This is a genomic window from Arenibacter aquaticus (genome assembly GCF_003957295.1).
Classification (GTDB): domain Bacteria; phylum Bacteroidota; class Bacteroidia; order Flavobacteriales; family Flavobacteriaceae; genus Arenibacter; species Arenibacter aquaticus.
This window is the reverse complement of sequence record NZ_RQPJ01000021.1, coordinates 622,923-853,608: the sequence shown is the minus strand read 5'-3', so window position 1 is coordinate 853,608 and position 230,686 is coordinate 622,923. Positions and strand designations below refer to the sequence as shown.

At 38.4% G+C, this 230,686-nt stretch carries 184 protein-coding genes and 2 tRNA genes (1 of these 186 running past the window's edge); 63 read left to right on the top strand and 123 right to left on the bottom strand.

Annotated features, from left to right (window positions below):
- Positions 1 to 191: 191 nt before the first annotated feature.
- The 5 genes from EHW67_RS19395 to EHW67_RS19375 all read left to right on the top strand — a co-directional run bounded on the left by EHW67_RS19395 (position 192) and on the right by EHW67_RS19375 (position 3,718).
- Entirely contained in the window at positions 192 to 647 is a 456-nt protein-coding gene (locus tag EHW67_RS19395; RefSeq protein WP_126164031.1) for a DUF4442 domain-containing protein, read from the top strand.
- A 280-nt stretch (positions 648 to 927) separates the two neighbouring features.
- Entirely contained in the window at positions 928 to 1,725 is a 798-nt protein-coding gene (locus EHW67_RS19390) for a TIGR00266 family protein (RefSeq protein ID WP_126164030.1), read from the top strand.
- Positions 1,726 to 1,772: 47 nt separating this feature from the next.
- Entirely contained in the window at positions 1,773 to 2,426 is a 654-nt protein-coding gene (locus EHW67_RS19385; RefSeq protein ID WP_126164029.1) for a DUF2461 domain-containing protein, read from the top strand.
- Between the two features lie 185 nt (positions 2,427 to 2,611).
- Positions 2,612 to 3,199, top strand: a complete 588-nt coding sequence (gene nudK / locus EHW67_RS19380) for a GDP-mannose pyrophosphatase NudK (RefSeq protein WP_202912018.1) — start codon at positions 2,612 to 2,614, stop codon at positions 3,197 to 3,199.
- A gap of 15 nt (positions 3,200 to 3,214) precedes the next feature.
- Positions 3,215 to 3,718: a peptide-methionine (S)-S-oxide reductase gene (locus EHW67_RS19375; protein ID WP_317126896.1), complete on the top strand. Its 504-nt coding sequence runs from the start codon at positions 3,215 to 3,217 to the stop codon at positions 3,716 to 3,718.
- A gap of 1 nt (position 3,719) precedes the next feature.
- Here EHW67_RS19375 and EHW67_RS19370 read toward each other — a convergent pair whose 3' ends face one another.
- Positions 3,720 to 5,042 (bottom strand): D-alanyl-D-alanine carboxypeptidase, encoded by a 1,323-nt coding sequence (locus EHW67_RS19370; RefSeq protein WP_126164027.1) that lies wholly within the window; start codon positions 5,040 to 5,042, stop codon positions 3,720 to 3,722.
- A 102-nt stretch (positions 5,043 to 5,144) separates the two neighbouring features.
- Between EHW67_RS19370 and EHW67_RS19365 the strand changes: the two genes are divergently transcribed.
- Together EHW67_RS19365 and EHW67_RS19360 are read left to right on the top strand one after the other, a co-directional pair.
- Entirely contained in the window at positions 5,145 to 5,342 is a 198-nt protein-coding gene (locus EHW67_RS19365; RefSeq protein WP_126164026.1) for a hypothetical protein, read from the top strand.
- 153 nt (positions 5,343 to 5,495) lie between these two features.
- Complete coding sequence (locus EHW67_RS19360) at positions 5,496 to 5,891, top strand: hypothetical protein (RefSeq protein WP_126164025.1); 396 nt, start codon at positions 5,496 to 5,498, stop codon at positions 5,889 to 5,891.
- A 3-nt stretch (positions 5,892 to 5,894) separates the two neighbouring features.
- Here EHW67_RS19360 and EHW67_RS19355 read toward each other — a convergent pair whose 3' ends face one another.
- The 4 genes from EHW67_RS19355 to EHW67_RS19340 all read right to left on the bottom strand — a co-directional run bounded on the left by EHW67_RS19355 (position 5,895) and on the right by EHW67_RS19340 (position 11,107).
- Positions 5,895 to 6,833: a LysR substrate-binding domain-containing protein gene (locus EHW67_RS19355; RefSeq protein WP_126164024.1), complete on the bottom strand. Its 939-nt coding sequence runs from the start codon at positions 6,831 to 6,833 to the stop codon at positions 5,895 to 5,897.
- Between the two features lie 136 nt (positions 6,834 to 6,969).
- Entirely contained in the window at positions 6,970 to 8,430 is a 1,461-nt protein-coding gene (locus tag EHW67_RS19350) for a TolC family protein (protein WP_126164023.1), read from the bottom strand.
- A gap of 57 nt (positions 8,431 to 8,487) precedes the next feature.
- On the bottom strand, positions 8,488 to 9,858 hold the full coding sequence (locus EHW67_RS19345; protein WP_126164022.1) for an ABC transporter permease: 1,371 nt from the start codon (positions 9,856 to 9,858) through the stop codon (positions 8,488 to 8,490).
- A 4-nt stretch (positions 9,859 to 9,862) separates the two neighbouring features.
- Complete coding sequence (locus tag EHW67_RS19340) at positions 9,863 to 11,107, bottom strand: efflux RND transporter periplasmic adaptor subunit (RefSeq protein ID WP_126164021.1); 1,245 nt, start codon at positions 11,105 to 11,107, stop codon at positions 9,863 to 9,865.
- Positions 11,108 to 11,422: 315 nt separating this feature from the next.
- Here EHW67_RS19340 and EHW67_RS19335 point away from each other — a divergent pair, with 315 nt between their 5' ends.
- Positions 11,423 to 11,902 carry a Dps family protein gene (locus EHW67_RS19335; RefSeq protein WP_126164020.1) on the top strand — a complete coding sequence of 160 codons (480 nt, stop codon included), beginning with the start codon at positions 11,423 to 11,425 and terminating at the stop codon, positions 11,900 to 11,902.
- Between the two features lie 144 nt (positions 11,903 to 12,046).
- Here the strand turns inward: EHW67_RS19335 and EHW67_RS19330 are convergent, their stop codons facing one another.
- The 10 genes from EHW67_RS19330 to rlmF all read right to left on the bottom strand — a co-directional run bounded on the left by EHW67_RS19330 (position 12,047) and on the right by rlmF (position 21,534).
- Positions 12,047 to 12,952, bottom strand: a complete 906-nt coding sequence (locus tag EHW67_RS19330) for a metallophosphoesterase (RefSeq protein WP_158285154.1) — start codon at positions 12,950 to 12,952, stop codon at positions 12,047 to 12,049.
- A 59-nt stretch (positions 12,953 to 13,011) separates the two neighbouring features.
- Complete coding sequence (locus EHW67_RS19325; RefSeq protein WP_126164018.1) at positions 13,012 to 13,434, bottom strand: DoxX family protein; 423 nt, start codon at positions 13,432 to 13,434, stop codon at positions 13,012 to 13,014.
- A gap of 115 nt (positions 13,435 to 13,549) precedes the next feature.
- Positions 13,550 to 14,242, bottom strand: coding sequence for a VOC family protein (locus EHW67_RS19320; RefSeq protein WP_126164017.1), 693 nt, complete (start codon positions 14,240 to 14,242; stop codon positions 13,550 to 13,552).
- A gap of 124 nt (positions 14,243 to 14,366) precedes the next feature.
- Positions 14,367 to 14,894, bottom strand: coding sequence for a sigma-70 family RNA polymerase sigma factor (locus EHW67_RS19315; RefSeq protein ID WP_317126895.1), 528 nt, complete (start codon positions 14,892 to 14,894; stop codon positions 14,367 to 14,369).
- A 319-nt stretch (positions 14,895 to 15,213) separates the two neighbouring features.
- Positions 15,214 to 16,326, bottom strand: coding sequence for a glycoside hydrolase family 88/105 protein (locus tag EHW67_RS19310; RefSeq protein ID WP_126164016.1), 1,113 nt, complete (start codon positions 16,324 to 16,326; stop codon positions 15,214 to 15,216).
- A 287-nt stretch (positions 16,327 to 16,613) separates the two neighbouring features.
- A complete protein-coding gene (locus EHW67_RS19305; RefSeq protein ID WP_126164015.1) occupies positions 16,614 to 17,015 on the bottom strand; it encodes an ACT domain-containing protein in 402 nt (133 codons plus the stop codon).
- Positions 17,016 to 17,051: 36 nt separating this feature from the next.
- Positions 17,052 to 18,221 carry a Gfo/Idh/MocA family protein gene (locus EHW67_RS19300; RefSeq protein ID WP_126164014.1) on the bottom strand — a complete coding sequence of 390 codons (1,170 nt, stop codon included), beginning with the start codon at positions 18,219 to 18,221 and terminating at the stop codon, positions 17,052 to 17,054.
- A 323-nt stretch (positions 18,222 to 18,544) separates the two neighbouring features.
- Positions 18,545 to 19,351 carry a helix-turn-helix transcriptional regulator gene (locus EHW67_RS19295; protein ID WP_158285153.1) on the bottom strand — a complete coding sequence of 269 codons (807 nt, stop codon included), beginning with the start codon at positions 19,349 to 19,351 and terminating at the stop codon, positions 18,545 to 18,547.
- A gap of 152 nt (positions 19,352 to 19,503) precedes the next feature.
- Positions 19,504 to 20,241, bottom strand: a complete 738-nt coding sequence (locus EHW67_RS19290; protein ID WP_126164012.1) for an oxygen-binding di-iron domain-containing protein — start codon at positions 20,239 to 20,241, stop codon at positions 19,504 to 19,506.
- A 444-nt stretch (positions 20,242 to 20,685) separates the two neighbouring features.
- Positions 20,686 to 21,534: a 23S rRNA (adenine(1618)-N(6))-methyltransferase RlmF gene (gene rlmF, locus EHW67_RS19285; RefSeq protein ID WP_126164011.1), complete on the bottom strand. Its 849-nt coding sequence runs from the start codon at positions 21,532 to 21,534 to the stop codon at positions 20,686 to 20,688.
- A gap of 245 nt (positions 21,535 to 21,779) precedes the next feature.
- Here rlmF and EHW67_RS19280 point away from each other — a divergent pair, with 245 nt between their 5' ends.
- A complete protein-coding gene (locus EHW67_RS19280; RefSeq protein ID WP_126164010.1) occupies positions 21,780 to 22,163 on the top strand; it encodes an SRPBCC domain-containing protein in 384 nt (127 codons plus the stop codon).
- A 44-nt stretch (positions 22,164 to 22,207) separates the two neighbouring features.
- Here EHW67_RS19280 and EHW67_RS19275 read toward each other — a convergent pair whose 3' ends face one another.
- Complete coding sequence (locus EHW67_RS19275; protein WP_126164009.1) at positions 22,208 to 23,083, bottom strand: AraC family transcriptional regulator; 876 nt, start codon at positions 23,081 to 23,083, stop codon at positions 22,208 to 22,210.
- Positions 23,084 to 23,186: 103 nt separating this feature from the next.
- Here EHW67_RS19275 and EHW67_RS19270 point away from each other — a divergent pair, with 103 nt between their 5' ends.
- A complete protein-coding gene (locus EHW67_RS19270; RefSeq protein WP_126164008.1) occupies positions 23,187 to 23,537 on the top strand; it encodes a DUF983 domain-containing protein in 351 nt (116 codons plus the stop codon).
- 283 nt (positions 23,538 to 23,820) lie between these two features.
- Here the strand turns inward: EHW67_RS19270 and EHW67_RS19265 are convergent, their stop codons facing one another.
- From EHW67_RS19265 to EHW67_RS19230, 8 genes are all read right to left on the bottom strand, one after another.
- Positions 23,821 to 25,224, bottom strand: coding sequence for a sialate O-acetylesterase (locus tag EHW67_RS19265; protein WP_126164007.1), 1,404 nt, complete (start codon positions 25,222 to 25,224; stop codon positions 23,821 to 23,823).
- 207 nt (positions 25,225 to 25,431) lie between these two features.
- A complete protein-coding gene (locus EHW67_RS19260) occupies positions 25,432 to 25,968 on the bottom strand; it encodes a CIA30 family protein (RefSeq protein WP_126164006.1) in 537 nt (178 codons plus the stop codon).
- A 358-nt stretch (positions 25,969 to 26,326) separates the two neighbouring features.
- The gene (locus EHW67_RS19255; protein WP_126164005.1) at positions 26,327 to 27,283 is read right to left on the bottom strand and encodes a c-type cytochrome; all 957 of its coding nucleotides are present in this window, start codon (positions 27,281 to 27,283) and stop codon (positions 26,327 to 26,329) included.
- Positions 27,284 to 27,651: 368 nt separating this feature from the next.
- Complete coding sequence (locus EHW67_RS19250) at positions 27,652 to 28,092, bottom strand: DUF4174 domain-containing protein (protein ID WP_126164004.1); 441 nt, start codon at positions 28,090 to 28,092, stop codon at positions 27,652 to 27,654.
- A gap of 20 nt (positions 28,093 to 28,112) precedes the next feature.
- On the bottom strand, positions 28,113 to 28,838 hold the full coding sequence (locus tag EHW67_RS19245; RefSeq protein WP_126164003.1) for a hypothetical protein: 726 nt from the start codon (positions 28,836 to 28,838) through the stop codon (positions 28,113 to 28,115).
- 507 nt (positions 28,839 to 29,345) lie between these two features.
- Complete coding sequence (locus EHW67_RS19240; RefSeq protein WP_126164002.1) at positions 29,346 to 30,170, bottom strand: mechanosensitive ion channel family protein; 825 nt, start codon at positions 30,168 to 30,170, stop codon at positions 29,346 to 29,348.
- Positions 30,171 to 30,730: 560 nt separating this feature from the next.
- Positions 30,731 to 31,519, bottom strand: a complete 789-nt coding sequence (locus EHW67_RS19235) for a polysaccharide deacetylase family protein (protein WP_126164001.1) — start codon at positions 31,517 to 31,519, stop codon at positions 30,731 to 30,733.
- 53 nt (positions 31,520 to 31,572) lie between these two features.
- Positions 31,573 to 31,923, bottom strand: a complete 351-nt coding sequence (locus EHW67_RS19230; protein ID WP_126164000.1) for a ribose-5-phosphate isomerase — start codon at positions 31,921 to 31,923, stop codon at positions 31,573 to 31,575.
- 158 nt (positions 31,924 to 32,081) lie between these two features.
- Between EHW67_RS19230 and EHW67_RS19225 the strand changes: the two genes are divergently transcribed.
- The 3 genes from EHW67_RS19225 (at position 32,082) to EHW67_RS19215 (ending at position 35,820) form a co-directional block, all read left to right on the top strand.
- Positions 32,082 to 33,596, top strand: coding sequence for a Gfo/Idh/MocA family protein (locus EHW67_RS19225; protein ID WP_126163999.1), 1,515 nt, complete (start codon positions 32,082 to 32,084; stop codon positions 33,594 to 33,596).
- 105 nt (positions 33,597 to 33,701) lie between these two features.
- Positions 33,702 to 34,691, top strand: coding sequence for a lipid A-modifier LpxR family protein (locus EHW67_RS19220; protein WP_158285152.1), 990 nt, complete (start codon positions 33,702 to 33,704; stop codon positions 34,689 to 34,691).
- A gap of 316 nt (positions 34,692 to 35,007) precedes the next feature.
- Positions 35,008 to 35,820, top strand: a complete 813-nt coding sequence (locus EHW67_RS19215) for a nickel-binding protein (protein WP_126163997.1) — start codon at positions 35,008 to 35,010, stop codon at positions 35,818 to 35,820.
- A gap of 83 nt (positions 35,821 to 35,903) precedes the next feature.
- On the opposite strand, the gene EHW67_RS19210 is transcribed toward EHW67_RS19215, so the two are convergent.
- The 9 genes from EHW67_RS19210 to EHW67_RS19170 form a co-directional block, all read right to left on the bottom strand.
- Positions 35,904 to 37,337 (bottom strand): amidohydrolase family protein, encoded by a 1,434-nt coding sequence (locus EHW67_RS19210; RefSeq protein ID WP_126163996.1) that lies wholly within the window; start codon positions 37,335 to 37,337, stop codon positions 35,904 to 35,906.
- A 261-nt stretch (positions 37,338 to 37,598) separates the two neighbouring features.
- Positions 37,599 to 38,711, bottom strand: a complete 1,113-nt coding sequence (locus EHW67_RS19205) for a hypothetical protein (protein ID WP_126163995.1) — start codon at positions 38,709 to 38,711, stop codon at positions 37,599 to 37,601.
- A 212-nt stretch (positions 38,712 to 38,923) separates the two neighbouring features.
- Positions 38,924 to 39,301 carry a nuclear transport factor 2 family protein gene (locus tag EHW67_RS19200; protein WP_126163994.1) on the bottom strand — a complete coding sequence of 126 codons (378 nt, stop codon included), beginning with the start codon at positions 39,299 to 39,301 and terminating at the stop codon, positions 38,924 to 38,926.
- A 61-nt stretch (positions 39,302 to 39,362) separates the two neighbouring features.
- Positions 39,363 to 41,261 carry a monovalent cation:proton antiporter-2 (CPA2) family protein gene (locus EHW67_RS19195; RefSeq protein ID WP_126163993.1) on the bottom strand — a complete coding sequence of 633 codons (1,899 nt, stop codon included), beginning with the start codon at positions 41,259 to 41,261 and terminating at the stop codon, positions 39,363 to 39,365.
- Positions 41,258 to 41,863 (bottom strand): glutathione-regulated potassium-efflux system oxidoreductase KefF, encoded by a 606-nt coding sequence (kefF, locus tag EHW67_RS19190; protein WP_126163992.1) that lies wholly within the window; start codon positions 41,861 to 41,863, stop codon positions 41,258 to 41,260. Before kefF ends, EHW67_RS19195 begins: the two co-directional genes overlap by 4 nt.
- 110 nt (positions 41,864 to 41,973) lie before the next feature.
- On the bottom strand, positions 41,974 to 42,990 hold the full coding sequence (yiaK, locus tag EHW67_RS19185; RefSeq protein ID WP_202912017.1) for a 3-dehydro-L-gulonate 2-dehydrogenase: 1,017 nt from the start codon (positions 42,988 to 42,990) through the stop codon (positions 41,974 to 41,976).
- A gap of 115 nt (positions 42,991 to 43,105) precedes the next feature.
- Positions 43,106 to 43,534 (bottom strand): hypothetical protein, encoded by a 429-nt coding sequence (locus EHW67_RS19180; RefSeq protein WP_126163991.1) that lies wholly within the window; start codon positions 43,532 to 43,534, stop codon positions 43,106 to 43,108.
- 375 nt (positions 43,535 to 43,909) lie between these two features.
- On the bottom strand, positions 43,910 to 46,012 hold the full coding sequence (locus tag EHW67_RS19175) for an alginate lyase family protein (RefSeq protein WP_126163990.1): 2,103 nt from the start codon (positions 46,010 to 46,012) through the stop codon (positions 43,910 to 43,912).
- A gap of 54 nt (positions 46,013 to 46,066) precedes the next feature.
- A complete protein-coding gene (locus EHW67_RS19170; protein ID WP_158285151.1) occupies positions 46,067 to 46,957 on the bottom strand; it encodes a hypothetical protein in 891 nt (296 codons plus the stop codon).
- 212 nt (positions 46,958 to 47,169) lie between these two features.
- On the opposite strand from EHW67_RS19170, the gene EHW67_RS19165 reads away from it, so the two are divergent.
- Positions 47,170 to 49,350 carry an alpha/beta hydrolase gene (locus EHW67_RS19165; protein WP_126163988.1) on the top strand — a complete coding sequence of 727 codons (2,181 nt, stop codon included), beginning with the start codon at positions 47,170 to 47,172 and terminating at the stop codon, positions 49,348 to 49,350.
- A 114-nt stretch (positions 49,351 to 49,464) separates the two neighbouring features.
- Positions 49,465 to 50,613 (top strand): NHL repeat-containing protein, encoded by a 1,149-nt coding sequence (locus tag EHW67_RS19160; protein ID WP_126163987.1) that lies wholly within the window; start codon positions 49,465 to 49,467, stop codon positions 50,611 to 50,613.
- Positions 50,614 to 50,734: 121 nt separating this feature from the next.
- Here EHW67_RS19160 and EHW67_RS19155 read toward each other — a convergent pair whose 3' ends face one another.
- The 11 genes from EHW67_RS19155 to EHW67_RS19105 form a co-directional block, all read right to left on the bottom strand.
- Entirely contained in the window at positions 50,735 to 52,405 is a 1,671-nt protein-coding gene (locus tag EHW67_RS19155) for a response regulator (protein WP_126163986.1), read from the bottom strand.
- A 182-nt stretch (positions 52,406 to 52,587) separates the two neighbouring features.
- A complete protein-coding gene (locus EHW67_RS19150) occupies positions 52,588 to 53,205 on the bottom strand; it encodes an HPP family protein (protein ID WP_126163985.1) in 618 nt (205 codons plus the stop codon).
- A 470-nt stretch (positions 53,206 to 53,675) separates the two neighbouring features.
- A complete protein-coding gene (locus tag EHW67_RS19145; protein WP_126163984.1) occupies positions 53,676 to 54,437 on the bottom strand; it encodes an SDR family oxidoreductase in 762 nt (253 codons plus the stop codon).
- Between the two features lie 142 nt (positions 54,438 to 54,579).
- Complete coding sequence (locus EHW67_RS19140) at positions 54,580 to 56,064, bottom strand: sulfatase family protein (RefSeq protein WP_126163983.1); 1,485 nt, start codon at positions 56,062 to 56,064, stop codon at positions 54,580 to 54,582.
- A 478-nt stretch (positions 56,065 to 56,542) separates the two neighbouring features.
- On the bottom strand, positions 56,543 to 58,030 hold the full coding sequence (locus tag EHW67_RS19135) for a mannitol dehydrogenase family protein (RefSeq protein ID WP_126163982.1): 1,488 nt from the start codon (positions 58,028 to 58,030) through the stop codon (positions 56,543 to 56,545).
- 5 nt (positions 58,031 to 58,035) lie between these two features.
- A complete protein-coding gene (locus EHW67_RS19130) occupies positions 58,036 to 59,754 on the bottom strand; it encodes a purine-cytosine permease family protein (RefSeq protein ID WP_126163981.1) in 1,719 nt (572 codons plus the stop codon).
- A 416-nt stretch (positions 59,755 to 60,170) separates the two neighbouring features.
- A complete protein-coding gene (locus EHW67_RS19125; RefSeq protein ID WP_126163980.1) occupies positions 60,171 to 61,742 on the bottom strand; it encodes a sulfatase in 1,572 nt (523 codons plus the stop codon).
- Positions 61,743 to 61,906: 164 nt separating this feature from the next.
- A complete protein-coding gene (locus EHW67_RS19120; RefSeq protein WP_126163979.1) occupies positions 61,907 to 63,868 on the bottom strand; it encodes a glycoside hydrolase family 97 protein in 1,962 nt (653 codons plus the stop codon).
- A 242-nt stretch (positions 63,869 to 64,110) separates the two neighbouring features.
- Positions 64,111 to 66,678: a M1 family metallopeptidase gene (locus EHW67_RS19115; RefSeq protein ID WP_126163978.1), complete on the bottom strand. Its 2,568-nt coding sequence runs from the start codon at positions 66,676 to 66,678 to the stop codon at positions 64,111 to 64,113.
- A gap of 258 nt (positions 66,679 to 66,936) precedes the next feature.
- Positions 66,937 to 68,235: a nucleoside hydrolase-like domain-containing protein gene (locus EHW67_RS19110; protein WP_126163977.1), complete on the bottom strand. Its 1,299-nt coding sequence runs from the start codon at positions 68,233 to 68,235 to the stop codon at positions 66,937 to 66,939.
- An 85-nt stretch (positions 68,236 to 68,320) separates the two neighbouring features.
- Positions 68,321 to 69,739, bottom strand: coding sequence for a DUF1593 domain-containing protein (locus EHW67_RS19105; RefSeq protein ID WP_202912016.1), 1,419 nt, complete (start codon positions 69,737 to 69,739; stop codon positions 68,321 to 68,323).
- Between the two features lie 56 nt (positions 69,740 to 69,795).
- Here EHW67_RS19105 and EHW67_RS19100 point away from each other — a divergent pair, with 56 nt between their 5' ends.
- The gene (locus EHW67_RS19100) at positions 69,796 to 70,656 is read left to right on the top strand and encodes a helix-turn-helix domain-containing protein (protein ID WP_126163976.1); all 861 of its coding nucleotides are present in this window, start codon (positions 69,796 to 69,798) and stop codon (positions 70,654 to 70,656) included.
- An 83-nt stretch (positions 70,657 to 70,739) separates the two neighbouring features.
- Here the strand turns inward: EHW67_RS19100 and EHW67_RS19095 are convergent, their stop codons facing one another.
- The 3 genes from EHW67_RS19095 to EHW67_RS20600 form a co-directional block, all read right to left on the bottom strand.
- Positions 70,740 to 72,392, bottom strand: a complete 1,653-nt coding sequence (locus EHW67_RS19095) for a hypothetical protein (protein WP_126163975.1) — start codon at positions 72,390 to 72,392, stop codon at positions 70,740 to 70,742.
- Between the two features lie 181 nt (positions 72,393 to 72,573).
- Complete coding sequence (locus tag EHW67_RS19090; RefSeq protein ID WP_126163974.1) at positions 72,574 to 72,939, bottom strand: DUF2200 domain-containing protein; 366 nt, start codon at positions 72,937 to 72,939, stop codon at positions 72,574 to 72,576.
- 243 nt (positions 72,940 to 73,182) lie between these two features.
- The gene (locus EHW67_RS20600) at positions 73,183 to 73,428 is read right to left on the bottom strand and encodes a hypothetical protein (RefSeq protein ID WP_202912015.1); all 246 of its coding nucleotides are present in this window, start codon (positions 73,426 to 73,428) and stop codon (positions 73,183 to 73,185) included.
- Between the two features lie 271 nt (positions 73,429 to 73,699).
- Here EHW67_RS20600 and EHW67_RS19080 point away from each other — a divergent pair, with 271 nt between their 5' ends.
- From EHW67_RS19080 to EHW67_RS19070, 3 genes are all read left to right on the top strand, one after another.
- Positions 73,700 to 74,377 (top strand): class I SAM-dependent methyltransferase, encoded by a 678-nt coding sequence (locus tag EHW67_RS19080; RefSeq protein WP_126163973.1) that lies wholly within the window; start codon positions 73,700 to 73,702, stop codon positions 74,375 to 74,377.
- A gap of 152 nt (positions 74,378 to 74,529) precedes the next feature.
- Positions 74,530 to 75,366, top strand: coding sequence for a universal stress protein (locus EHW67_RS19075; RefSeq protein ID WP_158285150.1), 837 nt, complete (start codon positions 74,530 to 74,532; stop codon positions 75,364 to 75,366).
- Between the two features lie 494 nt (positions 75,367 to 75,860).
- Positions 75,861 to 77,180, top strand: coding sequence for an alpha/beta hydrolase family protein (locus EHW67_RS19070; RefSeq protein ID WP_202912014.1), 1,320 nt, complete (start codon positions 75,861 to 75,863; stop codon positions 77,178 to 77,180).
- A gap of 247 nt (positions 77,181 to 77,427) precedes the next feature.
- Here EHW67_RS19070 and EHW67_RS19065 read toward each other — a convergent pair whose 3' ends face one another.
- The 4 genes from EHW67_RS19065 to EHW67_RS19050 form a co-directional block, all read right to left on the bottom strand.
- Positions 77,428 to 78,453: a metallophosphoesterase family protein gene (locus tag EHW67_RS19065; protein WP_126163971.1), complete on the bottom strand. Its 1,026-nt coding sequence runs from the start codon at positions 78,451 to 78,453 to the stop codon at positions 77,428 to 77,430.
- Between the two features lie 551 nt (positions 78,454 to 79,004).
- Complete coding sequence (locus EHW67_RS19060; RefSeq protein WP_126163970.1) at positions 79,005 to 79,295, bottom strand: hypothetical protein; 291 nt, start codon at positions 79,293 to 79,295, stop codon at positions 79,005 to 79,007.
- 317 nt (positions 79,296 to 79,612) lie between these two features.
- Positions 79,613 to 80,947 carry a sulfatase family protein gene (locus EHW67_RS19055; protein ID WP_126163969.1) on the bottom strand — a complete coding sequence of 445 codons (1,335 nt, stop codon included), beginning with the start codon at positions 80,945 to 80,947 and terminating at the stop codon, positions 79,613 to 79,615.
- Between the two features lie 78 nt (positions 80,948 to 81,025).
- Positions 81,026 to 81,727 (bottom strand): hypothetical protein, encoded by a 702-nt coding sequence (locus EHW67_RS19050; protein WP_126163968.1) that lies wholly within the window; start codon positions 81,725 to 81,727, stop codon positions 81,026 to 81,028.
- Between the two features lie 837 nt (positions 81,728 to 82,564).
- Here EHW67_RS19050 and EHW67_RS19045 point away from each other — a divergent pair.
- Together EHW67_RS19045 and EHW67_RS19040 are read left to right on the top strand one after the other, a co-directional pair.
- A complete protein-coding gene (locus tag EHW67_RS19045; protein WP_126163967.1) occupies positions 82,565 to 83,389 on the top strand; it encodes a universal stress protein in 825 nt (274 codons plus the stop codon).
- Positions 83,390 to 83,660: 271 nt separating this feature from the next.
- Complete coding sequence (locus EHW67_RS19040; protein WP_126163966.1) at positions 83,661 to 84,944, top strand: cation:proton antiporter; 1,284 nt, start codon at positions 83,661 to 83,663, stop codon at positions 84,942 to 84,944.
- A 280-nt stretch (positions 84,945 to 85,224) separates the two neighbouring features.
- Here EHW67_RS19040 and EHW67_RS19035 read toward each other — a convergent pair whose 3' ends face one another.
- Positions 85,225 to 87,279: a YHYH protein gene (locus EHW67_RS19035; protein ID WP_126163965.1), complete on the bottom strand. Its 2,055-nt coding sequence runs from the start codon at positions 87,277 to 87,279 to the stop codon at positions 85,225 to 85,227.
- A 224-nt stretch (positions 87,280 to 87,503) separates the two neighbouring features.
- On the opposite strand from EHW67_RS19035, the gene EHW67_RS19030 reads away from it, so the two are divergent.
- Positions 87,504 to 89,093: a sulfatase family protein gene (locus EHW67_RS19030; protein WP_126163964.1), complete on the top strand. Its 1,590-nt coding sequence runs from the start codon at positions 87,504 to 87,506 to the stop codon at positions 89,091 to 89,093.
- Positions 89,094 to 89,105: 12 nt separating this feature from the next.
- Here EHW67_RS19030 and EHW67_RS19025 read toward each other — a convergent pair whose 3' ends face one another.
- Positions 89,106 to 90,080, bottom strand: a complete 975-nt coding sequence (locus EHW67_RS19025; RefSeq protein ID WP_126163963.1) for an MBL fold metallo-hydrolase — start codon at positions 90,078 to 90,080, stop codon at positions 89,106 to 89,108.
- A 317-nt stretch (positions 90,081 to 90,397) separates the two neighbouring features.
- Positions 90,398 to 90,973 (bottom strand): RNA polymerase sigma factor, encoded by a 576-nt coding sequence (locus tag EHW67_RS19020; RefSeq protein WP_158285149.1) that lies wholly within the window; start codon positions 90,971 to 90,973, stop codon positions 90,398 to 90,400.
- Positions 90,974 to 91,107: 134 nt separating this feature from the next.
- Here EHW67_RS19020 and EHW67_RS19015 point away from each other — a divergent pair, with 134 nt between their 5' ends.
- The 5 genes from EHW67_RS19015 to EHW67_RS18995 all read left to right on the top strand — a co-directional run bounded on the left by EHW67_RS19015 (position 91,108) and on the right by EHW67_RS18995 (position 100,426).
- On the top strand, positions 91,108 to 92,274 hold the full coding sequence (locus EHW67_RS19015) for a FecR family protein (RefSeq protein WP_126163961.1): 1,167 nt from the start codon (positions 91,108 to 91,110) through the stop codon (positions 92,272 to 92,274).
- Between the two features lie 139 nt (positions 92,275 to 92,413).
- Positions 92,414 to 95,965: a TonB-dependent receptor gene (locus tag EHW67_RS19010; protein ID WP_202912013.1), complete on the top strand. Its 3,552-nt coding sequence runs from the start codon at positions 92,414 to 92,416 to the stop codon at positions 95,963 to 95,965.
- 33 nt (positions 95,966 to 95,998) lie between these two features.
- The gene (locus tag EHW67_RS19005) at positions 95,999 to 97,897 is read left to right on the top strand and encodes a RagB/SusD family nutrient uptake outer membrane protein (protein WP_126163960.1); all 1,899 of its coding nucleotides are present in this window, start codon (positions 95,999 to 96,001) and stop codon (positions 97,895 to 97,897) included.
- 29 nt (positions 97,898 to 97,926) lie between these two features.
- A complete protein-coding gene (locus EHW67_RS19000) occupies positions 97,927 to 99,138 on the top strand; it encodes a DUF5000 domain-containing lipoprotein (RefSeq protein ID WP_126163959.1) in 1,212 nt (403 codons plus the stop codon).
- A gap of 82 nt (positions 99,139 to 99,220) precedes the next feature.
- Positions 99,221 to 100,426, top strand: a complete 1,206-nt coding sequence (locus EHW67_RS18995) for a DUF4998 domain-containing protein (protein ID WP_126163958.1) — start codon at positions 99,221 to 99,223, stop codon at positions 100,424 to 100,426.
- Between the two features lie 619 nt (positions 100,427 to 101,045).
- On the opposite strand, the gene EHW67_RS18990 is transcribed toward EHW67_RS18995, so the two are convergent.
- The gene (locus EHW67_RS18990; RefSeq protein WP_126163957.1) at positions 101,046 to 102,011 is read right to left on the bottom strand and encodes a tRNA dihydrouridine synthase; all 966 of its coding nucleotides are present in this window, start codon (positions 102,009 to 102,011) and stop codon (positions 101,046 to 101,048) included.
- Positions 102,012 to 102,478: 467 nt separating this feature from the next.
- On the opposite strand from EHW67_RS18990, the gene EHW67_RS18985 reads away from it, so the two are divergent.
- Both EHW67_RS18985 and EHW67_RS18980 read left to right on the top strand, forming a co-directional pair.
- Positions 102,479 to 102,730, top strand: a complete 252-nt coding sequence (locus EHW67_RS18985) for a hypothetical protein (RefSeq protein ID WP_126163956.1) — start codon at positions 102,479 to 102,481, stop codon at positions 102,728 to 102,730.
- A gap of 13 nt (positions 102,731 to 102,743) precedes the next feature.
- Positions 102,744 to 103,997, top strand: coding sequence for an FG-GAP repeat domain-containing protein (locus EHW67_RS18980; RefSeq protein ID WP_126163955.1), 1,254 nt, complete (start codon positions 102,744 to 102,746; stop codon positions 103,995 to 103,997).
- A gap of 183 nt (positions 103,998 to 104,180) precedes the next feature.
- On the opposite strand, the gene EHW67_RS18975 is transcribed toward EHW67_RS18980, so the two are convergent.
- The 6 genes from EHW67_RS18975 to EHW67_RS18950 all read right to left on the bottom strand — a co-directional run bounded on the left by EHW67_RS18975 (position 104,181) and on the right by EHW67_RS18950 (position 109,891).
- A complete protein-coding gene (locus tag EHW67_RS18975) occupies positions 104,181 to 104,831 on the bottom strand; it encodes a peroxiredoxin-like family protein (RefSeq protein WP_126163954.1) in 651 nt (216 codons plus the stop codon).
- 300 nt (positions 104,832 to 105,131) lie between these two features.
- Positions 105,132 to 106,382, bottom strand: coding sequence for a sialate O-acetylesterase (locus EHW67_RS18970; protein WP_126163953.1), 1,251 nt, complete (start codon positions 106,380 to 106,382; stop codon positions 105,132 to 105,134).
- A 433-nt stretch (positions 106,383 to 106,815) separates the two neighbouring features.
- On the bottom strand, positions 106,816 to 107,373 hold the full coding sequence (locus tag EHW67_RS18965) for a DUF1572 family protein (protein ID WP_126163952.1): 558 nt from the start codon (positions 107,371 to 107,373) through the stop codon (positions 106,816 to 106,818).
- Positions 107,374 to 107,858: 485 nt separating this feature from the next.
- The gene (locus tag EHW67_RS18960) at positions 107,859 to 108,656 is read right to left on the bottom strand and encodes an aspartate dehydrogenase domain-containing protein (protein ID WP_126163951.1); all 798 of its coding nucleotides are present in this window, start codon (positions 108,654 to 108,656) and stop codon (positions 107,859 to 107,861) included.
- Positions 108,657 to 108,851: 195 nt separating this feature from the next.
- The gene (locus EHW67_RS18955) at positions 108,852 to 109,343 is read right to left on the bottom strand and encodes a DUF3592 domain-containing protein (protein ID WP_126163950.1); all 492 of its coding nucleotides are present in this window, start codon (positions 109,341 to 109,343) and stop codon (positions 108,852 to 108,854) included.
- Entirely contained in the window at positions 109,340 to 109,891 is a 552-nt protein-coding gene (locus EHW67_RS18950; protein ID WP_126163949.1) for a DUF3592 domain-containing protein, read from the bottom strand. The genes EHW67_RS18955 and EHW67_RS18950 overlap by 4 nt, the downstream gene beginning before the upstream one ends.
- A gap of 1,513 nt (positions 109,892 to 111,404) precedes the next feature.
- Here EHW67_RS18950 and EHW67_RS18945 point away from each other — a divergent pair.
- From EHW67_RS18945 to EHW67_RS18925, 5 genes are all read left to right on the top strand, one after another.
- Positions 111,405 to 112,850: a calcineurin-like phosphoesterase C-terminal domain-containing protein gene (locus tag EHW67_RS18945; RefSeq protein WP_126163948.1), complete on the top strand. Its 1,446-nt coding sequence runs from the start codon at positions 111,405 to 111,407 to the stop codon at positions 112,848 to 112,850.
- 153 nt (positions 112,851 to 113,003) lie between these two features.
- Positions 113,004 to 113,942: a FecR family protein gene (locus tag EHW67_RS18940; RefSeq protein ID WP_158285148.1), complete on the top strand. Its 939-nt coding sequence runs from the start codon at positions 113,004 to 113,006 to the stop codon at positions 113,940 to 113,942.
- Positions 113,943 to 114,091: 149 nt separating this feature from the next.
- Positions 114,092 to 117,571, top strand: coding sequence for a TonB-dependent receptor (locus EHW67_RS18935; RefSeq protein WP_158285147.1), 3,480 nt, complete (start codon positions 114,092 to 114,094; stop codon positions 117,569 to 117,571).
- 43 nt (positions 117,572 to 117,614) lie between these two features.
- Entirely contained in the window at positions 117,615 to 119,330 is a 1,716-nt protein-coding gene (locus tag EHW67_RS18930; RefSeq protein ID WP_238389991.1) for a RagB/SusD family nutrient uptake outer membrane protein, read from the top strand.
- Between the two features lie 153 nt (positions 119,331 to 119,483).
- A complete protein-coding gene (locus tag EHW67_RS18925) occupies positions 119,484 to 120,038 on the top strand; it encodes an RNA polymerase sigma factor (RefSeq protein ID WP_158285146.1) in 555 nt (184 codons plus the stop codon).
- Positions 120,039 to 120,105: 67 nt separating this feature from the next.
- Here EHW67_RS18925 and EHW67_RS18920 read toward each other — a convergent pair whose 3' ends face one another.
- The 5 genes from EHW67_RS18920 to EHW67_RS18900 form a co-directional block, all read right to left on the bottom strand.
- Positions 120,106 to 121,353, bottom strand: a complete 1,248-nt coding sequence (locus EHW67_RS18920; RefSeq protein WP_126163943.1) for a cadherin repeat domain-containing protein — start codon at positions 121,351 to 121,353, stop codon at positions 120,106 to 120,108.
- 55 nt (positions 121,354 to 121,408) lie between these two features.
- On the bottom strand, positions 121,409 to 122,173 hold the full coding sequence (locus EHW67_RS18915) for a hypothetical protein (protein ID WP_126163942.1): 765 nt from the start codon (positions 122,171 to 122,173) through the stop codon (positions 121,409 to 121,411).
- Entirely contained in the window at positions 122,170 to 124,104 is a 1,935-nt protein-coding gene (locus EHW67_RS18910) for a T9SS type A sorting domain-containing protein (protein WP_126163941.1), read from the bottom strand. Before EHW67_RS18910 ends, EHW67_RS18915 begins: the two co-directional genes overlap by 4 nt.
- Positions 124,105 to 124,277: 173 nt before the next feature.
- The gene (locus EHW67_RS18905) at positions 124,278 to 125,264 is read right to left on the bottom strand and encodes a hypothetical protein (protein ID WP_126163940.1); all 987 of its coding nucleotides are present in this window, start codon (positions 125,262 to 125,264) and stop codon (positions 124,278 to 124,280) included.
- A 315-nt stretch (positions 125,265 to 125,579) separates the two neighbouring features.
- Positions 125,580 to 126,194 (bottom strand): hypothetical protein, encoded by a 615-nt coding sequence (locus EHW67_RS18900; protein ID WP_126163939.1) that lies wholly within the window; start codon positions 126,192 to 126,194, stop codon positions 125,580 to 125,582.
- 197 nt (positions 126,195 to 126,391) lie between these two features.
- On the opposite strand from EHW67_RS18900, the gene EHW67_RS18895 reads away from it, so the two are divergent.
- Positions 126,392 to 126,949 (top strand): IS110 family transposase, encoded by a 558-nt coding sequence (locus EHW67_RS18895; RefSeq protein ID WP_126163938.1) that lies wholly within the window; start codon positions 126,392 to 126,394, stop codon positions 126,947 to 126,949.
- Positions 126,950 to 126,982: 33 nt separating this feature from the next.
- Positions 126,983 to 127,447: a transposase gene (locus EHW67_RS18890; RefSeq protein ID WP_126163937.1), complete on the top strand. Its 465-nt coding sequence runs from the start codon at positions 126,983 to 126,985 to the stop codon at positions 127,445 to 127,447.
- Between the two features lie 317 nt (positions 127,448 to 127,764).
- Here the strand turns inward: EHW67_RS18890 and EHW67_RS18885 are convergent, their stop codons facing one another.
- The 13 genes from EHW67_RS18885 to xerA all read right to left on the bottom strand — a co-directional run bounded on the left by EHW67_RS18885 (position 127,765) and on the right by xerA (position 142,708).
- A complete protein-coding gene (locus tag EHW67_RS18885; RefSeq protein ID WP_126163936.1) occupies positions 127,765 to 128,283 on the bottom strand; it encodes a hypothetical protein in 519 nt (172 codons plus the stop codon).
- A 177-nt stretch (positions 128,284 to 128,460) separates the two neighbouring features.
- On the bottom strand, positions 128,461 to 129,723 hold the full coding sequence (gene ltrA, locus EHW67_RS18880) for a group II intron reverse transcriptase/maturase (protein WP_126164152.1): 1,263 nt from the start codon (positions 129,721 to 129,723) through the stop codon (positions 128,461 to 128,463).
- Positions 129,724 to 130,462: 739 nt separating this feature from the next.
- Entirely contained in the window at positions 130,463 to 130,879 is a 417-nt protein-coding gene (locus tag EHW67_RS18875; RefSeq protein ID WP_126163935.1) for a hypothetical protein, read from the bottom strand.
- Between the two features lie 160 nt (positions 130,880 to 131,039).
- The gene (locus EHW67_RS18870) at positions 131,040 to 131,660 is read right to left on the bottom strand and encodes a hypothetical protein (RefSeq protein ID WP_126163934.1); all 621 of its coding nucleotides are present in this window, start codon (positions 131,658 to 131,660) and stop codon (positions 131,040 to 131,042) included.
- A gap of 188 nt (positions 131,661 to 131,848) precedes the next feature.
- Entirely contained in the window at positions 131,849 to 132,397 is a 549-nt protein-coding gene (locus EHW67_RS18865) for a hypothetical protein (RefSeq protein ID WP_126163933.1), read from the bottom strand.
- 215 nt (positions 132,398 to 132,612) lie between these two features.
- Complete coding sequence (locus EHW67_RS18860; protein WP_126163932.1) at positions 132,613 to 132,885, bottom strand: hypothetical protein; 273 nt, start codon at positions 132,883 to 132,885, stop codon at positions 132,613 to 132,615.
- Between the two features lie 1,179 nt (positions 132,886 to 134,064).
- A complete protein-coding gene (locus EHW67_RS18855; protein WP_126163931.1) occupies positions 134,065 to 134,721 on the bottom strand; it encodes a M48 family metallopeptidase in 657 nt (218 codons plus the stop codon).
- Entirely contained in the window at positions 134,721 to 137,783 is a 3,063-nt protein-coding gene (locus EHW67_RS18850) for a type I restriction endonuclease subunit R (RefSeq protein ID WP_126163930.1), read from the bottom strand. The genes EHW67_RS18855 and EHW67_RS18850 overlap by 1 nt, the downstream gene beginning before the upstream one ends.
- A 4-nt stretch (positions 137,784 to 137,787) precedes the next feature.
- Complete coding sequence (locus tag EHW67_RS18845) at positions 137,788 to 139,062, bottom strand: restriction endonuclease subunit S (RefSeq protein ID WP_126163929.1); 1,275 nt, start codon at positions 139,060 to 139,062, stop codon at positions 137,788 to 137,790.
- Between the two features lies 1 nt (position 139,063).
- Positions 139,064 to 139,975, bottom strand: coding sequence for an N-6 DNA methylase (locus tag EHW67_RS20595; RefSeq protein ID WP_202912011.1), 912 nt, complete (start codon positions 139,973 to 139,975; stop codon positions 139,064 to 139,066).
- Positions 139,976 to 140,014: 39 nt separating this feature from the next.
- Entirely contained in the window at positions 140,015 to 141,118 is a 1,104-nt protein-coding gene (locus EHW67_RS20590; RefSeq protein ID WP_202912010.1) for a class I SAM-dependent DNA methyltransferase, read from the bottom strand.
- Positions 141,115 to 141,318 carry a helix-turn-helix domain-containing protein gene (locus EHW67_RS18835; protein WP_126163928.1) on the bottom strand — a complete coding sequence of 68 codons (204 nt, stop codon included), beginning with the start codon at positions 141,316 to 141,318 and terminating at the stop codon, positions 141,115 to 141,117. Before EHW67_RS18835 ends, EHW67_RS20590 begins: the two co-directional genes overlap by 4 nt.
- Positions 141,319 to 141,580: 262 nt before the next feature.
- The gene (gene xerA / locus EHW67_RS18830) at positions 141,581 to 142,708 is read right to left on the bottom strand and encodes a site-specific tyrosine recombinase/integron integrase (RefSeq protein WP_238389990.1); all 1,128 of its coding nucleotides are present in this window, start codon (positions 142,706 to 142,708) and stop codon (positions 141,581 to 141,583) included.
- Positions 142,709 to 142,770: 62 nt separating this feature from the next.
- Here xerA and EHW67_RS18825 point away from each other — a divergent pair, with 62 nt between their 5' ends.
- Entirely contained in the window at positions 142,771 to 143,151 is a 381-nt protein-coding gene (locus EHW67_RS18825; RefSeq protein ID WP_126163927.1) for a DUF2116 family Zn-ribbon domain-containing protein, read from the top strand.
- Between the two features lie 419 nt (positions 143,152 to 143,570).
- Here the strand turns inward: EHW67_RS18825 and EHW67_RS18820 are convergent.
- Positions 143,571 to 143,644: transfer RNA gene (locus tag EHW67_RS18820), tRNA-Met, on the bottom strand.
- A gap of 135 nt (positions 143,645 to 143,779) precedes the next feature.
- Between EHW67_RS18820 and EHW67_RS18815 the strand changes: the two genes are divergently transcribed.
- A complete protein-coding gene (locus EHW67_RS18815; protein WP_126163926.1) occupies positions 143,780 to 144,163 on the top strand; it encodes an START-like domain-containing protein in 384 nt (127 codons plus the stop codon).
- Positions 144,164 to 144,216: 53 nt separating this feature from the next.
- A complete protein-coding gene (locus EHW67_RS18810) occupies positions 144,217 to 145,062 on the top strand; it encodes an aminotransferase class IV (protein ID WP_126163925.1) in 846 nt (281 codons plus the stop codon).
- A 5-nt stretch (positions 145,063 to 145,067) separates the two neighbouring features.
- Here EHW67_RS18810 and EHW67_RS18805 read toward each other — a convergent pair whose 3' ends face one another.
- The 5 genes from EHW67_RS18805 to EHW67_RS18785 form a co-directional block, all read right to left on the bottom strand.
- Positions 145,068 to 145,628, bottom strand: coding sequence for a YqgE/AlgH family protein (locus tag EHW67_RS18805; RefSeq protein ID WP_126163924.1), 561 nt, complete (start codon positions 145,626 to 145,628; stop codon positions 145,068 to 145,070).
- A gap of 114 nt (positions 145,629 to 145,742) precedes the next feature.
- On the bottom strand, positions 145,743 to 146,015 hold the full coding sequence (locus EHW67_RS18800) for an HU family DNA-binding protein (RefSeq protein WP_126163923.1): 273 nt from the start codon (positions 146,013 to 146,015) through the stop codon (positions 145,743 to 145,745).
- Between the two features lie 179 nt (positions 146,016 to 146,194).
- The gene (gene fmt, locus EHW67_RS18795) at positions 146,195 to 147,142 is read right to left on the bottom strand and encodes a methionyl-tRNA formyltransferase (RefSeq protein WP_126163922.1); all 948 of its coding nucleotides are present in this window, start codon (positions 147,140 to 147,142) and stop codon (positions 146,195 to 146,197) included.
- On the bottom strand, positions 147,139 to 149,043 hold the full coding sequence (locus tag EHW67_RS18790; RefSeq protein ID WP_126163921.1) for a RecQ family ATP-dependent DNA helicase: 1,905 nt from the start codon (positions 149,041 to 149,043) through the stop codon (positions 147,139 to 147,141). The genes fmt and EHW67_RS18790 overlap by 4 nt, the downstream gene beginning before the upstream one ends.
- Positions 149,043 to 149,585, bottom strand: coding sequence for an AAA family ATPase (locus EHW67_RS18785; RefSeq protein ID WP_126163920.1), 543 nt, complete (start codon positions 149,583 to 149,585; stop codon positions 149,043 to 149,045). Before EHW67_RS18785 ends, EHW67_RS18790 begins: the two co-directional genes overlap by 1 nt.
- A gap of 115 nt (positions 149,586 to 149,700) precedes the next feature.
- On the opposite strand from EHW67_RS18785, the gene EHW67_RS18780 reads away from it, so the two are divergent.
- From EHW67_RS18780 to murA, 3 genes are all read left to right on the top strand, one after another.
- Positions 149,701 to 149,988 carry a DUF493 family protein gene (locus EHW67_RS18780; protein ID WP_126163919.1) on the top strand — a complete coding sequence of 96 codons (288 nt, stop codon included), beginning with the start codon at positions 149,701 to 149,703 and terminating at the stop codon, positions 149,986 to 149,988.
- Between the two features lie 88 nt (positions 149,989 to 150,076).
- On the top strand, positions 150,077 to 150,730 hold the full coding sequence (locus EHW67_RS18775) for a DUF4290 domain-containing protein (RefSeq protein WP_126163918.1): 654 nt from the start codon (positions 150,077 to 150,079) through the stop codon (positions 150,728 to 150,730).
- 15 nt (positions 150,731 to 150,745) lie between these two features.
- Positions 150,746 to 152,053, top strand: a complete 1,308-nt coding sequence (gene murA / locus EHW67_RS18770; RefSeq protein WP_126163917.1) for a UDP-N-acetylglucosamine 1-carboxyvinyltransferase — start codon at positions 150,746 to 150,748, stop codon at positions 152,051 to 152,053.
- 853 nt (positions 152,054 to 152,906) lie between these two features.
- On the opposite strand, the gene EHW67_RS18765 is transcribed toward murA, so the two are convergent.
- The 9 genes from EHW67_RS18765 to EHW67_RS18725 all read right to left on the bottom strand — a co-directional run bounded on the left by EHW67_RS18765 (position 152,907) and on the right by EHW67_RS18725 (position 157,989).
- Entirely contained in the window at positions 152,907 to 153,383 is a 477-nt protein-coding gene (locus EHW67_RS18765) for a GAF domain-containing protein (RefSeq protein ID WP_126163916.1), read from the bottom strand.
- A 69-nt stretch (positions 153,384 to 153,452) separates the two neighbouring features.
- Complete coding sequence (locus EHW67_RS18760; RefSeq protein WP_126163915.1) at positions 153,453 to 153,899, bottom strand: VOC family protein; 447 nt, start codon at positions 153,897 to 153,899, stop codon at positions 153,453 to 153,455.
- Positions 153,900 to 154,014: 115 nt separating this feature from the next.
- Positions 154,015 to 154,431 (bottom strand): GNAT family N-acetyltransferase, encoded by a 417-nt coding sequence (locus EHW67_RS18755; RefSeq protein ID WP_238389988.1) that lies wholly within the window; start codon positions 154,429 to 154,431, stop codon positions 154,015 to 154,017.
- 316 nt (positions 154,432 to 154,747) lie between these two features.
- Positions 154,748 to 155,050 carry a PQ-loop repeat-containing protein gene (locus EHW67_RS18750; RefSeq protein ID WP_126163914.1) on the bottom strand — a complete coding sequence of 101 codons (303 nt, stop codon included), beginning with the start codon at positions 155,048 to 155,050 and terminating at the stop codon, positions 154,748 to 154,750.
- Between the two features lie 155 nt (positions 155,051 to 155,205).
- Positions 155,206 to 155,739, bottom strand: coding sequence for a DUF3124 domain-containing protein (locus EHW67_RS18745; RefSeq protein ID WP_238389987.1), 534 nt, complete (start codon positions 155,737 to 155,739; stop codon positions 155,206 to 155,208).
- Positions 155,726 to 155,956: a (4Fe-4S)-binding protein gene (locus EHW67_RS18740; RefSeq protein WP_126163913.1), complete on the bottom strand. Its 231-nt coding sequence runs from the start codon at positions 155,954 to 155,956 to the stop codon at positions 155,726 to 155,728. Before EHW67_RS18740 ends, EHW67_RS18745 begins: the two co-directional genes overlap by 14 nt.
- Before the next feature lie 2 nt (positions 155,957 to 155,958).
- Positions 155,959 to 156,252 carry a GNAT family N-acetyltransferase gene (locus EHW67_RS18735; protein WP_126163912.1) on the bottom strand — a complete coding sequence of 98 codons (294 nt, stop codon included), beginning with the start codon at positions 156,250 to 156,252 and terminating at the stop codon, positions 155,959 to 155,961.
- A 192-nt stretch (positions 156,253 to 156,444) separates the two neighbouring features.
- Complete coding sequence (locus tag EHW67_RS18730; protein ID WP_126163911.1) at positions 156,445 to 157,323, bottom strand: pirin family protein; 879 nt, start codon at positions 157,321 to 157,323, stop codon at positions 156,445 to 156,447.
- A 75-nt stretch (positions 157,324 to 157,398) separates the two neighbouring features.
- On the bottom strand, positions 157,399 to 157,989 hold the full coding sequence (locus EHW67_RS18725) for a Crp/Fnr family transcriptional regulator (RefSeq protein WP_126163910.1): 591 nt from the start codon (positions 157,987 to 157,989) through the stop codon (positions 157,399 to 157,401).
- Positions 157,990 to 158,302: 313 nt separating this feature from the next.
- On the opposite strand from EHW67_RS18725, the gene EHW67_RS18720 reads away from it, so the two are divergent.
- A complete protein-coding gene (locus tag EHW67_RS18720) occupies positions 158,303 to 159,148 on the top strand; it encodes a DUF2911 domain-containing protein (protein WP_126163909.1) in 846 nt (281 codons plus the stop codon).
- Between the two features lie 103 nt (positions 159,149 to 159,251).
- Here EHW67_RS18720 and EHW67_RS18715 read toward each other — a convergent pair whose 3' ends face one another.
- The 12 genes from EHW67_RS18715 to EHW67_RS18660 all read right to left on the bottom strand — a co-directional run bounded on the left by EHW67_RS18715 (position 159,252) and on the right by EHW67_RS18660 (position 179,839).
- Positions 159,252 to 162,371: a DUF5107 domain-containing protein gene (locus tag EHW67_RS18715; protein WP_126163908.1), complete on the bottom strand. Its 3,120-nt coding sequence runs from the start codon at positions 162,369 to 162,371 to the stop codon at positions 159,252 to 159,254.
- Positions 162,372 to 162,387: 16 nt separating this feature from the next.
- Positions 162,388 to 165,699, bottom strand: a complete 3,312-nt coding sequence (locus EHW67_RS18710; protein ID WP_126163907.1) for a VCBS repeat-containing protein — start codon at positions 165,697 to 165,699, stop codon at positions 162,388 to 162,390.
- A 256-nt stretch (positions 165,700 to 165,955) separates the two neighbouring features.
- Positions 165,956 to 167,533 carry a SusD/RagB family nutrient-binding outer membrane lipoprotein gene (locus EHW67_RS18705; RefSeq protein ID WP_126163906.1) on the bottom strand — a complete coding sequence of 526 codons (1,578 nt, stop codon included), beginning with the start codon at positions 167,531 to 167,533 and terminating at the stop codon, positions 165,956 to 165,958.
- Between the two features lie 10 nt (positions 167,534 to 167,543).
- Positions 167,544 to 170,561, bottom strand: a complete 3,018-nt coding sequence (locus tag EHW67_RS18700; RefSeq protein WP_126163905.1) for a SusC/RagA family TonB-linked outer membrane protein — start codon at positions 170,559 to 170,561, stop codon at positions 167,544 to 167,546.
- A gap of 176 nt (positions 170,562 to 170,737) precedes the next feature.
- Positions 170,738 to 171,781 (bottom strand): LacI family DNA-binding transcriptional regulator, encoded by a 1,044-nt coding sequence (locus EHW67_RS18695; protein WP_126163904.1) that lies wholly within the window; start codon positions 171,779 to 171,781, stop codon positions 170,738 to 170,740.
- 241 nt (positions 171,782 to 172,022) lie between these two features.
- Complete coding sequence (locus tag EHW67_RS18690) at positions 172,023 to 173,729, bottom strand: sodium:solute symporter (protein ID WP_126163903.1); 1,707 nt, start codon at positions 173,727 to 173,729, stop codon at positions 172,023 to 172,025.
- 115 nt (positions 173,730 to 173,844) lie between these two features.
- Complete coding sequence (locus EHW67_RS18685; RefSeq protein ID WP_126163902.1) at positions 173,845 to 176,355, bottom strand: PIG-L family deacetylase; 2,511 nt, start codon at positions 176,353 to 176,355, stop codon at positions 173,845 to 173,847.
- Positions 176,356 to 176,432: 77 nt separating this feature from the next.
- Positions 176,433 to 176,981 (bottom strand): mechanosensitive ion channel domain-containing protein, encoded by a 549-nt coding sequence (locus EHW67_RS18680; RefSeq protein WP_126163901.1) that lies wholly within the window; start codon positions 176,979 to 176,981, stop codon positions 176,433 to 176,435.
- Positions 176,982 to 176,985: 4 nt separating this feature from the next.
- A complete protein-coding gene (locus tag EHW67_RS18675) occupies positions 176,986 to 177,936 on the bottom strand; it encodes a septum formation inhibitor Maf (RefSeq protein ID WP_126163900.1) in 951 nt (316 codons plus the stop codon).
- 35 nt (positions 177,937 to 177,971) lie between these two features.
- Positions 177,972 to 178,559, bottom strand: coding sequence for a Maf family nucleotide pyrophosphatase (locus tag EHW67_RS18670; protein ID WP_126163899.1), 588 nt, complete (start codon positions 178,557 to 178,559; stop codon positions 177,972 to 177,974).
- Between the two features lie 4 nt (positions 178,560 to 178,563).
- Positions 178,564 to 179,091 carry a KdsC family phosphatase gene (locus tag EHW67_RS18665; RefSeq protein WP_126163898.1) on the bottom strand — a complete coding sequence of 176 codons (528 nt, stop codon included), beginning with the start codon at positions 179,089 to 179,091 and terminating at the stop codon, positions 178,564 to 178,566.
- Positions 179,084 to 179,839 (bottom strand): Rossmann-like and DUF2520 domain-containing protein, encoded by a 756-nt coding sequence (locus EHW67_RS18660; RefSeq protein ID WP_126163897.1) that lies wholly within the window; start codon positions 179,837 to 179,839, stop codon positions 179,084 to 179,086. The genes EHW67_RS18665 and EHW67_RS18660 overlap by 8 nt, the downstream gene beginning before the upstream one ends.
- Positions 179,840 to 180,182: 343 nt before the next feature.
- Here EHW67_RS18660 and ccsA point away from each other — a divergent pair, with 343 nt between their 5' ends.
- The 3 genes from ccsA to bshB1 all read left to right on the top strand — a co-directional run bounded on the left by ccsA (position 180,183) and on the right by bshB1 (position 185,553).
- Complete coding sequence (ccsA, locus tag EHW67_RS18655; protein WP_126163896.1) at positions 180,183 to 183,359, top strand: cytochrome c biogenesis protein CcsA; 3,177 nt, start codon at positions 180,183 to 180,185, stop codon at positions 183,357 to 183,359.
- A 167-nt stretch (positions 183,360 to 183,526) separates the two neighbouring features.
- Complete coding sequence (locus tag EHW67_RS18650) at positions 183,527 to 184,699, top strand: trans-sulfuration enzyme family protein (protein WP_126163895.1); 1,173 nt, start codon at positions 183,527 to 183,529, stop codon at positions 184,697 to 184,699.
- 131 nt (positions 184,700 to 184,830) lie between these two features.
- Complete coding sequence (gene bshB1 / locus EHW67_RS18645; RefSeq protein ID WP_126163894.1) at positions 184,831 to 185,553, top strand: bacillithiol biosynthesis deacetylase BshB1; 723 nt, start codon at positions 184,831 to 184,833, stop codon at positions 185,551 to 185,553.
- Here the strand turns inward: bshB1 and EHW67_RS18640 are convergent.
- Positions 185,550 to 187,499 (bottom strand): tetratricopeptide repeat-containing sensor histidine kinase, encoded by a 1,950-nt coding sequence (locus tag EHW67_RS18640; protein ID WP_126163893.1) that lies wholly within the window; start codon positions 187,497 to 187,499, stop codon positions 185,550 to 185,552. The genes bshB1 and EHW67_RS18640 overlap by 4 nt on opposite strands.
- A 242-nt stretch (positions 187,500 to 187,741) precedes the next feature.
- Between EHW67_RS18640 and EHW67_RS18635 the strand changes: the two genes are divergently transcribed.
- A tRNA-His gene (locus EHW67_RS18635) sits at positions 187,742 to 187,817 on the top strand.
- Positions 187,818 to 188,680: 863 nt separating this feature from the next.
- Here EHW67_RS18635 and recG read toward each other — a convergent pair.
- The gene (gene recG, locus EHW67_RS18630) at positions 188,681 to 190,780 is read right to left on the bottom strand and encodes an ATP-dependent DNA helicase RecG (RefSeq protein WP_126163892.1); all 2,100 of its coding nucleotides are present in this window, start codon (positions 190,778 to 190,780) and stop codon (positions 188,681 to 188,683) included.
- Between the two features lie 275 nt (positions 190,781 to 191,055).
- Between recG and EHW67_RS18625 the strand changes: the two genes are divergently transcribed.
- The 3 genes from EHW67_RS18625 to EHW67_RS18615 are packed head-to-tail and all read left to right on the top strand — an operon-like array spanning position 191,056 to position 194,980.
- Positions 191,056 to 193,188 (top strand): M1 family metallopeptidase, encoded by a 2,133-nt coding sequence (locus EHW67_RS18625; protein WP_126163891.1) that lies wholly within the window; start codon positions 191,056 to 191,058, stop codon positions 193,186 to 193,188.
- Positions 193,185 to 194,096 carry a patatin-like phospholipase family protein gene (locus EHW67_RS18620; RefSeq protein ID WP_126163890.1) on the top strand — a complete coding sequence of 304 codons (912 nt, stop codon included), beginning with the start codon at positions 193,185 to 193,187 and terminating at the stop codon, positions 194,094 to 194,096. The genes EHW67_RS18625 and EHW67_RS18620 overlap by 4 nt, the downstream gene beginning before the upstream one ends.
- Entirely contained in the window at positions 194,093 to 194,980 is an 888-nt protein-coding gene (locus EHW67_RS18615) for a patatin-like phospholipase family protein (protein ID WP_126163889.1), read from the top strand. The genes EHW67_RS18620 and EHW67_RS18615 overlap by 4 nt, the downstream gene beginning before the upstream one ends.
- A gap of 13 nt (positions 194,981 to 194,993) precedes the next feature.
- On the opposite strand, the gene EHW67_RS18610 is transcribed toward EHW67_RS18615, so the two are convergent.
- The 4 genes from EHW67_RS18610 to EHW67_RS18595 all read right to left on the bottom strand — a co-directional run bounded on the left by EHW67_RS18610 (position 194,994) and on the right by EHW67_RS18595 (position 199,552).
- Positions 194,994 to 195,512: a DUF7935 family protein gene (locus tag EHW67_RS18610; RefSeq protein WP_126163888.1), complete on the bottom strand. Its 519-nt coding sequence runs from the start codon at positions 195,510 to 195,512 to the stop codon at positions 194,994 to 194,996.
- A 155-nt stretch (positions 195,513 to 195,667) separates the two neighbouring features.
- Positions 195,668 to 196,474, bottom strand: coding sequence for an OmpA family protein (locus tag EHW67_RS18605; protein ID WP_158285145.1), 807 nt, complete (start codon positions 196,472 to 196,474; stop codon positions 195,668 to 195,670).
- An 88-nt stretch (positions 196,475 to 196,562) separates the two neighbouring features.
- Positions 196,563 to 198,161, bottom strand: a complete 1,599-nt coding sequence (locus EHW67_RS18600; RefSeq protein ID WP_126163886.1) for an FMN-binding glutamate synthase family protein — start codon at positions 198,159 to 198,161, stop codon at positions 196,563 to 196,565.
- Positions 198,162 to 198,277: 116 nt separating this feature from the next.
- Positions 198,278 to 199,552 (bottom strand): amidohydrolase, encoded by a 1,275-nt coding sequence (locus EHW67_RS18595; protein WP_126163885.1) that lies wholly within the window; start codon positions 199,550 to 199,552, stop codon positions 198,278 to 198,280.
- A gap of 263 nt (positions 199,553 to 199,815) precedes the next feature.
- On the opposite strand from EHW67_RS18595, the gene EHW67_RS18590 reads away from it, so the two are divergent.
- Positions 199,816 to 202,143 (top strand): ATP-dependent helicase, encoded by a 2,328-nt coding sequence (locus EHW67_RS18590; RefSeq protein WP_126163884.1) that lies wholly within the window; start codon positions 199,816 to 199,818, stop codon positions 202,141 to 202,143.
- 130 nt (positions 202,144 to 202,273) lie between these two features.
- Entirely contained in the window at positions 202,274 to 202,894 is a 621-nt protein-coding gene (locus EHW67_RS18585; protein ID WP_126163883.1) for an L-threonylcarbamoyladenylate synthase, read from the top strand.
- Positions 202,895 to 202,993: 99 nt separating this feature from the next.
- Here EHW67_RS18585 and EHW67_RS18580 read toward each other — a convergent pair whose 3' ends face one another.
- The 3 genes from EHW67_RS18580 to EHW67_RS18570 all read right to left on the bottom strand — a co-directional run bounded on the left by EHW67_RS18580 (position 202,994) and on the right by EHW67_RS18570 (position 205,536).
- Positions 202,994 to 203,842, bottom strand: a complete 849-nt coding sequence (locus EHW67_RS18580; protein ID WP_126163882.1) for an OmpA family protein — start codon at positions 203,840 to 203,842, stop codon at positions 202,994 to 202,996.
- Positions 203,843 to 203,940: 98 nt separating this feature from the next.
- A complete protein-coding gene (locus EHW67_RS18575; protein WP_126163881.1) occupies positions 203,941 to 204,945 on the bottom strand; it encodes a glycosyltransferase family 2 protein in 1,005 nt (334 codons plus the stop codon).
- A gap of 132 nt (positions 204,946 to 205,077) precedes the next feature.
- Complete coding sequence (locus tag EHW67_RS18570; RefSeq protein WP_126163880.1) at positions 205,078 to 205,536, bottom strand: type I restriction enzyme HsdR N-terminal domain-containing protein; 459 nt, start codon at positions 205,534 to 205,536, stop codon at positions 205,078 to 205,080.
- Positions 205,537 to 205,562: 26 nt separating this feature from the next.
- Between EHW67_RS18570 and holA the strand changes: the two genes are divergently transcribed.
- On the top strand, positions 205,563 to 206,561 hold the full coding sequence (gene holA / locus EHW67_RS18565; protein WP_126163879.1) for a DNA polymerase III subunit delta: 999 nt from the start codon (positions 205,563 to 205,565) through the stop codon (positions 206,559 to 206,561).
- A gap of 167 nt (positions 206,562 to 206,728) precedes the next feature.
- Here the strand turns inward: holA and EHW67_RS18560 are convergent, their stop codons facing one another.
- The 5 genes from EHW67_RS18560 to uvrA all read right to left on the bottom strand — a co-directional run bounded on the left by EHW67_RS18560 (position 206,729) and on the right by uvrA (position 216,263).
- Entirely contained in the window at positions 206,729 to 207,091 is a 363-nt protein-coding gene (locus EHW67_RS18560) for a DoxX family protein (protein ID WP_126163878.1), read from the bottom strand.
- Between the two features lie 123 nt (positions 207,092 to 207,214).
- Positions 207,215 to 209,626 (bottom strand): alpha-ketoacid dehydrogenase subunit alpha/beta, encoded by a 2,412-nt coding sequence (locus EHW67_RS18555; protein WP_126164148.1) that lies wholly within the window; start codon positions 209,624 to 209,626, stop codon positions 207,215 to 207,217.
- Between the two features lie 162 nt (positions 209,627 to 209,788).
- On the bottom strand, positions 209,789 to 212,626 hold the full coding sequence (locus tag EHW67_RS18550) for a metalloprotease (protein WP_317126894.1): 2,838 nt from the start codon (positions 212,624 to 212,626) through the stop codon (positions 209,789 to 209,791).
- A 19-nt stretch (positions 212,627 to 212,645) separates the two neighbouring features.
- Positions 212,646 to 213,332 (bottom strand): LOG family protein, encoded by a 687-nt coding sequence (locus EHW67_RS18545; RefSeq protein ID WP_126163877.1) that lies wholly within the window; start codon positions 213,330 to 213,332, stop codon positions 212,646 to 212,648.
- A 96-nt stretch (positions 213,333 to 213,428) separates the two neighbouring features.
- Positions 213,429 to 216,263, bottom strand: a complete 2,835-nt coding sequence (gene uvrA / locus EHW67_RS18540; protein WP_126163876.1) for an excinuclease ABC subunit UvrA — start codon at positions 216,261 to 216,263, stop codon at positions 213,429 to 213,431.
- Positions 216,264 to 216,386: 123 nt separating this feature from the next.
- On the opposite strand from uvrA, the gene EHW67_RS18535 reads away from it, so the two are divergent.
- Positions 216,387 to 216,914 (top strand): hypothetical protein, encoded by a 528-nt coding sequence (locus tag EHW67_RS18535; RefSeq protein ID WP_126163875.1) that lies wholly within the window; start codon positions 216,387 to 216,389, stop codon positions 216,912 to 216,914.
- 107 nt (positions 216,915 to 217,021) lie between these two features.
- Here EHW67_RS18535 and EHW67_RS18530 read toward each other — a convergent pair whose 3' ends face one another.
- Positions 217,022 to 217,735, bottom strand: a complete 714-nt coding sequence (locus EHW67_RS18530; RefSeq protein WP_126163874.1) for a TIGR03915 family putative DNA repair protein — start codon at positions 217,733 to 217,735, stop codon at positions 217,022 to 217,024.
- Between the two features lie 354 nt (positions 217,736 to 218,089).
- Between EHW67_RS18530 and EHW67_RS18525 the strand changes: the two genes are divergently transcribed.
- From EHW67_RS18525 to EHW67_RS18500, 6 genes are all read left to right on the top strand, one after another.
- A complete protein-coding gene (locus EHW67_RS18525; RefSeq protein ID WP_126163873.1) occupies positions 218,090 to 218,857 on the top strand; it encodes an XRE family transcriptional regulator in 768 nt (255 codons plus the stop codon).
- Positions 218,858 to 219,452: 595 nt separating this feature from the next.
- Positions 219,453 to 221,366, top strand: a complete 1,914-nt coding sequence (locus EHW67_RS18520; protein ID WP_317126893.1) for a sensor histidine kinase — start codon at positions 219,453 to 219,455, stop codon at positions 221,364 to 221,366.
- A 22-nt stretch (positions 221,367 to 221,388) separates the two neighbouring features.
- The gene (locus tag EHW67_RS18515; protein WP_126163871.1) at positions 221,389 to 222,069 is read left to right on the top strand and encodes a metal-dependent hydrolase; all 681 of its coding nucleotides are present in this window, start codon (positions 221,389 to 221,391) and stop codon (positions 222,067 to 222,069) included.
- A gap of 44 nt (positions 222,070 to 222,113) precedes the next feature.
- The gene (locus tag EHW67_RS18510; protein ID WP_126163870.1) at positions 222,114 to 223,166 is read left to right on the top strand and encodes an o-succinylbenzoate synthase; all 1,053 of its coding nucleotides are present in this window, start codon (positions 222,114 to 222,116) and stop codon (positions 223,164 to 223,166) included.
- Entirely contained in the window at positions 223,157 to 224,110 is a 954-nt protein-coding gene (locus EHW67_RS18505; RefSeq protein ID WP_126163869.1) for a CPBP family intramembrane glutamic endopeptidase, read from the top strand. The genes EHW67_RS18510 and EHW67_RS18505 overlap by 10 nt, the downstream gene beginning before the upstream one ends.
- On the top strand, positions 224,100 to 225,176 hold the full coding sequence (locus EHW67_RS18500; protein WP_126163868.1) for an AMP-binding protein: 1,077 nt from the start codon (positions 224,100 to 224,102) through the stop codon (positions 225,174 to 225,176). Before EHW67_RS18505 ends, EHW67_RS18500 begins: the two co-directional genes overlap by 11 nt.
- A 138-nt stretch (positions 225,177 to 225,314) precedes the next feature.
- On the opposite strand, the gene EHW67_RS18495 is transcribed toward EHW67_RS18500, so the two are convergent.
- Positions 225,315 to 226,943 carry an acyl-CoA carboxylase subunit beta gene (locus EHW67_RS18495; RefSeq protein ID WP_126163867.1) on the bottom strand — a complete coding sequence of 543 codons (1,629 nt, stop codon included), beginning with the start codon at positions 226,941 to 226,943 and terminating at the stop codon, positions 225,315 to 225,317.
- Between the two features lie 73 nt (positions 226,944 to 227,016).
- On the opposite strand from EHW67_RS18495, the gene EHW67_RS18490 reads away from it, so the two are divergent.
- The 3 genes from EHW67_RS18490 (at position 227,017) to ettA (ending at position 230,083) form a co-directional block, all read left to right on the top strand.
- Entirely contained in the window at positions 227,017 to 228,000 is a 984-nt protein-coding gene (locus tag EHW67_RS18490) for a Gfo/Idh/MocA family protein (RefSeq protein ID WP_126163866.1), read from the top strand.
- 72 nt (positions 228,001 to 228,072) lie between these two features.
- Entirely contained in the window at positions 228,073 to 228,255 is a 183-nt protein-coding gene (locus tag EHW67_RS18485) for a CAL67264 family membrane protein (protein WP_126163865.1), read from the top strand.
- 136 nt (positions 228,256 to 228,391) lie between these two features.
- The gene (gene ettA / locus EHW67_RS18480) at positions 228,392 to 230,083 is read left to right on the top strand and encodes an energy-dependent translational throttle protein EttA (protein ID WP_126163864.1); all 1,692 of its coding nucleotides are present in this window, start codon (positions 228,392 to 228,394) and stop codon (positions 230,081 to 230,083) included.
- Positions 230,084 to 230,347: 264 nt separating this feature from the next.
- Here ettA and EHW67_RS18475 read toward each other — a convergent pair whose 3' ends face one another.
- Positions 230,348 to 230,686 carry the end of an MBL fold metallo-hydrolase gene (locus tag EHW67_RS18475; protein WP_126163863.1) on the bottom strand. The gene runs 462 nt beyond the window's last position, so 339 of the gene's 801 nt are visible here — the last part of the coding sequence; its start codon lies off the right edge, out of view — the gene reads right to left on this strand; its stop codon occupies positions 230,348 to 230,350.

Genomic DNA, 230,686 nt, shown 5'->3' with positions numbered 1-230,686 from the left:
TACTATATAGTCCATTTGTACAATTGGGACTCCTCCTTTTTACTTTAAATAGGGTATACATAATAACTTACAATGCAAATATATATCTAAAAGATGGTACTATGCAAAACATAGTACTATAATTTAACATTATATTAACATTCAGATTGTTCGTGTATTTTGCATATTTTTGAATTATAAACCAGAACGTTATGGTCTTAAACCCTAGAAAAATTAATACTTTCTGCTTCTTTAAACTTCCTGCTGCATGGTGGACAGGCGTACGTGTGCAATATATGGATGAAAGTAAGGCAGTAGTTACGGTGAAGCACAGATGGGTAAATCAAAATCCCTTTAAATCCCTTTTCTGGGCGGTTCAGGGAATGGCTGCAGAACTCGCTACCGCTGCCATGGTCATGAACGGAATTAAGGAAAGTGGTAAGAATATTTCTATGTTGGTGGCCAACAATAATGCCAATTTTTCTAAAAAGGCCACTGGTTTAATCACTTTTAGTTGTTTGGATGGTCATCTTGTAGAAGAAGCCATAACCAATACCATTGCAACAGGGGAGGGGCAAACCTTATGGATGAAATCGGTAGGGGTAAACCAAGAAGGGGTGGTTGTATCTACCTTTAATTTTGAATGGACCCTAAAACTTCGGGATTAATGTATCAACGTACAAATGTAGCACTGTATTCATGTATCAATGTGCCGCTTTTCTATTGTAGTCATGATTTCATGCGCTGGTGGTACAATGAGATAAGTTTGAGACTTGACAAGCTCTGCCCTATTGAAAATTAATGCATGCTTCTTTAGGAGAAGGAGTTAGTTAAAATATGCTATACGTGGCAGGATTTGCATTAAGAATTTTGCCTTGTACCGTGTAACATAAAAGTATTTTAAACGACCTATATGGCGTTAATAAATTTTTAAACAATAAAGTTACAATGAACGCACAAGAAATAGACTATCAAATTTTTGGGGAGGAAATGCAATATGTAGAAATAGAACTGGACCCACAAGAGGCTGTTGTAGCGGAAGCTGGCAGTTTTATGATGATGGATTCGGATATTAAAATGGATACTATTTTTGGTGATGGTTCCAATCAGGATACCGGGGTATTGGGCAAGTTATTTTCTGCGGGGAAACGATTGTTGACGGGAGAAAGTCTTTTTATGACTGCTTTTCTAAACATTGGTCATGGTAAAAAACAGGTTAGTTTTGCATCACCTTACCCAGGAAAGATCATACCCATTGATCTCAGTGAATTTCAGGGAAAATTTATTTGCCAAAAAGATGCTTTTTTGTGTGCGGCCAAGGGGGTTTCGGTTGGAATTGAATTTTCCAAAAGATTGGGACGTGGATTATTTGGTGGCGAGGGATTTATTATGCAAAAATTGGAAGGCGACGGTATGGCTTTTGTTCATGCAGGTGGCACAACAGCCAAGAAAGTATTGGCCCCTGGGGAGACCTTAAGGGTAGACACTGGCTGTATTATAGGTTTTACCCAGAATGTTGATTACGATATTGAATTTGTAGGAGGTATTAAAAATACCATCTTTGGAGGAGAAGGCCTGTTCTATGCCACCTTACGGGGACCTGGAACGGTCTATATACAATCTTTGCCCTTTAGTAGACTGGCGGGTAGGGTATTGGCATCCATTCCACGGGGCGGAAAAGATAAGGGAGAAGGTAGTCTCTTAGGTGGTCTGGGAAATATTCTTGACGGAGATAACCGATTTTAATAATACTTTGTTTTTCCCTTTTAATTTTTTTAGATATTACTTAGCGGATGAATTTTAAAGATCTTTTTGATTTTCTTACCCAACTCAACCAGAATAACTCCAAGGAATGGATGGATCAAAACCGAAAATGGTACAAGACGCTGCGGCTGGACTTTATTGATTGGTTAAATGAGTTGGATCTGACATTGGCAGAGGTAGACGAGAACTATTATAGTACCCCCGGGAATAAGGGAATTAACCGTATAAATAATAATCTTATGTTCCATCCAAACAAACCGGTATATAAGGATCATTTTGGTGCGGGCCTGGATAAAGCTCCCAATACTGGGGATTTTTATATTGAAATTGGGTTGGGGCAGTCCATGTTGGCAGGCGGATTTTGGAGGCCAGATTCCAAGACCCTCCGCAGTATTCGCGAGGCAATTGATTATGACGGAGAGGAACTTAAAAGAATTTTGAACAAAAAATCGTTCAAAGATACTTTTGGTAATTTGGTGGTTGATGATTCCCTAATAAGGGCCCCTAAAGGTTTTTCGCAAGGTCATCCCCATCTAGATCTGCTACGGAACAAAACCTTTGCAGTGATGCATCCTCTTGCTAAAGCGGATATTTTACAGAATAATTTTAAGGATAATGTAATAGCTGTATATCAGGAAATGTTACCCTTTAGAAGATATCTGAATAGGGCAGTTACAGTCTAAAAACTGATGTTTATGTTTCCTTAAAATTAAAAGGTTGAAAATTATTTTTCACCAAGGGAGGGAGATACATAATTCAACAACCATTTTCTCCTATGCAAAATAGTTTGGGTTTGTTTTATCCTTGTTCCGCTATAGTAAAGAGTGGAACTAGAATCCTTAAATTTGTACTATTAAATTATAAATACGTGAAGAACGGCCAAGTAAGAAATATAAAAAAGGAACTGCTGTCGGATAATTGGTATACCCTTCAAAAGATTACTTTTGAATATCAACGTGAGGATGGTAAATGGGAATCGCAGTCTCGCGAGGCCTATGACAGGGGTAATGGTGCTGCTATATTATTGTACAATGCCAAGAAGGGAACGGTAATCCTAACCAGACAATTTAGAATGCCCACTTACATCAACGGCAACCCAAGTGGTATGATGATAGAAGTATGTGCCGGCCTTTTGGATGGAGACCATCCGGAGGATTGTATTAGAAAGGAGGCAGAAGAAGAAACAGGCTATAAATTGGATAAGGTAGAAAAGGTATTTGAGTCCTATATGTCGCCCGGTTCGGTGACCGAAATCCTTCACTTTTTCATTGGGTGTTACGAGGAAAGGATGAAGGTGGGCGAAGGGGGAGGGGCCGATGAAGAGACCGAAAATATTGAAGTATTGGAGCTAAATTTTCAAACAGCTTTGGATATGATAGCCAAAGGGGATATTAAGGATGCCAAAACCATTATGTTGCTGCAATATGCCAAAATAAATGCCTTGTTTTCTAAGTAGTGAAACAACCAATAAATGATGGAATCAACCAATAAAATAGCCTTCGGGGGTGGATGCCACTGGTGTACCGAGGCGGTATTCCAATCTATAAAAGGGGTTGTAAGGGTGGAGCAGGGATTTGTAGCTTCTACAGACAAGGCATCCTACTTTTCCGAAGCGGTTGTTGTGCATTACCAGAACCATAAGGTAACACTGGAAGATTTGATTTTGATCCACCTCCATAGCCATAGGGCTACTTCGGCTCATTCAATGAGACGTAAATACCGTTCCGCCATATATGTATACAATCAGAGAGATAAAGAAATAAGTACAAAAGCCTTGGAAAACTACCAAGGAGAATTTAATAATAAATTGGTAACACAAGTCTTACCGTTTGTTGCATTCAAACCTTCGGAAGCACAATTTCAGAACTATTATTATTCCAACCCCAAGAAGCCTTTTTGTGAGGCTTATATATCACCTAAGCTGCAGTTGCTAGTTCATAAATTTGAAGCTTTGGTAGATAAGGAAAAGCTTTAGTTTAATAATTATCCCTGACCATTTCCAGAAAAGTTTGCATATGTTGTTTTACCTCCTCATTACTTATTCTAAAATGATTGTTCATAAAGCTAAAAATCAATGTCTTGCCCGACTTGGTCAACAGGTACCCGCTGAGGCAGTAGTTATTGCCCAAGGATCCCGTTTTGGCATAGATATAAGGTTTTTCGGTTCCTTTAAATCCGTTTTTTAGGGTACCCGTTTGACCACCAATTGGGAAAAGATTAAACAATCTTTCCCTAGGTACTTCTTCGTACATCCTATTTAGTACATACACAAAAGTTTCCGGGGTGAATAAATTATAGCGTGAAAGTCCGGAACCATCTACCCAACGTGGTGGTTGCTTTAAATCATATAAATAATTTTCCAAAATATATTCCCGGGCCCTGCCACTATTTAAAGTATCTGAGAGGGTGGAAGAAGCCAATATCAATAATTGCTCTGCCAAAAAATTATCGCTTTCGTACATCATCCTTTTGTATAGGGAATCAGATGGTACACTGTACAATAATTTTTTTTCCATTTTCGGCATGTGCTGGGTAAGACTCACTTTTTTTTGCAATGCTTTTTCCAAAAGATTCCTGATAAGGGTGCTATCCAGGATAAACGGACTCTCTAGGGTGTCTTTTCGTTCTGTATTAAAATAAAAGGTGTTGTTGTATTGTTCCCTATTTACAGTATAGGGTATGGGAACCACCTTTTCTTTAAATAATGGGGGACTTATTACGAGCTGTTCCCGCTCTTCCGATTTAAAAATTGATACTACATTACCATAAATGGGAAAACCGCTTCTTTCCGGACTAAAATAAAGGTGGTAATCTTCCCAAGCCCAACCTGGTCCAAACCTTTTTTCCTTAAAATTGTTCAAATGAAGGGAAATATTGGGGTAATCTTTGGCAAATTTTAAAACGGTACTATCCCTAAAATAGGGATGTAAAAGGCTAGGATCCCCTGTTCCTTCCATAAATAAAGTGTCATTTCTAACGAGATATTTAAGGGCTGGGATATTTTTCGGTAAGGTTTTTAGGGATGAGTATAAGGTAATTATCTTGGTATTACTGGCAGGGGTAAAATATTTATTGGAGTTAACATGGTAAACGGTGTCCTTGTTTTGTGGATCATATATCATAATACCCTGAAAATAATCATTGGTTGTCCCGGAATGCAGCTGTTTGTGTAACGTTTTTTGTAAATGTTTGTTCTTTATGCTGCTACAGTTTATAAAACTCAGTATAATCCCAAGAATTATTAGACTGTGTATTAGCGTTTTAAGGGTACTGGAAACTATAGGAAAGACTGCGTTCATCGACTTTAACATCCTTTTATCTATTATTTAACGGATAATCGACAATAATATATACCTTTTATTGGTTATCTTAGTCCAAGCAACCTAAAAATATTTTGAAATATGGCAAGAGCTATGTTAGAGTACACCAAAACCGTACTGCAAAAGGTTAGTTTTGATACAAAGTTATTTTGCAAGGAACTAGAAAAAGCAGTAACAAGACTATTACCATTCGAAATAGAAGAATTAAAACTCTGGTTACAACAGTTTATTTTTGACAAGCCAGAATTAAAACAAAGTTTACTTTACCTTAAAGCATAATTATAGATAAGCCGCCTTTTAAAAGGTGGCTTTTTATATATTTATGTTTTTTTTATTGGGGTAGGAACTATGTTTTTGATAATTGTTATACTTAAAAAGCAACCATTTTGCTAATTTGAATCGTATATAGAGGTATAATAATTACTACAAATAATGAAATATTTAACCTACGCGTTTGTCTTTTTCTTCTTTGGCTGTGGAAAGGATGATGAAACCTTACCGGCTGTTGACAATAACCTTCATGGAAAATGGCAGTTGGAAGCAACCAAGATTAGCCCAGGTGGTATTGTTGAGGACTGGACCTTGGTAAGCAATGGTGCCATTATTGAATTTAGGAGCAACGGATCTTACTCGGATACAGCGAAGGCATGCGGAGGCAGTGTTAATGGTATATACAGTACCGATGAAGGCATCCTATCTTTGAGGTATGTTTGTAACGGAAATTCTATGGAAGCCAATTTCCGTATGAATTTTTCCGATGACCGACTCATCCTTGCCAATGTAGGGTGCATTGAAGAGTGCTCCTATAGATACCGAAAATTAGAATAACCTTTACTTATTTAGAGGACTAATAATCTTTACATCCTGAAAGGCTATAGCCCCTCTAACTACCCCTGCTATTACATCGTGAAGGGCTTCCGTAATTTGGATTTTAAGCTCGCTCTTATGGTGTATAAGGCTTACTTCTCTGGCGGGGGACGGTTTCTTAAAAAACTTTAAGTTTTGTTTCTTCTTTTCATCCAATTCCAATGTATTCAAGAAAGGAAGAAGGGTCATGCCCAAGCCCTCATTGGATAGGTTGATCAGCGTTTCAAAACTACCACTCTGCAATTGAAAATGTTCTTCTGAATACTCTTTTGAAGCGTTGCATAAATTTATGACCCCCTCCCTAAAACAATGACCGTCCTTTAGAAGTAACACATCTGTGATGTCCATATCTGCGGGTGTTAATTCTGATAACTGCCCCAATCTGTGGTTCTGCGGTACATATCCAACAAAGGGTTCGTAGTACAGTGGACGTTCTTTTATAAATTCTATTTCTAAGGGGGTAGCAGCAATTGCAGCGTCTATATGGCCGTCCTGCAGGTTGCGGATAAGACTTTCGGTATTCTGTTCCTTTATGATCAGATTTACCTTTGGGTATCTTTTTATAAAGGTCCTTAGGAACATAGGTAATAGGGTAGGCATTATAGTGGGTATAATGCCCAAGGTATATTCCCCTCCTATAAAACCCTTCTCCTGGTCAACAATATCTTTTATTCGGTTGGCCTCATTTACAATATTTTTGGCTTGTGATACTATCTTGGAACCTACTTCGGTTATACTAATGGGCTTTTTACTTCTATCAAAGATCAATATGTCCAATTCATCCTCCAATTTTTGTACCTGCATACTTAAGGTAGGTTGTGTAACAAAACTTTTTTCGGCCGCCAAGGTGAAATTTTGGTATTCTGCTACGGCAAGCACATATTGCAATTGTGTAATGGTCATGAGGTATCCTTTAAGGCGATAAAATTATAAAAACTAAGAACAAAAATAGCTTTCTATTGGCCATACTTATTAAAACCGTCCAAAATTTTATAAGCGTGGAAATAAAGTTTTATGGAAAACCTTAGCTAATAGAAACTTAATCAAATATAAGGTTTTCGGCTTCAATTTTTTCGTCATTTATAAAATCATATAGGGTTAATTTTCGGAGCGTATAATAATCTATCCAAAAATCTTCCAGGCTGTTTAAATATTCAATTTCTGCCTTGTCTTTTTCTTGTTGGGCCAGATTTAAATCGGTTATCGTTATTTTGCCCAGAATATAACGTTCTTTGGTAATCTCATATCGCTTTACGGCTATCTCTTTTGCCTTTTCTGAAGTTGCAAGGAAATCGCGCTTACTGGACCAATTAAGGATGTGCAGGAAGATCTCCTGTTCAAATGCCTGTTGTTCCTGTTCTATATTGGTTTCTACCAGACCTAGATCGGCCTCGCCCATTTTTACTTTGGATTTGGAGACCCCCCAGTCAAAAATTGGAATGCCCAATCTCACAGAAACATTTTGCTGTCTATCATAATCTTGAAAAAGGGAATCATAATCTTCTGCTCGTTTGTTTAGGCCAAAATTGGCACTTACGCTTATTTCCAGTCTATTGCTACCCTTTATCTGTGCCAGATTCTTTTCTGCTTCCAGACGCCTTCGTCTGAATTCGATAACAGATTTTCTATTGGTGGCGGCCTCGTCCAATGCCGTTTCCAGGCTTACTTCAAATTCCACTAGTTTTTCTGGAATTTCCAGTTCAATATCTTCCGTTGGCAATTCTAGATAACGGGCTAGATCTTGTGAAGTTTTTTTAAGCAAGATTGTATTGGTAGTTACTTGGTTTTGGGAATTTAAATGTCCAAGTTCCATCTGTAGCAACTCGTTTTCCGCTATTTTTCCAATTTCAAACCTTCCCTTTGCAATTTGTAATAGTGTATCTTGGGTAGATAGGTTGTTTACCGCATTTTTCAACCGCATTTGTGCAGTTAAAAGCCCAAAATAGAGTCGGCAACTACTAAGAGCTATTTCTTCCATTCTTTCTATATATTCCCGCTTGGACTCCTCGTATTTTAAGGGCTCTATCTTTTTGTCCCATTTATAAGGATTATAAAACAAGGAGTTTTGATAATAGTTTAGGGATAGTGGGGTCAAGGAATAATTGCTGGTTTCCACACTGCCGTAACGATCAATCCTTTGAATCTCCGAATTAAGGGAAAGTATGCCCCCTGTGAAACCTACTCGCTGGTCAACGGATAGTTGGCCATCTATTCTGGATTGGTTTTGGTTTACAAAAATGTCCTGGCCTTCATCATTGGTTATTCTCGTGATGGAATTTGAATAATTGGGCAAGGTGGCCGTTAACCTAAACTGAGGTAGAAACTCGGCCATATAGGTCCTGTATCTCCAATAGCTTCCCTGCGAAAGGTTAAGTACAGCTTTGTATTCCGGAGAATTTTTTTTTGCCATTTTTATGGCTTCTGAAAGTTTTAGTTTTTTGGATTGACCCAAAATAAGGAGTGGGGCACTAAGAAATATGAGCAAAATGCATTTTTTCATTCTCTACTATTTTAATTGGTATAGTGGGGGAATACAAATACGTTGTTTATTTATTTTTTATTCGCGTCTAATGGCCTCAATTGGGTTTTTGTTAGCAGCGGATTTAGCTGGCAGTACTCCAAATAGTAGCCCTATTAGGGTGGCCACAAAAAAGGACAGTATAATTGAATTTAAGGAAAGGATAGTCTCTATCCCTGTGGTGAACTCCAGGGCATAGGACGCTATGATTCCCAGTATAATTCCAATTATTCCTCCTGCTAGACTAATTAGGACCGACTCAGATAAAAACTGAAGAATAACATCTTGTTTGGTAGCTCCTATGGCCCTCATGATCCCTATCTCTTTGGTACGCTCCAAAACCGATGCCAGCATTATGTTCATAATACCAATACCTCCTATTAAAAGTGATATCCCGGCTATGACACTAAGCACTATATTAAAAATCTGTTTGGTCTTTTGTTGTTGTTTCAACAAATGAATGGGTATGGTAATTTCAAAATCCAAGACGTCATTGTGTTTTCGTTTAAGAAGTTTGCTCAGTACTTCTGCCGTAGCCTTTAGTTCATTGGAATTGTTAACCTGAACGGTTAAGCGGTCCAATTGATGGTAGTTGCCCCTGGGAATTCTTTTTTTTGGTCCGTTGTTGGCACCACTTACGATGATTACGCCGCCTCCACTGTAATCTATCGGCACATCTGAAATAATTTTTCTATCCTTATATCGTGTCAGGAAGGTTTTTACCGGGATATAGATATCCTGATTTAAATCCCTAATACCTAAATTTTCCTGGGCCTTATCAGAAATAAGTTTTTCTTCTATTATACCTATTACTTTTAGCCAAACATCCTTTACCTTGATCTGTTTCCCTACGGCACTCTCGCCAGGGAATAATTTCTTTTCTACTTTTTCACCAATAATACAGACTGCAGCAGCGTTTTTTGTGTGTTCTTTGGAAAAGAGATTGCCTTTGCCAATGTGAATGTTCGAGGTCTTGAAAAAGGAATTGGTGACCCCAATAAGTTTTACCGAATTTTGCCTGCCTTTTTTTATGACATAGGTTTCCAAAATTATTTCTGGACTAATAGCCCTTACCGTTGGAATGTTTTGAGCTATGCTATTTACATCCAATAGATCCAGTCCTTTGGAAAACCTTGTGGTCTCTTGGACCCCTTCGTCCTCCTCGCTACCGTTTTCATCCTCTTCATCCGGTATGGGGGTTACCACAATGTTGTTTACCCCTACCAATTCCAGTTGGGAGAGAATCTCTTTCTCGGCACCATTGCCAATAGATAGCATGGTGATAACAGCAGCTACTCCAAATATTATTCCCAATGCCGTTAAAAAGGTCCTGACCTTATTGATTATCACTACCCGTATGGCCTCTTGGATATTGGATATGATCTTTTCTAATAGTATTTTGTCTATCATGGGCTTAGTTTAAGGAAAGAATGCTTTTTTCCTCCAGCCCTTCTGGCTTGCTTAGATACACCACTTCATTTTCATCTACCCCCTTTTTAATGATAACCACGTCTACATTGGAATCGCCCATTTCCACTTCTTTTTTGGAAATGGAAAGTCCCGATTTTGCGTAAACATAGCTAATGGAATCTTGTGAAAAAATAGCCTCTAGGGGAACCATTAGGACATTTTCTTCCTGGTGTATAATAATCCGATTAGAGGTGGTCATTCCGGGCCTAACATTGGGATTGTTTTCGTCCATGTTTACCAGTACCTGAAAAAGTTTAATATCCGAACCTCGTTTCACTTCTCCTACATTGGCCACATTGGTTACCGTACCTTTTAGGGTTATATCCGGAAAGGCATCAAACCCAATAATTACAGGAAGGTCTTTTTTTATTTTTCTAATATCCACTTCATTGGCATAGGTCTTGGATTCCATTTTATTAAGATCGGGTAGGGTAGCAATGGCCGGATCCCACATACTTATTGAAGAACCGACTTTTCTTTTGGAACCGTCCCAGTTTTTGGCGTAGGTTACCATACCATTGGCATCGGAATGAATAGTGAAGGATTTCTGTAGATTTTGAAGTTCTTCAAGTGTTTTCTTTATTTTGGAGACTTCCGTGCCTACCTCAACCATTTTGGCCATGGCTTTCTGTTCCTTTATCTTGTAATCCTCCTTTTTCTCCTTTAAGTCGCGCTCCAAACGCTCAATATTTATTTCCAATTTCTTTATGGTGGCCGGTGGCTCATAAATAGATTGTTTTAGTTCCAATTTGTTCTCCTCAATGTCGAATAACAAATCTTTAATAGCAGTCCGCTCCTGTTTCAAGGTTAGGGTGGTATCCAGTTGTTCTTGGGTGTATTTGGATTGTGCTGTTTCCAAATTTAATTGGGCATCAATGATTTGTTCATTTACTTCTGAAGGGTCCAATCTACCTACATAGTCCCCTTTCTTTACAACCGATCCCTCTGGTATTAAATCCTGGATCTTTACGTCCCTTAGCTTAAACTTGCGAATGTCATTGGGACCGTTTATTTTTTTTAAGCTTGTGGATTGGGCCTCCCCAGAGATAATTACCTCACTGGTAAATTGGCCTTTGACTACCTTAGTGGTAATGGCCACATCTTCATCGGAATTGTTTCCGAACAAGGTATATCCAAGAAGAATAAGTACAATAGGAATACCAGAGAGCAATAGCTTCTTTTTACTCATGATAGGTGGTTTAGTTAATGGTCTAGAATTAGGTTAAATTTAGTTTAGTCCTATAATTATCTGTAAGAAAATATGTTATTCTTTTCATAATTTTTTAAGAAATACTATGTTATAAGCATAAAATAATGTTCACTTATTTGTATTTTTTCTCAAAACTTTAAATATCATATCAAGAATTGTTCCAATTGTAAACTACCAACATTTCATAATTATATAATATTATTCGGTTATAAATACTATCAATAGCCCTGACTTCATTAAATGTGGCAATTGCATTACTTTTGAGGTAATAAATAATTTAAAAAGAATATAATTATGCAACTTAACAGTATAGGCCTAGATGTGGCCAAGTCAAAATCCTTGAGCAATGATTTAAATAAATTGTTGGCCAATTTCCAGACCTATTACCAAAATCTTCGTGGGATTCATTGGAATATAAAAGGGAAAAGGTTTTTTGATCTTCATGTGAAATTTGAGGAGTTATATACGGATGCCAATTTAAAAGTAGATGAAATAGCAGAACGTATTCTTACTTTAGGTGGAGTACCTTTACATACCTTTGAGGACTATAGTAAGAATGCCAAAGTACCGGTAGGTAAGAATATTACCAAAGATGAAGACGCAATTAGGTTGATAGTTGATTCCTTAACGGAGTTATTGGTGATAGAAAGGGCTATTTTGGATGCATCCGATGAAGCTTCCGATGAAGGAACAAATGCCATGATGAGCGAATTTATTACCGAGCAGGAAAAAACTGTTTGGATGATGAAGGCTTGGTTGGCCGAAGAAATTTAATCATACTTATCACGGTCTTTCATGGGCACTATGTATAATAGAGGTTCATGGATGAAAAATATAATCATCTCTAATTTTGATGGGTAGATAAGGTACTAGTTAACCTTTACCATCATGGTTAGGGATGATTCTGTTATAGACACTTCAATTTAAAAATTCCCTATCGAATAAGAAGGGATATTCAAGATTAGTATCTACCGTAATTTTAACGGCAGTATCACGCCCATCTATTTGTAATCGGGTAATATTTTGTGCGGACCATGGCTTATCCTTAATCCAAAAATGACCATCGCCTTGGACCATAAGTACGGGTTTTCCAAAGGAACGGGCAGCGGATACAAATAAATCTGTAAAGGGCTTAAACTTCTCTGGTCCGGCTTCAACCATATTGGCATGGCCAAAAAGGACCATGGCATTAACCTTATTCTTTTGTTCTTCCAAGAGTTTTTTTACCCACTGTCCATTTTGGGTCAACCTGTTTTGCCATTCTATGGAGTCATGAACCTGGCTTCCTACAAGGTTGGTGCCTATAAACAAGACTCTGTTCTTTATCCAACTAAAATTTTCTGTACGTTCCGCTTGGTAAGATACAACGGGTTCAAAAGCCCAATTTTCATTAAAATGAAGAAAATATTCATTCCAATACGCCAAACCTTGTTCCGGGTCTTCACAGTCGTTGTATTCATTGTCTCCCAATACGATAAAAGTGGGGACATTAAATTCTCTTAAAATTCCATGAACATCCTGGTAAACAGCTTCGTCACAAGTGCCGGCTCCCGGTTTAATATCGCCAAGATGAACTACAAATTGGGACGCCTTGGTGGCATTATGTTTGGAAATCATTTTTATTAAACTATCTCGCTGTTCTTCATTATAAGGAACGTCACCAATGGCAGTAAATGAGACAGGAGTTATTTCTTGTACCGATTTGCCTTTTGGCCTGGAGTTTTTGTTATCACCACATGAGTATAAAATGAAAACAATTAAGATAAGAAAAACATGTATTGTTTTGGAAATACTAGGGGAGGAGGTGCAAGTGGAATTGGACATAGTACGATAAACCATTAATAATAATGGTTTTAAATATAAACTAAATATGGGCAAATGTCCTATTTCTGCATTTTTAAATAGTAATCAGCAGAGTGCTTACCAGAACCATAAAACATAAAGAAAATACATACTAATAGGGTAGCAAAAGCCAATATTAAGTTAGAGGTATTCATTTCCCCAATGAAATTCACCAATACGGCACCAATTAGAATAGGTAACTGTGCTATCACGGCCCATCGCGTTAGCAAGCCTATTACAATTAAAAATCCACCTACAAAATGTGCCGGTGCTACGTAATGAATGATCAACATGCCTCCGGGCATATTTTGAAAAGGTTTGATGATTTCTGCCATTTGTTGATGGTTGGACATGAAGTCCACTCCCTTCATAAATAGAAAAACTCCCAATGCAACTCTTAAAAGGTCCAAGGGATAATAAGTATGGGCATTGGCCCATTTGTTTAATGATTTTATTGTGGCCATAATAGAGTATTTAAAAGTTGTTGTACTCTAATATACTCATTTTTAGTGATATGTAAAAGGAAAAACAGTGGGTGTTTCGTCTAGGAATACCATTTATAAACGAAGTTGTGAGGAGCTAATTGCTTCCCATACCTTGGTGGAAGTGTTGCACTTTTATTGCCCCGTCCCTATAGTTTGCACAATAAGATTTTCCTTCCTGCAGTACTATGACTTCAAAATCTGAAAAATAGGCCTTATCCTGTGTAGGGTACCAGTTTTTCCTGTTTTTGTTGATGCAGATAAACAAGCCATTTTCATCACCAATGGCACAAAAGTTCCCCAATCCACCATCGTAAATCCCAATATCCATTACATCTCTCAACGTTCCGTACTCTCTCTCAATATCGTTCGTTGGCACACCAATTTCAGAAATTTCCAAAAATTGGTCAGCACTAAATTCTAGTTCCGAATGGTTTTTAAGATTTTTACGGGCAATGAGCTCCACAATGTTTTTGTCGTGATCATAGAAGTATATGGCCTTGGCGTTCCAAGCTTTGAAATCTATGATCTCATCTTGACCGTCCTTAAGTATCCTCAGTCTGGATTTTAACCAGTGAAATGCTTCTTGTTCTTTGTTGGCAGGGATATTAATAGCGAAATGGTAAGGAGTTGCGTCCTCTTTGTATTCCAAATGTAAAATGGAATTCCCCACTTGAAAGGACACCTTATTTATAGACCCATAAAGCTTCTTCAGCCCCAAAACTTCCGAATAAAATTCGGTTTGGGCCTTAATTTGGGAAGAGAATAATTTTAACTCCTTTATTATCATGATAGCATACTGATCTATTTGGAAATAGGTAGAGTTATACCTAAGAACCAATAGCACTAAGATAGTAAATATTGGTTGTTAAAGGAATGCTTAACGGTTATCTTGGCATAGTACTGTATGGTCTTTAGTGGCATTTAGGGCAATTGGATTCGCCTACAAGTTTACCTTCCTTGTTTATGGAAAACCTACAACAATCATTAAAATTATGTATCAGGATCAATTTGGCCCTTCTAATTCTGGCTTTTACATTGGCCAAGCTTATACCCGCTATTTCGGCAACTTCAGTTTGTGTTTTTCCTTTTAAATAGACCAATTTAATTACCTCTTGGTAGGTATCTGGCAAATTGTCTATAAATTGATCAAAGCAACAGAAATCCTCATAGTTCTCTTGCGACACAGGGAGCAGCTTATCATTGGGGTATGGGGTTTTTGACTTTGAATTAAAATAATTGGCAATTTCATTTCTTACAATTTGAAAAACCCAAGCTTTGACCTTCCCTGGGTCTTTTATGGTTTTTAGATTTTGATGGATCTTTAGGAAGGAATTTTGTAATATATCCATTGAAGCATCTGCATCCTTCACTTTTTTAAGAATAAAAAAATATATCTCTCCATTAAATTGTTTCCAAATGTCCGCCGTTTCCATTTTCATAGTATACTAATATAAAAGGTTGGTCCTTATAGACCAACCTTTTTAGCAACAATCGCACTTGGTACATTCACATTTTGTACAAGAGCAGTCCTTTTTTGAACAGTCAACACAATTGCATTTTGTGCATTCACAGTTTGTGCATTTACAATTATTCATGTCTATTAAATTTTAGATTCAATAAGGAGACTGAATAATGCCTAAAAGGATACAAAAATTTAGAACTTTTTTAAATCTACAATATATTTTAATTAATTTCTTTAAAGGTGAAATATTGCTACTGTGTAATAGAACTGTATATCGTAGTCAGAAAAGTAAGTTCTTATTTTCCTCCGTACAATTTGTATACTTCTGAACCGGCACTTAAAAACGCCCCAGTACCATAAACTTCCGTCTTGTTTGGCCAAGCTTTTCCTGGAGCCGCTCCAATGGGTTGTACATAACCCAACATTCCGTCATCGGTTACATGTCCAACCAAGGCGTTCCAACCCTTTTTTACTGCAGGGGCATAGGTGGCTTTGTCCAATATTCCTTGGTTTATTCCCCATGCCAACCCATAAATATAAAACGAGGTACCACTGGTCTCTGGAGTAGGGTAGTAGTCCTGACCTAATAAACTCATTGCCCAATGTCCTGCGGGAGTTTGGATCTTTAGAAGTTTGGCTGCCATTTTTTTATATATTTTCAAGAAGTATTTATACTCTTTGCTATTGGGATCAAGTTCGTTCATTACGTTAACCAGCCCGGCAAATACCCATCCGTTGCCCCGAGACCAGAATATTTTTGTTCCGTTATCTAGTTTACCCATATAACTTTCGTCCCTATAATAGAGATTTTCCATTTTATCGAACAAGAAATCGGTGGTTGCTTTAAATTCGTCCATCATAAAGTCCAGATATTTCTTTTCCCCTGTAATGTTGTATAGTTTTGCCCAAACTGGAGGTGACATAAATAGGGCATCACACCAATTCCATCTGCTCTGGTGATAGGGGGTCTTCCATTGTAGGGAGGTTTGGGCAGGGTGGTACATGATATAATTAAATTGCTCTTTGGTAGGTTCAATCATATCAGGGTCATTATACTTGCGATATAGTTCTACATATAACTGTCCCACCGTGTGATCATCTGCATGGTATTTTCTACGATGTAATTGCCAATCGTGTTTTTCTCCAATTCCCTTAAGCCATTCATAATATTTATCATCTTCTGCCATTGCGGCCCATTTTACCATTCCTACGTAAAGGGCTCCATTGGTCCAATCCAATGGATGGTGGGGTTTTGAATGTCCGCTATATAGGCCTTCATAATTTTCTATTTGCCAATCGGCAACTTCTTCCATAACTTCTAGAACTTCTTTTGGTTCAATGTCTTGGGCCTGGGAAAAGGCTGCGAAGGCAAAACATGTTAACGTTTTAAAAATAGTTGATCTGTTCATTGATTGATTATTTTATAGTTATTATGAATGTGTTTAAATAATGGTCCAAAGGTGTAAATGATTTATTTACGGGTTTTGGTACTCATTTTTTGTAAAATTATAATATTTGTTCAATCGATTACAATAATAATAAATATTTGGTTAAATTCTTTTTAATTTGATGAATATTGAGCTAATATTTAGAATGCAATAAAATATAGGATGTGTATTAACAAGGTCAATTTAGGATCCGATAATTGGGCACAAGAATGAGAAAAATCCCCTAATTACTGCCTAAGGCAGATCTGTTAATTTTCAGTTTTAGCTAGTGCATTTAAAACCAACATAGCCTTTTCGGAATCTTTCGAATCTACAAAAATATGGTCGTGATAGTAACCGGCTATCACATTACAACTGATTTTGTTTTTTGTCAATTCAGTCGAAAATATTGCAGTAAGACCTACTGCTTCCAGTGAGGAATGTACCATTAAGGTAATCCAAGAGGCTACATACCCATAGGACAATCCTAATTCATCAGCCATATCTTTTTTAATCACAATGGTTATCCCTTCCTTTTCCTTAAACTCACAAATGGTGTCCTTTCTATCTATTGTTTCTATATCTTGAATAGTACAAAATACGTGTTCTCCTTCGTTAAGTTTGGGAGACATACCTCTAATTAATTTGGATATATTGGTTTCACCACTCATATAGTCTGTTTTAGCTCTGTCATCGTTACAAGAGGATCATACATTGATTTTATGGGCCCTTTCCTGAGCGATCAGTGCCAATTTCGTTGCCAAGAAGCAATGGTCCTGAGACATGGCGGTTTGGGTACGGTGCACCACATCGTAAACAAGTTGTTGTCCATAGGGCATATTAATGTGGGAGCAATCGTAATATTTAGTTTCTTTCTGGTTTACCAAAAACAGATGGTTGCCTCCCTCTCTACCCGCAATATCAATATATTTGCGCATTTCTATATAGCCTTCCGTTCCTAGAATAAAGGTACGGCCATCTCCCCAAGTACCTAAACCTTCAGGAGTAAACCAGTCAACTCTAATGTAACCTGTGGCGTGTTGACTTCTCAGGCTCATGTCTCCAAAATCTTGATATATTGGATTGTGGGAATTTTTAAAATTCCCTATTTGTGAGTAATTAACTTCCGCTTGTTGGGAGTTGGTATAGTAAAGAAATTGATCACATTGATGGGAGCCTATGTCACACAATATTCCTCCTGCCTTGTTGGGGTCAAAGAACCATTCCGGTCGTGATTCCGGACGCATTCTATGTGGACCTAGGCCAATAGTTTGTACTACTTTCCCTATTGCCCCAGCTCTTACCAATTCACCCGCCTTTACAGAAGCCGGATTTCCCAGGCGCTCACTATAGACTATAGAATAAATGCGCTTGGTTTCTTTCTGTACCCTTTTTACTTCCTTAAACTGATCCATGGTAAGAATGCCTGGCTTGTCTGTCATAAAATCCTTACCAGTTTTCATTACGCGAATTCCAAGCGGTGCCCTTTCTATTGGGATGGAAGCACTGGCCACTAGCTGAATGGAATTGTCTTCCAGTATTTCTTTCTGATTTTTGGCAACCGTGGTGTTAGGATAACGTTTTAGGAACTCCTGTAATAACTCTGGCTCTTCGGCATATACTGCCACCATTTTTCCTCCACCTTTGATCAAGGAGTTTACCATTCCGTAAATATGACCATGATTAAGTCCTATTACAGAAAACTTAATACTTTCTTTATTCTCTGAAGGTGCATTGGGCTTCAATATTATCTCTTCCGGCCTTGCAGTGCTGTGTAGGTTATTGCCAAATACTTGTGTTGGTATCATAGCAGCAGAGGCCATTCCAGCAGCCGAAGCAAAAGATCTACTAATAAATTTGCGTCTATTATAGTCCATTAGGTTGGTTTTTAGGTTTTAGGAAAACTAAAGTTAAACATATGATAAGCAAGATAAAAGAAAAATGTAGAGGCATTTTAAGGCATTTGGGCAACGGGATGGCTATTTCTGTTCAATTGGTAGAGGCAAGATAGGGAACAATGGTGCTGGAAGGTGTAGCCTGTTGTGATGCATTGGAGACTTATAGCCCATTATCATCTATGTCCAGGGATTTAAGGGAATTCTTTTCAGTTTTCCATCCTCGCTTATCTGTGGTAATTATTGGGATTGCCCATTGGAAGGCGGGGCAACTATACCTCTATCGATATTCAATTTTTGTTTCTTCAATCCCCATAGTGTGTAAGTCCTGGCCTAGATATAAAATGCTCACTATCTTTCATAAAAATTGAAGGCTTTTGGCCTGTGATATTTTTAAAGTCCTTAATAAAATGTGCCTGATCAAAATATCCGCAATGATAGGCTATATGCGTAAGGTTTATAAAATGATTGTCATTTATTAAACGAAGTACTTCGTTTATGCGGACAAGACGGAGATAATGTTTTGGACTAATCCCCAGTATGTCCTTAAATTCCCTTTGTAATTTACGCTGACTGATAAGTAATTTGTTGGAAAGGTCTTTTATCTTGACCCCTTTGGTGTTGCGAATAAGTTGGGCGGCACGATTCACATAATTCAATTCAATCTTTCGATCTTGTAGATTTTTTAATAAATAATTTTCTGTTTGTTGGATCATTGAAACAACATTTATATGCTCCTTTAACCTATGGCAGAATTCTTGGAAGCCACTGCCCAGTACCATGGACATGTCATGGTAGTGCTCCAAAAGCAAGGCGGAAGGAATGCCAAATATGTTGTAGATACCTTCGGGCTTAAACCGGATAGCAAATACCCTAACGAAATTTTGGAAGCGTACTTCCCGAGGTTGGGTAATTAAACCAATAATCATATAGTCAGGAGTTTGTGACCAACTGTTGCTGTTTTCTAGATCGCAATGTAAATCGTTCAGATGAATAATCAATTCTACGCAGCCGTTGGGAATCATTTGCATGGACATTGGAGTGGTAGCATTAATATTAAAACTACCTTCCCAAAATAGCTCTACGAAGGGTTTTAAACTTTCGCGAGGCATATATTCTTTTATTTGTATACCCATTTGAAGATTACAAGAGACTTAGACTTAAAGGTAGGTTTTTTATAATTATCAGGAAAATTTGGTTGGTATAAAGGATGTGTCAATAGGTTGATATTGTATGGTTTACAATTGAGTGGTGGCACATCCGTTTATACCATTTTAATTTTATTACTCCATAAATCGTTCATTACAACATCTAGATCCCTTAGGGCTTTACTACAATCTCCTGAAAAGGAAGAACCATGCATGGTTGCCAAGGTCTTAGGGTTAAGATCGGCCAGGGAATACAGTAGTTTGGAAGTTTGTTGTGTATAGGGAGTATACTCCATTAAGGGTCCTTGATTATATTCCAGCATAGAGCTTTTATGGGAACCCAAAATATCCTTGTCCGTTAAAGCGGTTACATTGCCATTTTGATGGAATAGGTCGGAACACAATAGCGTCCCGTTGGTTTCTTCGTACAGTACTCCAGCATCCCAACCATGGGGCAAATGAGGTGTCCTTATAAAGCGATAGTTGTGTTTACCGGTTTTTAGCGTTTCGTTTGTAGCCATGGCATGTACAGGTCTTATAGCATAGTCGCCCATATTGACGATTGCCCCTACTTCACTGCATACAGCTTTGGCGTTAGGCGCCACCTGAAGCCACTCGTTAAGAGCCCCGCACTCATCCACCTCAAAATGACTAAAGCCAATCCACTTCAACTGGGAAGGAGGTATAATCTTGCTTACTTCCAGTTTTAACAAAGGAAACATATTTTTCATTCCCGCATGATATAGCATGGGTTCATCATCTATGATTAAAAAATGGTTGAATTGCAAATTAAAATCCTTTACAAATATTGATATTCGGTATACGTCCGGTGCTATTTCTGAAACATTGATCATGGCTTTTTATTTTGGCGATTAAACTTATGCTGCTCTCCTATGATACTGGGGTCTCCCAAAGATAGAACTTGTAACGTAGGTATAATTGTAAAAAAGCGACACAGTTAATTGGCCTACTTTGAGTTGCCTGGAAGATAATTTCCAATTTTAGCCTTGGAATGGGTTTTTTCAAAAACCGCTAGACATTAAGGCGTGTGACTTGAAATGGTTGTGCGTATTTACTTAAGATTGCAAATGGAGTTTAGCTGGAAGGGGTTTTGTCTAGTAAACATCCCTTAAAAGACATCTAAGCTTAATACTCATCTCTTACCCAAAGCTGATATGTCTATCAGAGGTTTTCGCCGGACTGGCCAGCAGTCCTTTCTGGGACTAAAAAAATAATGGTACACAAGCCATGCCCTAAATAGAGACCTATCAAAACTCCTACTATTGTGTAGTAGGGCTTTATTGGCGATACGTCCAGGCAACAAACCTACTTTTTTTATTGCCCTGCTCCATATCAATAACTTGAACTTCTATGGGGTCGGTTTTGTTAATGGTCCTTTTTATATTCTTTAGGTGTTCTTTTTGGGATACCAAGGAGGTAAACCATTGTACTTGCGTTTTGAAAAGAACACTTTCGGACACCATTTTTTTTATAAATGCCTCTTCTCCTCCTTTGTACCACAGTTCATTGGACAGTCCGCCAAAATTATTCGCACTACCTTCCTTCAATTGTAGGTTGCGAACCTTGCGTTGGTTCCTTAATTGGGCATCAGATCTATTTTTAAAAAATGGAGGATTACAAACTACCACATCAAATCGGTCTTCGGGACTAACTACATGTTCCAAGATGCTGTTCTTAAAGCGTTGTTGCCTAAGCTCAATTGACTTCAACAAAATGTTTCTATCAATTATTTGTTGTGCGTTGTCAAGGGAGTCCAAAGCCACCTCACTGCCCGTACATTGCCAACCAAAATGACAAGTGGCCAAAATAGGATAGATAAGATTGGCACCAGTGCCAATATCCAGCAGTCTTAATTTCTTTTTGGGAATGAGGTCTTGTATGTGCAACAAATAATCTAACCGTCCCGGGATTGGCGGACAGAGGTTGTTTGGGGGTATATCCCAGTAATCAAGTCCGTAGTGCAACTTCAGCAAGGCTATATTCAAGGCTTTTACCGCTTGCTGGTCTCCAAATTTGATGGTCTTATTGCCATAATCGTTTTTAAAAACGTATTCTTTCAAAGCAGGGTAATGGTCTATTAGCCTATCAAAATCGTAGTCTTTTACAAAGGGATTGTTTGGGTGCACGGACTTATAAATTATAACACAAAGTTAATGAATGCAGTTTTAAGAATAAGGGCTTTATTACGGCATATAGGGCTGTGGGACATTTACTATGCCAGTAATTAAACTAGTACACATTATTTGGAACTGTTTCAACTGCTACTTCAATAAAACAAAATAAAGGCTTTAAAAGATTGAAAATCAGGAATAATTATTAGTAAATTTATGAAGTAGGCACCCATTTTTATTCCACCAAAAAAACCAAACTTATGGAATTCACTTTAAAAGCGACTTTTAATACCACAGCAAAACAAATATATAAGGCTTGGCTCAGTACCCAGGGTCATACTAAAATGACCGGGGGAGAAGCTTTTGTGTCGGATAAGGTGGGAGACTCTTTTAGCGCTTGGGACGGCTATATCAAGGGAGAGAATTTAATTTTAGAACCATACCATAGAATTGTTCAGTCTTGGAGAAGCAGTAATTTTAAAGAAAATGAGGAAGACTCACAAATTGAAGTTACCTTATTGGAAAAAGAAGGTACTACCGAACTCACTTTAATTCATAGTAATGTCCCGGAGGATGGGGAACACTATATTCAAGGATGGCAGGTACATTATTTTGATCCCATGAAGTCTTATTTTGAATATTGAAAAGATGGTATAAAGGATCATTGAAATGGTTGCACTTAGTCCATTTAGGTGTAATTTTTTTTAAACCCTTTGGGAGAGATACGTGTCGTTGTTTTAAATACTTTTGAAAAGTGGGCGTAATCCTCATATCCCATAATTCGGGCAATTTCGGATAGGGTATTATTGGAATGGACCAATAGTCTTTTTGCTTCAAGGATTATATGTTCGGTGATTAATTGGGTGGTGGTTTTATTTAAGGTGGTTCTTACAATCCTGTTTAAGTGTTTGCTGCTAATATGTAGAGAATCCGCATAAAATTTTGCCGATTTTTGAGTTTTATAATGGAGGCTTATTAATTTTTCCAAAGCCCTTATGGTGTCGAGATATCTTATGGAGACCACCTCTTTTTTCTGGTCTATATCTATATAAGGTCTGGATAAATCTATATAAACAGTATTTAGCAGACTGGCGATTTTCTGCCTTTTAAAGGGGAGACTAACATAATATTCCTGGTTTATTTCCCTAAACTTTAATTCTATCTCCTTAAGCTTATCCATTGCTATTTGTACCCTTGGAGGGTTTTTTAGGGAATAGTAAAAAGGAAATTGATTTAGTGTAGCATGTGTAAAATGCAACTCAAAAAATTCTTGGGTGTGAAAGAAGATATAGCCATCCGGAGCACTGGTAAATTTCCAAAAATGGGTTTGCCCAGGTCTAAGAAAGAAAATACTCCCTGGCTTAACATTATAGGTTTCAAAATCTATCTCATGTATACCTGATCCCTTGGTAAACAATGCACAAAGGAAAAAGTTATGACGGTGGGGTTTGTGAAAGTATTCCCTGTTCTTATTTAAATGGGTTTCCAGGTTATTGCTATAAAAATCGTCTAATTGCTCCTGTTTTTCAAATTGTGTTATACTTAGCGTTGGGATTTTCTTCATGCTGAGGGCTATAAATGTCCGAAAAGTACAAAAAATGGCGATAATTGAATAATAGGATTACTAGATAAAGATCTTAATTTTGAGCTGTGAAATAAAGTAAAAAATGACAGCTATTAATATTTTTAAGGGTAAATGTCCCAATTGCAAAACGGGAAATATTTTCAGTTCAAATGGTAATTCTATCCTTTTTAGGATGCCCGAAATGCGAAAAATATGCAAAAATTGTAATTACAAATTTGAAGTTGAACCCGGATTTTTTTACGGGGCTATGTTTGTTAGCTATGCTTTGGCCTGTGCGCAAATGATAGCCTGTTTTGTGATTACCTGGGCTATTCTTAAAATTCCGATTGTTTATATATTTTTAAGTGTTGTGAGTATAGCCCTGCTTAGTAGTGCATTTAATTTTAGATTGTCCAGGACCATATGGATGTACTTGTTTTATAAAAAACGCTGATTCCCACTTTATGTTTCATCTACCCTCTAAGGTTTGTTTAAAACTAATTCTTTTCCGAATGTTTATAGGCTTAAAGCATATAGCCTAAGAAATACTATTGGTAGGGGAATAGTTGTTTAAAAAGGTAAGGCGTTGGAACATGATGCATTATTGGCTTCATCATTTAGAGTGTTGTTTGGCCCGGACGGCCAAGGGGTAGGGTACTAGGTAGGGAATGAACAAATAGATAATTAGGGTACAAATACTCAATTATTTGGTACCCTAATTATATTTCTTCTGGGAATTATTCTTCCCAAGTATCCGTTCTAAAGGATGAGGCAGGTAGGCCTTCTGTATTATACAAACTACCTGCTTCACAATTCTTAAATGCATATCTAACCGCTACGGGTTGGGACACTTGGCTAGACCAAACGCTTAGGCTCTTGTCACCATTGATTTTAGCTTTGGCGGGATGAAAAACTTTGTCGGCTCCCGCTACCTCAAAACCTGTCAATGGCTTACCGTAGCTAGAGAGCCCATTGTCCGTATAGTTGAAAGAAAGTTTTACTTTCCCATCCTTTATTTCTTCAATTTTCTGGTATACCGGACCGCTATAGGCAATTCCTTCTATGCCATAATCCTTGGATAGGGCCCACAGTGCCAATCTATCGCCCACCAATTCCTTCTCCCTGGGGTGTATAAAATCGCAGTCCCCGATGTCCATGGTAACCGCCATTCCTGTATTTTCCACAGTTTGCATGGTATATAACTGCGCCTCCCTGACAAATCCGGCATTGCCATCGCTATAACCATAAGGGGCAATTTGTACAAAGTAAAACGGAAATGCGTCTTGTTCCCATTTTTTTCGCCAGGTATTGATCATGGTGGGGAACAATTGGCGGTATTCCTTGGCCCTATTTCTGTTAGATTCGCCCTGGTACCAAATAGCGCCTTTAATACCATAACCTACCAAGGGATTTATCATGGCATTGTACAATAGGGTAGGGGTACGCTGTGGGGCTCCGTTGGGTAGCTTTTGGGGCAGCTCTATACTTCTGTATTCGGAAAGAGTCTCCTTATCCATCCAAGCCTCCACGCTGGAGCCTCCCCATGAGGTGTGGATCAAACCAATTGGAATGTTTAAAAGGGTGTGTAATTTTTTTCCAAAAAAGTAAGCAGTGGCACTAAAGTCCCTAACAGTTGCAGGTGTGGCCTCTGCCCATTGCCCTTCTACATTTTCCATTGGTTCCAAGCTGGCCGCTCTTTTTACGGTAAATAATCGGATCTGGCTATTCTTTGAGTGTAAAATGGCTTTGCCGCTATTGTTTATAGGCTGGTTTTTAAAACCTTTTACCGGCATTTCCATGTTGGATTGGCCGGAACATAACCAAACTTCTCCAATCATTACATTTTTGAAGGTAAGTTCATTGCTGCCCTTTATGTTAAGGGTATAGGGACCACCGTAGGAGGGGGTGTTGATCTTTAATTTCCAACGACCATTCTTATCGGCAACTGTGGTAGATTCCTCGCCCCAACTACCATTTATGGTAATCTTACTGTTTGGGTCATCGGTTCCCCAGATAGAGACATTGTCAGTCTGTTGTAATACCATGTGATCGCCAAAAAATGCGGGTAATTGTAATTGGGCAAAAGTGACCGTTGCAGAGCACAAGAGCAAGGCCAATAAAATGGTTTTTAATGGTTTCATAAGTGTATTATAGGTATTGATTAATATGTTTCGGTTTAAAGTTTTAGCTGAAAAATCCACATAAATTTTCCTAAAGAATATGTATTCCGGTTAAAAATAGCAAATTAATATGGTTTGATTACAGCTTATTGGTGCTAATAAAAGCGTAGGGCCAAAGTGGGAATCATTAGGTCATATTTCAGGATACTTCCTATTCGCAACCATGGACTATTTTTGGTACAGGACAATTTTGTCTAGAATTAATTTAAACTTTTCAGTTTTTTTATTCCCTATTAAAAATACTATTTCCTCAATGTAATCTCTTGAAAAATTGGGTAGGTCCAATTTCCTACCGCGAAAAGAGGGATACATATCCATGAGTAAAATTTTTATTTCTTCCCATTCCCCAGTAGTTTTAAAGTTAGTGATATAGGAATAATAATTGCTGGAATTGTCTTTTACCCTAAATTGGTAGTTCTTGCCGTCGCCCTTGAGACGAATAATAATATAACTTTCTTTGGTTACGCGGATCTTATCAAATCGGTGCCGTACGGAAGAAAAACCACCATTGTTTTCCAAGGAGATTTCTCCTGTAAATAATCCATGTCCTTCAGGACTCAAGCTGAAGTTTCCGACCGACAAGCCGCCCATGACACCATCATTTACAATTTGCCAATCCCGGATGTTGGACTCTTTATTAAAATCGAAAATTGTAAGTGGGTTTATGAGCATAAAAAAAATGATGGTACCAAAAAGGAACTTCATGATATGACTTTAGTGTAAGTTACAACAACTTGGACCAATATGGATACAGTTTCCATACGGATGTGTTTATTTAGAAGTAGAAAAACATTATTCCCTAGAATGATATAAACCTTATTATAGTTAGAATGGACAAAGAAAAGCGGCAGGACGCTAGGATCACGGTTTTAATATACATTATATAGGCATGCATCTACTTATTTTATTGTTGGTAAATACCTGATACAATAAATGAGCTCAATAAGAGCTTCATGACCAACGGCCATGTACGCTCTATTAAATTAGTAGGGAACCTCATGTACCACTTTGCGCCTAGTTGCCTACTTGTTCATTGGTTGTAAGCGCAGTTTTACATAGAACTTTAATAAACGGATCGCTCCACTTTATTCTTTATTGGCGGAATGGTTTGCAGGTATTCAAATATGGCTCCAGCTTCCAAATCCGTTAATTGCGGGTAAGGCATCATAGGGTAGGTAAGGGCCTTTTCCCCCTTTTTCTGCCCATACTTTACTGCGTTGATAAATTCTTCCTTGGTCCAGTTCCCTATTCCTGTTTCCTTATCAGGTGTTAAGTTAGAGGTAAGCATTACCCTTCCCTGTAAATCCAAAGGCTTATTGCCGCCCCCAAAATATCCGGGGCTCAATTCAGGGTTTAGGTAGTCATTGGTCTTAAAATCGGCGGAATGACAGGCAAAGCAATCCAGGTTATGTGCCAAGTATTTCCCCAATTCAAGTGTATTGTCCGTAGTTGGCAAGGGAATCTCCTCTGCGGGCATGGGAAAGGGCTTAAAAGCTACCCTGCAAAGTAATTTGGTCAGCAATGAGGGCTTAGTTGGCGTATCTGGTGTGGGGTCGGCAGTCACCAAAGGGTTGTCCGATCTTAAAAAGGAGATGATGGCATTGATGTCTTTGTCGGCTAAATTGGGCATTTTTGCCATATAAGGCGGACTGTATTGTCCGTCCCTTTTAATTCCCGTTCTAAGTAGAAACACCAATTCTCCATCGGTCCAGTTTCCAATACCATAGGTTTTGTCCTGAGTGATATTCTGGGAATAAATCTCTCCAAATTCAGGCGGGGCATCCATCATTCTTTTACCGCTAAGCTTATTTGTTTTAGGGTTCATATGACAATTGGCACACAACATAAGGGCCAATTTCTCACCCCTTGCAACCGACTCCGGGCTACTGCTGAGCTTGAAATCAATTTTCGTAACCTCATAGGAAGGAATATCACTGGCACTAATAGAGATTAAAGCAATGGCAATTATAAGTGCTAAAACTCCTATTCCAACGCCAATAAGTTTTAATGCTCTTTTCATCTTGGTTATTTTTAATTAAACAAAAATGTAGGATTATATGGGGCGCTTTATTGGTTAAAACAAATGATAGGCATAGCCTATGCAATAGTAATTACAGCCTTATTCTTTTAGTAGAACAGGGAGTAATTATGTTAAAGTAAATGGGGTTTGGTCTTGTGAAAGAATTTTATCATTGGTTGTTTTTTTAGGTTGTTAGGTTGGTTCCTTGCAAAGGGATAATTTTATTTTCCCTCGCTCACCAATAAATTTAATAAATTTTTCGTTACCAATGACGGTCTACTTTTTATTCAAAACACTTTTAATCAGCTAGTTCGAAGTTTTTTTCCTGATTTCCCCTTTTTTTGCGGGTAATTGTATAAGTGTAGTGGTTAATCTCTTTTATTTTCCAATTCCGCACGTCTCATTGGCATGGAATCTATGGTTGCAAACAACTCGGATGCCCTAAGCAAATTGGAAGTATTTAACTTTACACCGCCATCCAACCCAATTAAGACTACTTGGAACCCGCCCTCCTTATTTCCATATTGATCATAAAGGAGGGAAGAAGAAATCCACTTGCTCTTTTTATCTTTATTCAGGTAATTAAATATTCTATACCGCCCAGGCAAAATTTCATATATAAGTATTTTTCTTTCCTTGAGTTCCTTAGGAAGGCTAATAAGATGGGCAATTTGTTGTTGATATGCCTTGGAATCCTCTTGTTGAGACAGTATAAGTACAAGACGGTTTTCCCACTGATGTTTTTTGAGGTCCTGTGAAATCGCATTATTCGCGATTAATGCTATAATCAATATATAAAGAATTTGCATAGCCGTACTATTAATAAAACTTAGCCACTACAGCCAAGAGCTTCCATTTCCTCGGCAATTTTTAGGGTTTGGGGTATGATATAACGTGGTCTAAAAAACTCGATCATATATTTTATAACATGCACGGGTGTATCAGGTGAGCCACTAAAAACGGACAGGTCTCCAGCATCTTGTTCTTGAACCCCATTAAAAAAATTATTTATAATGTATTGTAACTTTGTCATAATTGGATGGTATTCGTTATCAAGCCATGGACCGTGTTCTACGGTAAACTGGTCGAGGGCAGCCCAAAAATCATCTCCGATTGATTTTAATTCCTCGTCGCTAAGTTGTGCCATCTCTTCCGGACAATACATGATAGTGGTGGAGCTGGCCATGGCCAATGCTTGCATGCCGTACGCGTCACATGCGGACATTCTAATATCAGCAAGCTGGTGCTCATTTACAAGTTGTAAGTAGGTATGTACATATAAAACCATCATTGCTGTACATTTTAGGTATTTGGTGTCCAAGGCATCCATAACCTCTCCATTTTCATTCATTTCTTTCTCCCATGCTTCCTTCCATTCGGCGGCGGCCTCCGATTCGGCTTCGTCATTAGCTTCCGATTGGGCCTGGTGCCTAGCATTATCATGTGCCGCGGCCGCTTCCATAATTGCCCCAAAAATACCGTCATCTTGGCCCTGGGCCAAGGAACATGTCAGCAGGAGGAGCATTGAAGTAATTGCTGTTGTTATTATTTTCATATCAATTGTCTTATATCGTTTCATATTCAAAGTAATCCGTTGTTCATATTGAATCAATTTCTCCATTCTTTTACCCTTTCTTTAGGGCGTATTGAAGATATCTTTAAATCATATTTTTAGAGCAGCAAAGCCATTCCAGTTGTTCTTATTTCATTTTCTTTAAGTTTTATCAATGGAGTGATGTTATAGCCAATTGGGCATTTTTTTTTAGGATTCATTGGCTCCTTACGGCCATGTTTTCATCCTATACTATTTTCTTTAGGGGGTAAGGGGGGCATCCATAAAGTCTGAACAGCAATTTTTGGTTTTCAGATTTTATTCTAGACTTATCTAAATTAAAGAAGGGTAAATAATTTTGATGCTCCATATGTAACCATACGTGCAACATATGTAACATTGGTGGGGTATAATGATAAAAATGACTTTATGTACCAACTGTTTTTTAGCACAAATACTTGCTTTTATGGCAGTATGGTAGATTAGGGGTATACATTGGCGGGCATAACACTATTTAAAATGTACGTCCATCTGTGGAAAGGGTATTACAATTTTATTTTCCCTGAACTTGCGATTGATGATTTTTCTGATATCACTTTTTACTTTTTCTATCCTAAATACATTTTCACTAAAAAATAACACCTCAAAATCTAACGAAGAATTGCCAAAGTTTACAAAACGACCCTCTATCATTTTGGTATCCTCAAAATCTGGGTGTTCCAAAACACTTTCCTCCAGTATTTTTATAACCAATTCAACATCACTACCATAGGCAACCCCAACATTAATTCTAAATCGGGTCTTTTTCTTCTGATGGCTCCAATTAATTACCTTGTTGGTAGTAATCAAGGAATTGGGGATTATTATAGCAATATCACTTCTATTAAGCCCCTTGGATGTCCGTAGACCAATTTCCTGAATTTCCACAATATCCCCGTCTATTTCCAAGATGTCGTTTATTTTAATCGACTTTTCAGAAAGAAGGATTATACCCGAAATAATATCATTAAATGTTTGCTGTAACCCCAACCCAATCCCGACCAGTAGTGCGGCAGAACCAGCAATTAATAGGGTAACCTGAATACCAATTGTCTCCAAAATAAATGCAATGGCAATTATCCAGATTATGTATTTAATGATTTGATAGAGGGCATAGGTACTTCCCTTGTCCAGGTGCAACCCTTTATAACGCCGATATAGGGCAGTTTTTATTAGTTTTAATATGATCCTTGTGACTAGGAAAATTAATAGAATTATCGCCAGGGTATACACTTTTATATTATAGTCCCCAATACTAATAAGGTTAAAGTCCAATATTTTACCCAATGTCTCCATATTAAATTATTTGTGCTTGCCAATACCTCACCAAATAAATTTCCTATAGTGGTGGTGGCCTACAGTTGTAATAGTGCTACGCCATATTGAAGATAATAAAATCCCTTTTACCATTTCTATTTAATATAATTTTACACCGTCTATAAGTGAAAATAGACATCCTTTGGGTATACGTACAGCCAAACCACAATGGCTGGGATTAAAACCTAATGATTTAGCTAGATACGCATGGTACCTTTTTTGCTTTATAGGCAAGTATCAAATTGGAATTGGCTATTCTCCATAGCCGGATTTACATATGGGCAAAAGACGTTTTATGAACGCCCCAAATCTGTAAGTTCCCTTTTAGGAATACACCACCTTTTAAAGGATTTTAAACTCTTATGTGGGCGTTCCCTCCTCTGTCGGTCGTGCCCTTGGCTATATCCCTGTCCTTGCTGCGGGGATGCCGCCGCGGTCACTAACGCGCTTAAGGCTAAACAAGAGCTACTGGGTAGAAGTTGTTATAATACAGTAATTCTTTTATTGGTACCAATTGGAAATAATGCGAAGATTTTCCATTAATTCTTAAGTGATTTACTTAAGTCTGCACCAATAGTTCTCTTGGCCTCGTCTACATTGATGAAGGTTTGTAAGTCCTTAAGAGCAACTACTTTAAATTTGTTGTCGGACAAGAACTGTAGATATTCCCTAAATAGCTCTGGAGGGGTAGTAACCCATGGATGCTCAATATCAGGAACACCGTGAAGGGTTAGAACCACAATATTTCCTTCTTGTGCTTGATTTAGTGCAGCCAATATTTCACTTTTATTATCGGCATGGGTAGCCCAACTGGGAATAAGGTAGGGATGGTCTACCAAAGGGTCATATGCCCGGCTACCACCAGCTCTCGCAAAAACATATTCTTTGTCCTGCAGAAACTCCAGACTTTTGGCACTTAGCCCGTAGCCGGGATAAGCAAAGTTTATAGGCTTGGCTATTCCCAAGGAGTCACATTTATGTTCTATATATTCCAATTCTGCATTAAATGCTGTTTGGGAGATTTTGCTAACATTGGCATGGGTGCGGGTATGATTGGCCACTTCAAAACCCATACTATCCAGGGCTTTGATCTGTCGCCAATTCATATATAGGGAACTGTCCTTATAGTTGGGCGGAAATTCACAGACAAAAAAAGTAGCGCCAAAACCAAATTCCTTTAACAATGGGGCCACAACGGAATAATGACTGGCGGGAGCATCATCAAAAGTAAGTACAATAAGCTTATCGGGTATGTTTTTCTTTAGTATTTGTGCATGCCCGTGCAAATAAAGATTAAGGGCTATTATGGTAAGGAGGATTTTAATCATAAATAATTATGTCTTGGTTAAAATTAGGAAATTTTGTTCGGAACTATTCAAGCTTAATTATACCAAACCGCATAGCCCTCCCGTCTTAATTCCATGGCTAATCCTTCCTCTATTTCCAAGGCCTCGGCCCTTGTCAATACAGGATCAATATGGGCGTAAAGGCTGGGCCTTAGGTAGAGTCCGTATTTCTCAACTATATTGGACGACAATTTATAGCCTTTCTTATTTCTATAACCAGTCTTGTGCTGTTCAAAACGTTCTTTGGGGGGCTTGGAGGTCATACCTACATATAGGCATTGCAGAACTCCATTAAACTGGGGATTGGCAGCCCTAAATTTGGCATTTTCGGTAAATACCCTTTTGGATAATTCTACCACATATATTCGGTACAGGACTTTAGGCATCGTAATTCTGAATAAAGGGCTGTAAACTAAGCAAAATTCATATTACTTTAACAATAAATTATTCGTTTTAAACCTGTAAAACCATTTTTTTTCCGAATTTAGAGAACACAAAAAGTAACTGACGTAGTTAGAAAAAACTATAAAAATCAATTTTTACAATGAAAAAACAACCAAACCATCCCCAAGCCATTACACGACGGTCCTTTATTGGTAAAACAGGAGTGGCAGCTGCCGGGATTAGTATTCTTCCAAGTAATGTTATAGCAGGTCTAGGACATAAGGCACCCAGCGATAAATTAAATATTGTGGGAGTAGGAGTAGGGAGTATGGGGTTTGCCAACCTAAAAAACTTACAGAGCGAAAATATTGTTGGACTCTGTGATGTAGATTGGAAATACGCCAAGAAGTGTTTTGATCATTTTCCCAAGGCAAAAAAATACAAGGATTTTAGGGTAATGTATGATGAGATGGGAGACGATTTTGATGCTGTTATGGTGGCTACTGCCGATCATACCCATGCCATAGTAGCTGCGGACGCTATGGTACGCGGAAAACACGTTTACGTACAAAAACCGCTTACACATTCTGTTTATGAATCAAGATTACTGACTAAATTGGCCAAGAAACATAAGGTGGCCACCCAGATGGGGAACCAAGGGGCTTCCGGAGAGGGAGTGGCCAAGACCTGTGAGTTAATATGGAGTGGGGCTATAGGAGATATAACCAAGGTTGAATCCTTTACGGATAGGCCTATTTGGCCACAGGGAGTAAATCCTCCTACACAAGGGCATTGGGTCCCCGACACCTTGGATTGGGATCTGTTTACCGGACCAGCAAAACTAATACCTTACAATCAAGTATATCACCCATGGAACTGGCGGGGATGGTGGAATTACGGAACCGGAGCTTTAGGGGATATGGCCTGTCATATCCTACATCCCGTTTTTGAGGCCCTAAAATTAGGCTATCCTACCAAGGTTCAGGGAAGTTCCTCACTGCTCTTGAAGGATAGTGCCCCAACAGCACAATCCGTACAAATGACCTTCCCTGAACGGGGCAGGAAGGGCAGGATTAAATTGCCGGAAGTAGAGGTGAACTGGTATGACGGAGGTATAAAACCAGATCTACCTGCCAACTGGCCTAGCGGAAAAAACCCCAATAAGTCTGGCGGTGGTACCTTCTTTTACGGTACCAAAGGTGTTATACATGCCGGGTGTTACGGACTGGAACCGGAAATATTGGGTAGGGAAATGCCCAAAGTTAAAGAGACCGAGCGCCGTGTAGAAAAGGAGATGGGACTCAGTTGGGGCAAAGGGGCCCATGAAATGGACTGGGTAAGGGCCTGTAAGGAAAACCCGGAAAGCCGCAAACCATGTACGTCCGATTTTGCCGAAGCGGGACCCTTTAACGAAATGGTGGTCATGGGAGTATTGGCGGTTAGACTCCAAGGGCTTAATAAAATTCTGAATTGGGATGGAGAGAATATGCGCTTTACCAATATAGGACAGGACGAAACCATAAAAACAGTGATTCGGGATAATTTTGTGATGAAAGACGGCCGTCCAAAATTTCAAAAGGAATGGACAGAACCCTATTCTGCTGCCGAGTTTGCCGAAGAATTGGTGAAACACACCTATAGGGATGGATGGAAATTACCCGACATGCCAGCATAAATAAGAAAAAGTATAGTTAAATTTATTGTAATGAAAGGGAAGGGGTGAAATAGCTTGTTCCCTTTTTTTATGATACCCTTTGTCAGCCACCAAACCACAATCAATTTGAAGTTATTTAGTAAACCAACTTTTGTACTATTGCCCTTGTCTATTGGGGTGGTACCCCAAGTTTTGCTTGTCTGTTTTCTTTTTCTTGGAGGGAACCTAAAAACCAAGGCACAGCAAGGAGACAATAAAAAAGCGACAAAACCCATTAGGCATCAAATTGGCTTGCGACACGACAATGACCTAATACTGCTCACGGATAGGTATTATACTTCTGGTTTATTTTTAACTTATAGACATCGGTTGCAAAATGGCTTTTTAAATTCGGACAATGAACAGTTGTCCTTTTCCCTCAGACAGGAAATAATTACCCCAAGGTATCTTAAAACCCATATCATTGAACAATTGGACAGGGCCTATGTGGGATTTATGGCACTAAAGGCGGGATGGTCGCGCGTTAGGGACAATAGCTTAGTGGAAACAGATTTTCTTTTGGGCATTGCCGGAGAGGCTTCAGGTGCGGGTGCTTTTCAGAGATGGTACCATGATACGGTCCTGTTTTCGCAGTCCCCAACTTGGGTAGGGGAAATGGAGAACAGTGTACATTATAATCTGTATGCCAATTACCTATATGAATGGCAATTGGCACCCAACCCATTTAGTATTTATATGGCGCTAAAGCCCCAAATAGCCTTTGGTACCAGGGATATTTACATACATCCCGAAATGGTGCTGTACTTAGGCAGTCGTAGCCCTTTGTCCTCTAGTATAGCCCACCACCAATTAGGTTCAAGACAGGAGGAGATTTTCTTTGCCCTGCGAACCGGATATCGTTTGGTGGGGTATAACGGACTGTTGCAAGGAAATGCATTGGGCGATGATTCCGTTCTCTTGATGCCCCCCAAAAAAACCGTGCTTTTTGCAGGTTGCGATTTTCAACATCGCCATAAACAAAATGAGTATTGGGTAGGAGTGCGTTATAATACGGCAGAAAGTGATAAGGCCAAAGCCCATAAATATGTTATACTGTCCTATACTAGGAACTTTTAAAACCGCCTAAGAAATGTCTGCCATGAAGTTGTGTTTATCAGCTAATTAGTTTTATATGTAGATATGAGACCAAGAATAGGCTAGCTTGGTATAGCAGCATCCAATGACATAGGATGAGGTTCCTTTCCTTAGGGTATTAATGAAACGGCTGCCTAATACCTTGTCCAAGGTTTAATTGGTTATTCCAGTTTTAATGAAAAATAAATGGTATATTTAGTAGGCTGTTAATCATGTTTATAGGACCTGTATTAAGAGTTGTATTAAAGCGCCAATAGCCAGCATTTCCAATTACCCCCCGTCATTTAATAAAGACAGTATGCCACTTTTCATGGATAGACATTATATTAAGGGGGCCACTTCGGAAGAGGTGGCAAAGGCTCATCATGAGGATATGAAAATCCAGTCCAAATATCATTGCAAGGCATTGACTTATTGGCATGATGAAGTTAAGGGTGTCGCTTTTTGTCTTATAGAGGCTCCTTCTGCTTCTGCGGTACGTTGTATGCATAAAGAAGCGCACGGTCTTATTCCCAACCAGATAATAGAAGTAGACGGTCAGGCTGTGGCCCAATTCCTTGACCGTGTTATAGATCCGGAAAATGAGGATGGCAAACCAATGACCGATAATCCTTTTAGAGCGATTATGTTTATTGATATGGTTAGTTCTACAGATATTACGAAGGCCTTGGGAGATTCCAAGGCACTGGTATTGGTGCACAGATATCGGGATGTGGTACGTAAGGCACTCGTAGATCATGGTGGACGGGAAGTGGATAGGGCGGGAGACGGATTCCTGACTAGTTTCCGATCCGCTTATATGGCTGCATTATGTGCGGTAGAAATACAACGGCAATTAGCACTATACAATGAATCCCGTGAGGACGGAATTTTGCTGCAGGCCAGAATAGGTATCGGTGCGGGAGAACCGGTGCAGGACGGTGATGCACTTTTTGGCTCCACAATTAATCTCGTTGCGCGTATCTGTAGCTATGGGAATTCAGGGCAAATTGTTACGGCCAAGGTTGTAAAAGATCTCTGTATAGGTAAAGATATTTCTTTTAAGTCCCTTGGTCCACAAACCTTAAAAGGCTTTGATGAGCCAATTGATCTGGAACTTATTCAATGGTAATTTTTCTACACCGCTTATCGCCTTCCTTTTTTACCCCAATATCGTAGTATTTTACTTTTTTGTAGAGAGGTACTATGGTTAGTTTACTTCTCACGTACCATATTCTCAACATAGCGCAGAATGGTTGGAATTAGATTCTTTCTATTATAAGCTTTGTTTTTAAACTCCTCCAAAGTTGTTTTATTTAACCTCCTACCTTTTATGAATACCATTTCAGGCTCCTTCATTGTACTTAAATCCTTCAATGGGTTTTTTTCCAATATAATGAGGTTTGCCATCTTTCCATTTTCTATAGTACCCAAATTGTTCATTATTTGATGGGTTTTTGAAGCATTAACAGTAGCTGTTTGGAGGATTTCAAAATTGGACAGTCCTGCTTTTTTATACAATTCCAATTCTTGGTAAACCGAAAACCCGGGAGCAGTAATCCCTATTCCCGCATCTGTGCCACAAACCAGGTTTATTCCAGCATCGTTCATTTTCTTGATTATGTATAGATGAAATTCATGCTGCTCCCCAATACGTTCTACTATTGATGCATCCTCTTTTTTGATGGTATTCCAACGCTCAAATTGGGATTTGCTATCTAACATCTTAATAGCAGGATTTATATAATCAACCAAGCTGTTCGATAAAATGTCATCATTTTGAAGCATATTAAAAATATTGTAATAAACAATTAGAGTAGGGCAGAAGGAAGTATGTTGTGAAGTGGAAAACTCCTCTATTACTTGATTTAATTTAACAGAATCCAATTTGTATTGTAAGGGTTGTTGCACAATGTCTTCTGCGTGTTCTATGGTTACGATCTGCGGATTATAATGAAAGGAATACGGAACCTTTTGGGAGGGATGGGCCACTATATCCATTTCCGATATTCGGGCTTGCTCTATGATGGCATTAAATATATCTTCTGGTAAACCGTAGTACGTCTTAATAAAATCATATCCACTTTTTTTATAGGAAATAACCTTGTTCCTGGCTTCTTCGGGACTTTTTAGTTGCAGATTGTCGTCCCCTATAAATTCGGGTCCTGTAAGCTTGGGACCAGTGGTAAGGAATATTGGGGCCAGCAAGGTCCCGTTGTTAATCTCTTTTTTTAAACGAAGATGCATCGGCATGCCCCAAACATTACGAATGGTGGTAACTCCGTGCGACAAATAGAGCCCAAGCTCATACTTGTCCCATACATGCACGTGCATATCTATAAGTCCTGGGGTCATGAACTTGTTTTGTGCATCAATGGTTTCTATTCCCTCAATATCAATTTTATCGTTTATATCTTTAATTACACCCTCTTTGATGTACACTGTTTTATTATAAAGAACGGTGTCATGGTACATTGGGACAATATTTACATTCTTAATAAGGAATGAATCGTTGGCACCAAGCTGGTTATGACCAATTTTAAGGTAGTTGGTCTTTAATACATCTATACCCAAAATTACAAGGATGGCAACCATGGCTATGCCCACAATTATAACAGCCAATTTCACAAACCGTCTAAAGAATTTCATTTAGTTTCATGTCTTTATTCCACAAACATTGAAGTGTAAGGGATTAATTCAACATTTACTCACGTTTCGCTCCCGTAATATTTTTATAATAAGGTCTATCTTCTAAAAATACAAAACATCGCATTGATTCTAGTTACCAGAATCCTACTACTTGCAAATCGGTATAAGGCTGTTAAGCCAATTTTTTGAAGGCTATAAAGCCTTTTTTTGCGTAATACTTATTCACTCTACTAATTATCTACACTCCATTCTATCCAATATTTACTGGCCTGATTGCTCCTTAAGCTGGTTGTAGAGCTTTATCATCACCTCCCTTTTATCTACATCCTCGGCTATGGAGCGGGTGGTGAACATCATTACTCCGGTTGACTTTCCTGAAAGACCACCCTTGAGGGCTGTTTCAAATTCCTGGGCGCTAATAATACCAGGCTCGTTATGGGCCTGGACAATAGGCCATATTTTAGGAGGATTGCTACTTCCTTCACTTAGTTTTTCACTGAACCATTCTATGTTTTCCTGTACCCAAAGGGGATCTCTTCCCATTCTTTGATGGTATACCATAGGTGAAAATACGTCTATGGTTTTCTTTAGCAGCTCGTAATCCAATCCTAAAATTCGTATCCTTGCCCCATTAAATTCAAGATCATCCCATGGACAGTGATAGAGTCCAAGAAGGGCATTGGGCTTTACTTGGGTCATGATACCCTTAAAATCCAAGGTCCAATCGTAAATCACCTTACAGCGCCATGTACGCCAAGCAGTATTTTGGCTGTTCAGTATCCACTCAGCCTTTTGGGCGGTAATACCCTTTGGGATTTCTAGATTGGAATATTTTGAGCAATCATCAAGACAATGATCACAGAAGCAGGTTTCGGGTAATATAGGCTCAGGGTCTTCAAACTGGGCATGCCAATGCACATAATCCATCCAAACGCCATCAATATCGTATTCCAAAAGTAGGTTCCTAAGTTGGTCTGTACGATATTTTTTAAAACCGGGTTCTGTAGGGCATACGCCCATAAACCAACTTGCGGCCTCCACTCTTTCTCCATGCTCATTTATGGCCCAAGCTTCCGGATGGGTATCCACATAATTTTTACCATTTAAGGTAGCGAATTCGGCAAATACTTGAGCCCCTTCGGCCCTTGCCCGGACAATCATGTCTTTGTTAATTGCCCCGCTGTGGACAAATATGGCATTCACCCCAAGCTGCTTTAGTTTAAACCCTTTATCCCATAGTGGTTTAGGGTCTCCATATATCCCCCTAATCTCAATGCCCTTTTCAGGACTCCGTTCACAAGAGGTAAGGGATAGATTGGCCAGACCAATAACAAATAAAATAGAAAATAATGGGTACTTCCTTGGCAGTTTCATCCTAGTTGGTATTTCCTACTTAAATATACAACTAAATGGCCTTTATACGGTAGATGTTTAAATTTCTTGGGACCGTGGCGTTTAAAGATTAGTAAAACAATTGGACCTATTCCCATTTTAAAAGTTTTCGACACTAAGCCATAGTTGCCATTAGCCTTTATATTTTACGGCTTTACTCCTTGCAATCTAGAAGGTCATAAATTATCAAAACCTCAATACATTGTATTGGGATTGGCAGACTCTTTGGGAATCTGCTGTATAGCATCCCAATGTTCGCATATCTTTCCGTCCTCGTCAAACCGAAAGAAATCCATGGTTACATATTGGTCATTTCCAGGCCAAATCTGATGGGTATGCAAGGCTACTAAATCCCCTTCTGCAATGCAACGTACAAATTCAATGGACTTTTCCGGGTATTCTTCTTGCATTCGCTCAAAATAGTCCACAAACCCCTTGAGGCCATCAGCTACGGCCGGGTTATGTTGAATATATTCTTTACCAACATATTTTTCAATCGCCTTTTTGGGGTTGCCATTATAAGCTGTTCTATAGAAGGCTATGGCATTCTTTTTGTTCGTTTCCAAATCCATTTTTTATGGGTCTAAGTAAGTTTGAAAATAATCTATTTGCTTAATCATATTGGTTAATGGATTAATTGGGTGGCGATTTCTTTCTGGCCGACATTTGCATCTCATGGGTATCCCACTGTCTGTCGTCACTAATTATTCCGCGTTTCAAATCTTCCTCCAATTGTTTTTCTTGCTGTTGAATTTCTTCCCTTACCTTAAAAATGTACTCCTTACGGCTCTTGGGTCTATCGGACAAGCGTCTAAGACTTTCCTCGTCGTACTGTATAAACTTTTGGGACTGTCTATGAACGGTATATTTTCTGTGTCCCATATGGTGTAGCACATCTGCGGCCAGTTTTACCGATGTTTCCAAGGACTCCCGGTATACATTTTCTATTCCCAATTGTAATAACTCATAAGCGTCATAGCGATTCTTGGCACGGAACATCAGTTTTAGATCAGGAAATTTCTCTTTTAGAGATTTCGCCAAGGGGATAGAAATATCAGGGTCATCAATGGCACAAACCAAAATATGGGCATCGGAAATGCCAGCAGACTCCAATAGCTCTAATCTTGTTGCATCGCCATAGTACACATCAAACCCCATTTTCCTTAATAGTTCAACCCTGTTGGAATCCTGGTCCAAGATAGTGGCCTCCACTCCGGATGCCCGTAAAAACCTCCCGACCGTACTTCCAAAATGTCCAAAACCTACAAGAATAACTTTGTGGCTTTTTGCAATATGGTCTATAGGTCCGTGTTCGGTTTTTTTGGTCCCAATACGTGCTAGCACAAACCGCTCATTCAATAATCCAAGAATGGGGGCCAAGGTCATGGTCAAGGCTGTAACTACCAACATCATATCTAGTTGCCCAGTGTCCAGGATATTCAATTGATAGGCAAAAGAAAGCAGAACAAAGGCAAATTCCCCAATTTGGGCTAAACCAACGGTTAGGAGTAATTTTTGATCTATTTTCATTTTAAATAGGCTGCCAACAGCGAAAAGAACGATGCCCTTTATAAGTATTACTCCAATAACCAACCCACTGATCAGTAAGGGGTATTCGCCAATTACGATGAAGTTGATAGAGGCACCAACGGCCATAAAGAAAAGTCCTAGGAGCAGCCCCTTGAAAGGCTCTAGAGTGCTTTCCAGTTCGTGTTTAAATTCACTGGTAGCCAATACGACGCCTCCTAAAAATGCTCCTAATGCGGGACTTAAGCCAACCAATTGCATAAGGAAGGTGATGCCCAATACGATTAGTAGGGCAGAGGCCGTTAACAATTCCCGGACACGGGCCATGGCCACCACCCTGAGCAAGGGCACAATTAAATAACGGCCTGTCACTACTACGGTAACCACTGAAAGTATAACTGCCAGTGTTTGAAGTCCTATCGGTAAATTATCTATCAACGCACTGTGGTCCGCATTGGAATGGGCCGCAGCGGAAGCTGTAGGGTCACTAGTGGCCAATAATGGGATAACCGCCAACATGAGTATAACAATAATATCCTGAAAAAGAAGGATTGAAAAGGAGGATGCACCATAGGTAGTGTTCAACAGCCTCTTTTCTTTTATGGTCTGCAAGGTAATGGCAGTGGATGATAGGGCAACGGCCATAGAAATGGTCAAGGCAACTTTCCATCCATAACCAAAGAAAGAAAAGCCCAAATAGGACAATAGCATGGTCCCAATCACCTGGGTTCCGCCCATTCCCAAGATGGTCTTTCTCATGCCCCAAAAATTCTTGGGCTCAATTTCAAGACCTATTAAAAATAGCATCATTACTACTCCAAACTCCGCAAAATGTAGAATATCTTCACCTTCCTCACCAACAAAACCTAGTACATAGGGCCCTATGAGTATTCCGGCCAACAAATAACCCAATACAGAACTAAGTCCCAGTCTTTTGGCCAAAGGGACACAAATTACGGCGCCACTGAGAAAGACGATGGCTTCAAATAAAATACTGCCTTTCATAATTTATTCTTTTTATTGAGCAGAGGGGTATCGTTTAGAAAACTACAGTCCGACAAGGCTCCAAAACCCGCATCGGTCTTTAAGGACCAAATCAATAGGTCGTATTGTTCCGCATGTCTTTGTAGTTGGGGCTGACTGATCCCATGGGTGCCCATCACGGCAAAGGGAGGTAGGTATTCCATTCCGCAAAGCCTAGCGGTCTGTTCAAAAGGCCTTAGGAATTCATTGACAGAATAATGATTGTTTCCCTCGGAACAATATAGCTCCCTAGACCCTCCTGTAGTAATGACGTTTAGACACTTTTTGTTTTTCAGGGCATTTCCATCGGGGCCGTATGCCCAACCAAATTCCAAGACCACATCAATCCACTGTTTCATGAGTGGTGGGCAATTGTACCAATAAAAAGGATGGTGCCATATAACAATATCGTGCTGCTGCAGCAGTTTTTTCTCACGGAGAACATCTATGTTAAAATCGGGATAATGTTCATATAGATCATGAAAGGTTACGCCCTCCCTATTTATTACCTTACACACCAAGGCTTTATTAGTCTTTGATTGCTCAAATTTTGGATGAGCGAACAAAATAAGTATTCTTTTCATGTCTAGAATTTAAGTTATTTTCCAACTAAGAACCAACTTGTAGGATATATTTCACCTACGTGCATCATATAACTTTTTAGGTAGTCACGGCTAATTTAATATACAAGAGACTAAGATGACAATGCCAGTATTTTTTTCCAAACACTATCACTAACAGGCATTCCGTGCTTCATATTTTCCTCCTTGGTATGGGCACTTCTTTCTCCGGGGTAATAGATTTTATCGCCTGGTTTCATTGGCTCCACATCATGGGTATAAGCAATAATTTCATTGATCAGTCTATGCTGTAATTCCTTATCCCCAAATACAGTCGGGTCAATGCATAGAAAAACCTGGGAAATCCCGGTTTCATAGTCCTTAAGACCTATTTTGTAAGTAGAATCGCCAGCGGCCAATAAGGTTGCCAGCATGTCCAAAACTATAGACAGGGCAGAACCTTTCCAGTAGCCAATTGGGAGTCCACGTTCTTTTACGGTTATTTTTTCAGGGTCATTGGAAAGTTCGTCATCGGCATCCCACCCCCCAGGGAAGGGTAGTTTTTTGCCCCTTAGTTTATAATCATTGATTTTTCCAAAGGCAAATTGTGAAATTGCCATATCCAAAACTATATGGCCCTCTTCCCTTGGAATGGATACAATAAAAGGGTTATTTCCAATACGGCTGTCCTTTCCGCCCCATGGCGGCATATTGGGCTGGGTATTGGTAAAAAGTATGGATATACAGCCTGCATCGGCAGCCATTTGGCCATAGGTACCACCCCGCATCCAATGGTTGGTGTTGCGAAGCGCTACCAGTCCCAGACCGTGCTGTTTTGCCAATTCAATGGCCCTATTGGTACACTTGGTGGCGTTGATAATGCCAGGTCCAAAATGGCCGTCCCAGCGCTCTATACTCCCAAAAGTTTCTGCTTTTTGTGCTTCGGAATCAACTTTAACAGAACCATTTTCTATGTATTCCAAGAAGAGGGGCACCCGATTAATTCCATGGGAATTAACCCCGGAAAGAGTACTCTCCGTGTAGGTTGTGGCCAGTAGTCTGGCCTTTTCTTCACTAAACTTATATTTTAAGAATAGTTTGTATAATACGTCTTGCATTTCTTGGGAGGAAATTCGCATAGTTTTGGTCATTTGTAATTGGTTATAGGTTTTATATGTAGTGCATTGTTGACTGTGTGCCTTTATCATAGCCATGATGATGCCCTTTCCGACTAAATGTACAAAATATCCGGTACTATTATGGGGACTATTGTTTGTACATTTTTCCGCTGTCTATAACTTCCCTTCCATTAACTATCATTAGAGACTTATAGTAGAAGCAGTTGCCCTCAATTTTTGTCACTTCAATGAGAATACCATTTATCTCATTTATGAATTTTTGGACAGGGGTGAGCTCGGATTTTGATTCGTCGTAGGTTATACGAAAAGTGCAGTTGTTTATCCATTCAAGTTTTGAATATTCAATTTTAGGCGCTGTGGATCCTTGTTCCGTCCCAGGTATTTCTTCCTTATACCCTGTTTGTGAATTTCCTTCCCTAACCAATCGCCAGGTCACGGGAGAAGGGCCTTTGGTATGTACCAAAAAGGTTCCGTTGGCAAAGGCTGTGCAATCCAGCTCCTGTCCGTTTGCCAATATGCCGAATAAAGCTAAGATAATGGAAATCGATTTTTTCATAGCAGGCAAAGATGCTACTAAATGTCTCTTTTGGCAAATACCTCAGGTTTAAAAATTAAAAATATTTCTAAAACCTTGAATCATGCACCAATGGTTCTCATAACAAAACTACTGTTCCTTATTTGGGCAATTACCTTAACTGATATGCAACTACGGCTTTATTGAATTTTATTTTGAATACTCAATATTACCTATCTCATAATCCTATGGGTTTATGAGCACATGATAAATATTTGATATGCCTAACTAGCTGGATTTTAGAATGCTCCCAATAATAAATTTATAAAAACGATGTGCTTGGCGATTGTATAATAATCTTAAAATACAGCGGTTATCTACCGTTGTAAGCTGACTATTTATTCATGTATTCAAAGTTCAATAGCTTTTTAATTTGGCCCCGGTACTGTTATTGAACGGAATGTTCAATTGCCATTTTTTGTCCTTTGATTTTACCATCAGCTTAATTTCTTTATCATTTTCGGATAAAATTTTGGCCTTAACTTTAGGCATTTCCTTATCTGAAGGTAGAAGCAACCAGACAAAAGTGCTATTTCCCGTTATCCGGCAGCTGTATTTACTGGTTACATTGGGTTCATATATATTGTATTCCGGACTGTACCAACCTTGTATTTTAGGGGATTCCTGGCCTTTTATGAATTTTAGATCAAACTTTTGCTTGCCAACAGGTATGAGTGCTAGATTCCCTTGACTATTGTTGGTTTTAACAATGTTCTTATCTTTTTCTACTATATTATCAGGGTGCCAGTGCCAAAGCGCATCAATTTTGCGGGGTCTATCGGTAGTGATTCTATCCACAATAACCCAAAACTTGTTGCGTACATAAAATACTGTTCTATTGTGATTAGCTGTACCTTCAATATCTATAAATTTATCAAAGGAACTGGAGGCGTAATCAAAATCCCTATCCAGTTTATATTGGGTGCCTTCAATAGGTTTTTCTGCCATTTTTGGTCCCTTTTCCTGTCCTTTTCCATCGATTGAGATTAAATTATGTCCGGCGCTCGACTGGGCATAGGGTCTAAATTTTTCTGCTACTTCTCCAGTATAGGCAAATCGGCCTGCATCCACTAAAAAGTCCTTTCCGAAAGCGGAAACGGATAGGTGTAATTTATCGTTATTTTGATGGCTACTTCCCCATGGTCCCATATCAAAAAAGGACCAGTGTGCATTATCGTCAAATCCACTTCTGGAAACAAAATGTCCTGCCCAAGGATAAAAGTATGAAGGACCATCTGTAGGTTCCTGACCAGATTGTCCATTGGTAGCTATATATTCCCAATCCGGATGATCAAATTTTTTGGCTCCCTCCAGTATGTAGTTTCGATCACTTCCCCGGTCCCCATCATTGTTAAGCAACCGATGTCCACTGGGGCGGACCATATGGGAAATATAACGATACATATCTTCTATGGTTTGGTTATAAAAATCAGGAAGTTTGCGATTTGCCTTATCACATATGTCCTTGAAGAGTTCAAAATTTCTCAGGGCTACATTGTGGTAATGAGAGCTGAGTTCTGTTTGTACACCATCTGGGTACACCTGCTTCTTCATACTTTTTATCATGGTCTTTATGGCATAGTCCATCCATTCTGAGGAAGCTTTGTATTCCGGGAAATAGGCGGCTACGGTGGCCAAGGCAGAGATTTCCATGGTAAGCCAGTTATTTTCACTGTGAAAGTTTCTATTGTAGTGGGCATGGTCCGGTAAACTGGCCAAGATCAACAGTTGGGTGGCAGGAGAGAGGTATTCACTTCCAATTAGTCCGTAAAAAATCTTGGGCCATACCTTTGCCCTAAACGACACCTCTAGGCCGCGCCATACAGAGGTACTGCTTTTTACCTTGGGATAAGGCATGCTCTTAATGATAAAATCGCGTAGAAATTGATCAACGTATTTTGCATATTTGGGGTTTCCAGTTTCCAAATAGCTATTAAAAACTTGGTATAACTGACTATGTCTATTGGATAACCAAGCCCATTCCTTATCGTTATTGGGGCCTTTGTAATACCAATTGCGATGCCCGTCTGCCCCAAAAGGAACTTTGCCCCTCACATTCTGCACTATAAAAACGTTGTTTAAAATAGTATCGGTAGTGGCAAGACTGCGTTGGGAAATATCTGGTAGTTCTTTTCTTAAATCGGCAGCCATGCCCTCATTTTTATAATAGGCCAACAATTCGTAACTGGCCTTTACCATATCCTCGTTATCGTGTGCCATTTTTACTTTTTCCAAACCTGGATAATCCAAATTATATTGGCTTAACATGTCTATAACGGTCTGTGGATAACTGTTATAAAGGTCTTCAACAGTAATTATCTCCTTCCATTTTTTTTGTGCAATTGTAGATTGGGGTAGTACAAAGATTAATGCTGTTAGGCACAGAAGTTTAAAGATTTTGATAGGCTGAGTCTGATTAGAAAAAAGAATTGGTGTTTTTGTATAAGTTAGTTTTAACATGGCATTACAAAATTTATATGGTCTATGGTCGTTTTTAGGTGTTTATTTCGGTTTTTAGTGTGAGGTGTATTTATTGATCTGGATCTTTTTCCCTGGATTGGTTTGGGTGGCCCATATATACAGTCGCCCCTGAGGATTTACATGTAGGCCAACAGCGGCATTAAAATCCACTTTGTTCTTGGATTTAAAGGTTTTTGTGCCCATTTTCTCCATTATAAGTTCCTGTGAAGACAGGTTTCGGACCAGGATTAAATCTGTATGTCCCAACTTTTTTTTGGAGTAAAAACCTAAAGCATAAATAGCATTTTTATCTTTTATGAGATTAACGGATTGATAGCTGCCCCAATCTTCTGGTACGGCAAAACTAGTGAGTAACTGCTGTGTCCTTTTTTCAGGATCTATTTGGTAAAAGTCCCAATTCCGTGAATCCCAATTTGCCACTATAGCTAAATAGTGGTCGTCCATTTTTAATAATCCAGTGGCTCCGGCCGTTTTTTGCTTGGGCTTCCCTTTACGCTCAATCGTGATGCTTGGATGGGCTTTGTAGAAGCTTTTGTCCCGGTAAGGATATAAACAGACTTTGGAGGTGGTTTTTAATATATTATCCTCAATACCCACTATCAAATAGGGGTCACTTATTTGTATCCCACCAGCATGCCGGTAGGGATCGCCCATTAAACGTATTAGGGTATCTGTTTTTTTTTTGGTCAGGTCTATTTGCAATAAATAGGCCTCCGTTTTAGAACTTCCAGATACAATAAGTTTTTCTTTCCCATCCCTCTCTATTAACTGTACTCCTTGAAAATGTCCGTTTTCTGCAGGGATATCAATTTTATTTTTTATGCTGATAAGCTCAGGGTTGGAACTCAATCCCTCAAAAGCAGTCATTATATTTCTTACGCTCTGACCAACACTCACCACGGGATATAGCCCAAGGTTTAGCATTATAAAAAAAATGAGCCATGATTGTTTTAGTCCCATAGAGAATAACGTGCTACTTTTTTAGGCATGGGCGGTTAGGAATTAAGTTTTATGTGATTCCCATGCGTATGCTTAAAACTACTATTTTCAAATGTAAATAGCACTATTTTATGGTTTAAACGATTAAATAATTATATTCAGGCTAATTTTTTAGGTTTTTCACCAATATCTATGCTATGCCCAAAACGGTTAAATTGCCCTTCCTTTTATTTGGATTATCTCTAGTCTGCTTCTTTAATTCCATTGTAATCTATTCCCAAACAAATTATTCTGTGCTCGATTTCTGGAAGTATTATTCGGATGCCGAGAATACACTGTATAAGCAACAAAGCGAACTATCTTTTCACAGCCTGGCCAATAGAAAGGAATCTATTGGTAAACTAAAGACGAAACAAGATTGGATGGCAAGACAGGAATTGGTAAAAGAGAAGTTCTTAACTTCATTGGGAAATTTTCCAGATAAAACTCCCTTAAACCCTGTTGTGACCCAAAAGATAAAAAAAGAGGGGTATAGTGTAGAGAAACTATATTTTGAGTCCCTTCCCGGGGTAAAGGTAACGGCTGCTTTTTTTATCCCCAATAGCAAAAGAAAGAAACTGCCCACTATAATTTATTGTAGCGGACACAGTGATTTGGCCTTTAGGAGTGAAGGCTATCAGCATGTAATATTAAACCTGGTTAAAAAGGGTTTTGCCGTTTTGGCTTTTGATCCTTATGGACAGGGTGAAAGAGCCCAGTATTTTGACCCAAAGGCAGGAAAGTCTCCATTTGGACCTACTAGGGAACACTCCTATCCAGGGGCACAGTTGTTTATTAATGGGGAATCTGCAGCTAAATATATGATTTGGGATGGTATACGGGCAGTAGATTATTTATTAAGTAGGAAAGAGGTAGACAAGGAGCGCATCGGGATAACGGGTAGGTCTGGTGGGGGGACACAGTCGGCCTATATTGCAGCCTTCGACCCTCGTATTAAGGCAGCTGCTCCGGAATGTTATCTTACTACTTTGGAGTATCAATTAAAATCAGGTGGACCACAGGATGCCGAGCAGAATTTTCCCTATGGCATACAACTTGGTCTGGATCACGCAGATCTTTTGGAAGTGAGGGCACCAAAACCGACCTTGATGATCACCACTACCAGGGATATTTTTAGCATACAAGGGGCTAGGAACACCTATAAAGAAGCAAGAATGGCGTATAGGGCATTTGGAAAGGAAGAGAACTTACAAAAGGTAGAGGACAATGCTGGGCATATGTCTACCCAGAAAAATAGGGAATCCATGTATGCATTTTTTCAAAAGCATTTGGATAATCCCGGAAACGCCCAGGATGAGGAAGTAGTTATTTTTCCCGTAGAAGAATTGTATGTAACCAAAACAGGCCAGCTTTCAACATCGCTAGGGAGTAAATTTCTGTATGATTTAAACGCTTCACTGACCCAAAAAAATATAGAGATCTTAAAAGAAAAACGAGTACAATTGGAACAGCATCTGTTGGGTCTAAAGGAAAAGGTGGCAACAATCACGGGCTATTCTGAAAATGAAATTAATGGAAAGTTGATTTTTTCCGGTCAGACCGAATTTGAAACCTATTTCCTTAATAAATACCTCATAGCCCAAGAAGGGGATAAAATAATTCCACTTGTAATCTTCCTGCCCAAACAACCCAAGGGAAAGTTGGTACTTTACCTAGATAATATGGAGGATAAGAAATCGGATGAGGCGTATGCCATGCCCATTAAATTGGCCCAAAACGGACTAACTGTTTTGGTGCCCGATCTTCCGGGATATGGAGAATTGGGGCCGGGCTATCTAAAAGGGGACGCCTATTTTAACAATACCTCCTACAATCAGTGGTTTGCCGGTATATTGAACGGCAGGAGTACAGTGGCGGTACATACGAAAGCAATACAAGCCGCTGTTCAGCTCTGCAGTGAAGAACTGAATATGGGCGATAAAAAAATTATAGGGGTTAGTAAAGGCGGTTTTAACTCCAGTTTATTGCATGCTTCAGTTTTGGGATTGGAGGTGACTGGTATCTTATGTATAGATCCGTTGCTGTCCTTTGAGTCTATTGTAGCCAACAAGGACTATGACCCGGCTCATATTCCTTTTAGCGTTGCAGGGGCTTTGCCTCATTATGACCTGCCGGATTTGGCAACCCTCATGGCCGATAAAAAAATAATCCTTGTCCTTGGTAATGATGATGGGGCAGTAGCTACTAGATCCTTAAGAGCCTGGGATTTTGTAAGGGAGAACCTTAAAGCCATGGATAAAGTAGAGAACTTTTCTGTGGATTATAGGGATCCAGATTTTGATGGTATGACCCTTATAAACCAATTTATTGCGGATTGATAATCTTGGGGTAGTACAACAGGCTTTTTCTGGAAGTGATATTAAAATGCCTTTTAGACTTTAATGTTAGAGCAGGAATAATTAACTTTCACAAAAAATAATCACAGACCAACCATGGTAAAAAGAACAACAGTAGCAGGCGTACTAATGGTATCGCTTTTAGGATTTTTAGAAAATGTAAGGGCACAAGAGCCCCAACACAATCACCCACATGACCACACACATCACGCTCATGATTATGCGGTTTTGGATCACCATCATAAACATACCCATTTACAAGATCACCACAACCCCGAAAAGGCACAGTTGGTAACCGGGCAAGGGGCATTTGTTTTTTCCTATGACCAGGAACTTACAGCAGCATTTCCTAAGGAAGCCCAAGAATTTGAACCAGGAATGCACGGAGGCTTTAATGAAGACCCGGAAACGGGAATTGTATACACGGGTATACCGGGATATGGACTATGTTCCATTAGCCCAGATCTTAGCAAGTGGACGGTTATTGGTACAGATGAGCGCTTAAAGGATAACATACATGGAATAGTCTTTTTTGTTCATAAAGGCAAGAAATACCTCGCCCTTGCACAGGAAGGCAAAAGAGTTTTGGTATTGACACTGGACGGGACCGTGGTAAGTGAAATTCTAAAACCGGTGGGAACCGAATTCAACTTTAAAGAGGCCAATGATTTCTTTTCTAGGGAAGACAGTAATTTTGGGGTAACCGATGTTACCTATTTAAAAGGAACCTTGTATGTTGCGCATGGTTACTCCAAAGGAGATTTTGTAATGACCATAAAGGAAAAAGGCGGTAATTGGCAGTGGGGCAAGCTGGCTTGGGGTGGAAAGGGTGATAAACCAGGACAATTCCAGACCGCTCATGGTATCTATGCCCACAATAAGCATATCTTGGTAGCTAACCGCGCAGCTGGGCAGGTAGTTAAATTCACTAAAAAAGGTAAGTTTGTAGAAACCTTTAAGGATATTCCAGAGGGTAGTTTGGTATGTAATGTATCCTATAAAACAGAGCATTTTTTCCTGAATGCACTAAGTGCTATTGGGGACCAAAAATCTGCCCCGGTCTATGTGCACAGCGGTGAGGAATTGGTGTCCACAGTAATTCCAGGAGATCTGGATATCCCTGTTCTAACGAATATTCATCAAGTGTGGCCCCATTTCGTTGAAAAAGCGAACGGTACAAAGCAATTATATTTATTGGTGCACGGTTGGAACAAAGGCAAGTTTGCCGTGCTTAAAATGGAATAATACTTCTATTTTATTAGGAGTAAATATAGACAGTTAATGTATACAACGGGCCGTTAATTAAACGGTCCGTTGCTTTTATAATAAATCAATGTCGTAAGGATTTAACATGTTAATTCCAGTACTAAGTGCTAACGGCTTCTTCTATCTTATCCAGTAGGCCATTTGGATCAAAGGGTTTAAAAATAAATCCGTTCATACCACTTTCAAGAATTTTGCTTTTCACCTCCATAAACACGGAGGCAGATAGGGCCAAGATAGGTATAGTGGTATTAAATTTTCTGATTTCCTTTGAGGCTGAATAACCGTCCATGTGCGGCATTTGAATGTCCATTAATACAGCATCATATTCTTTCTCCCTGACCTTTTCTACAGCCTCAAGTCCGTCATAGGCCACATCAACTTCCAATTTAGCCTTTTCCAATATTTGCTTGCCCACCATTACGTTTATTTGATTGTCTTCTACCAATAAAATACGCTTACCATTAAGTTGGTGCTCTTTTTTGTATGAGGCTCGTTCCAACTCCTGATTAGTGGCCAATTTTAGATTCAAATCAAAATAAAAACGACTGCCCAGTCCTTTCTCACTATCAATTTCCATTTTAGATCCCATAGCTTCAACAATACTTTTTACTATGGGTAGCCCTAGTCCAGTTCCCCCATAAAGCCTGTTGGTACTACTTGAAGCTTGGGTAAAGGCCTGCCATATTTTTTCTTGTTGATCTTTTGGAATACCAATTCCTGTATCTATTATTTCTGTACTTAATATTATTGTTTCATCTGCCAAGGACCTTTTTGCTATTTTTAGGGTTACAGTTCCTTCATCTGTAAACTTTATGGCATTGGAGACCAGATTATTAATTACCTGATTAAAGCGTACTACGTCTAACCACACCAGTGGAATTTCTTCATCAATAGCCAGTTTAAGCGTAATTCCTTTTCTAATACAACTGGGCTCGTGTATTTTTTTAATTTGCTTCACTGCAGCCATGATATTGGTGGGAATAGGATCGAGCTCTATTTTTGTTGATTCCATTTTGCTAAAATCCAATACATTGTTCAGAAGATTGAGCAGTATTTTACCAGAGTAGTTCAATGCTTCTATATTTTGTTCCTGGTCCTTTCTAGGATTGGTATCTCCCAGAATGTGGGAAAGGCCAATAACGGCATTTAATGGTGTACGTATTTCATGACTCATCATACTTAAAAAACGCGACTTGGAATTAGAGGCTTCAATAGCTTCTTCGCGCTGATTATAGATTTTGGAATAGTATTGTGCATTTATATAGGAGAAAAATATAAGCTGATAGGTAACTAGCACAATTGTGGTGACTACAGAGATGGGGTACACGTAGGTACTTGCCATTTCTTGATCCATATGGATAGATGTAAAGAGGTCGAAATTGGTGAAATACAATAGAAACCATAACAACATGGAGAGTGCGGAAAAAAAGACAATTAAAGATTTTTCCCGTCTAAAAGAAAACATGACAAAAGGCAGCGCCAAGGCAAACATTAGAATAAATTCTACACTACCTGCTTTTCCTATAAAGGATGCTGTTAGGGTTACGCTCAGGTTAAAAGCGATCATATAGATAAAACGGGCCAGGGTAAGGTTTCCCTTTTTGGAAATAAAGGCCGATAATATAAAAAAAGGCACAGTGGCGCCTATGTAATTGCTTAATAGGGACATATCCAAGCCTCTTGCAATAAAAAACCAAATTATAGAGATAAGGGTTGTTAATAAGGACAGGGAAAAGACCAGTTTGATACGCCTGGTAGAGAATTCTGACATAGTACTGTAGGTAGATATACCTGTAAATTTACGCCAAAGACACCAGATATAATAACATTATAGCTAACTTTTTAGTGTTTAATAATTTTTGAGCACCCTTATTGCCGTATTGATTATAAATAAGGTTAAAGTTATAAACGTATGGGCATAAGCCATGGTGTAGCTGTTATGTTAGCCACCTCTTACTTATTTCTTATTTTTTGGATTTTAGATTTCGCAGGGGTCACCATCCATTTAAAGGTTCTGGAGAATTTGTCGTCCGTAGGATATTTTCTGTTGGGTGTAATATTGTTAAAAACCAAGGCCAGCAATAACATTATGGTTAAACCGCTTAATACGGGAAAAAATATATATCCATAGCTTAGGTCGGTTATTTTTTCCGAGCCCATTACGGCTATTAAGGCCGTGGCCCCTCCCGGAGGGTGTAGGGTTTTACTAATTTGCATGGCGATAATGGATAGAGACACGGCCAAAGCGGCGGCCAACCAAAGAATATCACCAAGGATATGAAAGATACTTACTCCTATAAAAGCACTTATGAGGTGACCAGCTATTAGGTTCCGAGGTTGGGCCAACGGACTCTGTATAGCTCCGTAGATAAGGACACTAGTAGCACCAAAGGAACCTATTAGCAGTATATTGTCCGATGGGGTCAGATAATAACTTTGAATAAGCCCAATGGTAGCTATACCACAAAATGAACCTAGGAAGGACCAAAATAATTCCGATGGATCAATAAGGGTTTCCTTGTACACCACATATTTACTAATTCTATACCCCCTTTTTAATTGCTTTTTCATATCGGCCGGCAAAGTTATGAACCCTAAATAATTAGGACAAAAAAAATGGCAATTATCCTAGCATAGGGAGCAAAACTTATGAGAAGATCACTATGGACTGTAGGTACGCCTCAAGTATAGCAAATCTGAACACTTTTAGGGAACCACCCCCTAAAGAACAGACCTTTGTAAATGATTTTGTTTTTGAAGCATCGGGTTTCATTATCTTCAGGAAATATTATAGGGCCGTGATCAGTGATCCATTTCGTAGGTCCTATTAGGGTAGGGAGCTGGCCAAACCAACTTTTAAGGTGCCAGATTCTTAACCGGCAATATTACCGTTCAAATAGGTCATCCAAAAACTTTCCTGATATTTTCAACCTGGTAGTCGCCTCCCCAATCAATATCTACCAAGGATACATAACGGGCTTTTTGATTGGCGTCCCAACTATTATTATAAAAGGTATAATTTTTCCGGTTTTAAGTCATTTTCAAAGTAGTATCCCTCCTGAGGCTTCTATACGCTGCCCGTTAATCCATTGTGCATCTTCGGTACATAAAAAGGCCACTACACCTCCTATATCTTCGGGCTTGCCAACGCGACCTAATGCTGTAGCTGCGGTGACCGCTTTTCTTTTTTGCTCGTTGGTTTTGTTTTCACCCCCGCCAAAATCTGTAGCAACAGCACCTGGGGCCACAACATTGGCCCTAATTTTACGATGTGCCAGTTCCTTGGCCAAATATTTTGTAAAGACCTCTACCGCAGCCTTAGTTGGAGCATATGCGGATGAATTGGGAAAGGTAAACCTGGTTAGCCCAGATGATATATTTATGATCCTGCTTCCATCGTTTAAAAAGGGCAATGCTTTTTGGGTAAGGAAATAGACTCCTTTGAAATGTACATTCACCATTTCATCAAATTGCTCCTCCGTTGTTTCAATAAAAGGTTGATATATCCCGGTACCGGCATTATTAATTAAAAAATCAAATTTGTCTTCTTCCAATTCCGATTTTAAATAATTGGAAAGATCCATAAAAAACTGATCAAAGGAAGCAATTTTAACGGTATCCAATTGTAAGGCATATGCAGAAGGCCCTAGTTGGGAAATCTGGGCAACTGCCTCATCTGCGGCCGACTTATTGGTGTGGTAGGTGATGATTACATTTATACCTTTTTTAGCTAGGTTTATGGCCATATCCCTACCTAAACCACGACTCCCTCCGGTTACGAGGGCAATTTTATTTTTGGACATTTTTTAGATTTTAGTACTTGTGCAATTCCACAAAAATTAGTTAATACCAGTGCTAATTTAATTAAGTTGTTGCTTTATTTATCTACCAGGGCATATTTTATATTCTTAAGCCTTTGATGCATGGTTTGTTGCCTGTTTATACCTATTTGCCAGTGTTAAGCTTATATCCTGCCCTGTACGGGTAGGTGTCAAATTTTTCCCCTCCACCAATTATTCGAGGATCATTGGTAGCTTTTAAAAGACCATTAAGCTTGTTGGACAAATCTTTTTTGACGGTAGCATAGATTGGGCTCTCTGCCAGATTATTTAGTTGATCGGGGTCTGTTGTAATGTCGTACAATTCTTCGGCTGGGCGTTTGCCAAAACTCCATTGGTAGAAGCGCTTATATTTCGGTTCATTGGCGTTTTCTATAAGAAATGTTTTGGTAGGGCCATTATCAGAATCTGCAAAGCTGTTCATAGGATGGGTAGCACCTTCTGGAACCCCGGCCGGCCACAATTCAGGATAAATATTTCGGATATAAATGTATTTTTTGGTTCTAATTCCACGTGAAGGATACCCTTTTGTGGAAGGTGCTAGCTGGGCAGGGGTGTGGCGTTCTTTTCCAAAAATCACATGATCGCGTACAGCTTCTACCCAACCTTCCTTGTCCGATAGAAGAATAGGTTCCAGTGATTTCCCCGACATTTGAACGGGAATATCTACTCCTGCCGCTCCCAGAAAGGTGACGGCCAGATCGGTCAGGGAAACAAAATCTTCAATTTGCCTGTTGCCCTTAACTTTTTCGCCCCAACGGATGGCCAAGGGCACACGGACCCCCATATCATATAAATTGCTTTTACACCTTGGGAACGGCATTCCATGGTCGCCGGTCATGACAATAATCGTATTTTCCAATTCCCCTATTTCTTCCAGCATTTTAATTGCATTGCCCACATCCCTATCAAATCGCTGTACTTCAAAATAATAATCGGCTATATCGGAGCGTATTTCTTCCACATCAGGATAAAAACCAGGAAGCTGTACTTTATCGATATCTATTCCCGACTCCTTACCAACGCCTTTTTTGTATGGCCTGTGCGGATCCGAAGCACCCAACCAAAAACAAAATGGTTCCCCTTCTGGTCTCGATTTTAGGAATTCCCCAAAACCTTTTTGGTAATTCTGCCCCCCTGGATGTTTGTCTACATAACCCCCGGCCTTCAAATTGCCGGGACCCCAACATTTGCGCCAATGCCCCACATGATAACCGGATTCTTCCAATAATAATGGGTAAACAGGTATATCTACATCCATTGTGGACCAAAGGTTGGCACTCTCTCCCAATTGCCAGTGATACTGGCCCGTTAAAATTGCACTTCTGCTAGGGGTACAGGAAGGACTGGATACATAGGCATGGTTAAAAAGCACCCCCTCCTTGGCCAGTTTATCAAATACTGGGGTCTGTACCACGGCATCACCATACACACCGGCATGCGGCCAACCCCAATCATCAGCAATACAGAATAGTATATTGGGCCTTTTGTCCGTTGTCTTCCCATTTGGGATGGGATAATCCGATCCCGATAATAAGTAAAAGGCCAGAACAAGTCCTAGGGTAATTAGTATCCGCTGTGGTAGTTTCATGGTATAGGTATAAAGGTTGGTTTTTTATTTTAAATTCATACAGAGGGTAACTCCCCCTGCTCAAAAGAATGCCGATTAAAAATACTAAAATTTAAATTGGGATAGAAACCACTTCCTTTAGTAATACGGTAACCCTAGGCAGTAAACTGCGATATTTATAAAACACCATGGTTCCACATCACATACATCTGAAATAAATAAAGGTGTGGTAATCAATTTTCTTAGTGTTTTCAAACAACCATTTGCCATTGAAATCGGTCATGGATAGTCCATTACGCCCCCTTTATATGCGGCATTAATTTGTTAACGCAAATAAATACGGATTATAATTGTTGTGTAGTCTTAGCCACTGGTTTTTGGCATAATAATTAATTAAGGTATAACTGCCAGTCGCCAAGGTAGTAGTAAATATTTCAAACTAAAACCCAGCATATTTTAGGCGTATTTAATAATTGACAATTTCCCTTGGATTAATCAATTAGAGCATGTCTTTCATGTGCTTTTTGATATTGGGATCATTGTATATTTTCTGAACCATGACCGAGTATAAGTCGGCAAAGCGTTCATTCTTCGCAAGATCACCAAAAAGCGATTCCTGTTTAATAAACGCTAAAGGGTCTGTTCCAGTTTTTGCGGCTGCTGTGTGGAGCTCCTTGGCCATGGCATCAATAATTTCCATGGGCTGTCCATTTTTATCAACTTGTTTATCGCTGTAATAGCACCAAGCTGCGATAACCAAGGTGGCGAATTCAATACTTCTCCCCTCAGCTAAATTCTCTTCCAGAGTGGCTATCAAAAACTTAGGCAGTTTGGCAGAACTTTCCGAACAAATTCGACTTACACTGTCTTTTATGTTTGGGTTGGCAAAGCGTGCTTCCAAACTGTCTTTGTATTGGTCTAGATCTATCCCCTTTACTTCATCCAAGATTGGTGTGGCTTCCTTGTCCATAAACGACCTTAAATAATCAACAAAGGTCTTATCTTCCATGCAGGCATTAATGGTGTTATGTCCGTGGATTGCTCCCAGTAAGCCAAGCACGGAATGGCCTGCATTTAATAAACGGAGTTTCATTTTTTCATAAGGCTTCACATCGGGAACAAATTGAACCCCAACTTTTTCATATTCGGGTCGGCCATTGGAAAAATTGTCCTCTACAACCCATTGTATAAATGGCTCACAGGTTACTGGCCATTCATCCTTTATTCCGTAGTTTTTTTCTAGGTAATCTATATCAGATTGGGTAGTTACCGGGGTAATACGATCAACCATGCTATTGGGAAAGCACACCTCTTTTTCTATCCAAACGGCCAATGCCGCATCTTGTTTTTTGGCGAATGATAAGAGCATTTTACGGGCTACATCCCCATTGTGCAGAATATTATCACAAGACATTATACTGAAGGCCTTAAGTTTGGCATCACGACGCTTTTTAAGCGCAGCCGTTAAATAGCCATATACTGTTTTTGGACTATCAGGGTTTTTTAGATCGTGTTGGATAGCTGGGTTATCAAAATCAAATTCACCTGTTGCAGGGTTAAAATTATAACCGCCTTCGGTAATGGTAAGGGAAACTATTTTAGTAGCAGCATCTGCCATACGATCAATAACAAGCAATGGGTTGTCCACTCCCAGTATGAAATTGCCTATAGAGCCTATTATACTGGGCTCTATCTTGCCATTTGGATGTTTTACTATTAAAGTGTAAAGGCCGTCCTGTTTTGTAAGCACATCGTGTATTTTTCTATCGCCCTCACGCAATCCTACACCACAGATACCCCATTCTTGGGCATTGTATTTTTCCTGGAGTAGATGGGTATAAAAAGCCTGATGTGAACGGTGAAAACCACCTACACCAATATGGACTATTCCCGATTTAATATTTTTTCGGTCATAACCTACCGTGGAAATTCCACCTGTTATTTGATCTAAATTTTCTTGATTAAGTATAATTGTTGTCGTATCCATTACAATTAGATTTTTTGCTTTTGTTTAGCACGCTGAAAAGCCCAATAGGCAGTAATAAAATAGAGTATGGTACAAATGAAGGCGTATTGATAAAATTGTGCGCGATTGGCTATATAAATATTTTCGTCAGCACTATCAAAGAGTACAATACCTCCCAATATCAAGGTAATGACAAGGGCAGTAACAGAAATCAATTTTAATATTCGCGAAAAAATGGAAGTATCCTTTATATGCTTCTTTTCCATTTTTCCTTTTTGTTCCTGGTATTTGGCAATGTTTTGGTTGCGTATTTTTTCTTCTTCCTCTTCCTGTGGATAGGCGTCCTTTGCGCCATAACGGGCAGCTAGGAAAGTATACACCAGAATGGTAAAAGCCCAGGTGGGAATAAAGAGGTAAAAGAAAGACATAACGTTTAGGGCGTTTAGCCCAAAACCGAACAATAATCCCAAGGCCCATGAAGCAACTGCCGGGGTGCTAAAGGTTAAATTTCGATAAGAAGACCAATAACGGGTAAAGCCTATTCTTGGAAAAATTTGATGTTCAGCGAATACTATTGCCCCTACGGGTACCACTAAGAGACCGGCATAGGTTAATAGAGGCAGTATCTGCGAAAAGACAAAAGGGAAACATGCGATGGCTATAGTTATAAAGCCAACCACTATGGTAGTTTTTTTCCTGGAGTGGTTGTAGAAAATGGCCTGTGCTGCCAATCCGGCCCTATACAGGTTTGTAATGGCAGTGGTCCAACCGGCCACAATAACAATGACAAAACCGGACCATCCCAAGGCGTAGTAGGCCACATCCCCGGGGTCGAGCTCTACTATAGACTTTCCTAGGATCACAGCAGCTCCGGCTCCCATAATACCAGCGGCAATCCAAGCAACATAATGGCCGAACATCATTCCCGTACTTGTGGCCAGTCCGTATACTTTCTTTTTGGCAAAACGTAAAAGGGCCATATCAATTAGCCCAAAGTGGGTGATGGTATTGGCAGCCCAGGCAAACCCTATTACCTCTATCAACCCAATACCCGGTTCCCCGTTACTATCAATTCCCGTCCATATGGATTGGTTGCCCATGGCCATAAAATCTGTCAATCCAGATGGTAAGGTTTTACCCAATACATCCAGGGACAAAGCCGGCATGAGTATCATAGCCCCACTAGTGAACATTACAAATAACCATGGAGCACAAATCCCGGAAAATTCAGAAACTGCATTAAATCCATACAGTGCTATGGAAACCACAACAATACCAACCCCAAAGACAATTAAAACAAACCACAGATTGGTAGGGTACCAATTGAGTTGGGCCGGTATATCAAAGGCAAAGCGAACCGCGGTTGCCGATACGGTAACCATGGCAGCAGATATAACCGAAAAAATAATCACATTGGCCCAGTTGTATAACTTGGTCATGGAATCCCCGGCAATCTTATTTAAATAGGTGTAGAGACTTAATCGCGTATCCACGGCAATTGGGGAGGTAATAAATGTCCAACTTAGAACAGCTAATATATTACCAATTAAAAGTCCCAATAGTATGTCCTGTGTTTTGGCGCCCAGGGCTACAAATGTTGCTCCAATAACAAATTCGGTGGCTGCAACATGCTCTGCAGCATACAATCCGGCAAAATGGGTCCAATCATGTAGTTTGTGTTTGGCAACAGGTAGTTGTTCTTCCTCTAGGTTTTCAAATTGTTCAAAATCTTTGGTCGTTTCCATATTTTTAGTGGGTGTTGGGATTTGTATCCCAGTAAATTTTTACAATTTAGTTGAAGTAATTGTTGAAATTACGCCAATGTTACGGTTCTACAATATTAGCGTTCTGATTTTGGTCTGGCAAATTGAAATTGTTGTACAAGTAAACATAAAGAGGAAATGTATAGATAGAAATTGGAGCAAGCCAAACGCCCCTACTATAGTGTTACCACTTGTTAGCGAGTATTATTCTTTAGTAATCTGCAACATCTATAATGGTTTTTTACGCTTTGGATAACAGGTTTACCACAAAAGATTGCATTCTTGTTATTTCCCAATCCGCATTCCGCTTGGGGCCCTATTTTTTATTGCCAATTGTGGCTTTTAGCCTGTTTTTATTGGATAATGGATTGCAGTGTAAAGGAAATAAAATGGTTCTATTATGGGTTATTGGGTCTTGCTTTTTGCCAACCTTCGGCAAGTTGTTGGGACAATTCTTTTACGACAGTTGCATGTATTTTTTCGTTAGCGATATTGACGGTTTCGTGGGGGTCATTCTCGCTGTCATACAACTCAGTACTTTTTAATTCGCCTTTGGTCCCTGTTTTTGGATCCCAAGTGTACCATTCTATATAGTGGTATTTTTTTGTGTTAATGGAATACCCCATATAGCGCTTCCCATCGGCAGATACTTTAGGTCTACGGTGAAATTGACTGAAGGCGGCTTTTTTCCATTGGCGTTTGGGGTCTTTAATCAATGGCACAAAGCTGGTTCCTTGTATATAATCCGGAATTTCAATACCAGCTAGTTCGCAGAGTGAAGGAAACATATCTATCAGTTCGGTAATTTCAAAGGTCTGTGCCCCTCTATTTTCCTGGTTTGGATAGCGAATGATCATTGGAACCTTTAGATCAATATTGTAGTTGGTCATTTTGCCCCAACTATTATGGTCGCCCAATTTCCAACCATGATCTCCCCACAGGATAATAATGGTATTTTCATATATTCCAATCTTTTTCATATGGGAAAAGAGGTCGCCCAGCAAGGCGTCCACATAGCTTACACTTGCATAATAACCATGCTTTAAAATTCTGGTGGTATCAACACTCATTCTATAGTCAGATTCAGGATGGCCAATTTTATTAAAGCCGTCGTAGTGCCGAAGTTCATACATAGAATTCATGGTATGGCCAGGTGCATTTTTGGGTACGTTTGGATTTGGCGCCAAAGGTATTTTCTCTGCATCGTATAAATCCCAGTACTTCTTGGGTACTGCAAACGGAAGGTGGGGTCTAAAATAGCCGAGGCCCATGTAGAAGGGAGCATCCATCTTGGCCAATCGGCTAAGGGTTCTTTTTGCGAGTTCGGTTTGGGCCCCATCATAGTACATGGTATCATGAACGGCAGCAGCCTCCCAAGCGGGTCCGGTATTCCAGCCATCGGCGTAGCGTACAGGTCTTAATTTTAATAGGGAATCCCTTTTTTTAACCTGTGATTCATTTATTTCCTTACTGATGTAAAAAGTTTCCCCATCCCTGTTTAACCATTCCGGACGCAAATATTGGGCGGGTCGTAGATCTGGTTCGTCCCACGAAATGGAGTCTGGCATATAGTTGTGAAAGATTTTACCGAGATTTACGGTATGATAACCAAATTCGGAGAAATATTGCGGCATGGTAACCGTATTGGGGTGTATGTCGCGGAACTTGTCACCAAGGTGCCAAACACGGGTTGAATCTGGTCTTAATCCTGTCATTAAACTAGCCCTTGAAGGGGCACATACGGCTACCTGGGTAAAAGTCTGTCTAAAGGTCATTCCTTCTGCCGCAAACTGGTCCATATTTGGTGTAATGGCTATGGTATCACCATACGCTCCCAATGTAGGCCTTAGGTCATCTATGGATACAAAAAGTATATTTGGTTTTTTTGTTTCTTTCTTGGGACTTTTACAAGCAACCACGCTTATAAAAGCAAGAAAGAGAAGATAATAGGTAGAATATCTTTTATTCATTTGAGGTGTACGTTTTATTAAATAGTGTTTTTTTGGCCAAAGGTTTTTGCTTTACTGCGCCATTGGATTAAAAACATAAATCTTTCAAAATCAGATGCCGTTTGTTTGGTTTATTATTCAAAGAATCTTTAGAGGAAGCCATATCGTTTTTATTCATCTGGCTCTTATTTGGAAATAATTGCTACCCAGCCTCCACCAGCTGCCATCTGTGCCGTTATTTTCGAATTTTTGTCAACCTGCAAATTCTCTACCTTATAATCCTCGGCATATCGGTTTGCATTGATGCCATCCCTGAAAACATTCATTTTAAAATCCCCCTCTGCCAAAAAGGAGAGGTCCAGTTCCAAACTTCTTTTAGTCCAATCGGTCATGGCTCCAATATACCAGCTATCTCCCTTTCTTCTGGCAACCGCAATATAATCGCCTACAGCCCCATGTAGCACAATGGTTTCATCCCATATTGTTGGAATTTGTGTAATGAAATCCACGGTCTCCTGTTCCTGGTAATACCTTGACGGCGATTCGCATAGCATTTGTAAGGGGGCTTCGTACACCACGTACATGGCCACCTGATGTGCGCGGGTGCCCATACTCATAGGTCGCTTGCCGCTAATGCCGAAATTTGCTCTTTGTTTATTGCTCATGGCACCTGGGGTATAATCCATGGGACCTGCGGCCATTCGGATAAAGGGAATGGTCACATTGTGCTCTGGAGTAATATCCTTGCTCCATTTATTGTTTTCGCTACCCTTTACACCTTCATAGTTTATCACATTGGGATACATACGTCTTAAGCCAGAAGGTTTAAAAGAACCATGAAAATCTACCAACAATTCCAACCTAGCGCATTCTTTTGCTATTTCCTCATAGGAGTTCACCACATATTGGTCGCTACGCTGTATAAAATCGATCTTAATTCCTTTTGCTCCCCAGCTTTTATAGGTTTCAAGGATTTCAACAAGGTTTTCTTGTAGGGGTTTCCATAGGGTCCAAAGAATAATATCCACCCCTTTTTCTTTTCCATACCTGATCAATTCCGGTACATCTATATCCGGATTGAAATCGAGGATTTCTGTGGTGGATTTGGTCCACCCTTCATCCAGTATTACATATTCTATGTTGTTGGAAGATGCAAAATCTATATAGTATTTGTAGGTAGCGGTGTTTAGTCCCGATTTAAAATCGACCCCATAGATATTATTGGCATTATACCAATCCCAGGCTACCTTACCAGGCTTTATCCAGTCCGTATTTTCAATAACCGATGGTTTTGCCAATTGATAGGTTAAATTGCTCTCTACAAAAGTTCTATCGTCATCACTGATCATGAAGACCCGCCAAGGATAGGACCTTTTTCCTGTTGTTTCCGCTATATAATCGGCTTCCTTGGTAATAGTCTGATTGCGGTCAGGGGAATTTTTTTCGTTATCAACTGCTTCCAGAACAAGTTTTGGAAATATAGCATCCATGGTAGTGTTCCCATTACCCCGCACAAACATAGCCGGGTAATCATGAAGAGCTGTTTCGGTAAACAATACATTGGCATTTTCGGTAACAAATAATACCGGGAGACTGCAAAATTCCTCTGATGAAATTTCAGGAAGCAATTTGTCAATATAACTACGTTCATTATGGGAATACATACTTTTTTCTTCAGGGAAAAGACTGCGTGATCCCTCAGGAAAAGTAAAGGACAGCCGTTCCGATTTTACATTACGTGACGCCCTGCCCATATCTATAAATTGGTAGGCCACTCCGTCATTATAAGCTCTGAAATTAAGTATATAGTTTCCTTTGAATGTTATGGAAAGTTCGGTAAATTCATCCTTGATCTCGGCATCTTTATGGGAAACCGCAGGATAAATAGTAGACGTATAATCTTTAATCCTATGTGCTTTTACCTTAGGGTTGTCTCCAAAATCCTGACCGTTAGAGAAATCCATTCCTACACCTACATTGTTTAGTACCACTTCTTCATTAAGGAATGCAGACCAGCCGATGCCTTCATCAATATTTACCTGAAGTTTTATGTTCTCATCAGGGGATTTAATTAGGAAGTCTTGGGAATAGATTTGTTGGCCAAGCACCAATATAAACAGGGCAGAGAATATTCTTTTTTGGATCATCAAAAGATATTAAATTATATAATTGTTGCTGATTTTGTGAAAGAGTGGATAATTATTGTTTTTGTTATTTAGGCCCCTAATTTACCAAATACCTACGTATTGGAGCGGTATACATGCCTATCTTTTAGCTAAGCAGGGCATTTTTATGGCATTCTGAACCGTTGGTTAAATTTATTCGGTTATGGCAGTTCAGCTTATATTTTAGTGACTATTATTAAAAATAAGTAAGGAAATTTTTAATTCTAAATATTCTTGTTTTGCCTTCTATATAGATTGTCCGTAGCCTGCAACAATTTTTTCATAAGATTTTCATCCAGCTCCGGATGGGAGGCTATATAGTTTTGGACCATATCATAGGCCTCCTTGGAGGTATACTTGCCTATGGTGCTACTTAACCATCCCAAGGGGAAAAATATGTCTCCTGTTCTTTGTATTTCTTCTAAAAGTTCAAGACTTATGCCTACAGATTTGATTCCTTCTTTTTGATGTAAAGGATGATGTATAAAGGAGCATGCCGTTTGTACCCAATTTTCTTTTTCCCTGTTCTTGGGATCTTTAAACGATTTAAAGAAAGCCGTTCGCACAGCTGGGTCCGAATTCAGCGTAGGTTCCAAAAACTTAAAGCGTTCCAATTTGTCAGGGTTGCTAATCCCTGATTTTGCTTTTGCCAAAATATCTTTTGCTTTTGGATGCCCAAATAATGCTAATTGTTGTGCCAAACTGCTATAATTGTCCTTGTTTAAAACAAGATTTTCTATAGTTTCTTCTTTGTTCCAAATGCGATATAGACGGTCTATTCCGGACTGCGAATAGGCAATGGATCTATACATCTTATAAAGAGTCTTTTTAATGTTCTTGCTCTCGGGTTGCCGTAGTCTGTGATATAATAATTCCTCTAAAGCTTCTTGGTATTGGGTTCTTTGTTTGTCCGTTAGGTAATTCCAAAAAAGGTTGGACATTTGTCCTGAAAGCATTCTTAATATTAGTTCATTGGACTCCGTTGAAACCCCCATTTTAATGTTGTCTATTGCAGAAGTAATTGCAATTGTTCCGTTTAGGGTATTCTCATAGATATTTAAGTAGGAATGTGCTCTGGAAACTTCTTCTTCTATAGCGGCGCTATGTGTCGCAACCATCTCATTTGTTGGAAAGAGGCCATATCCGTACCCATTGGTGTTATACAAAACATAAAGGGGTTTAGGTGCACCTAATACTTCATTTATTTTAATACTAGGGGTATCGGATAATACAGCAATGCTAGTAATACTATCGGGATAGACGAGTTGAATATCAAAAGACTGTGGCCAAAACTTCGCTGATCCATCCTCTGCTTTTTGTGTTAGGGTAAATTCTTTTATTCTCTGGGCATTATCGTATTTAATTTCCTCAGAAAACACCGGCCTTCCTGTAGAGTTGACCCATACCTCGCTCCAACGTTTTAAATCCAAGTCTATTTTTTTATCGAGAATGGCAACCAAATCGTTCCAATCCGCATTCTTATAGGCAAAAGTTGCGATGTATTCCCTTATACCTTCTCTAAAGCTGGTTTCCCCTAATGTAAGTTCCAATTGCCGCATGACTATTGGTGCTTTATCATAGATGATACTTCCGTAAAGGGATCCTGCATTATTAAGGTTTTCCAATTTTTGACGAATGGGATTGGTTCCCCTTGTTCGGTCTACGCTATAGGCCCTTGGGTAGTGAGAGCTTAAAAATTGCAGGTCGTGATTAATATCGGTAAAAGCAGGATTCACGATCTTATCGGCCATAAAGTTGGCAAATACTTCCTTCATCCAAACATCATTGAACCATTGCATGGTAACTAGGTTTCCAAACCACATATGGGCCGTTTCATGGGCAATAAGTTTTGCCCTGGACAGTTCCTGGGAACGGGTAGCACTGCTGTCTAAAAATAAACTGGACTCCCTATACTGTATGGCTCCAATATGTTCCATTCCACCATATTGAAATCCTGGAATGGTTACAAAATCAAATTTTTGAAAAGGAAAGTTGAATTGGGTATAAGCTTCCAGAAAGTTGGAAGAAGATTGATGTAATTTAAAAATGGCTTCCGTACTGGCATTCAGTTTTTCTTCATTGCTTTCCCTGTACAGTAAATTCATAGAATTATTAGAGGAAGAAGAGAGGGTGGCATTAAACTCCCCTGCTACAAAAGAGAACAAATAAGTGCTCATTTTATCGGTTTCCCTAAATTGATAAGTAGTGGTTTCGCCATTAGTTTCTTCTTTTTCTACTGAAGCCCCAGCTAGTACTTTCCAATTTTTGGGAGCTATTATGGTTAGGTTGTATTTAGCTTTAATATTGGGCTGGTCAAAACAAGGGAAAAGGGTCCTAGCCCTATCTGGAACCAATAAGGTGTAGAGGTAATCACTGTTTCTATTTAAAGATAGTTCACCAGCTATAAATTCAATTTCTATGGTGTTTGTCCCCAGTTCCAATGATGCACTAGGTATGATAATATGTTCCTTTTCAAATGTAATAGGGATTGTTTTTTGGTCCACTATGATTTTTTGAATGGATGACAAATCCTCTTTAAAATCCAGATATAGGGGATGGGAAAGATCATTTATGTTGGCCTTTAAAACTAGTTTGGATGTTATGGGCAGTTCTTTTTCCTTGGGAATGTTAAACCATAAGTGATAAACAACATCTTGTATTTGTTGGCTCCTGTATTCTGCCATTTTTAAAGGAACTCCAGTATCGTTGAGAGTGGTCGATTTTTTTGAGGCCTGGGAACAGGAAATACAAGTCAGGACAAGGACGAATAGGTACAATAAATGTTTTGTCATTACTATCTTTACAAATAGGAAATTTATTTTTTCCCGATCGTTATTTGTTATATCGGAGCGCTAAAAAAATGTTTGTGGCTCCAAAGATGTGTCTTTTTAATGAACAAATAAAATTCTTTTGAACAGTAGAGGTCCTATTGTTGTATAAATTGATGGGAAGATGTTCTATATTACCTTAGAGGCTTAGTTGTGGGTAAAGTGGAGTAGGGTTGTATTGTTGGTTAAAATTATATTTACGCGGATCTGAATAGTGGTGGTTTATTCTTTTTTCTTAAGCCAATCCCAACGTTTTGCCCAGTCTGTTAATACCTCATCCCTCCATTTTAGAATTGTTTTGCCACCCTGTATTCTTCCATCGTAAAGGTTTTTTTCTGATCGGTCCGTAAACCAGTTGTTGCCTAACTTATAATCCGTACTATGTTTTTTTCCCGGCCAGAGATTGTCCACTACAATAGTTCCGTGTAGCCCATCAATCTCGGGTATTTGCGATGAGAAATTATACTTTAGGGTTTCCGCTTTTTTAGGTATATAGCGTATGGCATAGTTTCCATTGCCAAGATAGTATCCGGGCCATTTTTGAGCAGATTTCCCATACGGGACTTCCATCCAAAAACAAATAGAATCGACCGGAATATTGTATTTGGGTCCTTTAAAATGAAATTCCAGGATAGAACAAAATGCAACCGTATCTTTCATGGTTGTTGTCCCAGTGTATACTATTCTTGGACTACGTTTCAATGTAGTAAAACTACCTCCCCAACTTTCGCCGGTTGGGTCATCAGGATTCCCTTTCATTAAATAGAGTAGGGAAGGAGTGTCCCCCATTTTTATTTCTCCATTGTAGTAATTTTTAAAATCCCTACCTAAATGTCCGGCCCCATCAATGTGATGTTCATAATAATTTGAACTATTAATGGTATCTAGGGCACTGTTATTTGAAAAGAAACCATAGTAACTAGAATTAACCTCTATAAACCAAAGATCAGGGAAGTTTTTCACAATATAGGCATAGCTGTTAGCGCTCCACTTTTTGTTTGGCCCTCCAATCCAATACACTTTTATCCTGCTATGTATTTCGGGTGCATCGTGCAAGGCTTGCGCGAGGTCTTCCAAGCCGCCCCATACAAGAACCCATAGAGGTTGTGAGGTTTTTCTTTTGGCACATGTAACAATCCAATCCGAACCTTGGGTTGTTGTGTTATAGCCCTTATAGGGCGCATTTCCCCATTGTCCTTGTTTGGTTATGGAACGCAAATAATCCGGCTTGGCCAAATCACTCTTGTACTGCTGGAATGTAGGGAAATCTTTTTCGTATAAACTAATCATTTTTAAAATATCCTCCTTGCTCCCATTGCCATAGGAAGGGGAGGAGACCAGACCTTCAATCTTAAACAAATCACTGTACATAAGCAAGTGTGCCATGGATTGATTGTCATCAGGATCTGTACCACCTATGTCTGTACTAATTAAGATTCTAGGTTTATCGGCTTCAGGGTTCTGAGCCCAGAATGTGATGACGGTAAAGCAAAACCAAACCATAAAAAATTTTCTTTTCATATTGATACTGTTTTTGCATGTCACATACGGGGAACAAGGTGTAACTTATTGGTGGTGTTTTGGTTCTAGGATTTTAATTACTGCTTTACTCTAGGCTATTAACAATGATTCTCCTATAGCTGGTTAGGTTGGGTTCTCCTTGATCTGTTACTTCACATATGATATGAAAATTTTTGCCTTGGGAATCATGAGGTATGTCAAAGGTAATTTTATTGGCATTTTCATCGGCAATAATAATGGGGCCTTTGTAGGTGCCTGCTTCTTCCTGTATCCACCACTTAAAGTGTAACGCATCGTTTTCGGGATCCCATGATGCGGAGGCATTAAGTTTAATCTTTTTGCCTTTTTTCTTCTTAATGTGAATTGGGCCTATTCCCTTTTTACCGTTTATTACAACAACGGGATTCCGATTCCCTTTTCCAGTATGGGCCCAATCCATACGAGCAACAAAATCACTAAAGATATGCGGATAGAGGTAGGATGCGTATGTTTTACAAATACCATTGGCCGCTCCCTGGTAATTGGTATAGGCAGAAGTAACCTTGTCCGGTCCCTTGCCCCATTCAAAATAACCGCCCCAACCCGCTTCACCGGGAATGGTTGGATTATTAAGACCATTGGGCATTAGATGTAAAAAGGAAGGGGTATCACCTTCTACCCCATATTTGTATTTGGGATACACTTTACCCAGGTTTCCATGACTTTGGATATGTGCTGCATATTCTTCCCAATTTTCCTTTCCGGTACCGTTTTGAAATTTCCAAGCGCATTCATCCCAGAGGTACATCAAATCATTTTGGAATTCCTTGCGCATCCACTGTTGGGAGCTAGTGTTAAAAGGTGTATTTTTTTTATAGGACCTGTCTTGGTCTGTAATGGCATAAGTATGTATTTTGTGTAAAAAAGCCTTTAGATCTTCTGCGCTCTGTTCTTGTTTCACTTGCCATATTGCCTGGGCCAGTGTATTGCCACCACCCCATAGTAGTACCCATAAGGGGCGTTCATCATCTTCATTCGCCAATTCAATGATCAAATTACTGCCATCAGAAATGTTGTTTTTCCCCAATTCCTTGATCCCTCTTTTGGTACTACCAATAGCGCTGCGTTCCCGTAAGTATGTTGCAGTGGGCCAATACCCAATTTTCTGTTTGGATTCGTCTTTGTTGAAACCAATTTGTCCCGAACGTTTTTTGAGATTTGGTAAATCCTTTTCATAAGCATCAATGGCGTTGTAGATCAACTGAAAGAAATTGGGACGGGTTTCATCAAGACTGTAGCCCGTAGTGTAGATTAAACCTTCTATCTCAAACATGTCGGCATACACAAGTAGCCTTACCAAGGATTCACTATCATCCGTTTCCCAGGTTGAAACATCGGTAAGTACCACAATTCTAGGTTTTAGGGGGTGAGAATTGGTTTGGGTGTTGATTTTTGGCTGGCCAAATACATTTAGTACTATTGTTAGGATGAAACCTATTGCTAGATAATTGTTTAACTTCATCATATGTGTTTGTAAAAAAAGTAAATTTAACCTCGTTTATGTATATAAAATAATCACTTTTGAAGAAAAACTTATCGAATACCGAGAAATTACACCGCTTTGATCAACATCGTGATGCCTTTAGGCCCTATGGTCTCACTTGTGAACTATGGACACCCCATGTGATGCGTAAACCTGATCGACATAATGAAATTGAGATCAACTACTTTGCAGAAGGAAGTATAACGTATTTATTTCGCGGTTCAAAAATAACCATCCCCCCAAAAAGCATGGGCTTGTTCTGGGGCTTGGTTCCACATCAGATTGTTGATTATAAGGAATATGTACCCTATTTTGTATGTACCATTCCCTTGGCCCAATTTCTGGAATGGAACCTTCCCACATTTCTTGTGGATCGAATATTAAAAGGTGAAGTTATTATTGAGGGCTCCGGGGAACATTCATTATATGATCCTTTTATGCTGATGAACTGGATTGACGATCTATCAAAGAATGATGGAAGTGAAGTTACCCTGTTGGAAATGCAGGCGCGATTTATAAGATTGGCGAACCGGGTGCAGCAAAGTGATATGGGACAACGCTTGCAAATTCATTCCGCTAACAGCAACCATGTAGAACGGATAGCCATGTATATTGCCAAAAATTATAGTAGACCTATAAAAGCCTCAGATATAGGTGAGGAGGTGGGACTGCATCCGGACTACGCAAACGTGGTCTTTAAAAAAGCCTTCGGGTCCACGCTTAACGAATATATCATTCAAGAAAGAATTTCCCAAGCACAGCGGAAGTTGGTAGCATCAGATAAGAGTATTACCGATATTTCCTATGAATGTGGGTTTAACTCCATAAGTAGTTTCAATGCCGCCTTTAAGCGCATTAATAAGTGTACACCACGGGAATATAGAAATGTATATGTATAGTTTATAGTTGTAACCCCAACTAACTGAGGACATTTAGTTACTTAGAACAATTCTAGTAACTAAGAATGTCCGCTTGGTCTACGCTATTTGGTATACACCTCTACATCCTTGAACATAAAGGGATTATTGCTAAGCCTTAGTTCATTGCCACTGGAAGTACTTACATTCTTTAGTACAATCTTGGTATTTCGGACATAGGGAAAGGTTTCTTGGTACGAATCATTGGTCCATTCTTTATTAAAATCTTTAATGATTGCCGGACCTTGGTAGTCTTCAGGATGATTGGAATCATCTATATGTAGGTCTTCTATGATAATCTTTTTAGGCATGTAACAGGTGTAACCAAAATTATGCTTACCGGAATAAGAGCCGCTTATAAGACTGGGATTGCTAGATCTACCGTCCGAAGGAACAAAAACACAGTTACGAATAATAATATCTCCTTGCCAGGTACTGCCGTAATCGGGACGTAGGTTTACAAGGCTATTGCCACGGATGGTACTATTTACAATGGTTAAGACCCCACTGCCTATGGCATTGATTCCCATATGCCCTAGCGTGGAATTACGAATAGTGGCATTGGCAACCCCTTTATGGGCATCAAAGCGCGAAAAAGTACAATTGTCATAAACAAGATTTTTGGAGTAATTGGAGCTGAGGATGCCCCAATAGGTCCTGTCGTTGATATCGTTGGTCTGACTGCAGTTTACGAATGAGACATTTAGGGCACTGTTAACAACGGCATCATAAGAACCCATGGACACAGGTTTCCCTGCAGATCCAATGGTCTTATAGGTCTTATGTCCCGTTAGGAGAGTGTTCTTTACTGTTACATAGGCACAGTCGCGGATATTGATAAAACCGCCATAGGGAGCGCCCTGATCTCCTTCGCCAATGACCCGGTGTTCCAGATTTTCCACCACCACATTGGAACGCCTAACAGCTATATTTCTACTGTAATAGTTGTATTTGGATTGCTCTTTATTGGCAATGGTGGTGAAACGGCCACCGCTAATAGTTAGGGTAGTCTGGTCCAAGGGCAATGCCATAGCCTCCGTAATTTTATCAAAATCCCATATTATTGGGGCGTCCATATCCACATTGCCGTTTTTATCCACTACAAAAATATCGGTTTGTGGAGATCCATTGTTTTGATTAAGTCCATAACGTATATAGTGCTTTACATTAGAATTGGTCACCGTAACCAGACAGGGCTGGGGCAAGGAAATATCAATTTTTTCTTGATTTCTTTTGAGCGAAGCTATCCCTGTAAGTTTAAAGGGTTGCTGACTGGAACTGACCAGGAATATAGAAGCAGTTCTATTTTGTACCTCCGTATCGTCTATAATAAAAGCGGCTGTGCCAAAATCGGTATCGGTTTCAACAATGGCCGTACGCTCGTTGCCTCCTATATAGTAGGTGTACCCCTCATCGGCTTTTACCTTAAGACCATGTAGGTTGGCAAAGGCATGGGTAGCAGCAATGGCATCCATATCATTGGTTTCTCCGTCACCAAGGGCCCCAAACTCACTGTAACGAACAAATCCCTTGTTCTTATGGTCAACCACATCCTTTGGGGTGACATTAACCAATAGCTTCCCATTTTTATGGGTAAATATCTTTGTTTTATCCTTTTTGGAAGTAACTACAATTGTTGAAGATTGACCATTTTTCTGACCATGGGAAAATGATATACAGGACAGACAGACAATGAGTGAAAAAAGATATTTTATCATAGATGCATGCTTTATGGCATGAATTTAAGTAATTCCAAATAAAATTATTAAATATGAAGCATATTATTGGTTTTTTAGGTAAATCGATAAATTTTAATTTATCAACTAGCAGTATCCAATGATACGCTATGGCTTTACTCTAGGAGTAACAGACTGGTATGAATAATATGGTAATTTGTTTTTACCCCTGTCTTAGAATCTTCTCCATTTTCCTGCCTTTGGCCAATTCGTCTACCAATTTGTCTAAATACCGTACTTGTTGGGTGAGTGGATTTTCTATTTCTTCTATTCGATAACCACAAATTACCCCTTTGATTTGGTTGGCATTTGGGTTGAGTTTGGCCCCTTTGAAAAATGTTTCAAAAGTGGCTTTGCTGTTGATTTGTTCTTGCAGATCACTTTCATCATAGCCCGTTAGCCAATGTATTACTTTATGTAGTTCTTCTTCCGTTCGGCCTTTGTCCTTAACCTTTTTAAGATAATGTGGGTATACTGATGCAAAGGTTAGTTTGGCCACTCTGGCGTTATGTTCCGGTGTTGTTTTCATATCATTTCAATCTTAATAACTCTCCTTTTTTTCTTTACTATGTTTTTATAGTCCCCTTGTATTATTACCTATTTTCGGAGCCATCTTTTTGGTTCGGTCTGGTTAATTTGGTTGGTAATGGTATAGAAAATGGAAGCATCTTTAAATTTGCCGCTGTCCTTTATAAGCTTTTCTTCTTCAAAATGGATGCCGCTCCAAAACATAAGCCCAATACCATCCTTTTGCCTACTCGATAATCGATATTTAATTGCTCCGGCGCATGCCCGCCCGTATCCGGTTTGTAGGGGCCTGCCTTTTTAGGAAGACAGGCTTGCCCCATAGTAATTTACAATAACCTACAATGGGATTGCCGTCCAAAAACCAAATTGGGTGGCCGTGCCAAATTTTATTTTCGCCTGCCAGTTCCCTGTCGATCGTAACCACTAGAAGATCGCCTATATCATTGTCCATTACTTCCATATTATTATATAACAGAATTTCTTTCCTCATAGTTGTCTTACTGTATGGTATAGCTTCTTAGCTTCAACAGTAAGAGTGTAGCGCATAGCATTTATAATGCTTATGAAGTTACATAATTGTTTTGATGTATTTATCTTAGCAGCTCTTAAATTTATGGGAAGGACATACCAAATACGATATTGTTATTGGCCATTAAATTTTATCATGTAGCCGTGCGGTGTACTTTTGGTATTTGTAATGGTGTTATATAATAAAACAGATAACTAAACTATTGCTGTTTGTACCATCCAATAAGCTGATTATGGAGCATAAAGAAAATAAAACCCAGAAGATAAAGAAGCCATGGCCAACCAAGGCTGCCATGGAGCAGGTATACGAAATGAGGTTATGGGGTGATGATAATGCTGCGTTCTATTCAGGGGAAGGATCCCATATACCAGAAATAGTAGATCCTTATGTAGCGGTGGTGACATCATTCTTAAAATCGTTTAAAAATCCGCTTAGGGTATGCGATTTAGGTTGTGGGGATTTTAATGTGGGAAAAGAATTGGTGAGGCATACCAAAAAATATATTGGGGTAGATATTGTATCGGAACTTATAGCCTATAATAAACAAAAGTTTAAACAGGAAAATTTGGCATTCCAGTGTTTGGATATGGCTGTAGATGAGCTGCCTTCCGCAGATTGTGCTATAGTAAGACAGGTGCTTCAACATTTATCCAACAATGAAGTGCAGCAAATACTAAAAAAGTTAAGCAATTTTAGATATCTCATTATAACAGAGCACCTGCCCAAAGGCCATTTTATTCCCAATAAGGATATTATTTCTGGTCAGGGAATAAGACTAAAAAAACAAAGTGGCCTGGACCTATTGGCGCCACCATTTAATTTTAAGGTGCAAGAAAAAAAGCAATTATTGCGAAGCATTCCAACGGACGGGAAAGGGGTTATAGAAACTACCCTTTATAAATTATATTAGGAGCCTTTTAAGGCCTTTTTTCATAAAAGGATCCACCTCATTTTTTTTGATTTATCAGCGCATGGACTGTAGTGTTTTGCAACTGCTGTACTGACAATTGTCATAGTTGTTTTTTTAATTAAAAAATATATTTGGATACATACGTTCCAATTATGACACAACGAATACTTTGTCCTACCGATTTTTCAAAAAATGCCCAGAATGCCATTAATTATGCGATGGCATTGCTTAGGGACAAAGCCTGTGTGTTTTATATTCTAAACACCTATGATGTATCGTCTTACTCCATGGAAATTACCTCCGCGGGGGATTTGGAGGCTTCAAGGAAAAAATCCGTTGGCGGATTGAAAATTACTTATGAATTACTGCCGGATGATGCCAAAAACCATAAATTCCGTACCGTATCCGAGTGTGGGAATCTTATAGATACCATGAGAAACATAATTGATGAAAAGGATATAGATATGGTGGTAATGGGCACCAAGGGGGCAACCAATTCCGGACAAAAAACCTATGGCAGTCAGACCGTACTTGCCATGGAAGAGATTCGCAATTGTCCTGTACTTGCCATTCCGGAAAAAACCATCTATAAAGAAATAAGGGAAATTGTTTTCCCAACCAACTACAGAACTATCTACAAAAGGAGGGAGTTCCAGTATTTGGTAGACATAGCCAAAATATCAAACGCATCAATAAAAGTGGTCAAGGTTTTTAAGAAAGAAGAAGACTTGGATTCGGACCAAATAAATAATCAAAACCTATTGAAAGATTATTTTGAAGGATTGGACTATTCCTTTCACAGCCTTTATAATAATGAGGTGCAGACAGCTATTAATGAGTTTATACGGAGTAGGGGAAGTGATATGGTTGCTTTTATCAATAAAAAGCACAGCTTTTTTAGCATGATGTTATCCCGTCCAATGGTAAAGAACCTAGGCTATTATGCCGATATACCCGTATTGGCCTTGCACGACTATAGAAGCAGGTGATGCCTGGCTTGCTGTTCCCGAGCAGTATGTGCGACTTCTCGTCGTCCCGAAAAGGGACTCCGTTGAACTGACTACCGTTGTCCATTCAGGCGGGCGCAGTGGAGCGCTTCTTTTTGTGTTATAAACGTCCAATACCTCTCGACTCCAATCGATGAGACAGTAATATTAGCTTTAATTGATTGTTTATTAGTGAAACTCAATTTTGAGAAGTCAGTAAGACGCACTGAAAATTGAACTAATCCCGCCTTTTTCGGCGGGATCTAGGCTCAATACCTCGACCCTTGGGTGGATTCCTAATATTGGGTTCAGGGCTTGCCCTGAGGTTTAGTACCTTTTATTTGGTATTTGAGTTTTACCCAATACAGGGAGCAGTCTTAGCCATCTAATGTTTAAAAGTGATGAAAGTCAGCTGAGCATTCATCCCCCTAAACCACTCGTAGCCAATAGTTGGAAATAATTGGTAACTTTAAATGTCCCACCAATTATTCTAGAACATGAAAAAATCCAAAAACACGGATGCCGAATCCCAGGATTCCAGAAGGGCCTTTATATCCAAGACCGCGATGGCAACGGTGGGCTTGCCACTCTTGCCCGGCACTATGAGCGCCGCTTTTGATAATATGCTACCATCATCAAAACCAATCCCTATGAATGCAGTACTCCAGAAAAGCCTTATAGGCCCATACGGCCCTTGGTTGGCTTCCCAAATGCCAGATCCGCCTAAATTGTCGTTTCGGAACGACATCTGGTCCAAAATTGAAGATTGGAAACCAAGCGCCCATGCCAAGGCCCAAGAGCAGATAGCAGAGCCTTTGATAAAAGATACCATTGCCGTTACTACTAAAAAGAAATATAGCTACGACGGACTCCATATAGAGAAACTTACATGGCAACTGCCCTACGGAAGACCTGTAGAAGCTATTTTTTTAAAACCCGAAAACAGTACAGGGAAGCTGCCCGCTATTTTGGCCTTGCATGACCATGCCGGTAAAAAATACTTTGGCAAAAGAAAGATCACCAAGACTTCCGATGTTCAGCACCTGCTGATGGAGGCCCACCAAAAAAGCGATTATGGGGGTAGGGCATGGGCCAATGAGATGGCCAAAAGGGGGTATGCCGTTTTGGTACATGATGCCTTTTCCTTTGGTAGCCGGCGGGTGTTCTATGAAGATATGGCCGGTATTGAATGGGGACCGCTGAAAGCGGAGGGGCGTACCGATGAAAATGCTGAAGATGTCAGGAACATAGAAGCCTATAACGAATGGGCCGCCCAGCATGAGCACCTGATGGCCAAGTCCCTTTTGTCTGCTGGCACCTCCTATACGGGTATGGTGTTGGCCGAAGATCGTATTGCCTTGGATATTCTGAGTGCCAGAAAGGACGTGGATGCGGAGCGTATTGGTTGCGGCGGACTCTCGGGCGGGGGACTGCGTACCGTATATTTGGGGGGCATGGATGCTAGGATAAAATGTGCCGTATGCGTAGGGTTTATGACCACATGGAAAGACTTCTTATTGAACAAGGCCTACACCCACACCTGGATGACCTATGCGCCAGGGCTAGCCAATTATCTGGAATTTCCAGAAATTTTGGGGCTGCGGGTACCCCTTCCCACCATGGTACAGAGCAATAACCATGACTCACTGTACACCTTGCCCGAAATGAAAAAAGCCGATGAGATACTCGCTACGGTCTATTCCAAAGCCGGACATCCTGAAAGGTACAGCGGTAAATTCTATGATGGCGGACATAAGTTTGATATACAGATGCAGACCGATGCATTTGATTGGTTTGATACTTGGTTGGGAAAATAGGAAGCTACTATAATTAGTTCCCTGGATCAAAAAGGAAGATTTGATGGACTTCTCTTTTAAATGCAGGAACTTTTGTTGCTCCTCATCTTTTTTAAAATTGTCAAAGTTCTCTTGGGAACTGAATTCCAGAAAAAGGATTTCATGGGGGGCTTCATATTTTTTTAATAATGGATTCCCACCGCTGGTACGAGCAAGATGTTCGCGTCAGCAAGGGGACCGGAAAAGGTGCTCCCAAAGCCAGCATCAATTATAGTATTAAATTTTTATCCTTTTCTTCCAAGGGCAGGAAATTGATATCAAGATAACCTCCACTTGCATTGTCATCAGCAACAATTTGCGGTTTACCTTTGATCATTTCAATAGAGGAACGATGAACATGACCCGTAAAAATCCCTAAAAGATTTTGGGCATTAAAAACCTCTTTATGAAAATCCATTGTGGTTTGGGTATGTCCGCTTTCTGGCCATTTGGGACGTCTCTCCAATTCAAAATTACGATCCGTAGCGGCTCCCCAATTGGGATTGCCGCAACCAAAATAAATTTGCTTTCCTGGAGCGTACATTGGGATGTGTACTAATAAAACCAAAGGTAACCCATCAGCTACTTGTTCCTTAAAAAAGGCCAATTGCTCCTTGTTGACTTCATAAGTTGAATTATCAATGGCCACAAATCTGATCCCCTTGATATCGAAGGCTGCCATCAAGGGATCTTTTCCTTGATACAATGGCAGTAAGCGCTTGTTTATCCATGTTTCACGTAACGACACTAGGCTGCCTGGCATTCCTTCATAGTGCCAATCGTGATTTCCGGCAGTATAAATGAAAGGAATACCGGTAGTTTTTAATTTTGATAACACCCATTCTATGGCCGCCTCGGAAGGAAAGCTAAATATATCGCCAATTAAGGTGATTAAATCGGCATTTATTTCTTTTGCATAGGCAAGCGTTTGCTCAAAGGCCTCCTCGGGATTCGTTTTTTTTCCTGTTTTGAAATGTACGGTTTGGTTGTACGCTTTTGCCATACGATTACTATACTGCTGGTAAGGGGCACCTCTTTCGTCATCTCTGAATAAATGCGTATCCGCTATATGAACTACTTTAATAGACTCTTTAATTACAGTGGCGTAGAAAGACACTTTTTCCTGGTCAACTGTAGTACATACCTTGAGGGGAGTCTTTTTCTTTTTAATCGAGGTATTGGCAAAAGAACTGGTTGTAATTCCAAGCCCCACGAGGGCAGTAGTTGTTCCTTTAAAAAATGAGCGACGTTTCATAAAGTCTGATAATCGTTTTTGGGTTCCTTTGTTTATTCAAAAATAATACCTGCCATAACCTTAAAGGCTATTAGATGGGGACAGGTTTCCTAAAAATAAACTTTTCTTTAAATGGGACATGTTCAATACAAAATTCAAGATAAAACAAAAAAATATTTTACACTTTAGAATTGACAATTTATTTCCAAGCTGGTCTATGGTAGACTTTTGAACTATTTTTGATTTAAGACAAACAATGTATAAAACTTGAATATGGATAGGGTAATAAAAGCGCTCGAATAATTTAGAAAAAATAGTCATAGGCTATATTCCATAGCTTTGACATATAAAATTGGATTCAGCGATTTTATAATCGCTTGAAAGGTTTTTAAAGGCGCTGATGTGCACATGATCCTATTATTCCACCGCTGGCGGGAGCCTGCCTAGTCGTCAGCCAAGCGGCCTGCCTACCTGCCGATAGGTAGGCTAGCACTAGAGGAGGCACGAGCAAGATGCTCGCGCCAGCAAGGGGAGGCAGTACTTTTAATTGGTTTCGTTGATGTTCTGCGATTTTATTTTTTCAGATTTAACTCTTCAATCAGTCTGTTTATCTTTTCATTGGGATCATAAGCTCCCTCGCCATAAGGATAAGTTCCGAACTCCAATTTGTATGTCCTGCCCAAATATAATTCGAACTGGTCTGTATTGATAAAGCCATTATTATAGGCTTGATATAGAACCGAAAAAAAGCCTTTTCTTTTATCTACATCTGTAGAATGGTGGATAACAATCCATAGTGCCATGGCAGCCTCCCCAACGCTGGCGCGAGCGTCGCGCTCGTGCCTTTTTAGTATTCCAGACAACTTCAAAAGAATGGGCGAAAGCAATTGGCACTAAAACTAGTACTTGATTCTAGGAGCATCCCTAAATCAGAAGACTATACAAAGCTACGATTTTGCACAGTGGGCCTAACCATCAAAAAGCAGGGAGACACAGGTAAACACACTGATGATAGTAAGAGCCTGCCTCGCCGTCAGCCAAGCGGCCTGCCTACCTGCCGATAGGTAGGCTCGCACTAGAGGGGGCACGAGCAAGATGCTCGCCCCAGCAAGGGGAGCCTAGGGTTGGGGTTGGTACCGCCAACTAAAATCCAATTTTTGGGGTACATAGTTTATCTGTCTTATTGGAATTCAGTTTCAAATTCTTTCATCAGGTTGGTTAATTCCTCAACAACCTCAGGAAACACATCTATCACATTATTTTTTTCACCTATGTCCGCATCAAGATTATATAGCGATACTGGGAAAACACCATCTTTATCCGTATTCCACCCTATAGATTTTTTAATATGAAGTTTCCATTTCCCCATTCTAACAGCTTCCATTTCCCCGTTTCGGGCATAAAAATAAAAGGGACGTTCCGGTAATTTGGTGGTTTTTGGATCTAAAAGATAATCGCTAATATCCAAGCCATCCAGTTCTAAATCGGCTGGAATTTTGGAACCGGATATTTTTGCCAGTGTTGGAAATAAATCCAAAGTGCTAGTAAATTCACTACTAACTACTCCTTTGGGAATTTTGCCCGGCCATGCTACTATTCCAGGCACCCGCTGACCTCCGTCCCATGTTTCTGCTTTTTTGCCTCTTAGGGGTCTTGCAGAACCAATTCTAGGTCCATTGTCAGATGTGAAAATAAAAATAGTATTATCATAGATTTTCTGTTCTTTCAGTGTTTTTACAATCTGTCCCACACTCCAATCCAATTCCATAATAACATCGCCATATAATCCTTTTTCACTCTTACCTCTAAAAGCAGGCGAAGCGTGTAGGGGAGTATGCGGCATATTTTGGGCAACATACATGAAAAATGGTTTCCCGCCTCTATTTTTTATTTGATCTATGGCCTCTTCTGTATATCTTTTGGTTAGATAGTCCTGGTCAGGACCGCTTTCTATCACTGTTTTGTTTCTATAAAATGGTAGAGGAGGGGATTGAAAATCTATATTCTTATAATAGTAATTGTCCATGTCATTGGAATAGGGCACACCATAAAACATATCAAAACCCTGATTATTTGGCATATATTCCTCTTTATGTCCCAAATGCCATTTCCCAATAATGGAAGTGGTATACCCATTGTTCCTTAGCATTTCTGCCATCGTATATTCGTTCAAGGAAAGTCCACCTTCCGAAAAGGGGAAAAGAACCGCTTCGTGCAGATTGTATCTTTTTGGATAGCGACCTGTTAATAGACCGGCCCTAGAAGGCGTACAAACTGTTGCCGGCACATAAAAATTTGTAAAACGAATCCCGTCTGAGGCTAAACTGTCTAGGTGAGGTGTCTCAAACCCTTCTGCACCATAGCTTCCCACATCCCCATATCCCTGATCATCGGTAAAGAAAATGATAATATTGGGTCTTTTTTTAGAACCGTCAGTAGTAGGCATACATGCTGTAATACTAATAATTATAAGTACTACCAATTTGGATATAAATGGTTTAATCTTACTATGCATTGCAATCTTCTTTTTAGTAATTATTGGTAACAATAGTATTGTTTATAGGTTGTGTTGTGTTTTTTCTTGCCACGCTTTTTAGTGCGGTTTTTTTTTGGGGGAACCGTTTTTAAACACCTTTAGCTTTAATGCTTTTTCAGAATCTTCCAAAATTAAAATTTTATAATCCCTCCATTCTATCGAGGGTTCCTTTCCAACTTGTTTATTTAGCGACATAAACGACACGGTCTTCTGCTCATTTTTTTCTGATAACGAAATATGGTATGTATTGAAGGCATCTGTCTGATTTCCATTTATATCCACAGACGATTCACCAAAATAATCTTCAAACAGAATTGTAAGGTTTCCAATAACCGCTGTCTGCCCTAAATCGATAAACATTGCTTTTCCAAAGTCTAATTCTTTGACAACTAACTCAACCTCTTCTTTATTGATTTTTAAATTAAAGGAATAGTTTTGATATGCCTTGGGGTAGTTTATTTTTTGATCACTACTAGACCTTTCATAATACCAGAGAAAAGTAGAATATCTCCTATTGTCATCAACAATATTTAACTCTAATTGAATATGGGGAGAATGTTCATTTACTGGTTTTGATTGAATAAATAGATTAACAGGTTCTAAGACCAATGTCTCAAATTGGGTACTAGAATTTTTTCCAATTTTTAGTGGTATTACAATGGAATTATCTATCATATTTTTTTCTGATTGAGCATATCCTGGGATTTGAATGAAGACAAGTAGTAGAATTAGTAGCTTATAAATTTCAAAAATTTTCATTATCAGGGGCGTTGTATGGTAGTGTTTATAATCACATTCGCTACTTATATATAAGAGTAATTAACCGTTAAAAGAGCCTATTAAAATTAAAGGTCGATATAAAATAAAGCATTCCTACAGTAGACAATAGATGAATTCCAAAGCCTATATAATTTATAACTTTCACATAGATTTTATTATGAAAACCTATGATGGAGTACAGCGCGAATATTAAAATACAAGCTTCCAAACATATTACAACCAATTCTCTAAATTCTAAGTTAAGTTGTTTTATATTCAGACTATCGATAGCCCAAAAAATAAAGAAACCTATCACAATAACCGCATTTAAGTAGGAAATTAATAAGGTTGTTTTTTGCATTTTATAACCGATGGCAATAGTGGCTAATTGACCAATTAGGATAACAATCATTGCTATGCTTACGTATATATCATTCATAATTATTCATCGGTATTTTTTTATGTTCGTTAAGAAACATAGATTACAACAATTCGCTATAGGTATTAAATATATCTATTTTAAAACTACCATCTCAGCAGACGGTAGCTAATTACTTTTTAGTGGACTATAAATCTGATTATTCCTATAAAATCTGCAGGGGAGTAAAGAAGGTGAGTACTATAACCAAGTGCTCAATTCTAATTTAATCCTCTTTTATTTTACTCTAGCGTGTTCTATTGTTTTTTACGGTTTATTTGAATCTTCTCTTTAGTTCCTTGATATCTATTGGTTATTCAATGGTATTCCGTGCGAATTTTTTTCCAGGGATGACCAATGTCATAGGATAAAATCTTGCCCTAGGATAATTTTAAGGTTCAATCTTAAAACAATATTCGATGAGAATTTTAATACCAACGGATTTTTCTGAGTTATCAAATGTAGCAATCAGGTATGCTGTAGATTTCAGTAAGGATGTGGAAGTAAAGCTTATTTTATTACACGTAATAGATACCAGTGCCCCAGCAAAGGCGAGACTGAGCTCCAATAAACTAAAGGAGGCTATAAAATCCAGTTCCGAGTCGGAAATGAAAAAACTCATAGGATCCATTAAAAAGGATAGTAGTCACAATATTGATATTAGCTACCAAATTACTTCTGGCACCTCCATTGGAAAATATGTAGAGAGCGTAGCCTTAAAAAATGATATAGATATTGTTTGTATTGGCACCAAAGGAGCCAGTGGCTTAAAAAAGATTCTCTTTGGGAGCAATGCTGCCGCAATCATTGAAAACAGTAGTATCCCTGTTCTTACCATTCCCGAATTTGCACGTTATAAAGGAGTAGGTAATATGGTGTATTCCAGTGACCTGTACAATCTAGGCAAAGAGTTGGAACTGGTTGTTCCCTTTGCAAAATTAATGAACTCCAAGCTTCATATTCTACATATAGATAAGAACAATGAGCGTTTTGAAGGCGACATAAAGGACAAAGAAGCAAGTTTGAGAAAAGAGTTTTCTTACCAAAACATAAACTTTAATGAACTTAAAAGTAACTCGGTTATAGAAGGGATCAACAAGTTTGTGGCTGATGTAGATGGGGATATGGTGGTTATGTTTACCCACCACACAAACTTTATAGAAAAGGTATTTCAACAGAGTGTTACCCAAAACACAGCATTTCAAACTAGAATACCCTTATTTACCTTCCAGAAAGAGCAATAATTTATAAAAGACTCCAGCAGATTTGCTATCAATTGATATTATTACAATAGTCTGTCTTTGCTCTAATAAGGATATACGGAGAGGAGAATAGGGGGTAGGGTACAAATCTAGGCATTCACAAGAGGAGGGTTCCATTTTATATGTTGGCAAGTAACATAACTATTTGCTTGGCAATATGGTTTAAAAATCCGCTGTTTTGAATGCCAGTTCTTTTTAAGGAACTACGCAGGTCTTATGTTGTAATTGCAGTGCTAAAGAATAAAAAACGAATATGCATTACCTTAGCGAAAGCCACATCCTACTTTTTATTTTGCAGATTCTTGTACTTCTAGGATTAGCACGAACCCTTGGGGTACTTTGTGAGTCTGTAAAGATTCCTGCCCTGGCGGGTGAAATTCTGGCCGGTGTTCTTTTGGGGCCAACATTGTTTGGACGTATATCGCCAGAATTGCAACATATGCTATTCCCTGATGACGAAACGCAATCCATTATGTTGGAAACTGTTTCTTGGTTGGGGGTATTCTTCCTTTTACTAGCTTCGGGTTTTCATGTAAATGTGGGGCATGCCCTAAAAAGTGGGCGGGCATCCATTCTCATAGGTATTGTTGGGGTATTGTTTCCCATAGCCATTGGTTATCCCATTTTTAGTGCTTTTGATCCTGTATATTGGGGAGCTTCTGCCACTGCCCTCTCATTCCCGCTGTTCTTGTCCGTAGCATGCTCTATTACGGCAATATCCGTGGTGGCACGTGCCTTGGGAGATCTGGGGATCAGCAAAACGCCACAGGCTTCCCTGGCCCTTTCGGCCTGCGCCATTAATGATATTTTTGGGTGGCTGTTGTTTACCTTGGTCATGTCGTTGGTAACGGCCCAGAGCCTTGGATTTGTAGAGCTTGGTGGAAAGGCTTTGCTTGTTATAAGCTTTATCATTATTAGTATTGCCATAGGCTCCAAAGTATTGAGTTTCGCCATAAAGCGTGTTGAAGCTACTTCATTGCCACAGCCCGCAGCAGCACAAACCTTGATTGTAAGTGTTGGATTGCTTTGTGGAGCTATAACACAGTGGATGGGCATTCATGCTATTCTGGGCTTTTTCCTTGCCGGTACTATGGCAGGGAGTGCCAAAAGAGTATCGGATGATCTGCGTAACAGTGTTTCGGACACCTTACACGCCATTTTTGTTCCCTTGTTTTTTGCTACCCTGGGAATTAAAATCGACTTTTTGTTAGGTTTGGAACTATGGCCAACGATAATTTTTTGTTTGGTCGCCATTCTGGGGAAATTTGGAGGTGCTTGGTTAGGAGCAAAAATGGGGAAACAATCCCCACAGGAATCTGTTTTAATGGGATTGATCTTTATCCCAGGAGGGGCCATGGAGATTGTAGTGGCTACACTGGCTATAGAACTGGAACTCATAGGACAAGCCATATTCGTGGCCATTGTGTTTTCGGCCTTGTTGTCCTCCATAATCGCTGGTCCTCTGATAGGAATCCAAGCACGGCGTATGGGGATTGAAAGCAATAAGGACAAAGCTGAATTGGAAAAGGCATCCTAACTGTTTTGTAAGTAGTTGTCCCTCCATAGTTTATGCCGCGTTATATTTTATTTCCTCTATAGTTTTATGGAAGGTGTCTATCGGTTATAGCCAAACTACAAACCTTAAGTTTAAGTATGGATGCCTATAATGCAGCAGCCATTTAGGCAAGTGATATTTGTATGCCATGCCTGTTCCCATTTGGTTGCTGGGATATGGTTAAACCTTTCTACCGTCCATACAGGGGGGGCATTCCAATACTATTTAGGGTAGGGGGCGGCTGCTGAACTGGTAACTATTTTTATCGGCCTCTTCTTGTCATTTCATCCTCTGTGATATAGCCATCATTGTTCTTATCCCTATTCGAAAAGTTTTCTTTTAATCTACCTTTGGCTTCAGATTGTGAAATTTTACCATCCTCATTTGAGTCCATTTTTTCTAGCATATTCAAAAAATTTGGAGGTGTATTTGGAGTCTGATTTGCGATAGGTTTTTGTTGTCTACGTTGGGGGTTATTTTGCCCTTCCTGTGTTTGGATTCTCCTGCCGCCAACTTTAAAATCATTACTTGGTGTTCCCATAAAACATCTACTTGCTGAAGGGAATTCGTCAGAAACCACATAGTAATAGGTTCCGTTTGGAAACTCTGGCGTAACTCCGGTTCTTCCGTTGCACTCGTCTAAATCCCCAAAATTATTTTTATACTCGTAGTCACGTACATATTTACCGGAATAGGTTCCGTTTGGCGCGGAAATACTGTCTCCAGGTCTTTCTCCTTCGCGTAAGGTGTAACTAGACCTTAATTGAACCACCTCACTATTGGCATCCATAGGGTCTTTATATCCCATTTTGTAATACATGGGAAATCCATCTGCTGCCCAACCTACCAAAGTCATTTTATTTTCATCAAAATTGGCAACCAATCCTGTTGGGGTTCCGTGGTAATGGTACTCACCATTGGGCTGAACGTGAGCATTGTTGTAGTCTTCACCTAAGTTTACTTCCTCACTCAAAGGTTCTAGAGTCCATTCGTAGTTGGGTTCATTGGTTTCTGTATTTCTAAAATACTCGTTCGCAGAAGGTTCAAATTTTACACCATTAATGGCTACTCCAAATACATAGCTGGGCCTACCGCTATCAATTCCCAAATCATAAACATAGGTAATCTTGCCTGCCAGTTCCGGAGTTAGATCAACGGTATATACTTTGTCCTGTTCCGCTATTTTATTGGGATTTCCGCGCGTAGGAAATTGACCTACCGTATGGTTGGGAATAGCGTTGGATTTTATAATTCTAACATCATGCTGTTTATTTTCTGTTATGGAAACCTTATTTTGAAGGGGCAGTTTTTCCTTGGCAAAATTTTTTATTTTTGGTAGATGTTCATTGTTATGGGAGTGGGTTATACCATCATGACTATGAACCTCGTCCACAAGAGGTACTACCATCAAATCTTTGGCGTATAAAACGTTGCCGATATAATTTTTACGTATTTCAGAAGTTGTAGCCTCTTCATCAACATTGGTGAAGTTGAAATGTGTAAGGACCAAATTTCTAGCATTAGCTTCTTTGGCCATTTGCGAGCTTTCGACTAAATTAACGTGTGCTTTTTGTTTTGTTTGTTTCCCATTTCTATTACGGCCGCTGTTATTATTTCTGTTGTTCCTGCCTTTGAGGGCATTTCTTTTCTTGCCCAATTCAATGGCACCACCGGAATCCATTATTAAATAATCGGCATTATTGGCCAAAATAGGTAAGGATTTAGAGTAAGTTAAATCGCCAGAAATTACGATGGATTCATCACCTACATCAAAACGATAAGCGAGGGTAGCGATAGCATGATTAACAGCTGTATAAGTGATTTTAATATCTCCTATATAGAATGCAGTGTTACCTGTTAAGTTTTTTGCGGTGTAGTTTGAGGTAACATCATTTAAACTCCTTCCTGATTTTGATAGTCTATACGCAATGTCTTCTTCATACATGTCAAGGATGTTATCAATTATAGAAGTGGTCTGTTTTGGCCCCGCAAAAAAGGTTTTATTTCCTCCAAGAAGGGATTGAATAAAAATAGGGGCAAATTCCTCATTATGGTCTAAATGATGGTGAGTAAAAAGGAAGCCATCTATGTCTTTAATCCTTGTGTTGTTTTTATTTAGATTGGCCTGGGTGCCATTCCCCATATCTACTAAAATGCGGGTGTTTTTATAAGCTATTAGTACAGACGGACCCGAACGTTGAGTATTAAATTTTGGGGAGCCAGATCCAATTATAGTAGCGGTTAAATGATCATTGTTTTCTTGAGCGAATAGTTGCGTTCCTAAAAACAGTACTAAAAAAACCCAGAGTTTTTGCATTTTAAATCTTTATTTTTTTGACACTAGGACAATTCTTTGTTTAAAAGGTTTAATTTGTGGAGGGAGAAAGAAACAAGATTGAAGTTTACAAGGTTTTGTGAATTGGGTATGGCTTTAATAAATGAGGTTTGAAATTGCATTTCACAATTTAATCTGCTTATAGGGATTAAGGAATAGTATTATTATTTTAACCAAAATAACGACCAAAAATTAATTTTAATAAGATGAAGAATAACTTGAAGTTCCTATCACTATTTCTTATCGGAATCTTTTTGTCCTGCGAATCAAAAAAAGAAAATAAAGAAGCAGACCGCCCTAATATTCTATTTGCCATAGCCGATGATGCATCTTGGAAACACCTTGGTGCTTACGGATGCAATTGGGTAAAGACTCCAGGCTTTGACCGTGTAGCCAAAGAAGGATTACTCTTTAATAATGCCTATACCTCCAATGCTAAATGTGCTCCTTCCAGAGCTTCCATTTTAACAGGTCGAAATAGTTGGCAGTTGGAAGAGGCGGCTAATCACTCTCCAGTATTCCCTAAGAAATTTAAGACCTATGCCGAAGCCTTAGGTGAAAATGGATATTACGTAGGGAGCGTAGCTAAAGGTTGGGCACCCGGAGATCCGGGAGAAATTGATGGAAAAAAGCGTGAGCTAACGGGACCTAAGTTCGATGAGTTTTTAACTATTCCGCCTACTAGCGGTATTTCAAACAATGACTATTCAAAGAATTTTGAAGCATTCCTTGAATCAAAGCCGCAAAATACCCCTTTTTGCTTTTGGTATGGTAGCCAGGAGCCCCATCGTGGTTTCGAATATGGATCAGGTATACATAAAGGAGGAGGTAGATTAAATGAGATTAACGAAGTGCCAACGTTTTGGCCTGATGTGGATTCTATAAGGACCGATATGTTGGATTATGCTTATGAATTGGAATATTTTGATAATCATTTGGAAAGGATGTTGAAGAAGTTGGAGGAAACAGGAGAGTTGGAAAATACCATTGTGATTGTTACCGCGGATAATGGTATGGCATTCCCTCGTATCAAAGGTGACTCCTACGAATATTCCAACCACCTACCTCTGGCCATTATGTGGCCAAAAGGCATAAAGAATCCTGGGCGAGTCATAGATGATTTTATTAATTTTTCCGATTTTGCCCCTACTTATTTGGAACTGGCCGGACTTACCGTAGAACAAGCAGGCATGCAAGAAATGATTGGTAGAAGTTTAACAGATATTTTTTATTCTGAAAAGGAAGGAATGGTCAACCCTGAAAGGAATTATCAGTTAGTGGGAAAGGAAAGGCATGATGTAGGTAGACCCAATGACCAAGGTTACCCTATTCGTGGAATTGTTAAGAATGGGTTCTTATTTTTGAAAAACTTTAAAAAAGAGTGTTGGCCTAAAGGGAATCCGGAGACCGGTTACCTAAATACGGATGGAAGCCCTACCAAAACCTATATTTTGGATACACGCCGTAAAAAAGGGGAAATGAAATACTGGCAATTAAATTTCGGTAAGCGGGAATCAGAGGAACTCTATAATATTGATCTAGACCCATATTGTATTAATAATTTAGCTGATAATAAAGAGTATACAAGTGTAAAAGAAGCGCTAAGGTCAGAAATGTTACTTAAGCTTACAGAACAAGAAGACCCACGTATAGTTGGGGAGGGTGATGTTTTTGATAATTATAAATATTCGGGAGCCGTACAAAATTTCTACAATCGTTATATGTCAGGGGAATCAGTCCCTGCTGGATGGGTAAATGAAAGTGACTTTGAAGAAGAATTCGAAATGAGTGAATAATTTCTCCTATGCTTATAAATCAAACACATCATTAATTCTTGCAATGTTAAACCCTTGATCTAAAACATATTTAAATTCATCGCTATTTGGGTTTATAACAGGGTTGGTATGGTTGAAATGGATAAAAATCACTTTTTTTCTTTCATTGGAATCCAGTGTTTTAAACATTTCCATGCTTTCAATAATAAAAGGATGTGGAATTTGGGATATATCGCGATTATCAATTTCTTTCCCACTATAAAAAGTAGCATCTAAAAAGGCATAATCTACTTTTTTAATTTCCTCAATAATGTTTTTATCCCACTTATTCCATTTGTCAATGTCCGGTATAAACAATGCGGACTTATTGGGTCCTTTAATTTTATATCCCACCGTTTCAGAGTATTCATCCCTATGGGGTACTAAAAAAGGTGTAACGATTGCATTTTTAGTAAGATTAATTGATTCTTCGTTTTTAAGTTGCGTTAGGGAAATATTATTATTTGAAACCAGTTGGCTCCAAGGACCATTTGTCTCTAGGTAGGTCTTCATTTTAGGCATAGCAAAAACCTTCACATTGTTCGCATTTGTTGCTTCTTTTCCTAGATACATTAATCCAGCATAATGGCCAATGTGCGCATGGGTCAAGAAAATGCCATTGACCATTTCGTTTTTGTTTTGAATACTATCCATTTGCAGCGATTTCATTTGTCGTGATATATTGGGAGTTGCTTCAAATAGATATTTTTTGCTGTAGTGATTATCTACCAATCCCAATGAAACAACTTGTTTATCCTTATCGGGATTGATAAATAAATCACTACAACATTCTTTTTTACAGCCTATATGGGGAGCTCCGGCGTCTTGTATGGTTCCAAGCACAATTAGGGATGTACTATTTTTATGTAGTAGCTGATTCGTCTTTAATTTAGAAGTTTTTTTGGATGATTGATTGTCAGCACAAGAATAGAGGGAGAAAATTACTAGAAAAATATAATACAGTTTCATTTTATTTCTGAATTAATGATAAGATGTAGGCTGGGACTTAGGTTGGAAAATTAAGACGGTATAAAAGTAATGATTTTTACCTTTTTTAAAAGGCCAGGACCTAGGTATAAAGACCTATGGTGGTTGCTTGGCGCCCTTGATAAACTCTATCTGAAGAGCCAATATTATAACTACCAACTGTTTACACAATCTAAGCTGTTTTTGGGGTAAAAGGGGAGGATCCGATAAATACTTTATTTTTAATGCGACAGCCTTATTGGGGGTAATGAAAAAGTAATTTAGAAATCCTTGTACTGTGCTTTACCAAAAATAAGGCCCTAAATTTTAAAGTTTAAGAATGCCAGCACCAAACTATTTTTTTTCTCCTTGAGCCATTTTTTGATGCTTTGGGTAGCGCGACTAATATGCTTTTCCACGGCTTTTTCCGAAATTTCTAATTGGGCTGCTATTTCCTTGTGCTTATATCCAGCTTTTTTACTGAGTAAAAAGACTTCTTTGTTTTTCTTTGGAAGTTGATCTATGGCCAATTCCAGTAGTTTCATTTTTTCTTCCAAAAGGCTTTCATCCATATCCTCAAATTCCATTATGGTGTTATTTTTTAAATCTGCCAATGCTACCTCTTCCTTTTTTATTTTACGGTATTCTTTGAGAAAAGTATTGTAGACTGATCTATATAGATAGCTCTTTAATGAAGTTCTAATATTGAGGGTATCCCTTTTAATCCAAATTTTTACCAAGGTCTGTTGTACTATGTCCTCTGCTCGATCCTGATTCTTTGTTAAATTATAGCAATACAGGACCAGGCCTGAATAATACAAATCATACAGATTTTTATAGGCCTTGTCGTCTCCGTCCTTCAGGCTTTCCAGAAAAAAAGTGTCTTTATTATGCAAAATTAGAATTGGGTTAGTTGGTAGTTAATCTAAGTAAAGTTGATAATTATTTAGTGAAATATAAAAAAAAGTTAAGAATTATGTAGGGATTATTAAAAAATAGGGGTCTTACTTATGTAATTGATAATGAAAATATGGAAAAGAGTACATTGAAACGGCTTGTTCAGGATTACTTGGATGGAAAAATAGGGGAAGAACAAATGTATGATGATATTCAGGCTTATTCCCTAGAAGAGGTGAAGCAATGTTTTTCAGATGCCATGGAAATGGATTATCTATTATCCAAGAAATATTTAAAAGTAGAACAAGAAGTTGCTTATAGGGACTTTCTGGAGCAAATTAAATTACACAATGCTAATGTCCATGAACCTAAAATTGGTGGTATCCGAACATTATGGAAATATGCTGCAATCTTTATTGGTGTGGTCGGATTGGGATTGGCGCTTACTTTCCTGTCAAAGTCCAACAGCGGACAGGAAAATATAATTATAGCCAATGAAGAAGTAAATCTGCATTTAGGGAATGGTAAGTTGGAGGTCATCAAGGAGAAAGGGAGTGCCAACATTATGGATAATGATGGTAATGTGATTGCGGTGCAATCAGGTGATAAGATTAAGTATAAGTCAACCGTTAAACCTGAATCAATACGAATTAATGAGTTAAATGTACCCTATGGAAAGAAATTCCAACTGGAACTGGCTGATGGTACCATTGTGTATGTTAATTCAGGATCGGTTTTAAGATACCCTACCAGTTTCGCTACAAGTGACAATAGACAGGTATCCCTAAAGGGAGAGGCTTTTTTTAAGGTGGCAGAGGATAAAGAACATCCATTTATAGTTAACTCGGGATCTGTTAACGTACGGGTGCTGGGTACGGAATTTAATGTTTCCGCTTATGATGAGGATTTGGAAGCCAGTACGGTACTGGTTTCGGGCAGTGTACAATTATACGATTCCTTGTCTGTAAACAAGGAAAAATCAAACGTTCAGCTCTTACCTGGTGAAAGGGGGACGTGGAGAAAAGATCATCAGAGTTTTAGAACAGATATGGTAGATACCTCCATTTATACTTCATGGGTGGAAGGGAAACTAATTTTTAGGGATATGCCATTTAAACAAATCCGAAAGCAATTGGAAAGACGTTACAATGTGACCATTGTGAATAAGGATACGGTTTTAGACAATAATACCTTTAGTGCCAATTTTGAGGAAGAAAGTATAGAAGAGATACTGGAAATCCTAGATAGAACCTACGGAATAGAATATACCGTAATAAATAATAAAATAATTATAAAATAAACCAACGTTGCCTATGACATAAAAACCATAAAAGTTTTAGTAGGCCAACCCATAAAAAAATCGGAAAATGCTCGTAACATTTCCCGACTTAAAGGTTTGGTCAAAAAAAGAGTAACCATTTAATAACCATAACAAAAGTATGAAAAACCTGATTAATATCGGGAGTGTACCTATATGCACTCTAAAGTGGGATCTTAAAATGAAACTGACCACCTTTTTTCTCTTAGTTTGTATGCTGCAGATCAATGCCACTACTTATTCCCAAAAAACTAGGATATCCCTTGATATGAACGATGTACAGTTAAGTGAGGTACTTAACAAAATCGAGACTATCTCTGAGTTTAAATTTTTTGTGGACACCCAGAAAATAGATGTAAAAAGAGAAGTAAATATTAAGGCGAATAAGGAAAAGATTTTTGATATTCTCGATAAGCTTTTTAGTGGAACCAACATTACCTATGAAGTTTATAAAAAGCAAATTTTACTAAAAAAGGTAGAGATTGAACGCAACAAACCAATTTTTGTAGGTCCAGGTCAAAGTTATTTTGAAATTATAAAATTGCAGGAGACCATTACGGGTACCATCACCGATGAGAACGGAATGCCGTTGGCTGGTGCCAACATACTGGAAAAAGGGACGACCAATGGTACTCAGGCCGATTTTGACGGGAATTTTTCCATAAACGTGGAGGACGGAAACGCTATTTTGGTGATTACTTATATAGGGTTTGCCACTAAGGAGGTGCCTATTAACGGTCAAAGTTCCATTAATATTGTATTGGAAGAAAATGCGGCTGGCTTGGATGAAGTGGTAGTTATGGGTTTTGGTACCCAAAAGAAAGAAGCCGTTGTAGGGGCCATGACTTCTATTACGCCATCAGAACTTAAGATTCCATCAAGTAATTTAACAACCGCTCTTGCAGGAAGAATTTCGGGAATGGTCTCTTATCAGACCAGTGGCGAACCGGGCGCGGACAATGCCCAGTTTTTTGTCCGGGGAGTGGCTTCCTTTAATGGCCAGAACGGCCCGTTGATTTTAATAGATGGGGTAGAACTAACTGTAGACGATCTAGCTAGGTTACAGCCAGATGACATACAAAGTTTTTCCGTACTTAAGGACCCTACAACTACGGCGATTTATGGAGCTCGTGGAGCCAATGGAATAATTTTGGTCACTACAAAAACGGGAGTAAAAGGAAAAGTAGCCGTCAATCTAAGATATGAGAATGCCTACAGTTCACCTGTTTCGGTAGTAGACCTTGCCGATCCTGTTACCCATATGAGATTGCAGAATGAAGCGGATAGGACTAGAGGGCTTTTTCCAACTTTTACGGAGGAAAAAATTGCAGGTACCGCTAGAGGAGGCAATCCAAATATTTATCCCGCTGTTGACTGGTTCGATAAATTATTTCAGGATTGGGCCGGTTCACGACGTATAAATCTCAATGTAAGAGGTGGTGGTGATAAGGTACGATATTATGTTGCGGGGGCACTGAATTCAGATGATGGACTGCTTAAGGTAGATGACACCAATAGCTTCACCAATAATATCAAATTGAATCAATATGTACTACGTTCAAATATAAATATCGACCTGCACGAGAACACTGAAATGATTGTCAGGCTTCATTCAACAATTGATGATTATAGAGGTCCTCTACAAGGAGGAAATGCCATTTACAACGCTGCAGTACGGACCAGTCCTGTTCGATTTCCTGCTGTTCTAGAGCCTGACGATGCATTACAGGGAGTTCCTCATATAACATTCGGAAACGACTTGGGGCCAAGACAAAGCAGTAACCGTGACAACGGGGCCGTTTGGTATAATCCGTACGCCGAATTACAACGGGGATATCGCGATTATAGACGTCAACTATCATTGGTTCAATTGGAGTTCAAACAAGACCTAAATTCTATATTGGAGGGACTTTCTGCTCGGTTTTTAGGTAATGCCAACACCACTTCTTCATTCGAGAACAGAAGGTCCTATAAACCCTATTTTTATCGGGTTTCAACTTTTGATTCAAATACAGAGGAATACACCTTAACGAGAACTTCGGAAGGCGATGAATCATTGGAATTGGATCCGGATCACAAAGCCGTTAACAATTCAGTGCTATATATGGAGCTCGCTGCAGATTATCACAAAATCTTTGCTGAGAAACATACTGTTTCAGGACTTCTGGCTTTTACCGCACGAGAGTTTTTGGATGGGAATGCCAATACGGTTCAACTTTCCTTACCGAGTAGAAATCTTACGTTGGCGGGCAGGTTTAATTATGATTATGATAACCGATACTTTATAGAGACCAATTTTGGATATAATGGATCGGAAAGGTTTGCGAAAGAGAATCGATTTGGTTTTTTCCCTTCCTTCGGGGTTGGCTGGCTAGTGTCCAATGAAAAATTCTTTAAATCCGAATCCATTTCCAGGCTTAAATTTAGAGCTTCCTACGGTTGGGTAGGTAATGATCAAATAGGAAATACCCGGAACGATCGCTTTTTCTATCTCTCTGAGGTCGATATCAATAATAGCAGTCGTGGTTATACCTTCGGACGCGATTTAAACCAAGGTATCAACGGCGTCTCCATTAGCAGGTATGCAAATCCTTTGGTTACATGGGAAACTGCACGGAAACTCAACATAGGGGTAGATCTAAACCTGTTCAATGATGCCGTGCAGTTCAGGGCAGATGTATTTCAGGACAACAGATCAAATATCTTGCAGACCAGATCGGACATCCCTACAACTTTAGGTTTACAATCCGTAATTCAGACAAATGTTGGAGAAGTGAAGTTGCAAGGGGTAGATGCTTCCTTGGACATAAATCATTCCTTTAACGAAAACTTTTGGTTACAGGGGCGTGCTACCTTTGTTTATACGGATAATGAGTTCACGGTTTTTGAAGAACCAAACTATGCTGAAATTGGAGCTCCTTGGCGTTCCAATATTGGCAACAATGTAAGCACCAGACAGGGTTATATTGCCGAGCGTTTATTTGTAGATGATGAAGAAGCTAGAAATTCACCGGTCCAATTTGGCACCCCAGGAATCGACTATGGTGGTGGGGATATTAAGTATAAAGATCTTAATGGGGATAATATAATCACTTCTCTGGATCAAGCAGCTATAGGCAAGCCAGATGTGCCTAAAATAACCTATGGTTTCGGACTTTCCGCTGGGTACAAACGCTTTGATATTAGTATGTTCTTCCAGGGTCTTGCTGAAACATCTTTTTTTATTGATCCTTATAGAACAGGACCATTTATTAATAGTGTAGTTGGTTCACAGACTAACCAATCCGGTTTATTAATAGAACCTGGCAATGGCATTCTTTCTGAAAATGGCCTACTACAGGCCTATGCTGACGACCATTGGTCAGAAGACAACAAGAATGTATACGCCTTATGGCCTAGGCTTTCTACAACCCCGATACAAAATAATTTACAAACTAGTACTTGGTGGTTACGGGATGGTTCTTTTATGAGACTGAAACAGGTTGAAATAGGATTTGACCTAGGGAAAGGCTTGGAAGATAAATTAAATATCCAAAAGCTTAGAATGTATGTCACCGGTACAAACCTGATGACTTGGAGTAAATTTAAATTATGGGATCCTGAACTTAAAGGAACAGGTTTAAATTATCCACTTCAAAGAACTATTAATGTTGGTTTTCAACTTGGGTTTTAAGTTTCCATATTATATAATCATAAAGAAAAAACGATGAATATAAAATTGATAATAAGATCTCTGATCATAACTTTAATTATATCGGGAGTTTCATGCTCCAAATATGTAGACGTTGTCCCAGACAATATCGCTGTGATTGAGGATGCATTTGAGACACGTGATTCAGCCGAACGCTTTCTTGCTACCTTGTATAGTTATCTTCCTCCATTCAACGGCATAAATAACCCTGCACTTGTGGCTGGAGATGAAATAGCAGTGAACGATAATGTGTCGCGTAACTGGGCTGGTAGAATCATCGGGCGCGGTGGACAAACTAAAGTAAACCCACATTTGGGGTATTGGGGTTCAAACAGCGTAACCAACTTATTTATTGCATTAAGGGATTGCAATATTTTTCTAGAAAATGTAGACAAACCCTTTGATATACGAGAAGATGAAAAAATAAAATGGATAGCGGAAGCCAAGGTTTTAAAAGCTTATTACCATTTTTATTTAATGCGAATGTACGGGCCTATCCCGATTATTAGAGAAAATATAGAAGTTAGTGCCGGGGTGGAGGCAGTAAGGGTTAGTCGGGATCCTGTAGACGAGGTAGCAGATTACATAGTGGAATTGTTGGATGAGGCCATGGATGATTTGCCAAAGGTAGTTGAAGATCAGGGAACAGAACTAGGTAGAATCACTACCCCTATTGCGGCAGCCATCAAGGCTCGCACCTTGATGACAGTTGCCAGTCCTTTGTTTAATGGAAACGCAGACTACGCTGGATTTACGGATGCAGACGGAAATGAATTAATAAGTACTACCTATGATGTCGAAAAATGGAACTTAGCAGCTATAGCTTGTAAAGAGGCTATAGATGTGGCTCATGAAGCTGGACACTCTTTATACAAATTTACTGGAGCCCCGGCAGACTGGTCGGACACTACAGTGACAAAGTTAAGTATAAGAGGTAGTATTGCCGAACGATGGAATGAAGAAATCGTATGGGGAGCTTCAGGTCGTACAGTATCAACCTTGCAAAACTGGTCACAGGCTAAAATTGCCCTAGATCTTACCGCAGAGACTCGGGAAAGTGTTCAGTCATACTATAATACCCCAATGAGAATTGCGGAAATGTTTTATTCTGAAAATGGAGTACCTATTGATGAAGATAATTCCTATAATTATAGTAACCGCTTTGAAGTATCTACGGCAGATGAAGCTCATCAACATTATGTAAGGCCAGGCTTTGAAACAGCAAACCTCAATATGCATCGGGAACCTCGATTTTACGCTTCATTGGGCTTTGATGGAGGTACATGGTTTGGACATGGGCAACAAAGTGATGATAACGAACTTATCGTAGAGGCGAAAAAAGGCCAAAGAACAGGTAAGACCGATGCCAACCGTTGGGGGATTTCTGGCTATTGGCCAAAAAAATTAGTGTATTATGAAAATGTACAAAGAGGTACTTCCTCAGGGTACAGTAATAGAGCTTACCCTTTCCCGGTTGTTCGTTTGGCAGACCTATATTTATTGTATGCCGAAGCATTGAACGAAGCGGGAAAAACTACGGAAGCGTATCCTTGGATCGATTTGGTTCGTGAGCGTGCGGGACTTGACGGTGTAATGGAATCATGGGCTACAGCCTCAATGAACCCTGACAAACCATCAACTAAAGATGGTCTTAGAGAAATAATCCACGACGAACGGATGATTGAATTAGTCTTTGAGGGACATCGCTTTTGGGACTTAAGAAGATGGAAAAGAGCTGCAGAATTTTTAAATAGTGATATACGTGGATGGAATGCAGAAGGTGAGAACACAGAGGATTATTACAAAGTAATAACAGTAGGTAGCTATCGCTTTTTGAACAGGGATTATCTCTGGCCCATAGCCGAGAACGACATTATAACTAATAGCAATTTAGTACAAAACCCAGGTTGGTAATATGTATGTTTTAAAGATATAATTATATTATGAAAAATTTCAAATTGTTTTGTTTAACGCTTCTCTCACTAGGTTTGGTAATTATTTCTTGTGAAGAGGAAGAGCGTGGACCTTTGGTCATTGATGGAGATTCTCCGAATGTGATAACAGACGTAACCGTTGAGAATTTGCCAGGTGGAGCCTTAATTCAATATAAGTTGCCGCAGGATGAAGATGCGCTTCTTGTGGAGGCCAGTTATTTACGAAATGGGGAGCTAATTTCAGCAAGATCTTCTGTTTTTAAGAATTTCGTTAGTATTGAAGGACTTAAAGACACTGTTCCTCAGGAGGTAGACCTTGTAGTTGTTGATAGAAGCAACAACAGGTCCGCTCCTGTTAGAGTTACAATTAATCCTCAAACCGCGCCAATAGACAAACTCTTTTCTTCCTTTGAACTGGTTCCGGATTTTGGTGGGGTTCGATTGAAATACAACAATGAGGATAATATTAAGGCCGAAATATTATTATATGCAGCCGATCCAAATGGCAACATTAGTTATAACCAATCTGCATTTATAGATAACGACAATCGGTCGCACTTTACCTATAGAACGTTTTCGCCGACCTTACAAAATTTTGGTGTAGCAGCTATAGACCGTTGGAACAACATCACGAATATAAAACAGTCAGAAGTTTTGCCCCTGGAGGAAATACAACTTGATATCCAGAATTTTGACAATCTTTTTCTTAATGGGGATCGACAAGATGCATTTGGATGGATAATGACCAATATGTGGAACGGAAGTATAGAGGGCGGAGGGTTTCACACCTCTCAAACGGAACCAGGTGTAACCATTGCTCCATATGACGAACCCTATCATATGTTTACCATGGATCTAGGGGTTAAGGCTAAACTAAGTAGGTTTAAGTTCTGGCAAAGACAAGGCTCATGGATTTTCACCCATGGAAACCCAAGGTATTTTGAAGTTTGGGGTATTGATGAATTACCAGCCGATAATGGGGATTCTTTTGACGGTTGGACCAGATTGATCCAAAATGGAGAAGTGATAAAACCATCAGGTGGGGCTATTGGCCTGAACAGTGCAGAAGATGCCGCCTCGGCGGCCTCTGGAGAGGAATTTGAATTTCCAATTGATGCCCCGCCTGTACGCTACATCCGTTTTGTAAACCTCAAGAACTGGTCTGAAGGTAAATTTATGCATATCATGGAAATTAATTTCTGGGGGCAGTTAGCAGACTAAAAGTAACACTGGATGCTTAATAAATGAATAAAATTTAACCAAAGCAGTCTGGATATAGCTAATCTTTAATATCTAAAAAATAATGAAAAAGTCAACAAGAATTATATATTTCGCTCTCTTGGCTATAGGCATATTTTTTGCCGTTGCCTCGTGTGAAGAAACGACCGAAACCTACAGCGAATTCACCAAAGATGGGGAAATTATATATGTAGGTACTCCTGATACCGTCATTGTCGCTCCTGGTTATGAAAAACTCCAATTTTCAATAGTAATCAATGCCGACCCAAAAATAAGCAGCGGTGTCCTACAAACGAAAGACAAATCATTTGTTCAAGAATTTGATGTGCAACGCCAAAATATTGGTCAAGACACAATACTATTTATTGCCAACTTAGACGAAGGAGAATATAATTTTGATGTCTATCTAAAGGACGATTCAGGAAATACATCTATTCCCCGAGAAGTAACCACCGTTGTTTATGGCTCAAAATATCAAAATACGCTTCTTAGTAGAAGCATTTCCGCAATTAAGGTATTTGAGAGCGAGGCGATATTATCATGGGGAGATGTCCCAAATGGAAGTATTTCAACATCTCTAAGTTATGAAGATGCTGATGGAGCTATGCAGACCATTGAAATACCCAATGATATTAATGAAACAATTTTGACCAGTTACAACTTAGGTGGTCAGATTATTGTGGAAAGTATTTATGCTCCCAGCCCCAATGCAATTGAGGTTTTTACTGCGTCATCAGAAACAGTGTTTCCAGAACAATTTCAACTAAACCATACCAACATCACAGCTCTAAGATTGCCTTTTGATGCATCTGATGGTTGTTATGTGTCCAGCTATGAAAGGTTAACCGATGGTGCAACCGGAGAATATTGGCATAGTTGCGACTCGGCTGAAGACCAATACCCTTTCGTGATGAGTTTTGATATTGGTGTGAGCGCGAATCTAAGTGGATTCAGATTAGACAAACGATCGGCATGTTGTGGTGGCAGAAGTCCTGGAGCCTACCAAATCTGGGCAACCAATGACCTAACAGGAGCAGAAACTGCTGATATTGATGCAGGGGAATTGTCAGATTGGGAAGCGGATGCAACGGCCAAAGGCTGGGTTAAATTAATAGATGTCACTGGAAACACACAAGAGACCTTTGAAGTGGAAATTCTAGAAAATGCGGAGAATTATAGATATATTAGAATAGTGGGTATTTCATCCATTAATGGAGAGCTAAACGCTAATTTTGATGAGTTTACATTTTTTGCATCCGGGGTGGAATAATTCATGACTCATGTATGGTTAAAGACTTCATAGAAAATAATTTTGCCTAGACAGTTAATTAGGTTCAATTAAAGATGTATATCGTTTTATTTGGCATCGGGAGCACTCTTTGTTTTGGTTTTACATGGATAGCATAGGTAGTAGCAAAGTGGGGCAGTTGTGAACCCAAATTCCAAAAGGAGCAAAATTTGATGAGGGTGAGATTTGCCCATACTCATATCATCCATTAAAAGTTTTGTACCCATATGACGAATGGAAACTAAATTGAAAATGCGAATAGTAATCCTAGAATAAAATAGAAGATCATTAGAATTAAAATAGAGTTTAATTGTTGAGTTATTATTAATTAGTTAAGTTGCTTAGAAGCTGTCTCAAAATCTGAGGCAGCTTTTTCTATTACATAACTTGTTCAAAAAACTGTATCCCAAACAAATGTGTTAAGCCTCAGTTAATGGCAATCCTTTGAGTATTAACCACTGCTATAGCTTGGTTCTTCGCCTCAGTTTAAATTTAATGCGGTTTTCTACACTTATATCCTAACACCCAGGATCAATATTCAAAAAAGTCAATAAGTTAAACACCACTTCCACGATCAAGCCCAACCCCAAACGCAAAGCCTTTAAAAAGCGCTCTTAACTTTCATTTCTGCATTTATGATTTGATCCACGGCCAATCTGTACTTTACAGGATTAGAAGCCTTTTTTATGGCTTTGTATGTTTTCCGTGGGTTGGAGGTAGATTGGGAAAAGAATTCCCAAAAACCTAGCATTTTCATTTTTATTGGGGTTGGTCCGGACAGGTACTCGTCATATTGCTGGTAAATAGTGTCATGAAATTCTGAAAAAATGGACCATCGGTTGGGTGGATATTCCAAAGTGTTATTTTTTATCATACTGGGTAAAAATGGGTCGGCTATCAAGCCACGCCCAATCATAAAATGATCAATACTGGGAAACCTTTTTTCTATGGCTTTAAAAGCGCTAACGCTGGTAATGTCCCCGTTATAATACAACTTGTGTTTGGTACTGCCAATGCATTTTTCAAATGCCTCTAGATCTACAGGACCTTTATAGAGCTGCTTTCCAATTCGGGCGTGAATGGCAATGTTTTTAAGCGGGTAATGATCTAAAATACGGAAGGCGGCTAGAATTTCCTCCGGGTTTTCATATCCCATTCTCATCTTCATAGACACCAAAATATCCGTTTCGTTGTGTGCTCTGTACAAGACTTCATTTATTCTTTCAGGATTGCAAATGAGACCAGAGCCCATTCCTGATTTGGTCACCATAGGGTAGGGGCAGCCTAAATTCCAATTCAATTCTTTATAGCCTAGACTTTGCACGTATTTGGCAACATAAACAAACTCCTCGGGGTCATTGGTGATTATTTGCGGAATCACCTCTAAAGTGGTGTTGTTTTCCGGTAATAAATCGTCCTGATAGGATTGCTTAATTTTCAACTTTCCATTCAGTCTAATGTAGGGCGAATAAAAAGTATCTATACCCCCAAAATAATGGTTGAAGGCATTCCGAAATCTGAAATCGGTAAAACCTTGTAAGGGTGATGAAAGTAGGGTAGAAGCCATTTTTTTATTTAGCTGGGCAAAGATAAGTTAATTGATTGAAGGTGTATGCCTAGTGATTGAATCTATAAGCCCTTTTTCTGGAATAAAACCAATGCTATATCAGCTATAATTAGGAACTATTCTGACAAAAATAATAATGTGGCATTGCTTTTTTTGGGGATGTTACCAATTAGAGCAAATAATACCAAAACTTGGTTTATGGAAACCCATTTGAGGTAAATCAAAATGATACATGGGACTTTAAATTCCTCAACATAAATTTCATTAGGCTACTCAATTTATTATTATAATAATTTAAACTCCCTATTACAGTCTAATCAGCAATACTTTTCTGGATATTGATATCGGTGGAAAAAAAGATGGTATATTGGCAGGAAATTTTTATGATTTAAATCCAGGCACTGGACGCTTCGGCCATTAAGGAAAATGAAGCCCTCTTAACCGCAATTTTAAATCCGGATGCAGCTGTGGACAGTAGGTATGCAGTGTTTAGGGTGAACAAGAAAGATGGCAGTAGTATGGAGGGATACTTGGTAAAAAGAGATGATCGTGGAACCACCCTTGGATTTATGGGAGGCAGTAACCAGTTTATCCAGACTTCGGAAATTGCTCCACAAGGATTTATGAGAGGAAGATCTTTTATGCCCAAAGACTTGATCGATAATTATTCTGGGGAACAGGTTTCGGATCTTTTATTTTATATTAAGAAATTAAACTAAACTTAAAAGTTGAATGGTACTATTAAAGAATAGACTCTATATTTTGTCATGTTTGCTGTTACTTCCTTGCAGTTTGTTCTGGGGCCAGCAAAAAAATGCTCCATCCACAACGGTGTCCTTTAATAAGTTGGAGTTGTTGAACAAATACGTTTCAGAGGGAGCCTCCATAGGGGATATTGATAAAGACGGATATAACGATATTGTTGCCGGGAATTTATGGTGGAAAGGGCCTGATTTTAAGGTGGCATATGCCTATGGCCCTGTGAAATATTTTCCCATTACAGGTCCGGGCCTAAAAGGTTATTCCACCAACTTTTTTACTTTTCCTTCCCATATTGATAGCAACCGATGGATGGATATCCTTCAGGTGGGCTTACCTGGAGTGGATAGTAAATGGATCAAGGATCCGGGAAAGAATTCCGTTTTACTCACCAAAACGGTACCCGAACCAAAATATCATAACGGCCTAGAGAATGTTTGCCATGAATCCCCAAATTTAGTGGATGTGATAGGTGATGAACAAGAAGAATTGCTTGCCTTTAGTAAAGGCTATTTGGTATTGGGAATGGCACCCTCAAAAAAGGGAGGGGATTGGACAATGCTCCCAATAAGTTTAAAGGACGAAAAGAAATTTATACAATATTCCCATGGCTTAGGGGCAGGGGATATCAATGGGGACGGACTCACCGACGTGATTGAAAGAAGTGGATGGTGGGAGCAGCCCAAAAACTGGGATAGAGCCACAGCATGGACCTATCATCCCTATCCTTTTTCTTCCGGTAAGGGCGGAGCCCAAATGTTTGCCTATGATATTGATGGAGATGGTGATAACGATGTTGTTACCGCTATGGACGGACATGGATATGGCCTTTCTTGGTTTGAACAAATTGAAGATGGCGATGAAATTACCTTCAAGGAGCATACCGTTATGACCAACAGTCCTGAGGATAACCCTTATGGGGTCTCTTTTAGCCAACTTCACGCCTTGTCCATGGGCGATATAGATAAGGACGGTATTCCTGATATCGTGACCGGAAAATGCTATTATGCCCACAATGGACGTGATCCTGGGGCGGAAGAGCCAGCGGTACTCTATTGGTTCAGGACACAAAGGCATGCCGATGGGTCGGCAGAACTTGTTCCCTATAAGATCGACGATAACTCTGGTGTAGGAAGACAGATTAGCACAGGTGATCTTAATGGGGACGGCAAGATAGATATAGTGACTTCCAATAAGAAAGGAGTCTATGCCTTTATCCAAAAATGATATAGGGAAGCACTAAGGATTATTTAGAAACAGCCAATACCATTACATTATGAAAACCTTATTAAAAAGGGGACAGCTCACCGAAGCGTCCCCTTTTGAATGTAGTTTATGGCCCTAATGAAAACCATTGCGATAATGTTGTATTGGAATGGTTATATAGGGAACAAATTTTAAATTAAGGCCTTAGGACATATTTTTTAAGGCCTTGATAATCTCATCAGGCTCCGAACGTGTTCTATAATCAACATTCACATAGCGCCATGTGACCATACCGTTACTATCTAAAATAAACGTGGCAGGAATGGGTAATATATTGGCATTACCGTTATTTATTTTTTCTAAGTCCAGTTCGCGATCTACCCGCATATGTTCCAACAGAAACTCCGGCACTTCCCAAGCAACCCCATATTGCAATGCAACTTTGGCATCTTGGTCCGACAAAACAGTGAATTCCATTTCAGCAATTTCATTTTTTGTCAGTGACCCATCAGGTACTTGTGGGCTAATGGCTATTAATGTGGCCCCTAGCGCATGTATTTCACCTAATTTGGCTTGCAAAGCCCTGAGTTGTAAGTTGCAATAAGGACACCAGTCGCCTCGATAAAATGTGACAACAAGAGGGCCTTTGTCAAGTAAGGAGTCTAGGGATATTGATTTCCCTTCTGGATTAGGAAGCTCAAAACTAGGAGCTTTTTGCCCTATTTTAATGGCATGAGCACCTTGTTGAAATTCTTTTGCCTTACTTATTATAGCGTCAACGCCTTTCATGAAGTCGGGTTTAGCTTTCCGTCCAGCTTCAATTTTAGCATCGGTTTGTTCTTTTAAGGTTTTCATTATTTTCATTTAATTGTAAATATCCAAGCCCAAAGTTACAAACATAAACCTTTTATACATTCGTTCTATATGTTGTTATAAGTATAAAATTTTAAAGTATACTGTAATTATTTACTTGGGGTCACGTATTTTACCTATACAAAAGGTGTTTAACTCCAAGTCTTACTCAAGACTGTATTGTAGACTATTTGGGAAACACAATTGATCAGAATTGTAAGCAAACGTTAAAGTCTTCATCGATAGTTTTTGCTTCAATTTTGAATCTTCCAAAAGGGCTTTGAGTAAATAGAATTTATACTCCTACATTTCCAATAATGCCTCTGCGAATGCCTTGCCAGCCTGAGCATGAAATTTAGCAGAGCCATAATAGTGAATAAAGCCACCAATAGATGCTGCACGTTTCCAAAGCGCCATTTCTTGAGGGGTAACTATTTTGGCTTTGTAGGTTTCAATATAGGCTTTTTGCTGTTCCGGTGTCATGGAACCATCTGCATTTGGGCCATCGGGGAGCTTCTTTGACAATTTTCTACCCATAATTTTCACCTCTGTTAGTTTTTGATCGATGAATCCAAGGGCATCTTCTCTAAAGGATGCGGTTTGTACAGCTACTACAGTTCCTTGAAACTCTTCCAATTCCGTGGGTGCAGCTTGGGCCTTACGGAAAAGCTGCATACGATGGTCCGAATTGTTTACAATCCTGAAAGTGCCTGGAGTATAATTTCCGTATACCCCCATAACTCCTATAACGAACGGTAGTTTGGGTGTCTCCAAATCCTTACGGATATCTCGTATGAATTGTGCCAATAATTTACTGTATTGATCATACTGCTTATCTCCAAAACTTGATGGGTAAGTAGTAAGATCACTAAAGTCGTTCCATCCTTGAAACCAAACAAAGCCCATCAATTCGTACCCCGCATCAGCATCGTAGTCTGGGTAGACACGCTTAATATCGCCCAAGACTTTCTTAACATGATCTATCATATAGCGATAATTCCTTCCTGTTGCCTCTTTTTTCTGAGCCTGAACCTGCTTTAGTTTCCCCTTTTTAGTAAATACTTCCTTCTGATAGTCGTTCATTACGTATGGCCCGGAACCCGGCGATCGGTAGTCCACACTAAGGTTCTGACCGCCCCAAGCGGTCTTGATAATTAATATAGGCCCATCGTACGATTCCTCCATTGTAATACCGAACATATACTCCGGTCCAATAAAATCGTCGGGCTTCGTGGGATCGGTTCTGCGAACCCCGTAACCGGCTGTCAATTTCCCAAAACCTTCGCCTCCGTATTGGTTCATCTTTCCATTTAGCGAAGAGATCCAAACCCTTTCACATACTTTCGGATTGCCATCGGGACCAAGCATCTTTTTGAGCAAGGGTGCAGTTTTTGGATCGTCCCCAATATAGTCAAAAGTAGAAATTCCACCGGTACCTACCATGTTGGACTGTCCGGCCATTATGTAGACTCTTAGCGGTTTCTGTGCAATGGCCTCACTGAAACAACAAAAAGTAGCAAAGACTGCGATTAGGAGTTTAGTAGTTTGTAGCATAGTTTCTTAAGTTATAAGTGTTCAAATATTTGCATTCTGTTTCCTTTTTAAACTCATGGGCATTTCCCAGAACTGAATATCGGGTGACATTTTAAGCACAAAATTAGACCGCTCTATATATAAATTATCATCATAATTATCCAGATTGGATCTATTATTGATTTTTTATCAGGTATATGAAGTATTGGTTATTAATAAAATTAGCAGGCATTTTTAAAATTGTGGGATATATTACAAAAAACGGTTTGAGAGCAATCTCAAACTGTCCATAGTTCTGTAATCTCCAGTAGTCTTGGGTACGATTGGTTGTTTTCGTAATAACCCAGTTGGCAAAAGAAAACGAAGCTGAGAGAAATCTGTAGCATTTTTTCTGTGTACAGAAAAAAAGTGATAATAACCTATATAACAAGTAGTTGGTAAACGATTTCTCCTTTTAATTTATGTCATCTGAAAAATGCCCGCCGTGTATTCCTTTTAAAAATTTTGCCTTATTGAAGTCCGATGATTTCCCCTTAGGAATAGTCAAACTTTTCCAATCCTTTCCTTTAATCATTCGTCCAATGTAAACAATTTGTCCTATGTGATACGAATAATGGGCAAATTGTCTATTTACGGCTTCAACAAGTGAATGGGATTGGTTTCTAATGTAAATTTCCGAATCAAAATTTTCTTCCTTTATAGAATTCAGCGCATCAAATAAACAATTCCATCCATCATTCCATTTTGTCAAAAGTTCATCCTTTGTTTGGATTACCGCTTCAAACTCCAAGTCTCTATTCCGCCATTCCTTTTCTCCGTCCGAGATAAGGAAGTCGGTCCAACGCGATTTCATATTTCCACATAAATGGTTGACGATTACCGCAATTGAATTTGATTGTTGGTTATATTGCCAAAAAAAATCATCTTCATTAAGTTGGTCAAAAGTTTTTTCGCCAACGGATTTATAATATTCGAACTGTTTTTTAATGCTATTCAGATATACCAATTCCATTCCCATTTTATTTTCAATTAAAGGTAGTACAAAATGTTAGTAATTGGTTAGCTTCAAGTTGTGTACACCTAATCCCGCCCGAACGCGTGGCTGAATAACAAAGACGGGCAGGTAACCGGAGGTATGGAAATATTGGCTATTAATACCGAACTTGCCAGCCGCTAGCTACTAGAAAGCTGTCGTATCATTCTTTTGGGTGTGGCAAAGTGTTGGTGATTGGACTACTATAACCAAGTAAAACCGCCCATCCCTACATAACGGCACCATCGGGCGGGTTTATTGTAACAGAGACAACAGTAGCTCTTTTTTAGTAGTAGACTTAATTCTCCTATGAGAAAACAAATTCATTGCTCCATTCCAATTTAGGAAGTCTAAAAATTCTTAGCATATACCGTATTCGTGATTACTTAAGAATGACGAGTCCTGTATTAAATAATCAGAGTTAAGTAAACATGGAGGAACATCTTTGGCAGGCAGTTGTATTATTAGTTTATTTTAACGGTGGAATTCATATTTCTAAGTATACTTACAACACTTTTAACAGCTAAAAAACTTGTTTTAGGGTTACTTGGACTTGGTTTATTCTCGGTACGCGTATAAATTTTTCCAAAATCACCTTCACAAGTTATCTCATGCATATTGCTAGTAGCGTTGGGATCAGCAACTATTTCAATATTTAAACTTTCACATTTAGACGCAAAATAAATACTTGCAGCAACATTTATATTTTTTGGAAATAAGCTTAAGGCCTCACTTACTTCACCTTCCCAAATAGTCTGAGTAGTATCAATTGACAATAGGTCGATCTTTGCGTTGTCAAAAAACGGTGCACCTTCTAAACTTTTAGGGTGCTTGGTAGTCTTTAGTTTTATAGAAGTAATTTCGTCATTCACAGCTTTTATCGCATCCAGTCCCGCAATTGCACCTACTGGTAAAATTATCTCACATTTCTTCAACTCTTTTAAAATCGCTTTATCTTGGTAAAGACCGCCTGTACTAATCACAATTAATTTCAACCCAGAACGATCAATTTCATCAAATTTCAATAGCTGGGATACAACTTCCTTATTTGCACATTCAATGATAATATCAACATCATTAATAAGATCAGAAGTAATTTCTTTTCTAAATTCTACTGGTTCATCTTTGAAATTAATATCCTCTTTATCCTTATCTATTTCTTTTCTAGCTACCACATATCCTAATTCGAAATTAGGGTCGTTAATAACCCATTTCGCAAGGTATCTACCAATATTTCCAAAACCTATTATCGCTATTCTCACAGGGTGAATTTTATTATTTGAGTAAATTATTTGATCCAAAATTATAACAAATAATTCGAATTAAAGCTGTGAATAATTAAAGCTGTGATAATCAGATAATAGAATCGGAACCTATTTATCAGATGTACCGTACCCAGCAGAATAAATTGGTGAATTGATTTCAACATGAACATTTACAATGATCATAAAAAATAGTCATTTTGCTATTACTTGATCCAATACGATAGTCATGTCCTGACTCAGTTCATAAATCCAGATCACTAGTGCGAGGGCCATAAATACCAAGCCCGCTGAAATAATGTACTTGGCATAATAGTTGGCCCCAGTAATTAAACATGATCTTGATGGGTTAATAGGATTGTAGTAGACCTTAACTTTATCTCCTTTTTTTATTTTATTGATAATCGCTACTTTCTCTTTTCTATAGGAAGACAACATATCTACATAGGGAAAAAGTTGTTTGCCAACAATTTCAGTTTCTTGACCATTTGAGTGATATATATATTCTAAATGTGCCTTATAATATATTTGCGCACGCCCATCTGAATCAGTAGAAATGTTTTCCTTTAACTCGGACTTTGTTATCGTTCCTATAGTCTGACTCCATTTTTTGGATTTTTTATCAAAAATATAGATAGTTACTCCCGAAAAGAATACAACTAACCCAATGATTAAAGTAAGGATCATGATATGGTTTTTATTTTTTCTGTTATATAATTTGGGGGGTGTTTTCTACCAATATAGACCCAATAGACAATCAATAAAGGAAAAATTAGTAATGCAATACCTGCTCCAATATCTTTTAAGTTAATGTCATATTTTATAATGGATGACTGCTTTGGGTTTTTGGGGTTAATATAAACAATCACTTTATCCATTTCTTTTAGTTTCATGTAAAGTGCTCTATGAAATTTACTTTGATATTCTTTTTCCACATTAAGTCCAATATTGGAATTCGTATAATAATTTCCCTCATAATAGAAGGTGTATTGAATATAACATACTTCAATTGGAAATACCATTGATGCCTCTTTTGGCATATTGGGATTTGGACGGCTCAAAAGTTTTACCGACTTAATTTCCGCAACACTTTTCTCCCAGTGAAGTTTATTGTTATCCAATAGTATAGCAATTGGTTTGTATAAATAATAGCAACTGAATATTAGTTGAAGAATTAATAAAATAATTATTGCAGTAAGCCCTAAGATAGATATGACTTTTACTAATGGACGCATAATTATTGTTAACGGTATTTAATATGGCACACAGCCATATGTATAGTTTTGTATTATTCAGTCGAAACTGAGTTTCTATGCAGGGGAGCGTTTAAAGTTAGCCAAATTTTGGTAATGGGCTAAATATGAAATGGTGGGCTTCCAATTTTAGTAGCTTTTTTAAAAATAGGACTATATAAAATTGGATTGTACAATGCATTGGAAAAAGCCCGTTGTGTTTCAAATCCAGTTCCCTTTTTGTTTTTGGGCAAAACAGCCACAGTCCTTTTTAAAAATAATAATACGGATGATTTATTATCAATTAATTGATTTAGGTAAACTTAAGTATTGTAGCGAGGACGAGAGTTGAACTTATGACCTCCGGGTAATGAATTCCAGACAGACATTTTAAAACCCCTAAATACAGGGCCTCCCAGACACTGTTATTTGAAAATGTGTTCGAAAAACGTGTTCAGTTTGTGATCACAATTAATAATAATTTTGAGTAGCAATTTAATCAATTATTTATAATCCCTCACTTTTAAACCGTTTTGTTTAAGAAAGGAAACCGTAAGAATTATGGCAACCAAAAAGCTATCAATCAACACATCTGTAACCTTACCTATTTTAGGACATCTCTAAAATAGGTTCGTCCATCTAAAGAACCACTTAAGAGGAGAGCGTTAACTTTGTTGTTTTCCAATTTTCTGCATTCATTTGGCAATGTGTAAAATCGACTGTTAAATTGTTATTTGTTCTTGGCACCAATGGTAACGGCTATGGTGTAGCCACAATTTACTAGTTTTTCTTCCTCGAAATCAATTTCAGAATCCCCAATTTTGACAACTTTTATTCAATTTGAGACTTTAAGTACCTCCATTGCTTTTAAAATCATATCCGTAACAAGTCTTCCATTTTTTTGCATCAACCAAAGTTCCCAATGTGTCATATTGCACACTTTTTTTCCTGTTCATTTTATCCAAAAGAAAACCACCTTATTTATCATTACTACAGACCAAGGACGTGGGTCGGTTCTTTTGGATAGATTGAAAAGTCATGGATCGGCGTACAAGAACTCGGATCAGGTTTGAATAATTTTTATGGGGCCTGGTGTAATCGCCAAAGGTGAAATGATAAAAAACGCTCAATAACACAGTAATCAGTTGGTTGCTCTATTTTAAAGTTTTTAAGAATAGGGGAGACTGAAAAAGCAATGAGGCAAGCCATAGATTTAGAACCATTACTTTGCACTAAGCAATTTTAGAGTTTGTGCTAGAAGGGAGTTATATAGCTCCTTTTTTTAATACTACGCTGTGACTTTTATTAACTGCTTGTCGGGGAGTTACTTGAATCTTCCTAATATTTAAAATTCTATACTCTTCTTAATAAAGCTTCCTTAAACAAAACCCTCACTTTGCAAAGGAGTAGATATGGTCTACTCTTATTTGAAGGTTAACCTTAATTTAATATAGATTTTATTACGTGTACCCCCCTTTTTCATTGACTATAAAGTAAAGAAACTTAAAAACACATTATGGAAAACCGAAGAGCATTTATAAAAAAAATGGGGTGGGCTACCGGCTCATTATCCCTTTTGGGGACAACCAGCCTTCTGGGATGGCAAAATCCAGTATTATGGCGTAAGCCCACGAGGGTCAAAGGAAAAGTAGCAAGTAATAAAAAGGGATTGCCCAAAGTCGCAGTCTCTGATGGAGAAACAGTTATTTTAACTGACAAAAATGGAAATTTTGATTTTTGGAGTTCAAGCCAACAACCCTTTGTTTTTGTTAGTCTACCGGCAGGATACCAAATTGATCAACTTGCCAATGGGTCGGCATCATTCTTTAAACCTTTGGATTTGAAAAGTCCAAGCAACGAAATCTTATTCCAACTCAAACCTGTTCAACAAAGGGATGACAAACATAGCCTTTTAATATTGGCAGACCCTCAAATTCAAAATGAATATGAAGTCGAACAATTACTTAGCATCTCTACCCCCGATTTTATCCAAACCATTAAGGAATTGAACGACCCCAACACTTTTGGTGTTGGTTGTGGGGATTTGGTTTATGATCAACTGCAGTTATTTGATGACTACAATCAATCCATTAAGGCCACTAACATTCCTTTCTTTCAGGTCGTTGGAAACCACGACATGGATTATTTGGATTCACGTACCGATCAGGTATCCACTAGAACCTTTAACAACCATTTTGGACCATCATACTATTCCTTCAACCGTGGGGAGATCCACTATATAGTGTTAGATGATGTTTTCTTTACTGGAGTAAAAAGGGAATACATCGGTTATATCACCGAGAATCAATTGGCTTGGCTCGAGGAAGACTTAAGTTATATAGAAGCTGGACGAACCGTCATACTTTGCGCCCATATTCCAATATTTCATGTGAAAAACAAAGCACATTTATATGAATTACTATCGCCATTCAAGACTCATATTCTCTCTGGACATACTCACAGGATAAACCATTATTTTGAAGAAAATTGTCACGAACACGTACTTGGTGCCGTTTGTGGGGCATGGTGGAGCGGTCCTATTTGTGTAGATGGCACTCCAAATGGTTACGGGGTCTACCAAGTTAACGGCAGCGACCTTTCGTGGTATTATAAATCCGTAGGGAAAGACAAATCACATCAATTTAGATTCTACGAAAGAGGAATACATCCAGAATTCCCTAATTCGTGTTCCTTGAACATCTGGAACTGGGACTCTAAATGGAGTGTCTGCTGGTATGAAAATGGTGAGCGTAAATCCCACGTAAGAAGAGTAAACGCTACCGACCCTTTGAGTACAAAACTACATATGGGGAATAAGTTGCCCGAAAGAAGACCTTGGGCAGAACCTGCCGTCACCGACCATATGTTCTTTTTTGAACCAAGTGATGTTAGCAATATCACTATAGAGGTTACCGATAGTTTTGGCAATACATTTGTTGAAACCGTTTCTCCCAACAAATAAGATCAGAAGAGCAGCCTCCTACAATTGTTAGCTAATGGTTAAGCAAATTTAAGCTTTATCAAGAAAACGTTAACAGTACACAGAATTGGCCTTCCATAGTACGTGGAAAGGCCTTTTTTATTGACTTGATAACAAGGACCGAAAATGATAACTATGATCGACCGGAAACGATTTCTGGAACTAGTTGAAAAACACCTAAACCGTAACTGCTCCAAAGCCGAAGAGGCGGAATTGGAAAAGTATTACCATGTTTACGGGCAACGACTGTTTGATGAAATAGACCAGCGTAAAATCAGATTGCAAATATCCCAGCGCATTATGGCTCATGCCAAAAAATCAAAGTACAGCTTGGATGAAAAACATAAGAGAAGAACTTTACTGCGTGTGGCAGCTTCTTTATCAATTCTATTGGTCCTTGGCATGTCATCAGTGCTATTGTTGCCAATAAAACAAGTTAAATTTATAACCGTAGCTTCAAATCTGGGTGAAAAAACACAAGTTACACTTCCGGACAGCTCATCGGTCACATTAAATGCAGGAAGTAGAATTACCTATCCTGAAACCTTCAATGGGGATACACGAGATGTTCAATTAAGTGGTGAAGCATTTTTTAAAGTAACCCATAATCCCGAGCAGCCTTTTATAGTATCAACAACTGGGCTCAATACCCGAGTACTGGGCACATCTTTCAACATCAAGGCATACGAGGACAATACAGAGGTTAAAATCAGTTTGGCAACCGGCTCAATTCAGATTAGTCGTTCCGAAACAATTTTAGCAACCCTAGAGCCAGACCAACAAATGATTTTTGACAAAACTTCAGAAAATTATTTGGTTGAAACACATAGTACCAGTAACGATACATTTTGGCTCTACAATATTATAAAGCTTAACGATCATTCTTTCAGTGAGACATTAAAAATTATGGAACGATGGTTCAATATAAAACTTTATGTAGAGGAAATAGATGAAAACACGGCAAAGCGAACTATCTCAGGCAAATTCATCGACCCCACGCTAGAAGAAGTCATACAGAGTTTGGAACTGTTATGCGGTTCTAAAATATCTTATAAAAAAAATGTGAAACTCTAAAACCAATCTATCTATGAAATAAATGTCGATCTAAATAAAAAAAAGCCTCTTCTGCGACAACAGAAAAGGCCCGCACAACTACATATTCACCAAATACATAGTATGATATAATGAAACCAAAATTACTATTTTTTTTCAATAGGAACGTTATGAAAACCATCATGATGTTATGGACAATGCATTTTTTAGCATTGCCGGCACAAGCCAATGAAGGTGTAACACCAACCATTAGCTTGCACCAAAGCCAAGTTGACCTTGTTACAATATTCAACAATATCGAGGAACAAGCTGCTGTAAGCTTTATTTATAGTAGTGAATTAAAACAAATCAAAAGAAAGGTAAGCGTTAACTATACCAATAAACCCCTTACCACTGTAATGGATCATTTGGCCAAGGTTTACCATTTGGGCTATAAGATTCAAAACAAAAATGTTACCGTCTATTTAGAGCAAAAATCCATAAAGCTGCTACAGCGAACTATCCAAGGTTCTGTGAAGGACGATATGGGAGAACCTCTTATAGGAGCCAATGTTATGGTTGTTGGATCAAGCCGAGGAGTAGTAACGAATTTTGACGGGGATTTTGAAATAATCGCTAAAACTGGCGAGGTTTTAGAGTTTTCCTATATTGGAATGAAACCACAAACGGTAACCGTAGCCTCAGATACTTACTCGTTAAATATACAACTTGATGCCAACAGCGAAGAACTGCAAGAAGTAGTAGTGGTTGGTTATGGAGAAAAATCCATTGAATCGTTAAGTGCGGCAGTAAGTAAAGTTGATGTTAGCGCCTTGGCAGAACGTCCAGTGAGTAATGCAGCTTCGGCGCTACAAGGACTAACACCAGGACTTACCATCACAAGATCTAATGGCCGTCCTACCGATAACCCCAACATTAACATTAGGGGATTTACCTCCATTAATGGTGGCGAACCTTTAATTATTATTGATGGAGTAGAAGGGGACATTAATGATCTAAATCCAAGTGACATAGAAAATATCAGTGTTTTAAAGGACGCGGGTGCGGCAGCTATTTACGGTGCCCGTGCTTCCTTTGGTGTTGTCTTGATAACCACCAAACAAGCCAGGGAAGGTGATCTTAAAGTGAGTTTTGAGACCACCACAGCAATAAACCAAGTGACCACAAATACGGATTTTATCACAGACCCCTTTGAAGCCATTCAGATTGCAGATAGCTTTTTCCAAGCCAGTAGTGGGGCTTCCTATTCACAGTATAGCGAAGCAGATTATGCCGCTTTACAGGAAGTATCGGCCAATCCATCCTTGGCACGTGTCATTACAGATACCAGAAATGGAAGAGATCAATATGTACACTATGCCAAAACGGATTGGTGGAACACCTTTTTCCGTAAAAGCAGACCATCTCAAATCTATAATGCGTCCATAAGTGGGGGTACGGATAAATTAAAAGGTTATTTCTCATACCGTAATTATCGCGAAGTTGGTCTGTTAAAAGTTCAAGAAGACCTCTTTAAAAAAGAAAACTACAGGGCTAAAGTTGAGTTCAAGTTAAACGATTGGATCACGATTTCCGACAATATGCAATTCAATAAATATGATGACTTACAATATGGTGGATTTAGAACCGGATGGCACGGAAACTACTGGAACTATTTGGTATATAACCATGCGATGCCTTGGTATTCACCCACCAACCCCGATGGCTCCTATTTCTATCGTAGTGAACTGAACAATTATGCTGCGGGAGATGGATTATATGCTTCATTGTTACATGGAAAATCCAAGCAAGAAACGGAAGACTCCGAATTTTCCAATATTGTAACGGCCACTTTGACCCCAGTTGATGGACTTACGGTAAAAGCGAGCTATGCTTACAGGAAAATGAATCAGAACATACTTCAGAGATCAACATTGATTCCATGGACAATATATGTTGGCGAACCGGATACCATGGGCGTTGATGAACTGACAGAGTACAACACCTCTGCCGACTATGACGCATTTAATATTTATGCCGACTACAACAACCGTTTTGGTAAGCATCATATTGATGTCATGGCTGGTTTTGGTCAAGAGTCAATGTACAGCAAGACCATTGAGGCAAGTACACAAGGATTGATTTCGGTTGACCTAAACTCATTAGGATTGGGAACCACAGCAGATAATGCCAATGGAAGTGCCTATGAATGGGCCCTTCAAGGTGTATTCTCTAGAATCTCTTACGATTATGACAACAAGTATTTCCTGGAGATGAACGGCAGGTATGATGGAACCTCTAGGTTCCCTTCAGATTTCCGTTGGGGCTTTTTCCCTTCAATATCAGCAGCGTGGGCCATACATAACGAAGCTTTTATGGAAAATCTTCACCCAACTTTAAGTCAGTTTAAACTTAGGGCATCCTATGGATCTCTGGGTAACCAAGAGGTTGACCCATATGCCTATCAACCTGTATTATCCCGCTTTGTGAACGATGAATTTTCGTTGAACGGTAGTCCTTTGGAATCCATATCTTCCCCTGCGCTAAATCCAGTTGAAATTACATGGGAAGAAGTTCGCACCCTTGATTTTGGTGTTGATATAGGCTTATTTAGAAATAAATTCACTGCCAATTTTGATTGGTTCAAGAGAGAAACCTTGGGAATGCTTACCGCTGGCCAAGTACTTCCGTCAACTTTGGGAGCTTCCGCTCCGCAAGAAAATGCAGCGGATTTGGAAACCAAAGGTTTTGAACTTTCCATGGGATACAGTGATAGATTCAACGTTGGTGGATCTCCTATGCAATTAAGTTTGAGAGCGGGTCTTTCCAATTCAGAAACGGTAGTAACTAGATTCGACAACCCAGAGAATTTACTGAATTCCTTTTATGAGGGAATGGTTATTGGTGACCTATGGGGCTATGAAATAGAGGGCCTATTCCAATCTCAGGAGGAAATAGCCGCCCATGTGGATCAATCCTATGTAACTGCCAGAATCTCCGGACGAGGAGGTCTCCAGCCTGGTGATGTGAAATATGTTGATATAAATGGTGATGATGTTGTAAATGCAGGTACCAATACATTAGATAACCCAGGGGATCAAAAAATTGTGGGCAATGTAGCCCCAAAATACTTGTACAACTTTAGAGCTGCAGCAAGCTGGATGGGATTTGACATATCTGCCTTTTTCCAAGGTGTAGGTAAACAAGATTGGTATCCTGGATACAACTCCCAATTGTTCTGGGGACCTTATAGCCGTCCCTATGCATCTTTTGTGCGTAAGGATCTGGCCAACAATATTTGGTCACCGGACAATACGGATGCCTACTACCCAAGAGGCTTTGGGTATATTGCCCTTAGTGGTCGTAACTCCTTAAGAAATACGAACGATCGATACATACAGGATATCTCTTATTTACGTCTAAAGAACTTGACGTTGGGGTACAACCTGCCAAAATCGGTCTTGGACAGAACACCATTTGATAAGATCAGATTGTACCTAAGCGGGGAAAACATTTTTACTTTCACTAAGCTAACGGATTACATCGATCCTGAGATTGCCAGTAATCAGGTGAACCTTAACTCCCCTTCAGGATCTTATACCTATGATTCAAGAGGACAGGAAGCACCAATGTCCAAAACCTATTCAATTGGTATTTCAGTTCAATTTTAAACCTTTAATGATGATGAAAAATATATATATAGCATTGTTTATTATGAGCAGCTTACTTCTTGTAAACTGTAGTGATGACTATTTGGATAAAAATCCCATTTCCGACGTTAGTGAGGATAGTTTTTTTACAACTTCTTCGGATTTGCAACTGTACACCAATGGGTTCTATCTTTTATTGCCGAACAGTTCTGTTAGAAATGAGATTTTTATCACGGATAGCCAATGTGGTGATGTTGTCCACAATACACTTAGCGACCTAATGACTAGCTCTCGACTAGTTCCTACCACTGGTGGGGGGTGGAGCTGGGACAACCTACGTGATATCAACTACTTCTTGGAAAACTACGAGAAGTGCGAGGATGAAACCGCAAAAAACAGATATGGAGGTGTAGCCCGATTCTTTAGAGCCTATTTTTATTTTAATATGGTAATGGACTTTGGAGACGTACCATGGTATGATAAAACCATGGAAGCCGATGACGAAGACCTGTACAAGGCTCGTGACGACAGACAACTTGTTGTGGACAGAATCTTGAAAGATTTGGATTGGGCCATCGGCAATATGGATGATCAACAATACCCTTATGAAGTAAGCAAATACTCTGCTTTGGCCCTTAAGTCCCGAGTAGCTCTTTTTGAGGGCACTTTTGAAAAGTACCACGGTATTTCTGGTTACGAAAAATACCTACAAGCGGCTGTAGAGTCATCACAGGAATTAATGGAGAACAGTCCTTACGGATTGTACACCACCGGTAATCCTGATACTGACTATGCTGATTTGTTCAGGGCTGAATCTGCAGAACTCACAGAGGTCATATTGGCCAGGGAATATACAGCACCGTTAGTAAACGGTCACAGAGCAAATTATTATACATTGTCCGGGTCCCAAGGAACACCTGGCATGCCAAAAACAGTTGCAAATTCGTATTTAAATGCAGATGGAAGTCGCTTTACAGATCAATCGGATTACAACGCAATTTCTTTTGCAGAGGAAACCACTGATCGTGATCCAAGATTGTCACAAACCATTCGTACATCTGGTTACACAAGAGTTGGACAAAGTACGGAGTTGGCTCCAGACCTCTCTTACTCAATTACTGGTTATTTCATAACAAAGTATGTAACAGGTCCAGGATCTGATGGGATTAACCAAAATACCAATGATTTACCCGTATTTAGATTCGCAGAGGTATTGTTGAACTATGCCGAGGCCAAAGCCGAACTGGGAACAGCTACCCAAGAAGACATGGAAAAATCGATTGGATTGCTTCGCGCAAGGGTTGGAATGCCAGGTCTTTCTATTGCTGATGCCAATGCAAATCCAGATGTCTATCAAGAGAGGTTCTACTCAAATGTAACTGGCGCCAACAAGGGGCTTATTCTGGAAATTAGGAGAGAACGTAGAGTGGAACTTTATATGGAAGGACATCGTTGGAATGATATCAGACGTTGGAAAGCTGGTCAATCCCTCACTTTACCACTGAGAGGTATTTATTTGCCCGGTCCAGGGGAATACGACTTGGATGGCAATGGAGCGGTTGATACGGTTTTGTATGAAGGTGAACTTCCAGTAGGCCAAATTGAAGGAGCTAAGTACTTTAAATTAGGGACAGATGTACACCTTACTACGGAAAACTTAATAGATCCACTTCCTGAATTTAACAATAGGACTTTTAATGAGAATAAGGATTATTTGCTACCTATTCCAATACAGGAATTACAATTAAATACAAATTTGACGCAAAACCCTAATTGGTAGTCCTTTATTATAATTGCAAGTTCAGAAAACATGATGCTTTCTGGGCTTGCTTTTTATAGTAACGAAACCATAATATTCACCAAGCAATTTATTGACGTTAGCCCAATAAATTTATACATATTGGCACCACTCAAATTTAAGGCGCCCCAAATTATGGAAAACCAAAAATTAATATCCAAGGCACTACAAAACCGTCAAGAAAAAGCACTTGAAAAGCTTTTCACCATCTATTGGAAACGTCTTTACATCTATGCCCTTAGTTTTACGGATAATCACCAGATTGCCCAGGATTTGGTACAAGAAATTTTTATAAGTCTGTGGGAAAAATCGGAATCGACTCAAATAAATCAGATAGAAGCATATTTATTTAGAGGGGTGAAATATCAAGCCATCAATTATCTCAAAAAACAACAACGAAGAGTTTCTGCCGAAGACACATTAAAAACGCTGCCCCATACAGAAGGTGTCAACGAGCATATGGATTATTTAGAATCCCAAGGTCTTTTTATAAAAACCATGGGCAAACTACCCAATAGATGCCGTAGAGTTTTTTATTTGAGCCGTGTTCAAGGTTACAACAATAAAGAAATTGCCAAAGAAATGGACATTTCCATTCGTACTGTTGAGACCCATATCAGCAATGCCCTTAGCCATTTTAGACTACATTTCAAAGACTATCTGTTTACAGTCATATTTATATTTTTTTAAATAAATAAGAGAGAAATTCAAACCTTCTTTCCCTGAAAATTCATGAGGGTAATGTAAACCGCAATTTTTAATCTGTGGTATCTAAAATTATTAAATTTCTGTCGACGCTTGTTGAGTTAATTTCCACAATAGAACTTGTATTAGTTTCAAAGTTAGTTTTCATAATGCCTAAGTATAAATCGTTGTTACTTACCAAATTTAGATAAATTTGGTTTTCATAAATAGAATTTCCAAAAACAGTTACAAGTCCATAGACTTCTTCGCTTGAATTATCGGTAACAGTTAGATTTGGTAGGTTCATCATTGCCGGTCTAGCTCCATTCATATAGCCAGAAATGGCTTCCATCATTCCCAATTCAGAATCATTTATCTTAGCTAGTCTACTACCATTAATATAGCTCACATTATTTACTGATTTATTGGCTAAGTCTATATCTAAGAAACCTTCCCCCCATGTAGAAATATATAATTTAGAGTCAATTTTTATCATGGATGTAATCTTGTCTTCTTTGAAGGTTATTCCCAATTCAGTAATTGAATTATCATCAAGGTCTATATGTATGAGATGTTTTGGCAAGTTACTTATCAAAACATTCTCAGCTAAAACACCTATCAAATTATTGTTGTACCAAGTAAGAGCTATAATTCCTCTTTCATCTCCATTGATTGATGAAGGGATTGTTAAAGGTATTATTTGACTAGTACCATTATGTCTATCAAATACTAGAAGATTATTCGTAGGGGAGGGATTATAAACATATTCGATACAATAAATTTTATCTTCAGAGGATATTAAATTATTGGTTGATAGGATAGAATTGTCGTTCTCTCTCTTAATCTGTCCTATTTTCTCAATAATCCCAGTATTATTTCCTATTTCAAATACTTCTCCCAGGTTAGAAGCTGCCAATAAGTTGTAATCATCTACTACCTCATTAATATCATTTAGGTTGATTGTTATATTTGCTGATTCTGAAACTCCAGAATTACTTGCCTTTACGATTCCGGTTATCGTAGGGTTGGTTTCATAATCAAACAAACTTTCGGTTAAGACATTAATTTCGCCAGAGATAGGATTGATCTCGATTGCTTGACTGGGTGTTTGTTGAGTAATTGAAAAGTGAATACTACCTTGACTTGTTGTAGCTTCAACTATGCCTAAATATAGACCGGCATTAGGATTTTCGTCAATATTTATCGTGAAGTCAGATATTGAAATAGTTATGTCTTCATTGATATCATTGTCAGAATCATTACAAGATTGAATTAAGCACGTCAATGCTAATACTAAATAGATCAATCTAAATTTTATCATTTTTATAGGGTGTTTGGATGTGCTAATTTAGTCTGCGCTACGAATTCTCAAAATGTCAATATCTAGTAAAAGACCAAGTTTCTGATAATGAGGAATTTCCCTTAGAATCAGATGTTTTAATTTTCCAATAATGCTTTACACCGAAGCTTATATGATATACCATCAATTCACTTGTTTTTTGAAGATTTTTCACAATGTTAAGAGAGTCAGGGTGTGTTCCCAAATATAAATCAAAAGTTAATGGATCGTTATCTAGATCTGAAGCATCCCACTGAAAATAATAATTCGAGTTGTTCTTAGAATTCATGACGTCGCCATCCTTGGGATTGATTAAAGTTGCAGGAAAAGGGGCGTAATTTTCTTCACCGGAACCAGCATTATAAAAATTCCAATTTTCACTTGTGGCATTTTTTGAGGATTGTTTGTTTTTTGAAATTACTTTCCATTGGTACTGTTTTCCTCTGTGAATTTGTACATCAATTTCTGTATCTGATGTGGTTTCTTTTGTCCATGATCCGATACCCTCATGTTTATACCATAATTCATAATAGTCGGTATTATTGGAAGGGTTCCAACGAAAGGTTACTATACTCCAAGAATTATCTATAAATACTCCTTCATTGCATTCAGTTTTATTTTTGGGAAAAATTAAAGTAACAGAATCAGGGTCTAGGACTACCGGTATTTCATCATTATTTTCATCATTTTGTTCTATACCATCATCCTGTTTAACGCTATTTTGATCAGACTCTCCTTTACTGCAACTGGTTATAATAGTCATCCCAACAACTAGCAGCACAATAATTCTTATTCGTATCATTTTTTTATTAAGGTATATGGAACTTTGTTATTTTCAATTTCAATGATGTAATAATATTGACCCTGAGACAATTCGGAAATATCAACAACCAAATTGCCATATCTGGGCATTATTTCACCGTTTTTTATTAGTACTCCATTTGAAGTAAATATTTCATACGGAATTTTCTGAGTGATATTTAGACCAAGGTAAATGTTGAAAATTCCAAGAGAAGGATTTGGATAGACATTACTTTTTAAACTTGAAATAATCTGCTCTTCATATAAACCTTGACAATTTTTTTCGGTAGATACCTTAATGGAATTGAAAGGTTCTTCCAATGGCAGGGTTATACTACTTTTTGAGGTATTGTATAATTTATCATTGATTTGAACAGTATACTTATTTGATCCTTTTAGCTCCAGAGTTAGTGAATTGGAATCCATAGAAACTTTTGATTCTACAAAAAGTTGTTCAACAGCCTGCACGTTCAGTTCAAAGCATTTTTCGAATTCAGAAACCTCTGTTACGGTAAGACATAGTTGATAGTCCCCGCCCGCCAATTTTTGAAATGAAATTTGATCGGTAAATTCTATATTCTCGAGTTCAACTCCCTCTTTATATAAAATGGCATTATAATTAAGGCTTTGATCCGTGGTAATATTTATTTTGCCGTCTGCTTTTTCAAAACAGCTCTCCCCAACTGTTTGTATAGTAAAATTTTGGTCTCCAATGTTGAAAAGGTTACATCCATTATCGTTTACAGGGTTACCTAACGGCGTATTTTCACACCTATCGCGTACATTGATTACTCCATCTCCGTCCAAATCTCCTAAATCATTATTTGGAAGGTTTCCACCAACAAAGTTTTCAAACTTATTAAGGACAGCAACACTCCATGAAAACCCATGCTCAACATGCGCTCCGTCATCCGTAAGTATGATTAAGTCATTATTTTCCAAAAAAGCATATCGCGGTCGTAGGTTACCTTCGATATACAAAGTTTTCTCCAAATTACCGTACTGGTCATAAACTCTAGTTGCGGTCTTTTCAGAATTCTCATATAAACGCGCTGAGACCAAAACCCTATTTCCGATTTGCAATGAGGGGTAAAGGTTGGGATTAATATAGCTCTCAAATTCATAACTATACTTTTTGCTTATGATTTCAAGTTCTGGGGAGAATACTACAATTGATCGATCAGTATGAGTAAAAATCCAGTCATTTTCCAGGACTTTAAAGAAATGAATTGTGCCTTCATAATTTATTGTAGTTATGGCGCCCTCTAAGGATATAGTGCCAATAAAATGACTGTGGCCATAGTTAAAGCTTCCTCTAAACACTAAATTTCCCTCCGAATTGACATTAAAATCATAAAAATGTGTTTTATTGTCCTCCCAAGTTTTGTTCCAAACAACATTACCATTTTTTGTAAGACTAAAAGTTTTACTGTCGTAGTCGAATAAATAGTGATAATTAAAACCATCTAAATCGAAAGGATCTGTTTCGACAGAGGAAGGATTGACCCATTGTACTCTGGTAACGTCTTCAACTACATCTGTTTGGTTCAATTCAGAATCAAAATAATAGTTAGAACTATATTCACTGCTCCGAGAACCACCTATAAAAAGATTGTCAGGGCCAAGTTTATCAGTGATATGCACAACATATTGATTATGTTCATTTTTCTTTACCCAGTTTATCCAAGTTTTTGAAGTTCCTTCTCCAGAAAAAATATAATCTTTGACTTCTGTTGATTGGGAAACCTTCTTAACATTGAAGTTTAATTCTCCATAAAAATCAGAACCTTCATACATAGAAGCGATTACCGTTCCAGTCATAAAACTATGCCCATTGATGAAATGCATATTGGTTGGATTATAACCAAGACCATTCACTGTATTAAAAGATATTTCTTCTTGTAAATTCAGGTCATAATCAAATACCAACATAGTATCCTGCCCACTATACACACTTATTTTATTTTCAGAAAAAAAACTGGTGTTTCCCCAAACATTGGTATTATGTGTTTTGGTATATATGAGATCTCCAGAAGAGGAGTATTTTTGCATCGAAATAATTAACTCTTCTTCTGTTCCTTTGTTTTTATCATTACTTATTACAATTAAATTTCCATAACGTCTTTTGATAGGCCAATTACATATTTCTCTTTAGTGTCATCAATCGGGATAGATTTTATTAAATCACCTTTTTCAGTAAAATAATAAATTGAATAGCCTTGATGAATTTCATTATTATAATATAAATCATGATTTATAAACCAAATTAGGGTATCATCACCGCCATGAATTAGTTCTTGTTTCTCAGATCGCCCAATCAAATTCAATTCTTCTTCTGAAAAATAATCAAGTTGAATTTTGGTAAGTTCGTTCTGATGCGCTGTGATTAAATTATTTTGTAAAAAAGAAGCTTGATCAATACGTTCTCTTAATACACTGTAGTAATGACTATCTGCATATTCAAATCCTGTTGTTGAATGTAAATCATAACCAAAGAGATCATTATGTTGATATTCTTCTAAGATTTCACCTGTCTTGGATATTTCATATACCCATAAGTTTTCAGCCTTTCCCAGGCCTAAATTAGTGTAGGCCAATTCCAAATTACCAGAGCTGTTTACATTGGCAAGAATGTTCTTTGGATGCACTCCATAGTCAATATTCTCAAGCTCCGAAAAAGGTAGTTGCCAAATTTGATTTCCATTTTCATCAAGCACTACAATGAACAAGGTCTCATAATCAGAAGCAAAAAGACTTTTACAAACTAGAATGATATTGTTATTCTCATCAACGTGGGACCAGTGGACTCTATCAAAGGAATATCTAGTATTAAAACTAATTTCTTTTTTCCATAATTCGTCCAGATTTTCATTAAGTTTAATGACCATTACATCATTAAAAGAAAAATCATTCTCCGTACTTCCTACCAGAACTATATTCCCTTCTCTATCAACCAGGGAATGATTTAAAAAATCTCTATTGCTGTGAGTTTTATTTCCAATTATCACCTGTTTTGAGGGATAAATGGTATCCTGGCAAACTACCGATGCATACAGGAAAAGAAAGATGATGGTTAGGATATTTTTAATCAATGTCAAAAATTTTATTAAAGATAGTTTCAAAATGAGCTCTCATCAAAATATACTCGCTAAAAGGTCCCCTTCACCTGTATCAATAATCTGTAGCTGTAGAAGTGGTGTTCCCCATACTAAAGAAAAACAGGCCCTGGATCGGAGTATCTTTAAGATGAAATAAATATGGATTAGAACATTCAAATTAGTTCCCAATAAACTGGAGTAGTACTTTTCATAGGATACTTTGTTGTGTACAGTGCTTTGGGTGATTTTTTTAATAAATTAATCTTGTTTATAATAAAAGTTAGAAAGCTAAAATCAACTTAAGTTCTATCATTGGTTATATGGATAAAATTTATCATCAAATAGATTGTTCATGGCGAACCAAACAGTATTCATACTTAATTTCTGACCCAAATATTCATCACTCATTTCTGCATCAATGGCTTGTTTTAAAAATGAATTCAAATCTTCAATTGTGTAAAATACAGTAAATGTCCCTTTTGAAATATTATATATAATACCAGCCCGATAATTAGTGCCAACTCTCCAATCAGTCAATCCCATACTATGGAAAAAACTTTCAATATAAATATACTTTTCATTACTACAAATGGCTCTGAAATATCCATTTTTACTTACCCTTAATTTTTCATTTACTTTATTGGTAAAATATTTTTTTATTGAATTCGCTCTAAAATATATATGTTTTCCATCAGAGACTGCATAAGGTTCTTTGATTCTTTTCCCTTGACTATTCCAAAGTCTAAATGTATTATCTGTGCGATTATAGTTCTTTTTTACCGTTATAGTGTCTTCTAATGTAATATCGTTCATTAGAAAATTTACATAAGTTTTGAAAATACCAGGTTGAGATTTTTGATATGAAATTTGACCAAATGACAAACTCATATTTGTAGCAAAAAGAATAATAAAGATTGTTTTCATTTAATAATGTTTAACTAATGGGACGGTGATCTCATTGTACACAACGGTCTCCTATAACCATCAGTTACGGGTTAATATACGCAGACTTTAGCAATTCTGAGTGGATTCGGACGTAGTCGAATCCGCCGTAATTGCGGTTAGCATCTATGTAAAAGCAGTAAGTCGAGTATCTTTAAGATGAACTAAAAATTAAAGATATGAACACTCAAATTACTGCCACACCTAAGTTATTCATTGGAATCGATATACACAAACGCAGTTGGAAAGTACACTGTGCCACCGATCTGTCATCTGGCAAGACTTTTAGTATGCAACCGCATGCCGAATTACTTTGCGAATATGTAGCCAAACATTATCCAGGTTATGAAGTGTCTACCGCCTATGAAGCGGGCTGTTGCGGATACCACGCACATCGTTGCTTTGTAAGTTATGGCTGGCGGTCATTGGTGGTCAATCCAGCCGATATTTTTAGAAAAGGCAAAGAGCGCCACACCAAAAGAGACCGAATAGACGCACAACTTATAGCGCGAGAACTTAAAGATGATAAGCTGAAAAGTATTTGTGTAGCGGATAAATGTAGGGAGCAACTACGTAGTCTGTTTCGCCGTAGGAACGATTTGGTAAAGGATATGCGGCAAATCAAGAGCTATATCAAAATGCAATTGTTGTATTATGGGATCAGAATACCACAGGATCTAGATAACGACCATTGGAGTCATAAATTTAGGGGTTGGATTGATAATTTGGACTTTTAGTATGATACGGGCAATGAAGTTTTGCGCAGCCGGATGCGCAGCTTTCGGTTTATTGATCAGGAGTTTCGTGATGTTTCCACCTTATTGCGGAGGTATACCAAAATCCATTTTAAGAAAGATTATATGCTTCTACGAAGTATTCCCAGTATAGGTCCAATAGTTGCCAGTGGTATTTTGAGTGAATTGGGAGACCTGCGCCGTTTTAAGAATATTAAACATTTGGCCGGATATGTAGGTCTGGCACCGGGCATTTACCAAAGTGGTGATACCGTCCGTCATACGGGGGTGAGCATGCGTGCCCACCGCTTAATACGGAGTTATTTCATTGAGGCTTCTTGGCAGGCTATTCGCACGGATCCTGTGATGCAGGCTTTTTACCGCAAACACCATGGGAAAAATGTAAAGAGTATCATTGTAAAGGTGGCCAGGAAACTGCTAAGCAGGACACTGGCGGTAATAAAGACGGAGACCCCTTATGTGATAGGGGTATTGGAATAAAATACTGAGAATGAAAAGTAATAAAATAACTAAGCTCACAAAGAATAGTAGATTTGCTTGGATCACAAAACAATGTAGGTGGTCCCGCCGCTGGCGGGAACCACATCGGTTAGCAAGTGACCAGGCTTATTATAACTTATAATCATACAGATGCTGGTGACCACTCCTGCTAGGATGTGGATCACATATAGGATGCAGAGCAAGTTATATGGTATTGAATTTTAAATGATGCATAGCCTCATCTATAATTCAATACGTTTTAAAAAAAAACATTATGAGATAGTTAAACGAGAAAATATTAACTTTAAGGAACTGGACTAGTGCTTTTCATAGGATACATTGTTGTGCATAGTGTTTTCTCCATTATTTTTGTAATTCAGTCCGGTTTTAAACCCAGTATATCCGAGCGAAATCAGCAAGAATATTTGAAACATCAAAAATATCAACCACAAAATAATATATTCGGTTGAACCACTATCTAACATAGAATTTTTTGTCATATTATTTTCAATCACTCCTGTCGAACGAGCAAAAGATTTAATCAGTGAAAATAATCCAACAACCGAAAAATTCATAAGTACATTGGCAATCATAAAAATCAGATTTGCCGCTAAATTTTTGAATTTTCTTTTTAGCATTCTGATTAGGTATACAAGGAAAAAAGTAACCTTGATAATTAGCAGGGACAATTCATTTTTTTCCACAACGAAATAAGTATCGTGAATATTAATGTCAGTAGTTGATGAGCTGAAGCAATTAAGTCCAAGCAAAATCAGACTAATAATTATTGAAATACCAAATGTAGCTATCAGCCAAAAAATTTCTTTCCGTTTCAATCCGTAATATTTGAGTTAAGTTTTCCGCTTTTCATTTGACACTTTTGATGCATTCTCGTTGTTTTTTTACATTATGCACAACGTTTAGGCATCGAGTAGGCAAGGGGAATTTCACCCCGAGCCTCTCACAGAACCGTACGTGATAGTCTCCCATCATACGGCTCTTGTTATACAAATCTAAGCTACTACATTTATTTCAGAAAGTCGCCAATGGTAGAACAAAGTCGGAAATTGCTTCCTGACTGTTGTCAACCATTTATAGGCTTTTCCCATGCTGGTTTTGTAGCGCTTATACTTTCTCCTTGCCCACCAAACCAATCGCGCGCTTAGCAGTCGGAAGACTTTTGTGAGTTCGTACATCTTAAATTTACCGTAGTAACGCACCCATCCCCTGATCATTGGATTTAGGTATTGGGCAACTCCTACGATGCTTCTAAAATTTAACCTGTTCACGTTGAGTTCTCCTAACTTGTCGGCGATTCGTTTTCTCGAACTGATACTGATTGCACAATCATAACCTAAGAACATTTTCTTTGTTTTCTTGGAAAATGCACTTCTCGGCTGAAAGGAATAGCCCAGAAAATCAAACTTGACAATCGGGTGTTTTCCTTTACGTCGATAATCTCTGCAATAGACGATTTTCGTCTTTTGTGCATGTAGTTCCAATCCTACCGATTCCATCCTTAGATGTACCGCATTTAGTATCTGTTTTGCGTGAGCTTTGCTTTTACAATGTACGATCGCATCGTCGGCATAACGTGCAAACTGTACATCAGCATTCGCATTTTCCAACCATTTGTCAAAAGCGTAATGAAGAAATAGGTTCGCCAAGAGTGGGCTTATTACGCCTCCTTGCGGTGTTCCTTTCCCTTCTTTTTGTACGAGTTGTCCGGATGTTGTAAAAACGGGTGCTTCCAACCATCGACCGATGTAAAGAACGACCCAATTTTCGGGTACGTGCTTCTTTACGGCTAGCATCAGTTTCTGGTGGTCAATGTTGTCGAAGAATCCTTTGATGTCAAGGTCGATTACCCAGTCTTGTTTCCAGCAGTTTTCCCGAACTTTTTGCAACGCTTGATGTGCATTTCTATTCGGTCGATAACCGTAAGAATTTGGACTGAATACCGCCTCTAATCTTGGCTCTATGAACATCTTGATTACCATTTGTCCAACCCTGTCGCTTATGGTGGGCACGCCCAGTTTTCGGATGCTTCCATCCTTCTTGGGTATTTCCACCTCTTTGACGGGCGGAGGAAAATAGCTCCCCGATGCCATTCGATTCCATAGTTTGTACAAGTGTTTGCTGCGATTGGTATCATATTCTTGTATACTTACCGCATCTACTCCCGCACTCCCTTGGTTGGAGCGCACTTTTTGATAAGCCTCCCAAACCATTTGGCGGCTTATCGGTATTGATTTTGTTTCATTCCATGAATTCATCCTCATTCTTATGAGTTGGTCAATAAAATAAAACGGTACAACCCAAGTCCTTCGCTCCATTTCCATTACAGAAATCTCAACACTACTACGGCTTGGTCTGCCGCTGCATGCACTATCGGTATTTTGCCTCTAAGTTGTTCTTATTGTGCATTTCCCTTGGCATTTGCATACAGTTTCCCAAGTTCCGTAAATAAGCCTGAATAAAGTTCTTGCCATCTGAATGACGCCAGCCCTACAGAAAATAAATAGGTAATCTCTGCAATTGATGTTATGAGCAACATCACTTTTCACTCCGTATCATACTTCGTAGCTTTTGACTGGAGGTACGCAACTTCTCGACACCTCTTCAATGGTTCACTTTCGTTCAACTCCTTTATTCCCACCTGCTGACCTCATGGATCGGATTCTCCCAAACGCTCAGCACCATTGCTGTTCACAACAGCACCTTTGGGTGGTTTAGAGCCATCGCCTATACAACGACTCTGATGGGCCTACCATCATCTTATTTACAGCACGCAGTCATTTTATTGCCGTGGCTGCTTCTTGGCACACTATGAACAGTACGGGGGCAAGTTAGCACTTACATTCCGTCACGCCCGTAGCCAAACCTTTTTGTTTTGCTTTTTCTTTTTTTATTTAATGCCAAATCCAAAAGATTTGGCGGTGTTTGTTGATATTCCGGGTTTATATTTTAAACAGCCAAGCCCGTATTGTTTATAGGTTTTGTTGTGCTTAGTATTTATTGCGCACAGTATTTTCCATCAATCCTTTTAGTTTCCTTTCCGTCAACAATGAGAACGGATTTATAGAAAAAGCAATTATCTTCAATCTTTAACATCTCCGAGACAATTCCTCCATTATCATTAACAAATTGAATTTCTTCAGGGAGATTCATCTTAGTTTCGTCATAAATCAACTTGTATGAACATTCATCAATCCATTCCAAAATTCCGTAAAGTGTGATGGTTTGTCCGTTCATTTCGATAATTTCCATTTGAGAATTTCCATCTCGGACTAATTTATATTCAGGTGAATCTTCCGATGCTTTTGGAACAATAAAAGTTCCATTTTTAAAATCTGCACAAGTCAATTCTTGCGCAGTCATAGTTAGTCCAATAAAAAATACTATTAGTAGTAATAACAATGGATTTTTCATCGATGATTTCGTTTTTTCAATATTAAGCACAACGGTTACGGGTATGCCCAGTGGCGGCGTTTTAGTACCTGGTGCTTTCCCGGTTCAGGTTTTAAATATAGAGGATTATTTCGATAGTGAGTGAGGGCTAGCTATTGGACATACCCGTTGTTGTGGTGCGTTAGTTCTTATTTTGAATTGGAGGTTCAGGAGGAATAAAATGAGGAAGATAATCTGCTAGCCATATTCTAAAATCCATCTTCAGTTTGTGACGTTCCGACGCCTCGGCCAATTCATTGAATATAATAGGTAATTGTTCCAATCTATTTTCAGAAACAGAAATATTTAAGATCAGTTTTGAGGGGTTAACGCTCCAATTTGGATCACTACCTTTATTTGTCAAATCCTTTTTTAGTACTGCTTCAAGTTCGTCGATATGAAATCTGCGGATAACCCATGGATTTATTAACCTCTTTTCTATACTATCATTATGGATTATTAAGATATTCTTTTGGCTGTAATCGTATATAATTCCGTCACTCCAGCAATCCAAGTCTATATAGAATTTATGCCTATTTTCATTTTTTTCAATTTGTATGAAGGGAATACTGTCACTGCATGTTATTTCATCCGCTCTATTTAAAAGTGATCTGAAACCGGTAAATTGATCCAGTTTTAATTCTCCTTCCTTTGTAACGGTTCTACCATCCCTCCTGCCATGTATTAGGGTGCTAGCTTTATTATCAGGCGATAAGTTAACAGGGTCCTTGTCTTGGTGGTGTTTACAACCAACTATGATCAACGTTGTCAAGATTAATTGGAATAATCTAAAAAGCATAATCGATTTTAATGCACCACAACGTTTTCGGGTATGCCCAGTAGCGGCGATATAATACCTGGCGCATTCCCGGTAAAGGTTTTAAATATAGAGGAATAATTCGATAGGAGGGAGAGGGCTAGCTATTGGGCATGACCCGTTGTTGCCCACAGTTATTTATTTTTTAAGGATCTATTTAGTTCTAGGAAGCTCTCCCAAGGTAAAGAAGTGCAGTCCGAAATAATAAGCGTTGAATCTGCATTGATGATTTCATGTTTATGTCCATCGAAACAATAGTACCCGGAATTTGGTGTGCTTATTAATTTTCGCTGAGATAGCTCTGAGATTGATTTTATTGCAAGCAACACCTGATCATCATCCAAGGTGATATCACTTGTGTCAATGATTGTTAGTTTGTCATAATAGATCCTCAAAGAATCCGAGTGAGGGGGTGGAGGAGGAACTTTGGATGCGAGGACTTTTTTTATATCTAACAAAACCTTTTTACTTTCCGGATCCCCTTTCAACTTCAAAAGAATTTCAGTTCCTCCCCATTCTCCAATTGAATCGTTTTGATGATAAAAAAGATAGGTCTGACCGGAGTAAATAGCATCCTTAAACTCCTGTAATTTCAGGTTGACCTGATCTTGATGCTTTGATTCAACGCATGAGCCAAAGCTTATTAAAAAGATTAGTAAAATAAGAGCTTTAGAGGTTCGCATTAATTGTGGGCAACGCCCGAGCTATAGGCAGTGCGGTGACAAGTATTCACTTACCATTCCGGACTCTCCCAAGCAAAAGCTTGGAGGGTTTGGTTATTTTTTATTTGTTGAAGCAAACCTAAAAAGGTTTTGCTCCTCATAAATATAGACAAAACTTTGATTTGAACACCAAGGCCCGCATTGCTTATAGGTACTGTTGGCAAATCGTGCTTTTTTTATAGTCTGCGTATCGTTACCCGTTCATTAAATTTAGTTTCCAAAATCCGTAACAAATTTTCAAATTCTTGTTTTTTTAGATTCAAGCCTATTATCACTTGTTCTCCATTACATTTGGTTTCAAGCCTGTCCTGGTTTATGCTCATAATCATTTTTTCGTTAGGTTTAAAATCCATATAGGATTCGGAAGATTCAATGTAGTAATGCTCTACGTCATCTTCATCTTCGGCGTAAGTTCTTTGAATCAAAAGATATTTCTTAACGCTATTCATTATCTCTTCCTCGGTTTTAAACTGGTCATCCGTTGACCTTGAATCTGAAAATGTAATAGTACACCCTAACTCTTCATCCTGTATTGTCAGTTCTATGCATTGAAAATTGATTTTCATTTATAGGGAATAGTTATCTTTAGCATGTTTGCCAACGGTTTGGCTATGATTTCGGCGAGAAAATCCGGTGGGATTTTTCAAGCTGGGATCATGCCGGTTAAAGGTAATGAATTTTGTTATTGGCGGTTCGGCAACGCTGAATTATAGCCATTGTTAACTACTCGTGCGACACGTGCGAGTGAGCACATTTCGATTCCGTTTTCGTTTTTTTCCGTCTGAGTAAAGTCCATCTGCGTAAAGTTGCTCAAAAATTCGATTTGTGGCTATTCAACATTCTTTACTGGGTTTTCTCAAAATTCAAATCCGTCTATATTTCGTCACTTTTTTTAATTTTCCGTTTGCATTTTCAAGATAGAAGAGAATTTTTTTGTCAGTTATTTTCACAGTCCAAGTATAGTCCGTTTTATTCCCGTTTCTAAATTCGGTCAATAAATAATATTCTCCATTTCGAGTGATTTTTCCAACTGATTTCTCAGGTCGTAAATTCTTATATGATTTCCACTCTTTTTTGCTAATTAAACAATAGCTGTCCCAAATATATGTCGAGTCAGTTTTTATGGTTAATTTTTGTACCGAATAACAATATGTGTAATTATATTGGTGTCCTCGGTGCAAATAAGTCCGACCGTTTTCCTGTCCGTAAATATTCAGAAGGCAGAAAAGAAATAATGAAATAAGAATAATATTTTTCAATTAGTATTTTTTTTTGGAGCACTTGTAGTTAACGGTCTTGTGTATGAAACGTAGCGTATAAATAAACGCTTACTTTTCGGATTTAGCACAAGCCGAATTTTTTATTTTTATGTTTAATTTTCTTTTATAAATATAACCAAATAAAAAATTTGGCGTACTTTGTAAATATACAAAAACCTCTCGGAAAGCCTATAATAGCTATGTTTTATACACGTTGTTGTAAGTAGTGCTTTTCACGTTCTACTTTGTTTTCCGATGTTTGTTATTTAGTTCAAATGTGAGCGTTGGCAAGACATACTCTTTTGCAATTTTTGGCGTTGCGTTGTCTGCAGCGAATTGCGAATGTGTATGGCTTTGAGCGTTGGCTTTTCATAAACTATTTCCATATTTTTCTAACCATTTTATTGATTCTTTATAATTCGGATAATATGATTTCATTAAAGTCCAGAATTTATGTGTGTGATTCATTACTACAGTATGCATCAATTCGTGAATTATAATATAGTCAATCACATATTCAGGTGCTTTTATCAATTTCCAGTTCAATGAGATATTCTTTTCTCTCGAACAGTTTCCCCATTTCGTTCTGGATTCTCGAATGAATAGTTTATTGTGTTTAAAATTCAAGTTTTCGGCAAGTTGGTTTGTCCGTATTGTCAAATGTTTTTTAGCAACTTTTCGATACCATTTTTCCTGAACTTTTGGGTCAAGTAAATCTCTTTTCGAATTTATTGTTTTGTGTTCGTGGTCAACTGTAACCTTTTGCGAATAGGTTGTGTCATAAAAATATGCGTATCTATTTCCGAAAAGTAATAATTGATTTCTCTTTAATTCAATGGACGACTTTCCATCAAAATACTTTAGGTTTTTATCAATCCATCTGTTTTTTTTCTTCAACATTGAATTGATATCGTCCTCTGAAAAGTCTGGTGGTGCAATTATGCGTACTTTTCCATCTTCACTTACTCGAAGTCGAGCGTGTTTTACTTCCTTTCGGATTAATATGTAGTTATCTGGTAACTCCATTAACTCAATTTATAATTCTGTAAAACAGCCTTCATAATTTGCTCCATCAATTCTCCATTTCCATCAATCTTTAATTCCTCAAATTTTGGATTTACAGACAAGAGTAAAATTTCATATTTCAAACGGTCGAATTCTCTCGGAACTTCTTGCCAACCATTGTAAATTTTGGCTTTTATTTTTTCCGCTGCTTCAAATGAAAACTCTCTAACCAATTCTTCATTAAAAGTTTCTCCTGAAACATTCTTTATGATTGTAAAAAACTCAAAACTTCCTTTGTCTGGAAAGCCCATTCTTTCAGGAAGCGAAGCAATTTCATCTAATTCTGAATAAAGTTCGCCTAATTGATTTAAGATTTCTTCAATCGCCAAACTTTCTTCTTGTTTTTGTTTAATCAAATCATCTAATCGATTTTGAAACTCAACATAAACAGCACTATTTACTTCATTCTTACGAATTACGGTTTCAATATCTCTGATGATTTTTTCTGCTTTATCTGAAGGGTCAAGCTTGATTTCTTTCAGTTTATTTAAGTAATCTGAATCAATTGAAATTTCAGGCAAATGACCTTTAAAATTTAGTAGTTTTGAGGTTTCTTGAATTAACTTTCGTGTTTTCGCTGCATAAATTTCTGCATCAAAATCCAATCGTTTAAATTCTTCTAAATAGATTTCATAAATCTCATTTAACCACAAGTATTTTATTTTAGATTCACGCAATGCTGGATGAGGCGAAATTGATTCCCAAAGTTGAATAACTTCTCTAAAATCATTTTCAAATTTTCCGTGGTCAATTTCCGATAGCTTTCTCACGATTGCCATTGTACATTCATAACTATCTTCCAGTTTAATGTTTTCAAAAGGCTTAAACGCTTCATCTAAAACTTTAGGGAATGTTTTCACTAAACTTTCTACATCTTCAAACTCGCCAATATCTTCTGGGTCGTAATTCAATGCTTCTTTATAATTTTGGAAGACTCCAACATAATCAACTATTCGTCCAAATTCTTTCGATAGCTTGGTTACTTTATCGTCATAAGGTCTGTTGGTTCTTGCTACAGCTTGTAAAAGATTGTGGTCACGCAAAGGACTATCCAAATACATTGTTTGCTCAATTGGTGCATCAAAACCAGTTAAAAGCATATTACAGACAATGAAGATTTTCAGATTGTTACCCATTTTTTGTTCTTCCTCTGTAATTCTTTTCTTGAACTGCTTTATTAGTTTTTTACGCTCTTTGTCTTCTTTGTAATGGTCTTTGTAGAGTTCGTATTTTTCTCCTTCTTCGTAATGTCCAGTTGAAAATATTATTGCGACTTCTGAACGGTCGAAATAATTGATTAGTTCATTATAGTACAAAACACAAGCTTCTTTATCACAAGCCACTATTTGAGCTTTATAACCTTGTGGTTCGAGCATTTCTTTAAAATCGGTTGCAATATCTTTAGCAAGTGTTTCAACTCTATCTGGATGCTTTAAAAAGACTTTCCAAGCTGAAACTCTTCTTTCTACTGCTTTCTTTTCATCTTCTGTAAGTTCTGCTGTTATTTCTTCGTAGCCTTCTTTTAATTTCTCCTTGTCTAAAAACCATTCTGTTGGTCCAAAAGTGTAGCGAATTGGTTTTGTTGCTCCATCATCAATCGCATCTTGAATACTGTATTTATCTAAATAATATTCGTGTTTTCCTTTGTCTTGGTCAACTATTCCAAATTCTTGGTGCGTTTTTGGAATTGGTGTTCCTGTAAATGCAAATCGTTTGGCGTTTGGTAAAACTGCTTGCAATTCCATTTGATAATTTCCGTATTGCGTTCTGTGTGCTTCGTCAATTAAAACAATTACATTATCGCGTAAATCTTGTCGGTCTCCTAATTCATCAAATTTTTGAACGGTCGTGATAAAAACGCCAGAAGGTGAAGTTTTAATAATATGTTTTAAATCTCCAATATTATTTACTGGTCTTGCATTTGGAAATTCGCAATCGTCAAAAGTTCCTCCAATTTGTTCTCGCAAATCTTTACGGTCAACTACAATGTAAATAGTTGGGTCTTTTAGCTCTTTACTTTGGCGAAGTTTGTATGCTGTGTAAAGCATTGTTAAACTCTTTCCAGAACCTTGTGTATGCCAAATTACACCTTGGTCTAAATCGCCTTTTATAACTCTATCTGCAATTTTATTGGCTGCTCTTAACTGTTGATATCGAGCTACTTTTTTTACAATTTTTCCTTCTTCTCGTTCAAAAACTAAAAAGTGTTTTAAAATATCCAACACTCTTGCTGGTTGTAATAAGCCAATAATGCCAAGTTTCATTCGCTCCAATACTTCTCCATTTGGTAAGCGGTCAACATCAAAATTCCAAAGTCCGTCTTTTTTATCTTGATAGGTTGGACAAAGGTCATTAGTTGGTTCTAAAATTGGATTGGGTTGACTTACATCTAATAAGGTGTTTTTCCATTCGTTGAAATAGGAAGAAGAAGCTCCTGGAATACCATATTTTGTAATTCTACCATTGCAAGCCACACCAAAACAATGACACATATATAATTTATCTGCACGTTGGTCATAAGTTGAAAATTGACGAACACCTTCCATCCAATTTGTACCTTTTCTGGCTCTTTGTTTTGCTTCTATTGGTACTAAAGGAACACCATTAACTAACAAAACAATATCAGTTTTTACCATTTTGTAACCTTGTACCCAAAACTGGTTGGTTACGATAAAATCATTTTCCCAAATGTTTTCAAAGTCGATAAAAAGCACATCAATGTCTTTGTCTTTTACCGAAAGCGTAACACCTGAAACCAATTTGTCTAAAAACGCCTCATTTCCAAGAATAGGAATTGGATTGTTTAGATTTTGCATCAGCATTTCAACTGCGTGTTGTGCAACTTCTTCGCTTATATTATTTATTAAAGCTGTTTTTTCTACCAATATTTGTTCAATAATGGGTTTTGAAAAAGGACGTTCGTAGGTTTTTAAATCATCATTACTTTTGAATGACCAGCCCATTTTACTTAACCATTCGGTAACTGGTTTTTCTACACCTTTTAGTTCTGTTAAATGTCCCATATAATTATGCTGTTGTAGTTGTGTTGGTTACTTCGAGCTCATTTACAAATTGTGCAATAAATTCTTTTGGCAAACGGACTTTACCAGTTAGTAAATTTTGCATCAATGATTTTTTTAAGCGTTGAAGTTTTTTAATTTTATCTTGTTTAGATTGAATAGTAGAAACTACTTCATTTAATTTCTCTGCAATTAATACCTGTTCGTCTTTTGATTTAGGTATAATAAATTTGAACTTTCTAAAATCTCCCAATGAAAGATTTGCTCTTGCAGTTTCAACTTGTGTACCTAAAAGCCTTTGTTGTGTATAACCGTTTTGTAAATAATAGGCTAAAAAATCACTATCATTTTCATCATTTGGTCTAAAAACACAAACAGCTTGATTAGTATTGGCATATTCTACATCTAAATTGAATACAGCACATCTACCAATTGAAGCACCAACGATATTTATTAGAATATCTTCTTTTTGAAGTTGACTGTTTTTAATTTTATTGTGAAACTCAATCGGTAAATACTTTGGACTATCAACTTCAATATATCCATCTCTAACATTTTCACTTGTTACAAATAGAATTCCGTTATCTTGATATTCGAATCCTTGCCATTTTGGTGATTGACCTTTGGTAATTTTATCTGTAATCTTATTTCCTTTTATAATTTGCCAACCAACAGGTATTTTTCCAAACTTCTCATCCTCATAGAATTCATCTTCTTTACGCCAAGTACCATCTGGTTTTAATTTGCCAGTTAGTAAGTTTTGCATTAAAGCTTTTTTGAGTTTTTCGGCTGCTTTAACACTTTTATTTACAGCTTCTATGTTTGCATTTACTTTGGAAAGAATTATTGCAATCGCTGTTTGTTCTGGTTTTGGTGGTTTAAAAAAGTCAAGTTTTTTAATTACTCCTTTATCTGCGTGAGGAATTCCAGAACCAGCCGTTTTTGCTTTTAAAACATATTCCAAGTACTCGAATGAAAAAGAGAAATATGGTTTGAAAATTTCATCTTCATTAAATTCTAACTTGACCATTGTAGAACCTAAAATTCCTTTTCTTGAAATGAAAATTTCTCCAGCATTACTGCCATCCCAAAGAACTATTACTTCTCCATCTTCAACTTCTACAACTTTTTCAGTTGGTTCAGCGTAAAATTCAGGTTTTGATTTTCTTCTTAAATAATCTGGCGAAAGGTAGGGTAGCAAACCTTCTTCTTGATTTTCAAAAAGTTGCTTTGGCACTTTCCCCTTTCTATATTTTGTTATGTATTGACCAATATTTTCCATATTAAGCCAATACTTTTAAGAGTTCACTAATAGACTTATCCAAGTCATTTTCTTTATAAATGGTGTCTTTAAATTCAATAATAGCTTCTTTTAAATCAATTTCTTCTTCAGGTTCAAACGTATCTACGTAACGTGGTATGTTTAGATTAAACTCGTTTTCATCCAATTCTTCCATATCTGCAATTGCAAAGTATCGTTTGCGAAGTTCTGGGTCTTGCAACATTGCAATGAGTTCTTGTTCTACATCATCAATAGCTTGACGTTCTTTTTCCGCTTGTTCGTGTGCTGCTGTTATTTTGTTTTCTTTTTCTGTGGTGAGTTTATCTAAAGCAGTTTGAGCAGTAACAACAGCTTTTTCTTGTCCTTTTGTTGGTTTTTTGTTGGCAGCTTCTCGGTCTGTAATTACTTTTTTTGCTTTTGCCAGTTTATCCTTTTTAATTTCTATGTCTTCTGCGTAATACTCTTTAATTTCTAATAGTTTAAAATCAAGGTCTTCCTGTATTAAGTTTTTAAGTCTTGTCTTTTGAGAATCAATCCAAGTCTTTGCAATTTCCAAATCTCCCCAACTTTCTAAAATGGTAGAAATACGCAAAATATCGTGTGGTAAAAGCACATTCATATTGGCTTCCTCTTTATACCATCCTTCTTTGGCAGCATAAACCATTAGTACTTTGTCTTTACGTTCTGCTGGTTTGTTTTTATTGATAAACAAAATAGCACCTGGAATGGTCGTGCCATAAAACAAATTGCCAGGTAAGACTACAATAGCATCAATAATATTGTGCACTTCTGTAAACTCGCCATTATGGTCAACTTTACCTTGTAAAAATCCTCTACGAATTAAATACTCATCATCTGCTTTTCGGTTTTGTCCGTCTTCTTCTTCGGTTTTTTCAGGTTGTCCTCTGAACAAAACACCTTGCGGACAAACAACTCCTGCTTTTCCATCATCTTATATTGAAGCCACAATATGTTGTAAAAAAGCAAAATCTCCATTAGAATAAGGTGGTTGTCCATAAACTAATCTTCCATAAGGGTCTGTAAAACCATCTTTAGGATATTCCAATTGAGGTGAACCATCTTTTTTATTCTTGGTTTTTCCCTTGCTATCTTTTTTTGGTTTGCCTGTTTTTGTCCAGTTCTCCTGCGAAAATGGAAAATTTGCCATTGCTAAATCAAATTGTTTGATTTCAAGCTCGTTGTCTTCTTCTACAAATTTTGGGTCGAGAATGGTGTCTCCTTTTTCTATTCGAGCATCCAATCCGTGAAGAATCATATTGATATTGGCAATCGCCCAAGTGTTCCAAACATCTTCTTGACCAAATAAGCGAATAGCTTTTGAGTTGTTGTAGTTTGTTTTGCAATATTTAGCTGCGTTAATCAAGAATCCACCAGAACCACAAGTTGGGTCGTAAACCGTTGTGTTTTTCTGTGGTTTTAAATAGCGAACAATGACATCAACAACTTCTTGAGGTGTATAAAATTGGCCAGCGGTTGTTCCACCTTTGTTTTCGTCTGCAAAACGCTTGATAAGATACTCATAAGCATCTCCCAAAACATCAACAGAAGCATTTTTGTTACTTAAATCTACAGCATCTAAATAACTAACTAAAGAAGTTAAAACCTGTGGACTTAACTTTTTACTACCAGAACCATCAGGTGCAGGTTCGTTCCAACGTACTGTGTTGATTACACCTTTTAAAACTGCTTTTCCTTGTCGGTCAATATTGGCATCTGCAATTTCGTTTACTGCTTTGTTCAGTTTTTCATTTTTCTTGTCAGGTGAAGCATCACGCACATCTTTCCAAAAGCAACCTGCTGGAATTTTAAAATCGTGTTTTTTACCTACGATTATTCTTTTTTCCGCTTCTGTTGGTTGTCTTCCTTCACGTTTTACAAATTCCTTGATTTCGTTTTCCGTTTCCCATTCGTAATTATCCGAAAGACGTTTGAAAAATAGTAGTGAAAGTATGTATGCTTTATAATCTTCTACTTTGTCACGTAGAATGTCAGCCATTCCAAAAAGTGTGCTTCCTAATGCTTGTTTTGTAATCATTTATTTAGTTCTGTTCTTTCAATTAATAATTCTTTGACTTCGACATTCAAGATTTCCGCAATCTTGTATAGGTCTTCCAAACTCGGTTGTCTTTTGTTTTGGGCGTAAGAATGTACCATATTGTAACTCTTTCCCAATTGTTCAGCCAACCAGATTTGTTTTATTCCTTTCTGTTCTAAAACCTCTTTTATTCGGTTCATTTTGAATTTTTTTAATTCAGTCAACTAATGTAGTTAACAATTTTCAAATACTCACTAAATGAGTATTAAAATTATCATTCAGTAATAATGAGCGTAGGGGAAAGGCAAGCTCTTTTTTATTTTGTGAGGCACGAGCAAAATGAAATGTGCTTGACTATGCGGTTGGCTTTTTTAGTTCAAAAGTTGAATTTCAGCTCGATTTTCGCATTACTTACAACGTACGGATATAACAACTAGTCATTATATATCCATTATAGGCCCACTAATCTAAGGGATTTTTAATATTATTAAAAGTATTTGTTGCTACATGGGTGTATATTTCCGTTGTTTTGCTAGAACCATGGCCTAATAGTACCTGTATCTGTCGTAGGTCCACACCTGATTCCAATAGGTGGGTAGCAAAGCTATGACGAAGTACATGTGGGGTAACAGTTTGTCCCACTCCTGCCTTTATAGCTGCTACCTTAACTATTTTCAACACACTTTCTGCACTATATCTATTGGCCTTACGTCCTTCGAACAAATATATTTGAGGTTTCCATTCCTTATAATACCTTCTAAGATCTTCCAGAGCAGTTGATGAGAGTAAAGTATGCCTATCCTTATTACCCTTGGCGGACTTCACACGAATAAGCATCCTTTTGCTATCCACGTCAGTGGGTTTTAGATTCAATAGTTCACTACGCCGCAAACCCGAGCTGTATAATAGGCTTATGATGCATTTATGTTTTAAATTATTGGCGTGTTCAATAATGGAAAGAACTTCCTCCTTGGATATCACCTTGGGAAGTTTATGTTCCCTTCTAGGACGTTCTATCTCGTAAAATCGGTTGGGCATGTCCATGACCACTTCATAGTAGAATTTAATGGCGTTTATGGCCTGGTTTAAATAGGAGTTGGATACTTTGCGCTGAATTAACTGTTGCAGAAAAGCTCTGATATCGCTTTCATCAATAGTGTGGAGATCCTTGTGTTTGTAATGATTAATGAACATTTCAAAGAAAGAAACATAGGTGCGTACCGTGCTGTTGGCATATCTCTTTAATTCCAGCTTTATGAGATATTCTTCTGGACAATAACGGTAATCAGGTATAGGCTTTCTCTTTCTATACCAATCAACGTCAACGGCTTCGTTATGGGTATTTAGGGGCTTGTTGGCAAAAAACCGGTTGTAGTTGATCCATACCGTACCTCTAAAGGTATTGTATATTATGCCGAGGTTTTCCTTGGTGTTGGGAATATAGGCCATATTGTGACGTTGGCTCCATTTGGGGTCTGGAAGACTTTTTATAAGGGCCTGTACCAGTTTGTCCGGCATAAATTTTATACCGATCATCTTCTGATCTTGGATCATTAGATGGTATAGGGTTATAGACCTAATGGGATTCATGTATCAAGTTTAACTAAGATCTGAAATATAAATAGTATATTATACGTATAATATTTAGGTAAATGGAAAGCAGCAGGATGTGTCCAGTCTGCGGAGCTACGATAAAAGGTAGATCCGATAAGAAATTCTGTTCGGCAAAATGCCGGTCCATCAACCAGTATGAAAATCGTCAAAAATCAGAGGCCTTTTATTTTAAGGTAGACAGGCAACTAAAAATAAACCGAAAACTACTAAAGAAATATAATAGGTCAGGGTATACCACTATTAGAAAAACAGTGCTTATAGAAGAGGGCTTCGATCCAAAATTTTTCACCCATTATTGGAAAAACAAAAAGGGCGATATTTATCTATTTGTGTATGAATACGGATTTTTGAGGAAAGTTGATAGGGGTAAAGAGAAATATGTTCTAGTACTATGGCAAGACTATATGGAAAGAAATTGATATTGATTTTTAAAAATTATTATAGCAAAATACAACCAACACAAACCAAATTAAATGCCTTTGTTTTATTATAATTCCTCTTACAAGGTTCCAATTTTTTAAGTGTTTTTTTTAAATATCTTTTTGGATGCGTTGGACCCGCCCGCGTTAGGGACCGCGGCGGCATCCCCGAAGCAAGGCAAGGGATATAGCCAAGGGCCCGACCGACGAAGGAGGGAACGCCCAAATTATTTAAAACATCCTTCTTTTTTAATAAGATTGTGTTACTATTTAAGAGAGTCTAAAATCGCTGTAAATTGTAAATTTTGGGTTAATTAGCGTTCACTACTACACACAAATAGAATAGATAGGTTTGGTAAAGGCATAAAAAAACGGATTGGCAGTAACCAATCCGTTGATTTTTAAAAACTTAAGTTTTGTAGCGAGAACGAGAGTTGAACTCGTGACCTCCGGGTTATGAATCCGACGCTCTAACCAACTGAGCTACCTCGCCGTGTTATTTTTAACGGGTGCAAATATAAAGGTAAATTTTCAGTCTTTCCAAATTAGATTGCATAAAATATTCTTACCTAATTATTTTTTTATCATTTATAAATATATATATTGTCCACCTTAAACACTATTCAGAATGGACGACAAAATTAAATTTGAAGTTGAATTTGTAATTCAATCCTCACCACAACTATTATATAATTATATATCCACACCTTCAGGACTCTCAGAATGGTTCGCAGACAACGTAAATTCTAGAGGGGAAATGTTTAATTTTATTTGGGATGGTTCCGAAGAGCAGGCTAAGTTATTAAAACGCAAAAGTGACGAATTTGTGAAGTTTACCTGGTTGGCGGAAGAGGACGACAGTTTTTTTGAAATGCGCATTATTGTAGATGAAATTACCAAGGACGTATCTCTTTTTATAACAGATTTTGCAGAAGAGGATGAATTGGACGAAGCTAAAATGTTGTGGGAGAATCAAGTATCCAGTCTAAAACAAGTTTTGGGGTCCGCTTAATTTATTATACCAATATAACGTATCTTTGGCCTTGATTTTTCAAGGCTTTTTTTATGATTAATTTTAACGGAAACCTCGTTTCTAAAGACAGTTTTTATCTAAACCAGGAAAATAGAGGGCTACGCTATGGAGACGCTCTTTTTGAATCTATGCGAGTGGTACACGGCAAAATTTTCTTTTGGGAAGACCACTACCTCCGCCTAATGGCTTCTATGCGGATTTTGAGAATGGAAATTCCTATGGATTTTACCATGGAATTTTTAGAAGGGCAGATCAAGGCATCTGTAGAGGCCAATTCCTTAATGGACCAAGCTGCACGGGTACGCCTTACCGTTTTTAGAAATAATGGCGGCTTGTATTTGCCTCAAACCAACGAAGTGTCCTACATAGTGGAGGCCAATACCATGGCATCGCCATTTTATGTATTGGAGAACAAGGAGTACGAAGTGGAACTGTTCAAAGATTTTTATGTGAACCCTGATATGTTGTCCAGTTTAAAGACCAACAATAAAATAATTAATGTAGTGGGGAGTATCTACGCAGCAGAAAACGGTTATCAGAATTGTTTGATGCTGAATAATGAAAAAAAGGTAGTGGAGGCCCTTAATGGAAATATTTTCTTGGTAAAGGGCAATTCTATTAAAACCCCGCCCCTAAAAGATGGCTGTTTAAATGGAATAGTACGTAAAAAACTTATTGCTATTTTGGAAAGTCTGGACACCTATGACTTTGAAGAGTCGCATATTTCGCCTTTTGAGCTTCAAAAGGCAGATGAATTGTTTATTACCAATGCCATTGTTGGAATACAGCCTATTGGCAAATATAGAAAAAAGGAATATGTGAGTACAGTGGCTACGGATTTAGTGGGTAAGCTAAATGCGGCTGCTAGATTAAACTAAGATTTTTAGTTGAGATTGGGATTTTCTGGGGCATTGGACCAAATGAGGTAATTGCCACCCAATTCCATCATTTTTTCTTTCCAAAAAGCACTGGCAGCTTTTTGAATGATATCACTTTCATATATATTCTTTACGACCACCCAGGATTTTGAAAGTAATTCCTGGTCCAATTGAAAGGAAGACCAACCGGAATAGCCCAAAAAGAATCGGATATCATTTTCTGAAATAATCTTATTGTTGATCAGATCTACAATAGATCCAAAATCGCCACCCCAATATATACCATCCGAGATTTCAATGCTGTTATGTATTAGTTCGGGGACCTTGTGTATAAAGTAGAGGTTGTCCTGTTCTACCGGCCCCCCGTTGTATACCTGAAAAGGAATATCGATTTCTGTAACCAGATCGTTGATATGGTAGTCCAATGGTTTGTTTAGAATAAAACCAACAGACCCCTCCTCGTTATGTTCCGCAAGCAGGACTATAGACCTGTTGAAGGAAACATCACCAGAAAGTGTTGGTTCCGCAATTAAAAGTTTGCCCTTATTTGGCTTTTCAGCAACCATATAATTTGTTCTAATATCCCTAAAATAAAACAAATACCTTAATCTGAAAAGTCTTTTGTACAAAAAAAGCACTTCTTATGAGGGAAGTGCTTTGATTGTATAATAAAATTATGACTAGTTTACTGCACCGCTCAAATCTGCACCTGCCTTAAACTTCACAACATTTTTAGCTGCAATTTGGATAGTTTTTCCTGTAGATGGGTTTCTACCTTCCCTTGCATTTCTTTTAGATACAGACCAAGATCCGAAACCTACTAAAGATACTCTATCACCTTTTTTTAGAGAACCTTCAACGTTTCCTAAGAAAGATTCCAATGCCTTTTTAGCTGCTGCTTTTGTAATGCCAGCATCAGCTGCCATTGCATCGATTAATTCTGTTTTGTTCATAATTTCGATAAATTAAGTGTTATTAATTATAATTTTAATACTTCAACAAATTTATACGGATTTGCCAGTAACGCAAGTAAAATAGGGGGAAATCCGCATTTTTGTTAATAACTTGAAACGTTTGTTGATAAAGTAGGAGGATTTTTACGTTTCACCGTACGGTCAATGTACATAGGGGTTTAGCGGACATAGGCGTTTTCTGCCAATTTTAATCCGTTTATAACCTCCTTGGTGAACATTTTCCTTTTCCCGGGCAATTGAATTTCCAATAGATTTATATAGCCTCCTTTTACGGCCACCTTTAATTCCTTTTTAGTAGCCAATAATGCTCCGGACTTTAGATCATGGTCCTCCCTTTCTTTTTCTGCAGCATATATCTTTAGGAATAATTGGTCCTCCCCGTTATATAATGTGGTCCAGGCTGTAGGGTAGGGGCTTAGCCCTCTAATATGGTTATGTAAGGCATCTAGACTTTGGGTCCAATCTATTTCACAGGTCTCTTTGTGCAGTTTAAAAGCTTCTTTTAAAGGCTCGCCTTTCGGTTGCTTGTACGGTTCAATGTCTTTATTGACTATCTTATCTACCGTTTCCAATACAAGATCTGCCCCCAAATGCATTAATTTGTCATGCAGGGAACCGGCCGTGTCATTTTCGGAAATGGCTGTTTTGCGTTGTAATAGAATTTCTCCAGTATCAATTTTATCATCAATAAAGAATGTGGTTACACCGGTTTCCTGTTCCCCGTTCATAATGGCCCAGTTAATGGGTGCCGCACCACGGTATTGGGGCAATAAGGAGGCATGAAGGTTAAAAGTACCCATACTTGGCATATCCCACACCGCTTTGGGCAACATCCTGAAGGCAACAACAATTTGCAGTTGGGCATCCAAAGATTTTAAATTTTCCAGAAAATCCGAGTCTTTTAAATTAGTTGGCTGCAAAAGTTTTAGCCCATTTTCCTTGGCATATATCTTCACGGCAGATTCATGTATCTTTCTTCCCCGTCCCGCTGGCTTGTCCGGAGCCGTTATAACCCCAACAACCGAATAATTCCCTTTTACCAGTTTGTCCAAAATGGCCACCGCAAAATCCGGGGTGCCCATAAATACTATTCGTGGTTTGCTCATTGTTCTATTATTTCATACTGGTTTATACTGTCTATTCTAATTTTTTCATCTTCCAATAATCTTTGTATAGCCAAGATAACAGAACTTTCCTTATAGGTCAATAATTGTATCAACCTTCTGGAACTTTCATTTTTTATTCTTAACAGTTTAAGAATATCCTGTTCAATGATAAAAATAATATCCCTATCTACAGGGGATTTTCTAAGGCATACATCGCATTTTCCACAATTCTCCTTACTAGACTCTCCAAAATAGGCCAGTAGCTGTTGACTCCTACAACGCTTATTATTATCTATATAGGCCAGCATTGCGTTTACATGCTCTGTCCTTACCTGCTGAATATGTTTAATTTTATTGGCGAAGATGTTTATGGTACGCTCATCTTCCCTGGGAACCAAAAACGTTATTTCCAGGTCGCTACTTTGTGCCTTGTATTCTATTATCTCGTCCTTTTCCAATTGTTGCAGTATGGCAAGCACTTCTTTTTCGGAATATTTTACCTTGGAAGAGATTAAATGGGGGTTAATTTTTGTTTCATAATCAAACACCCCTCCATAAGTGCGCAGTATTACTTGGACAACGGGGGCCGATTTCTGGTTTTTCTCCAAATAATTGAATATTTCCCTTTTGGCAGCAATCACTCTAATACTGGTCCTCTGTGAAAATGCTTCCGTTAAGGATAGCACGGAATTCTGGTCCAATAGCCGCAACCCATTATAGGCCAGTGCCGTATTTAGCTTATATATGCTGCAAAAAGAATAAAAGGGCAATGCAAAGGTTTCGCCACTGCCTTCCCCAAAAGGGATTTGAAAATAATTATTAAGTTTCCTATAGAGCAATTTAATAAAAGTCACGTCGGGCAGCACACTTAAAAATTGCTTGCGTACCTGGGTCTTATCCGTTTCATTGGTAATTAAGATGGCATTAGCGGGACTCCCATCCCTACCGGCCCTTCCCGCTTCCTGGAAATAGTTCTCCACACTGTCCGGAATTTGGTAATGGACCACTAGACCCACATCGGGTTTGTCTATCCCCATACCAAAAGCATTGGTGGCCACCATCACCTTTACCTTGTTCTGCAACCATTGCATTAATCGCTTATCCTTGTCCTTTTTGGATAGGCCACCGTGAAAAAAAGTTGCCGAATGCCCCTGTGCAGTTAGGTAGGAGGCTAGTTCTGTGGTCATCCGTCTACTGCGCACATATACAATTGCGCTATTACGGACTTGGCCACACAGTTCTTTCAGTCGGTATTTTTTATCCTCTTCCCAGCACAGGCTATAGGTAATATTGTTTCTGGAAAAAGAGTCCTTTATTACTAGTGGATCTTGCAATTGAAGGTTTTGGCAAATATCCTTCACCACCGTTTCCGTAGCCGTGGCGGTAAGGGCTATCATAGGGGCATTAGGGGCCAATTCCCTAAGAATATCACATTCCAAATAGGCCGGCCTAAAGTCATTGCCCCAATGGGAAATACAATGTGCCTCATCTATGGCGATCAGGTTAACGTTCATTTGTTTTATGCGCTCCTTGACCAGTTCTTGTTGCAATCTTTCCGGGGAAAGGTATAGAAATTTGTAATTGCCATATAAACAGTTGTCCAGTAAATCGTTTACCTCCCCAAACGAAATACCACCAGTGAGCGCAATGGCCTTTATCCCAAGCTTCTTTAAAGTGTCTACCTGATTTTGTATTAAGGCGATCAAAGGCGATACAACAATACATATCCCTTCCTTGGCCAGGGCAGGGACTTGGTAGCAAATAGATTTTCCGCCGCCTGTTGGCAACAAGGCCATAACATCCTGGTTGGCAAGTACGGCCTCAATAATTGCTTGCTGTGAGTTTCTAAAATTGGGAAATCCCCAATATTGTTGTAATATCTCCTGAGGGTGCTGCTGCACTATAGATTCTTTATTTTATTAAGTATAAAGGTAACCCGTCCTTCCACGGTTTCCTTGGGAACATCAATTATGTTATAGCCATATTTCTTATAGACCCGTTCCAAATAACTGTGTATACGTAAGGCCTGTTCAAAATTTTCGTAGCGTTCATTGTCGGACACGTGTATCTCCTGCCATGGTGGTAATAAGAACACATGGTCATACCTATGCAAAGTACAGCTCTCCACAAAATGCTCGCCATAAGTTTGGCCAAAACAGTCCATATAAGCCACCACATCAGGTATGCCCCTGTCAAAAAACACCAATGGTTTATCTATCTTTTCGGCAGCCTTGAACTGTTTTATCCTTCCTTCTATAATTCGCTCGCTAAAGAGGAGGGGATCAGACACAAACAATTGGGGAATTCCTTGTTTTCTGGCTTCTAGGGTAATCTGCCTAGAAATCTCATTGAAACAATAAAAACCTTTCTGTTCTATTTTTTCTATAATAGAGGTCTTTCCGGTACTGGGACCACCTGTAATAACAATTTTCTCGATACTCAAACGGTGTCATTTAGAGTTATGCCTATCGTACATAAAATGATCTTGCAAAGTAATGAAATACCCATAAGATTAAAAAATTGCCAATGATACTTTATATATTTGCAAAAACATTGGCATGGATCAAGCAAAATCAGACGAATTTTATAGTAGATTAAGGGAGCAGTTGGAACAAAGTACAAAATGGCCTTCCAAATACCTTTACAAATTTATAGTACCAACAGATCCTGAAAAGATTAAACAGATCCAGGATATTTTTGACAATACAGGTGCGGTTATAGAATCCAAGAAATCCAAAAATGCCAAATATACTAGCCTATCTATTACGGTAAGCTTGAAGAATCCGGAGGAAGTTATAGCAAAATATAAGGAGGTAGGGCAGGTAAAAGGGGTTATATCGCTATAAAATAGCATATCTGCCATAATTTTGTTATTTTGCAGACGTTATTTAGTAGACTTCCTTATCATAAATCATAAGCAATAAATATTTCAATTTGAATTTAGTAGAAAACTTAGAATACAATACTGAGCGGCCAAAGCTCATTATACCCGAATATGGGCGTCACTTCCAAAAAATGGTGGATCACGCTATATCTATAGAGGACGATGCCGAACGTAACCGTGTGGCACAGGCCATTATTAGCGTAATGGGCAATATTCAACCACACCTAAGGGATGTTCCGGACTTTCAGCACAAACTATGGGACCAATTGTTTATTATGTCCGATTTTAAACTGAATGTGGAATCCCCGTTTCCTATCACTTCCAAGGAAACTTTACAGAAACGTCCTGAACCCTTAGAGTACCCGCAGAACTTTCCTAAGTACAGATTTTACGGGAACAATATTAAACGCATGATAGATGTGGCCGTAAAATGGGAAAAAGGGGACATGAGAGACGGATTGGAATATGCCATTGCCAACCATATGAAAAAGTGTTACCTAAACTGGAATAAGGATACGGTAGACGACAAGGTTATTTTTAAGCACCTATATGAGCTTAGCAATGGTGAAATAGACCTTGCCAAAGAGGGTGAAAACCTTACTGAAAGCGGTCAATTCCTTAAAAACCGTGTAGCTAAGTCGCCAAGGAGCACTTCAGGAAAGAAAACACAAAGAAATCAAAATCGCGGTAAAAAGCGATATTAATATTCTCAAACCTTAATGGGAACATTTAAAATAGAAGGCGGTCATCAATTACATGGTGAAATTACACCGCAAGGAGCAAAGAACGAAGCTTTACAGATACTTTGCGCCGTACTACTCACTTCAGAAAAAGTATCCATAACCAATATCCCGGATATTGTTGATGTAAATAAACTGATTTCCCTATTGGAGGATTTGGGTGTCAAGATCCAGAAAAAGGGCAAGGGGTCCTATACCTTTATTGCGGATGATATTAATTTGGATTACTTGCAATCTGCCCAATTTAAACAAGACGGTAGGGGGCTTAGGGGATCCATTATGCTGGTCGGTCCATTGCTGGCCCGTTTCGGAAAAGGATATATTCCCAAGCCAGGAGGTGATAAAATAGGGCGTAGACGACTGGATACTCATTTTGAAGGCTTTATAAAATTGGGGGCCAAGTTCAGGTATAATAAAGAGGAACACTTCTATGGCGTTGAGGCCCAAAAGTTGAAGGGGACTTATATGTTATTGGATGAAGCCTCGGTTACCGGAACGGCCAATATAGTAATGGCAGCAGTCTTGGCAGAGGGCAAGACTACCATTTACAATGCAGCCTGTGAACCATATCTACAACAGCTGTGCAAGATGCTCAACAGGATGGGGGCCAAAATTTCGGGAATTGGATCTAACCTATTGGAAATAGAAGGGGTGGAAACCTTGGGAGGTACAGAACATAGAATGCTTCCAGATATGATCGAGATAGGTAGTTGGATAGGACTGGCAGCTATGACTAGAAGTAACCTTACCATAAAAGATGTTAGTTGGGACGATCTAGGGCAAATACCCTCAGTCTTCAGAAAACTGGGCATACAATTGGAACGTCAGGGCGATGATATTATCATACCCGAGCACAAGGATGGTTACGAGATCCAAAACTATATAGACGGCTCAATCCTAACCGTGGCAGATGCACCTTGGCCCGGACTTACACCAGATTTGTTAAGTATTATTCTTGTGATGGCCACACAGGCAAAAGGAGAAGTTTTGATACATCAAAAGATGTTTGAAAGCCGATTGTTCTTCGTGGATAAATTAATAGATATGGGCGCTAAGATTATTCTCTGTGATCCTCATAGGGCCACTGTTATTGGTCATAACTTTAAGTCGAGCTTAAAGGCCACTACCATGGTATCTCCAGATATTAGGGCCGGCGTATCCTTATTAATAGCTGCATTATCGGCCAAAGGTACCTCTACCATTCACAATATTGAACAAATAGATAGGGGTTATGAAAATATTGATACAAGATTGCGTGCCATTGGCGCCAAAATTACCAGGGTGTAAATAAAGATTTTATCCAAATAAAAAAAGCAGGTAATTCTTAATGAGTTCCCTGCTTTTTTTTGCTTAGGTACCCCGTAGCTTTTATCCACAGTACGTTTTGTGTTTTAAGCTAAACTCGGATCAAGTATAATTGCTGAGTTTACGCAAAAATCAGGATTAATTTGATCAGTCTTGTTTTTTTGTTCAATAATTTCAATTAATAGGAGTAACCGAGAAAAACCAATCATTAAAATATTCTTCCATTTAGTTCATTGATTTCTGCTTGTTATTTCAAGGTATTCATGAACTCTCGGTTTCTTTTCTTGTGCAATCAAACCGATGCCATGGCCTAAATCATTTCCACGGCTTCAATAACACTTAACCGCTATACCATCTGCGCTAGGGAAGAAGATCACCTGATAATTTACTTATAGTAAGAAGATAAAGGGTATTCAATAAAGGGAATATGATTTATCAACACTGCTATGTTGACGGAACAGAGTAAAGACCTATTTTTCAATTTCCAATAAATCAAGTGGTTTCCACATTGGAGGGAGGGAGGCGTCCATAGAGCATTTCACCCAAGTGAAAGCGGCCTGGACGCTGGGGCCGTGGAAAGTGCGTGGATTTACAGAAATTTAAAATAAGCCTTTCCTCGTCTACGGCTGGCTCCTCCTAATCAAGGTACACCGTACCTTGGTTATTCGGCCCTGGTCGTTTTTGGGCGATGCAAAAAATGAACAGAACACAAACTTGAGTTAGTAAATTATATCTATTTGTAATTCACACACAACTTATGGGAATGATCCCTAAACTAAGTTATATGGTTTATCACTACATTATTTGGTAGATAGTGGACTAAGGCACAATTATGTTAGGCGTGCAAATATTTGCTTATTTTCTCGCCAATGCTCATAAGGTCCTTTACCTCATCTTCGGTAAAGTCGTATGGTACAGGTTTGGCAATACCCAGGGTTCCATATAATTTTCCATCCAGTATCATGGGCACGGCAATAGAGCCCTCTACCTTAGTTTCCTTGGCGGCAGGCCTGGCCACTCCAGAATCATCGGTTTGGAGATTACACATTTCAACGGCTTCCATACGCTCTGCCGCTATACCTGCCATTCCCTTTCCTATAGGGATCTCGGAAAGCTTGGGAATTAAAAAGGCTGGTATACCCTGATGGGCCTGCACCTTTAACAAAGCGGTATTGTTATCTAAAAAATGGATGGTACCAGTGCTACAGTCAAATCCCGAAATAACGGTAGAAAGTACCTCCTGCCAATTAACCTCCTTTTTATTTAACAGGGTGTCTACCATAGTGTTCCTAGCTTTATCGGTATTGTTCATATGCTTTTTCTGTTTTTTATATTCCTTATCCAAATGTAGTAAATCCTACCAAAAAATAGTACAGGACAATTAATCATGTGCAGCATTGTTTACTTCTATCCAATATCCTTCAGGATCCCTTAAATAAATTTGCCGCACTCCGTCAGAACGTAAGGTAACGGCCCCTTTTTTACCAGGCCAATCTTCATACTCAACATTATTGCTCTCTAAATGGTCTATAAAGGCCTTTAAATCCGGGGTAGATAAGCATAGGTGCATAGATTTATGCTTCTTCATAACCACGGTATCCTTATAAATTAAATGAAGCTGCGAATTGCCCTGTACAGCAAACCATCTAAACCCCGGGGCCTTGTCTGGATGTGGTATTTCCTTTAATTGCAGAATATTGGCATAAAAATTAGCAGTAGCGTCTAGATCGTTGACAATCAAGGAAGAATGGTCTATCTTAAAATCAAAGGTCTGTGCATGTAGCTGAAGACTTAATAATACCAGAATGGCGAAAATTAATTTTTGCATGATGTATAGTTTATACTTTTTAGGACTTAATTGCATAGCTGCAAACGGCAACACGGCAAGAAAGGTAATCAAAAAGTAACCAATTGATAAATGTAGAATGACTTTAGGTAAATTTTTAGCAAATTATTATTTTTTCCATAACTACATAGTCTATTTCGCCTTTTGTAAAAGTAGTTTTGGTACTATGTAAACCAAATTTAAGGTAAAACTCTTTTTTGTCCGTTCTGGCATTACACCATATACTGTTCACCTTTTTACGTTCGGCATATGCCACAACATGAGTGAGCAACATGCTGGCGTATCCTTTGCCCTGTTCAGCTGTGGCTGTGGCCAATTTCCGAAACTGGGCGACCTTATCATCAATGAACAAAGATACTACAGAAGTTAGGGCGTTATTTACAAAGAGACCAAAATGAGTACCCTCGGCGTCATTAGGAAGTATAATATAGTTTTTGGGCATATCTGGCCACATTACGGTATGCCTTAATAAATATGTTGCTTCTGCCTTAATTTGTTTGATTTCAATATTCATATGACAATGATAATGCTTTAGCTATTGAAAATTAAGGAGCAACAAAATTAGTTATTAGCAATACAATGGGGAATGGGTATTACTGCAATATCTTTTGATGCCCCCCGGTAAACCTTCAAATACTACCGGGTATCCCCATGTTCCTAAGGCCACACCTTCTAAATCAATTTAATCCTTACACATAAGGACTGGTATGAGAACAAGTATTACGGGCTTGTTTTCTGTATGGTTTTCTTTATAGAGGTTCTCAAAAGGAAACCACATGTGGCCTAACCCATAGTACGCTATTGGTTCCCGATTAAAATATAAAGTTGATTTATTGAGTATTGGAAGGGTAACGCTTCCTTTTCCTTATCACTATGAAACACAGTATGGATTGTAATAGGACCGCAATGGCATTGGTAAGCCAAAGAGCCAGTGCATTAAAGCGCAATCCATAAAAACACCAAAAAAGATAAATAAATACCCAGCCAAAAATAAAACCGTTGGAAAGACTACTGGGGTGTTTATATCGGAATTCCTTTATAACCTGAATGGCGATGACCAAACAAGCACTGAGCCCTGCCACAATCCCTACGCTTTCAAATATATGTTCCGGAATATCATGAATTATGTTCATGTTCTTTAATTCTTAGTGGTCTGGGTTGGTAAAATATAACAAATATTGATAAAAATTTAACCATACATATCTAACCTAAATTTATAGTATCCAATTAAAGATAACTTATTTTCCTGTTAAGGCTGGGGGAAATTGATTGTTAAATAAAAAACAGACTATAATTTAATTCCCCGGGTGGTAAAAGAAATCCCCTGTTGTCCTGTAGTAGAGATCATTACAGCCTCAAAAATAGGTTCGTGTTCATTGGATGTCACAGCCCAATCAAAAACAAAATTGGCACCTGTACCGCCGTACTTGTCATCTTGATCTATAACAATCTCAATGGTTTCCAATGGTTTTAGATATATAGGGTTATCAAAATAGGTCCTAATAAGATCACCCTGGGTATTATAGTAATCGGCCTTAAATATATATATAGTGTCTGTTACGCTTACATTTCTCATACTGGCCGTGGCCGTCAAATGATGCAGTGTTTTTTCCGTTCCATCATAAATAGACGAATATATAGAAAGGTAAGAACTACCTTTTAGTAAGGTATCGTTAGCAGGGAGTTTGGCATATCTTTTTTTCCAATTTATGGGATCTAGGTGACTAACTTTTTTTTCTTCGGTACAGCTAAGGCCCATTAATAATATTAGTAAAACCAAACAACTCTTTTTCCCCATTAGTCCTTGTTTACTTTTTATCATTCGAGTAAAATGATAATGCCGCTGAAGGGCATTTTAGTATTTGCGATTTTAGTTCGTCCGTGCCAGCATTATTTGGCGTTATCCAGGGTTTGGCCTTGGGGTTGTATACTTTTGGCAAAGTTTTCACACAAATGCCTGAATGTATACATTTATGAGGCTTCCAAACGATGGTTATATCACCATTGGAATATTCCTTAAAATTTTCTTTAGCCTCCATAATCAAGAAATATTAATACCTTTTAAAACTAATTTTTTCCAATCTGGATGTCTTTTTATATATGCCGCCACAAAGGGGCACATAGGGATTAAAGTTAAGTCTTTTTTCTCAATATCCTCCAATACACTATGCACCAAAGATGAAGCAATCCCCTTGCCCTCCAATTGTTTTGGAACTTCGGTATGGGTGAGGTATATTTTATCCTTGGTCTTTATATATTCTATTTTGGCCAAAACTCCTTCTATATGATATTCATATTGTTTGGCTTGGGTATTGTCTATTAATTCATATTCCATGACTCAAGTATTTAGGTGTTATGGTATACCGGATGAATTATGGAACCATTGAGCGAGAGCTCTATTTGTTCCGTATGCCTTTTCGTATATCGGTATTGTTAATACTTCACAGTTATTATTAAAAAAATGCTGGATAATAGTAAGAATAACGGTCCAGTTAATTAGACCGTTATACTACTTCTAAGATAAACATTAGTCTTCCAAGTATCCAAATTTCCCTAGGTTATAATCTGATATGGCCTGAGCTATTTCCTCACGACTGTTCATAACAAAGGGACCCTGGGCCACAATAGGTTCGTTTAAAGGTGCTCCACTCAACAACAGAACTATGGACTTATCACTGGCCTGTATGTGAAATTGTTCCCCTTCATTTTCAAAGAGTACAAAATGATCAGTGCCAATGGTTTTGTCCCCATTTACTTTAATCTTACCTTTAATCACTAATAGCGCGGTATTATGTGTAGTAGGGAAATTAAAATCTGCTTCGGCCCCTTCTTCCAATCTTGCATTGAACATATTTACATCGGAAAAAGTACTGGCTGCCCCTTTCACATCTTTATATTTACCGGCAATAACCTCTATTTCTCCTTTGTGGTTTGGCAATTGGAACCGGTTAATCTGGGATTTTGTGATTTCTTGGTACTTTGGGGAAGACATCTTGTATTTTGCAGGAAGGTTCACCCATAATTGAGCCATTTGAAAATAACCACCTTCCTTGCTAAATGTTTCTTCATGATATTCCTTATGGAGTATCCCAGAAGCAGCTGTCATCCACTGTACATCGCCCTCACCAATAATTCCACTGTTCCCGGAACTGTCATGATGTGCTACCTTGCCCTGATAGGCAATAGTGACCGTTTCAAACCCCCTGTGGGGATGAACACTTACCCCCCTTGGTGTATCGGTTGGCGGAAAATAATATGGAGAATTGTAATCCAAAAGAATAAAAGGATCCATTCGCTGCATATCCAAATGATACCCGCTAGGTATAAAATTATGAACCCTAAATCCGTCGCCAACAAAATGGGGTTCCCTAGGTGCTACTACTACTTCTATATTTTTTGTTTTCATGATTATTGTTCTTTAACGTTATACAATATTAGGGGTTTGCACTTTTATGTGCATTGATGTATGTTAAGAACAACTCTAGTTTTGCTTAAAGTTCTTTTTTGCCAGTTCCTTTCTAACGCGACTCAAACTTTCAGGGGTAATTCCCAAATAAGAAGCTATCATCCACTGTGGTACTCTTAGGGTTAGGTCCGGATACAGTTTTATAAATTTAATATACCTGGTTTCCGCACTGGCACTTAAAAGCAAGTTTATCCTTTTTTGCTGATGTCGTATGTGGTTATGGAGTGCTATTTCATTGTACTTTCTAAATGAAGCACTTATTTCACTGGCTTGGGTAATAAACTGAGGATCAATTAAGACCACATCGGTATCTTCAATTGCATCTATGAACAAATCTGAAGGTTCATTAAAAAATGTACTGCTTCGATCTACCACTATCCAATTTTCGGATCCAAATTGAATAATATGCTCTTTTCCCAGGGTATCTACCGTATAGGCACGTAAAAGACCACTCTCCACAAAAAAGGAATGCTGACAAACTTCGCCAGGACGCAAAATGACATTACCCTTGGGTATATGTTTCACCTTAATTTTTTTTATTAAGGTTTGGAATTCCGGTTCAGCTATATTGGCCTTGGCTTTCAGGTATTTTGTAAAATTTTGCATGGATAGCGTTAGCGTGCTTATTTAATTGACGATACAATTTCTTTTAATATTTCCAAAATATTCTATGAATCCAGGATTATTGTCCATTTTACAATACCATTCCACAGCTTTAAAATTGGCCTCATATTGTTTTGGCATCCATAGGATAGCTCTGCTACTTCTAAAGGTAATAAAATAAGCCACAATCCAAAGAGAGCCAATCTGCAATCATGGAGGAAATACCCTAATATATTGGGGTGAAATCTCTTTTTTAGTATTCCTAATTACACTATTAATCCGTAATTTAGCTTAAATAAATAAAACACATATCAACATGAAAAAATTAGCTCTATTTGTAATTATGATCGCTGTATCCTTTGGAGTACAGTCCCAGATCTCAACACCGGCACCGAGTCCGGCATCTACCTTGATACAAAAGGTAGGGTTGACCGATGTAACGGTTGAATATTCAAGACCATCTATGCGAGGTAGAACTATATTTGGGGACTTGGTTCCCTATGATAAATTATGGCGTACAGGGGCCAATGCCAGAACAAAAATAACCTTTAGTGATGATGTAATGATAGGTGATCAGGAACTTAAAGCTGGTTCCTATGCTATTTTTACAAAACCGGGAACCTCTTCTTGGGAGGTATTTTTCTATACCGATACCAATGGAGGAGGAACGCCTTCGGATTGGGATGAGACTAAGGTAGCCGCAAAGACTACTGCTCAGGTGTATTCCATGGATATGCCAGTAGAAACCTTTACCATAACTATCGATGACCTCTCTGCCGATTCAGCAACCTTGGGGATGCTTTGGGAAAAATCCTATGTGGGCGTGAAATTCAGCGTGCCAACAGATAAAACCGTCATGACGGGTATTGAAAGAATAATGAACGGTCCCACGGCGAACGACTATTACGCTGCAGCTGTTTATTATATGAATTCCGGAAAGGATATTAACAAAGCCAAGGAATGGATGGACAAGGCTATGAGCATGACCGATAAGCCAGCATTTTGGCAATTAAGACAACAATCTTTGATCTATGCCAAAGCAGGCGATAAAAAGCAAGCCATTGCTACGGCCAAAAAGTCTTTGGCTGCTGCAGAAGCTGCAGGTAATGATGATTATATAAAGATGAACAAAGACTCCTTAAAAGAATGGGGGGCAATGTAGACTTCGTTTTTTAAATAATAAAAAAGCTCACTGTTTAGTGAGCTTTTTTTGTTTTAAATCAAATTTTAAGTACGAGCAGAACATAGTATACACTACATTATTACTATAACTTACTGCTTGCCTGTAAAATTTTCCACACGCTACGTTTTAAACCCGACTTGGTTTTTAAAGGAATGTTATAGTCTTTTTTAAATAACGAAAGTACCCATTCAGCTTCCTCGTTTCCTTTTGCTGCAGCAGTTGACAATTTTTCCTGCAGTTGAACTAAATCTGTTTCCCTCCCCATCTTTTTTAGGGACAACAGCCTATAAAGATCATTGGAACCATAGGTGTTGCCTTTCTGGAGCCTTGAAATAATATTGCCTAACAATTCTTTCTTTTTATCTGGATCATTAAGTAGTTCATAGCAATGGGCAAGCAGATAGTCCTGCATTCTTTCATCTACAGTATGGGGTTTGCCCACTCCTAGGTTTTCTGGCCATTGCTTGGAGGTCTCCAAGAGGGTTATGGCTTTGGCGTATCTTTTGTGTTCTATATTTTTCAATGCCAATAGAATATGGGCCTGCGTAAAGATATGTTTGCTTTCTGAGGCATGCTCAAAAGGCAGGATTTGAATATTGTTTAAAACCTCTATGGTCTTTTTATATTCGTCTACAAGTAGTGCTGCCTTAGTATAAATTAAACCAATATTGGCATTAGGGGAAAAGGTCCTATATGCCTTTCCTGCCATTTTATAGGCCTTATCCGTATGGTCATGGTCCAAATAAAACTGTATTGTTTCTTCCCATATCTTCCAGTCATCGGCCTTATACTGTAGCGCCTTTAAATAATCATTTTCTTTTTTGGGGTAATTGTTATCATTCAGCATCTTCGCCCTAAACCTATAGAATATGTGGGAATCGGGTTCCATGCCACAATCTTGTAATAGCTGTAAGCCACTATCATATTGTCCAATGGCAATATAGTTTTGAGCCAAATAATATGTAAGCTTCCAATCTTGATCCCTAGAATGCGCCCATTCCAAAACAGCTGTAGTTTCTGCTCTATAGGGGTACACAAAGTCGATAGGGGATTTTAGTACTTGTGTTAGGAGTTGCTGGCTTCGGGTGGAATTGGACTCTCTTAGCAAATAGGATTTCCATAAATCTGCTTTTACATCATTTGTTGCCAATTCCAGTACTTCCAACGCCTCTTTGGTAAGGCCAAGACCTTGATAATATATCGCTAGTTCCAAAATGGTTTCGTTAGGAAATTCATTTTTAATGGTATTAGGAACCGATAGAGGGAGATCATTATTAATTAATTGCGACTCAATAAGGGCAAAATGATTAAGGGGATCCGCTGTAAGTAGAGCGTTGTAGGCCCTATCAAATTCAGATTTGTCGCTCATCTTTCTGGCAAGTAGTAATTGTATTTGTTTGGCATTTATGTTATAAAGGTTATAGTCCAATGCCTTTTGAGTATATAGTTCTGCCTTCTTAAAATTATTCTGCAAAAGATATACTTCGGCCATTTGCGCAAAAGAGACCGATCTAAATTGCATACTTCTTGCCGCCCAACCAAATGATTCCAAGGCATTGATATAGTCTTTCTGTGACCTATAAATAATTCCCGCCAAATAATTGGCCTCAGGGAGATAGGTATCCTGTTTTAAAACCTTGTTGACATATATTAATGCAGTACTGTAATTGGTTGACCGGTACTCCAATTCAGCTAATTTCAGTAAAGCGCCCTGATGGGCAGGTTCCCGGTCAAGGAGTTGTTTTAATTTCTCCGATGCCAGTGCGTAATCCCTGAATTTTAATGCCTCCCAACCTTCATGATATAATTTTGCATTCTCCGAAACAACAATATTTTCGTCGTCCTTAAATGGTCTTTTTAGGAGAGACCCTTTATTATTGTTGGTATAATGTAGTTTGCTATTGCCTACTTTTACCACAATTTCGCCCTTGGGCTGTTTTGGGAGTAGCTTGGAAAATAATTCCATGGGGGCTAAATCGAGGGCTTCTGTAAAAATTTCTTTACCATTGATCTCTACTTGTAAGGTATCCTTAAGGTTTTGTAAAGCATTGATCCCTATGTATAGTCCATTATCTGATTCCTTTACATTAAGAACCCCATTTTCGTTTGCATCAACCATTCCGCCAATTTCTTTGAAAGGAAACCAAATTTCCCGCCATCTATCCATGACATAGGGTTCAAAATTGGCTTGTGAAATGGGATTGGTATCACCTGGGAAATACTGATTAAAAAGTCTACCGGCTTGAAATTCCATATACTGTCCGTCATGGTCCGTAAGCAGGTCTTCCCATATTCCACCAGATCTGGCCTGGGACCATAGCCACAGTTTCTGTCCCGGCATCTCATCATAGGGAGCCCAATGTCCAAAACCAAACTCCTTGTTGTGGTAATAGCCTCCAAAAAAATCTTTAAAATCGCCTACCACATGTTCAGAGACATCCCCTCCAAAATTATTGTTCTTATAAAGGGATAAATCCCGTCCTTCTGAATCTATGGGCCAAGGTTTGGCGTCCCCACCATGTTCCAAGAATTGATTTCCTGGATATATAAACTCAAGGTCATCCGAAACTACTGCAGCAGCGGTCATCCAATTGTAATAGGATTGGTTTAGGGGAGAGGCATTGTACCATGAAGCGTTGGTCTCAAAATAGGCCTTATCTTCTTCCAATTTTATTTCTACCCTCCATACAGTACGGGAAGGCAGATCCATATTGCCCACCACACAGCTAACGCTGCCATCCGCATTGGAAATTACCTTATAATCTACAGGAGTGGCAGTAGAGGGGTGATGGCCTATGAGTCCAAAATTGAATTCTATCCCTCCAGAAGTCCATGGACCACGCATAGCGATGTTTCTAAACTTGACCACCTCGTTTTTATAGAGAAATTCTTCACCTGTACTTTTTTCTATGGCCCCCCATACTTTTCCACCTATTTCCGGAAGTACAAATACCTTTATATAGTCATTTTCCAAGGTAACTACCTTCCAATTTTTCTTCTTTGCCACATGTTCGTATTCTTCAAATTTGAAATACGGAAAAATTTTCGCATTGTCGGTAAGGATAGGGACGGGGTTGGGTTTATTGAAGTTATAAGTCTTTAGCGACATTACTTCTTCTTTGATGGTCAGAGATGGCACTTGGGCCATAGTTCCGAGATATAATCCCAGAGCCATTACTAAGCTGATACTCCTTAATTTCACATTTCTATTGTTTAGTTTATTCTATTTTATACATAGCAATGCTATCATTGTTTCTTACGAACAACATTACTTCTGATTTATCGGCTAAGGTAATTTTGGTGATATCCCTTATTTCTCCGTCTATATTTAAGCCACTTTCCATTACTGTTGAAGGTTTAAAATTTCCTTTTCCGTCACCCCATAAAACCAAACCTTTATTGGCGTCATATCTTCCAAATTTAACCCTGGTCCCAAAGAAATTACCCCCTAAAATGATGTCTTCATGACCATCAGCGTTAATGTCTTCGGACCAGATTCCGTAAATAGGTGAAAACTGTGTTACCACGGCCAAAGGAGCGAGTTTAAATTTTCCATTACCTAGGTTTTCCATATAACTGGTATCAAAATTTTTGGCTTCTAAAACCGTGGCTCCATTTAATTCCTCAGCGCTAAAAACATCCGTAATTTTCGCTGAGGCGTAGTCGGAATAATTTATATATTTTCCTTTGAGCCCGCTTAATTGTCCTACCATATCATCCTTTGACAGTACTGGAAATTCTTCTCCCATATTATAATAGCTCATTATGGGATCTAAGGAGCCATTATTATCAAAATCCTTGGTATACAACCTTACCGGTTCTGATGTGGAAGTTTTTAACTGGGAATTTCTACCAAAATTTCCAATTATATAATCCAAGTCCCCATCCTTGTCAAAATCACCCTGCTCAATGCTGTTCCACCATCCTTCGGAATTTTCTAGACCATTATTGATGTCTAGTTCTTTTAATTTACCGTCTACATTTATAAATGTTCGGATTTTTGTCCATTCTCCCACAAGAATAAGATCAATATGTTCATCACCATTAAGGTTGGTCCAAATGGCATCGGTTACCATGCCGGGGTATTCCAATTCCGGATTGATACCAGCAGTAATATCATTAAATTTACCTTTTCCGTTATTCTCCAAAATATAGCTTCTAGGGGAAGTAGGATATTTTCCTGGCACCAATCTGCCCCCAACAAAAAGGTCTAGATCCCCATCGCCATCTATATCACCGGCCTTGACACAAGAACCACTAGTTAACATTTCTGGTAGGGCACTGGCATTAATGGTATAATTGCCTCTTCCGTCATTTATGTAGAGCCTGTCCTGTAGTTCACTTGAATCTTCTTCAAAATCGTTTCCTCCGCTTACCACGTATAAATCCATATCATTATCGTTGTCCGCGTCAAAGAAAAGGCATCCTATATCTTCTGAATCCTTGTCAGTATTAAATAACTTTTCATTTATAGGCACAAATCTGCCTGAAGACGTTTGCTTAAACATTCGGCCCTCACTTCCTTTGGCACCACCGATATAGATATCCTCAAGTCCGTCATTATTTATGTCCGCTTTAGTAATTGTTGGGCCTTGGGTAGATAATTTATGGGGGAGCAATTGTTCCCGCTTAAAATCGTTGTAAGTATTCTCATTATGACGGTAGGGGATAAGACTATCTATTGATATGTCCGTAAAAAAGGTTTTTCCGACAATGACATCGGAACTGTGTTCCAATAAAACGGCCTCCTTTTGATTTAGGGTAATAGTTTGATTGGCCTTTACATCGTTTAAAACCTGTACTTTGCCATTAGGCCAAATAATTTTAAGTTGATCTACGGACACCGCATCCCCAAGACCAAAAATTAAATTAAAATCTACAGAAGATTGGAAGCCCCTTGTAGGCATTAGTTCCTGCATTAATATTTTATCTCCTATGGTTAAAATTACTTTAGCACCTATACCATAGGTGTTATGGCCTTCTCCCTTTAAATTGATCTTTAAGTGCGTGTTGCTGGTATGTAGTTCACTATTGTTTCTGTAAACAAAGGGGTGTTCATCTATATTATTGACCACAAGATCCAGATCTCCGTCATTGTCCAGATCGGCATATAAGGCCCCATTGGAAAGCGATTTTTGGTTTAGCCCCCAGTCTTCATTTACTTTAGTAAAAGTAAGGTCTCCGTTATTGTGATAGGTATAATTTTCTTCTATAGTAGCGGGCATATTCTCCAATAGATCGGTAATGGCCATTTCTACACCGGTTTTATTTTCATTGATTTTTTCCTGAACGGCATAGTTCATAAAATCCATGTTTGTATAGTCTCTTTTTACCCCATTGGTAATAAATAAATCCTTAAAACCATCATTATCCAAATCCGTAAAAAGTGAAGCCCAACTCCAGTCGGTATTGGAAATACCAGCAAACTGTCCAATTTCGGAAAAAGATTTCCCCTGGTTGTTCAAGTGCATCATATTTCTCATGGACTGATAATAGAATCCGGATTTTTCAAGGAAACTATTTTTATCATAATTATCTGGACCCGAAACCATCTTTATACGGTAATTATTTTCCGGAAGCATATCCAAAGTCATAATCTCCGGATACCCGTCATTATTAATATCCGCCACATCCGAACCCATGGAAAAATGTGATGTGTGTCCAATATATTCTTCTAGACTTTCCGTAAACGTACCATCTTGGTTATTGATGTATAAGTAGTCCTGTTCCTTAAAGTCGTTCGAAATATAAATATCTGGCCAATTATCATTATTCATATCCGAAACGGCGATACCCAGTCCAAAACCCAAGACATTTGAAACAAGTCCGGCAGAATCACTTACATTCACAAATTTTCCGTTATCGTTCCTATAAAGTCGGTCCTCATAGGCAGGATTCCTTTGGCGCTTAAGGTTATTTGAAATTTGTCTAAAACTGGAATATTCCTGTGAAGAATGATTCACTACAAATAAATCAAGATCTCCGTCCTTGTCATAATCAAAAAAAGCACCTTGGGTTGAATAGCCACTGTCATCAATGCCGTATTCTGCCGCTTTTTCTGTAAAGGTTAAGTCGCCGTTATTAATGAATAACAAGTTCTTTCTTTTATAGTCGTCCTTGGCAGCCGATCTACAGACATAAATATCCAAAAAACCATCTCCATTAACATCGGCCATGGTGGTTCCTGTATTCCACAAACCTTCGGCAAATACGCCTGCCTTTTGTGCTATCTCTTCAAATTTAAAATTCCCTTTATTGATATATAGCCTGCTTCCTACCATGCTGGCGGTAAAATAAAGGTCTGTAAGACCATCATTGTTAATATCTCCAGCGCTTACTCCACCACCATTATAAATATAACCATAAGTTAAAATATTAAATTCTTCCGTTTCTTGTAAAATAGGTTTAAAGGTGATTCCTGTTTGGTTACTAGGCATCAGGGAGAACATCTTGCTTTGATCTACATCCTGGCAAGAAAAAATAAATAGTGTTGTGGCCAGAAGGTATATTTTGGTAATATTTTGAATCATATAAATAAAGAATTTATCAACACAGGCTCGATTTCAGAAATTATATTTTAAAACCAAAAGCTTATGATACAATGGTCATAATTATAAAAGGTAAGTTAATTAATTCTACGGATTCACCACAATAATTGATGGGATATAAAAGAATTGGTAGACATTTAAATTAACTTATAAGAATTGTTTATAGCTTAATCAAATTAAAAAAACCTGTGATTTTTAAGTCACAGGTTTTCTCTTAAATATTATTAAATTTTAAACATTAAAAGTTTGGTCCGCCGGTATCCCACCAAAGTCTGGTTCCAATTTCGTCCGGTCCTCCCAATTTGGCAGTGGCATCCGCGACACCTGCGGCATTACCTTCACGTTCTGTATTTACAAACGGCATTCTTTTAATAGCTTCTCCATCTGGGATTACCCCCCAATCTGAATTACTACTATTTTGATAAACTGGAGGTAGCTTAGGATAGCCTGTTCTCCTGTAGTCTACCCAAGCTTCCATTTCGTTGGTGTAGGCAGCGATCCATTTTTGGGTAATAATTTTCTCCAATTTAACTTCATTGCTCGCAGCCTCATCCCATGCAACAGTAGTGGTTATCTGGTTTGTAAAATCGTTAACCGCTCCTTCTGCAACCGGATCATTATAATCTATTGGTAAACTTGTGTTATCGGCCAAGTAGGCATCTACACCACCTGCTCCCCATAATTCAAAGGAAGCCCTAACACCTGCTTCATAATTTGCCTGTGCATCTCCAGCCCCAGTCCATCCCCTTAAAGCAGCTTCGGCTTTAATAAAGAAAACTTCGTCCGCACTCATTACCTTACGTTTAGTAACCTTTGAGGGATCATTAAAGGATTCGTCGATAGTAGAAAAGCTCAGTCGGTCATCTTTGGCAACCAATTCGGCACCGTTTCGGATACCTTTATAAGGCCATTCTGGGTGATCCGCTACTAAAGACAAATCATCTACAGGATCAAAGAACGGTGCTATACGGTTGTCTTTGTAACCTATCAAAATAGATTCCATAGTTGCACTCATCCTAGTATCTCCCCACTCAAAGCATATTTGGGCTGGGTGAAATTTTTGGCCGTATAAAGAGATATTAAAATTGTCAGCATTGGTCTCTATAAGCCCTACGGGATCTGCCATAGCTTTCTCACCCTGCGCTTTAGCCAATTCAGGGGCTACTTTAGAGATACGCATAGCCAATTGTAATCTCAACGAATTAGCATATCTGGCCCATTTACTAACATCACCACCGTAACTCGCATCAAAATTATTAAGACCTACATAATCTGTATTGGCACTGAAAACAGAAATGATTCTATCAAGATCACTAAAAAATGCATTATAAAGTGTTTCTTCACTATCATAAAGTGCGCTTTCTGTGGAACCATAATTAGTATATAGAATTGGTCCATAATAGGTTGTAACCCTAGACATGGATACAATTCTAATTAAATTGGCCCACTCTACGAATACGTCATATCCATCAGCTGCGGCAATATCTATCACTTGTTTGGCTGGAGCCATAACGTTGTTATATTCCCTGGCCCAGTAACCGTTCCAGCGGATATAGTAGGTAGTGTTGTTTACACCGCCAACAAATGGGGTAGGAGTGGCCAAATGCTGCGCAAATGTAACATTGGTCAGGTTATGATCTACCTGGTTACCAAATATTTGGCTCAGCATAGAGGAATAAAAAGCCCCGACATGATTAAAATCCTGCTTTAATGATTCACCGGATATTTGATATGGATTGGTATTTGTTTCTTCAAAATCGTTGGTACACCCACTAAAGGCAATGACCAATGTAATTAGATATATTAACTTTTTCATCTTTTATAAATTAGAATGTTACTTTTAGATTAAATCCATAAGTTCCTGTTGAAGGAAGATTAAAGTTATCCAATCCCTGAGCATTTTGATTGGTACTCATTGCCAATTCTGGATCAAAAGGAGCATCTTTGTAGAGGTAGAACAAATTGTTTCCAATGAATGACAAAGATGCCGCAGATATTGGTAATCCTAATTTTGACACATCAATATTGTAACCCAAAGAAAGTTGGTTAACTCTAATATTGGTACGGTCATAAACATAGGCCTCTCCAACACCATTTCTATCACCTACGGCCCTAAACCAAGTTTCTGCATCCACGGTTGTTACAGCAGCTCCAGAGGTCTGATCTACACCGTTAACAGTAACACCTCCAGCATCCCTTGCATCAGCTGTTCTTTGGGAAACTCCGGCACCGTCCAACATGGATTCTGTTTGGCTAAATACATTACCTCCAAATTTACCATTTATTTGCATACCCAACGTAAATCTCTTATAACTAAAATTGTTGTTCCAACCTAGTGTCCAATCAGGATCCAAATTACCTACAAGCTCCGTAGTGGCTGTTCTTAATGGTTTTCCATCGTCAAATAAGATTTGACCTTGGTCATTCCTTAGGAATTTAAGTACATAAAGGTCATTGAAGGCTCCACCTTCAACCAGTTTGGATTGATAACCTTCCGAGGATCCAAGATTGATTACTTTGTCATCATCAGGTCCTATATCAACAATCTCATTGGTATTATTGGTAAAGTTAAATGCAGTAACCCATTGAAAATCCTCTGTTTGTATAGGAGTAGCGCTAAGTGTAATTTCCCAACCTTTATTGGTGATTTCCCCTGCGTTGATGAACTTAGTGGTATAGCCACCCTCAGATTCGGACTGTAACAAAGGTATTTGAATAAATTGATCTTTACTGGTAAGACTATAATAGGTAATGTCTAACCCCAATCTGTTTTGAAAAAATCTCCAATCAGCACCAAATTCCAAACTTGTAATGATTTCGGGTTTGGCATCCAAAAATGGTTTTATTGTATTCCTATTTACACCACCATTATTAGCAATAGTATTTTGTGGATTGATCCTATTAAAAGGCACTTCGTTACCTACTTGGGTATAAGAAGCCCTTAATTTACCAAAACTAACAGCTTCTGGCATAGTGAACATTTCACTAATAATACCGGTTAAACCAACAGAAGGATAAAAATAAGAGTCATTTCCCGTTAGCGCTAAGGTTGATGCCCAGTCATTTCTTCCCGAAAGATCTAAGAACAACATTTCCTTATACCCTAATTGAAGGTTGGCAAATGCACCTTGTTTAATAACCGATCCGTCATAGGTTGAACTTACCTGTACATTGGTTGGTAAGTTTTGAAAATTGAACTCATTAGGATAAAGTAAACCTATGGTACCTGTATTTACGCTTACACCATCCCCGTAAACCGTTTTCTGATAACTTGCTCCCAATACTCCGTTTAAACTAAAGTTTTCACTTAAATCGGTATTGTAGCTAAGAATAGCATCGGTATAGGCCAATTGGTCATCGTACTTTCTGTAATCCCAAGCACCTTTAGGATGCACGTTTGTGGAGTTTGATGTGGCAGCATGTTGTTGTTCAAAAGTTTTTACTGCATAATCATAGTTACCTCTAACTTGTAATTTAAGTTTTTCAGTTATATCATATTCAAGGCTCAAACTTCCAATCACCCTTTTATTCTCATCAGTTTTAGGCTCTTTGTTAATTATCCAATAAGGATTGGATTGATGGTGATCTACAACAAACCAGTTCTGTGCATACAAGTTTCTGTCATTGTCAAAAATTTCGTAATTGTTTTTGTAATCATAAAAATTTCTCTGTCTTGGAAACATATATAAACCTGTTAATGGGTTTAGGTAGTATCCAGCAGGCAATCTATTTTTTGTTTCCTCTAAAGCCATAATAACACTGGATGTAACTTTTACCTTATCATTGAACATCTTGGTAGATTGCTTGAAGGTAAAGTTATTCTTTTGGTATTTATTTTCGGGGGTTATACCGGAAGCTGTTATATTACCGTAAGAGAAATAAGCTGTAGTCTTATCATTACCACCACTTATGGTAACGGTATTATTGAAGTTATGTCCTGTTTGGAAAAATTCTTCTACATAACTGCTTTGATAGTCACCGGGAGTCGTGGACCAGCTTTCCTTGGCATTACCAATAGCGCCGTATTTAAACTGTAAATCTGGCAGCTCAAGATAGTGTTCAAAGGTATAACCCGAATTTAAGCTAACGGTAGTTTTGCCCGACTTACCTTGTTTAGTGGTTATCACAACCACCCCGTTAGCACCTTGACTACCATATAGTACAGCAGCGTTAGAACCCTTAAGGATACTGATACTCTCAATATCATCTGGATTAATAGCTGAAAGTCCGTCACCGGCATCAACTCCTCCCCACATTCCTGGTTGACTTCCTTTGTTGTTCGCCATTGGAATACCATCAATCACAAATAATGGTGAGCTATCTCCACTTAGGGATTTATTTCCCCTAAGTACGATCTTGGTAGATCCACCAGCACCAGAACTACTTTTCTTAATTTCAACACCGGCAGCTTTACCGGATATACTGTTCATGAAATTAGGATCCCTAGTCGCTGTCAACTCATCTGCCTTAACGGTCTGCTGTGCATAGGTCAGTGTTTTTTCCTCCCTTTTAATACCCAAGGCAGTAACAACAACTTCACCAAGTTGTTCCGCATCCTCTTCCATGGATACATTAACGGTATTGGATGCACCAACGGTTACAGACCGTGTTTTCATACCTATAAAAGAAAAGACAAGTACATCTCCACTAGATGCCTCAATGGAATAGTTTCCGTCAAAATCGGTCTGTGTTCCCGTAGTGGTTCCCTGTACCAGTACGTTTACACCAGGTAGGGGGGATCCGTCTGTAGCATCGGTTACCGTTCCGGTTACAGTCTTATTTTGCGCTAGCAAGGGATACGCCCCAAGAACCAGAACAAAAAATAATAGCAGTTTTTTAACCATAATAAAATTGTTAGAGTTAATAAATTAGTTGTTTGTTAAAAATTAGTTAATTGTGAAATTAAGCTAAATTTTCTATTATACAAACTAATTACACTATAATGTGTTCGAACACATGTGTTAAAACCTTAGAATAAGTAAGGTTTTTGTTAAAAATTTAGAAATATTTTAAATAAGAATTAAATGTAATAATGAAGGTTCTCAGTGGTGATTACATCTATAGGAAGAAATTCTCTTGAGGGGATATTTTTACCAAATAAAAAATGCTCGGCCAGATAGCTGATGCCTAAAAAAGCCTGTCTTTTGGGCTTTTGGTGAATTAGGAATGCTATTTTGCCTTCTTTTAAACATCTAATATTTTTTGGCAATAGATCATAACCAATTATATTATAATCCTTCTTCTTTACTATTTCTAACGCCTCAACCAATAAATGGGCCTTGGAGTTGGTAACAAACCAATTGCTAATTTGGGGGTTCATTTCTGAAAATATCCTGACCTCCTCAACAAAGCAAGCATTTTTCGTAGAATTTAAATTTTTAGAAATAACACAAGTCCGACCTTCTTTTTTTTCCTTAAAATATTCTACAAACCCATCCTCCTTTAATTGCATATGAGGTTCCTTGTTAATGTGGACAATGGCAACAGAATCGTTCTTTTTGCTTATCTTTTCCATAAGACTCGCTGCCACCCGGCCACTTTGCTTAAGGTCTTGACCAATAAATATTTGTTCTGAAAGGGTGGTGTTTATATGATTATTAAAAACCACAACTTTTATATTGTTATTAAAGCACTTCTCAAATACCTCTTGGGATTCACTTTCAAAAATTGGGGCCATTAACAATACATCTGGTGATGACTGTATAGCTTTTTCGGTTTGTAGAAGAAAGGTAGATATGTCATTGGGGTTGTACAGATATTTATGGATAACAATTCCAAAGGAACTATACCTTTTTAATGCCATATTGATTCCCTCTTCAGTTGGAAGCCAATAAGGGTCTATACTAGGGTCTGGCAGCACAACATGAATGTTATAAATTTTGTTGGTTCTCAGGTTCCTTGCTATGGGATTGGGTTTGTAATCTATTTCTTTTAGAACCTTGTCTACCTGTTCAAATGCCTTTCTGGATACTTTACCCCGTTTATGCAAAACCCTATCTACCGTGCCCTTGGATACACCCGCCAAATTAGCAATATCCTTGATTGTATATTTTCTTGTGGTCATAGATTATTGGGTTAAGAAAACAGCAATATTTAACAATGTAAAATACTAATTAGATCACAACATAATGTTAAATATATAAATAATCCCATAAATAACCCCTAAATATTAGCAGATTGTCAAATAAGAATAGATTTACCTAAATACCGGAAATTTGCAAACAGAAAATTACACCGCTGAAACATTGAAGATTCACTAGGTTAAAAACTTATTTAACATATGCTGTTTGTAGTTACTACAGGCTCTAAGGCTCTATAGGAGGATTGTTAAGTAGGCGGTCAAAACCTTCCAATATCGTAGCCAATAGTATAATAAGCGTACACCCAAAAGCATTTAACCATAGATAGGACATCCAATCGTAACTCCATCCAATTATTACAATACACTGGGTTATTAGCGCAGCAACAAATACGGCATTACCTTTTATATATTTTAAAAAGAAGGCTATTAAAAAAATACCAAGTACGTTGCCATAGAATATAGAGCCTATAATGTTGACCAATTGTATTAAATTATCAAATAAGTCCGCAACACAAGCAATAAGAATGGCAATACCACCCCAAAGCAAAGTAAATAGTTTGGAAACCTTTACATAATGGGCTTGGGTAAATTCTCCCTTTTTATGACGCTTATAGATATCCAAGGAGGTAACTGTGCCCAAGGCATTTAATTCTGAGGCCGTAGAGGACATAGCCGCAGACAAAATTACCGCAAGCAACAGACCAATTAAACCTTTGGGTAAGAAATGCAGTATAAAATGAATAAAAACGTAATCCTTATCATTGGTTTCTACGCTGTCATCGGCCATGGAAATCAATGCCTGTGCCGCTTGCCTATTGTTTTTATCCTTTTCGTTGATATTTATGATCTGTTGCTTGGCTACTTCAATAGCACCGTATTCCTTTAGGTCCAAGGCAGTGGAAAATTTATTTTGCGCCATTCGCTTCTCGGCCTCCAATAATAATTGTTCCTCTTCCAATATTTTATAATCTTCGGCATAGGAAGATTCAAGAATAGCATTGGTCGCAGACGGATTAAAGTTCAAGGGAGAGTGATTGAACTGAAAGAAAATGAAGACCATTACCCCTACCAACAAAATAAAAAATTGCATTGGTATTTTTAGCAGTCCGTTGAATATTAATCCCAGTTGACTTTCACGGACCGTTTTTCCCGAAAGATACCGCTGAACCTGACTCTGGTCAGTGCCAAAATAGGCCAGTGCAAGAAAGAGTCCCCCTGTAATCCCGCTCCAAAAAGTATACCTACTGGTAGTATTGAAACTAAAGTCAAGTATATTGAGTTTTTCACTAGCTCCGGCAATTTTTAAGGCTTTACTAAAGGTAATATCCTCTGGTAAATACCCCAGGATAAAGAAGAATGCAATAAACATTCCGGTCATAATAATAAACATTTGCTGTTTATGGGTAACACTAACTGCTTTTGTACCACCAGAAACTGTATATATGATCACCAGAATTCCTATTAAAATATTTAAGGTCTTTAAATCCCATCCCAAAACGGCAGATAGTATTATTGATGGTGCAAAAATGGTTATACCTGCGGCCAGACCACGTTGAATTAAGAAAAGTAAGGCCGCCAAGGTTCTGGTTTTTAAATCAAAGCGGTTTTCCAAGAATTCATAAGCGGTGTATACATTTAATTTATGGTAAATAGGAATGAACACAATACAGATGAAAATCATGGCTAGAGGAAGTCCAAAATAGAATTGCACAAATCCCATTCCATCATGGAAGGCCTGTCCCGGTGTGGACAGGAAAGTAATGGCACTTGCTTGGGTTGCCATTACCGACAGTCCAATGGTCCACCACTTAGCATCATGGCCACCAAGAACATAATCTTTTACGTCTTTGCTCCCTCTGGTCCTCCAAACCCCGTAGCTAACTATAAATATAAGGGTTCCTATTAGTATGATCCAATCTATGCTTGCCATATTAACTATTTGCTGTCATTATGAAATAAAAAATAATAATATAGATTACATTGAGGAGCAATACCAAGGTATATTCTTTTTTCCAAATAAATTTTTCGCACATAATCATGTTTTTTTACTTCTGATTCTCCTGTTTCATGGAAAGCATATTTGCGAATAGCCTATATGCACCTGTTACCCCTGCAGGTAATTCCCTAAAGAAACTTAAGCCTGTATATATATAATTTCCCTTGCCATAGGGGGCAACCAACAAGCTACCATGTAATGCCCGCTCACCTTCATCGTTCATAGATAGTATTGGAGTAAAATCTTTGGACCACTTATTAGGAAAGTACAGTCCACGTTCCTGTACCCAGCCTTCAAAATCCTTTGCTGTTATTTTATTGGGGTAGTTCACCAAGGGGTGCGACGGGTTTATGATGCTTACCTTCGAGGTCTCATCGGTTACTCTGTCACGTGAAACTGTCAAAGGGTAGGGGGCCAGATCTTCCATATGAAAGCCTCTTCTTCCTGCTGTATTATACTGGATAATTAAATTGCCACCATTCTTAACGTAATCCAATAAATAACGTTGTTTAAATTTTAATTCATCCACTACGTTGTAGGCCCTAATACCTACTACTATGGCATCGTATTTACTTAAGGAGCCCTGCTGTATGGTGTTGGGATCTATTGTACTGACTGTATATCCAATCTGATTTAAACTTTCAGGGATTTTGTCGCCAGCACCATTTATGTACCCAATATTCTCTCCAGATTTGGCAATATTCAACCTCACCACTTTTGCTTCCGAGGGCAGTAGAACAGACTGTTTTGGTATGTGGTCATAAGTTATCTCTACCAACTGCTTGGAAATTTCATTGTCACCTATTTTTATAATCGGTGAAATATAACTCTCATCTTCATGGGAGGGAGGGGTTAGCTTAAAATAGATAATTTGTTGATCGCCTTTTTTCTCAATTTCAAAAGGTTTTGAAGCTTTATCTACTTTCCAGCCATTTTCATATCCAAGTTGCAGACTGCCCTTTACATTGTCTTTTAATGCCTTAACAGTAACCGGAATTAATTTAGGCTCTGGGGATGAAAATATTATCACCTTATCCTTTAAACTTGCAGTTGCTTCTGGAAGAATTTCAAAAGGTTGATAGCGTTCCCCTTTATCAGGTTTGGAATAGCGGTATACAACGGGTTTTTTAATTTTCACGGGAATACCATTAAACTCCATGAGAAAAGTAACCTCAAAGGCATGGGGAGTCTCTGGTTTGCCAATCAACTGTTGGTCCTCTACCTGGTACATCCCTATACTTCCTTTTTTATTTAGCCAATAAGGACTGGTATAGCCCGTATTCACAGGAATTGGTAACTTTAGCTTAAGGAGTTCTTTTTTGTTTTCTTCCAGAACAATAGGCAGACCTTCCTTTACATCCTGTGCAATTGTGATATTTTTAAGCTCTATTATAGCAGAACTTCTGTTAAGAGCTTCTATATTTATTGTTACCGTTCCACCAGGATACATGTTGGAATCGGAAGCAGTGGCCTCTAGATATAGACCACAGACCGACTGAATGATATCTTTTAATTCCTTTAATTTGATGGATTTCCAGTGACTGTCCTTTAGCTTCATTAAGGCCTTGTAGGCCTCCAACAGTTGTGGTAGGTGCATGGAAGGGTCAGTAAAATTGAAATTATCTTCAATATCCACCAATATTTCCCCAATGCTCTCACCTCCTTCAATACGGGACCAGGTGGTATTTATACCATCAAAAACGTTCGTTTTGTCCTCTGGCATTTCACCTTTTAAAAGCTCTATGTACTCCTGCTCACTTCCTCGTGTGGTTAGCCTACCAAAACCTTGGCAAAGGTGTTGGCTACTGGCCATTGAGGCTATTTCATTATTGGATAGACCTCGTAAGGGATAATATACACCAACGTCCAATCCCATTAAGTTGGACTTATCGGCTTTAAGGAATTTCTCCTCACTGCCGTAAAACCACCATGAGGTATTAAAAAACAATCTTTTTGGTTGCCAAACCTCCGTACTGTTTAATTGCTCCGGATATATTTTGGGGTTATTGGCCAAATCAAAGGCCTCGTAACTTAACATTGCCGAAGAGGTGTGGTGACCATGGGTAGTACCAGGGGTTCTATGATCAAACCTATTAATAATGATATCTGGCTTCAAATTGCGGATAATCCATATTACATCACTAAGCACTTCCTCCTTGTTCCAAATCTTAAGGGTTTCATTAGGATGCTTGGAATAGCCAAAGTCATTGGCCCTGGAGAAATATTGTTCCCCACCGTCCATTCGCCTTGCAGCTAGCAGTTCTTGAGTTCGCAGCACCCCCAAAAGCTCCCTTAACTCCGGACCAATTAAATTTTGGCCACCATCGCCACGGGTTAAGGATAAATAGGCTGTTTTGGCCTTCACTTCATTGGAAAGATAAGAAATAAGCCTTGTGTTTTCATCATCGGGATGTGCCGCTATATATAGGGCCGTACCCAAAAAATTTAGTTTTTGAATGGAATGATAAATATCCGAAGAAGAGTTTTTCTTGGGTGCCTGGGAAAAAATAAGGTTACAGGACAGCAGTATTCCTGTGAAGAATACCCAAAGAAGGCGCATATAATTTTGTTTTAGTTGGTTCTCAAAGATAAAAATATATCAACCCGAACAGTAATTTTTACAACTACTTTAACAACTTAAAGGGCATCGGAGTTATCATGTGGATTTTCAAAGGTTTGTGCCAAAGCAACCGCCTTCTGTAACATCATATTATTGGGGTAGGTAAAAAGTTCTCCGTTCTTCCTTCTTAGGTGGATATGAAAGGCCCTGATATCCTCTATAAGGTACACTTCATTGGGCAACTCCATCTCCTTGTCCATAATTCTAATTTTATCACCAATTTTAAATGGAAAGGAAAAAAATAAAATAACTCCGGCGGTTATATTACTAAGAATGGACCATTGGGCAAACAGCGCAACCCCAATAACCGCAAAAATAGAGGAGAATACCAGACCAATATCCTTTATATCTACCCCCCATATTAATATTAATGCTACTACTGCGAAGGCAAAAAGGCCTATAGCGGAGTACTTAATTATAAGTCGGGTACGAACCTCATTAATATCGCTTATTTTTCCTACCTTCTTTATGGCTTTGGTACCTATGAATTTTAAAATCATAAATACTAGCAAACAAATTGCCGTTCCCCAAAGCTCCTCCTTAAATTCCAAAAGAAATATATCCATATATCTATAATCCTAAACTGTCCCGCAAAAACACATCACTGTTACTATTTTCCTTCCAATAGGCCCGTTTTAATGTCTTTATTTTATTTGCCCGTGTGGTAAGCATTTGCGAATTGGCGCCCGATCCACTGGGGTAACTTTCGGTCCAGTTATCAATTTCGTAAGGAAAAGAACTATTAAAATTAATAGATAAAGTCCTTTTTAATTCGGGATATGTTATGGAGTAGGTGCTAAGTTTATCTTTAGTGTCCAACTTGGCCTCCGCTGCATACGCTTTTAAATCCTTGTGGGAAAGCCGTATATATTCCAAGGAAGGTATCATTGAAATCGCTCCAACAGGTAGGTTGTTGGGGTTAATTCTAATTTTGTTCCAAATTTCATTTTCCAAATACGCCTTATCCAGTTTAAAAAATCTATCCCCTTCACTTTCAAAGTAGGAAAATGAATTTATTTCAAACTGCTTCCTGTTGTTCAATTGGGTGAATACTTGGCCACACCATTCCTGTACGGAAGTAGACAGCTTAATAGCATGTTGCTGGTCCGAAACCGGATAAAAACTACTGTTCATTATAGCATATGGGTATATTCCCGTTAGGAACTTTTTAGTGCTATTCAGCTTTAGAACGGAGACATTGCTTGGGTGCGACTCATCTGCCTTTACCTGCTTATTGGCCAAAAAGGGTTCGGTAACATAAATCAATACCGCTTGTCCATCACGTATTTCCCCATAACGGGCCTGTTCTAAAGTATAGGAGGTGATCTCTGCCTTCCCGGCATACCAGTATTCCTTAAACTCTGGCGATAACGGTTTATTGGAGGTTTTATTGGGATAGACCTCCATATCATTGGCCACTAAAGATGTGTTCTCGGTATTTTCCTTGCCCTGCCTACAAGAAACGATGAATAGTAGAAAAAATAAAAGATAAAGGGCATTATATGATTTAAATTGTCCCATGGGAAATGATTTTAGATAAAATTATTCAAAATAAGCTAATCAACCATATCCATTAACGTTTTGTATACCAATTGGGTGGGCAATCCCACAACATTAGTGTATGATCCTTGTATTTCTGTTATCCCAATTAAACCTATCCAATCCTGAATACCATAGCCACCTGCCTTGTCATATGGATTGTAATTTTTAATATAATACCATATTTCGTCATCGCTAAGATCCTTATAGGTAACCTTTGTACTATGATGTACAATTTTTTGTTTGCCCAAGGCCGTAAAACAAACCGAGGTAATCACCTCATGCTCATCGTTGGAAAGGGTATGCAACATGCTAAAGGCCTCATTTTCATCCGCTGGTTTTGCCAGGGATTCATTGTTATGCCAAACTACTGTATCTGAAGTGACCAAAATCTCCTTTTTCTCTAAAGGATACATATAGGCATCGGCTTTTAATTTGGCAAGGTAGTCCGATATTTGGGATGCCCGTAGGGTATCCGGATACACTTCATCAAGCTGTATGGGACGTATGGTACAATCCATACCCATTTCCTTGAAAAACTGTTTTCTTCTAGGTGATGCCGAAGCTAGGATTATCTTATATTCCTTCAATTTCTGTAACAGCATGGCACTAATCGTTCTTGGCGCTAAAGTTGTCGGCCCAATGCCCCCTAACTTTCAATACTTGTTCTATAACATCCCTAACACAGCCGTCTCCACCCTTTTTATGGGAAATATATTTACACACATTCTTCACCTCTGGCACAGCGTTTTGTGGACAACTAGGGATTCCCACCAGTTTCATAGGGGGAATGTCAGGGATATCATCGCCCATGTACAGTACATTTTTAGGGTCAATATTATAGACATCCATATACTCGTCAAATGGGTCAATTTTATGGTGGGCGCCCATATGTATATCGGTCACCCCCAAGCCCCGTAAACGAAGTCGGACCCCCTCATTGGTGCCTCCAGAAATAATACAAACGTTATAGCCTTGTTTAATTGCCACTTTAATGGCGTAGCCGTCCTTAACATTCATGGTCCTCAACATTTCCCCTTCGGTGGTAACCACTACAGTGCCATCGGTCAAAACCCCATCCACATCAAAAACAAAGGTAGAAATATTGTGCAACTGCTCTTTATAACTTTTATCCATATTTTTCACTGATCGATTTGCTTAACAAGCTGTAAATATCCTTATAATTTTTGTCTTTTAATTGCTTTAAATGTATTTCCATTGTTTTGGTATCTTTTCTTTTGGCCGGACCGGTCTGTGCCTCAGAGGGCAATAAATAATCCAACTTATTGACAGTTTCCTTAATTAGAGGAGTTAAAATGGAAAAAGGAATATTGTTTTCCGAACAGATTTCATGGCCTATTTGAAACAAATGATTGGTGAAATTGTTGACATATACAGCTGCCAAGTGAATGGTTTTCCTTTGTTCCGATGAAATTACCTGAACTTCCTGAGATAGGTATTTCCCCAATTGGTTGAGTAATAGCAGGTCTTTATCGTTTTGAGCCTCTATGCATATTGGCACAGTTTTAAAATCAATATCCTTCTCCGCGCTAAAGCTTTGCAAAGGATAAAATACACCCTTTCTTTCCAAATCGCCCATGGCCGTTATGGAAACACCACCCGAAGTATGGACTACCAAACCTTTTTTGTTTTTTAAAAGGTGTGATACTTCCGGGATGGCATTGTCACTTACAGCCATAAGGTATAGGTCAGCTTCCACAATTTTTGTAAAATCAACGCTAACCGGTACTATTTCCGAAAAATGTAAAAGTTTCGTTGCCGTCCGCCCTATAACTTGGACCACTTCTATTTCCTTAATTCCAACAAAAGCACGGAACAAATGTTTGGCTACATTGCCCGTACCCACAATTACAATAGATATCATATTCAAATGTAAATATTAAATAAAATTTTCAAGGCTATGGTACAGATGTTTTTTAATAAAGGATATGTTATAGCTTTTATCACGAGACTAAGTTCATCTTCAAATAGAATTCATAACAGACTCTAAAACCTAATTATTTCATAAACATATTCTCCTTATAAAAAAAAATGTAACCAATGTACATAAAAGATCATCCAAATGGGGTATTGAATATTTAGGGGACAATTTATTACTAATTGATAAAAAAAATATGGATTTAACTTCTCAATTAACAAAAGATTTAATCTTTAAACACTTTTAAAGATGTATTTTTGCCTGCTTAAAACAAACCTTTCTTGCCAAAATGATTGAACTCTTTAAAAAGATTTTCTTTTCTACCCGTCTAACCGCTGTTTTATTTGTTGTTTTTGCTACTGCCATGGCTTTTGGAACCTTTATTGAAAGTTGGTACAGTACCGAAACAGCAAGGATTTGGATTTATAATGCCACTTGGTTTGAAGCTATCATGCTCTTTTTTGTGATCAATTTTATAGGGAATATTTCTAGGTATAAACTTTTGAGAAAGGAAAAATGGGCCGTATTGTTATTACATCTGTCCTGGGTATTGATTATCGTTGGTGCATTTGTTACAAGATACATCAGTTTTGAAGGCATGATGCCCATAAGGGAAGGAAATACAGAGAATATTTTTTATTCGGACAAAACATTCCTTACGGTTTATGTGGATGGTGAAATAAACAATGAGCCCAAACGTAAAATTTTGGAGGATGATATTCTGGTTACACCGGAGGCCATGAAATCCAATCTGCCATGGAACTCGGATTTTAATGGACAGCCCTTTACCATCTCCTATGTAGGCTTTATAGAGGGGGCCAAGGAGGGATTAATTGAAGATCCCAACGGAAAAACATACTTAAAAATAGTAGAGGCAGGTGACGGACAACGTCATGACCATTATTTGGAGAGTGGGGAAGTGACCAGTATACACAATGTACTGTTCTCCCTAAACAATATAACTGAGGGCGCTATTAATATAGTGGAATCAGATGGCACCTATCAAATTAAATCGCCCTTCGACGGTCAATTTATGAGAATGGCCGATCAGTTCCAGGGAGAACTGGTCAAAGATAGCCTTCAGCCATTACAATTAAGATCGTTATACACCATGGCAGGTATGCAATTTGTAATACCGGAACCGGTTGTTAAGGGGTCGTATGGTGTAGTGGCCATTCCTGAAAACGAGAAGACAGAAAATGATCAGGATGCCCTTATCGTAGATGTTAGCAGTAATGGTGAAACAGTGAGAAAGAAGTTGTTGGGAGCAAAGGGGTTAGCTAACTTTTCTGGTGAATTTCAGGTTGGGGGATTGGATTTTAATCTTTGTTACGGTTCAAAGGTTTACACCTTGCCTTTTGGTATTAAATTAAACGATTTTATAGCAGAGAAATATCCTGGCACCGAAAATAGCTACGCTTCTTTTATGAGTAAGGTTACGGTAGAGGATGACCGTTCATTTGATTACGATATATACATGAATCACGTGCTGGACCATAAGGGGTACCGTTTTTTTCAGGCCAGTTTTCACCCAGATGAAAAAGGGACCGTTTTGTCTGTAAATCACGATTTCTGGGGCACATGGATTACCTATATTGGGTATTTCTTATTATATGCGGGACTCATGGGAATTATGTTTTTTGGTAAGACACGTTTTAGGGACTTGGGCGCGGCCCTGGATAAATTGCAAAAGAAAAGGGAAAAATTGACCGTATTATTTTTGCTGGTTTCCAGTTTAAGCCTAATGGCACAGGAAAATACAGAAAATAACGACCATGCCCATAGTAATATGCCTACACAAGAACAGATAGATTCTTTGTTGCACGCTATTACCCCATCCAAGGAACATGCCGCCAAATTTGCCAAGTTGGTGATACAGGATGAAGGGGGGAGGATGAAGCCTATTAATACCTTTTCATCGGAATTATTACGAAAATTAAGCCTTAAGGATAAATTTTCAGATTTCAATTCGGACCAGGTATTCCTGTCCATGATGTTAAACCCTGCCGCATGGTACAATGCCGAGTTTATTGCTTTAGTAAAAAATTCCCAAAACGATAGCCTTAGAAAGATCATAGGAATAGAAAAGGGTAAAAAATATGTAAAGGCAACTGACTTTTTCGATGAAAAAGGGCAATACAAATTGACTCCATATCTCAAAGAAGCTTATGCCGCCAGTACCCCCAATCAGTTTCAAAAAGATTTTAAAGGGGTAGATTTAAGGTTGGTGCTGCTAAACAAGGCTCTGAGTGGTGAAATAGTGAAGATATTCCCACTGTTGAACGACGAAAACAACAAATGGATCTCTGCCATAGAATACAGGGGCGGACAATATCAGATCTCCGATTCCCTTTATGCCAACTTTGTTAAAAATGCGGTTCCCTTTTACTTAATGAGTTTAGAGAAAGCTGTGAAAAGTGGAGACTATTCCGAGGCCGATAAATTACTGGCAGCTTTTAAAAAGAACCAAGAAAATCATGGAAGTGAGGTACTGCCTTCTGAGAATAAAATAGAAGCAGAAATATTTTACAACAAAGCAGATATTTTTAACCGACTTTATAAATACTACGGTGTTGTGGGCCTATTGATGTTTGTCCTCTTGGTCTTCCAGATCTTAAAGGATAGAAAGGCATTAAGAATCACTATAGGCGCCTTAAAGGTCTTGGTCTATATCTTTTTTGCATTGCATACGGCCGGATTGCTCCTTAGATGGTATATTTCCGGGCATGCCCCGTGGAGTGACGCCTATGAGAGCATTTTGTTCGTGGGTTGGGCCACTTTGGGAATGGGACTATTGTTCAGTAAAAGAAGTAATTTAACGGTAGCGGCAGCAACCTTTGTTACCTGTATGCTACTTACCATAGCCCATTTAAATTGGGTAGACCCCTCTATTGCTAATTTGGTACCAGTATTGGACAGCTATTGGCTAATGATCCATACCGCTGTTATTGTTGGTAGTTATGGTCCTCTTACAGTAGGAATGATCCTAGGAGTAGTAAGCCTGCTGTTGATTATTTTGACCAATGGGAAGAACAAGGAAAAAATGGACCACAATATTAAGGAACTTACTATTATTAATGAGCTGTCCTTGACTGTAGGTTTGGTAATGCTCACCATTGGTAATTTCTTGGGAGGTCAGTGGGCAAATGAAAGCTGGGGACGATATTGGGGCTGGGATCCTAAGGAGACTTGGGCATTGGTATCCATAATGGTTTACGCCTTTGTTGTGCATATGCGATTGATTCCTGGGTTACGCGGAAAGTGGATATTTAACTTTGCCAGTATTATAGCTTTTGCCAGTATTATGATGACCTACTTTGGTGTAAACTTCTATCTGGTGGGGCTACATAGTTATGCCAGTGGGGCTCAGGTTATTACACCTACCTTTATTTATTATACAGTGTTTGGCGTACTTGTACTGGGAGTGGTTAGTTATTGGCGATACAAGAAATTTTACATAAAATAAACTATAATGCTGTTGTACAGGGTGTTTGCAATTAAATAAGGCCCTACATTGGCCCGGGAGTCAGTTATCCATATAAACCATGGTAAAATGCACGGCCAAAGAAATATGGAAAGAGTCTATTTTTGTAACTTTATGGATATTTTTAAGTGACACTATAAAACCATAGGATGAAACAGCAGAAGAAAGGCCTTAATACCACTTGTACACATACAGGGCAATTAGAGGATAAAGAATTTAAAGGTGCAGTTTCCCCATTATATATGGGTACGGCATATGCTTTTGAAGATATAGACGTAAAACGCTACCCCAGATACTTTAATACACCCAACCAGGTAGGCTTGGCAAAAAAAATTGCCGCTTTGGAACATGCCGAAGCAGGTTTGATATTTGGTAGTGGTATGGCCGCTATCAGTACGGCCCTTTTGGCTTTTCTAAAGGCGGGCGACCATATTGTTCTACAGAAAATACTTTATGGCGGTACCTATAATTTGGTAGTGGAAGAATTTGAAAAATATGGGATTAGTTATTCTTTTACCAATGGATTCCAAGCCAAGGATTTTGAAGAAAAGATCCAGGAAAATACCAAGGTCATATATATTGAGACCCCTTCCAATCCCTTATTGAACATTACAGATATACAGGCTGTGGCAGCCGTGGCAAAAAAGCATGGGATCATTTCCATGATAGATAATACTTTTGCGAGTCCAGTAAATCAAAATCCCATTGATGATGGTGTAGATGTGGTTATCCATAGCGCCACAAAATATTTAGGGGGACACTCTGACATTTGTGCTGGAGCAGTTGCTACTACTGAGAAAAACATAGAGCGTATTTTTCATTTAGCCAAAAATCTTGGAGGCAGCTTAAGTGATTATACCGTTTGGCTACTGGAGAGGAGTATAAAAACCTTAGGCGTTAGGGTAAGGGCGCAAAATGAAAATGCACAGCAAATGGCGGAGTATTTATACGAACATGAGGATATTTCTGCCGTCTATTATCCGGGACTGCCCACACACCCTGATCATGAAATTGCCAAGAGACAAATGAAAGGTTATGGAGGGATGTTGTCCTTTGAATTAAATTCGGATTTGGATGCTTCAACCTTCCAGAAATCCTTACAATTAATTAGACCGGCCATGAGTTTGGCTGGAGTAGAAAGCACAGTGCTGTCGCCAGCATTGACCTCACATGCACTATTAGGACCTGAAGAACGCTCAAGACAGGGTATTTCAGATGGTTTAATTCGCTTTTCAGTAGGAATAGAAGAGGTAGAAGATCTCATATTTGATATAGAGCAGGCCTTGGCAAAAGTTAAACTGCTAATGAAACAAACAGTATAATTATAACATTACTAAGTGGGTAATCTTTGTTTTTGTGTAAATTGTTCCAGAATAAAAAAAGAAAAACCTTATTTTGATATTTTCCTGTTGACTACAATTGGGTTGGCAGTAATAGACTAGAAAATCAATAAATGAAATTAGATATTTTAGTGTTCGGGGCACATCCGGACGATGCTGAGCTAGGGGCCGGCGCAACCATAGCCAAAGAAGTGGCCAATGGTAAAAAGGTAGGTATTGTAGATCTGACGAGAGGAGAATTGGGTACCCGGGGAACCGCGGAAATTAGGGATAAAGAAGCAGCTAAAGCAGCCGAGATTTTAGGTGTTGCCATAAGGGAGAATTTGGAATTTGCAGATGGCTTTTTTACTAATGATAGGGAGCATCAATTAGAGGTCATAAAGATGATCCGCAAATACAGACCCGATACGGTTCTGTGCAATGCCATAGATGATAGACATATAGATCATTCAAAAGGAAGTAAACTGGTAAGTGATGCTTGTTTTTTAAGTGGGCTTATTAAAATAGATACCAAATTTTCTGGTGAGGATGCTTGGCAGGAAGCATGGAGACCAAAATTGGTACACCATTATATACAATGGAAAAATTTGGAACCTGATTTTGTTGTAGACGTCTCAGAATATATAGAAATTAAGGATAAGGCCATAAAAGCATACGCCTCACAATTTTATGACCCAAACAGCGATGAGCCCGAAACGCCTATCAGTAGTAAAAATTTTACAGATAGTGTTATTTACAGAGCAAGGGATTTGGGGAGAATGGTAGGAGTGGCCTATGGCGAAGGCTTTACTACCGAAAGATTTATAGCCGTTAAAAACTTGGATAGTCTAATTTAGGCCGATTTTTGTAATTGTTTTTTTCCTTTGGGAACAGTGAAATAGAAGGTGGTACCTTTGTGCATTTCGCTCTCTACCCATAAGCTGCCTCCATTTTTGGTCACCATCTCTTGACATAGGGAAAGCCCTAGACCCGTACCTTTTTCATTATTGGTACCGTAAGTAAATTTTAAGGCGTTGCTAAGAAGATTGCGGACCACAATATCCATTTGGTTTTCATCGGACCAAACTATAGCCTTATCAACAATTAAATTATCTATAGTGATTAACTTGGAACAGGCAATTTCACTCAGCAGGTTCATATTACTTTCTACCAGTAGATTCAGATCAATGTTAGAGGGGTTGGTAGTAGCCTCCTCCATTTGTGACTGTCCCCAAGTTAGCAGATTATTTAAGGTAAAGGATATACTGTTTACATCATTCTTTAATTTAGGAATAAATTCCCTAAACTCGGAACTTTTGATATCACCACTGTTCAATAGTTTTAATAAGCCCTCCAAGGCCCCTATAGGTCCTCGTAGATCATGTGCTATGATGGAAAATAATTTATTCTTGGTGTTGTTGGACTCTTGTAATTCTATTTCCCTCAATTCCAGATCTTGTTTTTGCTCTTGCAGTTCCTTGTTTAATTTTTTCTGAATTTTTTGACCCTGGTGGATAATGTATGCAATGACGGCCATAATAAATAAAGAAAAAACGGCGATGTAGATATAGTTTCGTTGTTTCGCCAAGGCCTTTTCATTTTCTAATACCAAAGCGTCATGCCTATTTTTGTGATTTATTTCTGTTTTCAGCATGGTTAAACTCATCTTGTTCCCATCCCTGGACAAGGTATCAGAAATCTTTTGATAAATCTCATGGTATTTTAAGGCATCCGTGTAATTCTCTTCATTTTTATATATCTTATATAAGGTGTTTGAGCATTTTTTTAATCCTTCCATAGATTGTATGGAGGTTGATATCTCAAAAGCCATAAAAGCAAAATCATGGGCAAGACTATCTTTTTTTAGGGCAAAATTGGCTTCTGCCATGCCATTGTACAAATCAATGATACCGCGGTCATCCTGTAGGTTCTCGTGCAGAGCATTGCTCTTATTGTACCAATACAATGCCCTGGTGTATTGTTTTTGCAAAAGGTACACTTTACCTTTTACTTCATATGCAAAGGCAAGCCAATCCAATATCTTGTTTTGTTCAAATATTTTTATACTTCGGTTTAACTTGAACAGGGCATTTTGAAAATCCCCAGTTTCGGCATGAATACTGGCCACGTTGCTCATTGTTTCTGCAGAATTTACATCATCTGCTATATTGGCATTTAATTTTTCAACCTTGCTATAAAAATAAAGGGCCTGATCATAATCTTTTTGAGTGGCATATAAAGAAGCAATATTCTCATAGAGAATAGACTCCATGGTTTTGTTATTTAATTTTTGTGCCAGTTTTATATTTTCCAAATATCCCATTAGGGCTCTAGAATAATCCCCATTATAAACATGTTCGTTAGATAAATCGTTTGATATGCGCAATACTAAATTTGGATAGTTATCCTTATGGGGAAGGTTTAAGGCATTTTCATAGTTTTCAATTGCGGTTTTGTGCTGTCCTTTGTCCGAATAATAACACCCCAAGCTCTTTAGGGATTCCATTTCTCCTTTAATAAAACCTAAGTTCTTGCTTAATTTATGTGCCTCGGTAGCTAAGAACAAAAGACTATCGGGATTAGTAAATCTGAGTTTTATGCTTAGATCGTTCAATAAGCCTATATAGGTGGTATCTTTTTGAAAATCCTTTTTTTGCCCTTTTAAAACTTCTATTTTATTCCTCAGCTTGGTCGTCGACGGCTCTTGTGCCCAATTAAGACCACAAAAAAATAGAAAGCTTATGAACCAAGCTAGTTGGTTTGAGGTCCTCCCAATCGTAATTTTCAGTTTTTTGAAAAACATTTATCCTAAAATTAATAGTTGATAAAAATATTCTTCAAATGAGGAAATAGCTAATTTTTGTTGTGAAAGTATCGTTTTTTGTGTGTTTGGTCTTACAAATCATGTCTTTCGTCGATGTTTCATAAGTGTCAAAGTATCGTAAACAGCTCATTATCTGAGTGAATTTATAAAATAATAAAATAAGCTTAAATTTATTTTGTGCGATAGAACTAAAAAAATTATCTTTGCCACCGCTTACAAATGGTGGTTGTAGCTCAGCTGGTTAGAGCGCTGGATTGTGGTTCCAGAGGTCGCCGGTTCGAACCCGGTCTTCCACCCAAAAATGATACCCTGTCAGAAATGATGGGGTTTTTTTGTGCTGTAAAATTAGAAAAGAATAAATAGGAGTGGGATTTATCCCAAAAGTTGTGTTTAGATTACCTAAATAGAATATACTACCCTAATTTTCATGTTTTGTTCATTTTTGCAGCGCCCCAATACACTACATTGGCTGCGCCTAATCTCGATTTGGCAACAAATCTTCGATTTCATGAATACCTATAAAAGTCAATAAGTCAGCCCATGAATAAAAATCGAACCTAGGCCGATAACTAAGGAACGATATACCTTAATTTTGAGATGCCAGCCATAGCCAGGAACACCTTGTTTACAGAATTGCCGACCAATGCGGAAACCACTTGATTTAGGACATAATTAAAGATAGGTCGTTTCATTGTTCCGTCAATTTAACAGTGGCGAGAATATTCAACACCCATTAACAGTGACTCAATGTCTATCCTTTGGTCTAACTTCTTCCGTAGTGGAGATAACTTGGCCGTAAAGAATTATTAAAGCCTTGGAAATAAGTTAGGCCGTGGCATCGGTCCATATAGCGGAGAAGGGTCTTTTCTTTTATTTAGCTCATTGCTGGCTATTTTCTTAAATATTATGAATTCGTGAAACTGCAGTTTCGTATTATTTATTGCTTGTCTATTTTAGATAAAGTATTCATGAACCGTTTATGACGGTTTCTTCGGACAAGCAAAGAAATCGAAGATTCAAGAAAACTTATAAAAAAAGTAGAGGCCACTTGAGTAAGATGAAAGGATAATTTCTACCTAAGTTAAACTTGATCTTTGATAAAAAAGCTAACCAACAATCTAAAAACAAAACAATTAGTTATTTCCCATTTATGTCTTATCTCAACTAATATAATTCCATATATTCTTATACTTCACCAGTTGGGTAAGGGCATGCAAAATAATTGGATGCTTTTGTAGGCCAATATCTTCTTTTAATATCCTTTGGGCATGGTATCTGGCGGTTTTTAAAATATCGTTATCTTTAATAATGTCGGCAATCTTTAAATTTAATACCCCACTTTGCTGGGTCCCCATGAGATCACCTGGCCCCCTTAGTTTTAGATCTACCTCGGCAATTTTAAAACCATCGTTGGTGCTAACCATGGTTTCCAGTCTTGTTTTGGAATCGCTGGAAAGTTTATGCCCGGTCATTAATATGCAAAAACTTTGCTCGGCGCCACGCCCAACCCTTCCACGTAGCTGATGCAATTGTGACAATCCAAATCGCTCCGCACTCTCAATGATCATGACCGACGCATTGGGTACATTTACCCCAACCTCTATTACCGTTGTAGCTACCATTATCTGTGTTTTCCCTTTGGCAAAACGGGCCATTTCATAATCTTTGTCCGCAGGTTTCATCTTTCCGTGAACAATGGAAATTTGATAATCGGGCAATGGAAAATCCCGGGCCACACTTTCATAGCCATCCATTAAATCCTTGTAATCCAAAGCCTCAGATTCTTGGATTAATGGATACACTATATAAATCTGGCGGCCTTTCCTTATCTCATCCCTGATAAATTGAAAAACCTTTAACCTATTGGAATCATACCTATGTACCGTTTTAATGGGTTTTCTCCCAGGAGGGAGCTCATCTATAGTGGAAATATCCAGGTCCCCGTAAAGGCTCATGGCCAAGGTCCTGGGTATTGGGGTGGCCGTCATCACCAAAATATGGGGAGGTATGTTGTTTTTGTGCCACAACTTGGCACGCTGGGCCACTCCAAAGCGATGTTGTTCATCTACAATGGCCAAGCCCAAATTTTTATAGCTTACCTTATCCTCCAATAGGGCGTGGGTACCGATCAATATGTTGAGTTTCCCATTTTCCAGTTCCTCATGGATTATTTTACGCTGCGATTTTTTTGTGGACCCCGTAAGTAAGGAAATATTTATATCAAGGTCCTTGACCAGCTCCTGTATACCATTGTAATGCTGATTGGCCAAAATTTCGGTAGGGGCCATTAGACATGCTTGGTAGTTATTATCTATGGCCAATAACATCGTCATCAGGGCCACAATGGTTTTCCCAGAGCCCACATCTCCCTGTAGCAATCTGTTCATTTGGGCATTGCTGCCCAGATCGGCCCTAATTTCCTTTACAACCCTTTTTTGGGCATTAGTAAGTTCAAACGGCAAATGATGGTCATAAAACTCTTTAAATAGCGTACCTACATGATTAAAATTGTAACCTTTTATCTTTTTTTTATGCAGCAGGTTTTTTGCAATTAGTTGCAACTGAATATAAAACAGTTCTTCAAACTTGAGTCGATACTGAGCCTTGGCCAATAGTTCCTGGTTCTTAGGAAAGTGTATATTAAATATAGCCTCACTCTTTGAGATAAGGTTTAATTCTTTTACCAATTCCGGAGATAGGGTTTCTTTAAATCTTCCACTGGTCTCCAAAAACAACTGTTGTATCAATTTTCCGGTAACCCTATTGGTAATACCCTTATTGCTCAGTTTTTCGGTGGAGGGATAAACGGGTTGCATTCCAATCTTTATCCCTTTTTCATGATCCTTCAACAACTCCATTTCCGGGTGCGGCATGGAAAAGGAACCGTTAAACCAATTTACCTTTCCAAATATAACATACGGAACATTCAATTTCAGATTCTCACGAATCCATTTTTGACCGCGGAACCACACCAATTCCATTTCACCGCTATCATCAATAAACTTAGCAACCAAACGCTTGCCCCTCTTTTGTTCAACCGTTTTAATATTCACTATTTTTCCAATAGCCTGAACTTCTGAATTGGTTCGTTGCAGTTGGTTTATTTTGTAGTATTTGGTTTTATCAATATACCTATTGGGAAATAGATTTATTAAATCCTGATATGTGTAAATACCAAGTTCTGACTGTAAGGTCTCTGCACGATTTGGACCAACACCTTTTAGATAGGCTATAGGCGTTTGAAGTACATTGGTATTCATGGGTATACTCTAAAATGTTGTTTTTTTTGAAATTATCCCTACCCCTTTATGACCTGGGCAACACCCATGGGTTATATGATATTTAATATTATTTGACTAAAATAGGGCTTCCTAGATACAACTGCAATAATCTAAAATGCTAAATTTGAAAAAGATTGATTGTAGTGAGAGAGTTAGCTCACAAATTTTAAATTTGACATTCATATGAATACCAATTCCAATAATTTTTTAAATCGGGAAACTTCAATAGGTAAAGACGTATCTAGATTTTAAGCATGAAATATTTATATAGCCTTTTATTATGGACTTGTTGTTTACTCCTAAATGCACAACATCAAGATAAGTTGGATTTTCTTAATGCTAAGGTAGACATCGCCATAGATGCCCATAAAAAAACAATAGAAGGTAGCGTTGCTTACAAATTTGAAGTTTTACAAAAGGTGGATACCTTTTTTTTGGATGCCCAAAACCTAGAATTCCAGGCGGTTTTGCTGAATAATATAAAAGTGAATTATCATAATGATGGTAAACACATTATTATCCATAAATCGGTTAGGAAAAATAAGAAGTATATCCTTAAAATAAAATACAAAGCTGCACCCAAACAAACGGTATACTTTATAGGTTGGGATTCCAGCGAGACCTATGTTGGTCCAAACCATACAACAATAGGAGAGGAGCATCCCAATGTAAACTCTCAGATATGGACCCAAGGACAGGGAAAATACACCAGTCATTGGCTTCCTAGTTTTGACGATATGAGGGAAAAGGTAGAGTTTGATATGGATGTCACCTTCAATAAGGCCTATGAGGTGATTGCCAATGGTAAACTCACCGGTATCAAGGAAATGAATGGGTTAAAAAAATGGTCCTTTGATATGGATAAGCCCATGAGTAGCTATTTATTGGCCTTTGCCATTGGAAAATACAAAGAAAAACGGATAAAATCTGACAAAGGTATACCTATTGGTCTATACTATTACCCAGGCGACAGTATGCTTGTAGAACCCACCTACCGGTATACCAAAGAAATTTTCGATTTTTTGGAACAAGAAATCGGTGTTCCCTATCCCTGGCAACAATACAATCAAATACCGGTTAGGGATTTTTTATATGCGGGGATGGAAAATACGGGAACCACCATTTTCTCCGACCGATATGTTATAGATTCAACAGCCTTTAAGGACAGGAACTACGTAATGGTCAATGCTCATGAAATGGCCCACCAATGGTTTGGAAACCTGGTTACAGAGGTAGATGGCTCCAGTCATTGGTTGCATGAGGGGTTTGCCACCTATTATGCCCTACTGGCACAAAAAGAAGTTTTTGGCAAAACATATTACTATTGGAGATTATATGAAACGGCCTTGCAGCTCCAAAAGGTATCCCGTGAAAATAGGGGAGAGGCCCTCACCAATCCAAAATCTAGCAGCCTTACCTTTTATGAAAAAGGGGCTTGGGCATTACATAGCCTACGGGAATTACTGGGAGAGCGCAATTTTAGGCAAGGGATCCAAGAATATCTTAATGAATATAAATATAAAAATGCCAGTATTGATGATTTTCTTTTAGTAATGGAAAGGGTAAGTCAGCTAGATCTTTCAGATTTTAAGATACAATGGTTGCAGAGTTCCGATTTTCCTTTTGCTGAGGCTAAAAGAAGTCTGGCCAGTGCATGTGAAGATTTAAATATTTTTTTTAGACTGCAAAAAGAATTGACCACTAGTAGCGAGGATAACCAAACCATTATAAAACGTTATTGGAACAAAGATGTTTCCGATCAATTTAAAGTCCAGGTTATCACCAATTACTCTAAATCATTATCGGAGAAGTTTTTAGGAGAGGAGCTAAAAAATGGGAATGTTATGGTAAGACAGGCAATTGCAGTGTCTTTAAAACAATTGCCCAGTGGGCTAAAGCCCAGACTGGAACCACTACTGACCGATGAAAGCTATGTTACCATAGAACAAATGCTGTATAAGTTATGGGTACATTATCCATCCCATAGAAAGCAATATTTGGATACAACCAAGAATATTGTTGGTTTTCCCGATAAAAACATTCGGTTATTGTGGTTAACACTATCTCTATTAACAAAGGGTTATGAACCTTTAAATACCAACAGCTACTATCAAGAACTAAGTGGATATACTTCCCATAAGTACCCCTATGAGATAAGACAAACAACATTTCAATTCTTGGAAGAAGTTATAGGTTTTTCGGACACCAATTTGTTGGATTTAATAAATGCCACCCAACATCATTCATGGCAGTTTAGAAAATTTTCACGTGCCTTGCTGGAAAAGCTTTTATTAAAGCAAGAGTTCAAAGACAGAATAGCAGGCCTTAAAGTAAAATTAAATGAGCCCGAATTGCGTTATATTAGCAACAAACTGAATATTGAATGAGAGCATTGGTTATATCTGGAGGGGGCAGTAAAGGAGCATTTGCCGGTGGTGTTGCCCAATTTTTAATGCAAGAATTAAAGCATGATTACGAATTGTTTTTAGGAACTTCTACCGGGAGTCTTTTAATATCACATTTGGCACTTCGTAAAATAGAAAAAATCCGACAGGTTTACACCTCTGTCAATCAACGTCAAATATTTAGTAACTGTCCGTTCGTTATAAAAAAGAAGTACGGTATAGAGACCATAGGGATTCATCATTTAAACGTGATGAAAAACTTCTTTAAGGGGAGTAAGACCTTCGGGGAAAGCCATAATCTACTTAAGTTGATTAAAAAGACCATTTCTATTGAAGAGTTTGAACATTTAAAAAATGGACCCTTGGATATTGTGGTAACCGTTTCCAATTTATCATTGAATCAAATAGAATATAAATCCATAAACAATTGTAGCTATGAGGAGTTTTGTGAATGGGTATGGGTCTCCTGTAATTACACTCCTTTTATGTCCTTGGTAAAGAAAAATGGCTGTGAATATGCCGATGGCGGCCTAGGAAGTATGGTACCCATAGAAGAGGCCATAAAGAGAGGGGCCAAAGTAGTAGATGCCATAATATTACAAACAGAGGTTACCCAGCTAAATAGAATGCCGTCCAAGAATGTGTTCTCCTTACTCACCAGCATGTTTTCTTTTATGCTGGATAGAATAGAACACCAAAATATAAGGATAGGAAAGTTTGTGGCCAATCATAACAACGCTATTATAAATTTCTATTATACACCAACAGTTCTCACTACCAACTCCCTTATTTTTGAAAAAGAAAAAATGGCCCTTTGGTGGGAAAGTGGATATAATTTTGCAAAATTTAAAAACTCTGAGATCAACCAAATAGAGACTGGAATAATATGAAAGCACTGGTAATAAGTGGAGGCGGAAGCAAGGGAGCCTTTGGTGGGGGAGTGGCCCAATACCTAATGGATGTTGAAAAAAGAGAATATGATATACTGGTAGGAACCTCTACGGGCAGCCTCATGATTCCCCAATTGGCATTAAATCAAATTAGTAAATTACACCATATTTACACCAACGTTAACCAACGTTCCATTTTTAGTCTAAATCCATTTGTAGTAAGGAAAAAGGAAGGCAGGGAATACGTATCTATTAATTTTTTGACCACTATTCTACAATTCTTAAAAAAGAAAAGAACATTTGGGGAAAGCAGGGCACTAAGGCGTACTATAAAAAAGAATTTTACCGCGGAGGAATTCAAATCCATAAAAAGGCAACAGAAAGATGTGGTGGTAACCGTGTCAAATCTTTCTAAAAATAGGATTGAATATAAATCCATTAAGGATTTTACCTATGAAGAATTTTGTGATTGGATTTGGATTTCCTGTAATTACATTCCCTTCATGTCCCTGGTAAAAAAGGATGGATTTGAATATGGTGACGGTGGATTGGGCTGTGTTGTGCCTATTAGGGAAGCCATTAGAAGGGGAGCTACCGAAATTGATGCCATTATTTTGGAATCGGAAAATATGGAACACAATAAGGTTTTAGGCAAAAATCCTTTTTCACTTATGCTTAGTATTTATGGCTTTGTGCTAGACCAAATTGAGTATCACGATATTTCTGAAGGCGTCTTGGCCGCCAAGCATAATGGGGTACAATTAAACCTATACTATACACCCACCAAATTAACAGAAAATTCCTTGGTATTCAATAAAAAACTTATGAGCAAATGGTGGCAACAAGGGTACCAATACGCCCAGGAGAAATTCTCCAGTAGCTAATAAGCTTAGTTCTTTACCAGAGTTCCCCAACTTCCTTTTTCACATAGGATAGGGCAGTAGCCGAGGGTGATTGCTTTTCCATGGTCTCATTAAGGATATCTTCCCTTAGTTTATCCGCAGAATCGGATTCGCTCATGCCCGCCTTTCGGATCATTTGGATGGTAGCACTTTTGGCGGCTTTGATCACATTCCAACATTCGTCCGTCATATAAATCTGCTGGGACAGGTTATGTTCAAATTCATTTTCTATGCTTTTTATGAGTAGGTTCTCATAATCATTTTTACTGGTCGATTTTGGTCCCACCCTAACCACCAAACTGGGAATCGCTATACGCTCTAAGAATAGGGCCATTCTTTCATATGCCTGCAGACGTATGGGCAAGGTATTCTTCTGACTATCCTTATGTAATAAATAGCGTCTCCTACCTTCTTCATTCTTGGTGTGTAGCCTAAAAAAATAAAAAGCAACAATTCCTGTTACTACAGCAGGCAATAAATAGGCAAATAGTTGAAAGATCTCCTCTCCAGTCATTTTGAAATGGTATTTTTGGTTCGTTCAAAGTAAAACGGCCTATTCCTATAAAAATTATGATGCTTCGTAACTTTTTGTATGTTGCTTTTTATTTTTACTGTTTTATCTTGTACTCAAAAGGGTATTTAAGAAATATCCCCGAACATTCCAACCCCCTATTTCATGTTCTCCTTTACCAATTTAAAAAAGTCATAGAATTTTGGCTGAACCCTAATTTCTGTTGCTGTTTCAATGCTATAAAGCCCCAATTCCGATTTACCGGTAGCCCTTATTCGCTTCGGTTCTATCTCATAATTGTTTTCAAATAGATTGGCGATAGTAGCGGCCTGTTGTGTTCCAATTTGCCAATTGTTTACTTTACCATCCTCACTGGCTACAAGATTACTGTTACTGACAACTTCGATTTCCAATTCCGGATTATTCTTTAAAATAGCCCCTATTTTGGCAATAATAGCCTGGGCCTTATCCTGTACGTTCAGATTTTTGCTGTTGTTGCCAAATAAATAATTATTGTCCATAACAACGGTTACAGCACCTTCGCTAACCGTTATTTTTGGATCAGCTCCCAAGGTTTGCTTAAATTGGGTAAACACGGAAAGGGCTATGGAATCATGACGGGCCAGGGCATCATTAATGACCCTTAGCTGGGCCTCTTTTTCTTGCAAGCTTTCCAATGTACTGTTGATATGGTCAGATCTTCTATTGGATGCTTCAGTAAAACTGTTCAAGTTTTTTAGGAGGGTGGCATTGGTTTCCCTTAATTCACTTACTTGTGTCTCATAGGACCCCATTTTTGCCGTAGCGGTTCTTTCCAATTGTCTGGATTCGGAAAGAGCCGTTTCCGTTGTCCTTAGTTTCAACTTCAATTCGTCCAATTCCCTGATAAGGTCCTTTTTGCTCTGTGCTTGCACACTTATCAACGTCATTATAAAAACTAGAATTGTAGTAATACTTTTTTTCATAGATGTAGATTGTTTTTTAGCTTGTTTCGGCATTTGTTTGTATTTGGTAATAGAATATTGGATTTACAATAAGATTTTGGGCGCTAATTTAGCATTTAATTTTATTGGATTGTTGCCTTATTTGTTGCATATATTCATTTCCTCCCAAATAGGGGCAATCATATAATTCTTGAACCCCAACAAAGGGGACCTTTACTTTGTTATAACCATAAATAGCAGAAAGGGTCCTGTTTAAATCATTATCATCTACATTTACTTGAATATCGTCCATTGTAAACTCACAGGGGTGTTCGTAACCCGCAGCATGCGTAATCTCTAAAAACTCTTTTCTGAAGGTCTTGAAATATTGTGCGAGTCGGTCCGACTTAAGTGGTACATTGATACCGCTTTGCAGCCATTTGCTCTGGGTAGCAATTCCGGTAGGGCAGCGATTGGTATGGCATACTTGGGCTTGTATACAGCCTATACCCATCATGGCCTCCCTAGCAACATTTATGCAATCAACCCCCATGGCAAAGGCCATTGCTGCCTTGGCAGGAAAGCCCAATTTACCACTACCAATAAATACAATCCTTTGACTTAAATCGTACTCCTTAAAAAGTTTATAAAGACTGGAAAATCCGTACACCCATGGTAGGGATACATGATCTGCAAAACTTGGTGGAGCAGCACCAGTACCGCCTTCCCCTCCGTCTACAGTAATAAAATCAGGACCTTTCCCTGTTTTTAGCATTAGTTGGGCCAACTCTTCCCATTGGTCCAGTTTACCAATGGCTCCTTTTATTCCAACGGGTAATCCTGTTGCTTCGGCAATATCCTCTATTAATCGCAACAGTTCGGGTATAGAGTTAAAGGCACTGTGGGTGGCCGGAGACAATACATCCTTGCCCATTTCGACACCACGGATTTCGGAGATTTCCTGGGTTATTTTAGCGGCTGGCAATACCCCTCCCTTTCCTGGTTTTGCCCCCTGCGAAAGTTTAATTTCTATAGCTTTGATATTAGTATTGTTGGAAACCAACTGCTTTATTTTCTCCATAGAAAAATTGCCCTCCTTGTCACGTACTCCGAAATAACCAGTTCCAAAATGAAAAATAACATCGCCCCCATGTTTGTGATAGGGCGATAGTCCGCCTTCTCCTGTATTCTGATAGGCTCCAGATTTTCTTACTCCAATGTTCATGGCATTTACCGCAGCGGCGGACAAGGAACCGAAACTCATGGCAGATACATTGATAATAGAGGCTGGGCGGAACGGTTTTCTACGCTTGTTAAAGGCTCCAATAATTTTTGCACAGGGCAAAAAACAGGGGTCAGTGATATTGGGATGCCCTGTAGGATTTTTTAAAGCCATCATTTGGTTTTTGACAAATATGTGCTGATGGGCATAGATATCCCTATCTGTGCCAAAGCCCTCGTAATTGTTTTCCCGCTTTGCAGAAGCATATATCCATCCTCTTTCTATTCGGTTAAAAGGCAGTTCTTCGCGATTATTGGCAACAAAATATTGTCTCATTTCAGGTCCTATACTCTCCAGCCAGTACCTTAAATGCCCCACAATAGGGAAATTATGGGATATGGTATGTTGTTTTTGGACAAAAATGTCCCTAATAGCAACCAATACAATAATAAGCAATACCCAGGACCACCATGGCCAATTAGATAAGGTGTTGAAAACAGATTCCATAATGTTACTTGATATTTATAAAGATTAAAGTTATACAGTTTGGAAATACGATCCGCGAATTGTTTGGCCGTAGTAATTATTTCTAAGGCCATGTACTCCAACCGGCGATTGGAATTCTACTGATTTAAAAAATCCAAACTCATTTCGGTAAGTGCCTTAACACCTAGTAGTAATCCGGACTCATCTATAATAAAGTCGGGTGTATGATGTGGATAAGATGCCGTATTGCCAGGGGTCATACCACCAAGAAAAAAGAAAAACCCGGGCACTTCATTCTGAAAATACGAAAAATCCTCTCCACCGGTAACGGCCTTTTGCAATTGCACTTGCTCTTTGCCTGCCACATTTTTCAGGGTAGGAAGCATTTTAGCAACTAAATCCGGATCGTTATAGGTAATATCAGTATTGCTCTTGATCTCAATACTTGCATTACCTCCATAGGCCTTGGCTATTGCCGGTACAATTTCTTGCATTCTTTGGGTGATTTGCCTTTGCATATCATAGTCCAAGGTCCTAATGGTCCCTATCATTTCTGCACTTTCTGGAATAATGTTAAAGCGCACCCCGCTGCTAATTTTACCTACGCTGATTACAGCAGCCTCATTGGTTAAATCCACCTCTCTGCTAACAATGGTTTGCAGCCCGTCTATTATTTTAGCACTAATAAGTATGGGGTCTATTCCCTTCCAAGGCTGGGACCCATGGGTCTGCTTTCCTTCAACCTTTATTACGAAACGCTGTACAGCAGCCATAGTACCTCCAGGCTTATAGCGTATAGTACCCACAGGAGTGGCAGAGTTGATATGCAGCCCAAAAATGGCATCCACATCGGGGTTTTTAAGAACCCCTTCTTTCACCATTAAAAGAGCTCCTCCTTCTTCCCCTGGAGGAGGCCCCTCTTCCGCAGGTTGAAAAATAAATTTTATGGTTCCTTTAATTTTGTCGCGGTTTTTGGAAAGTATTTCGGCCACCCCCATCAAGATTGCGGTGTGCGTATCGTGTCCGCAGGCATGCATTACCCCAACTTCCTGTCCTAAAAACTCAGCGGTTTCCGAAGATTTAAATTCAAGATCGTTTCTTTCGGTTACCGGTAGGGCGTCAATATCAGCTCTAAGTGCCACTACCTTACCCTTTTTGTTACCTTTTAATATGCCCACAACACCCGTTTTCGCAACGCCAGTTTGTACCTCTATACCCAGTGATTTTAAATGTACGGCAATTTTTTCGGCAGTCTTGAATTCCCTGTTGGACAATTCTGGATATTGATGAATGTCCCTCCTCCAATCTATTACCTTTTGTTCTATATTTTTGTAGTCTTTTTTAAAATTATAAGACTGTGCAGTGGAGTATAGGGAACATAACAGCAAGCAAAGAATAATTAGGTATTTCATATAATTACTAATCAGTTAAAAATAAATATATAATCCACTTTATAATGACCAAAGGATGTACAGCTTGTGCGGATGATGCGGGAAGATGTTTTAAAAAGCAGCATGAAAAAAAATCCTTTTCATTTTAGTGTATTAAACCATAAATATATTCAAAATTCAAGTATTTATGTGGCCGGTAATCATAAATGTTGGAGTTGATTTTTTGATAAGGCTATTTATAGCTAAATTCACCGTTCGAAAAGACCTTAATCTTAACACACGTTTTGGAGAAGTATATTAATGAATTAAATGAGGCCCAAAAGGCTCCGGTCCTTCACAAGGACGGTCCCTTAATGGTCATTGCAGGAGCCGGTTCCGGGAAGACTAGGGTATTGACCTACCGTATAGCCTATTTGATGAACCAAGGAGTGGATTCCTTTAATATTTTGGCTTTGACCTTTACCAATAAGGCAGCCAGGGAAATGAAGACCCGTATTGCAGATATTGTGGGAAATGCAGAGGCAAAAAACCTTATGATGGGTACTTTTCACTCCGTTTTTGCCAAACTTCTTAGGTTTGATGGGGATAAGTTGGGCTACCCTGCCAATTTTACCATTTATGATACTCAAGATTCTCAACGGCTTATTTCTGCCATCATCAAGGAAATGGGCTTGGATAAGGATATTTATAAATATAAACAGGTTCAGAATAGGATTTCTTCCTATAAAAACAGTTTAATTACAGTAAAGGCTTATTACAATAATTCTGAATTGATGGAGGCCGATGCCATGGCGAAACGTCCACGTATGGGCGAAATTTACCAGAATTATGTGGATAGGTGTTTTAAGGCGGGAGCCATGGATTTTGATGATCTATTGCTAAGGACCAATGAACTTCTTACCCGTTTTCCAGAAGTACTTGCCAAATATCAGGATAGGTTTAGGTATATTTTGGTTGATGAGTACCAAGATACCAATCACTCCCAATATTTGATCGTAAAAGCATTGTCCGACAGATTTCATAACATTTGTGTGGTAGGGGACGATGCCCAAAGTATATATTCTTTTAGGGGGGCCAATATTAGTAACATTCTTAACTTTCAGAAGGATTATGACAATGTAGGGATGTACCGATTGGAACAGAACTATAGGTCTACCCGGAATATTGTAAATGCGGCCAACTCTATTATTGCCAAAAACACCAACCAGTTAGAAAAGGTAGTATGGACCTCCAATGATGACGGTGGCCTGATTAAAGTACACAGGAGTCCAACTGATGCAGAGGAAGGTAGGTTTGTGGCCGGTTCTATTTTTGAGCTTAGGATGCAGAACCAATTGCCCAACGGTAATTTTGCGGTATTGTACCGTACCAACTCCCAATCAAGAGCCATTGAGGACGCCCTTAGAAAAAGGGATATTCCCTATAGGATCTATGGCGGACTGTCTTTTTATCAGCGGAAAGAAATCAAGGATGTCCTTTCCTATTTGCGACTTGTTATAAATCCTAAGGATGAAGAGGCCTTGAAACGTGTCATTAATTTTCCTACAAGGGGAATTGGGCAGAGTACCATGGACAAACTTACGGTAGCCGCAAACCATTACAACCGCTCCATTTTTGAGGTAATGGAAAATTTGGATCGCATCAATCTAAAAATTAATGCCGGTACCAAAAGAAAGTTAGGTGATTTTGTGGCCATGATCAAAAGTTTCCAAGTGATGAACGAATCGGCCGATGCCTTTACTTTGGCAGAACATGTTGCCAAGAAATCTGGAGTGCTGCTAGAATTTAAAAAGGACGGTACGCCCGAGGGAATCGGTAAAATGGAAAATATAGAGGAATTGCTGAACGGTATTAAGGATTTTGTTGAGGGACAAAAGGAACTGGCAGATGCTAAAGGGGATATAGGAGAATTCCTGGAGGATGTTGCCTTGGCAACAGACCTGGATAAGGATACAGGAGACGATGACCGAGTTGCCTTGATGACCATTCATTTGGCCAAAGGTTTGGAGTTTCCGTATGTCTACATTGTTGGAATGGAGGAAGATCTATTTCCATCGGCTATGAGTATGAATACCAGAAGTGAACTGGAAGAAGAACGACGTTTGTTTTATGTAGCCCTTACCAGAGCTGAAAAACAGGCCTATCTAACCTATACACAGAATAGGTACCGATGGGGCAAACTGGTGGATGCCGAGCCGAGTAGATTTATAGAGGAGATAGATGAAAAATATATTGAAAATTTAACCCCTGTACAAAGTTATAGATATACTCCATTAATAGATGTCGATATTTTTGGCGATGTGGATAAGAGTAGGCTTAGGCAGAATAAGCCCGTTTCCGGAACCCCTCCCAAAACTATAAAGCCCAATGAAAATCAATTGCGCAAATTACGCAAGCTAAAACCCGAACTCAGTACTCCCGTTGGAAATTCAAGTGCTGGAGATGTTAATTTGATAGAAGGGGCCATCGTAAACCACACCCGTTTCGGTAGGGGTCAGATAATAAAGATTGAAGGGGTTGGGAATGATAAAAAGGCAGAAATAAAGTTCGACAAAGGAGATATAAAAAAGCTTTTACTTCGTTTTGCAAAGTTAGAGGTACTTGATAATTAGTATTGACTTTGTATATGCAGTGTCTAGACAAATTAATTACCGGTCAACCATAGCTTTGACACAACAGTAGTTATGGTTACAATTAAAATATAATTACGTAAATTAACAGCCTTAATTAGCGTACATTATTATGGCCGAATTCATAAAAATATATCCCGAAAATCCCAATCCAAAAGAAGTAAAAAAGGTGGTGGATGTTCTACGTAAGGGGGGATTGATTATTTATCCTACCGATACCGTATATGGTTTGGGATGTGACATTACCAACACTAGGGCGTTAGAAAAAATAGCTAGGATAAAGGGTGTAAAATTGGCTAAGGCCAATTGGTCCTTTATATGTGCGGACCTGAGTAATCTCTCAGATTATGTGCGGCAAATAGACACTTCAACTTTTAAAATTCTTAAAAGGGCCTTACCAGGACCTTATACCTTTATTCTTCCAGGAAACAATAATCTGCCCAAAGAGTTTAAAAAGAAAAAAACCGTGGGAATACGTATTCCAGACAATTCTATTGCCAGAACCTTAGTAGAGACACTGGGAAACCCCATTGTGTCTACCTCTATCCGTGATGAAGATGAATTACTGGAATATACTACCGATCCCGAGCTGATTTATGAGAAGTGGCGAAATCTGGTAGACATCGTTATTGATGGGGGATATGGTGATAATATGGCCTCTACAGTAGTGGATTTATCGGAAGATGAACCTGTTATTATACGGGAAGGCAAAGGAAGTCTGGATATTTTTTAAATTATGGGATAAATGCCTATATAGAATCATCACCAAAATGTAAGGCAAAAAAAAAGCGACCAGATTGGTCGCTTTTTAATTTTCTATTGAGTAGAAGAATTAGTTGATTTCAGGATCTTTCATTCCCTCTTCGATCATACTATAGAACTGATCGATTTTTGGAAGAACAACAATACGGGTTCTTCTGTTCTTAGCTTTGTCTGTGTCAGATACAGGAATGTACTCTCCTCTACCGGCAGCAGTCATACGCTTAGGATCTACACCGTAATCTTTTTGTAGGATACGTACAACTGAAGTAGCACGCTTAACACTCAAATCCCAGTTGTCATACAATACACCGCTGTTGTAAGGATCGGTATCGGTATGTCCTTCAACCATAAATTCGAAATCTGGTTTGTTGTTCACTACTTGAGCAACTTTACCCAAAATCTCTTTGGCTCTCTTAGTTACGTTAAAGCTACCGCTTCTAAACAAGAGTTTGTCGGAAATAGAAACGAAAACAACTCCTTTTTCTACGCTGATCTCGATGTCTTCGTCATCCAAGTTGCCTAAAACTCCTTTCAAGCTCTGAACTAACGCCAAGTTAACAGAATCCCTTCTTGTAATGGCATCGTTCAATTTTCTAATAGTTAAGTCTTTTTCTTTTAGGCTCTCCAATGATTTTTCTAAATTATCGGCACCTTTACTGGTAAGTGTAGTAAGGTTACCCATGTTGTTTATTAAATCTTGGTTATTCGCTTTAAGGAAGGCGTTCTGGTCTTCCAAAGTTTTCATTTTCGAGGTCGCCGCCGCCTTATCCTCTAAACAACTGTTTAGTTTTACTGTTGCTGAATTTAATAAATCTTGTGCTTCTTTAGCTTTAGCCTCCATATCCGCATATTTCTTTTGCGAAACACATGAAGACAATAAAAGAGCAATACCCAAACAGCCTAAAATGATTTTTCTCATAGTTATGATAATAGAATTAATAATTTAAAAGTTTAAATGTAATGATTTTTCTTTTCGCAAAACTATACAAAACGCAATATTTTGCTAATGTTAATTAGTTAATCTTTTATTAAAATGTTAAATTCTTTTACATGATTTACGTAATAAGACCACACAATGGATTTTGTAAGATAATATTTTTTAAAAAATCCCGTATTTCCACGCTTTCGGTTCATCTTTCCCAAGTGTTTATAAAAACTGAAATGGGCCTGTATAATCGCCCACGCGTGTTTAGGCCTACCTTGGAATAAATAGTTAATCCCTGCTAGACCATCCAAAAGTAATCTTATGATTACTATTCCAAAAGCCTTTTTAGCAGGAAGATTTTTAACGATGGAAAAGAGGGAATTCCTAAAATTTAGATAAGTCTTTTTAGGGTTCATGTTGCTTAGGGTAGACCCTCCTAGATGATACACCTCTGAAGTACCCACGTAGTAGGCCTTGTACCCGTTGTTCTTCGCCCTCCAACAAAGGTCTATTTCCTCTTGATGGGCAAAATAGTCCTCATCAAATCCACCCAAACCATGAAAAACCTCACTTCTTATAAACAAACAGGCGCCCGTAGCCCAGAATATTTCCTGGATATCATTGTATTGTCCACGGTCTTCTTCCAATTCCTGAAATATCCTTCCCCTGCAAAAGGGGTATCCGTATTTATCTATATATCCCCCAGCGGCACCGGCATATTCAAAGTGGTTTTTTTTCTTATAATCCAAAATCTTAGGCTGTATAAGTGAAGCCCCAGGATTACTATTGAATTCTAAAATTATTGGTTTTAACCAGTCCTTGGTAACCTCCACATCAGAGTTCAACAAACAATAGACATCTGCTTTTATTCTTGGCAGAGCATCATTATATCCTTTGGCATACCCGCCATTTTCAGAATTTTGGATAATACTTATTTCTGGATAGTGCTGCCTCAGAAAAGATATGGAACCGTCTGTAGATGCATTATCTGCAACATAAACATCGGCTTCTTTGGAATATGCCACCACAGAAGGGAGAAACTTCTCCAAGAGTGCTTCCCCGTTCCAATTAAGTATAACTACTGCAATTTTTAACATATAAGGAGTCTGTTAGAACAGACATAGGTTATATTGGATTCGGGCAGCAATGTAAAGAAATAATTTAAATTGAACCAGCCCTGACCTAGGAAGCAATTCATGTTTATCTATTGGTAACATATAATAATTACGTCATTGGATTGCCCCCGCACTATAATGTGGAACATCCCTTAAGAAACTATACGATTCGTTTTCTAAATCCATTTTACAATAGAAATGATCCAGGCCATTGGTTACCATTAAATAATTTGCCTTTAACTGAAGATTATAGCGTGCAATCTGGTCAAATACCCCTTGGGTAATTTTTACTTCGGGAGCCTTACATTCTACCAGAATCTCTATAGACCCTGAAGGATTAAAGACTACCACATCATATCTTTTTTTCATATTGTTTATAACCAATTGTTTCTCAACATTAATATGTGATTTAGGGTAGTCCTTATTGAATATTAATTGGTGAACCACATGTTGCCTTACCCATTCTTCGGGTTGCAGTACAACAAATTTTTTGCGTATCACATCAAAAATATAGACTTTATTTTCCCTATTTTTGAATCGGAACGGAAACCTAGGATAGTTTAATGGTTGCATAGTACAAAGTTGATGATTTTTTTTAGATGGACGAGGTAAAACAGATTGTAAGCGGTATAAAAAATGGAAATATAGCACCAATATATTTTCTTACAGGGGAGGAACCTTTTTACATTGATAAAATTGCGGAGTATATTGAAAAAAATATCCTGTCTGAAGAAGAACGTGGGTTTAACCAAGTAATTCTTTATGGCAAGGAAGTAACCATAGAGGATATTGTTGGGAATGCAAAAAGATTTCCTATGATGGCCGATCGCCAAGTGGTTATTGTTAAGGAGGCCCAACATTTGTCCCGTACCATAGAAAATTTGGTCAATTATGCCGAACAACCCCAGCCTTCAACTGTATTGGTGCTGTGTTATAAGTATAACAAGCTTGATAAAAGAAAGAAACTCTATAAGGCCATAAAAAAAACAGGGGTTGTTTTTGAAGGTAAGAAACTTTACGAAAATCAAGTAGCCGATTGGATAAAAAAAGTTTTACAATCCCGTGGCTATGGCATCACCTTTAAGGCTGCCAATTTATTGGTGGAGTTTTTGGGTACCGACTTGGGTAAAATTAACAAAGAACTGGAAAAATTGTGCTTGGTAATACCCAAAGGAGTAGAGATTACCCCAGAAGCCATTGAGGAAAATATTGGAATAAGCAAGGATTACAATAATTTTGAACTTAAAAAGGCAATTGGCGAAAGAGATATAGTTAAGGCTACCAGAATTGTGAATTATTTTGCACAAAACCCAAAGGACAACCCTTTTGTGTTAACGGTTACCTTATTGTATTCCTTTTTTAATCAACTGCTGGCATATCATGGGCTTAAGGACCATTCCCCAAAAAGCATTTCTTCCGCCTTAGGCATAAGACCGTTCTTTGTTAAGGAAATTCAGGCCGCTGCAAAAAAATATCCCATGAGAAGGGTTAGTGAGATTATCTCCAGTTTACGCCAATTGGACGTTAAGGGAAAAGGGGTAGGATCTACTATTTCCCAAGAGGATCTATTAAAAGAGTTGTTGATTAAGATTTTTTAATTCCCTAAAATTGCCACACTACATATCCTTTTTTTTATGTTCCATGCCAGGGAATAAGATCTACTGTGCTCATTAGGGGACCCTATATTTAACGAGGCAATTGTACAACTAACTTATTAAAGCCCTAATATGCACAGAGCATAGCAAAGTTCAGAAATCAAGGCTTCTTAGCGTTTGTCCAAGCTGTATTTCCCTGGACCAACCAATAATATTACGGTAAAGGTCAAAAGAAACAAAAAGGCTTTTTCTTTTACTTGATATGGATCGGAAGCATGTACTATAAATGCAGCTACCAGCATGGTAATGATAGTGGGAACAGTAGCCCACCGTGTCTTAAATCCTATAATTATAAATATGGGGCAAATAAACTCACCAATTACCGCCAAGAATAGGGAAGGGGCAGCACCAATACCTAAAGGATCACCAAATTCAAAATTGGCTGCTATTAATTTTAGGAATTTAGGGAGTCCGTGTGTAAGCATTAAAATTGAGGAACAAACACGAAGAATAAGCAGGCCTAGATCTTTCATTGGGGGTGCTTTTAATTTTTAGATTAAACTTTTGACAGGTTAAAAGTAACCAATAGTTTGTTAAGATTTTTATAAAATACAATAATTATACCCTAGTTTTGAGGAGATAAAACGTGTCATAATTTACCTTAACTTGGGAAATGCCGTAGGATTGGATTCATGCATTATAGCATAGACCTTTTCAAAAATATCCTCTGCGTTGGGTTTGGAGAAATAGTCCCCATCTGTGGCATAGGCTGGCCTATGAGGTTGGGCAGTAAGGGTTTGTGGCGCACTGTCCAAATATTGGTAGGCTCCTTGTTTTTCCACAATTTCATGGACCAGATAAGCAGAACACCCACCGGGTACATCTTCATCTATTACCAATAGTCTATTGGTTTTTTTTAGGCTTTCTAGTACGTCATGGCCAAGGTCAAAAGGCATTAAACTTTGAGCATCCACCACTTCTGCATCAATCCCAACCTCCTTTAGCTCCAAAGCGGCCTGCATAACTATTCGCAAGGTAGATCCGTACGAAAGCAGGGTAATATCTTGCCCTGGTTGTATTACTTCCACAACTCCAATAGGAGTACATAATTCCCCCAGATTATTGGGTTTGGGTTCCTTAAGTCGGTAGCCATTTAAACTTTCAATCAACAATGCCGGTTCATTACCCTTTAATAAGGTATTGTAAAACCCGGCTGCTTTGGTCATATTTCTAGGCACTAGGATGTACATTCCTCTCAATAAATGTATCAGTCCGCCCATTTGTGAACCGGAGTGCCATATACCTTCCAATCTATGACCACGCGTTCTTACGATCAACGGAGCTCGTTGTTTACCTACAGTCCTATATAGGAGTGTAGCCAAATCATCGGTTAATGTGAACAGGGCATAGAATATATAATCCAAATACTGAATTTCTGCGATAGGGCGCAAACCTCTCATGGCCATCCCTATACCTTGGCCAATAATAGTAGCTTCCCTGATACCACAGTCGGCCACACGTAACTCCCCATATTTTTTCTGCAGACCTTCCAATCCCTGGTTTACGTCGCCAATAGCGCCAGTATCCTCCCCAAAGATCAAGACTTCATCATATTTATTAAAAAGTATATCGAAGTTGTCCCTTAAAATTATTCTACCGTCAACTTCCTCAACTTGATCAGAATAGGTTGGTTTTACTTCGGGCACATAGATGGCACTATTATCTTGTTCGTTGTATAAGTGTGTACTAAACTTATCCTGAGATTCTTTTAAAAAGTTATTGGTCCATTGGGCCAAAAGCTCTTTTTCCTTACTGTTTTCACCTAATAAATAACGTAATGCCTTTCTGGCCTTGGAAGCCAAGTCCTTTTTTATTGGCTCCTCAATGGCTATTAAATCATTTTTTAATTTAGCAATGAAATTTTTGTTTGGACTGGATTGTGCTGCTTGATCCAACAGGCTAACCAAAATTTTCTTTTGCTCCTTATGCGGCCTCAAAGTTTCCTCCCAAGCTTCTTTACGGGCACTTCTTACCTGTCTTTTAATAGTTTTCTCCAAGGTTTTTAATTCCTCTTCAGACGCAATTTTATTTTCAAGTATCCATTCCCGATAGCGTTTGTTGCAATCATTTTCCTTCTCCCATAATAAGCGTTCTTCACTTTTATACCGCTCATGGGAACCAGAAGTGGAATGCCCTTGTGGCTGTGTGAGTTCTGTAACATGTATGATAACGGGAACGTGCTCGTCTCTGGCAATGTCAGATGCGTTTTCGTAGGCGTGTATCAAGGCTGTATAATCCCAGCCCTTTACTTTTAAAATTTCATACCCCGCATTATTTTCATCGCGCTGAAATCCGGCCAAGATTTTGGATATATCCTCTTTGGTAGTCTGATGTTTGGCATGTACCGAAATACCATAATCATCATCCCACACACTTATAACCATAGGAACTTGCAAGACTCCTGCGGCGTTTATTGTTTCAAAAAAAACACCTTCGCTGGTACTGGCGTTACCAATTGTACCCCACGCCACTTCATTCCCATTATCTGAAAACTTAGGGTTCTTAATATTTTTTACGTTTCTATATACCTTGGAGGCTTGAGCCAAACCGAGCAACCTTGGCATTTGTCCTGCGGTACAGGAAATATCCGCACTACTGTTTTTTTGTTTTGTTAAATCGCGCCAACTACCGTCTTCATTAATACTAAATGTAGTAAAATGTCCGCCCATCTGCCTACCGGCACTCATGGGGTCTTTGGTTATATCAGTAGTGGCGTAAAGACCGTGAAAGAACTGTTTGGGGGTAAGTAGCCCCAAAGCCATCATAAAGGTTTGATCCCTATAATAACCGCTTCTAAAATCCCCGTCCCTAAAAGATCTGGCCATTGCCAGCTGTGGAAGTTCCTTACCATCTCCAAAAATTCCAAATTTCGCCTTGCCCGTTAAAACTTCCCTTCTTCCCAAAAGGCTACATTCCCTACTGATTACTGCAATTTCGTAATCCTTCAATATTTGTTCCTGGAAATCATCAAATGAAATATCGTTACTAGCTTTGGAATCTATGTTCATTACGGAATTAATGGTTTCTCGCAAAAATATCAAATCAATATGGTTTTTGCAACCTATGACACCTTATAATAATTAATAAATCTTTAACGAAAGTAGAGGAGATAAAATAATCATTGGGAATTTCGTAAAATAAAGTAACAATTATAAGAATTTATCAATATTCTAGAACCATTTTCTAGTAAACAGGCCAGTAAGAGTACGGGGACTGAAGGTAATGACAAATCTAATTCTTTCATCATACTGGGGCTGGGCAATTTCCCAACCATTATTGGAGTAAAGAGGAAAATAGAGCTCAAAATAATCGGTCAAAAGGTTTAAGCGCACTCCGGAATCATAAACCAGTCGCTCTTTGGTTCCCTTATTTTTCACAAAACCAATATCTCCATAAATTTCTATCCAACGCCATATATTGACACTGGTATTAACCGTGGCCATCCAATCATTGGCAAAGGGATATTTCAATTTGGATTTAAAGCCCCCTTCTGCCACAATAATCTGCTGACTGTAGATTCCTGACCCTTCAGATCTACCTAAATAATCATAATCAAAAAGATAATCCGTAGGACGGTCCAACGCAAAACTAAAAAAGTCCGTTACCCCTGCCGTTTCATTACGGATAAACTTACCTGCAAAAAATCTGAAATTAAACTGCCTGTTGCTCTCAAACAGTTTACGATACTCCAGTTCATAGGCCAGCTTAGTGAACTTATTGGAATACTGTGCATCTATGGACCAGGAAAGATAATTAAGGATATTGTTGGTAGTATTATAGTATTTGGCATTAAGTACATTGTAATCGGGATCAGTTTCCAACCCTTCAGTCACTAGGGTAGGGTCTACATCCCTAAAAACATTGACAGATCGCAGAATTAAGGCCTCTCTTTTATTTAGCAATAGGTTGCTTGGCCTCCAACCAAAGCCCACAGAAGGACTAATGGTACTGTAGCGGGAATTTTTCTGAAAATGAGAGGTAGATCCCCTAAGTGAATAGTTTGTAACATAGTGCCCACTTCTTCCGTGATATTTTCTAAAATTAAATTTCCCATAACCTACAAAGGTTTTTTCGTTAGGGGCATAGGAAGGAGCCAAGTCAAAAACAAAAGGACGTTCCAAAAGAGTTTTATTGTGCAATCTCATACCAGGTGAAAGTCCGTCATACTTATTAAATCCAAGCACGGGAACATAAAATACCTGATTGTAATAAGGGTCTTCAGCATCCTTAAAAAATTGAAACTTCAACTTTTTATTACTAGAAAAGAAACCGTTTAAGGATTTCCAATTGTCACGTTGGTTAAACTCCGGTATGGTCTGGTCATAGTTTAACACCAATCGGTCTTCATCATTTCTAGGAATAGTGATGACTTCTTGGTCTACTATATCATTAAACCAATACTCGGAAACAACGGTGTCGTTTTTTATTCCAAAAAGGGAAATAGGCACATTGGTCCCTTGTTTGTTCTTTAAGGTAAGCCTCAAGGAATCAGGCGTTTTTTGGACCTTTTTTATTTTGAAGTCGATTTTTCTTGTAGTTGAAACATATTCGTCAAAGAACCAATTGATGTCCTTATCGGAGTTTTCTACAACAATAAATTTAAAATCGGCCGCCGTTGACGGTTTTAATCTGTAGTTAATATAGTAGTCCTTTACACTTTTATCTACCTGTGCTTTCCCAGTATAATCGGCCAAATAGGCCAAACCCAATCCTGCTTTGTAACGATTGGCTATTTTTTGGTTAAACTTTATTAGGGAATCATTGGGCGTAGTTAGAGACTGATCAACATTTCTTCTTGCCGACAACATATGGAGTAGGGGATATTGTTCATTGAAATCCATTTTTGCCAAATGAAAATTCCGTACTCCCCATAAATTTGAAAGCTTTCCCAATAATTTTTGATCGGGATAGTAGTCTTCTACGAATTTAATCATGAGATAATTTAAAATAGCATCCGTAACCCATTTTTCATTTCTTGGATCAAGAAACATGGTTTCTTTAAGAAAACTATTCAGGGCCGTTTTTAAAAATTTCATTTCAAACTGAAACTGCTCCTCGTAGGGCCTTACAAAACTTGGTAATTGATTGATTCCGTACAAGGGGTCTTTATTGTAATCCAATTCACTTACAAATAATTGCTTGTGCGGAAAATCTCCAAGATTTTCATAAATAAAATTGGCCACTTTAATAATAGATACCCCAGTGGATACTTCATCGTATCTTGGCGATTCAAGGTCACTAAGGATGGTAAGGTGGGGTGTTATATGCTTGGTAAACCTTTTGGAGGGGCCAATAATCAATTCCCCACTCTTTTGCTGTCGTCCTTTTAATGTTAGGTGCTGAACAGTATCGGATATAAAGCTATTGGACTCATAGAAATTGGAAGCCACATATAAGTTCCTGGGTAATACAATATCTATATCGGTATTGGTGATATCTGTATAAAGATCTTCCAGATTCTTGTTCGAATACAACAACCAATCCCCGTCATATACAGCCGGTGTAAGATACCAATCCTTTAAGAAATAACCGTCAAAGTTATCGTACCCAAAAGAAGTGAATTTATTGGGCGGCAATTTAACCTTATAGGTAAGGAATATCTTTACTGTTGTTTGTGGAGCCAAGGGTTGGTTCAACTCTATTTTTACTATGTCCCTTCCAGAAGTGTATTCCCAAGTTAGACCCTGATAATTATCATCAACCACACTTACCATTTTGGTATAACCGCGTTCGTGGTCTTTGGCAAGATGCAACCCTTTTTTAAATTCTTCGGCAAAGCGTTTGGCCAAAGCCGTATTTTTATCGGCGTAAGCATTGGCCCAGTCGTTAAAGAAAATAGCTCTTAGCGTGTCCTTGGAGGAGTTCCAGTACTGGAACTCCTGTTTTATAGCTATTTCCTTGCTCTTTGCGTTTAAGGTGGCAGTAAGCTTGTTGTCGTGTTGAGCACTAGATATACAGGTGATAAACAGCACTACCAACAGGATAACCGATCTAAATATATATGCCAACTTCAAGTATTTTTGCAAATTAAAAATTAGGACTAAGTATGTTTCCTTTATAAAAGGAGTCTATAATATCCACCACCTCTTCTTCAGAATCTACAATTTTAATCAAATCCAAATCCTTGGGACTTATATTGCCCACGGAGAGCATGGTACTTTTGATCCAGTCCAACAATCCTGTCCAAAATTCGGACCCTACTAGAATAATAGGGAACTTTTCAATCTTATTGGTCTGTATCAGGGTAATGGCTTCAAAGAGTTCATCCAAGGTTCCAAATCCACCCGGCATTACTACAAAGCCTTGGGAATATTTTACGAACATTACTTTTCTAACAAAGAAATAATCAAAATCCAAGCTTTTATCCCCATCAATATAGGGATTGTCATGCTGTTCAAAGGGAAGGTCAATATTCAATCCAACAGATGTGCCTCCCGCCAGATGGGCACCCCTATTACCAGCTTCCATAATTCCGGGGCCACCACCTGTAATAATTCCATAACCTGCTTCAGAAATACTTCTTGCTACATTTATTGCCAATTCATAGTATTTGTCCCCAGGTTTTGTCCTTGCAGATCCAAAGATGGAAACACAGGGTCCAATGGCACTCATCTTTTCAAAACCATTTACAAATTCGCCCATAATCTTGAATAGGGCCCATGAATCGTTCGTTTTTATTTCGTTCCACCCTTTGTGATGTTGTTCTTTTCTCATCTTGATCTCTTATTCTTATTTGAATTTAACCAATCGTTATCTTAAGTTATATAATGCTATTTAAGATAAAATAGTATTACAAACAAGTAGTAATTTTTACAAACCTAATTCTTTTCTTAGAAATTTGGAGGTGTAACTTTTTTTGTCCACGGCCACTTCCTCTGGAGTACCTACGGCAACAACCTTGCCACCGTTTCTTCCGCCTTCATAACCAATGTCTATTATATGGTCTACCATTTTTATAACATCCATGTTGTGCTCTATCACTAGGACCGTATTGCCCTTGTCCACCAATTTATTAAGCACTTGCATAAGAACCCTGATATCCTCAAAGTGTAGACCCGTCGTTGGCTCGTCCAATATATAAAAGGTATTTCCCGTATCCCTTTTAGACAGTTCGGTCGCCAATTTTATACGCTGTGCCTCGCCACCGGACAAGGTGGTAGATTGTTGGCCAAGGGAGATATACCCTAGCCCCACGTCCTGAATGGTCTTTAATTTACGGTATATCTTTGGAATATTCTCAAAGAAGGCAACAGATTCGTTAATGGTCATTTCCAATACATCGGCAATAGATTTGCCCTTATACCTAATCTCCAGTGTTTCCCTATTAAAACGCTTCCCATTACAGGTTTCACAATCTACATATACATCTGGAAGGAAATTCATTTCTATTATCCGTAAACCGCCCCCTTGACAGGTTTCACAACGCCCACCGCTTACGTTAAAACTAAAACGCCCAGGTTTATAACCTCTAATTGCCGCCTCTTGGGTCTTGGCAAAAAGAGATCTTATTTCACTAAAAACACCGGTATAGGTAGCGGGATTGGATCGTGGGGTTCGTCCTATGGGAGATTGGTTAATGTCTATAACCTTGTCTATGTGCTCCAGCCCACTTATTTTTTTGTAGGGCATAGGTTTTTTTACACCATTAAAATAATAGGCATTTAAAATGGGGTAAAGGGTTTCGTTTATCAAGGTAGACTTTCCACTTCCCGATACTCCAGTTACTCCTATCATTTTTCCTAGAGGGAAGCTCACCGAAATATTTTTCAGATTGTTTCCCGTACAACCACTGAGTTCTATGGACTTGCCATTGCCTTTCCTACGTTTATTGGGTACTTCAATTTTTAATTTACCCGTAATATAATCGGCAGTTAGGGTATGTTGGTCCATAAGGGCTTCCGGTTTCCCTTCCGAAATAATTTCCCCGCCGTGTTTTCCGGCTTTTGGACCAATGTCGATGACGTGGTCTGCACGTTCTATCATATCGCGGTCGTGTTCCACTACAATTACCGAATTACCAATATCCCTTAATGATTCCAAGGATTTGATGAGGCGTTCATTGTCCCTTTGGTGCAGGCCAATACTGGGCTCATCCAGAATATAGAGAACCCCTACCAATTGGGAACCTATTTGAGTGGCCAATCGTATTCGCTGGGCTTCCCCACCAGAAAGGGATTTACTGCTGCGGTCCAAAGAAAGGTAATCCAAGCCAACATCCAGTAAAAACTGAACCCTAGTCTTGATTTCCTTAATAATTTCTTCAGCTATCTTTAATTGGTTACCCTTCAATTTTTTGTCCAATCCATTAAAGAAATCGGCCAGTTCTGCGATGTCCAATTGTGCTAGATCGGCTATATTCTTCTCACTGATCTTAAAATTTAAGGAAGCTTGTTTTAGTCGGGACCCCTTGCACTTGGGACACTTAATCTTGTCCATATACTCCTTTGCCCAACGTTTTATAGAGGTGGAGTTAGCCTCGTTAAACTGTCCCTTTATAAAATTGGATATCCCCTCATAATCTATTTTGTAAAGGCGTTTTACCCCTAAGGTTTTAGAATCTACCTCAAAACTCTCCTTTCCTCCATAGAGTAATATTGCGATAGCCTCATCTGGTATATCGGCTATTGGGGTATTGAGATCAAAATTATAGCGCTGGGCAATAGTTTCTATCTGTTTAAAGGCCCATGAACTTTTGTACTCCCCTAAAGGAGCTATTCCTCCGCCCTTGATGGTAAGTTTCTTGTTGGGGAATATCTTATTTTCATTTACCTCGTGAACATGGCCCAAACCGTTGCAATCCGGACACATACCTTTGGGCGAGTTAAAGGAAAAGGTGTTGGGCTCAGGCGAAGGATAAGATATCCCGGTAGAGGGACACATAAGATCCCGACTAAAATAACGTGGTTCATCTGTGCCTTCCTCTAATATCATCAACACATTATCCCCGCTGTACATGGCGGTATTTATAGTTTCCGAAATACGCTTATCCAACTCGGAACTATCCACTATTTTGAGTCGGTCTATAACAATTTCGATATCATGGGTCTTATAGCGGTCTACCTTCATTCCCTTAACGATATCCTTTATTTCTCCATCAATTCGAACCTTAACAAAACCCTGCTTGGCAATCTGTTCAAAAAGTTCCCTATAGTGACCCTTTCTAGATTTAATAACGGGTGCCAAAATATTTATTTTTTTGTCCTTATAGGCAGATATGATCAAGTCCTTTATTTGTGAATCATCATAGCTCACCATCTTCTCACCAGTGTTGTAACTATAGGCATCACTGGCCCGTGCAAACAACAATCTAAGGAAATCGTATATTTCGGTAATGGTCCCAACAGTAGACCTAGGGGATTTAGAGGTGGTTTTTTGCTCTATGGCAATTACGGGGGACAGTCCATCAATCTTATCTACATCCGGACGTTCCAATCCACCCAAAAATTGACGCGCATAGGCAGAGAAGGTCTCTATATACCGCCGCTGACCTTCAGCATAAATAGTATCAAAGGCCAAGGAGGATTTTCCACTACCAGATAACCCAGTTATAACCACCAGTTTTTCTCTCGGAATGGTAACATCTATATTTTTAAGATTATGGACACGAGCGCCCTGAACCTCTATATTCTCTTCGTAATTAATCATTTTCTATAGCAATGGCGCGAAGTTACGATTTTGATACCTAATAATGAAGTTGCGGGTATTTAGTTTTTTGTAGATTAAACGCTTAGCTATAAATTAGCAGACCTAATCTAAAATTAATTTTAAATGCAACTTTTAGGAATTGGTTCGCGAATTAACCATGGAGAATACGGCAAAGGGGTAATCACCAATGTTACTTCCAAACATTATTGGGTCACTTTCATAGAAAATGGACTGGAAACTATAGATCTGGATTCAGATTTTGAGGTTATGGAAGCTGTGGAAGATGAAGTGGATACCATTAGTTTTTCAGAGGTAGAACAATCGTTGATATCTATCTTAAAGCGTTGGAGCGATGCCAGCTCCATAACGCCCATTGCGGATAAATGGAAGGGTGGAAGCCTAACCTTAAAGCCAGGGGATGCCAATTTATCTGAAAAGGAAATTCCAATGAACACCTTTTTTCACAAAATTGTAATGGTCCGGGACCGTATCAGGGTAATGGAGCAGAAAATAAACAGTAGCAAAAAATTGGACGATCAGGAAAAAGTAGACTTACAACAATATATCACCCGTATTTATGGTAGCCTAACCACCTTCAATGTTCTTTTTAAGAACCAGAGCGATAATTTTATAGGTGAAAAAAGTAAATAAGCCTCACAAGGTGTCAGAGAAAATAAACTACGGGTTAAACTCTTTCGGTAGAACAGAATTTTACAGAGCCACTGGGAAACAATTCAGCGGTCTATAAATATAAAGTATTACACCGCTCTTCGTTCATTGCAATAAGGTATTCTTGGCTCATTGGTGAGCTGAGGATAACTATTGTTGTAGATAAGCGCTTTTATATTGTTGTTGGATACGTCTTGGACGAAAGCCTGGGATGACAACTCCAGGGAAATAATTTCAACGGTGGTCAAATTATAGTGGATGGCGTATTTTCTTTTGGAATCATAGATGATGAATTCCTGCCCCTTATATTTTGATCTATAATATTTTGAAATTAAAGGCAGAACATTGAAATAGGGGGCTACAGTGGAAAAATATACCTGATCCTTGGAAATTTGGAAATTGGCCACAGCTTCAATCCTATGCTTTTCCCTGGCTACCATTCTAGAATATTGTTGTATTTTTAAGTTAATCTCCTCTATACCGTCCTCTGATACTTGTTGGGAGCCGGCATACATAGAACGGATATATTGATATAACATTAATTCTATTCCCTTGGTTTCACTTAAATAAGCAAAATATATGGCCTTCATAGCGGCATGACTCTTTTTTTGTATGCCTTCCCATACACGCCGCGCTTTGTGGGTTTGAGTCAATACCGTAACCGTCTCTGAAAATAGCCCCTTTTGAACTTCCCTTTTATTTTGAATATTGGCCACATGCAAACCTTCTTCAAAAATTTTGTAAATGGTGGTTAGGAAGCCACTGAAACTGCCGTCGTAGATTAATACTTTAGGATTTTCCATATCAGTCAAATAAACTTAATTGTACATTTTTGTCTTTTATTAAATGCCTTGATCGTTTGCGCGTTCCACGACTATGGCGGGGACTTTTTACCCTCTTCTTTGCTACCACTATAAAACAACTGTCCGCCATTCCAGACAGTGCCAAACTGTTTAATTTAAAATGTAAATCCTCCATAGTCATAATAGCGTATTTGTAATCATTCCAAAAATATGGAAATATTCCCAAATATGGAAATATTCCATTAAAAATTTTGGATATAATCCAAAATACGTATATTTGAAATGGGGATATAACAATTAAGGTATTTTGATAATGATATATCAATACTGGGAAAAACTTAAATTATAAAGATTATGAACGAGGACATGGAAGTAGTAACGAAGCGCTTTACGGATTTGCGCAGGGAATTGGGGTATACCCAATCGGATTTTGCAAGTTTGCTGGGTATTTCCAACACTACGGCGGATATAGAAAGGGGGCGTACAAAATTATCCGGAAAGGTAGTAGCAGAACTACTTAAACAATTTAAGATTAATCCACTCTGGTTATTTGGAGAAAGTACCCAAAAATATCTTTCGGCAACCAATGTAAGCGTAATTCCCAAAGTGGTAACTGTAAATTCCTCTGAAAACGAAAATATGGTTATGGTCAATGCCAAGGCAGCTGCCGGATATCCCCAAAATATTCAAGATACCAGTTGGTATAGACAACTTCCGGCCTTTGACATGCCGCTGCCGGAGTTTAGAAATGCCACCTATAGAGGTTTCCAAATAGAAGGTGATAGCATGTTGCCCAATCTAAGACCCGGGGAGTGGGTCTTGGCCAAAGCTGTTGAAGGCCTAAAGGATATTAACCCCAACAAGATATATGTTGTGGTACTTGAGGATGCCGTTTTGGTAAAGAAAATTGAAAAATCACCGGACCCTTCCATTATTTCATTGATATCCCTTAATGAAAATTATCCTCCCTATAGTGTAAAAACAGAGCAATTACAGGAACTGTGGCAAGTAAGTAGTAAAATTACTTTTGGGGTGGATGCCACCTCTGAAAAGGGCCTGCTAAAACAATTGCAAGAGTCTATGGATGAATTAAAAAATCAATTAAAAAAAGTAAATACTTAATAGCAATGTGAATTATTTGCTATGGCCTTAAGCCAAAAATATGGCATTTATAATACAGGCGATAGGATTTATAAGCTATGGTTTGTAAGGCATTATTTACTTAGTAGTTAAGGGAAAAGTATATGAAATATAGGTTAAAATATATTATTTTTGATGTAGTAATGATTTCACAACATTTTATAGACATTACACAACAAAATTCTGAATTTTCCATCGGTATAACATATTTTTGGGAGAGATAAAGAATCCCAAATCTTATCATTAGATATATAAAAAGGCTGTGCAATTGTATTGTATTGCCTTTTTTTAATTTTAAAATAAAGTAATGGAGAAATGGGAACTTAATATTTGATAAACTGATGAAATTACGTCAAAAGGAGGTAAAAAGAACCTATAAGATGGACAATCCTAGTTGTGTGGCGTATATATAAAATACAACATAAAAGCCGTTTTAACGTTAGTTATACCATATGCTTACAGAAACCAATCTATACGGTATTACCGATAAAGAACAAGAACTATAAAGAAATTAGAGAACAATTGTACAATGCCAAAGTCCTATAGGAAAATATTTATATTAATTATTATCTGTTCATTGTCTTTGTGGCAAGCGCCTGCCCAAGATTCGGTAGTGACACCAAACCATTTTCAGGAGTTTCAAAATATTAATGGTGCCCAGGAAAGATTTAACTATTTTTTTAACACCACAAATCGCTATTCGGAACATTCGGCCTATGACTGGCAGGCTGCAGTAAATGTGTATCACAACACCGCCCAGAAATCCAATGACACTACAAGTGTTAAGAAGTATGAACTAATGCAGGCCCAACTCTTCTATGATATTGGCGATTTTAGCAAAAGTGTTGCCATAGCAAACCAATTACATAAGGAAATAGATAATTTGGATGTAGCATCCAAAAGGATTTTATTGGATTTAATTGACAATAATTATGCGAAATTGGGACTGTATGACCGACAGTTTGAGATTAGAAACGAAAAAAAGAATTTAGGACTTTCCGATAAGGTTATTTTTTATGACATCTATTCCAATCTAGGGCTTCATAGAAAGGCCATGGACGATTATATTAAAGATAAGCTAAAGACAATAAAAGAGGACGATTACTACGGTCAGGCCCAATACCAAAGTAAGGTAGGGAACTATCTTCTCTTGGACATGTCTATCCCCACTGCCTTAACCTGCTATAAAAAGGCCAAGGGGTTTATAGATGTTTATTTAAATGATATTAGTAGGGAAAAAACGGAAGAAGAGATAGCAAAAGGAAATTTACTTAAAGGTATTATTGAAGGTAATATTGGTAAATGCCATGCACTGCTAAAGGAGTATGATATAGCCATACCCTATTTGGAAAATTCCATTAGCCTCATCAAGGAATACAACAAGGGCAAGTTTTCTTCGGAAATGGTAGAGAATAGTTTGGAATTGGCCGATTGCCACCTTCAGAAAGAGGAATATGACAAGGCCAAAGAGTATCTTTTAAACGATTTGAAACCATTAAAGGTAGCCAACATCCTTAGGAGAAATAGATTATTGGCAGCCTATTATGATCGTATTGGTGATTTTAAGAACTCCACAGAATATTTAAAAAAGAACGTACGGATAAGGGATTCATTAAACCGTAACGAATCTTCTATGAAAAAACAGCAGTTGGCAGCCGTTGCCGGCCAGGAGATAGAGTACTCTAAAAGAATGATGGAGCAGCAGAAAAGGGATTTGGAACAATCTAGAAGCGACCTCCAAGCAAAGGAAGAACGCATCAATATTGTATTTATCTCATTGATTTTTACGCTCTTGGGGTTTGCAGGTTTGGTTTTTGCCTATTTAAAAAGTATCAAGAACCAACGATTGATCGCAGAACAGAAGAGGATAATAGAAGCCTCCTTGGTTGAAAAGGATTCCCTTCTAAAGGAAATCCATCACAGGGTAAAGAATAACCTCCAGATGGTTTCCAGCCTACTTAGTTTACAAACAAAAAATACTAGAAGCAAAGCTGCCATTCAAGCCTTGGAGGAAGGTAAGAGTAGGGTAAAAGCAATGGCCTTGATCCACCAAAAACTATATCAAAACGACGATCTTTCGGTAATAGAAATGCAAGGATATATAGAAAGCCTTATCAACAGTGTACAATCAGTATACAAAAAAGGCGGACACAATATAAATATAGCTATAGATGCCGAGGGGGTGGAATTGGATATAGATAGGGCCATTCCTTTTGGACTTATTCTAAACGAATTGGTTTCCAATTCTTTTAAATATGCCTTCCCGGAAGATGACGAGAATGGAAAAATTTATATCCATTTAAGAAAAAATGGGGAACAGGGATATTTTGAGTATTCCGATAATGGGGTTGGCCTTCCAGAAGATACAGATGATAGGGCCAATTCCTCAATGGGTATAAGGCTTATGAATAGGCTTGTAAACCAGTTGCAGTCTTCATTAAATATAGATAAAACTACTGAAGGAGTTCGTTTTTGGTTCAATTTTAAATAAATTTGACCAAAACATTATCACCATGGAAATTACATTTTTGGGCCATGCTTCACTTCTCATAACTACGGGAGGAAAAAGGTTGCTGGTCGACCCATTTATATCGGCCAATGAAAAAGCTAGTGGAATTATAGAAATCAAGGATTTAAAACCCGACTATATTTTGGTGACCCACGCACACCAAGACCATATTCTGGATGTGGAGGAGATTGCAAGATCGTCGAAGGCTATAGTGGTAAGTAATTATGAAATTGCTACCTACTATGAAAATAAAGGAATTAATGTACATCCAATGAACCACGGCGGCAATTGGAAGTTTGATTTCGGTCACCTTAAATATGTCAATGCTATACACACCTCCTCTTTCCCAGATGGTTCCTATGGAGGCCAGCCTGGTGGATTTATACTTAGTTCAGAAGAAAAGCATGTTTATATTGCTGGAGATACTGCCCTCACTATGGATATGAAGCTTATTCCACTAGGTTTTAGCTTAGATCTTGCAGTACTTCCCATAGGTGATAATTTTACCATGGGAGTGGACGATGCCATAACGGCATCTGATTTTGTTGACTGCTCCAAAGTTTTGGGATATCACTACGATACTTTTGGGTACATTGAAATAGACCATAAGGAGGCTTTACAGAAATTCAAAGAAGCAAACAAAGAACTTATTTTATTGGAAATTGGGAAATCGTTGACCGTTTAAAGTAGATAAAATGAAATACTTTAATCTCAGTTGATACCCCATACATGCAAGCTACCTATAGAAAATACATTTTAGAATTTAAAAGACCCAGTGGTACATCACGGGGAGTAATGACCCATAAGGACACCTATTTTATTGTCTTGAAAGACAATGAAAAACAAGGAGTTGGTGAATGTGGTTTGTTAAAGGGACTCAGCATTGACGATGTGCCAGATTATGAGGAAAAACTATCATGGGCCTGTGACAATATAGACATGGGGAAAGAGGCTCTTTGGGATGCTCTCAAGGATTACCCCAGTATTCAGTTTGGGGTGGAACAGGCATTCTTATCCTTAATGTCGCAAAACCCATTTGTACTTTTCCCTTCAAAATTTACCGACAATAATGTGGCCATTCCTATAAATGGACTTGTTTGGATGGGCAGTGAACAGTATATGCACAAACAGATAGAACAAAAATTGGAGGAGGGATTTAAGTGCATAAAATTAAAAATAGGCGCCATTGATTTTGACAAGGAGTTAGCCTTGCTAAAATCTATTAGAAAAAAATATACACCACAGGAAATAGAAGTAAGGGTTGATGCTAATGGAGCCTTTTCCTCCATGGAGGCCTTAGATAAATTGGAACGGTTATCCAAATTCCAAATACATTCCATAGAACAGCCAATACAGGCTGGAAATTTTGATGAAATGAGGGAATTATGCACTAAATCACCCATACCCATTGCATTGGACGAAGAACTTATTGGTGTTGTCAACCAAATAGAGAAGGAAAAATTATTGCGTAGGATTCAACCCCAATATATTATTTTAAAGCCTAGTCTTATAGGTGGTTTTAAAGGAAGTATGGAATGGATACGATTAGCAGATAAATATAATATAGGGTGGTGGATCACCAGTGCCCTGGAAAGTAATATTGGTCTTAATGCCATTGCCCAATGGACCTATACCTTAGGCAATAAATTGCCCCAAGGATTGGGTACCGGTGGGTTATATACCAATAATTTTGAGAGTCCCCTACGTGTAGAACAGGGTACCATTGCCTATGTAAAGAATGCGAATTGGGAAAATAATCTAATAGATAGTATATGTATATAGAACAAGGTTTAAATGGTAAACACGAATCCTGGCGGTATTTAGTAGGGGTCTTAATTATTTTCATTGGCTGGCAATTAGTAGGGTCTATTCCGTTGTTGGCAATCGTTATTGTAAAATCCTTAGGAGGTGAGACCTTTCCAACCGACGTGGCCGGTATGTCCAAAATGATAGGAAGCAACCTCTTTTTATTTCTAATGCTTATTTCCTTTGTATTTGGCTTGTTGGCTACTTTTGTGACCACTAAGTACCTGCATGGGCAAACCATAGTTTCACTTACCACCAGCAGGAACAAAATTGATTGGAAACGCATATTTTTTGCATTTGGACTTTGGGGGTGCATAACTGTATTGATCACCGGATTGGACATATATCTGTCACCTGAAGACTATGTGTTTAATTTTAAACTCCAGCCTTTCCTGATACTGTTCTTTATATCCATCCTGTTAATACCTTTACAAACTAGTTTTGAGGAGTATTTTATGCGGGGGTATCTAATGCAGGGAATAGGGCTTATGGCAGCCAAACGGTGGGTGCCTTTGGTTATAACTTCCTTGATATTTGGATTATTACATCTCTTTAACCCTGAAGTAAAAGAATTAGGATATGGAATTATGGTCTATTATATAGGTACCGGATTTTTTCTTGGAATTTTAACTTTAATGGATGAGGGCTTGGAATTGGCCATTGGGTTCCACGCTGCAAATAATTTATTGACAGCCCTGTTGGTCACGGCAGATTGGACCGCCTTTCAGACCGAATCTCTTTACAGGGATGTCTCCAACCCAGAATTGGGCTGGGATGTATTCTTACCTGTGTTGGTAATCTATCCCATTTTGTTATATGTATTTTCAAAAAAATATGGTTGGACAAATTGGAGCGACCGACTTGCTGGGGATGTAAGGCAAATAGAAACCACTGAACTAACCAAAGAAAGTGGAGCCTAGTTTCAACCAAATACATCCAAATTTTAAATTAAATGGTGTCCATTATGATGTGGATGGCCTAAAGAAATTGGCTCTAGATCTTGTAAAGGAAGAGGAGTTGTACAAGTTGACTATTGGCAAATTTTTAATGGATTGGCTAGATGATACAGCCATCCTTGAAGTCCATACCTCTGGATCTACTGGAGCCCCTAAAGCAATTGCTTTAAAAAAGGTACAAATGGCTAATTCTGCATTGGCCACAGGAAAGTTCTTTAAAATGGGAGCTGGAACAAAAGCCATTCTGTGCCTGTCTGCCCAGCATATAGCGGGTAAAATGATGCTGGTACGGGCAATGGTTTTGGGATGGGAAATTGATGTTTTGGAACCTACCTCCAATCCATTGGAAAAAACTAATGTAGGCTATGATTTTGGAGCTATGGTACCCTTACAGGTAGCCGAATCTATACCCCGATTAAATCAAATTAAAACCTTGATTGTTGGTGGAGCCCCTATTTCATCGGGGCTAAAGCTACAACTGTTGGGAGTTTTCACAAAGGTATATGAAACCTACGGGATGACAGAGACCATTACACATATTGCCGTAAAGGAAGTAGGTGATAATTTGCACAGCAATAGTTTTAAAGTTTTGCCAGGTATAAGCTTGTCAAAGGATGATAGAAGTTGCTTGGTAATTGAAGCGCCCAAGATTTCGGACCATATTATTGTTACCAATGATCTGGTTGAGCTTTTATCACCAACAGAATTCCAATGGTTGGGCAGATATGATAATGTTATTAATTCTGCGGGGATAAAATTGATACCGGAACAAATAGAATCCAAGCTGTCCAAGATTATCAATTGTAAATTCTTTGTGACTGGTATTACTGATGTTAAACTGGGTCAAAAACTGATACTAGTGGTTGAAGGAGAAGTGGATACCAAGAAATTACTTCATGATATAAAAGCGAATCCTAACCTTAGCAAATATGAAGTGCCCAAAGATATTTTTTCATTGCCCCAGTTCATATATACCAAAAATGGGAAGCTCAACAGAAAAGAAACAATGAGGGTCTTAAAATTGGAATAGCTATTTTGAAAGCTGAGAAATAGTTTTTTTAACCCATAACGAATTGCAAAACCTTGAGATATTAAATGCATTCATTTTCAAATCACCGCATCACCACATTAACACATTGCCACATTAATTAATACATTGGTACATTAACTAAACCTGTACAACCCCCATATTAAATGGCTTTTCTATCGGGGCATGATCCGCTGCTTCTATGCCCATCGAGATCCATTTACGTGTCTCAAGCGGATCTATAACCGCATCGGTCCATAAACGCGAGGCTGCATAATAAGGAGATATTTGCTGGTCATACCGCTTCTTAATGTTGTTAAAAAGTTCGGTCTCCTTAGCTTCGGTAATCTTCTCACCTTTTTTCTTTAAGGAGGCAGTTTCTATCTGTAATAATACTTTGGCTGCCGAATTACCGCTCATAACCGCCAGCTCTGCACTGGGCCAAGCTACAATTAATCTAGGGTCATAGGCCTTGCCACACATAGCATAATTACCTGCGCCGTAACTATTTCCTATAATTATCGTAAATTTTGGCACCACGGAGTTGCTCACGGCATTCACCATTTTGGCCCCATCCTTAATGATGCCCCCATGTTCACTTTTACTTCCCACCATAAATCCGGTTACGTCCTGCAAAAAAACTAGGGGTATTTTCTTTTGGTTGCAATTGGCAATAAAGCGGGTGGCCTTATCCGCAGAATCCGAATAAATGACCCCACCAAATTGCATTTCCCCCTTCTTGGTCTTTACTACCTTACGCTGGTTGGCTACTATACCCACCGCCCAACCATCTATGCGGGCATATCCGGTAAGAATTGTTTTTCCGTACCCTTCCTTGTATTGCTCAAAATCGGAATCATCCACTAATCTATTTATAATCTCCAACATATCGTATTGTTCTGCCCTGGATTTTGGAAGAATTCCATAAATAGCTTCTTCCTTTTCCTTAGGTTTTACAGCTGGGATTCGGTTGTAACCGGTCTTGTCATAGTCCCCTATTTTGTCCATAATGTTCTTAATGGTATTTAGAGCGTCCTTGTCGTTCTTCGCCTTGTAATCTGTTACACCACTAATCTCACAATGGGTAGTGGCACCACCCAAGGTTTCATTGTCTATTTGTTCGCCTATGGCAGCCTTTACCAAATAACTGCCTGCTAAAAAAATACTAGCTGTTTTGTCCACTATCAAGGCTTCATCACTCATAATAGGAAGATAGGCCCCACCAGCAACACAACTCCCCATAACCGCAGCTATCTGGGTAATACCCATACTACTCATTACCGCATTGTTTCTAAAAATTCGTCCAAAATGTTCCTTGTCCGGAAAAATTTCGTCCTGCATGGGCAGGTAAACTCCTGCACTGTCTACCAAATAAATAATGGGCAGCTTATTCTCAATTGCAATTTCCTGGGCCCTGAGGTTCTTTTTAGCTGTAATTGGAAACCAGGCACCAGCTTTTACCGTAGCATCATTGGCAACTACAATACACTGTTTACCCTTTATATACCCTACTTTAACAACAACACCACCAGAAGGACACCCCCCATGGGCCTCGTACATACCATCACCTACAAAGGCTCCTATCTCTATAGCATCCCGCTCCTCATCCAATAAAAAATCTATGCGCTCCCTGGCACTTAATTTGCCTTGTGCATGTTGCTTTGCTATACGGCTCTTTCCTCCGCCCAGTTTTACTTTGGCAAATTTTGTCCTTAATTCTGATAGTAGTAATTTATTGTGGTCTTCGTTCTTGTTGAAGTTAATATCCATGTTGCGCTAGCTTTCTTTTGCGCAATAAAGATAAGGAGTTATATTTATTAACTTTAACTAAATTAAAATCAAAATGAGTCAAAAATTAAGATGGGGGATTATAGGTTTGGGGAATATTGCCCATCACTTTGTTAAAGACCTAGCTCTGGTGAAGGACGCCAGTATTAGTGCCGTAGCCTCCAGATCCATGGACAAGGCGAAGGCATTTGCGGAAGAATACAATGTTCACTTTGCATTTGATAGCTATAACGACTTACTGGAAAGCCAGGAGGTAGATGTGGTATATATTGCTACCCCCCATACTTTCCATTCGGAACTAGCTATTTTAGCAATGACTCATAAGAAGCATGTTCTCTGTGAAAAACCAATGGGAGTAAATGCGGAAGAGGTTAAAAAAATGATAAGCGCATCCCAGGAAAATGGGGTATTCCTAATGGAAGCTCTTTGGAGTAGGTTTAACCCCTCCATAGTGAAAGTAAAAGATTTGATTGACCAAGGCGAAATTGGCCCATTGGCCTATATACATGCCGATTTTGCCTTTTATGCGCTAGACAGGGATTTAAAAGGCAGGGTATTAAATCCTAAATTGGGCGGCGGGTCTCTTTTGGATATAGGTATCTATCCAATTTTCTTAAGTTACCTTCTCTTGGGAAAACCGAAGTCCATATTATCTACATCACACTTTCATAGCAATGGAGCCGAAGTGCAGACCTCAATGATTTTTAAGTATCCCAAGGCACAGGCTATTTTATACTCCGGATTTACCAGCAAATCGGAAATGAAAGCCGAAATCTCAGGGGAAAAAGGAAGTATTTTTATTCCCACTAGATGGCATGAAGCACAAGGGTTCTCAATGGCACGCAATAACGAACAAGAAGAATTTAGTTTGCCCACCACAGGAAGGGGCTATTTCCATGAAATAAACGAGGTGCACCAGTGTATCGCGAATGGTAAATTGGAAAGTGACCTTTGGAGCCACCGCAATAGCCTGGACCTGATAGAATTATTGGATACAGTAAGAAAACAAAACCAAATAATATTCCCGTTTGAAGAATAAAGTTTTTTTAGCCTATTAAATTCTTATAAAAATTACGATATTTGAACCGCTACAAACCAAACCAATTAAAAAATGGGAATGAATAAGAATACGGTACTTGCATGGGCAACCTTTATAATGATCTTTGTAGGGCTTTCACTAATTGCCTTAGGTGCCTTTAGATATGATGATGTTGCCGGATGGGGCTTTGCCTCCGTGGGGATAGGATTCTTCGCAATTGCTTGGGTTTTTAACGCCTTAAAAGGAAGGGTCTAAACAACGGTTCCACTTATTGGTCTTTGTTCGGTGGTCAAAACTGAATTAACAACACTATAATGGATAATAGGAGCCTATAGGTAGTGAATTTGCCGCTACAGATACGATTAATCAAGATAAATAATAAGAAAAGCATATGTCGGACGATAAGAAAGTAATTTTCTCCATGTCCGGGGTTACTAAAACCTATAAAACGGCGAATACCCCGGTATTAAAGAATATATATTTAAGCTTCTTCTACGGAGCCAAAATTGGAATTTTGGGACTTAATGGTTCTGGTAAATCTACCCTACTTAGGATAATAGCCGGAGAAGACAAGAACTTCCAAGGCGATGTAGTTTTTTCACCTGGATATAAGGTTGGATACTTGGAGCAAGAGCCCCAATTGGATGAAAACAAAACAGTCCTGGAAGTAGTAAAGGAGGGAGTTGCCGATACTGTGGCCATTCTGGATGAATACAATAAAATAAATGATATGTTCGGGCTTCCCGAAGTATATGAGGATGCAGATAAAATGCAAAAACTCATGGACAGACAGGCCGAACTACAAGATAAGATAGATGCCAGTAATGCTTGGGAATTGGATACCAAGTTAGAAATTGCTATGGATGCCTTGAGGACACCGGACTCCGATAAAAAAATTGGTGTGCTTTCAGGGGGGGAAAGAAGAAGGGTTGCCCTATGCCGATTATTATTGCAAGAACCCGAAATTTTATTGTTGGATGAGCCTACGAACCATTTGGATGCTGAATCCGTACACTGGTTGGAACATCATTTGGCCGAATACAAGGGAACTGTTATAGCCGTTACCCACGATAGGTATTTTCTTGATAATGTGGCCGGATGGATATTGGAATTGGATAGGGGAGAAGGTATTCCTTGGAAAGGAAATTATTCAAGCTGGTTAGATCAGAAATCCAAGCGTATGGCCCAGGAAAGCAAATCGGCTTCCAAGCGTCAAAAAATCTTGGAACGTGAACTTGATTGGGTTAGGCAAGGAGCCAAGGGGAGACAAACTAAACAAAAGGCGCGTCTGCAGAACTATGACAAGCTAATGAGCCAAGATCAGAAACAATTGGATGAAAAATTGGAAATTTATATTCCAAATGGCCCCAGATTGGGAACCAATGTTATAGAGGCCAATGGGGTTAGCAAGGCCTATGGTGATAAATTGCTCTATGAAGATTTGAATTTTAAGTTGCCACAGGCTGGTATTGTTGGGATAATTGGTCCCAATGGGGCGGGTAAAACAACCATATTCAGGATGATAATGGGTGAGGAAACGCCAGACAAGGGCGAATTTGTAGTAGGGGATACCGCTAAAATAGCCTATGTAGACCAGAGTCATTCCAATATTGATCCTAGTAAGACTATTTGGCAGAATTTTAGTGATGAACAAGAACTTATTATGATGGGTGGGCGACAGGTAAATTCCAGAGCCTATTTAAGTCGGTTTAATTTCTCCGGTTCAGAACAAAATAAAAAAGTAAGTATGCTGTCTGGAGGAGAACGTAACCGTTTGCATTTGGCAATGACATTAAAAGAGGAAGGTAACGTACTCTTATTGGATGAGCCTACCAATGATCTGGACGTTAACACCTTAAGGGCCTTGGAAGAAGGTTTGGAGAATTTTGCAGGTTGTGCGGTTGTTATTTCCCACGACAGATGGTTTTTGGATAGGATATGTACCCATATATTATCATTTGAAGGGGATTCTCAAGTTTACTTCTATGAAGGCTCCTTCTCAGAATATGAGGAAAACAAAAAGAAACGCCTGGGTGGCGACTTAATACCCAAACGAATAAAATATAAAAAGTTAATACGTTAATACCCTGGTTTAACTTAACCTGGCAAAAAAACGCTGTTTCTTCCAAAACGATTATGGGGAAACAGCGTTTTTTAATAGAGCATAACCAAGTGTGGTGTTTGTTTAATAGTTTTATTTATTGGCCAGCTTTTGGATTTATAGAATGTTCACAAAATCTAAGACCTGCCGCCAAGGCCCTTCAGTTGGCCAAGGCACCAACTGTGTGGTACTAACTAGGGGGATAATCTTATACAATCCATGGGTAACATCCTATTTAAACACCACCTAATAATCTTCCTTAGGGTACCAATCCAGTTGTACCACCTCTATATCGGCATTCTTATCATTCACCAACAATTTAAATTTGTCAACGTCCGAAACATCTGGTTTTCCCCTATAGTGATAGGGATATACTTGTTTGGGCTTAAAATCCAGTACGGCATCTGCGGCACTGTCAACGGTCATAGTGTAGGGCAGGTTCATACATACAAATGCCTTGTCTATATTTTGTAAACTCCGCATTTCCGGAATATCTTCCGTGTCCCCAGAAAAATATATGCGTTGGTCATTTTTACTGAGAACGTATCCGTTTCCCCTACCTTTAACATGAAAGTTCTTGGCCTC

Coding starts and splice junctions, on each gene's coding strand:
- EHW67_RS19395 (WP_126164031.1), top strand. CDS start 192: ATGGTCTTAAACCCTAGAAAAATTAATACTTTCTGCTTCTTTAAACTT.
- EHW67_RS19390 (WP_126164030.1), top strand. CDS start 928: ATGAACGCACAAGAAATAGACTATCAAATTTTTGGGGAGGAAATGCAA.
- EHW67_RS19385 (WP_126164029.1), top strand. CDS start 1,773: ATGAATTTTAAAGATCTTTTTGATTTTCTTACCCAACTCAACCAGAAT.
- EHW67_RS19375 (WP_317126896.1), top strand. CDS start 3,215: ATGATGGAATCAACCAATAAAATAGCCTTCGGGGGTGGATGCCACTGG.
- EHW67_RS19370 (WP_126164027.1), bottom strand. CDS start 5,042: ATGAACGCAGTCTTTCCTATAGTTTCCAGTACCCTTAAAACGCTAATA.
- EHW67_RS19365 (WP_126164026.1), top strand. CDS start 5,145: ATGGCAAGAGCTATGTTAGAGTACACCAAAACCGTACTGCAAAAGGTT.
- EHW67_RS19360 (WP_126164025.1), top strand. CDS start 5,496: ATGAAATATTTAACCTACGCGTTTGTCTTTTTCTTCTTTGGCTGTGGA.
- EHW67_RS19355 (WP_126164024.1), bottom strand. CDS start 6,833: ATGACCATTACACAATTGCAATATGTGCTTGCCGTAGCAGAATACCAA.
- EHW67_RS19350 (WP_126164023.1), bottom strand. CDS start 8,430: ATGAAAAAATGCATTTTGCTCATATTTCTTAGTGCCCCACTCCTTATT.
- EHW67_RS19345 (WP_126164022.1), bottom strand. CDS start 9,858: ATGATAGACAAAATACTATTAGAAAAGATCATATCCAATATCCAAGAG.
- EHW67_RS19340 (WP_126164021.1), bottom strand. CDS start 11,107: ATGAGTAAAAAGAAGCTATTGCTCTCTGGTATTCCTATTGTACTTATT.
- EHW67_RS19335 (WP_126164020.1), top strand. CDS start 11,423: ATGCAACTTAACAGTATAGGCCTAGATGTGGCCAAGTCAAAATCCTTG.
- EHW67_RS19330 (WP_158285154.1), bottom strand. CDS start 12,952: ATGTCCAATTCCACTTGCACCTCCTCCCCTAGTATTTCCAAAACAATA.
- EHW67_RS19325 (WP_126164018.1), bottom strand. CDS start 13,434: ATGGCCACAATAAAATCATTAAACAAATGGGCCAATGCCCATACTTAT.
- EHW67_RS19320 (WP_126164017.1), bottom strand. CDS start 14,242: ATGATAATAAAGGAGTTAAAATTATTCTCTTCCCAAATTAAGGCCCAA.
- EHW67_RS19315 (WP_317126895.1), bottom strand. CDS start 14,894: ATGAAAATGGAAACGGCGGACATTTGGAAACAATTTAATGGAGAGATA.
- EHW67_RS19310 (WP_126164016.1), bottom strand. CDS start 16,326: ATGAACAGATCAACTATTTTTAAAACGTTAACATGTTTTGCCTTCGCA.
- EHW67_RS19305 (WP_126164015.1), bottom strand. CDS start 17,015: ATGAGTGGTGAAACCAATATATCCAAATTAATTAGAGGTATGTCTCCC.
- EHW67_RS19300 (WP_126164014.1), bottom strand. CDS start 18,221: ATGGACTATAATAGACGCAAATTTATTAGTAGATCTTTTGCTTCGGCT.
- EHW67_RS19295 (WP_158285153.1), bottom strand. CDS start 19,351: ATGCCTCGCGAAAGTTTAAAACCCTTCGTAGAGCTATTTTGGGAAGGT.
- EHW67_RS19290 (WP_126164012.1), bottom strand. CDS start 20,241: ATGATCAATGTTTCAGAAATAGCACCGGACGTATACCGAATATCAATA.
- EHW67_RS19280 (WP_126164010.1), top strand. CDS start 21,780: ATGGAATTCACTTTAAAAGCGACTTTTAATACCACAGCAAAACAAATA.
- EHW67_RS19275 (WP_126164009.1), bottom strand. CDS start 23,083: ATGAAGAAAATCCCAACGCTAAGTATAACACAATTTGAAAAACAGGAG.
- EHW67_RS19270 (WP_126164008.1), top strand. CDS start 23,187: ATGACAGCTATTAATATTTTTAAGGGTAAATGTCCCAATTGCAAAACG.
- EHW67_RS19265 (WP_126164007.1), bottom strand. CDS start 25,224: ATGAAACCATTAAAAACCATTTTATTGGCCTTGCTCTTGTGCTCTGCA.
- EHW67_RS19260 (WP_126164006.1), bottom strand. CDS start 25,968: ATGAAGTTCCTTTTTGGTACCATCATTTTTTTTATGCTCATAAACCCA.
- EHW67_RS19255 (WP_126164005.1), bottom strand. CDS start 27,283: ATGAAAAGAGCATTAAAACTTATTGGCGTTGGAATAGGAGTTTTAGCA.
- EHW67_RS19250 (WP_126164004.1), bottom strand. CDS start 28,092: ATGCAAATTCTTTATATATTGATTATAGCATTAATCGCGAATAATGCG.
- EHW67_RS19245 (WP_126164003.1), bottom strand. CDS start 28,838: ATGAAAATAATAACAACAGCAATTACTTCAATGCTCCTCCTGCTGACA.
- EHW67_RS19240 (WP_126164002.1), bottom strand. CDS start 30,170: ATGGAGACATTGGGTAAAATATTGGACTTTAACCTTATTAGTATTGGG.
- EHW67_RS19235 (WP_126164001.1), bottom strand. CDS start 31,519: ATGATTAAAATCCTCCTTACCATAATAGCCCTTAATCTTTATTTGCAC.
- EHW67_RS19230 (WP_126164000.1), bottom strand. CDS start 31,923: ATGCCTAAAGTCCTGTACCGAATATATGTGGTAGAATTATCCAAAAGG.
- EHW67_RS19225 (WP_126163999.1), top strand. CDS start 32,082: ATGAAAAAACAACCAAACCATCCCCAAGCCATTACACGACGGTCCTTT.
- EHW67_RS19215 (WP_126163997.1), top strand. CDS start 35,008: ATGCCACTTTTCATGGATAGACATTATATTAAGGGGGCCACTTCGGAA.
- EHW67_RS19210 (WP_126163996.1), bottom strand. CDS start 37,337: ATGAAATTCTTTAGACGGTTTGTGAAATTGGCTGTTATAATTGTGGGC.
- EHW67_RS19205 (WP_126163995.1), bottom strand. CDS start 38,711: ATGAAACTGCCAAGGAAGTACCCATTATTTTCTATTTTATTTGTTATT.
- EHW67_RS19200 (WP_126163994.1), bottom strand. CDS start 39,301: ATGGATTTGGAAACGAACAAAAAGAATGCCATAGCCTTCTATAGAACA.
- EHW67_RS19195 (WP_126163993.1), bottom strand. CDS start 41,261: ATGAAAGGCAGTATTTTATTTGAAGCCATCGTCTTTCTCAGTGGCGCC.
- kefF (WP_126163992.1), bottom strand. CDS start 41,863: ATGAAAAGAATACTTATTTTGTTCGCTCATCCAAAATTTGAGCAATCA.
- yiaK (WP_202912017.1), bottom strand. CDS start 42,990: ATGACCAAAACTATGCGAATTTCCTCCCAAGAAATGCAAGACGTATTA.
- EHW67_RS19180 (WP_126163991.1), bottom strand. CDS start 43,534: ATGAAAAAATCGATTTCCATTATCTTAGCTTTATTCGGCATATTGGCA.
- EHW67_RS19175 (WP_126163990.1), bottom strand. CDS start 46,012: ATGTTAAAACTAACTTATACAAAAACACCAATTCTTTTTTCTAATCAG.
- EHW67_RS19170 (WP_158285151.1), bottom strand. CDS start 46,957: ATGCTAAACCTTGGGCTATATCCCGTGGTGAGTGTTGGTCAGAGCGTA.
- EHW67_RS19165 (WP_126163988.1), top strand. CDS start 47,170: ATGCCCAAAACGGTTAAATTGCCCTTCCTTTTATTTGGATTATCTCTA.
- EHW67_RS19160 (WP_126163987.1), top strand. CDS start 49,465: ATGGTAAAAAGAACAACAGTAGCAGGCGTACTAATGGTATCGCTTTTA.
- EHW67_RS19155 (WP_126163986.1), bottom strand. CDS start 52,405: ATGTCAGAATTCTCTACCAGGCGTATCAAACTGGTCTTTTCCCTGTCC.
- EHW67_RS19150 (WP_126163985.1), bottom strand. CDS start 53,205: ATGAAAAAGCAATTAAAAAGGGGGTATAGAATTAGTAAATATGTGGTG.
- EHW67_RS19145 (WP_126163984.1), bottom strand. CDS start 54,437: ATGTCCAAAAATAAAATTGCCCTCGTAACCGGAGGGAGTCGTGGTTTA.
- EHW67_RS19140 (WP_126163983.1), bottom strand. CDS start 56,064: ATGAAACTACCACAGCGGATACTAATTACCCTAGGACTTGTTCTGGCC.
- EHW67_RS19135 (WP_126163982.1), bottom strand. CDS start 58,030: ATGGATACGACAACAATTATACTTAATCAAGAAAATTTAGATCAAATA.
- EHW67_RS19130 (WP_126163981.1), bottom strand. CDS start 59,754: ATGGAAACGACCAAAGATTTTGAACAATTTGAAAACCTAGAGGAAGAA.
- EHW67_RS19125 (WP_126163980.1), bottom strand. CDS start 61,742: ATGAATAAAAGATATTCTACCTATTATCTTCTCTTTCTTGCTTTTATA.
- EHW67_RS19120 (WP_126163979.1), bottom strand. CDS start 63,868: ATGATCCAAAAAAGAATATTCTCTGCCCTGTTTATATTGGTGCTTGGC.
- EHW67_RS19115 (WP_126163978.1), bottom strand. CDS start 66,678: ATGACAAAACATTTATTGTACCTATTCGTCCTTGTCCTGACTTGTATT.
- EHW67_RS19110 (WP_126163977.1), bottom strand. CDS start 68,235: ATGAAAAGAAAATTTTTTATGGTTTGGTTTTGCTTTACCGTCATCACA.
- EHW67_RS19105 (WP_202912016.1), bottom strand. CDS start 69,739: ATGATGAAGTTAAACAATTATCTAGCAATAGGTTTCATCCTAACAATA.
- EHW67_RS19095 (WP_126163975.1), bottom strand. CDS start 72,392: ATGATAAAATATCTTTTTTCACTCATTGTCTGTCTGTCCTGTATATCA.
- EHW67_RS19090 (WP_126163974.1), bottom strand. CDS start 72,939: ATGAAAACAACACCGGAACATAACGCCAGAGTGGCCAAACTAACCTTT.
- EHW67_RS20600 (WP_202912015.1), bottom strand. CDS start 73,428: ATGAGGAAAGAAATTCTGTTATATAATAATATGGAAGTAATGGACAAT.
- EHW67_RS19080 (WP_126163973.1), top strand. CDS start 73,700: ATGGAGCATAAAGAAAATAAAACCCAGAAGATAAAGAAGCCATGGCCA.
- EHW67_RS19075 (WP_158285150.1), top strand. CDS start 74,530: ATGACACAACGAATACTTTGTCCTACCGATTTTTCAAAAAATGCCCAG.
- EHW67_RS19070 (WP_202912014.1), top strand. CDS start 75,861: ATGAAAAAATCCAAAAACACGGATGCCGAATCCCAGGATTCCAGAAGG.
- EHW67_RS19065 (WP_126163971.1), bottom strand. CDS start 78,453: ATGAAACGTCGCTCATTTTTTAAAGGAACAACTACTGCCCTCGTGGGG.
- EHW67_RS19055 (WP_126163969.1), bottom strand. CDS start 80,947: ATGCATAGTAAGATTAAACCATTTATATCCAAATTGGTAGTACTTATA.
- EHW67_RS19050 (WP_126163968.1), bottom strand. CDS start 81,727: ATGAAAATTTTTGAAATTTATAAGCTACTAATTCTACTACTTGTCTTC.
- EHW67_RS19045 (WP_126163967.1), top strand. CDS start 82,565: ATGAGAATTTTAATACCAACGGATTTTTCTGAGTTATCAAATGTAGCA.
- EHW67_RS19040 (WP_126163966.1), top strand. CDS start 83,661: ATGCATTACCTTAGCGAAAGCCACATCCTACTTTTTATTTTGCAGATT.
- EHW67_RS19035 (WP_126163965.1), bottom strand. CDS start 87,279: ATGCAAAAACTCTGGGTTTTTTTAGTACTGTTTTTAGGAACGCAACTA.
- EHW67_RS19030 (WP_126163964.1), top strand. CDS start 87,504: ATGAAGAATAACTTGAAGTTCCTATCACTATTTCTTATCGGAATCTTT.
- EHW67_RS19025 (WP_126163963.1), bottom strand. CDS start 90,080: ATGAAACTGTATTATATTTTTCTAGTAATTTTCTCCCTCTATTCTTGT.
- EHW67_RS19015 (WP_126163961.1), top strand. CDS start 91,108: ATGGAAAAGAGTACATTGAAACGGCTTGTTCAGGATTACTTGGATGGA.
- EHW67_RS19010 (WP_202912013.1), top strand. CDS start 92,414: ATGAAAAACCTGATTAATATCGGGAGTGTACCTATATGCACTCTAAAG.
- EHW67_RS19005 (WP_126163960.1), top strand. CDS start 95,999: ATGAATATAAAATTGATAATAAGATCTCTGATCATAACTTTAATTATA.
- EHW67_RS19000 (WP_126163959.1), top strand. CDS start 97,927: ATGAAAAATTTCAAATTGTTTTGTTTAACGCTTCTCTCACTAGGTTTG.
- EHW67_RS18995 (WP_126163958.1), top strand. CDS start 99,221: ATGAAAAAGTCAACAAGAATTATATATTTCGCTCTCTTGGCTATAGGC.
- EHW67_RS18990 (WP_126163957.1), bottom strand. CDS start 102,011: ATGGCTTCTACCCTACTTTCATCACCCTTACAAGGTTTTACCGATTTC.
- EHW67_RS18980 (WP_126163955.1), top strand. CDS start 102,744: ATGGTACTATTAAAGAATAGACTCTATATTTTGTCATGTTTGCTGTTA.
- EHW67_RS18975 (WP_126163954.1), bottom strand. CDS start 104,831: ATGAAAACCTTAAAAGAACAAACCGATGCTAAAATTGAAGCTGGACGG.
- EHW67_RS18970 (WP_126163953.1), bottom strand. CDS start 106,382: ATGCTACAAACTACTAAACTCCTAATCGCAGTCTTTGCTACTTTTTGT.
- EHW67_RS18965 (WP_126163952.1), bottom strand. CDS start 107,373: ATGGAATTGGTATATCTGAATAGCATTAAAAAACAGTTCGAATATTAT.
- EHW67_RS18955 (WP_126163950.1), bottom strand. CDS start 109,343: ATGATCCTTACTTTAATCATTGGGTTAGTTGTATTCTTTTCGGGAGTA.
- EHW67_RS18950 (WP_126163949.1), bottom strand. CDS start 109,891: ATGCGTCCATTAGTAAAAGTCATATCTATCTTAGGGCTTACTGCAATA.
- EHW67_RS18945 (WP_126163948.1), top strand. CDS start 111,405: ATGGAAAACCGAAGAGCATTTATAAAAAAAATGGGGTGGGCTACCGGC.
- EHW67_RS18940 (WP_158285148.1), top strand. CDS start 113,004: ATGATCGACCGGAAACGATTTCTGGAACTAGTTGAAAAACACCTAAAC.
- EHW67_RS18935 (WP_158285147.1), top strand. CDS start 114,092: ATGAAAACCATCATGATGTTATGGACAATGCATTTTTTAGCATTGCCG.
- EHW67_RS18930 (WP_238389991.1), top strand. CDS start 117,615: ATGAGCAGCTTACTTCTTGTAAACTGTAGTGATGACTATTTGGATAAA.
- EHW67_RS18925 (WP_158285146.1), top strand. CDS start 119,484: ATGGAAAACCAAAAATTAATATCCAAGGCACTACAAAACCGTCAAGAA.
- EHW67_RS18920 (WP_126163943.1), bottom strand. CDS start 121,353: ATGATAAAATTTAGATTGATCTATTTAGTATTAGCATTGACGTGCTTA.
- EHW67_RS18915 (WP_126163942.1), bottom strand. CDS start 122,173: ATGATACGAATAAGAATTATTGTGCTGCTAGTTGTTGGGATGACTATT.
- EHW67_RS18910 (WP_126163941.1), bottom strand. CDS start 124,104: ATGTTGGTATTTGATTATGACCTGAATTTACAAGAAGAAATATCTTTT.
- EHW67_RS18900 (WP_126163939.1), bottom strand. CDS start 126,194: ATGAAAACAATCTTTATTATTCTTTTTGCTACAAATATGAGTTTGTCA.
- EHW67_RS18895 (WP_126163938.1), top strand. CDS start 126,392: ATGAACACTCAAATTACTGCCACACCTAAGTTATTCATTGGAATCGAT.
- EHW67_RS18890 (WP_126163937.1), top strand. CDS start 126,983: ATGCGCAGCTTTCGGTTTATTGATCAGGAGTTTCGTGATGTTTCCACC.
- ltrA (WP_126164152.1), bottom strand. CDS start 129,723: ATGAATTCATGGAATGAAACAAAATCAATACCGATAAGCCGCCAAATG.
- EHW67_RS18875 (WP_126163935.1), bottom strand. CDS start 130,879: ATGAAAAATCCATTGTTATTACTACTAATAGTATTTTTTATTGGACTA.
- EHW67_RS18865 (WP_126163933.1), bottom strand. CDS start 132,397: ATGCGAACCTCTAAAGCTCTTATTTTACTAATCTTTTTAATAAGCTTT.
- EHW67_RS18860 (WP_126163932.1), bottom strand. CDS start 132,885: ATGAATAGCGTTAAGAAATATCTTTTGATTCAAAGAACTTACGCCGAA.
- EHW67_RS18855 (WP_126163931.1), bottom strand. CDS start 134,721: ATGGAGTTACCAGATAACTACATATTAATCCGAAAGGAAGTAAAACAC.
- EHW67_RS18850 (WP_126163930.1), bottom strand. CDS start 137,783: ATGGGACATTTAACAGAACTAAAAGGTGTAGAAAAACCAGTTACCGAA.
- EHW67_RS18845 (WP_126163929.1), bottom strand. CDS start 139,062: ATGGAAAATATTGGTCAATACATAACAAAATATAGAAAGGGGAAAGTG.
- EHW67_RS20590 (WP_202912010.1), bottom strand. CDS start 141,118: ATGATTACAAAACAAGCATTAGGAAGCACACTTTTTGGAATGGCTGAC.
- EHW67_RS18835 (WP_126163928.1), bottom strand. CDS start 141,318: ATGAACCGAATAAAAGAGGTTTTAGAACAGAAAGGAATAAAACAAATC.
- xerA (WP_238389990.1), bottom strand. CDS start 142,708: ATGAATCCCATTAGGTCTATAACCCTATACCATCTAATGATCCAAGAT.
- EHW67_RS18825 (WP_126163927.1), top strand. CDS start 142,771: ATGGAAAGCAGCAGGATGTGTCCAGTCTGCGGAGCTACGATAAAAGGT.
- EHW67_RS18815 (WP_126163926.1), top strand. CDS start 143,780: ATGGACGACAAAATTAAATTTGAAGTTGAATTTGTAATTCAATCCTCA.
- EHW67_RS18810 (WP_126163925.1), top strand. CDS start 144,217: ATGATTAATTTTAACGGAAACCTCGTTTCTAAAGACAGTTTTTATCTA.
- EHW67_RS18805 (WP_126163924.1), bottom strand. CDS start 145,628: ATGGTTGCTGAAAAGCCAAATAAGGGCAAACTTTTAATTGCGGAACCA.
- EHW67_RS18800 (WP_126163923.1), bottom strand. CDS start 146,015: ATGAACAAAACAGAATTAATCGATGCAATGGCAGCTGATGCTGGCATT.
- fmt (WP_126163922.1), bottom strand. CDS start 147,142: ATGAGCAAACCACGAATAGTATTTATGGGCACCCCGGATTTTGCGGTG.
- EHW67_RS18780 (WP_126163919.1), top strand. CDS start 149,701: ATGGATCAAGCAAAATCAGACGAATTTTATAGTAGATTAAGGGAGCAG.
- murA (WP_126163917.1), top strand. CDS start 150,746: ATGGGAACATTTAAAATAGAAGGCGGTCATCAATTACATGGTGAAATT.
- EHW67_RS18765 (WP_126163916.1), bottom strand. CDS start 153,383: ATGAACAATACCGATAAAGCTAGGAACACTATGGTAGACACCCTGTTA.
- EHW67_RS18760 (WP_126163915.1), bottom strand. CDS start 153,899: ATGCAAAAATTAATTTTCGCCATTCTGGTATTATTAAGTCTTCAGCTA.
- EHW67_RS18755 (WP_238389988.1), bottom strand. CDS start 154,431: ATGAATATTGAAATCAAACAAATTAAGGCAGAAGCAACATATTTATTA.
- EHW67_RS18750 (WP_126163914.1), bottom strand. CDS start 155,050: ATGAACATAATTCATGATATTCCGGAACATATATTTGAAAGCGTAGGG.
- EHW67_RS18745 (WP_238389987.1), bottom strand. CDS start 155,739: ATGATAAAAAGTAAACAAGGACTAATGGGGAAAAAGAGTTGTTTGGTT.
- EHW67_RS18740 (WP_126163913.1), bottom strand. CDS start 155,956: ATGGAGGCTAAAGAAAATTTTAAGGAATATTCCAATGGTGATATAACC.
- EHW67_RS18735 (WP_126163912.1), bottom strand. CDS start 156,252: ATGGAATATGAATTAATAGACAATACCCAAGCCAAACAATATGAATAT.
- EHW67_RS18730 (WP_126163911.1), bottom strand. CDS start 157,323: ATGAAAACAAAAAATATAGAAGTAGTAGTAGCACCTAGGGAACCCCAT.
- EHW67_RS18725 (WP_126163910.1), bottom strand. CDS start 157,989: ATGCAAAATTTTACAAAATACCTGAAAGCCAAGGCCAATATAGCTGAA.
- EHW67_RS18720 (WP_126163909.1), top strand. CDS start 158,303: ATGAAAAAATTAGCTCTATTTGTAATTATGATCGCTGTATCCTTTGGA.
- EHW67_RS18710 (WP_126163907.1), bottom strand. CDS start 165,699: ATGATTCAAAATATTACCAAAATATACCTTCTGGCCACAACACTATTT.
- EHW67_RS18705 (WP_126163906.1), bottom strand. CDS start 167,533: ATGAAAAAGTTAATATATCTAATTACATTGGTCATTGCCTTTAGTGGG.
- EHW67_RS18700 (WP_126163905.1), bottom strand. CDS start 170,561: ATGGTTAAAAAACTGCTATTATTTTTTGTTCTGGTTCTTGGGGCGTAT.
- EHW67_RS18695 (WP_126163904.1), bottom strand. CDS start 171,781: ATGACCACAAGAAAATATACAATCAAGGATATTGCTAATTTGGCGGGT.
- EHW67_RS18690 (WP_126163903.1), bottom strand. CDS start 173,729: ATGGCAAGCATAGATTGGATCATACTAATAGGAACCCTTATATTTATA.
- EHW67_RS18685 (WP_126163902.1), bottom strand. CDS start 176,355: ATGCGCCTTCTTTGGGTATTCTTCACAGGAATACTGCTGTCCTGTAAC.
- EHW67_RS18680 (WP_126163901.1), bottom strand. CDS start 176,981: ATGGATATATTTCTTTTGGAATTTAAGGAGGAGCTTTGGGGAACGGCA.
- EHW67_RS18675 (WP_126163900.1), bottom strand. CDS start 177,936: ATGGGACAATTTAAATCATATAATGCCCTTTATCTTTTATTTTTTCTA.
- EHW67_RS18670 (WP_126163899.1), bottom strand. CDS start 178,559: ATGCTGTTACAGAAATTGAAGGAATATAAGATAATCCTAGCTTCGGCA.
- EHW67_RS18665 (WP_126163898.1), bottom strand. CDS start 179,091: ATGGATAAAAGTTATAAAGAGCAGTTGCACAATATTTCTACCTTTGTT.
- EHW67_RS18660 (WP_126163897.1), bottom strand. CDS start 179,839: ATGATATCTATTGTAATTGTGGGTACGGGCAATGTAGCCAAACATTTG.
- ccsA (WP_126163896.1), top strand. CDS start 180,183: ATGATTGAACTCTTTAAAAAGATTTTCTTTTCTACCCGTCTAACCGCT.
- EHW67_RS18650 (WP_126163895.1), top strand. CDS start 183,527: ATGAAACAGCAGAAGAAAGGCCTTAATACCACTTGTACACATACAGGG.
- bshB1 (WP_126163894.1), top strand. CDS start 184,831: ATGAAATTAGATATTTTAGTGTTCGGGGCACATCCGGACGATGCTGAG.
- EHW67_RS18640 (WP_126163893.1), bottom strand. CDS start 187,499: ATGTTTTTCAAAAAACTGAAAATTACGATTGGGAGGACCTCAAACCAA.
- recG (WP_126163892.1), bottom strand. CDS start 190,780: ATGAATACCAATGTACTTCAAACGCCTATAGCCTATCTAAAAGGTGTT.
- EHW67_RS18625 (WP_126163891.1), top strand. CDS start 191,056: ATGAAATATTTATATAGCCTTTTATTATGGACTTGTTGTTTACTCCTA.
- EHW67_RS18620 (WP_126163890.1), top strand. CDS start 193,185: ATGAGAGCATTGGTTATATCTGGAGGGGGCAGTAAAGGAGCATTTGCC.
- EHW67_RS18615 (WP_126163889.1), top strand. CDS start 194,093: ATGAAAGCACTGGTAATAAGTGGAGGCGGAAGCAAGGGAGCCTTTGGT.
- EHW67_RS18610 (WP_126163888.1), bottom strand. CDS start 195,512: ATGACTGGAGAGGAGATCTTTCAACTATTTGCCTATTTATTGCCTGCT.
- EHW67_RS18605 (WP_158285145.1), bottom strand. CDS start 196,474: ATGAAAAAAAGTATTACTACAATTCTAGTTTTTATAATGACGTTGATA.
- EHW67_RS18600 (WP_126163886.1), bottom strand. CDS start 198,161: ATGGAATCTGTTTTCAACACCTTATCTAATTGGCCATGGTGGTCCTGG.
- EHW67_RS18595 (WP_126163885.1), bottom strand. CDS start 199,552: ATGAAATACCTAATTATTCTTTGCTTGCTGTTATGTTCCCTATACTCC.
- EHW67_RS18585 (WP_126163883.1), top strand. CDS start 202,274: ATGGCCGAATTCATAAAAATATATCCCGAAAATCCCAATCCAAAAGAA.
- EHW67_RS18580 (WP_126163882.1), bottom strand. CDS start 203,842: ATGAGAAAAATCATTTTAGGCTGTTTGGGTATTGCTCTTTTATTGTCT.
- EHW67_RS18575 (WP_126163881.1), bottom strand. CDS start 204,945: ATGTTAAAAATTGCAGTAGTTATACTTAATTGGAACGGGGAAGCACTC.
- EHW67_RS18570 (WP_126163880.1), bottom strand. CDS start 205,536: ATGCAACCATTAAACTATCCTAGGTTTCCGTTCCGATTCAAAAATAGG.
- holA (WP_126163879.1), top strand. CDS start 205,563: ATGGACGAGGTAAAACAGATTGTAAGCGGTATAAAAAATGGAAATATA.
- EHW67_RS18560 (WP_126163878.1), bottom strand. CDS start 207,091: ATGAAAGATCTAGGCCTGCTTATTCTTCGTGTTTGTTCCTCAATTTTA.
- EHW67_RS18555 (WP_126164148.1), bottom strand. CDS start 209,626: ATGAACATAGATTCCAAAGCTAGTAACGATATTTCATTTGATGATTTC.
- EHW67_RS18545 (WP_126163877.1), bottom strand. CDS start 213,332: ATGAGAAAAGAACAACATCACAAAGGGTGGAACGAAATAAAAACGAAC.
- uvrA (WP_126163876.1), bottom strand. CDS start 216,263: ATGATTAATTACGAAGAGAATATAGAGGTTCAGGGCGCTCGTGTCCAT.
- EHW67_RS18535 (WP_126163875.1), top strand. CDS start 216,387: ATGCAACTTTTAGGAATTGGTTCGCGAATTAACCATGGAGAATACGGC.
- EHW67_RS18530 (WP_126163874.1), bottom strand. CDS start 217,735: ATGGAAAATCCTAAAGTATTAATCTACGACGGCAGTTTCAGTGGCTTC.
- EHW67_RS18525 (WP_126163873.1), top strand. CDS start 218,090: ATGAACGAGGACATGGAAGTAGTAACGAAGCGCTTTACGGATTTGCGC.
- EHW67_RS18515 (WP_126163871.1), top strand. CDS start 221,389: ATGGAAATTACATTTTTGGGCCATGCTTCACTTCTCATAACTACGGGA.
- EHW67_RS18510 (WP_126163870.1), top strand. CDS start 222,114: ATGCAAGCTACCTATAGAAAATACATTTTAGAATTTAAAAGACCCAGT.
- EHW67_RS18505 (WP_126163869.1), top strand. CDS start 223,157: ATGTATATAGAACAAGGTTTAAATGGTAAACACGAATCCTGGCGGTAT.
- EHW67_RS18495 (WP_126163867.1), bottom strand. CDS start 226,943: ATGGATATTAACTTCAACAAGAACGAAGACCACAATAAATTACTACTA.
- EHW67_RS18490 (WP_126163866.1), top strand. CDS start 227,017: ATGAGTCAAAAATTAAGATGGGGGATTATAGGTTTGGGGAATATTGCC.
- EHW67_RS18485 (WP_126163865.1), top strand. CDS start 228,073: ATGGGAATGAATAAGAATACGGTACTTGCATGGGCAACCTTTATAATG.
- ettA (WP_126163864.1), top strand. CDS start 228,392: ATGTCGGACGATAAGAAAGTAATTTTCTCCATGTCCGGGGTTACTAAA.